This window comes from Pseudoalteromonas sp. MMG024, from assembly GCF_021654175.1.
Lineage (GTDB): Bacteria > Pseudomonadota > Gammaproteobacteria > Enterobacterales > Alteromonadaceae > Pseudoalteromonas.
This window is the reverse complement of sequence record NZ_JAKFZO010000008.1, coordinates 1-206,067: the sequence shown is the minus strand read 5'-3', so window position 1 is coordinate 206,067 and position 206,067 is coordinate 1. Positions and strand designations below refer to the sequence as shown.

Below are 206,067 nucleotides of genomic sequence, written 5' to 3'. Positions count from 1 at the left end.
ACCGTGAAGGTGGCTTTTTTATTTATGCGTAAATTTACTTAATTACAGTTGCAACTGCATCGGCAAAGTAATCTAAGTTTGCTTGGCTAACGCCTGCTACATTTACACGGCTTGAGCCAACAATGTAAATTGAGTACTCTTTTTGTAAACGTTCAATTTGCTCTGGCGTGATACTTAAGAAAGAGAACATACCATGTTGTTTTTCAATAAATGAAAAGTCTTGTGCAACGCCACGGCTATGAAGCGCCTCAACAATCGTGCTACGTAAACCGTTAATACGATTACGCATTTCAGCAAGCTCTTGATGCCACTCGGCAGTTAACTCTTCACTACCAAGAATAGTATCAACAATTGCAGCACCGTGAGCTGGCGGCATTGAATAGATACTGCGTACAACACTTAATAGTACTGAGTTAGCAACGTCGGCAACTGCGCTCGATTCTGAAATAATTGAACACGCGCCGATACGCTCGCGATAAAGACCAAAGTTTTTAGAACACGAAGAACAAATGATCATTTCATCAACTGTTTCAGCTAATAAACGTAAGCCTGCAGCATCTTGTTCAAGGCTAGTACCAAAACCTTGATAAGCAATATCAATTAACGGCGTAAAACCAACTTCTTTTGCAAGATCTGCAACTTGTTGCCATTGCTCCGCGTTTAAATCCATACCGCTTGGGTTATGACAACATGCGTGTAACAACACGATATCGCCTTTAGGAACTGTCTTTAACGTGGCCATCATTTCATCAAACAATAAGCCTTTATTCTCGTAATCGTAATACGGATATTCTTTAACTGTTAAACCTGCAGCTGAGAATAAACCAATATGGTTTGCCCATGTTGGTGTAGTTACCCATACGCTCGCATTTGGGTTTGCTTTTGCGATAAATTCTGCAGCAACACGTAGCGCACCTGTACCACCTGGTGCTTGCGCTGTGCGAACACGGTTTTCTAAAAGCGCTTTATGCTCACCCAGTAATAGAGATTCCATTTTTGCACAAAAACCTAAATCACCAGCTAAGCCAATATATGATTTACTTGTTTCATTTTCTAAACGAAACGCTTCAGCTTTTTTTACACAGCTTAAAATTGGGGTATCACCCTGTTCTGTTTTATAAACACCAACGCCTAAGTCGATTTTATTTGGATTTGTATCTTGGCGATATTTGGCCATCAAACCTAAAATTGGATCCGTTGGTAATGGCTTTAAGTTTGCAAACATAGTTATCTCTTAAATTGAATTTTTGCTATGGGATGAAGCCCTAGCTTACCATACTCTCTGTTGTGGAGAAGTATCTAAAGAAAATTTCATTGCGATAATCAATAGAACTTTTTGCTTTAGATTATTCAGGTAAGTAATTGGGTACTATTTCACATACGGCCTGTAGTAAAGCAAGTGCATCACTCGTAAACACATCATTATTAAACGCTTCGGCGTCAATAATGCCAAGCACTTCGCCCGATTGCGAAAAGTAAGGCAGGCAAACTTCCGATTTAACTGCGGGATCGCAAGTATAGTACTCGCCGCCATTTGCAACATAGTGTTCTACGTTGTTAATCACGCGTCCTTTGCCGTAAAGCGCAACAAAGGCATTGTTGCTAATACGCGCATAGTCTTCATCAACAGGAAAAAGTGGACGGCTTGGTTTGCCAAAATAGCTTAATTTAAGTAGCTGTGTTTGATTATCAATCGAGCGTGATTGGTAAATACCAAACCAATCGATTAGGTTTTGCTGCTCAACAAATTTAACGATGCGCGCAAGTGCAGCCATTGCATCAACATTTTTTTGGCGCTTATCTACATGCTGCGTAAGATCAAACGGCGCTTCTTGCAACTGACCGAATAAGCTACAGGTTCCGCCTTCGCCCAATTCAGGAATAAGGTACTGCCAAGTAATATCCAAATGATCTGTTTGCGTAATTTCATTTTCAATTAATTGACGGAAATCAGCCACTTTTTGCGTATCTAAAACGTAATCTGAAAAATCTATTGAATTAGCCATATAGCCATCCAAACATCTTTTAAAAAATAAAGTGTACATGGCTTATATTGGTTAATGCAATACTATTCTTAACTTAAATTACAAATAAGTTTAGATTGCGTATTAAATGACTTTTATGGGTCGTTTCAAATTAGGGGAATAGAAAATGAAATGGACATTTTAAATGCGCTAACCAACTGAGCGTAGTAGCGTGTACTGCAAATTTGGCACTTTTTATTGAGGGCCCCTAACCTTTTGTATCTATAACAAATAAAATAAATATGGCAAGGTAAGAAGCCAAAGCTGCGATTACCATGCCGTTTTTATAATGGGGTCAGTTTAATTATGTAATAGTGAGTACGTTACAGTGATGCTATTACCGCGCTCATTTTGTGAAACTGATTCTGCAATCTCTTTAATTAAGCCCAAACCGCGGCCATGGAAATTATTGTCGTCATGTGCAATATTTTTCCCTGCAAAACCATCACCTGAATCCGTTATTGTAAAACTTATTTTCGGGTCTTCAGGTAAGTAGCTCACATCAATATTAATCACCCCAGCCGAAAGTTCTGCTAATCGCTCAGCACGAAGTTCGTAATATTCACAAAACCCTTCATCACTATCTTTTAAGCAGGATTCCAGCCCTAAAACACCGTGCTCTAGCGCATTGTTAAATGTTTCAGAGATCAGCAAAAACAAATTAGAGCGATGCTCAGAACAGCCTTTCATTGCACAAATCATTTCAACAACATCAACAACTGGATCCGATTGTTTTAAGCGTTCTGCATCCAATGTCATTGCCATGTTTAACGGCGTTGTCATGTATTCATCGCTCAATTGGGGCTCAATATTTGATGGTCTGCATTTTACCAACGCTAAACTTAAATCATCTTGCTGATCTTGTTTACCTGTAAAACGCTTAACCGAGTCAACAATGGAGCCTAACTCAGTAAACGATGAAGCAGTAACCTTACGCAGTAATCGTTCTTCACCAAAAAATTCGCCTTTGGTATTTTCGGCCTCGATAACACCGTCGGTATACAAAATAATTTTGTCATCCAACTCCGTTTCCACATAAATGGTATCGCGTTCAAATTCGTAATCTTCAAGGATACCTAATGCCATATGGCGCGATGTTAGCTTCTGTTTAACCTTTCCTCCTTTACTCAACAGAAAACTATCAGGAAGCCCTCCCAACCAAGCTGAAAATGATCGACCCGAGCTATTTAACTCAAGAATCGTTGCCGCGCAAAACATGTTGCCTGGTAATAACTCACTGAGAGTTGAATTTAATTCAGCGGCAATATCGCCAACAGGTAATCCTTTTTGCGTCATTGAGTAAAAGATTTTTGATGCTGGAAGCGCCCCCATCGCTGCTGCTAATCCATGGCCGGTAAAGTCCCCCATCAATACATAAATGCCACCGGTACAACTCGGTGCCATTAAAAATAAGTCACCGTTAAACATGGATGCCGGTGATAAATTAAATTCAACAAGCTCAGGTAACAAAAAACGCTTTTCCAGTGCATTTTCGAAAATATGTTCAACTAACTCGTGTTCGCGTTCAGTATGCAGCTGATAATAAGCAAGTTCTTGGTTTTGTTTGTAGGTTTTTATACTGAATTCGCGTGTCCGCGCATGGGCTTTAATTTTTGCCGCCAGAATTACTTTATCGAAAGGCTTATTCAAAAAGTCATCACCGCCAACCTGTAAACATTTTTCTAGGCTGCTTTTGTCATCCAATGCGGTGATAAAAATGATGGGAAGATATACATCTGCAGATTTGGCTTTAAGCAACGGCGCTACTTCAAAGCCATCCATTTTAGGCATTACAACATCAAGCAAAACCAAGTCGGGAGAAAACTCATCAAAAACCGTTAGTGCTTCTTCTCCGTCCGAAGCAAGGGCAACATGGTGCTGCTCTTGCTCTAGCATAAAACGCAGTAAGTTACGATTTAGCTCCTGATCATCGACAACCAGAATTTTCATGGCTCAGTCGATGTCGAACTTTTTATCAAAACGAGAGATTTGTAAAATTTTCTTAATTTGAGGTCTGCAATTTGTAATATGAATACTGCTCACAGAGTCACCTAACGACTTTTTCATATTTAATAACATTCCCAGTGCCGAACTATCCATGTAATCGGTTTCACGTAAGTCGATAATTACTTTTGGCGTGCTTACGCCAACATCGGCATATGCGCTCCTAAATGATTGAACTAAGTTAAAGTCAAACTTGCCTTTAATCTCAATCGTAAATAATTTGCCATCTGGCGATAGAGCCTTATTCAAACTCATTTAATTCTCCTTGGAATGTCCTAATGCCTGCTAAATTTACGCCATTCGCTTTATTTAAATTAAGTACTTAACCCGCTAATTTGCAAATATTATCTAAAAAAAACTAAAAATAAATTGAACAATAATATGGTTGCAAAATTATGATAAACTCGCGTCATGCGTATTTACTTGGATTTATTATGTCAGACTCAAATTTAGTCTATTCCACAGAAACCGGAAGAATAAAACAGCCAAAAGAAGCACCTGAGCTCGATGTAAAATTATTTAAAGACGGTGCGGTGCGTATTGAACGCCAAACAAAAGGACGAAAAGGCAAAGGAGTGATGCTCGTTGTGGGAATTGATCCAAGCGCCCATGACTTAAAGAAGCTAGCCAAAACATTAAAGTCTAAAATGGGTCAAGGTGGTGCAGTCAAAGACGGTATCATTGAAATTCAAGGCGATGACCGCGATAAGTTGAAGGGTTTGCTTGCGCAGCAAGGCTTCAAGGTGAAAATTGCAGGCGGATAATAGACATTGCTTGGTGATGGCAGCGAGCCATCACCAAATTAAACACTAAAAGTGTATCCCTTTCATTTTATCTATCATCAACGAAATCTCATGTTCTGGTACCGGCTTACTGTAATAATAACCTTGTACTACATCACACTTATTCAGCTTTAAAAACTCAATTTGTTCATCGCTTTCAACGCCTTCAGCAACCAGCTCTAAATTAAGCTTTTGCGCCATCGCGATAATTGCAGCGGTGATCTCCATATCATTGCTATCTTCTGGAATATCTTTAATAAATGAACGGTCAATTTTTAAGATATCCAATGGGAAGCGTTTTAAATAACTGAGTGACGAATATCCCGTACCAAAGTCATCTATCGACAGCGATAGCCCAAGCGATTTTAATTGATGCATTTGCTTAATAGAGCCTTCAACATCGCCCATTAGCATACTCTCAGTTAACTCTAGGTGCACGCGCTCAGGTACGATACCCGTTTTCTTAATCACCTTTTCTAGTAAAGGAATTAGGCTAGTATCCTTAAATTGGCGTGCTGATAAATTAATAGAGATGCTGCTCTCATGGTCTTTAAGCGCCATACGCTGAGCAAATGCACATGACTCCCACAATACCCACTCGCCTAATTCAACAATTAACCCTGTTGTTTCAGCAATTGGAATAAACTTATCTGGCGCAATATGCCCAAGTGTTGGGTGATGCCAGCGGATCAGTGCTTCAAAACCGACTATCTTCTCGTTGGTAATATCAATTTGCGGCTGATAATAAAGCTCGAACTGTTGTTCTTTAATCGCTATGCGCAGTTCATTTTCAATAAACAATCGCTCTTTTGCCGCTGCATCAAGGGTGTCGTTATAGAAGTAATACGTGTTTTTACCTAAAGCTTTTGCTTCATACATTGCAAGATCGGCGTGTTTCAGTAACACATCTTCTTCAGGGCTTTGATCCGATGCCATTGTAATACCGATACTGGCACTAACAATCACCTCGTTACTACCTAAGCGAATTGGCTGGCTTAAGGTATTTTGGATGGTGAGCGCCACTTCTGTGGCTTTCTCACGCTCATCAATACCACTGAGCAACACGGCAAACTCGTCACCACCAAGACGGGCAATGGTATCTTCAGCTCGAAGACGCTTTTGTAGGCGTTGTGCTACTTCCAACAGCAATTGGTCACCCGCATCATGACCTAATGTATCATTGATACGTTTAAATTCATCTAAATCAAAATAGAACAGAGCAAACGAGTAATGACCGCGCGATGCTAAGGCTAAAGACTTTTTAAGCTGCATTCTAAATAACGCACGGTTAGCAAGCCCTGTTAGCGTGTCGTAATACGCCAATTGTTCCATTTTGCGCTGACTTTCTTTTACAAAAGAAATATCTTGCGCAGAGGCAACATAGCTATACACTTTGTGGTTATCATCGCGAATTGGTGAAACAGATAACGACACCCAAAGTGCACGTTTGTCATTGTTATGCAGTAACGTGTCACCTTTCCAATGATGGCGCGAAAGTAAGTCCTGAACGATATCCTCAACCAAAATCATCATATCGGGTTCCATTAATACAAGTAATGGTTGTCCAATAAAATGACTTTTCTCAAACCCTGTCATTTCAAGCAATTTAGGGTTCACGTATTCAATATTGAGATTTTCATCGGTAATTACGATAGCTGAACCAGAGAATTCAACGGCTTTTGATAATCTTCTTGCGCGCTGCTCTGCTTGTTCTTTTTCGTCTAGCTCTTGGCGTAAATCACGCATGGTCTTTTCGAGCTTGCCTGCCATTGCGCCAAACTCAAAATTGAGCAAGCCGATTTCGTCTTTGTTAACCGTTAGGTTTTGCGCCGTAGTAAATTGCCCTCTTGCAACTTCTCGCGAGCTTGCAACCAATGCTTTAATGCGTTTAATTACTAAATGAGAAAGTGTTTGATGCAACAACAATACGACCAACACGGCATATAAAATAAACAAGCCAAAAAACTTTACTTCTATTTCATCAATCGCCGAAAGTGCTTCAGAGTGGGTTTTATAAACACCAATATACCAATCAAAATCACTAAACTTTTTGATGCTGAAAATATGCTTGCTATCGTCAATGGCAAATTCACCCTGCAACTCATGACGCTGGCTTGTTAATAGTTGATCTACTTGATTTCGCAATTCATCTGGTAACTGGTTTTTAGTATCCAACGAATCGTTCATGCTGCCGCTGAAGCGATTGATAATATCTGTTTTACCTTCAAACTGAATAATTTGTCCTTTGCCGTTTAAAACAAACAGCTTGGCATCACCCACTTTGTCAGGAAACATCGCCTGCAGCTTTGGCAACTCAATATCACTGCCAGTAACGCCTTTAAATTCACCGCCATAATGTAACGGTACAATAAGGCTAATAACCCAACGCTCCCAAATATCATCGTAATAAATAGGGGTCCAGGTTGCTTCTAAGTTAGGGTTAAATTCAGGAGTACCAATTTCGTAAAAGACATCCTGCCTAAAGTCATGGCTTGCCGGCACATTTAACGCCCAGTTTGGTGGCGATATGCGAATAAAACGATCTTGGCTAATGAAGTAGAAATTAAAAAAGGTTTCGTCGGTTAAAATTGGCGCGATTTGCGACCATACTTTTTCTGTTTGCGAAAAAATACGTTTATATTCGTGACTATAGCTTTGCTGAGGAAGGAAAGCCGCAGAACGTACACCCGCAACATTAGTACTTGAAGAACTGCGAATACTGCCGTCTTTACCAAAAACCAACTTACTCGGCACGATTTTTTCAGCAAGCGCGCTTTCGGAATAAAGGGCTTCTGTAACTATGGTATTGGCATCAATGGCGATGCGCTTTTTTTCATTGAGTAAATTTTCAAAACGACTAACAAACGGCTTAGATAACTCTGTTAGCACACCAAACTCTTCAAAAAGCAGTTGTTTGCGCTCAGATTTAACCATCAAGTACGCAGCAGACAATCCAGCTATTAAACAAATGGCTGATATTAATATGGATAACTTGGTACTAAGAGCGTTAATGCCAAAACTCGCATCCAAATGTTTAGAGTTCACAATGTAACCTTACTTCTGCTGCAACTCGTTGATTGTGGTGCTTGGAACTATAAAAGAATCTCACTAATTTCTACACCTTTTTTTCGGTTTATTGCAAAAAAGCCATAATAAATAATGAAAAAATCTGTTTTGGCATAAGTTACTCTCAATTTACTGTTGACTTTAACAACACTTATTTCTAAATTCGTGTATATGAACAAATTAATCTTTAACTTTAGCTTCTTTTTTCACCATCCGTAACTCGGGAGGCGACTTTGTCACGAACAAGCTAAAGTCAAACTAAACCTCCCACTGGGAGGTTTTTTTTTGCAATTGGGAATGAGGAAAAGAAAATGTCCAATGCGCTTGAGTCCCTACGTCGGGATATCAATGAGATAGACTCGGAGTTACTAGTCTTACTCGCCAAAAGACGCCGCGTCAGCCACGGTGTTGTTGAGTATAAAATTGCCAACAACAAACCGATCCGTGATGAGCAACGTGAACAGGCGTTACTAGAAAAACTCATTAGTTATGGCAGTTCACTGGGGCTTGACGGTTATTACGTAAATCGCGTGTTTCAAACCATCATTGAAGATTCTGTACTGCATCAACAAGCAATGTTACAGCAGAACCTAAATCCAGATCTGCACACAGAAACAAATCGCGTTGCTTATTTAGGTGGTCAGGGCTCATACAGCCAGCTTGCATGCCATAAGTACTTCAGCCGTCGCCCAGGCAAACTTGTTGAACTAGGATGCAGTAGCTTTAATGAAATCACCAATAAAGTAGAAACTGGGCAGGCCGATTTTGGTTTATTACCAATCGAAAATACCTGCTCTGGCAGTATTAACGAAGTATATGACCTACTGCAGCACACACAGGTATCGATTGTTGGCGAACTAACACAAGCGGTAGAACATTGTTTGGTAGCAAGCCCAGGCGTTGCCATTGAAGATGTGACGAAAATATACGGTCACCCGCAGCCATTTGCTCAATGCAGCCAATTTATTAGTAATTTAAGCGGCGTACAACTGGCCTACAGCGACTCAACATCAAGCGCACTGAGAGAGGCGTTACAAGATGATGCAGGTGCCGCAATCGCATCTGAAGACGCAGCTCGCAAGGCTGGATTAGTGGTACTTGAGCCTAACCTCGCCAATCAAAGCCATAACCACAGCCGCTTTATTGTTGTTGCGCGTAAAGCCGTTAAAGTATCTAAGCAGATCCCGACTAAAACAACATTAATTATGGCAACTAAGCAGTCAGCCGGTGCGCTTGCTGATGCACTGATGATCTTCAAACAGCATAACATTAACCTAGTAAAGCTAGAGTCTCGCCCTGTACCGGGAAATCCATGGGAAGAAGTGTTCTATGTTGACCTAGAAGCGAACATCGATCTACCAGAAGTTAAAAAAGCGCTAGATACGCTTAAAGAAGTGACTGCCTACATTCGTATTCTTGGTTGTTACCAAAGTGAAACGTTGAGCGCCGTTAGCGTTGCAACTGAATAAAAAAGGGGCGTTTAGTCCCTTTTTAATAATCTAACACTTTCGCGTCATTTGCCTTACTCAATAACGCTTTGCTTTGACTTAAAAAAGTACTGGCAGAGTCTGAAAAGAAGGTTTTTGCAGCGGCAAAGTCATCAATTAATCCCGCTTTATCATTCTCCTTCAATTTTTCAAAGGTTTGCTGGAAAACCTCACAGTACTCTTTCATCAAAGGTGCGACATCTTCAAATTGCGCTAACATAATATCGCTGTAAAGCTCTGGCGACTGTGCAAATAAGCGCCCTACCATCATTAATTCCAAATGATAAATAGGCGAAGAGCAAGATTCTATTTCGTCAAGGCTGTGGCTTTGTTTCGCCAAAAATTGACCATAAACAAAGGTCGTTAAGTGGCGCATTACCTGCACAATTTGCATCGCTTCATCGTGCTTCTTCGCATCCATAGAGACTAAATTACATCCCCACACAGTAAGCTGTTCGAGTAAGGAACTAGCTACGTCACAGGGCTTATTTTGACACACAACAACGGTTTGCTTCACCCAATGAGGAATATCGGGACCAAACATCGGGTGTAATGCTAATACCGGTCCTTGATGGTGAGTTTCCATTGCTTTGAGTGGAGATGATTTAACGCTGGTAATATCAACCAATAAACACTCAGGGTGCAATTTTGGCATATCTGCAATAACTGATTCAACCGCATGAATTGGCACAGAAACAATCACACAACGAGCTTCAGATAACAAACTATCACGTTCACTTTGATTATCTTTATCAAGCACGTTCACCTGATAACCCGAGCGCTCTAACTGACGCTTGAATAATTGACCCATTGCACCTTTACCACCCACTATTACCATTGGCGATAACTGAGGCGCAACGCACGCTAAACCGAGTTGTTGATTTTGGTAAGATTCACGCATAAGTCGACGTAATACATCTTCGACTAATTCAGGGCTTACCCCAGCAGCAATTGCTTGTGATCGCCGTGCATCAATTAATTCAGTTTCTCGCGACGGTACATAAACGGGTTGACCTTGTTGTTGCTTATAAGCGCCAACTTGAGCTGTGATATGATTTCGTTTGGCTAATAGTTCAACAAGTTGCCTATCGCATTCATCAATTTGATCTCTTAACGTATTCAGTGCGCCCATCTCTAAGTAAACCTTTATTTACAGCAAGTAAATTAATATATACAAAATAATATCAAGCTATCTCGCTGAGTAAAAGTGTTAAAATTAAATACGTTATACAAGTTAGCTATTTAGCGCCCATTTTAGAAGGCTTTCGATGGTGTTAGCTGTCATGTTAGATACAGCGCGGAATTCTTAACAGACTTATGGCATTAAGTTCTGGAATCGCTATTTTTAAGAGGCTATTCCACGTCAATAAACCTGAATATCGCACGCAAATATTCAGCTCACCAACGATGTGGCCTAAATCAGATAATATAAATATCACAATTTCAAGTGAGTGAATCAGCAGACCACTCTACAGCATAGTTAGTAGTGTGCGAAGAATTAGAGGCTTGTTAAGTATATTTGCGCCACTGCTACCATCAACGCTTGGCGTATAATTCATGAATGCCCACGACACACATCAAGAAAGAGTTTATCGAAGTTAATAAGGAGTTGAATTTGGTAGGCTTTCGTAGATACGTTCTTTGTTTGATAGGTAACTTTTTGTTTTATAAAAACAAAACAGGCTGAGCAAAGCTCAGCCTGTTTAGATTCTGAAAGTTCAGACGTATTAGTTAAGTTTTTCTTTAATACGTGCAGACTTACCAGAACGCTCACGTAGATAGTAAAGCTTCGCACGACGAACTGCACCGCGACGCTTGCGCTCGATGCTGTCGATTAGTGGACTGTGTGTTTGGAAAACACGCTCTACACCTTCGCCGCTTGAGATCTTACGTACAGTGAAAGAAGAATGAAGACCACGGTTACGCTTAGCGATTACCACACCTTCGAACGCCTGTAGACGCTCTTTGTTACCTTCTTTAACACGTACTTTAACAACTACTGTATCACCAGGGCCGAACTCTGGTACGTCAGATTTAAGTTGCTCATCTTCAAGCACTTTAATAATATTTTGGTTTACTTTTGCCATTATATTTCTCACATTTCCTAGGAGTAACTGTCTTCTAGCCACAAACATTATGTTCTTGCTGAAATTCAGCGAGTAACCTTGCTTGCTCCTCAGTCAGAGCTAGGTTTTGCAACAAGTCCGGACGTCTAAGCCAAGTTCTACCCAACTGTTGCTTTAAGCGCCAGCGAGCGATTTCTTTATGGTTTCCACTGAGCAATACAGCGGGCACCTGCTTACCATCCAATAATTCTGGCCGTGTATAGTGAGGGCAGTCTAGTAAGCCGTCAGAAAATGAATCCTGCTCGGCAGACTGATTGTGACCTAACACGCCTGGCACTAAACGAGATACTGAATCGATTAATGTCATTGCAGCGAGTTCGCCACCGGATAATATAAAGTCACCAATTGACCATTCTTCGTCAATGTGTGATTCAATTAACCGCTCATCTATACCTTCATAACGACCTGCCACTAAAATCAACTTTTTGTGGTTTGCAAGTTCTTGCGCACCTTGTTGATCTAGCTTTCTACCTTGTGGTGATAGATAGATTACCTTTGCCCCTTCACCCGCTGAAGCTTTCGCTGCATCGATGGCATCTCGCAATGGTTGCACCATCATTAGCATACCAGGGCCACCGCCGTATGGACGGTCATCCACAGTTTTATGCTTATCAAAAGCATAATCACGCGGACTCCAACAGTTAAAATCGATCAAACCGTTTTTAACTGCGCGACCAGTAACACCTTGCTTTGTAACCGCATCAAACATTTCAGGGAACAGTGAGATAACACCGAACCACATGTGAGCCTGTTGCGACATTTAAAAGCTAGGATCCCAGTCTACGGTAACTTCTTTAGCATCTAAATCCACCTTTAACACTACGCTCTCGGTTAAATATGGAATTAAACGTTCACCTTTTCCAAATCCGTCGTTAGGGTTAGCTTTAACCACTAAAACGTCATTAGAACCTGTTTCTAGCATGTCGTCGACCTTACCTAAATCGTAACCTTTATCAGTTACTACAGTAAGACCGATGAGATCTCGCCAATAAAACTCACCATCAGGTAAGTCTGGCAATTGTTCTTCAAAAACAGCGATTTCAGCATTTGTTAACACATTTGCTTGGTCACGGTCTTCAACATTTGCCAACTTGGCGATAAAACCTTTGTTGTGACGACGCCAGTCGACCACTTCAACGGTTTGCCAGTTTCCTTGTTGCCCTATCAACCATGGGCTGAAATCAAAGATCCCTTCGGGATCATCAGTAAATGAATGAACCTTAAGCCAACCCTTAATGCCGTAAGGGGCGCCGAGTTTGCCTGCTATAAATTTGGCTTGCTCTTGACTCATGGTTACATTACGCCTATTAAGCCGCTTTACGAGCGTCTTTAACTAACTTAGCTACACGATCAGAAAGACCTGCACCTTGACCTACCCAGTGATCTACACGATCAAGGTCTAGGCGAAGTGATTCTTCTTGACCACGAGCTAGTGGGTTAAAGAAACCTACTTTCTCGATGAAACGACCATCACGCGAGAAACGGCTATCCGCAACCACGATTTGATAGAATGGACGCTTCTTAGCGCCGCCACGTTGCAAACGAATAGTTACCATACCGTCCTCTACATAGATTGATTGATTTCATTAACATAAAAACTAATTTTACTTCCCTAACGGGAAGCCCGAGAATTGTACGAATTTTTACTCTGATTGCAAGTTAAAATGCACTCTTTTGGCTACTTTGTGACAGTTATACCAACATCAACACAAAAAAAGCACCAAAACTGGTGCTTTTTTAACAACTTTGCAAAGTTTAGAATTTAGGGCCGCCGCCACCCATCATGCCAGGTGGCATCATGCCTTTCATATTCCGCATCATTTTCATCATGCCGCCTTTGCCTTTCATCTTCTTCATCATTTTCTGCATTTGCGTAAATTGCTTTAATAGCTTATTTACGTCTTGTACTTGCGTACCAGAACCTGCAGCAATACGCTTTTTACGAGATCCTTTAATGATGTCTGGGCGCTCACGCTCTTTTGGCGTCATTGAGCTAATGATGGCTTCCATTTGATTAAAGGTTTTATCACCTACTTGGTCTTTAACCGCATCTGGCAAGTTTGACATACCTGGCAGTTTATCAAGCATCCCCATCATGCCACCCATATTTTTCATTTGGCGTAATTGGTCAGCAAAGTCTTCTAATGTAAAGCCATCGCCCTTCATTACCTTCTTCGCCATTTTCTCAGCTTTCTCTTTGTCGACTTTCATTTCGACTTCTTCAATGAGAGAAAGCACATCACCCATACCTAAAATACGTGACGCAACACGGTCTGGATGGAATGGTTCTAACGCATCGGTTTTTTCACCGACACCAATAAACTTAATTGGCTTACCTGTGATATGACGAATTGATAGTGCAGCACCACCACGGGCATCACCGTCAGTTTTAGTCAGTACAACACCGGTTAGTGGCAGTGCTTCGTCAAATGCTTTTGCGGTGTTCGCAGCATCTTGACCTGTCATTGAGTCAACAACAAAGAGTGTTTCTACCGGCTTAATCGCACCGTGTAACTCGATGATTTCTTCCATCATCTCGTTATCAACGTGCAAACGACCTGCGGTATCAACAATCACGACATCAATGAATTTCTTTTTCGCGTGGTCAATTGCGCCATTGGCAATATCGATTGGTTTCTGTGAAATATCACTTGGGAAGAATTCCACATCAACTTCGTTAGCAAGGGTTTCTAGCTGTTTAATCGCGGCAGGACGATACACGTCGGCACTCACAACTAACACAGATTTCTTTTTGCGTTCTTTTAAGAACTTAGAAAGCTTACCAACACTGGTGGTTTTACCTGCACCTTGCAGACCTGCCATCATGATAACCGCTGGCGGTTGTGCCGCTAAGTTAAGCTCTTCGTTTGCTTCACCCATGGCTTTTTCAAGTTCTTCACGAACAATTTTAATGAAAACCTGACCTGGGCTTAAACTTTTAGTGACTTCAACACCTACAGCACGTTCTTTAACTGTTTTTACAAATTCACGCACTACCGGTAAGGCTACATCTGCTTCGAGTAGTGCCATACGCACTTCGCGCAGCGTATCTTTTATATTGTCTTCAGTTAATCGGCCTCGACCACTGATATTTTTCAGGGTTTTACCAAGGCGTTCCTGTAAGTTCTGAAACATTCACGTTAATCCAAACTAATATTTTGTGAGAATTATACCTAAGAAACAGGAATAAAAAAGCTTTGCAACGGTAACTAAAGGTTATTTTCCTATTCTGGGCTAGGCTTTTAGCGATTGATAAAATACAATGAGGTAAAAATTTTAATCGAAACCGATTTTAAACAAAGTCATGAATTTAATTGTTTTAACTGTAATTGCGAGTCTGTTTTATAGCCTTTCCACTATGCATGTGGTGAGTAAGTTATTCGATAAGCAAGGCCCGAACCAAAAGAAGACTTTGTTGCTTAGCACTGTTGCTATTTTGTTGCACCTGGCTGTGATTGTTAATTCGATTTTCACTGAAAGCGGGCAAGACCTCAGCTTTGCCAACGTTGCACTATTAATATGTTGGCTAATTGTGGTGTCGGTAACGACCGTTTCGCTACGCTTTCCTGCCACCTTATTACTGCCCGTTGTTTATGGCTTTGCCGCAATTTTATTGATCGCCAGTTTGTTTATTCCGCATCATGTTGTTTTGCAGTCGGTTAATTTTGAATTCGGATTGGTGTCGCATATCTCACTTGCCTTTATGGCCTATTGCGTGCTGATTATTGCGACTTTATACGCAATTCAATTTTACTTTATTAATCGCCGTTTAAAGCAAAAAGACATGTCGATAGTGACCAGTCACTTACCGCCTTTAATGCTGGTAGAAAGGCAATTATTCCACCTGGTTTCAATGGGCTCGTTGCTACTTACATTTGCTCTCGCAACTGGCTTTTTATTTATCGATAATATGTTTGATAAAGGCTACATCCATAAAACAGTATTATCGTTACTTGCCTGGGCGTTATTTGTTACCGTTGCGTGGGGCCACAAGTACCGCGGCTGGCGCGGCAAAAGCAGTGTAATTACGACAATTTGCGCGGCAACATTACTTACGCTTGCGTATTTTGGTAGCCGCTTTGTTCAAGAAATTATTTTGGGTAAGTTTTAGTACCTTTGGTACGAATTAGCTTATACAAATAGAGCACTTGACTAATCACCTCAACTAAGAGTTAATACTCTTTCGACAGTTTTTAAAGGATCCCTCATTGGACGCCATATCGACGAGTACTTTATTCATCATTCTTGGTGTATTGATACTACTTTCAGCTTATTTCTCTAGCTCAGAAACGGGCATGATGTCGCTAAACAAATACCGTTTACGACACCTTGAAAAAGAACACCATAAAGGCGCCAAACGGGTTAGCAAGCTGTTACAACGTCCAGATAGACTGATAGGGTTAATCCTAATTGGCAATAACCTTGTTAACATTGCTGCGTCATCTGTTGCAACTATTATCGGTATTCGCTTATTTGGCGACGTAATTGGTATTGCCGTTGCCACTTTTGGTTTAACTTTTGTCATTTTGATTTTTGCTGAGGTAACGCCAAAAACATTGGCAGCACTGTATCCTGAGAAAGTGGCCTTCCCAAGTTCATTTATTCTTAATTTCTTGCTTAAGTTGCTCTACCCGCTAGTCATTTTAGTAAACCTTATAACCAATGGTATTTTAAAACTGTTTGGCATTAGTCCTGAGCAAATTGAAGAGCACAGTTTAAGTAAAGAAGAACTTAAAACAGTAGTGAACGAATCTGCTGCTTTATTACCTGAACGTCACCAAAATATGTTGGTATCGATTCTCGACCTTGAGCAGGTGAAAGTTGAAGACGTAATGGTTCCGCGCAACGAAATTGTGGCAATTGATGTTAACGACGATTGGAAGCTGATTATGCGTCAGCTAACCCATGCACAACATACTCGTGTTTTGCTATACCGTGAAAATATTGACGACACAGTTGGCTTTATTCATGCTCGCGACGCACTACGTTTACTGACTAAAGAGCAGTTTACGAAAGCGACTTTGCTTCGCGCAGTACGTGAAATCTACTACATTCCAGAAGGCACGTCGTTAAACGTACAACTGCTTAAGTTTCAACAAGCAAAAGAGCGCATTGGTATTGTGGTAGACGAATACGGAGATATTCAAGGCCTCGTAACCCTAGAAGATATTCTTGAAGAAGTAGTGGGTGATTTTACCACCAGCATGACACCAACACTGAGTGAAAACGTGCACCCACAACAAGATGGTTCATTCTTAGTTGATGGCAGTGCCAACGTACGCGACCTCAATAAAGAAATGGATTGGGATTTTCCTACAGATGGCCCGAAGACCTTAAGTGGTTTGATTATCGAGTTTTTAGAAGATATTCCAAGCGAAAAAGTCAGTATGCGTATTTCAGGCTACCCTATCGAAATTGTTGAGGTAAATGAAAACACCATCAAGCTGGCGAGAATTATGCCTGAGTATAAGAACTAAGAGTTTCAGGTTTCAGGTTTCAGGTTTCAGGTTTCAGGTTTCAGGTTTCAGCAGTTTAAAGCGAGTTTGAACAAAAGTAGAAAACAGGTTTTAGCGATAGTCTAAAACCTGATGTCTGAAGGCTATAATCTCTAATTAACTAAACAAACGTTGTAGCCAATTTTTATTTAAATCCTCTTCGCATTTTTTAAGCTGCACACCGTAATTCCCGGTACGCACTTTCACCTTTTTCGCCGTTTTCATTAACCATGCTTTTTTCTTGTAGGTACCACGGCGATAGCCGCCCCACCCTTCATGGTAATTTAAATATTGCCCGTATGCGTCCCACTTCGATACACCATTTATTTTATGCGTGTTGTAAACAAACCAGCCCATAAAATCGATAGCATCGGCAAAATCGTCTCTGTCTGCGCCGCTATTGCCACTTTTACTTACATAATCATTCCATGTTGGTGTTTTTGCCTGTGAGTATCCATAAGCAGAGCTCGCTCGACCCGTTGGAATAAAGCCAAGGAAGTATTCCATCGGTGGCGCTGCATTATGCTTAAAAGAGCTTTCCTGAAACATCATACTCATCAGTAAGTGCTTTGGCGATCCCCATTTTTCCTGCGCATCTTTGGCATCAAAATACCAATCTCGATGTTCAAAAAATATATCACATAGGTTATTCGGATTTTGCGGTGGTGGCGTGGCACAACCGGCTAATGTGGCGGTAAGTACAAGTGGGATAATTTTTTTCATAATAATTTTGAACTTTTGCGTCAAAACCCTATCTCAATTATTAAGCAAAACACATTGTTTCATCCCTGAAAGTGAAACGCGGCCATTGAGCCGCGTTTTTTATTACTTAAAATAATCATCTAAGAACTGAACAAAGCTTTGTGTATCGCTGGCCTCTATTTCTTTTTGCTTGTTGTGTGATGCCACTGCTTCACGTTCAAACAAGTCTTGATCAAATACTTGATAACCTTTGCCAAGCGTATTCTGTTTATAATCACTTGCCAATTTTAGCGCGTAATGACCATTATCTTCTTGCTGTTCCAGCAAATGTGCTAAGAACTGTCCTGAATAAGTCAATTCAGGGTGTGCAACTGACTTTTCAAGCTTGTTAATAACCGCGCTATACTCTTGATTACCAAACGCCTCGTCAAAGAGTTTCGCAATTTTCTTAAGCTCAGTGAAGATATCGCCAGCCCAATCACTTAGTAAATGCGCTTTACCTTTGTTAGACAATGCTAAACCAGGCTCACGCCCTTGATTAACAACAAGGTCTAAGTTTGCCTGCGTTTCTACTTGTTCTTGCCACTCAAGGTCGTTTGCTGGTTTGATTGCACAATAAAGTAAGAATACATCTAAAAACTGAATCTGTTCTTTGCTGATCCCAACTTTAGAAAACGGGTTAACATCAAGTGCTCGCACTTCAATGTATTCTACACCACCTTCAGCGAGTGCTTCGCTTGGCGTTTGCCCCGATTGCGCGTTTCGTTTTGGTCGGATCGGTGAGTAAAACTCATTTTCAATTTGCAAAATATTTTGATTAAGCTGCTTTGCTGGCTCGTCGCGGTAATCGCCAAACTGCTGATACAAATCAGAAGTCATTGAAATCGCCTGCTTAAAGCCCTCTAAATATTCTGCAAGACTGTTATAGGTAACACGCAAGCTTGACTGCGCACTGTTGGTGTAACCTAAATCACCTAGTCGCAATGACGTGGCATAAGGTAAATATAATGTGCCTTTACCTAGTGACTCAAAAGGCAAATTGGTTTTACGTCCACCTAAAAACGAACTACACAGCGCTGGAGATGCACCAAATAAATAGCTGATCAGCCACAACTCTCGCTTGAAATTTCGAATCAACGAAAAGTATTTATCTGAAATGTAATCACTTAATTTATCGCTGTTGCCTTCAATTTGCTGCAACTGAGTCCAAAACGCTTCAGGAAACGATAAGTTAAAATGTACACCGGCAATTGCTTGCATCATGCTGCCGTAACGATTTTTCAACCCTTGGCGATACAAAGTCTTCATTTTACCGACATTTGAACTGCCATAGTCTGCTAATCGAATTTCATCTTGGTCTTCGATAAAGCAAGGCATGCTCAACGGCCACAACTCTTCGCCATCAATATTTGCTAGCGTAAATTTATGAATATCTTCAAGCTGTGCAAGTGTTTGCTCGATATCACTACAGGCAGGCGTAATAAATTCAAGTAAAGACTCGGAAAAATCGGTTGTGATATATGGATGCGTTAGCGCGCTGCCAAGCGCATTATGATGTGACGTTTTTGCAAGACGGTGCTTATCTATACGTAAACACTCTCGCTCGACACCTCGTTTGATACCCTTTAATACGCTCGCTGAGCCTTGTTCAGATAAGGTACTTAGTATCGAATCTATTGACACTGTTTTCAAAAATTCAGTCCTCTCACCGCGAGTCCTAGTAAGGTGGTCGCTTTTTCAATATCTTAACAATGTATGGTCAACATTACGATACCTCAAGGTGCGATGGTAAAATTATTCGTAACTAGATTTTAATAGCATTAGTACAAGATTATTTACTCTACCTAAAATAATAATGAGATTAGTAGCTTAGGTAAATAACCAGCGCTTAAAAAGGCAGTAGCCTTAGCCAAAAGCTTGCGCTATAGTTACATTATATTTAGTCAAAGGAAAGTTAAACTATGTACAGGTTTACTATCATAACCCTGCTACTAACAACCCTTAGCTGCTTCATCGCCAAGGCCGATGCGAAACAGTTAACCGTTTATAGTTGGGTTGATGAAAAAGGCATTGCCCATTTTTCATATGTAGAACCATCGCACAAAAGTGGTGTTCGCTCATTTGAGCTAAAAGATCATACGTCGTTTGGTGCCGAAAAACGAAAACTAGAACTCGGTAGCGATACAACTTCAGACAATGCAGATCCGCTAATTTCACGAAAAAAAGAATACTGTGAAAACGCAAAACATAATTTAAGCGTATTAGAGAATTACGACCAAGTTAGTCAGGTTGATGAAAACGGCCAAAAAGTGACTATTTCAGGTAGTGCTAAAGATAAATACAAAAAACAAGCACAACAGCGTATAAAGGCATTTTGCGAATAAAAAACCACCCAATTGGGTGGTTTTTTCTTTGTTGTGTTTTACTTTGAAGCAATGGCTATTTCACCGTCATAACAATCGACAACAAAACAACTTCCCGCTTTAACCTCACCCGATAACAGCGTTTGTGCTAATGGGTTTTCAATGGTTTGCTGAATGGCACGTTTTAGTGGACGTGCACCAAACACTGGGTCAAAGCCCGCTTCTGCGATTTTAGCCAGCGCCGCATCCGTAAGTTCAAGCTGATATCCATTATCTTGCAAACGTTGTTCGAGGCGTTGCAATTGGATCTTCGCAATATTTTCGATGTGCGCTTGTGCTAACGGGTGGAAAACCACTGTTTCATCAATACGATTAATAAATTCAGGCCTAAAGTGCTGACCAATCACCGACATCAAGGTGTTTTTAAGTCCTTGGTAGTCGTTATTACTTGCTTGCTCTTGGATCACATCTGAACCTAGGTTGGAGGTCATGATAATCACCGTATTCTTAAAGTCGATAGTGCGCCCTTGCCCATCAGTTAAACGACCATCATCAAGCACTTGCAGCAAAATATTGAAAACATCTGGATGCGCCTTTTCAACTTCATCAAGCAATACAACTGAATACGGCTTACGACGAACCGCTTCTGTTAGATAGCCACCTTCTTCATAGCCGACATAACCTGGAGGTGCTCCTACCAAGCGCGCGACTGAGTGTTTTTCCATAAACTCAGACATATCAATACGCACCATGGCTTCTTCTGTATCGAACATAAAGTTGGCAAGAGCTTTAGTCAGCTCGGTTTTACCAACCCCTGTTGGGCCTAAGAATAAAAACGAACCAATTGGACGATTGGGATCTGCCAAGCCTGCGCGCGAGCGACGTATCGCATTTGATACCGCCACCACAGCTTCATCTTGCCCCACTACTTTCTCATGCAGTTTTGCTTCCATTAAAAGTAGTTTATCGCGTTCACCTTGCAGCATTTTCGCCACCGGAATACCAGTCCAACGAGAGAGGATCTCAGCAATTTCGTTTTCACCAACCTTGTTAACGAGTAAGCTCATATCCTGCATTTCAGCTTGCGAGGCTAAATCAAGTTTGCGCTCTAACTCAGGAATACGACCATATTGCAATTCACTCATGCGCTGTAAATCGCCAGCACGTCTTGCTACTTCTAAATCTAAGCGCGCTTGTTCTAACTCAGTTTTGATTACTTGCGTGCCCTGCAGCGAGGCTTTTTCCGCATTCCATACTTCGTCTAACTCATTATACTGGCTATCAAGTTGTTTAATCTGGGCTTGAATGTCTGCCTGACGTGACTTTGATGCGTCGTCAGTCTCTTTTGCCAGTGCATTATCTTCAAGCTTTAACTGAATAATCTTACGTTCTAAGCGATCTAACTCTTCAGGCTTTGAATCAATTTGCATGCGGATATGTGAACCCGCTTCATCAATTAAATCTATCGCTTTATCTGGTAATTGACGGTCGCTGATATAACGATGAGAAAGTGTTGCCGCAGCAACAATCGCAGGATCGGTGATTTCTACCGTATGGTGAAGTTCGTAGCGTTCTTTTAATCCACGTAAAATCGCTATGGTGTCTTCTACGCTTGGCTCTTCAACCAATACTTTTTGGAAGCGGCGTTCCAACGCTGCATCTTTTTCAATGTACTGACGATACTCATCAAGCGTTGTTGCACCAACACAATGAAGCTCACCACGAGCAAGCGCAGGCTTGAGCATATTACCGGCATCCATTGCACCATCACTTTTACCAGCTCCCACCATAGTATGGATTTCATCAATAAATAGAATAACTTGCCCTTCTTCTTTGGCAAGTTCGTTGAGAACTGACTTGAGACGTTCTTCAAATTCACCGCGGTACTTTGCACCGGCTACAAGCGCGCCCATATCAAGTGATAATACACGCTTATTTTTCAGCCCTTCAGGCACTTCTCCATTAATAATACGTTGTGCGAGCCCTTCTGCAATCGCCGTTTTACCCACCCCTGGTTCACCAATGAGTACAGGGTTATTTTTAGTACGGCGCTGTAATACTTGAATCGTACGGCGAATTTCTTCATCGCGACCTATCACAGGATCGAGTTTACCTAACTCGGCGCGTTCAGTTAAATCTACCGTAAATTTCTCAAGCGCTTGGCGGGTGTCTTCGGCATTTGGACTATCAACTTTTTGGCCACCACGAATCGCGCTTATTGCGGTTTCAATTTTGTTTTGCGTTAAACCAAATTGCTTAAATAAGCTGCCTAACGGCCCTTTATCTTCACAGGCAACTAAAATGAAGATCTCGCTAGAAATATAGGAGTCTTTACGTTTTTGTGCGTACTTATCACATAAGTTCAACAAATTAGCCATATTATGTGACAACTGAACATCACCACCTACACCGTCAACTTTAAATAACTTGTCGATTTCCGCAGATACCTTGGTCATCATTTCGTCGGCATTTACACCGGCTTGTGCCAACAATGCTCGTACACTTGACCCAGTTTGTGTAAGCAAACTGTACATTAAGTGAATTGGCTCAATAAACTGATGGTCGCGGCCTAGTGCCAATGATTGCGCATCAGCAAGTGCAGCTTGAAATTTGCTAGTAAAACGATCTAATCGCATGCTTGATACCCTTAAAAAACTTAACTGTAATTATAAATGGGTATAAATTTTTTTAAGATCAAGAGAAAGGTAAAAATAGGTAAAAAATAATTACACAAAAAGTAAGGTCAATCAGTAATATAAATTATGTGTGCATTACGACCAGTGACGCCATCACGACGATAGGAAAAAAATAAATCATGTTGCGTTACAGTGCAGTATTCACCACCTGATATTGAGCTAACACCTTGCTTTTCAAGTACAATACGTGCCAACTGATAAATATTCGCAAGGTACTTATTAGGCTTGCCATCAATAGGCTGAAAACAACTAATAGCGTCTTCATGCTTGTTACAAAACGCACTCTTTACGTCATCGCCTACTTCAAATTTTTGCGGTCCAATTGCTGCACCTAAATACGCAATTAATTTGCTCGATTTAAAACAAGTTAGTGTATTTTCAATCACGCCATTTAATAAACCACGCCAACCGGCATGAATTACCGCCACTTCATCACCTTGCTTTGAGCACACAAATACAGGCAAGCAATCTGCCGTCATAATCGCTAAAGGTTGATTAACCTGTTGCGTGTAAAGTGCATCAGCGTCATACAATTGATTCGAATCAGTTTGCTCATCGACACACACCATGCGAGTACTGTGGGTTTGTGATAACCAAAAAGGGGCTTGTGGTAAAAGGGTTGTTAAACGCTTGCGGTTTTCTGCTACATCTAGCAAGTTGTCATTTACGTGCTGAGCCAGATTTAACGACGCAAACGGCGCTTTAGAAACGCCACCTTGTCGCGTTGTGGAAAAGGCAACTACCTTGCTTGGTACTTGCCATTTTGCTAAAAGCGTGTCCACTAGTACCCAATATTAGGGTTAGCTTTGGTATCTTGACGAAGCGCTTCTGTTAATAACTTCATATCGTCAGGAATAGGCGCTTGCCAACTCATCATTTCACCGGTAATTGGATGTTCGAGTTCCAATTTTACCGCGTGCAGTGCTTGACGTTTAAAGTTGCGAAGCACTTCAATAAACTCTGGAGTCGCATTTTTAGGTGGACGCGGTCTGCCGTGATATAGCGGATCACCAATCAAGGCATGATTTAAGTGCGCCATATGCACACGGATTTGGTGCGTACGTCCGGTTTCAAGTCGCAAACGTAATCGCGTGTGCGCTCTAAATTTTTCTGCCACACGGTAGTGCGTTACGGCAGGTTTGCCAAATTCAGTTACCGCCATGTGCGTACGTTTTGTATGGTGACGACCAATTGGCGCATCAACCATGCCACCAGCGGTCATTGTGCCATTACAAATCGCCTCGTATTCACGCGTAAAGTTGCGTCTTGCTTGAAGATTAGCAACTAAATGAGTTTGTGCAGGAACTGTTTTGGCTATTACCATTAACCCCGTAGTGTCTTTATCAAGACGATGCACAATACCGGCTCGCGGCACAGAGTCGATATCGGGATAATCGTGTAGCAATGCGTTAAGCATAGTGCCATCTGGGTTGCCGGCACCTGGGTGCACAACTAAGCCTGCAGGTTTGTTAACAACTAAAATATGATCGTCTTCATACACTTTATCGAGATCGATTTGTTGTGCTTCAAACACCACTTCGGTTTCGAGTTCAGCATGGATTTCAATCTGCTCATATCCCATTAATTTTTCACGCGGCACGTTACGTACCTCACCATCGACCTTTACCATATTGTCGAGGATCCAGTTTTTAATTCGCGAACGCGAATAATCTGGGAACATTTTTGCTAAAACTTGGTCTAGACGTTTACCGCCCAGTTCAATTGGTACTTCAGCTGATAATGTAATTTGCTCTGCCATTGTTCCGCTTAATTATGTAAAATCCAATGCAAGCTATTGCTTACTCGGTTAGAATCGCTAATATGCATAGTTTACTCGGTTTTGCTGACTGAGCCTAGGGTGGAATCCCAAACAAGATAATAAAAAGGTGTATTTTAATGACAAACGTAGTTGGGAAGCGTTCGCTTAGTAAACGTTCATTAGCGCTAGCGCTTGCAATCTCAGTGTTATCAGCATGTTCTTCAGCGCCGGACGAAGAAGACATTCAAAGAGTTCCTAATAAATCGCCACAGGCACTTTATCAAGATGCCAAAGAAACGCTTGATTCAGGTTTATATGTACGCGCAATCGAGTTACTAAGCGCGATTGACTCACGCTACCCGTTTGGACCGCTATCAAAACAAGTTCAGATGGACCTTATTTACGCCTATTATCAATCAAATAATACTGAGCAGGCTACGGCAACCATTGACCGTTTTATTAAATTAAACCCAAATCACAAAGATTTAGATTACATGTATTACATGCGTGGTTTAGTAAATATTAAAGCTCATGAAAATGCATTCCAAGAGTATTTTGGTATTGACCGCGCTGATCGCGACACCAAGCGCACACGAATTGCATACGAAGATTTTGCTACGCTTGTTAAAAATTATCCTGACAGTAAATACACCAACGAAGCCAAAAAACGCATGGCGTGGCTGCTTAATAAAATGGCACGTTACGAGCTAAAAGTAGCAAACTATTATTATGATCGTGAGGCCTACCTTGCGGCGGCAAACCGCTGTAAGTATGTGGTAGAGCACTTTTCAAAAAGCAGTTATACCAAACAAGCCCTTAAGCTAATGGTAAAAAGCTACGAAAAACTTGGGCTGAGTGAGTTAAAAAATAATGCACAAGCCGTGCTAGACGCAAACAAATAAACGTGCACTTAGCACGCAAGAAAGGGGCTAGCTCAGCCCCTTTTTTATGTTTGAAATATTGAAAAGTAAGCTTAAATAGCAGCTTCATCTTCTTCTTGTGTACGAATACGTACCACGCGCTCAATATCAGAAACGAATATCTTACCATCACCAATTTTGCCTGTTTGCGCCGTTTCTACAATAACATCAACCGCACGGTCTACATCTTCATCGGCAAGTACAATATCTAATTTTACTTTTGGTAAAAAGTCCACCATGTACTCGGCACCGCGATACAGTTCGGTATGCCCTTTTTGCCTACCAAAACCTTTCACTTCGCATACCGTCATACCTGTGATGCCGATTTCTGACAGCGCTTCACGAACGTCATCGAGTTTAAATGGTTTGATGATTGCTTCTATTTTTTTCATAGATATGTTTCCAATATGCTTAATGCCACCATTCTATCGCGTTAACTAATCAATTCAAGGTATTTACTTATAGACATATTGGTAAATATTTTCATCAATATAAATAACTGTTCTAAAAGAATTATACAATCTACTAGTCTGGATTTTTCAAAAGCGTATAATTACTAAAGGAGGTACAAAAGATGAAAAAATCTCAAACCGGATTCACAATATTAGAGTTACTTATAACTGTCGCTATACTGGGTATTATTGCGGCCATTACGATACCTAACTATGGCTCCATGTTAGAATCAGAGAGAGCAAACAACTTTATCGATGAATTTAGTCGAACGATAAAGTACGCACGAGCAACAGCAAGTACTTCTGATGAACTTGTAGTAATTTGCCCAATTAAAACTCCCGAAAGTGGTGGTGCATGCACAACCGATTGGAGTAAAAACCCTATAGTGGCATTTGTTGACGCTGACAATAATAATACACTCGATAGTGCTAATGAATTAACACTACGCGTAATGGATCCTCCAAGTGACAAAGACATTATTGAACAAGAAGCTGGGAATGGCAGTATCGCATTTGATGGTCAGGGTCGCTTGGCACAACAACATCAATTTGTGATATGTACAAATGGTAAGAATGACCACACCTCTGCAGTTCAAGTCAATGTTTCGGGTAACACTTGGAAGCTTGGCGAAGACGTATTAACTTGTAGTGGCATTTAACTAAACTATACTTAATTCTACAATTTGAGCTTAACTGGACTTTCAAGGATGAAAGCTACGCTAAAAGGGATATGTCTTGTAGAGTTATTGATTACTGTGTCTATTATTGTAATTCTAGCAAGTATTGCAATTCCAAACTTTGAGATATTAATTGCACAACACCGTATAGAAAACCAAATCACCCGATTATTCAAATCACTTTATCTTGCTCGGCATTATGCAATCTCACATTCTACAAATGTTACATTATGCCCATTAGTTAACAACCGCTGCCAAAAGGACTGGAATAAGCCAATCATGGTGTTTATTGACCAGAATCTTGACCTAACATTAGATTCAGACGAAGCTATATTATTCGAAATTGAAAGTACTTTTCATGAGGATAGTCTAACCTACCCAAGATTAGCTATTACTTATCGCCCCGATGCATCAATAAACTTTATGCAGTCAGGTAGTTTTCTATATTGCAATCCATTATACCCTGAACTAACGGGAAACCGTCTTACCATCAGCCAGGTTGGCAGAATAAGGGTAAGGGACTCTGAAATGTGCGAAAACTAAAACTATATGCACTGTGAGCTAGATCTAACTTAATTAACCCATCCTATTTGATGACATTTTAACGAGATCTATCACAAGTTAGAAAGCGATAATTTAAAGACTTGATAATAATCTCTAAATTTGGTGGATAGTTTAGTTTTTAGTGTATTTTCCCTTTACAATAAAAAAGCCGGAATTGCATTCCGGCTTTTTTATAATGATACAGCTATTTTTCTCTATTTACCCCAACATTTAGAGGAATCAATAGTACCTGTAGCCTGCTTTTGCCCGAGGTCATTAATAGAGAATGAAGTACACTCTTCGTCTTTGGTTGCTGGTGTATCATTTGGAGTTGCTGTCGCAGTAAATGACGAGCCATCTGATACTATCTTTATCGCATACATGCCCTTTTCAGTGGTAGTCGCGACCCGTAAACGTTGTAAGTTGTTCGTATACTCATGGTTATCTGCATAGTGTTGCTCTTGCCTATTAGCAATATCTAATAGAGCAGACATAGCCTCAGCACGAGCGCCTTTGTATACGAATTGACTATACATAGGATATGCAACCGCAGCCAATATACCTATAATTGCTACTGCTATCATCATTTCGATTAAAGTAAATCCGTTCTTTTTCATTATTAATTAACCTTGTTTTCTGATTCTCTATAAATGTAACTTCTTCGAGTTTCGAAACCAGCAAATTCACCTGTTAAATCAATCTCACAATTTGCACCGTTTGCATCACATTTTTGTTTCGGCACTGCACTATCACTAATCGCTTTTGCTTTAATAACACCACTTCCATCACCTGTACCCACGCCAATTAATAAAAACTGAGATTTTCCATCACTATTGTCGTTTACAACAAGCTGAGGTGTTGGTGGAATAGTGTCGCCCGCATCGAATTTAATATTGTTATACACTTTTACACCGTAATGTAGATTAAATGCGTATAAAGCTCCCAAGCCACCCGTAAGTGAACAATTAGAAGTTGATACTCCTGGTGTAAATGTTGGGAAATACGCTACACCACCAATTACCGATGGACTAGCTAAAGCCTTCTCGGTCGCACCTAACTGGTAGTACCAACCTTTGAAACTTGCTAAACGATGTTCTTGCTCTACAAAAGCGTTGTAATCACTCAATAAATTACCAAAAGTATCCGGCGTCATTTTCATAAGATCAGTGAATTGAATTGTATCTGGAGCCCCTGACTTGAATGATTCGGTTAATACATTCTCATCTCGAATCATATAAAGGTGGTTTGAAATATCTTTACCTAAAGGATTCGTTCTGTCCCCGCTACCAACTACAACAGCCTCAAACGGAACTTCTTTACGAGTCACGTTTACTAATTCACCATTTACTGCATATTCAGTAACTTTACTAAAGTAAGTGCGAGATACTTCTGGTTGATAGAAAAATTTACGTTCATTTGACCCGGTGCTAGCAATCGACGCTAATTTAAACACGGACCAAGGTTCACTGCCGAATGGTTCACTGCCAGGTAAATCAAAACGCCAAACATTGCCGCCTACATCCGATGCATATAACCTGTCAACATATCCGTCATAGTCCGAATCAAGGGTAGCGATACTTCCCGTAATACTGTCAGTACCCGGAAAGTTAGTATTTGATATACCATTCCCAGGAATCGAGCTCCATACTAAATCTCCTGTTTCCGCATCGACAAGATAAATACCCGCTCCTACAGACTGCCCAGCACCTTCTTCATAGTATTCATTATCAAAACCCGCGCCAAAGACTAATAATGGCTTATCGGCATAAGAAGAATGATTAACATAAATTACTTTGGGCTCTGACCAAGTCTGTCCTAAACCAGAAAACCCGGTATCAGCATTACTTTTTTTCCATAAAAATGTTGGCAATGAAGGGTTCGTGATGTCTAACGCATAATAACTACTGCCACCTCTGCGCATACCAAAAAATGCCCACACCTTATCACTACCATTCACCATACCGTCGCCATTGCTGTCCTTAAAATGAACAGTTGGTGATAAATCCATACCATAAACCTTACCAATAACCTCATCTTTTAGTTTCGGAATGTTTTTGTACAACTCATTTGGGATGAATGACCACTTTTCGGTAGCTTGCGTATCGCTGTCATCTGAGAACATATGAACATAACCAGCATTCGTACCAAATAAAAGATGGGTAACGGCTTCGCCATTAATGTCATAGTTAATCGCAGCTGGCTTTGAATGTAACGGATCCCCCATTATATGATCTCGTTTTTGCCAATTTCCGCTACTATCTTTAGTACCTGTACTACCTTTACTCCAATTTATAAGCTCTTTTGCGCCTTGCTCATCAACGCCCGCAGCCGTTTTCATCAAACTCACTACATCACTTGAAGAGTCTACGAATGGCTGTAGTTGTTTACCAATATCTGTAAAAACAGCACGGCTATTCGGGGCCTTAATCCATTGATTTAAACCACCACTCATTACATTGCTACCATCTCCCGGCTGACTTGCACCGAAAGTTGTCCAAAATGTTTTTGCGTCTTGTTTAATTGCCCCGTTATTCGCATCAATTGCTGCTGATTTAGTTTGATCGATAATCGACGTACCAGACACTTTCAACTTTTTAATATTACCATTCCACGCTGATGTAGAGTTTGGTAAAAACATCGCATAATAAATCGAGTCTTTTGAACGAGTATTATCACTCTGGCTAGTTGCAACTGAAGGTGATGAAAAGGTACCATTTATTTCTCGAATTGTATTAAAAACTGCTTTTAAGTCTTTGTTTAATTGATTCGCATTTTCTGCTAAAACATAGTCACCATTACCGTACTCTTTGTCAGCAGCTTTCTCTAATATAGCCTTACCGTTATCACTCATACCGGTACCAAAACCAATAGTGAATGTTCTTACCTTCTCTTCAATATCTGCAGTTGACGAATAAACATCGTACTGCGCCATATAGCGAGCTAGATTGGGTAAGTGACTGCCTTTATATTCGCTTGGATAAACATTTTCCTTGGCATAAAGCCAGTTTTTAATCGTCGTGTTAGCACCACTATCGCTTGTTGGGTCACCATCGGTAATAATTACAACAAATGCGTCGTTATAGCAGCGTGGTTGATACTTTCCATCCACTAAATTTGCAAATGGAGAAATATACTTACCGTTACTTTCAATGGTTTTATCGCGCCCATCACGATTTTTCGCATAATTAACTGAACCTCCAGAAAAGTAACGATAGATTTCAGAAACTGTCTCTGTTAAAGGGGTTGACCCTGACGATGGAAAATTGTTGACTTGCGTCTTTAACTTTTCTTTACTTGAACCAATATCAGCAACAATGTAGCCACCAGAACCACTGTAAAAACGAGATAAGCCTAGATCAACACCGTCTAAATTATCGATCAAGCTAGTTATTGCTTCTTTGGCTACTTGTAGTCGGCTTGCAGGGCAAGTGGTAACAGGTGCATCCTCATATCCAACTCGGCATTTATACGGACTTCCGTTACTGTAAAGTTTTTCGACACAATCCATTTCATCTTTATCATATCGATCGTAACACCTTTTACCATCATTTATTGACCACCCCATACTGCCTGATGTGTCAAAAACTAGCATTACTCTGGCATTTTCAGTTTCTTCTAATTGGTTATTTACATATAGTTCAATATCTTCAGCCAAAGCTGAAGGTGTACTAACACATATTAGCCAAGTTGCTAACAAGGTGCTAAGTTTTAAAAAATGATATATATCTTTCATCTTAGTTACCCATCATTTCTTGTTGAATACCGGTATTAATGTTCATTGTATGTCTGTCTTTTTTCCCGTAATTCTGAGTTGAGTTGAGCCTCAAATAATTACATTTGATACCTGACGTTGCAGCAAATTTGGGCGGGCAATCAAGCAAATCTACAACAGGGTTAGTGTTCTCATTCGTCATTACTATAGTTGTGCCGTTAGAGTTAATAACAAACTGCTGGCTAACTGGATAAGCACTACGTTTTATAATAAATCTATTTCCAGCACCACTTTGCAATTCGTTCTTAATCGCTAACTCCGTGTCTCCCTTAGTAAGTGACTCTGCACGGTACGTGTCTTGACTTGCATTTACCATTTTACTATCAAGGGCACTACCACTCATTACCGTAATTGCAATCCCAGATACCATAAGTAACATCAACATTGCTGCTATGAGCACTACGCCTTTCTGAAGCTTAATTTTTAAATTACCCATTTGTCACTTCCTGAATTCATTAGTCTTACAGTTGATGTTAACAATTTCCGACGAAAGTCATCGTTAAAAGTCAAAGTCCTCAAGGTTGCAGGTGTATCACCGCCTAAAACAAACGTCTGTTCTCCCGGTGAGTTACTTGGATTAGGCTCAAACGTTCGAACAAGAAGAAAGATTTGCACCGTTAAGATGGACGACGTACCTTGCTCCCAGTCAGCTTGATTCATATTGTCAACGCTGCGATAAATATCAACGCGAGCGTCGCCATTAGTATCTAAACCAAACAAAAACCGAAGACTTTCAACGCCTTCCATTATTGTTTCAGCTGTCATTCGCCCTCTAGTTAAGCGCATGCGTCGTAGCGTAGGAATAGAAACTGTTTTACCGTTCAAGGTATAGTTTTGATCTTGAATAAAATACACATTATGGAGATATTCCCAGACCTTTTCATTACCAGTAGTTGGAATAACACCGCCAGTTCCATTTACTATTCTTGCAGCTTGAGGGTTAGCGATAAAATACTGTTGGTTTGCAGATGTGGGCTGTCCAGTTGAGTCCTGTCCAACTACGCGTTTCACTTGTAATATATCGCTATCGCCATTTGCTGTACCGATACAGTTCATAGCATCATCAGAGGCGAACAACGAGATAAATTTTCTATTGCTAACGACCGGAAAAGACGCGTTGTTTTGACCTGCGGAACAATCATTTGCAGGCGCTGCCGGTAAGCCACCCAATAATGTATCTGCGTCTGGCGTTAAACTGTAGTTTCCCCAAAAGCCGGACAACTCAATATCTCGCTTCAAAACATCCATGGCCAGTCGGCCTGACTCTTGAAGTTCTCCCAAGTCCATCGTCTCAGATGTTGTGACTTTCATTCCAAGGTAAGTAAACATAACGCCTGCCAGAATAAATGCACCAACAAATAGTGAGATCATCAGCTCTATTAATGTAAAGCCTTTGTTTGATTTTTTTGTAAAACCAAATTTCATCTTTATGCCCTCACGAAAATATAACTATTAACTACAACCATTCGACGATTTGACAAATTGCCACAAACCACACTTGAATTTTCATTTGACTGCTTAATTTCAGCACGTCCCTGCCAAGCAACCACTACTTGAAGGTCCACACTTGTTGGCTGCACCCCCGCCGGCGTTACTTCAGCAGTTGGTGTAATGCAGACGAAACCATTAGCTAACGCACCGGTGTTATCTGCAACCCTAAGTGCTTTTTGCCATTGCAATATATCGTACTGGGCCATTTGATCTGAGGAGCAAACCGCATTCATACAATTTGTATTTCGCAATGCTGTTTGAAAATTAAAATCGACATCATATTGGTTAACCAAATTGACACTATCGTTTGAGCGTATGCGTTCTACAATATCATTCGCTAATGCTAACGCTGCACTGCGTTGATTGGCATCGTAACTTGCTTTTTTTGCACTGCTTTGTAACGCAATTGTGCCCAATAGCCCCACTGTTAATATAATAAAAGCTATAAGTGCCTCTATAAGTGTGAAGCCTTTGTTTGCTTGTTGCCTTGGTAATGAGGAAAAAGGTGACGAGTTTACTCTCATTTTTCATTCATCCTTTAAGCTGAAAATTTTCTAGCTTAATAATCGCTGAACGAAAAATGAAACTCAATTAACAGAGTGTTAACGGTTAAGATTTCAGATAAACGGTAGTTATTGCTGAATTAGCTGTTTAATATATGGCCACTCGCGCCTACTAACTTCTACTTTTTCATTAAAATCTAATAGTTTAAGCCAGTGCTTGTTGTGGTCTTGACCAATTTCGGTCAGGTAGCTTTGATTAACAATTGTGTTGCGGTGCACTCTGACAAAATAAGATTCAAATTCTGATAAGAGTTTTTTTAACGAACCTTCAATTAACACGCTTGTATTTGGCGTAATGACACGCAAGTATTTGTCTTCTGAACGAACGAGTCGAACATCTGATACCAACACACTTTTCTGGATTCCACCTTCGATATATTCAATAGCAGCCTGCTGCTTTAAAGCAGTTTGCGCGCGATGAGAAGTCTTCAAACCATCTATCGCTTTTGCAAGTGCAACTTCATCAATCGGTTTAACTAAATAACCTTGCGGTGCTACGGCAAACGCAGGAAGCGCTTTATCAGGGTAAGCGGTGATAAAAATGATCGCAGGCGGTGGATTAAATTGTTTTAATTTTTCAGCAAGCTCTATTCCTGATAATCCGGGCATTTCAATATCAAGTAATGCTAAATCTGGCACTAAGTCGCTACACGCCAGTAACGCCTGTTCAGCGTTTTCCGCAAGCGACATTATGTGAAAGTCTGGCCTTAATTTTTGCAGTAAACGTGCGATCCGCGCGCGCGCTAACGGTTCGTCATCAACAATCAGTACATTCATTGCTATCTCGGGATCACTAACTTAGTGCGAAAACTATCGCCTTGAACAAAATGAGTCAATTTTGCTCGTTTGCCAAAATACATATGCAGCCGCTCTTTAATATTCTCTACCGCAATACCATTGCTAGGCCTCGATTTAGATGCTTCAGGCAAGTACGGATTATCGACAATGAGCGACACCGAACTATTACTTACTAATAATTGCACTGAAATATGTGATGAATTCACACTTGGCTCAACGCCATGGCAAATCGCATTTTCTAAAAGAGGCTGAATAGTTAACGCAGGTATTTTAAGTACAGGTAATTGCTCTGGAATTTGCCAATCAACCGTTAACCTTTCACCAAAACGCCACGACTCAACCAGCATATATTGTTGGGCTAATAACACATCTTTTTCAAGTAAAATCGCTTCATCGCAATGCATTGCAGCACGGGATAAATCTGCCAGCGCTAAAATGGTTTTTTCAGCATCTTGCGCATCGTGATACACCAGTTCAGCTGCCATATTAAGACTGTTAAACAAAAAGTGTGGTCTGATCCGCGCTTGCAATGAACTTAACTGCGCCTTAGTGGCGACTTGTTCTGAATGGCTGCGCTCCGCATGCATAATGCTAAATTGCGCGTAAAGCATTGCGATTATAAACGCGATAAGCAAATTTCGTGTTAAAAATTCGAGCAGCGAAATTTCATCTAAAATCTCAAATGAATAAACAAAGTAGCTGGTTGCAACTGTAAAACCGCATATAAGGAGAACAAGTACAATAAGTTGCTGCTGATAGCTCGCTTTTTGCAACTGACTTTTAAGCAAATAAATTGACGTTAAACTGGTGAGTGAAACAAAATGAATAAACAGACTAACGGGTGCGAGGGCAAGCCAAGGGTCGCGGTGAATAAGAGGTGAGAAGGTTAAAATAACGGCCAACAGTTGGCCGACAATAATTACTGCTAACAGTGCGCGGTCATTAAGTAAGCTTGCTAATAAATCGCCTTTAATTTGATTCATCGAAATCATTAGCAAGCCTTGTAGTTATCTCAATTCGGCAGGTACCGCAAAGATGATATTTTCTTCTTCACCTGGGTTTTCAATTGCTTCCGTGCCACCCCATGCTTTGAGTTGGTCTACCACTTGTTGCACCAAGACTTCTGGTGCAGATGCTCCTGCGGTTACACCGACACTCGTTACACCCTCAAACCAGACTTGCTCCATTACGCTTGCATCATCAATTAAGTGTGCAGGTGTTCCTACTTTTGCACTTAGCTCACGTAAACGATTTGAGTTAGAGCTGTTTTTAGCGCCAACCACTAATACTAAATCACTCTTGTCGGCTAAATCACGCACCGCATCTTGGCGATTTTGTGTTGCATAGCAAATATCGTCTTTGCGCGGACCATGAATGTTTGGGAATTTTACTCGCAGCGCATCAATCACATCGGCAGTATCATCCACCGACAGTGTTGTTTGGCTACAGTAGAACAAGTTATTCGCATCTTTTACTGAAAGTGTTGCTACATCTTCTGGTGTTTCCACCAAGTAAATACCGCCATCTTCATTGTCGTACTGCCCCATAGTACCTTCTACTTCTGGGTGACCATGGTGACCAATTAACACACATTCTGTGCCTTTTCGGCTAGCGCGTGTTACTTCCATATGCACTTTTGTAACAAGTGGACAGGTTGCATCAAACACTTTAAGCTCGCGGCGTTTAGCCTCTTTGCGTACGGCTTGCGACACACCGTGAGCGCTAAAAATAACAATGTTATCGTCAGGTACTTGGTGCAATTCTTCGACAAAAATTGCACCGCGATCTTTGAGACGATTAACCACATATTTGTTATGCACAACTTCGTGACGCACGTATATAGGCGGCTTAAATAAGTCTAAAGCACGTTCAACAATGCTAATCGCTCTATCAACCCCTGCGCAAAAGCCACGAGGGTTTGCTAACAAAATTTTCATTAATTTCGCACTTCTAAAATTTCAACTTCAAACTCAACCTGTTGTCCCGCTAATGGATGATTAAAATCAACCGTTACAGAGTCACCCGCAACTTCGCGAATTAAACCAGGAAGGTCAGTGCCATCAGGTTGTGTAAACGCGATAATTGCGCCTACTTCAGCCGGTGTATCTGTACCAAATTTACTGCGGTCAACATAGTAAATATTATCTGGGTTTGGCATACCAAACGCATCTTCAGGTGCTAGCTTAAAGCTTTTTTCGTCACCTTGGCATAAACCTAGCAAACACTTTTCAAAATTTGCAGTTAAGCTACCATCACCCATCACTAATTTAGCTGGTTTGTTGTGAACTTTCGTAGAATCGGCAGCTGAGCCATCTTCTAATTTGATTGAAAAGTGAAAAATTACTTCTGAGTTTTCACCAATCTTTAAATCTGTCATTTATCGCTCTCTTTTTGCTCAAAAAACGCATCAAGTAACAGCAACGCTGCGCCAATGCTGATTGCAACATCAGCAATATTAAACACAGGGAAATCATATTGCTGGTAATATACATGTAGAAAGTCTATTACGTATCCATGTACTAAGCGATCAATCAAATTACCAATTGCACCTGCTAACACTAATGCGTACGCACTGCATAGTAATTTGTTAGTTGCTGGTAATTTTTTTAGCCAATAAATCAGCAGTACACTGATCGTCACTGCGATTATACTAAAAAAGTATTTTTGCCATCCACCTGCTTCGCTTAGGAAGCTAAATGCAGCACCATAGTTGTGCACATAAGTGAAGTTAAACACTGGCAGAATATCAATTGTTTGGTAGAGAGACATTTCTGTGCTCACTACCCATTTAGTAATCTGGTCTAGTGCCAGCAAAATGATGCTGAGCACTAACCAAATTAGACCACTACGTCCTTTTAACACACTTTTCCCCTATGCAAATTGACGAACTTCACCTTCGCCATCTACGTTGGTTACACAGCGGCCACAAATATCTTTGTGTTCTTCATGAGTGCCTACATCATCACAGTAATGCCAACAACGCTCACACTTTTCTGCTGATGTTGCTGCTACCGAAATAAACAAACCGTCAATTTCGCTTGCAACCGCATCTGCTGGACGGTTATCTTTATTTTCAACAGCAGCTTTTGAGGTAAGCAATACGAAGCGTAACTCATCGCCAAGCGCATTCAGTTGCGCTTCAAGCTCAGTTCCCACATACAAGGTAACTTCTGCTTGCAATGTTGCGCCGATTTTCTCTTCTTTACGTGCAGCTTCAAGTACTTTGTTTACCTCAGCGCGCACTTCTAAGAGTTGCTGCCAGAAAGCGTTATCTAGCTTAGCAGAATCAGCTTTTACCAGACCTTGGTACCATTCGCCTGTAAATACAAATTCATCACGCTTACCTGGTAGTACTTGCCAAATTTCTTGCGCTGTGAAGCTCATAATTGGTGCCATCCAGCGTGTCATTGCTTCAGCAATATGGTAAAGCGCTGTTTGACATGAACGACGTGCAACACTGTCAGCCTTTGCTGTGTACTGACGGTCTTTAATTACATCTAAGTAGAATGAACCAAGTTCAACGGTACAAAAGTTCATTAGCTTTTGTGTTACTACCAGCATTTGATATTCATCGTATGCTGCAACTAACTCGTCTTGTAATACAGCAGCACGGTCTACGATCCAACGGTCAAGGGCAACCATTTCATCTGCTGCAACCATATCTGTTTCTGGATTAAAACCATTTAGGTTCGCTAATAAGTAACGTGCAGTGTTACGAATACGGCGGTAACGGTCTGCAGAGCGTTTAAAGATTTCGTCCGAAACTGTCATCTCTGCTGTGTAATCAGTAGAAGCCACCCATAAACGCAGGATATCTGCACCCATTTTGTTCATGATATCTTGCGGCGAAATTACGTTACCCAGTGACTTCGACATCTTGCGACCATTTTGGTCAACCGTAAAACCATGTGTAAGCACTTGCTTATATGGAGCGTGACCATTAATCGCAACTGATGTCATCATTGACGACATAAACCAACCACGGTGTTGGTCAGAACCTTCAAGATATAAATCAGCAGGGCCTGTTAGTTCTTCACGTGCATCGACAACACATGCGTGTGTTACACCTGAATCAAACCAAACATCTAACGTGTCTTGTACTTTTACGTATTGCGCTGCATCTTCAGCACTTAGTAACTCAGTTACTTCTAAGTCATACCAAGCTTGAATACCCTTTTCTTCTACCTTTGCAGCAACTTGCTCGATAAGCTCGGCAGTATTCGGGTGTAGACTACCAGTATCTTTATCAACAAATAGTGCAATTGGCACACCCCACGTGCGCTGACGTGAAATACACCAATCTGGGCGGCCTTCAACCATGTTCGCAATGCGGCTTTCGCCCCACTCTGGTAGCCACTGAGTCTTTTTAATTTCGCTTAATGAATCTTGACGTAAATTCGCCTGATCCATACTTACGAACCACTGCGGTGTTGCACGGAAAATAATTGGCGTTTTATGGCGCCAACAATGCGGATAACTGTGATTAAGCGCATGATGATGCATTAATGCGCCTTTCTCAGTTAATACGTCAATTACGCTCGCATTCGCTTTAAATACATGTTGGCCTGCAAATAGTTCAGTATCAGGTAAATACACACCATTGGCACCCACTGGGTTAGCTACTTCTAAGTTATATTGCTGACCCACAACAAAGTCTTCTTGACCGTGACCCGGTGCAGTATGAACCGCGCCCGTACCAGAATCAGTCGTAACGTGCTCACCTAAAATCACAGGAACAGTGAAATCGTAGAATGGGTGATTTGTTTGCAATAATTCAAGGTCTGAACCTTGGCAATAACCAAGTGCATGGAACTTATCCACGCCGTAACGATCCATTGCATCTTTTACTAAGTCAGATGCTAATACTAAACGCTGCTTACCTTGTTCAGTTTCAATTTGAACTAAGCTGTACTCAAGACCTTCATGCACTGCAACCGCACGGTTAGCAGGCAGTGTCCAAGGTGTTGTAGTCCAAATAACAATGCTGATATCGCCTTCGCCTTCATGACCATCCGCTAAGTTAAACTTAGAGATAAGTGCTGCTTGATCAGCAAAGGTGAACTTAACATCAATTGCAGGCGATTGCTTGTCTTGGTACTCAACTTCAGCTTCAGCGAGTGCTGAACCACAATCTGTACACCAATGAACTGGCTTAGAACCTTTATGAAGGTGACCGTTTTTAATAATACGGCCTAATACGCGAATCGCGTTTGCTTCAAAGTCGAAGTTCATTGTTAAATAAGGCTTGTCCCAATCACCGAATACGCCAAGGCGTTTAAAGTCTGCCTTTTGCCCTTCAACTTGCTTTTTAGCGTAGTCGCGGCACTTTTCGCGGAATTCGGCAACAGACACTTTTTTACCTGGCTTGCCTACTTTCTTTTCTACTTGTAGCTCAATTGGTAGACCGTGGCAGTCCCAACCTGGAACATACGGTGCATCAAAGCCTGAAAGCGTCTTAGACTTAATAATAATGTCTTTAAGAATTTTATTTACAGAGTGACCTAGGTGAATATTGCCATTCGCATACGGAGGGCCGTCGTGCAAAATGAAAGATTTTTTGCCTTTCTTAGCGGTGCGAATTTGACCATATAAGTCTTTCTCGTACCAAGATTTAAGCATTTGTGGTTCGCGTTGTGCTAAGTTACCACGCATTGGAAACTCAGTTTCCGGCAAATTTAAGGTATGTTTGTAGTCGCTCATTTAATTCTACTTTCCGTATCGGCTACTAAATTAAATCAAAATAGGCTTTTGCTTCGTCAACATCACGCGAAATTTGCGCTGTTAACTGGGCAAAGCTATCAAACTTTATTTCATCTCGAAGTTTATGCACAGGTGCGACTTCGATAATCTGACCATAAAGGTCACAATTAAAATCAAAAAGGTGCGCTTCTAAAAGGGTGCGCTTGCCGTTAAATGTTGGCTTAGTGCCAATATTAGCAACCCCGTAATAAATCTTATTCGCTACTGTGACTTGTACACAGTACACACCACTTAACGGACTAACTTGTCGTTTAAGCGGAATATTTGCCGTCGGAAAGCCTAGTTCTCGACCCTTCTTCCAGCCATGTACCACTTTACCAATAACACTGTAAGTTCGGCCTAACATTTCATTTGCCAGATGAATATCACCTTGGCTTAGTGCTAAGCGAATTGCAGTACTACTCACGCGACAATCTTTTTGACGCAAGCTTGCGGTACTTTTTACATTAAAGCCATGCGTTGCACCGCTTATTTGTAACATTTGATAATTGCCACTGCGACCTTTACCAAATCGAAAATCATCGCCCACAGTTAACGCTGCTACGCCAAGTTTTTCAACCAGCACGTGCTCAACAAATTCGTCAGCAGATTGATTCGCAAATTTCTCGTTAAATTTTATGCAAATAACACGTTCCACCCCTAATTGAGACAATAACGCTAGCTTGTCTCGTAAACGTGTTAAACGTGCTGGTGCATCACTTTTTCTAAAATACTCTTGTGGCTGAGGTTCAAATATCATTACCGTACTGGGTAATTGATATTGTTTTGCATCTTGAATTAGCCCTTTGATAACCGCTTGGTGACCTAAATGCACACCATCGAAATTACCAATGGTTAATACACAGCCTTTATGTTTTGGCCTTATATTGTGTATACCGCGGATTAACTCCATTACGTACTAGCAAACCTCAAAAAAAGTGAATTAAAATTTAAGCGCCCGATTATAGACTTTTTTTACTCGATTATCAGTTAATATTTTTTATTTGTCTGAATCGCACACCCATGAGCACAAGCAATAAAAAATAAACAACTACTGCGACCACGATAAATCCACTTAACAAAGCTACTTGTTGCATAAAGCCTTGCTGCTGCCATGGGAAATAGTGCTGCAATTGATAAACAGCTAAAAACATTAAAATACTGGCGATTAAACACTTAACGAAAAACCACACGGTGCTTTTCGACACCCCATAAACGCCCTGTTTGTGCAAAAAATAATAGAGTAAAATTGCATTACAGGTAGCGGAAAGCGATGTTGCCAGCGCTAAACCTAAATATCCAAACATTGGTGCTAGTATTAAATTAAATACCATATTTAATACCATTGCGGCTACGCCAATTTTGGCTGGTGTTTTGGTATTTTGTTTCGCGTAAAAAGCGGGTGCTAATACCTTAATCAACATAAAGCTTAACAGGCCAAACGCATACGCAGTCACACCCATTGCCACCTTTTCAACATGATTGCCGCTGGCCATAAATTCCCCATGACCAAACAACACATTAATAATCAAAGGCGCTAACACAATTAAACCAAAACAGGCGGGAATACCAAGCCAAACAACAAAACGTACGCCCCAATCGACCGTGGCTTGGAACTGCTTAGGATCATCATTGACATGTAGCTTAGACAAGGTAGGCAAAATAACTGTCGCAATACCAATACCAAACAAACCAAGTGGAAATTCAATTAACCGGTCAGAATAATAAAGCCAAGCAACTGAGCCGGTAACTAAAAACGACGCAATCACTGTATCTAACAACAAGTTGATTTGGCTTACCGAAACACCAAACATTGCAGGTAACATTAACGTGCGCACTTTCTTTACATTTTTATCGCGCCACGCAAATGTAGGTTTTACCAGCACATTATTTTTTCGTAAAAATGGCAGTTGAAACAAAAGCTGTACTAGGCCACCGATAAACACACCAAGTGCCATAGCAAATGCACCAAACTCAAATTTATCGTGAAAATAATATGCGCAACCAATAATAGAGATATTTAATAAAACAGGTGTAAAAGCGGCAACCGAAAACTGATTGTAGACATTGAGTACTGCGCCAGATAACGCTACAAGACTAACAAAAAACAAATAAGGAAAGGTTAATTTAAGCATTTGGCTGAATAGTTCGTACTTAAACCCTTCGACACCGCCAGTAACATATTCATTGTACCAACCCGGTGCAAATATCGCGGCAACCACACCTGATCCTAACACCCCCAGAATTGTGACAATTAATAACACCGTACCGAGGGTGCCTGCTGCTTGAGCTACAAATACGCGTACTCCGTTGTCGCCGTCTTTTTCTTTTACTTCAGTTAATACGGGTACAAACGCTTGTGCAAACGCCCCTTCGGCAAAGAGGCGACGTAAAAAATTGGGGATTTTATTGGCAAATAAAAAAATATCAGCAGCAGCTCCTGCGCCGAGTAAATGAGCCGTAACCGCATCGCGCACCAATCCTAAAATACGGGAAATAAAGGTCATTAAACTCACAACCATTCCCGAACGAAATAGGCCTTTTGCCACTGCTCCCCCTACGCTTTAATAACTGACAATAAAATTAAGTTGCTCAGTATGCCACAAACTGCTTATGTGGTGACACACGCGTATGCAGTTTATAACGATAAATTATCTTGTGAAGTACTAGTATTGCTAAGTGCTTATTTGATATACTCCCGCCACTTGTTCGGTTGAGGCAAGCCAGTACAGCAATTAAGCTAAACTAAAGTACAAAAGTCATTGACTTTTGCTCTTAATGTTGGCATATTCCTCGGCCTTTAAATTAAGCTTATTTTAAGATTGTTAGGAGCAAACCTTGGCTAACATCAAGTCTGCAAAAAAACGTGCTATTACGAGCGAAAAGCGTCGTCAGCACAACGCAAGCCGTCGTTCAATGATGCGTACTTTCTTCAAGAAAGTAGTTGCTGAAATCGAAGCGGGTAACAAAGAAGGCGCGCAAGCAGCTTTCGAAAAAGTAGTTCCAGTTTTAGACCGTTACGCAACTAAAGGTCTAATTCACAAGAACAAAGCAGCTCGTCACAAGAGCCGTCTTGCTGCAAAAATTAAAGCACTTTAATTAGTACTTTATTTTGCAAATAAAAAAACCGGTTAACACCGGTTTTTTTATGCCTAAAATTTGTATCTCAACTAAATTGCCAGCTCAGGCAGTAGCTTCTTCAAAATACCTGCAATCTTTTTTGGTGAAAACGGCTTTACCACAAACCCTTTTGCACCACGCTCAATCGCGTCCTTGACGTTTTCAACCGTTGAGTGTGCCGAAACCATAACCACATTTGCCTCGGGTGAAATCTCATTGATTGATTTGATCAATTCTTTACCATCACCATCTGGCAATTCAATATCTAAAAAAATCACGTCGTATTGATGGTTTTTAATCTGTTCCAAACACGCTTGTGCAGTTGATGCTTCGTCTATGTTTGCTAAACCAAAGTGAATCAGTGTCTGGTGAAGAAAGTTTCTCACTGTCCCTACGTCATCAACTATTAAAATAGCGTGCTCACCACTCATAAATCGTCCCGTATTTATTAATGAATTATAATGTTAAACTTATATACTTATAATTCAGATCACAAATTAATGACACTATTGTCAAACGAAATTATACATATGTCTATTAAAATTAAGCGCCAGTCGCTGATGGGCGACTCGGCCAGCAAAAAAAAAGTTAAACAAAGAGCCACAAAAAAACAACCAGCTCAAAGCCCTTCGCAGGCTGAAATTCAAGCCGCTCAAAAACAAGTAGCAGCTAAGGTAGAAGCTAGGCCAAAAAAAGGCTTATGGTTAAGTTTAGCCTTTATTGCCCTCGCCGCTTTAATTATTCCCAAACCACAATTAATCTCGTACCAAAAGCTTAATGTGGTAGGTACAAGTATCTATTGGCCTGGTTTTTTAGGTCTATCAGCAACCATTTTTGATTCCGACCTCACTCTTGCAGGCGAAATAGACCAAGGAAAGATCTTTTTATGCGATAACATTAATCAAAATGTAGGTTGTCATAAATATCAAGTAGTTAAGCAAGAAGGTTTTATTTCTGTGATCTTGAGCTTTTTTTCGGATTAGTTTTTTTTATTCTAAAATTGTAGATTTTCTCGTTTGAAGAAAAGCTGGAATGCTCCGATAATTCGCGCCACTTAGTATTATCGGAGGCACCAAAGTGGAAAACTTAATTTTTTTATCAACAAACCTAACAATTGTCGCTTTATGTATTGGTGCATTTTTTATTAATAATACTAAGGTTATCAAGCTATTTGCCGCAATTTCATTAGTTGCTCTTTTTGTTATGCAAAGTATGAATACTGCGCCACAGCAGCATTTGTCAAATATCACGCTTATTCTGATTAATGCGTTTTATCTATTTAAAGTTTATACCCAGTATCAACTAGAACAGAATTAAGCATAGCGATACAATAGTGACATGATTTCCTAACCATTTGGGGCCATATCATGTCACATTCCGATTCTGACCTTTTTTTACAGCAAATGGCTGATGTAACGCCACTAAAACAAGACGCTGTTTCAACCCCAACCTCTAACGCCAAGAACGCGCTAAGTAATTTCTACAAGCAACAAAGTTCAAAGCAAATAAGCTTGTTAAATGATGCATTAAGTAGTGCAACTGTTGAATACGTTGAACCCGACGATTACATTAGCTACAAATCTTCTGGCCTTCAGGCTGGCGTATTTAAAAATTTGCGACTTGCCAAATATGATATCGATGGAAAAATTGAGCTTCAAGGCCACTCCATCAAAGAAGCACAGGATAAGTTAATACAAGAGTTGTCGGACTGTCATCGCCGCAACATACGTGTTGTGCTTATTAAACACGGTGTTGGCAAAGAAAATAGCGAACAACCAGCTAAATTAAAAAGCCATGTAAATGCGTGGCTTGTGCATTTCCCGTTTGTACTTGGTTTTCACACAGCACAAACTCACCACGGTGGCTACGGCGCAGTTTACGTACTGTTGAGTAAAAACGAACAAGCGAAGCTTGCAAACAAAGAAATTCACGCAAAAAAATAAGGCTCTATTGAGCCTTATTCTGCATTTGTTACTACTGTATTTTGGTTTACGGCTTCATCAGCCTGAGTGAACCAAGCACTCACTCCTAAAAAAGCAACCAATAAAGCGACTGAGCTTAATTTGATCCCTTTTGCCATTGCGCGGTGCATAACTCCCCCAATAATTTTGTTTTTTATTATTGTTTTAGTACATAAACTGTACTGGAGAATCATTCTAAACAATTTACAAATTTTAACAACCCATTAAAATGCTGGTTTTACAACCAGTAGTTTAATAACCTAAGCCACAGTCTACGGTGTTCATAAGCGCTTGCCCCGCTTTTAATCTCAAATAGTTATCACACAACTGACGTGTCACCGTATCAACATTGCTAAGCGCCGAGCAATGAGGGGTAATAGTTATTGCGCTATGCTGCCAAAATGCATGCGTTTGCGGCAAGGGTTCAATGCTAAACACATCCAAAATTGCATGCGCTACCTGACCTGAATCGAGATTCGCTAAGAGGCTTTGCTCATCGATTATATCGCCTCGTGCAACATTAATAATCACAACGCCTTTTTTGGTTTTTGATAAAAATGCATGATCAATCATATTGTGGGTACTTTTAGTTGAGGGCAATAAGCACACAATATAGTCGGCATCACTTATCGCTCGAGTTAAATCATCTTGCGCATAACTAGTAATACCCTCTAGTGATTTAGCGGTGCGCGACCAAACACTGACATCAAAGCCATTTAGTTGCAGTAAATTTGCGCTTGCAGTACCTAACTGCCCTGCGCCAAGAACTGTTACTTTATTGCCCATTCTTGCGCGTTTTGGCTTCCATAGTTTTTCTTGTTGCTGCTTAACGTATAATTCGATTCGATGTTGATACGCTAAAATATGCGTAAGTACGTAACGGCTCATATCACTCGCTAAGTTATCATCAACAATACGGGTAATTGGCACATTGGGTAAACCATCGTATTGCAATAAACTGTCTACGCCCGCACCAAACGATGCAATCGCCTTACAATTAACAAACGGTGCCAACGATCCTTTCGGTGGTTGCCATGCAACAATGTATTCAACCGCGAGTGCATCACTCACTTCTGGCCACACCTGAATTTTAACGTCAGGCAATACACCGTGAAATTTTTCGATGAGTTTATCGAGTTTACGGTTGGGGATTACTAATAAAATACTCATAAACGAACTCTAGGCAGTCAAAAACTTAATCTAAATCAAATTCTAATGTGGATAGACCGTATTTGACTATCAAAACTTGATCTAGAACAGCTTTTAATTTTTCTAGCTACCGATAATAGCCACATCAAAACAAAAGATGATTCGGGAGATTATCGATGAAAAAATTACTAACTACAGCATTACTAACTTCAGGTTTAATCGCAGCACCAGCAATGGCAAAACTAAGCGTTAACGTAGGTGCAATCAACGTAAACCCTGACAGCGGTACAAGCTACTTAAATGAAATCCCAACTGCAGGCGTTTCAGTAGACAGCAACACTCAGCTAGGTATTACATTTGACTACGCAATTAATGATAACTGGGTAGTAGAGTTAGTAGCAGCAACACCATTTAGCCACGATATTTCTGGTGAAGGTAAAATTGGTGATTTAGCTATCGGCGGCGCAAGCATCGGTTCAACTAAACACTTACCACCATCACTGTTTGCACAATACCACTTCGGTAGCGCTGGTGACAAATTCCGTGCATTCGTAGGTGCTGGTGTTAACTACACTATCTTCTTTGACAGCGAAGCGGGTGCAGACCTAAAAGCAGTATTAGGTACTGATGATGTAAAACTTGAGCTATCAAACTCATTTGGCTTAGCAGGTCAAGTAGGTGCAAACTACATGATCAATGAAAAATGGGGTATTCACGCAATGGCTTCTTACATCGACATCGATACAGATGCTGAAGTATTTGCAGGTGGCAACAAGGTATTAACGTCAGACGTTGCAATCGACCCATTTGTATTTATGTTAGGTGCTAAATACAAGTTCTAATTATAAAAAATCCGGCAATTGCCGGATTTTTTAATATCTTTTAAAAGCTGCTCAAAAGCAGCTTTTAACGAAAAAGACTTATAGGTCGCCTTCGTTTTCAGAAAGGAATGCAGCAACGCCAGCTGGGCTTGCGTCCATACCTTTTTTACCTTCTTCCCAACCAGCAGGACATACTTCACCGTGCTCTGAGTGGAATGCTAGTGCGTCAACCATGCGAAGCATTTCGTCGATGTTACGACCTAGTGGTAAGTCGTTAACTACTTGGTGACGTACGTTACCTTCTTCATCGATAAGGAAAGAACCACGGAAAGCAACGCCAGCTTCTGGGTGCTCAACATCGTATGCTTGACAGATTTCGTGTTTAACGTCAGCAACTAGTGCGTATTTAACTGGACCAATACCGCCTTCGTTAACTGGCGTGTTACGCCATGCGTTGTGTGAGAATTGTGAATCGATAGAAACACCGATTACTTCTACGCCACGCTTTTGGAATTCTTCAAAACGCTTGTCGAAAGCGATTAGCTCTGAAGGACATACGAATGTAAAGTCTAATGGGTAAAAGAAAACAACTGCTTTTTTACCTTTGATTGCTTCGTGTAAGTTGTAGCTATCTACGATTTCGCCGTTACCTAAAACTGCTGCAGCTGTAAAGTCTGGTGCCTTGCGGCCTACTAATACGCCCATTATTTTCTCCAATTATTTATAATGAAATATCCAGTTTTGATGATTTATCATCATCTCTGGCAATAAATATAATGCCAAAATAAAAAAAACCAAGAGGGCTTGGCTTTTATTTTTATACTGCAGAAAGTTTAACGAATCGATGTAGTTAAAGATAATCAATTAAAACGATAAGGCCGTTCGATAAAAACGATTATAATACAAATCACACAATTGTGTGTTCTAGGTTATCAATCATTGTTGTTTTTACACGACGTTTCTCTTACGGTAGGTAGGAAGTGTCACCTACCTTGCTATGTCAGCAATAAAAACAAAAAAGCCAGCAATTGTGCTGGTTTTCGTTGGATAAGCGCGCAGTTAATTACGCATCTTGCTCCATAATATCTTCAGGCATAGTTTCTCTAATTTCTTGCCATAATGCGCCTGACTCTAAACCATATTTACGCACTAAGAAAATAGACTCATCAAATTTGTCTTGCTCTGCTAGTGCTTTTAATTCTGCGAAAAACTTAAGCGCTAACTTACGCGTGCGCTCATCGGCAAAGTAATGACGTGCAATGCGTGCGTAAAAGCCTTTAAAACCATTTAACGTCAATACATAAATTGGGTTACCACAAGCAAATGCAAGTTCGTGGTGCATGCGGTAGTCATAATCTGCAAACGCTTCGGCAGTGTCAGCTAAATCATCAGCACGGGACAAGGTTTCGATTACTCTATCTGGATTTGTTTTAATCGCTGAACGCGTATAAATAGCACTGATATTGGTACGCGCTGAAAGCAACTGGTCAATTAGCTCGGGTACTTTCGTTGAGTCTAATTTAGCAAGCGTCTCTAAAATATTAAGACCCGACGTTTCCCAATAATTATTAACGCGTGTTGGTTTACCGTGTTGAATAGTCAACCAGCCGTCTCGCGCCAAACGCTGTAGCACTTCACGTAAAGTTGTACGTGTCACACCAATAAGCTCTGAAAGCTCTCGCTCTGCTGGTAAAATTGAACCTGGCGCAAATTCGCCGTTCCAAATCGATTCAACTATGTATTCCTCAGCAAATCCCGCAGGGCTTTTGGCTTTAAAAATTCTCATGAAGTGTCCAGTCGTTCTTTTAATGCTTTTTTAATCAAACTGATTGTACCAGATGCGATTGTTTGCACAAGCAAATAAATGCATAAGATAAAATAGTCTGTAAACTGTTTTTACCAAAGCTCTGTTAATGTTTGTAACGCATTTCACAATCTAAAAATCACACAAACCTTGGTATTTACGCCGTTTTACAAAATTCCAACGAAAATTCGTGCGAAGCAGTGGCGTTTTTTTTATAGTGTGCCCCATTATTAACGAATTTTTAGTAACGCCTATGTTTTCAAAACTTGCTCATTGGCCGGAACAACGCTTACCTTGGCTTCTATTAGCAGGCATCGCACTTGTCTTAGAAAGTGCTGCACTTTTCTTCCAATATGCAATGGATTTAGGGCCATGCGTAATGTGCATTTATCAACGTACCGCAATGCTGGGGCTATTGTTTGCAGGTATTACAGGTGCTATTAAACCGCAAAATGTCTTTGTTCGTGTTATCGGGTTTTCGCTTTGGGCTATTTCGGCAATTTGGGGTTACTTAATTGCTGCCGAACATATCGCTATGCAAAATAATACCGATCCATTTGCTTTTGCAGGTTGTGCGTTTGAGCCAAATTTTCCTGAGTTTTTACCACTGCATCAATGGATGCCATGGTTTTTTGAAGTCACCGGTGATTGCGGAAATATCAGCTGGCAATTTCTTGGCTTGAGTATGCCTGGTTGGATGCAAGTGATCTTTGCGATTGCCAGTGCGGTATTGTTTGTTGTGTTAATTACGCGTTTGCTTTTCGCTAAAAAGATTTAATATGTATTTCTCAACAAAAAACATTCCTGAATTAGATGGTTTATCAGTTCGACAACGACAAGAAGTTATTCACTTAGCCGTTGCGAACTTGCCAGCCAGTAAAAAGATAACACTCAATGTAGTAAAAATTGCGTGTTTAACACCGATATTTTTACTGTTAGCAAATATCGAATCTTGGTGGCTGCTTTTATACTTACTAATAGTGGGTTTGTGCTATCCACTTATTACTACACCACTTACACTAATGTTTATTAAGCCGCTGCTTAAAGAGACGCGAGCTGAGTTCGAAAACAACAATAAATAAAGGGGCAATCGCCCCTTTTTTATTTAAAACGTTACTCTGCCTTTTAGCTTGGCGATTGACCTTTCACCAAACCCCTTAATGTCATTCAATTCTTCAAAGGATTTTATTTTTCCATTCTGCTCACGATAGTTGATAATTCTGAGTGCTCGTGATTCGCCAATGCCAGGCAAGGTTGCCAACTCTTCTGCATTCGCAGTGTTTACATTTACGAGCTCTACTTTAACAACTTCTTCAACGTTGCTCTTTGTCGGCTTTGTCGCTTGTGACTCTGCGTTCACAGAAAAAGTGATTGAAGTAATACCTAATAAGAATGCGCCAAGTACTGGCAGTGAAAGTAATTTCATTACGCGCTCCTTTGCGTTGAGGTTCAAACCATTTGAACGTTTGTGAGAGATATAAAGCGTTTGCCTTACACTTTTAGGTATAGGCCAAAAATTCTTATTGTCAAAACCCTTCCGCCTAAAGCGATGAGTGATATAATTTTGGAAGAATTAAGAAGGGTACATTATGATCTCTAAAAACCAGCTAAAACAATTACGTGCGTTATCTCAAAAAAAGCAACGTAAGTTACAAAATTTATTTTTAGTGCAAGGTGAAAAAAACGTACTCGAATTACTCAATAGCAATTTAGTTATTGAACAGCTTTTTGCAACCCAAATTTTTTGCGAAAAGCACGCATCACAATTAACTGGCCTTAACATTATCACTTGTGAAGAAGAAGAGCTTGCAAAGGCAAGTACCCTAGTTAGTAATAATGCCGCCATTGCGATTGTTGAAACGCCAAAACAAAGTGAGCCAAATAGCCAAGGTATTTCCATTGTACTTGATGGCATTGCCGACCCAGGCAATTTAGGCACCATTATTCGCGTAGCCGACTGGTATGGCATTAATGAACTGATTTTAAGCCCCGACTGTGCAGACCCGTACAACCCAAAAGTAATCAGCGCGACGATGGGCAGCTTTACCCGCGTCAACATTATTCAAACTGAATTAACTGACTATTTTAGTAAGCAAACTCGCCCTGTTTACGGCGCCTACTTGGGTGGTGAAAACATTCACGCAACCCAGTTTGAAAGCGATTTAATCTTAGTGATGGGCAGCGAATCACATGGCATTCGCGAACATATTGCCAGTGCGATTAGCAAAAAAGTAACCATTCCTGCGTTTGGTCAGGCTGAATCACTCAACGTTGCTATGGCTAGCGGCATTATTCTCGATAACATTAAACGCTGCCAAGGATAAACCATGAAGCTCAATTGCGATTTAGGGGAAAGTTTTGGTCAGTACTCGCTAGGTTGTGATGAACAAGCCATGGCAGTAATTGATATGGCTAACATTGCTTGTGGCTTTCACGCAAGTGATCCAGATGTAATGGCACAGACCTTGAGCTTAGCCAAGCTTCATAGTGTAGAGATAGGTGCTCATCCAAGTTATCCAGACAGGCAAGGCTTCGGCAGGCGCAGCATGCAACTTTCAAATGTCGAGCTTACCAATTTATTGCACTATCAAATCGCAACGCTTGAGGGTATGGCAAAAGTTCAAGGCCTTAGCCTTAGCTATGTAAAGCCGCATGGCGCTCTTTATAACGATATGATGTCAAACTCTGAGTTACTTACCACCATTACAAAGGCAATCGCAAGTTATCCCAGTGAGTTAAAGCTAATGGTGCTAAGCAAAGTCGATAACAGTCAAACCATCCATATTGCTCAACACGCTGGTGTTGAGTTACTCTTTGAAGTCTTCGCTGATAGACAATACAACTCAGATGGTTCGCTGGTATCACGTAATCTTGAAGGTTCTGTGCACAATGAAACCAAGTTACTTGAGCAAGTGAGTGAGTTAAAGCAATTTGGTACGATCACCACCCGTGATGGCAGTAAGTTAACACTGCAATGTGACTCGTTATGTGTTCACGGTGATAACCCTAGTGCAGTTGCTCAAATAGCAAAAATCAAACAGATTATTGGTAGCAATGAGTAACCCTAGCTATCGCATTTTTGATGCGAGCGAAAATGCCGTAATAGTTTACTTTAGTGATATTCTTTCAAGCGAGCAAACGCAAAAAATCGCTGCCTTTTCACACGCTTTAAAGGCCTCACTAGGTGAATTAATTGTTGATGTGACCATTTCCTACACCAGTGCGTTAGTTACTTATCAAAGCCTGACTATTGATCACTTCTCAATAAAGCAAAAAATTAAAAGCGTACTAACCCAGCTAAACGATACTGCATTTTCAGTAAAACAAATCGAGTTACCCGCCTATTACCATAGCGAAGTGGGTGCTGATCTAAACGCCATGGCAAAAGCAAAAAAACTGACTGTAACTGATATTATCAAATACCATAGCGAACAAATTTACAGTGTGTTTGCTATTGGCTTTGCCCCCGGTTTTGCTTTTTTAGGTGAAGTAAACCCAATACTTGCCACTCCTCGCCTTGCGACTCCTCGTAAAAAAGTCGCCAAGGGTTCAATCGCCATCGCGGATAGGCAAACGGCGGTTTATCCAGCTGCTTCACCCGGTGGTTGGAATCTTATTGGTAACTGCCCTCTATCACTTTTTGATGCAGCGAATGCCCCACCTTTGCCTTTTAATATTGGCGATAGCGTGAAGTTTATACCGATTGAGCGAAACGAATTTATTCGCTTAGGAGGCCACATTGACTAGCGTACTCAAAGTGATAAACCCGGGGCTCTATTGCTGCGTGCAAGATTTAGGGCGATTTGGACAAAACCATTTAGGCCTAACCACAGGTGGCTGTCACGATCCGTATGCCTTTAAAGTTGCCAATGCCCTTGTCGCCAATCCAATTAATAGCCCAGCACTTGAATTAACGCTAGGCGGCTTTCGCGCCGAAGTACTAGCACCAATAACGATTGCACTCACAGGGCCAAACGTCGGGTTTACAATTAACAATAAAAGCCACGCGCTTTGGCAAAGTATTCAAGTAACACGGGGTGATTTAATTGAAATTGCAACGCCCCACACTGGTTTAAGGCACACGCTTGCAATTTCGGGTGGTGTCAAAGCACAGTCACACTTTACAAGTGTTAGTACCGTCATGCGTGAAGGACTTGGCTGCAAAATTGAAGCTAACTCACTAATAAAACAGCAAGCACCTCGTTTTACAAAGCGAAAGAGGTTACCTGCTAACTTAATACCTAATTATTGCCAAAACACACCGCTTAATATGGTGCTTGCGCTGCAACATCATGAATTTTCAGCGGCTGATTTAAACCGCTTGCTAAGTTCAAGTTATACCGTAACTGGGCAAAGTGACCGCATGGGTTATCGTTTACAAGGCGCAGCGTTAGAAAGCCCAGTCGGTGCACGCTTTTCTGAGGGTATTAACCTAGGTGCCATACAAGTACCCGCCGATGGTCAACCCATCGTACTTTTAAATGATCGCCAAACCATTGGCGGCTATCCGAAACTCGGTTCAGTCACCGCATTAGATTGCGCAAACTTATTACAAAAGCGCGCAGGTGATGAAGTGGCGTTTAATGCGATTAGTATTGAAAAAGCGCAAAACCTTAATCACCTCGCCCAATTAAAATTACAGCGCGCGCTCGACGCTTTAAACCAATCCTAAAAGGAATTGGTATAAAACTAAAAAAGCGCCTTACGGCGCTTTTTGTGGTTGGGAAATCTGTTTTAAAGTTTATGCTTCTTCAAGTAACTCTTGCGGTGAGTTAATGGCAATTTTACGTGGCTTATGCGCTTCTGGAATTTCACGAAGCAAAGTAATGTTCAATAAACCGTTTTCTAAATTTGCGCCAACAACTTTAACATGATCACCTAACTGGAATTTGTGCTCAAAGTTTCGCTCAGCAATACCTTGGTGAATAAATTTACGCTCAGCTTGCGACTCTTTTTCAGCTTTCACGCCCGATACTTTTAGCGTGTTTTTCTCTGTTTCAATGGTTAACTCAGATTCTAAAAAGCCTGCAACAGCCATGGTGATTTGATAGTCATTTTCACCTAAAAGCTCAATATTGTACGGCGGAAAATTCGATTGTTTGGTATTGCGGCTCGCGTTATCCATCATTTGAGCTAAATGATCAAAACCGATGAACGAACGATAAAGTGGAGATAGATCTAAATTACGCATAGTATATATCCTCATAAAGCGATAATTGTCTTAAAAACGACTCTCCTAAAGCGGACAAGTCTTAAATAAAGTCAGGCAATTCAAATTGTTACCTGAGTAGAAAACCCTTATGGCGTCTTCATAACTAGATATGTGGTGGCTAAATTCTTTTTCAAGGTATTAATTTAAATTTTTTTAATTAACTACCTAGACTTCATCTTTAGAGAACAATTCAACCCTATGAAATTAAAGATAAAAAGCATAATTTCAAATATTTTATTTTTTTCTGTGATTTTTTTCGTAATTACTACTTTTCAGCAGAGAAACTTACTGAGTAACGACCTACCTGCGCCTTATTTTAGTTTAGAGACACTAGAAACTGGCGAACGAGTATCCATTAAATCGTTACAAAACCAACAAACGGTGGTTTATTTTTTTGCCCCTTGGTGCACCGTATGCAAACTCAGCATGCCAAACCTCGATAAACTGGCTAAAAACGGCAGTATCAATGCCATAGCAATTGCCGCTGACTATGAGAGCAAACAACAAGTTGAAGCGTTTGTAGACGAATTATCACTTAGCATGCCGGTGTTATTAGCCGATAATCACACCGCGAGTAATTATAAAATTTCTGCGTTTCCCACTTATTATGTGATTTCAGAAGATTTAAAAATTATTGCCAAGTCGATGGGTTATTCCACAGAATTAGGCCTAAGAGCTCGCAGCTTTTAGACAAAATAGCAACTAGCCATTAAAATACGCGTATCTTAATTTGCATTCGAGAATCCAATGCCTAAAGCATGCGCGTATCACATCTTAGTTAATAATGAAAAACTCTGTTTAGAACTAAAAGAAAAGCTTAAAAAAGGAGCTGACTTTAACAAGCTTGCTAAACAACATTCAACGTGCCCGTCGCGCAAACGCGGTGGTGACTTGGGTGAATTTAATAAAGGCGATATGGTAAAAGCATTTGATGATGTGGTTTTCAAAAAGCCATTATTTGAAGTGCATGGTCCTGTAAAAACCAAATTTGGTTATCACTTAATTAAAACGGTTTACCGTACTTAATTCTCTAGAAATAGTTTATTTAAAACCATCCATCGTTATTTGCGAATGATGCGATTGAGTTAATCAATTTCACAAACTCATCTTTCGCTGACACAATGGGTTCATTAAATTTAAAGAGGAAAGAATAATGTTTACAGTAATTTTTGGCCGTGATGGCTGCCCATTCTGTGTTCGTGCAAAAGAATTAGCAGAGCGTTTAACTCAAGAACGTGATGATTTTAAATTCCGTTACGTAGATATTATTAAAGAAGGCGTATCTAAAGCGGATTTAGAAAAATCAGCTGGCAAGCCATGTGAAACAGTACCTCAAATCTTCTTAGATCAAAAACACATTGGCGGCTTTACCGATTTTGAAGCATACGCAAAAGAGCACTTAGGCTTATACGCAGAGTAATTATCAACACTAATATGTTTAAAAAGTAAAAAAGCAGCCATTAGCTGCTTTTTTTGATTTTGAGAAAACACTAAATACTTAAACAAGTTCTTTTACTTTTTCCCAAATTGCAACTACATGATCACGGTCTTCATCGGTTAGTTCGCCATTGCGATACGCTTTAACCAGTGATTTTTCGATTTTTTCGTTTAACTCTTCGCAGCTTAAATCATCACCTTCAACTTGCGTGTACCCTACTTGCAAATCAAAGTGCCCACGTAAGTAACCACTTGCAAACAGCTCATCATCGGTCGCTGTTTCAATTAGTTTGTCAAAGTACTCATTGGCCTTATCAACATACGCTAAAAATTGCATTTATTTTTCCTCTTCAAGGCCCACTGCATACATCACATGATCGTTGTATCCAGTTACCACTTTTATAAAACCTGATAGTTCGTCATCTAACACGCTGTCGCCTGTGTCACAAATAAGCGGACGGCCATTCAGCGCTTGCAGTTTACTTTTAGTTGCAACCACAATAATATTTTCTTTGCCTACTTGGCGAATAAGTTCAGGGCTAAGCTGCTGATTACCACGGCCAAAAATATGACCTTGCCCACCAATTAAGGTGATCACAATTTTTGTTGGCTTGTCCTTGGTTAAATTAATTAGCTGATGTGCGGTACAATCTGCGGCAATAACGTCTTGGTCGAGCACAACATCAACACCGAGTAAGGTGTTTTCAAGCCCCATTTCATCCATAATTGCAGCAACGGTAGAGCCCGAGCCCATTACATAATATTCGTCATCTTCCATTTCTGACACAACATAGGCCGATAAGTCAGCAAGTACTAACTCATCCGTTTCTTTGCCGCCGCTTTTAACTGCTTGCACATAGCGTAATTCACTTGGCACCTGCATTTCGCCATAACGCTTGGCTTTTACAACACCCTCGCGAAATGCAGATTCATCAATATCCATTACATCCGCATCTGAAAGTGTAACCAGCTCGCCGTTTATCAGCATTTCAACAACGCGCCCTGCTGCTTTTGGGGTAATCGCATAAACGCCAGAATGAATTTTACAACCTGCGGGGATACCGAGTACGGTTGTATTATCGCTAACCGCACTACACACATTGCGCGCTGTACCATCACCACCAGCAAATAAAATTAAATCAACGCCTTGTTCAATTAAGCTTTTAACCGTTAATTCTGTATCAGCAGGCGATGTGTTCTCACCAACCGTAAACACAACCTGAGTAGCAAAACCCATTTCTTCAGCAAGGGTTTGCCCCATTTTGCCACTTGGGGTGAATATTTGAATCTGTTCTTTATACGGTAAAAGTACTTCAAGTGCCGCTTGCGTGCGTTTGTGCGATTTTGGCTCTGCACCAAGGGCAAGCGCCTGTTCAGTGACATTATCACTGCCTTTTAGGCCAACACTGCCACCTAAACCAGCAACAGGGTTGATAATAAGGCCTAGTTTAAACTGCTTCATCATTGATTAATTCATCCTGCCAAGTAAATTGTGCGCGTGTTAACGGGTATGGTGTGTGATAAAAATCGCATAACGCCTTGATTAAGGTTTCCGTGCGCTTATTAAACCCGCTATAAAGTAACTCACATACCTTTTTGTAAACCTTACGCTGAAATGCAAAGCGACATGTTTGCGCACCGTTTAAGTTATCTGCTGATACATTAAAATTAAAGCCAGCGGCTACACTGAGTGCCCATTCAATGGCTTGTGGATGCACTTCCACTTTTTCAAATTCAGCTTGCTGAGCTTCATCACGACCATCTGGGCAATACCAGTAACCGTAATCTTCTAATAAGCGTCTAGCGTCACCTGCCACTAACCAATGCGCTACTTCATGCAGGCCACTGGCATAATAACCATGGGCAAATTCAATGCGATGAAATGCTGTATTGTCATCTGCAGGCAGATAAATCGGCTCGCCATCGCCTTTCACTAAACGTGTGTTTAGGGTGCGTTCAAAACAGCCATTAAAGATGGTAATTAAATCTTGATAACGATGCATAACAATAGGTACAGCAAAAAATTGCTGGCATTTTAGCAAAAATAAAAAGGGGCTGAAATAGCCCCTTTTTTAAATATCGACGGTAATTATTCCGCTTGCCCTAGAATTGGGCCAGGCTGCACATTGACATGCTTATTTTGACCCTGATGACGCAATAAGTGGTCCATCAAGGTGATTGCCAACATGGCCTCGGCAATTGGAATTGCACGAATGCCCACACACGGATCATGACGCCCTTTGGTGATCATCTCTACGGCTTCATTTTGCGTATTAATGCTTTTACCTGGCACTGTAATGCTCGATGTTGGTTTAAGCGCAATAGATGCGACAATATCTTGTCCGGTTGAAATACCCGCAAGTACACCACCTGCGTGATTTGAAGTAAAACCTTCAGGAGTGATGGTGTCGCGATGCTCTGATCCTTTTTGCTCAATCACTTCAAAGCCATCACCAATTTCAACGCCTTTTACCGCGTTAATACTCATAAGTGAATGGGCAATTTCAGCATCTAAACGATCAAACACTGGCTCACCTAAACCCACTGGTACATTTTTCGCAATCACAGTAACTTTGGCACCAATAGAATCACCTTCTTTTTTCAGTACGCGCATATATTCATCAAGCGCATCTAGCTTAGTGCTATCAGGAAAAAAGAATGGGTTTTCTTCAACCACAGACCAATCAAATTGTTCTGCTTTAATTGGCCCAAGTTGCGATAAACACGCATTAATTTCAACACCATGAAATTGTTTTAAATACTTTTTAGCAATTGCGCCTGCAGCAACACGAATGGCTGTTTCGCGTGCTGACGAACGACCGCCACCACGATAATCGCGAATACCGTATTTATGCCAATAGGTATAATCACCGTGACCTGGACGATACACATCAGCAATTTTTGAATAATCTTTTGAACGCTGATCGCCATTTTCGATAAGCAAACCAATGCTGGTGCCCGTCGTTTTACCTTCAAAAATACCCGATAAGATTTTAACGGCATCTTCTTCGCGGCGCTGCGTAGTGTAACGACTTTGGCCAGGCTTACGTCTGTCTAAATCGATTTGTAAGTCAGCTTCACTAATTTCTAACCCCGGCGGACAGCCATCGACCACCCCACCCAGTGCAATACCATGGCTTTCACCAAAGGTACTCACCTTAAATAATTGACCAATACTATTTCCGGCCATAACGTCTCATTTCCTCATTCCCAAATGGCAGCGTTGGTAGATACAGTGCCGCCAAACTGCGTTGTTATACTTAGTAATTACCCTAAGTGTGCAATTAAGTCTTGCTTATTAATTGCAAACACGCCTAAACCACCGTGTTTAAATTCAATCCACTCAAATGGCACGCCAGGATAAAGCGCTTCCATATGTACCATAGAATTACCCACTTCAACAAATAACCAACCGTTATCAGTTAGATGCTCTGCCGCTTCATTTAATAATGTGCGCGTAACATCAAGGCCGTCTTCACCTGAAGCAAGGCCAAGCTCCGGCTCGTGGTGAAATTCATCAGGCAAATCGCCCATGTCTTCAGCATCAACATACGGAGGATTTGCCACAATTAAATCGTATTTTTGACCCGGTACACCCGAAAATACATCCGATTGAATTGGGAAAACACGATGGTTTAACTGGTAATTTGAGATATTAATATCCGCTACTTCTAATGCATCGAACGAAATATCAACCGCATCGACTTCGGCATTTTCAAATGCTTGTGCCAGTGCAATCGCAATACATGCCGAGCCAGTACACATATCTAGAATTCGGGTAACTTCTTGTTCTGGGTCGAGCCAAGTATCAAACTTTTTATTGATAAGCTCAGCAAACGGTGAACGCGGCACTAATACGCGCTCATCAACATAAAATGGTAGGCCTGCGAAATAAGCTTGATTGGTTAAGTAAGCAACGGGCACACGTTCATTAATGCGCGCTGCAATTAACGCCACCAGCGTTTCTTTTTCAGACGTAGTTAGTTTGCTGGTTGCAAGCTCTTTTGGCGCATCAATCGGCAAACTTAATGCTGGCATAATTAACTGTACTGCTTCATCCCACGGGTTGTCTGAACCGTGACCAAAGAAAATACCTGACGCCGCAAACTGACTGGTCGTCCAACGTAACCAATCATTAATTGTATTAAGCTCTGTAACGGCTTCTGTTTGCATTGCCGAATCTAAAAATGCCTGTTCCATAATCAAGTTTCACTAGTGTTTAAAAGCACTATTGTAACGGTTTAAAGGCGCAATACTCTAGGTTTTTTACATATTTTTGGATACAATCGCGCCATGAAAAAAGATCACTCACTTTCCGATGATGACATTGCCCTTTTTCGCAGTGAAATGTCTGGCTCAAAGAAAATAAGCCAAGACACGGTTCATTTTAAAAAAGCGCAAAAAGCACCGGAGCAAACTACCAACACTAAGGTAAAACAGCTCGATGCTGAGTTTTATTTCTCGGATGAATATATTCCAGACATAGACACATCGGGTACTGTTAACTTTGTTAAACCCGGTGCAGATAGCTATTTAGCCAAACAATTGCGCCGCGGTGACTTTGCACCTGAACTAATTTTAGATATGCACGGCATGAATAAAGAGACGGCGAAGCTGGAGTTAGCAAGCCTTATCAGTGCGTGTAAAAAGCGTCATTTACGCTGCGCATGTATCGTGACGGGTGTGGGTGAACGTGTATTAAAACACAAAGTGCCGCATTACTTAGTGCAACATCCTGATGTGCTGGCTATTCATCAGGCGCCGCTTGAATATGGTGGCCGTGGCGCGTTACTTATTTTGGTGGATATTCCGGAAGATCCGTTTTTCCGCTAATGTTTTTCAGCTAATAAAAAATGACTCCATTGAGTCATTTTTTGTTTTAAGAAGCTTTTACATCAACATCCGGCAAATGCATTGCCACTAACTCAGCCAAACCTGATTCTTCATTATAGTGAATTTCAGCGACCGCCGCTGTTGCAAAAATGGGCATATTATCAGGACAAAATTGCTCAACGATATAACTCACAATTGGCATATGAGCGACCAAAATCCAGTTATTTAGATTAGGTTTGTAACTGATCATTGCTTTAATCAGTTCTGCAGCGTTTTCAGCATCGCCACTTGGAATAAAGTCGTCAAAACTGTCTTGATAACGAATGCTTTCTTGCTTTGCCGTAACAATTTCGGCTGTGTGCAAAGCACGAAGATAAGTACTTGTTACAACAGCATCTATTTTACAATCTTGCTGTAATTTACTCGCCATTGCGGCAACTTCAAGTCGACCTATATCCGTTAGCATTCTGTTTTGGTCATTTACCGTCAAAGACTGTGCTTGACCATGACGCATAATAAAAATTTTTTTCATAACAATGCTCATTAAAGCAAAACCGTAAAACTACAAAAAATAACGACTTTGCTCTAGCCAAATCTATGATATGTCCGCTATATTAGCTTTAAAGCAATAAAAACTCAGGTAGTTTTTAGTTTAGCTGTGTTGCTTCCAGATCCACTTCAATCGTGTTGATAAGCGATTATTCTTTTCTTTATTAGATACGGAGCAAACCTTGATAACCAGCAGCAATGATAGCAGAATTTATCAGTCCCTAAAACTGGACAATGGTCTAAAAATCTTAGTGATTGAAGACGCTGCCAGCGATAAATCAGCGGCGTCACTTACCGTAAATTGCGGACATTTCGACGACCCTATCAGCCGTCAAGGTTTAGCACACTTCTTAGAACACATGCTATTTTTAGGTTCAGAAAAATACCCTGAGCCCGGCTCTTTTTCACAATTTTTATCGCATCATGGCGGTAATTGTAACGCGTGGACAGGCACAGAGCATTCGAGTTACTTTTTTGAAGTCCTAAACGAACATTTTTTACAAGCGCTTAGTCAGTTTGCTGATATTTTTCATGCACCGCTTATTTTACCGTCTGCATGCGAGAAAGAGCGCAATGCCATTGATGCAGAGTTTAAATTAAAGCTGAAGGATGATTCACGTCGCATTTACCAAGTACATAAAGAAACATGTAACAGTGCGCACCCATTTGCTAAATTTTCGGTCGGCAACCATCAAACCTTAATTAATAAAAACGAATGCATTAGCGAAGAGATCCGCGCTTTCTTTTTAAAACACTACCAAGCACAAAACATGACCTTAGTGATTTCAAGCAATACGCCTTGCGAACTCATGAAGGTGAAAATAGCGCAACTATTTAATTGCCTTAGTGGCAACCCTGAACGTAAGAAACCCGATATTGAAGCACCACTTTATCTGCCTGAAAACATGTGCCAATCGATTTATATTGAGCCACACAAACATATGCAAAAGCTCATTGTATCGTTTGCGCTGCCCAGTATTGATAATTTTTACCGTGAAAAAACAGTAAGCTTTATCGCTCACCTAATCGGCTACGAAGGCGTAGGCTCACTTTATTCGGTATTAAAAAAAGCGGGATGGATTAACGGGCTCAGTGCCGGTGGTGGTATTAATGGCAGTAACTTTAAAGATTTTAACATTAGTATTGCACTGACCGACGAAGGCGAAAAACATAAAACCGCCATTGTGGAATACCTGTTTTGTTACCTGCGGCTGATTGCCAAAGCCGAAACCCCGTTATTAGAGCGTCTTTACCAAGATAAAAAAGTGCTGATGGACATCGCCTTTAATAATCAAGAGAAATCCCGCGTACTAGATTGGGTTAATAGTTTAAGTGTGAATATGCATCACTATCCAGATGAACACTTAATTTATGGCGATTACATAATGACAGGCTTTAATCGCACGCAGTTTGACAATGTGTTCACGCTGCTAAATGCCAATAATATGCGCCTTATTCATATTCACCCAGGTGTGCCAACCGATGCCAACGCAAAGTGGTATGGTACGCCTTATAGCATCAACAAAATATCGCAACCTTGGTTAGACTCACTGGAAAAAGTAGATGCGAATGCCGTTGAATTAATACTGCCAACTAGCAACCCTTATTTAACAAAGCCGGTTGTACTGCATCCGATAGAGCACAAACATAAAACACCGGAAAAACGCGTTTCAAGCGACACGTTCGAATTTTGGTATAAACAAGATTCCACCTTTAGAGTCGCCAAAGGTCATTTTTACTTGGCGTTAGATAGTGAAATTACGGTGAAAAACGTTAAGAACATGGCGATGACACGCCTGTTTGCTGACCTTTTTATGGATAAAGTCGCTGAGCAATTTTATCCGGCAGAATTAGCGGGTATCAATTATCAACTTTCAGCTCACCAAGGTGGATTAACGCTGCACACTTGGGGGTTAAGCGGTAATCAAATTGAATTAATCGGTGAAATTTTAAATGAATTATTGAGCTGTAAATTCGACTCAATTCGCTTTTATGAATACCAACGTCAGCTTGTTCGTCATTGGCAAAATGGCAACCAAAGTAAACCGGTTAGTCTTTTATTCTCAGAACTAAGCGCTACTTTGCTACCGTGGAATCCAACGCCGTTAAAACTCGCCGAAGCGATTGAACAAATCAGTTTCTGTGAGTTTAACGCATTTTGTAGTCAGTTATTTGAAGCCCTGCACTGTCAAATTTTAATGCATGGCAACTGGACACCATTAGAAGCCGACGATTGTGTGGCACTAATCAGAGAAAAACTAAAAACGCGCACCACTATTGCTGATTTAAACCGCCCTATCGTAACGTTAGATAACCAACAAGAGCAAACCCACGATGTGCCTCACCCAGACAACGCGCTGGTAAGTTACTTTCAAGCAAGCTCTGATTCAATCAGCGAAAAAATCAGGTTAATGGCACTAAACCATTTAATCAGCCAAGGCTACTTCCACGATATGCGTACCGAAAAACAGCTTGGCTATTTAGTTGGCTCAGGCTTTGCGCCTTTAAACAACCGCGCTGGTATCGCATTTTATATTCAGTCGCCAGAAATCGCGTCCGATATTTTAGCCCAACATAGCAATCACTTTTTAGCCAATTACCATCTACAAATTAACGCCATGAGCGATGAAGATTGGCAACAAGCTAAACAAGCATTAATGATGCAAATTGTTGAAAAAGATAAAAACCTACGCCTTAAATCACAGCGATTTTGGCTTGCAATCGGCAATGGTGATGGCCAATTTAATATGCAATACCAGTTAAAAACTGCGCTATTGCAATTAAGTAAGGCGCAATTAGTAAGTTATAGCAAACGTTTGTTTAGTGAAAACAGTACACGTCTTGAGCTAAAAACCAAAGAAAAGGCCGCAAAACAAGCAACTAATTCAGAATCGGTTAAACAAGCTTTGACACCATAAAGACAATCCCTTAGTGTAAGGGGGTTAAATACAATGCGTTAAGCCAATGCCCAATAAAATAATAAAAATAATTGCTGGGTTTACTGGTTTGTTTACTGCTTTTTCAAGCGATGCACACCAACCCACGCTGCTAGACTCCAAGCTGGTGATCCCACTTGCGCTCGCAACATTGAGTTTGCTGATAGCGCTAGTTGCTGTTTTGCGCCTGCGACGCTCACAACTTGCCTTAAAACGTTCAGAACATCGATTTAAAAACAGTATATTAGCAAGTGGCGATGCTGTTTGGGATTGGCACATTAGTGAGCATCGTTTGGAGCGCATTAATGACGGCTTATTTAATGCCATTGACCACACTCCCGATTTACCACCTAATAAATCAAATATCCATCCATCTGATCTACCGCACGTTGAACAAATTCTTAAAAAGCACCTGTCAGGAGAAGTTTCGCATTTCGAAGCGAGTTACCGTGCGAAAGATGCTAATGGCGATTGGCGTTGGGTACTCGATAAAGGCCGCGTAATTGAAACGGATGCAGACATAAAACCACTTAGAATGATGGGCACGGTTAAAGACATTGGCTCGGTAAAACAAACCCAAGAGCGTTTAAATTTGCTGGCAAACTGTATTGAAAACCTCTCTGATCCTATTGTTATTTTCGATGCGAATTTTAATATTGTCGAAGTAAATCAGGCCTACTTAAGCTATTTTGGCGGCACTACTGCAAATTACATTGGCACCCCTTACCGACTTCCAGGTTACGACAAAACAAAAACAAACCAGCTTTACAAAGCAATACAAAAAAAATCGCACTGGCATAAAGAACTTACATTTAGCAAAGACAAGCAAAGCACGTTTTTCTCACTTTCTATTGATCGCATTGATAATAAAAAAAGCAATCTGCGCCACTACATTGCGGTTTACAACGATGTAACCGACAACAAGCAAACTGAATTGGCACTGCAAAAACTGACCAATCGCGATCGCTTAACCGGCCTACCAAACCGTAATCAGTTCTTTAGTAGTATGAAATCCCTTGTCGGTAGCAAAAACCGCCATGCATTATTAGTATTTGATTTAGACAACTTTAAAAAAATTAACGATAGTTTAGGCCACCACGCAGGTGATATTTTATTGTGCCGTTTAGCATCGCGTCTATCCAAACGCACTCGTGAGCGCGACCAGTTCTATCGCCTAGGCGGTGATGAATTTGCGCTTGTAATGCAAAATACCAATGATATTCATACCATTACACAAGCTGCCAAAAGCTTTTTAGCGCTGATTGAAGCGCCATTCCATATGTCTGGGCACGAGCTTGTGATCACCTCCAGTGTGGGCATTGTGCTCTTCCCTGAAGATGGTAATACACCTGAGCTACTGCTTAAAAACGCAGATACAGCAATGTACCATGCAAAACAACATGGTAATCGTTACTTATTCTTTAACGATGCCATGAACCGCCAAGCGGTTAAGCGTCTACAAATCGAAAACTTAATTCGTTATGGCTTAAAAGAAGACCACTTTAAAGTGTTCTACCAACCTAAAATGGACATTAACAGCGGCGAGCTTGTCGGCATGGAAGCGCTAGTGCGTTTTATTACACCGAATAAGGGCTTAATAAGCCCAGCCCAATTTATTCCAATCGCTGAAGAAACAGGCCAAATTGTTGAAGTAGGTGAAGTGGTGCTAGAAAAAGCCTGTCGTGATGTAAAAGACTGGATTAACCGCGGCTTATTTGATGGTCGTGTGGCAGTGAACCTTTCTGCAAAACAGTTTATGCAGCCAGATCTCATTGGCAGTATTGATAAAATACTAAAACGCGAAGGACTCGCGTCTTACTACTTAGAACTCGAAATCACCGAAGGCACTATCATGGAAGATCCAAAAGATGCTATTCGCATTATGAATACGCTAAGTGCTCGCGGCATTCATTTAGCAATCGACGATTTTGGCACGGGTTATTCATCTCTCGCTTATCTTAAACAATTTCCGTTAAACACATTAAAAGTCGATAAAGCCTTTATTGACGACATGGGCAATGAAAAAGGTAAGAATATGGTCGATTCAATCGTCACCATAGCCCACAACCTTGGCTTGTCTGTGGTAGCTGAAGGTGTTGAGTACGAAGATCAAGTGGAACAATTAAAAGAACTAAACTGCGCGACAGTTCAAGGCTATTTTTTCTCGAAACCGCTCTCACATGAGCAGTTTGAACAGTTTCTATTAGCTCGCTGTAAAGAAGCTCACTTGCCGCCAAGAGATTTAGAACAAGAAGTAAAGCTCAGCCTAGTGCAATAACGTACTAGGCACTTTGATTTATGCGCTAATACGTGTAAAAACAAAGCCTAACGACTTTCTTAGTAACATTCGCTGTTTAACATTAATTACACTATAAACCGCAGGCCCAGTTAATAACCCTGCGATCGCCCAGCGCTTGCCAACTAGTCCAAAGCGACCCGCCACAATAGCGCTCATATAACCATTAATAATTAATAACGCGAATAAATACCAAAGCATCGCTTCTCACCAAGCACAACATAAAATCGGGGCGCTATATTACAAAAAAAAGCTCAAAAAATCGATGATTAATTGAGCTTTCAGGGTGAAATCTATACTAAACGTTTACTGAACAATAAACCTTAACTTGCGCTTGCCTGCTCTGTATAAAACGCTTCTTTAGCTTCTGCCATCGCGATTAATGGCTCGCACGGTGTAAAATGCTTATTGTATTCTGCAAATGTTGCTAAGCGCGATGCTAAATGCCCAGCACCTAACGAATCCATGTAACTAAATGGACCGCCTAGGAACGGTGGGAAACCAATACCGAATATCGCACCGATGTCACCATCGCGTGCACTTGCAATAATGCCTTCATCCAAACAGCGTGCCGCTTCGTTTAGCATTTGCGCAACACAACGCTCTGCAATTTCTTCTTTATTCAAGCGTGGGTTTTTACTAACGCCAAGCAATTCATAAACAGACTCATCGACTTTTTTATCTTTCTTATCGTAAACAAAAAAGCCTCGGCCACTTTTACGACCTAAGCGACCTGCATCAATTAAGCGTGAGAAAGCATCTGGCGCTTTAAAACGCTCACCCAGCTCTTTTTCAAGAATTGGGGCGATTTTAGAGCCAATATCAATGCCTACTTCATCAAGTAGTGTCATTGGGCCAACTGGGAAACCAAACTCTACTAAGGCTTCGTCAATCTTTTCAATTGGCTCACCAGCAAGTAATAAGTTTGCCGCTTCGTTAACGTAAGGCGCTAAAATACGGTTTACATAAAAACCCGCTTTGTCTTTTACAACAATCGGTGTTTTACCTTGCTTGCGTGCAAAGTTTACAACGCGTGCAATAGTCTCTTTCGCCGTTTTCTCATGAGGAATAATTTCTACCAGAGGCATTTTTTCCACCGGTGAGAAATAGTGAAGACCAATTACGTTTTCAGGACGCGCTGCATTTTCAGCAATTTGACCAATTGGTAACGACGATGTATTCGATGCGAAAATTGTATTTTCATTACAATTTTCTTCGATATCTGCAACCATGCTTTGCTTTAGTTTTAAATCTTCAAATACCGCTTCAATAGCGATATCGGTATTTTCAAAACCAGCGTAATCAGTGCCACCCGTAATGCGTGCCATTTGAAGCTGCAATTCAGCTTTAGATAAAATACGGCGTTTTTGCTTTTTGTTTAGAATTTTAAAGCTGTAGTTTAGTGCACCAGAAATGCCTTTTTGTGCAATGTCTTTCACACGCACACGGGCACCGGCTTTACATGCGCTCACATGTGCAATGCCCGCGCCCATTAAACCACCGCCTAACACAGCTACATTTTCTGTTGGCTGTGATTGCTCATTCCACTCTTTTTTCATTTCAGTGGTAGCGAAGAAAATACCGCGTAATGCTTTTGACTCTTTGCTTATTACCAAATCAGCAAAGCCTTGCGCTTCAATTTCATAGCCTTTAGCTGGTGCCATTTCAGCAGCAGCACGAATTGCTTTAATTATGGCAAATGGCGCTGGATAGTGACCGCCTGTTTTCTTCTCAACATTTTCAGTTGCTTTTTTGAAGATAATATTACGACCAAATGGGTTCGACTCGAGTAGTTGAGACACTTTACCAAGCTTAGGCTTAATACTCTTACGCTTGCCTTTAACAGCAAATTTAAGCGCCACATCAAGTAGTACACTATTAGGTACTACATCATCAACAAGGCCTGCTTTTTTAGCTTGTTTAGGACGCACTTGTTTACCTGTTAGTGTCCATTCAAGTGCTTTTTGAATCCCTACCAGCTTAGGTAAACGTTGTGTACCGCCACCGCCAGGCAATAAGCCTAACTGTACTTCAGGCAGACCTAACTTGGTATTGCTGGCATCACTGGCAACACGATAATCGCACGCCAGTGCAAACTCTAAACCACCACCTAAGGTTGCACCATTCATTGCTGCAACCGTTGGGAAAGGCAGTTTTACTAAATCAGCAAATACGCTGTGACACGTTTGTGATAAATACAGCGCGTCATCGCGAGTTTTAGCGTTATCCAGCATTTTAATATCGGCGCCTGCGATAAAGTTATCCGGCTTGCCGCTGATGAATACCATGCCTTTAATATTTTGCTCAACACCTTGTTTAATAACCGCATTAAGGTCATCAACAAAGCTGTCGCGCAGGGTATTCATTTTTTCCCCTGCTACGTCAATGGTGACAATCGCAATGTTGTCATCATTAACCTTAAAATCAAATACTGAGTTCGCTTGTTCAGCTGTCATACTATGCTCCCTCTAAAACGAATGCCGCACCTAAACCACCTGCAGCACATGCTGTTGTTAATGCAAGGCCACCGCCACGACGATTTAGTTCATTTAAACTTTGTGTAATTAAACGTGCGCCCGTTGCTGCAAATGGGTGACCATAAGCAAGTGAACCACCGTTTACATTAAACTTATCCATATCGATTTCGCCAATCGCCTTAGAACGGCCTAACTTCTCTTGGGCAAATTTATCACAGCCAAACATCTTCATGTTAGCAAGTGCTTGTGCTGCGAATGCTTCGTGCATTTCAATTAAATCAAGATCTTGTAACGTGATACCCGCTCTATCAAGCGCCATTGGCGTTGAGTGTGCAGGACCCATTAACATATCTTCATGTACATCAATTGCGCTAAACGCGAAGCTACGAATATAACCTAAAATTGGGTAACCAAGTGCTTTTGCTTTTGATTCGCTCATCATTAACACAGCTGCCGCACCATCAGTCAGTGGCGTTGCGTTTGCAGCTGTAACTGAACCGTGTTGGCGGTCAAATACTGGACGCAGTTTCGCGTAACTTTCTACGTTTGAATTCTCACGGATGTTGTTATCGCGATCTAAGAAACCTTTGTAAGGCGGCACATGTGCAGTCATTACTTCGTTGCTTAGTAAACCATCATTCCAGGCTTTTGCCGCAAGCGAGTGTGAACGATGCGCCATTGCATCTTGATCAGCTCGGCTAATGTTATGAGTTTTTGCCATTTGCTCTGCGGTTTGACCCATTGAAAGGCCCGTTGAGTATTCAGCTACCGCAGGTGGTACTGGCAGTAAATCTTTAAAGCGTAATTTAGAAAGAATTTTAAAACGCTGACCAAAAGTACGCGCTTTATTTAAATCAACAAGGCTACCTGCTAATTTTTTGCTTACACCGATAGGTAAAACAGACGATGAATCCGCGCCGCCGGCAATACCCACATTAACAGAACCGGCAATAATTGATTCGGCTACGTTAGCAACTGCTTGGAAACTAGTCGCACATGCACGTGATACAGAATACGCATCTACCGATACTGGCATGCCAGTACCCAGTACGATTTCACGCGCAATATTTGGCGCTTCTGGCATTTGAACAACCTGTCCAAAAACCAGCTGATCGATTTCATTTTTATCAAGATTCATGCGTTCAAGCATTTCATTTACAACCATTTTACCCATATCTAATGCAGGTACGTGGTGGAAGTAAGTAGCTTGTTTTGCAAATGGAGTTCTCAATCCGCTGACAACGGCAATTCGGTCGCCTTTTGTTGTTTTTAGTATATTTTGTTCAGACATAGGTTGTTCCTCTGGTTACAGGTCTGACCTGTTATCAAGTTTATTGATTCTAAACAAGGTATCTTTGTTTGCCAATAGCAAAACGTAAGTTTTTGTCAACCACTCTTGCCGACTTCCCTTTAGTGTGATCGTGGTAAAAGTCTTCTGCCAGCTATGCCTTTAATCCCAACATTCATTGAATAACATTTAATCACAAATTAAAACAAAGGATTACGGAGGCTCCCTGTTTTTTCACCGAAATAAAAGTAACAATTTCCACATTACAAACACGTTAGATGGAGAGCGCTATGAAGCTAACTCAATACATAAAACTGGAGCTAGGCACGCAATGGACCGCTAACACGATTTCAGAACAAACCCAAGGTGCACTTAGCAAGCGTACCGCTAATAATTGGTACAATGGTGAAAAACGTCCCATTCTGGAACTGGTTATCGACGGTTTAAAATACCGCAAAATGCAAAGCGAACAAAACAGCAACGAAAGCGCCTAATGCGCACATGTGTTGACATTATCACTGCAAAGCTGCATTTCCCATGCAGCTTTTTTTGAACTTTTTATTACTGCCACCATCTTAGCCTCTGTTGTTCTTGCCTCATAAAACAAATGCGAAGATCAACACACCTAATTTTTCCCGATACATTTATTAACGTAAGCCCTTGGCTTAACTAACAGCTTAAGTATAATCTAGCGGTTAAGAACTATTTAAGCCAATTAAAACAATAAGGATAGCGACTAACATGGCGGTATCAGCGTTTGTTCAGCTACAAAATTATTTAGACAGCCAAATCATTGGCCAACCAGAACTTACTCAAGCACTTTTACTAGCATTACTTGCTGATGGGCACTTACTTGTTGAAGGCCCTCCAGGCCTTGCTAAAACCCGCGCAGTAAATGCGTTGGCAAAAGGTGTTGAAGGCAATTTCCAACGCGTACAATTTACCCCTGATTTATTGCCAGCAGATATCACAGGAACCGATATTTATCGCCAGCAAACCAGCGAATTTGTGTTTGAAGCAGGACCGTTGTTTCATAACCTTGTACTTGCTGATGAAATTAACCGTGCGCCAGCAAAAGTTCAGTCAGCCTTATTAGAGGCCATGGCAGAAAGACAAATCACGGTAGGTAAAAAAACTTACCCACTGCCAGAGCTATTTCTTGTTATGGCAACGCAAAACCCGCTAGAGCAAGAAGGGACCTACCCGCTTCCAGAAGCGCAGCTTGACCGTTTTTTATTGCACCTTAGTATTGATTACCCAGACGCACAAAACGAGCTAGACATATTACGCCTAACACGCGGTGAGGCGCTGTCAGAAGAACAAGTTAAAGCACCACAAATTTCGCAACAAACCTTGTTTGAATCGCGCAAAAAAGTGCTTTCATTACATCTATCAGAACCACTTGAACGCTATCTTGTGCAGCTAATAATCGCAACACGCCAAGCTGAAAAGTTAAGCCCAGAATTAGGCCGCTGGATAGAATACGGCGCAAGTCCGCGCGCTACAATTGCGCTTGATCGCTGTGCCCGAGCGCATGCATGGCTCGCTGGTCGTGATTTTGTCGCACCTGAAGATATTCAAAGTGTATTTGCTAACGTGCTACGTCACCGCATTATTTTATCTTACGAAGCGCAAGCTGATGGCGTAAGCAAAGATGATGTACTAGCCGAAATAATCGCGCGCGTGGTGGCACCTTAAACCCATTATGAATACACAAACAGCACAACTCGCCGAACTGCAAAGTAATGGTGTGGAGCTCTCGCTCAATGAGTTGATGGCGTATCACAACAAAACCACCTTGCTTGAGCTAACGCCAAAACGCAAAGTGAAGCACCACAATGCGGGTCAATATCTTGCGCCACATAAAGGCCGAGGTATGGAATTTGCCGAAGTTCGACATTATCAACCGGGTGATGATGTACGTGCCATCGACTGGCGTGTTACCGCTCGTACCGGAATCGCCCATACCAAGCTATTTCAGGAAGAAAAAGAACGCCCCGTTTTTATTTTGACCGATTTTAGTGACAGCATGATCTTTGGCTCACAGCTGCTTTTAAAATCTGTACAAGCCGCTCATTTAAGTGCACTGATTGCATGGAGTGCCATTCAGCGCGGCGATCGCGTTGGCGGGTTAGTGTTTAATCATAATGCCCATTGGGAGCTAAAGCCCGCCTCACGCCAAAGCGCTGCATTAAAGCTGTTTCATAATTTGCAGCTTGCCCACCACGCGGCGTTAAGCAGTAAACTCGACGGCGAATCGCAAACACTAAATGATCAATTAAATCGTTTAGTACACTTAGCAAAACCAGGCTCCTTGGTATACCTCATTTCGGATTTTCATCATTTAAGTGAAGATATGGCAAAGCAATTACTGTTATTAACCCGTCACTGCGAGTTAATTGCCTGCCCTATTTTTGATCCTATGGAGCGCGCGCTGCCGAATGTTGGCGAGCAACTTTCACTAAAATCAGGTAATCGCCAAGCAAGTTTGCCGCTTGCTAATGCTAAATTTCGCGAAAGCTACGCGGCAAAAGCCAATGCCCAGCAAAATACGCTTTATCAGCTATTACATAAATCAGGGTTAGCGCTGATGCCTTTTAGTGCAGCGCAATCAATCACCGAACAATTAAAGGGATAATGATTTAATGGCGACACCAGCATCTCCGTTAGATAATTTGCATGATGTTATCGCACCTGCGACAGTGCCTTGGTGGCCTCTTTCGCTGCCCGCTATAGCAATCATTGCAGTAGTCCTATTGCTACTCGCTATTGCCAGCTATGCAATTTACCAACGTCTCCTACTCAATAAAGCTAAAAAACAAGCTATTAAAGAAAGTAAAGCATATCAATCTTGCAATTTAGATAATGTACAGGCATTGCATTTGTTATTGAAACGTCTTGTAAAACACTACTATGGTGCAGAAGCTGCCAGTCAAAGTGGTGAAAAATGGCTTGAGCTTGTCGCCGCAACATCGAAAACAATGCTCAGCAATGATGAGCTAATGCGCTTATATCAAGCCGAAAGTAATGAACCACTTACCGATTTCCATAACAAGCTGACACAGGCTATTAATCGTTTTAAAGTAAAAGGAGCGATTAATGTTTGAGTTTGCTTGGCCATTTGCCTTTTTATTATTGCCACTGCCGTTTTTACTGCGTAAGTTACAAAAAAACAAACAAGTCGCAACCGTCAGAACAACGGCGCTTTACCATAACCCAGTAGTGCAAACCGGTAACATATCGCAACCAACACGTTTTTCACTTTGGCCTTGGCTTATTTGGGCATGTTTATGTGTTGCCCTCGCCCACCCTAAGTACTATGGCGAGCCGATTCAGTTACCCAACGAAGGGCGTGAAATTATGCTGGCTGTCGATTTATCTACCTCAATGCGTGAGCAAGATATGCAATATCAGGGGCAGTACATTGACAGATTATCTGTAGTTAAAGCAGTACTTAACGAATTTATTACTGCCCGCACTGGCGATCGACTAGGCCTTATTTTATTTGCCGATACCGCTTTTTTACAAACGCCACTGACTCGCGACTTAACCACAGTAGCTAAAATGCTAGAAGAAGCGCAAATTGGCTTGGTGGGTCAAGCCACCGCAATAGGCGACGCGCTCGGCCTTGCTGTAAAGCGTTTTGCTTTAAAAGAAGACAGTAACCGCATACTTATTTTGTTAACCGACGGACAAAATACCGCTGGCAATTTAAGCCCTGAAGAAGCGCTGATCCTTGCTAAGGATGCGGGAATCAAAGTATATACCGTTGGTGTAGGTGCCGACAGCCAATCAAACTTTTTTGGCTTTCAAATGCAGCGTGGTAGCGCATTAGATGAAGGCTTATTAACAGAAATTGCACGTGATACCGGTGGCCAATACTTTCGCGCAACCGACGTGGCGAGTTTACAGCGCATTTATCAAATGCTTGATCAGTTAGAACCCATTAGCGATAACAGTGAAACCGTAAGACCGCAAAAAGCGTTGTTTTATATTCCATTATTTATCGCAGTGCTACTGCTATTCACGCAAACATTAGTAAATAGTATTCGCAGTTTAACAACACGGAGTGGCGCATGACGTTAGAATTTATTCGCCCTGAAGCCTTTTACCTATTACCGTTAGTAGCTTTCGTGATGGCATTGCAGTTTATTAAAAAACGTAAACATATTAGCAATAGTCCCATCGCCCCACACCTTGCACAATTTCTGTTAGATGGTGAAACCAAACAGAGCAAAACCAATTCTCTGTGGTTAAGCTTATTTTTGCTTGTCAGTGTTGTCGCTCTTGCAGGACCGAGCTGGCAATCACAACCGTTACCAGTTTATCAAAGCAAACATGCGCGCGTGTTAGTAATGGACATGTCTCGCTCAATGTACAGCCAAGACATAAAGCCAAACCGCTTAACACAAGCACGTTTTAAAGCACTTACACTGACCGATATTTTGAAAGAAAGTGACTTAGCACTTGTGGCGTACAGTAACGATGCTTACACCATTTCACCACTCACGTCAGATCACCAAACACTTGCCAACCTCATTCCGAGTTTAAGCCCAGAAATTATGCCGGTGCCGGGTAGTAATACCTATGCTGGTATCAATTTAGCGGTCGAGTTACTCAACCAAGCAAGCGTGACCAATGGTGAGATTTATTGGATCACTGATGGTATTGATGATTTTGATGAAAGCCGTGACATCGAGAAACTACTAAATAAGCACAATATCAAACTCAATATCTATGCGGTAGCAACCGAACAAGGCGCGCCAATTCAATTGCCAAACGAAGGTTTTTTAAAAGATAACTACGGGCAGATTGTCATTCCAAAAGCCAACTTTAGCTTGTTACAACAACTTGCCTCAAATACAGGCGGTCAGTTTAATTACTATCAAGTAAGCGATGCCGATCTTGCGCTATTTAAGCCTACAAACACTAACCAAGACGATGTGGTAAAGCGTGAGCAAACCAGCCAACAACCCATTGATGGCGGTATTTACTTAGTATTTTTACTTATACCACTCGGTTTTATGATGTTAAAACACCAACCTAAATTTTTATTAGGCCTTTGCTGCCTATTTATATTTAAACCAAGTGTCAGTTACGCATTGTCACTACCGAGCTGGTTATTAAATGACGAGCAAAAAGCGCATCAAGCCTATCAACAGCAAGATTATAAAGCCGCAAGTAACGCTAAGACCGCCAATTTATCAGGCTCTGCGCTTTACCAACAAGGTGATTTCGAAAACGCGCTCAAAAAGTTTAAGCAAGATAGCAGCGCTGAGGGGCTTTATAATCAAGGTAACGCCTTAGCAAAATTAAATCGTTTTGATGAAGCGATTGACGCTTATGACAAAGCCTTAGCCCAGCAACCTGAATTCAAGCAAGCGCAAGAAAATAAAGCCTTATTAGAAGATTTGAAGCAACAGCAGCAAAATCAACAATCTCAAGATGGTGAAAACCAAGAGCAAGATAAACAGCAACAAGGCGACAATCAGCAACAACAAGACCAACAATCTGGCCAACAAAACCAGCAAAATGGTGAGCAATCTGAATCTCGAGACCAACAAAATCAAAATGGCGAAAAAAGCGAAGGTGAAAAGCAAGAAAATAACAATCAGCCGGATATGAAAGCTGAAAATCCACCTGAGCAACAAGCAGCCCCTTCAGATAAAGAGTCTGAACAACAGCCAGAGGGTGAAGCAGAGCAACAAGCAGAGCAGCAAGCTAAACAACAGCAACAAGCAGAGCAGCAAATGCCACAACAGCAGGCTACGCCAGCGCCCGAGTTAACCCCAGAAGAAAAAGAGCAAGTCCAGATTATTAATCAGCTACTACGCAAAGTACCGGATGATCCGGCTATTTTGTTACGCAATAAAATGAAATTAGAAAGTCAAAAAAGATATCGTCAGCGCATCCAGCAGCAAGGAGTTGAGAAGTCATGGTAAGTCGCTTAGTTGTTTTAGTTAGCCTTGTATTACTGCCTTTGCAAGCGATAGCTGCACTCACTGCCAGTGTTGATCGCAACCCAGTATTAGCGGGTGAGTTCTTTAATTTGACAATTCGTGCTGAACAAAATGTAAAAGGTGAGCAACCCAATACCACACCACTATTAAAAAACTTTGTAGTGGGTCCTACATCAGTGCGCAGCAACACCAGCATAATTAACGGCCAAGTAAATCACACCACACAGTGGCAAGTGGAGTTAATGGCACGTAACCCTGGCACGTATGAAATACCCAGTTTTTCTGTTGCCAACATGCAATCTAATCCGCTTAGCGTTAAAGTCGTGCCATCATCAACCGCTGATAATCAAAGTAAAGATGTGTATATCGAAACAAGCATGCAAAGCGACACGTTATACGTGCAGCAAGCTGGCGTATATACCGTTAAATTATTCCTTGCCAACGACTTAACTGAGGGGCAATTAGGCTCTCCAGAGCTAGAAACCGCTAATGTATCCCAGCTTGGTAAACAAAAAGAGAGTTACGAAATTATTGATGGCATTCGCTATTTAATTATTGAGCGTAATTACCTTATTCAACCGCAAAAAAGTGGTCAATACACTATTAAGTCGCCTTACTTTAAAGGCCGAATTCGCGACAATTACCGCACTCGTGCGGCAAGTGCTGTGGGTAAAGATATTCAGTTAACGATTAAACCTATTCCACAAAGTAGTTCTGGCAACTGGTTACCAAGTGAACTTGTGACCTTAAATGAAGAGTGGCAACCAGAAAAGCAGAGCTATCAAATTGGTGAACCAATTACCCGTACCATTACTGTTACGGCACTTGGCATTACTAAAGAACAATTGCCTGAAATCAATTTGCCAACAATTAATGGCGTGCGCAGCTATTCAGACCAAGCGGAAAGCAATAACCTAGTACGCAATGGTAAAGTTATTTCACAAAAAGTTGAGTCATTTGCGCTTATGCCTCAAGCTCCGGGCAGTTATACTTTGCCTGAGGTTCGCGTACCTTGGTTTAACATTATTACCAACCGCACAGAGTACGCCACACTTCCTGAGCGCAAGTTAACTGTGGTTGGTGACCCTAACTTTGTGCAACCAGCCATCTCTGCGCCAATTCAGAACAATACGTTACCTGAAAGTACGCAAACAAACACAGCGAATCAAACCACGTTTGAAACCCCATTTTACTACTGGCCGCTAGCCATTCTGGGCTATGTATTGTGGTTAATCACCTTAGTTATTTGGTGGATAAAACGCAAACCGGCAACGCAAACAGGCAATAACGATGTAACGCCTAAGCAAAGCATAACCCCCTTGCCTCAACTCAAAGAAGCGTTAAAACAAAATAATCAACGCGCGTTTTATCATCAATTGGTAAAACTGTGTACGCTACATACAGGCAGCGCAGATTTAACTAAACTCAACAATATGGTGAACAACTCGCAATTTGCTGAGTCGGTAAATCACTTACAAGCAAATTTATACGCAGGTAAAAATCACGCGGTCGACCTAAAGTTTATTTACCAGCAGATAAATAATTTAAATAAAAAAACCAAAAGCGAGAATGAGTTAACCCAACTCTACTAAAATAGTTTCAATGTTTGGAAAGAAAAAACAGCAACGTCAGGTCTTAATTGACATGGCTGATAAACAAAAACGATATGAAGCGTTAGTGAATGTGTATCACAAAGAGCTATATCGCTTCGCATACTGGTTAGCAGGTGACCCAACGGTTGCCGAAGACCTTGTGCAAGAAACTTTTTTGAGGGCTTGGCGCTCGCTTGATTCACTACTTGACCAGCAAGCAGCTAAAGCATGGTTAATCACGATTTTACGTCGTGAGAATGCGCGCCGTTTTGAGCGTAAACAATTTGATTACAGCGATGTTGAGCAAGATACGCTATGCGATACGCAAACCCTCGATATGGAACAAAACGCAGAGCGTTCACAGCTGCAAAAACGCATAATGCAACTCGATGAAGAGTACCGTGAGCCCTTGCTTCTGCAAGTAGTAATGGGGTTTAGTGGTGATGAAATCGCATCCATTTTATCACTTAACAAAAACACCGTAATGACACGACTATTTCGTGCTCGCAACCAATTGAAAGACAATTTACAACCAAGTTTACAAAGGGGGATCAACAATGGATGAATTAGAATTACGACGTCGTTTATATGCTGATCCTAATACCAGCGACAAAGACGTGCTCGATGCACTTGAGTCAGACCCAGATGCACACGCATTTAGTAACGAGCTAAAAGCCCTTGATAACGACATTGAGCAAGCGCTTAACATCCCTGTGCCAGAGAATCTCGCTGAGCGCTTGGTGTTAAATCAGTCATTGCATGCGTTTCAAACTCAGCGTAAAAAAACACGTGTTCATTTAGCATTAGCAGCATCTGTGGCGTTTTTATTTGGCGTGTCGTTCACTTATTTAAATATGGGCGCACCGCTTAATTTAGAGCAACACGCACTTGCTCATGTTTATCATGAGCCAAGTTCACTCACCAATGTAAATCACAACTTTAGTTTACAAGAAGTAAATGCAAAACTTGCCAGCTTTGGTGGGAATTTTAGCGAATTACCAAATCAAGTAAGCTACCTTACGTTTTGTGATTTTAAAGGGCAAAAAAGCCTGCATTTGGTGTTTCAAACAGAGCAAGGCCCGATGACACTGTTTATTGTCCCAAGCGAGAATCAATATCGTACCGAATCTTACTTTTCGGACGAATCATTTGATGGTGCGACTTACCAAGGTCATAAAGCAAATCTCATTTTACTCGGCGAAAAAGGCCAAGCACTCTCACCTTACAATGACAAATTGCAAAATTCACTGCAATGGCGCATTTAATAAAAAATAGAGTGTAACTTAAGCAAAAAAACAGCAGGTATTAACCTGCTGTTTTTGTTTGGGCTGTAAGCTAAACGTTATGCCAACGCAGTTTGCAAAACGTTTTAGCCCACTAGAATGATTAGCTATTTAAGTGAACCGCTATTAGCCATAGGTATAACTTGCTTGTAAACCTAATTGTAAACCTAGGCCCCAGTAAGCAAGTAAGAACAAGGTCCAGCCAATCATAAAGGCAATTGAATATGGGATCATTAACGCGATTAATGTACCAATACCGGTATTCTTAACATACTTTTGACAGTACACCACCACTAGCGGGAAATAAGGCATTAACGGCGTGATAATATTCGAGCTTGAATCACCAATACGGTAAGCCGCTTGCGTTAAGTCTGGCGAAATGCCCAACTGCATCAACATAGGTACGAAAATTGGCCCTAATAGCGCCCATTTTGCACTACTTGAACCAACAAACAGGTTCACAAAACCGGTTAAGAAAATAATGCCCACCACAGTAACCGCACTTGGTAGTTGCATTGCTTTTAGTACTTCGGCACCTTCAATGGCGAGTAATGCACCAAGATTCGATTGCGAAAACGCAGCAATAAACAGTGCACAGAAAAACGCCATAACCACATAATACGCCATGCCATGCATTGCTTTGGTCATTGCATCTATCATGTCTTTACTTGATTTAAAGGTACCCACCACAAAACCGTAAACCGCCCCTGGGATCCAGAAAACCAAGAAAATAATCGGCACGATAGATTGCATCAGCGGCGCTTTAAAATCAGTAAGTGAACCCTCTTTACTGCGAAGTGGTGAGCTTTCGCCCCACGCAGCATAAGCAAGTAGTGCGAGACCTGCAATCATGACAGCTGAGGCAATGTAAAAGCCTTTACGCTCGGTGTCATTAATTTGGTCAAAGCTCGGTAAGTCATCAGTGTTACCATCCAGCTCAACCTTATTTAGACGCGGCTCGATAATTTTATCCGTGATATACCAGCCAAGTAACACGATAAATAAACTCGACGCCGAAGTGAAATACCAGTTATTGAGCGGATTAACTTCAATAGTAGGGTCAATAATTTGCGCTGCACTTTGCGTGAAGCTTTGTAGTAATGGGTCAATACCCGATGGAATAAAGTTGGCACTAAAACCACCACTTACACCGGCAAATGCTGCGGCAATACCGACTAATGGGTGACGCCCCATAGCATAAAATATAACACCCGCTAATGGAATTACTAATACATAGCCTGCATCTGTTGCGGTGTGGCTAACGATCGCAATTAAAATTACACAAGGCGTTAATAGTGCCTTTGGCGTGCGTTTTAACATTAACTTTAGGCCAGTGTTAATGTAGCCCGAATGTTCCGCGACCCCAACACCTAGCATTGCAACAAGTACAACACCGAGCGGCGCAAAGCCGGTGAATGTTTTAACCATATTCGCTAAAAAGGCGGCAAGGCTATCACCAGTAAGTAAGTTATTAACAACTATCGCTTCGCCGGTGCGTGGGTCGATTGCTGAAAACGTGTAATTTGAAAAAATTGCAGATAGTACCCAAATCAACAACATTGAGAACAAAAATATCATTGCCGGATCTGGCAATTTATTTCCTACATACTCAATACCATTAAGAAATTTATCTATGGGTTTTACTTTTTGTGTCTGTGCATCAGTGTTACTCGATGACATGGTATTTCCCTAATAGTTATTATTCTTGCTAATTTATCATAAACGATGTGGCGATAAAGGAAACTTAATTTCTTTTAACGTGTCGTTTATTTTGCGTTTATATTCTAATTTCACGGTGCTACTATGCGTGCCTTTTAACGATTTGGTGAATTTTATGCAGGTAATAAAAGAGTTTAATTTTGTTGATGAACTCGCGCTCAATCAGCATCAACGCATATTGCGCCCCGCTACACGTGCTATTGTAACCAAAGGCCAAAACATTTTATTACTACACACCGAACGTTATCGTGATTACTCTTTGCCCGGTGGTGGAGTTGATCATGGTGAGAGCTTGCAGCAAGCGTTAATTAGAGAGTTAACCGAAGAAACCGGCGCACGGGACATTGATAATATTACGCCATATGGCTTAATTCGTGAGTTTCGTGCTAATTACAAACAAACAGATCAATTAACCGAAATGCTCTCCTATTGCTTCACCTGCACAATTGACGATGAATTTGACCAGCAAAATTTAGAAGATTATGAAATTGCCAATGGCATGACGGTGCACTGGGTGGATATAAATAAAGCCATTGCTTACAACAAGCAAACAATGGCTGAATCAGATAAAAAAGGCATCAGCATAGTACGCGAAACTTTTTTACTTGAGCATATTGCAGAAAATTTGCTTAATCCTTCGTGCGGATAAGTAAGACTAATTAGTGAAGCGCCGCTGTATGCGGCAGCTTTGCACAGATTTCTGCTTCAGCGTGTAAAATTTCTTCTAAACGCGCATCCACTTCAGCTTTATCAAAATATTCGTACGCCAGCTCAACAAACAAAAATGCGTGCTTTTCTTCTGATTTTGCGATGGTAACGTAAAAGTCTTTTTCTTTACCCTCTGCAAGTGCTTCAGCAACCAAAGAGAAACGCTCGTAACCACGGGCTTCAATCACCGCAGCAACCAGTAATCGGTCGAGTAAAAATACGTCTTTACCTTGGCGAAACAATGCACGTAAATCTTTTACATACGAATCTTTAGTGTCTTTGCCTAGAGTAATATCGCGCTCTAGCAGAATTTTCACTACTTGCTTAAAGTGGATCATTTCTTCAAGCGCTAAGTCAGTCATTGCACGTACTAATTTACGGCGATCTGGGTAATGCGACAGCATTGATAGTGCCATGCCCGATGCTTTTTTCTCAGCGGCTGCGTGGTCTTGTAAAAAGGTATCAAAATCGGCCATTACCGCTTCAGTCCAAGAAAATGGCGTTTTGTATTTCAGTTCAAACATACTTGGCTTAATGTTAGTAATTCAAATTAGCCGCAGTTTAATGGTCAGCATCAAAGATGTCTATTTTAAATCCGCTTTACCATTACGTGTTGAGTCGAGTTTAAGTGGGCTTTTGATTTGCTTCCACGCCGTAACTTTGCCGTTTACGTTGAGCTGTTCAAAACCGCCTTTCTCTTGTTTACCCAGAAACGAACAAAATTGCTGATAACTGTTATCATCAGACAAGTTAACCACTAAGTGCTGGTTATCGATGCGCTGAAAAAAGTCCATTACTTTGGTTTTATGCGATAAATAACACTGTGTTAAATGCGCATCATCTAACATTGTTTGCTTATTAAGCGGATAAAAAACCTCGCCATAACAGCGTTTTAAGCTTGGAAAAAAACCACCATGTTCAGTTAGCAGCCTATCTGCCATACGCGTTAACAATACTTTGATTGATGGCAACCAGCTTGCTAAATCCCGCTCAAGGTAAATAAACTTTGCCGTAGGATATTGCTGTAGCAGCGCCTCATAATCGTTAAAAACCGGTGTGTCTGCGACAAACTCAGCACTATCTAACGTTGATTGAATATACACTGTATGCGCCGTTTTAAAGCCTAATGCGAGCGCAGCGGCACACACACTCGTTGTGCCAGTGCGGGGTAAGCCTAAAACAAAGATTTTCTGACTGCTAATAAGACACCTCTTGAGTGGTCTGATGAGTTGCGATAAGCTGAATAATATCACGTTTAAACAATGCGCTTATTATGCAACTACATAACTTAAATGGACACATACAATCGATCTATTTAGTAGAATATCCAGATAAATTAATGCTGTTGGACGGCTGCTGCCGCGCGGATTGTGAACTCGTTGCACGCTTTATTACACAAGAGCTAAAGCGTCCATTATCGGATCTAAAATTGATTATGGTTACGCATATGCATCCTGATCATGCCGGTGGTGCACACAAACTGCGCCGTATGACAGGTGCAAAAATCGCCACATCAAACGCACCTGGTCATTGGTATCAAGGCTTTGATGGCATTATGATGCACATTACCGATATTTTATTGGCGCGTTGGGTTGCCAATCGTAAAGGTAAAAAACAAGCTTTTATGTGGTACCCACGTAAGCTTAAGGCCGATATTTATTTGCCTGATGGTGTGAGCATTCCTGATTTTGATGAGTGGCAAGTACATCATAGTCCAGGCCATACTGACAGAGATATTTGCTTGCATCACATTCCCAGCAATATGATTTACGTCGCCGACCTTATGGTGAATGTAAAAGGAAAGCTGATCCCGCCTTTTCCAGTTTTTTACCCCAAGCGCTATCTTAATTCATTATTGATGCTAAAAACTTTAAAGCCAACCTCAGTGCTACTTGCCCATGATGGCAAAATAAATTTCGCTGACATTGATTTTAATTACTTACTAAAAAAAGCGCCAAGTATCCCGATGACACATTGGCGCTCTGTAAAAAGTAAGTTAAAGCAAATTACTAAAAGTTAAAGCCTAAGGCTTATTAACCACACAGCTGTTATACAATGTCATCCATTGCTCATAGCTGAGAGATGACGCTGTCTGACAAGTTTGCGCTTTAATTTCTTTTAGCTTGCCCGATACACAACCGGGTCTGAAATCGTGACGCATTGCAAAACGCTCTACCTCATATTGCTGCATTTCGCTCATGTAGGTCACAGGATAATGCTCACCATTACATTCGATTTGGTTGCTATTTCTTGGCACAGTACTACACGCACTTAACGCGACAATCGCGCTTACCAAAGCCAATAATTTATATAATTTCATGCTAACTTCCTTGCAGTTTTTCAATCACTACGCCAAGTTTTTCAATGCGTTGGCTCATGCCTAAAATAATGCGATCTTTTATCTTATCGCGAATTGCGTAAGGCAATTTTTGCATTGCAGTATGTGAAATAGCCAACACGATAGTTTCAGTGTTCGCTTTGGCATTAATACTGCGACTATGTGTTTCGACAAATGATCCTTCGCCAACAAAATCGCCAGGCTGAATAGAAACAAGCGATGGTTTATGCTGCTGTTTAAACAACACTAGCTCACCAGACAACACAATATAAAGGTGATTATCGTGTTCATTTTGTCTAAATACCATTTTGTCTTTTTTGAACAAATGCAATTCAGAAAATGATTCAACCACCATTTGCCTTTCTGCTAATGTAAGCGTTTTAAAAAATGGCAGGCGGTTAACCAACTCCATTTTTTTGATTAGGGGAATTTGTGTGATCAGTGCCACTAATTCTCTCCGTTACAACGCGTTCAAGTAGTTTAACCCGCCACGAATTGCGGCAACTTGCGCATCAATGCAATTTTGCTCATCCGCTTTAGGGCTATCCGGATAAACTTCTGTGGTAGTAACATATGTCGCATCAGTAATACCAGCGCACAGAGATAAACCTTTACAGTCGTAGTTGCATACGCCAAATTGTGAAATCGCTACGCCGATTAATTCACCATTTTCATCCGCCGGCGCAATATGAGTGACTTGTTCAACTGACTCAATAATGGCTTTTTGAAACGCCGCTTCTGGACGTTTTGAATCGCCTACCAAATAAAACCCATCAGGAATATTCCAGTTAGTGTGCTGAACGCCATCACGCGCTGCTAATGCGGGGCGAAATTCAGAATTGTCGGTGTCTGTGGTTTCATGCAAATCGATATGCATCAAAAAGTCACAGTTAAGTTTGCTTAAGTAATTTAATACCGCTTGAGATTCAGGAGCAGGTGAATCATTAAAGAAAGACCGATTTGGATCAACGGCATAGGAATTCCAACGATTAATGGTTTCAAATCCCCACGGGCTAATACAAGGTAAAATCACAAAATTAAACGCATCTTCAAAGTCTTTGACATCGTTTTTAGCAAATGCCAGTGCACCCATTACGCCGCTAGTTTCGTAACCATGTACTCCACCTGTAATTAATACACATGGCTTATCTTGTTGCCAAGATTTAGAGCGCAGAGCAAACAGAGTAAGATCATCACCGTAAGGCAGCTGCCCATAGCTTTCAATATCAAATGCATCGGTTAGTTGGTTTATTTGTGAAACCACCAGCTGATTGTAATCACGCTTTTTTTGTTGCTGATTTAACCATTGTGACTTTTCTGCGTCATTCCACTTTTGGCCAGGAATACCTATTGGATAATGTGAACTCAAACTACACCTACTATTCAAAAATACAGAGTTACTATCATATCAACTGGCTGAATAAATGACATAAAAAAAGCGGCCATTGCCGCTTGTATTAATATCTGTCGCTCTTTGCTGCGCTACTTTTGCTTTGTTTTAACGCATTTGTATTGCAACGTTCGATTTATCGCCTCGCAATCTAAACGAACATCGAGAAACGGTTTGCGCCTCGCTGCGTGCGGGCAACAAAACGAAGACTAAGCTCAACACGACCTGCTATAAGATGCCAATATTTGGCGTTGCACGATACATATCTTTTTTCAACGAAATCATCAGTGAGTTAAGTTGGTCATTCGGTTTTAAATCAGACTTCTGCACTTTTTCGCTGTAGTTGTAGCGTTCTTTTAACTCTTCGGTCACGGCCGCTAACTTATTACGTGCCATACGAGACTTAGCCGCGAAGTTTGAAAATTCATCAGGCTCAATTGTGTAACCTTCGTATGCCTTTAATAGGCGATGACAATCTTTTGCGATGGCGTAATCTCTAATTTTTTCATCTAGTACCATGCACGTATTATTAACTAGTTCGTAGCGCCATAAGTTCTTTTGCTGCCAAGCGTACATATCTGGTTTTAACATTTGTCTGGCTTTTTCAGCACGAACACCTGCTAGAATTCGGTCGGCGTCTTGTTCTATTTGTTTTTTATCCGCGTAAAAATCTTCCTTATTGGTCTCACTAGCCTGAACCAATATAAAAACAATTTCTTGTAGTTCTTGATACTCACGTGCGATGGCTCTATCTAACCATTTTCTTAATTCTGGATTGTTATTTTTCTTCTTAACATTTTTACCTTCGTCAACCGCATGTAAAACCTGCGCGTTGTATTTTACTTGCTGTATTACCGAGTAAATATCCCATGTATCTGCGGTAGTGGTATACATAAAGTCTGCAGCTTGTTCATTTTTAAAATAGGGCTCAATGCGACGATATAGCCCAGTGACATCCTCTAGTTTCTTGGCACTCACTACGGCTTGATAGTCAGACTCATCGGTATAGTATGCATCACGGGCAAGAAAGCTATGGTGGTACGAGGAAAAGCGGTCTTTCTCAGTTTTACTTTGCTGAAGTAATTTATAGCTTGTGCTAATTTTTTGATACAGCTCTTGGTGCTGCTTCGAGCGATCTTTCGTAAGCTCAATTGTCAGTAGCTTTTCGTGTAGGTTTTTATTTTCTAAATTACGTTTAACAAATTCAATGTTATCCAAGCTATCGGGATCGCCACAACCAAGTAAAGACAAAGCTAAACATGCCGTAATTGTTAATTGTTTCATACTACCAACCTTATAATTGTTATCTTCCTCAACCTCGATACAAAAAATTAACAATTATTACAGTTGAATTCAATATAATTTATCTTAGGTACAAGAAATATAGAGTTTAGACTCTAATTGTCGTTTATATTTATATAGGGGAAATGCCGACTAAATGGCCGACTGTTAACCCCAAAATGAATTAACAAGCAAGCCATTACTGTGAACTTATTTAGTTGTTTAGATTATACTTTTTCATCTTTTCAACTAACGTTGTGCGCCTTACACCAAGCACTTCAGCAGCGCGCGCTACCACGTTTTCATTGCGCTCAAGTGCTTGTTCTATTAAACACACTTCTAACTCTGCTAAATAGCTTTTTAATTCGATACCTTCTACAGGCAGTACTGCGGGTTGACTTGTATCAAGTGGCGCATCAAAAGCATCGGTGTCGTTTTCCTCAAATTCACCAAAGCCTTCACTAAAAATATCGTTGAGGGCCTGACGCTCTAAAATTTCTTCTGGATACTCAGGAATATACTCTTCCACATCAATATGCTGATATTTTTTTGGCAGATCAGACACATCAACCACTTTTTCAGGAAACATAATTTGCATACGCTCTACTAAATTAGAGAGCTCCCTAACGTTACCTGGCCAGCTATGTTCTTTTAAACTATCAAGCGCTCGCTCGGTAAACTTTACATTTGCACCACCAACTGCAACGTTGCGCTTAATCAACTCTTGCAATAATAAAGGAACATCATTTTTACGTTCACGCAGCGATGGATTTTCAATAGGAAATACATTCAATCGATAATATAAGTCTTCACGAAACGCGTCTTCTTCAATCATGGTTTCTAGATTGCGGTGCGTGGCTGCAATGATACGAACATCCGCTTTTATTGGCTTGCCGCCACCAACGCGTTCGTATACACGCTCCTGCAAAACTCGCAGTAGCTTAACCTGCATTTGGCTTGGCATATCACCGATTTCATCAAGGAATAAAGTTCCCCCTTGTGCCATTTCAAATCGCCCTTTGCGCGTAGAAATAGCCCCAGTGAATGCCCCTTTTTCATGGCCAAATAACTCACTTTCCAGTAAATCACCGGGAATTGCGCCACAGTTAACCGGAATAAATGGCCCATTGTTGCGATTAGACAATAAATGAATATTGCGTGCGACAACTTCTTTACCTGTGCCCGACTCACCTAAAATAAGTACATTCGCGTTTGTTTTTGCAACTTGTTGGATTAAAAAACGAATATGCTCAATTTCAGACGTCGCGCCAATTAAGCCGTCAAAGCGTTTTTCATTCTGCGAATTGGTTAAGTTAGGTAAATGACGTTTGTATTCTTGGCAGTCGCGCAGCAATTCAGTCGTTGGCGCATAAGCAAAGGGCTCCGCTAAAATGCCAATCACATTAGCCAACGATAATAGCGGTCGTAGCGTTTCACCAATTAGAATAAAAGGAGTCTCTGGCTGGCTTTTTATCAGCGTTTCATGGTCATGACCTGTTAACGCACCTAAACATACCGTTTCCACATGATGCAATGCTGATTCTTGCACGTCTGTTGCTGTTGCCACTTTCGCGTGTTCTCCAATAAAACACAGTGATGCAACTAACTTATTTGCTCGATTCTCGTTTTCGTCAATAACCCAAGTGGAATTGGTAAAGCTCATATACGGGCACAATTATAATGATATTCTAATTATTGTTTTATTGTAACGGCTTAGACCGATGTTGCAAGGTACAAGTGGCGGGATTTTGGCGTCAATTCAAAAAATTGACACCAAAGTTTGATTTATCACAAGCAAATTAAAGCAAGCCAAGTACTTGGCTTGCATTCTGATTTGCCTGCCCAGCAAGCGCGACCGATGCCTGTGAGAGAATATCACTAGCAGTGCGTTGAGAAATTGCTTGTGCGTAATCCGTATCTTGAATACGGCTTTGTGACGCAGCAACGTTAATTACACTGCTTGTATTGCTGCGTATTGACTGTTCAAATAGATTTTGACTAGCACCTAAACTTGCACGCGTATCATTGATGTCATCTCTGGCTTGAGCGGTCACCCCGAGTGCAGCTTGTGCTCCTGATTGTGTTGAGACATCAATACTGAGCACATTAGTGACCAAGTTGCTATCACCTGCGTTTATCGACTGCACTTGATTAGCATTGTCACCAACTTGAAACTCAACATCGTTACCCGAAAATACTGCTTGACCGCCAAAGGTTGTATCATTAAAGGTATCGGTAATCGAGTCTTGTAGTTGTGTAATTTCTTGTTGAATTGCGCTGCGATCTGAATCTGTAAGCGCGCCATTTGAAGCTTGCAGTGATAATTCTTCAATACGAAGCACTGATTCATTTACTCCTGACAACGCACTTTCAGCCACTTGCGAATATGATACCCCATCATTGGCGTTACGAATTGCCTGGCTTAGCCCAGATTGCTGTGCTTGCAAGCGTTCAATAATACTTAGTGCGGCAGCGTCATCTGACGCACTATTAACACGCTTACCACTAGCTAACTGTTCAGTTATCGTTTTTTTTGACTCTTCTGCTTTATTCAAGAAATTAAAGCTTTGATTCTGCACTTTCATGTTTACGTACCTTCAAATTAGATTGAGAGCAAAACACCTCGTTTAATTATAGTACAGCACGATGTTTTTTTAACCACCAATCAAGGAATTATTGACAAACCATTGGCATAAATACTGCTTAGTAAGCTAAAGTAATGAAAGTACTCTTTTATTTAAAAACTCTTGGATGCATGGGACACACTATGTTTAATAACAAAACAATTTTAATAACTGGTGGTACGGGGTCGTTTGGCAAAAAGTACGTTAATACGTTGCTCAAACATTTCCAACCCAAGAAAATCATCGTTTTTTCGCGCGACGAACTCAAGCAGTTTGAAATGCAACAAGAGTTTAATCAAGATTGTATGCGTTACTTTATCGGTGATGTAAGGGATAAAGAGCGCTTAAATAGAGCAATGAGAGGCGTAGATTACGTAATCCATGCTGCGGCACTAAAACAAGTTCCTGCAGCCGAATACAATCCAATGGAATGCATTAAAACCAACATCAATGGTGCTGAGAATGTTATTGATGCAGCACTTAATAATGATGTTGAAAAAGTCATTGCACTTTCAACCGACAAAGCTGCGAACCCAATAAACCTATATGGCGCAACAAAGCTTGCTTCAGACAAGTTATTTGTAGCCGCCAATAACATTGCAGGTGGTCATAGAACTACATTTTCAGTCGTGCGTTACGGCAATGTTGTTTGTTCACGAGGATCAGTGGTACCAGTTTTCGAAAAATTCATTAACGAAGGCAAAGACCACATTCCAATTACCCACGAAGATATGACACGCTTTTGGATCAGCTTGCAAGAAGGGGTTGATTTCGTTCTTAAAAACTTTGAACGTATGTTAGGTGGTGAGATTTTCGTGCCTAAAATTCCATCGATTAAAATAACCGATTTAGCATCTGCAATGGCCCCGAATTTACCTCAAAAAGTCATCGGCATTCGCCCAGGAGAAAAATTGCACGAAGTAATGTGCCCTGCCGATCTATGCTATGACACATTTGAATATGACGACCATTTTGTTATCGCGCCAGGCATAAAATTTAGTAGCCGAAGCAACGATTTCACAATTAATGCAATTGGTGAAAAAGGACGACCAGTAAAACCTGGTTATGAATACAATTCAAAAGATAATCCACACTTTTTAAGTGTCGATGAAATAGCCGAATTCAATGCACAGGCTGTAAAATGATCCCATACGGCAAGCAGCACATTGATCAGCAAGATATAAATGCTGTTGTTGATGTTCTAAAGTCTGACTTTATTACACAAGGACCTGCTGTTTCATTATTCGAAAATGCTATTGCAGAATATGTCGGTGCAAAACATGCGATTGCTGCCAGTAATGCAACAGCTTGTTTGCACCTTGCGTGTCTAGCGTTAGGTATCGGTAACAACGACACCGTTTGGACATCACCTATTTCGTTCTTAGCATCAGCAAACTGTGCATTATATTGTGGTGCACAAATTGACTTTGTAGACGTAGATCCGCAAACGGGCCTTATGAGTGTTGAATCACTCACAAAAAAGCTCGCCGACGCCAAGCAACAAAATAAATTACCAAAAGCGATTATTCCCGTACACTTAGCGGGTCAATCGTGCGATATGCAAGCGATTTATAATGCTGTAGCGCCATATGACATTCATATTATTGAAGACGCTTCTCATGCCATTGGGGCAGATTATCAAGATAGCAAAGTCGGCAATTGTAAGTTTTCTGACATATGTGTATTTAGCTTTCATCCAGTCAAGATAATTACAACTGGCGAAGGCGGTATCGCAACAACTAATAATGATGTGTTAGCGAAAACGCTAAAACAATTATCAAGTCATGGGGTTACACGAAACCCAGCTGAACTCACCGAGGAGCACGGCCCTTGGTATTATGAGCAGCACATGCTTGGTTTTAATTACCGCCTAACCGATATTCAAGCAGCTTTAGGACTTAGCCAATTAAGCAAACTCGATGAGTTTGTTGCTAAGCGCAATAAACTCGCTTCATTGTATGATTCGCGTTTAAAGCACATCGACGTAACTCAATTACAGCGTGATAAACAATGTTATAGTAGTTTCCATCTCTATATCATCAATTTAAATCAACCAGCCAAACACAAGCACTGCTTTGAGCAATTACGTCACAATAAAATTGGCGTAAACCTGCACTACATTCCGATTCATATGCAACCCTATTACAAAAAACTAGGCTTCAAATTAGGTGATTTCCCCCATGCTGAGCGTTACTACCAAAGCGCGATAAGTTTGCCGCTCTACCCTGATTTAACGGAGCAAGAAATCAACTATATTTGTAACACCCTTGATAAAATACTAAATACTTGCGATGCCTAAGTTAGCACTTGGAACAGTACAGTTAGGACTTGATTACGGGATCAGTAATAATCAAGGTAGAGTCTCAATTGAAAACGCTAAGCAATTACTTATGCAAGCTGAGAGTTTATCTATTGATATGCTTGATACTGCAGCAATGTATGGCAGTAGTGAACGTGTTTTAGGCCAAATTGCTAAAGATAGTTTTAAGCTTGTTACAAAACTTGCTATTGACACCGATGCAACGATCAACGTGAGTCAGTTGCTTCAGGAATCTCTTATTAAACTAAGAAAACGATCAATTTACGGTGTAATGTTGCATGATGCAAACGTGTTAAATAGCTCACAGTCCTTTGAAATCGCTTTGCAACTCGCTGAATTAAAGGCAAGAGGGTTAGTACATAAAATTGGAATGTCACTTTACTTTCCAGAACAAATAAAGCTATTTGAAATACTTAAACCCGATATAATTCAAATACCTTTAAATGTATTAGACCAGCGTTTTTTACAAGATGGTTTATTAGCCCAAATGAAAGAGCAAGGTATTGAAATTCACGTACGTTCCGCATTTTTGCAAGGATTGCTCCTAATGTCACCAGAGTCACGCAGTCATTGTTTTTCGCAATTCAGCGAATTAAATGACTTCGACAACTTTGTTGATTCAGTATCTCACTCTAGGCTCGAAATTTGCTTAAGTTTTCTAAAATCAATTGATGAAATTGATCGAGTTGTTGTTGGCTGTTGTTCAGCATCAGAGTTATCACAAATTCACACCGCCTGGCACACCAAAGTTAATCTCAGTTACCACCAATTAGCTTGCACCAATAACTCGCTCATTATACCAAGTAACTGGCCACACCTTTAAAATAGAGGAAGTATGATAGGTATTATTGTTCAAGCTCGAATGAGTTCCACACGATTGCCGGGAAAAGTATTACTGCCTATTAATGGCGTACCCATGCTAGAGATTCAACTTAAGCGCCTTACGCAGACAAAAGTTGTGGACAAAGTTGTTGTGGCGACGTCAAATGAAGCGCTAGATAGTCCTATCGAGACACTATGCCAAAAACTTAATATAGAATGCTACCGTGGCGATTTAAATGATGTACTAGCACGATTTTATCATTGCGCTAAAGCGTTTCATTTTTCTCATATTGTACGCATATGTGGAGATTGCCCGCTTATTGACCCCGTGTTAATTGACCAAATAGTTAGCACACATATTACAAATAACACAGACTATACTAGCAACTGTGTCACAAGGTGCTTTCCCGATGGGCAAGATGTCGAAGTGTTTAGCTTTAATGCGTTAGAAACCGCTCATAAGAAAGCAAAAAAGCCTTCAGAGCGAGAGCACGTAACACCTTTTATTCGCGACTCTAACTTGTTTTCATTGAAAGATTTCACCATAGATCAAGATTATTCTGAATTTCGAATTAGCGTCGACCATCCCCAAGACTTTGAGGTAATTTCAGCAATCTATCGTCATTTCGATGGGCAACAATTTGGTTATCAACAAATCGTAGAGTATTTACAATCACACCCGCAAGTTAATGCGCTCAATGCCGATATAGAGCTAAATGAAGGCTACAAATTGTCGCTGTTACAAGACAAAGAACAAGGTTTCTAATTAATGACTATCAGCTTTTCTGAATCACTAAATTGGTATGAAAAGACGCAAAACATCATACCACTAGCGAGCCAAACCTTTAGTAAAAGTAAAATGGCTTTGCCTTTTAAAGCTGCACCACTTTTTATTAAGTATGGTAAAGGCGCTCAGGTTACCGACCTCGATAACAATATTTATACCGACTACATTAATGGCTTGCTCTGCGTTAGCTTGGGCTACCAAGACCAAGAAGTTGATGATGCAATCAAAGCACAACTTTTATCAGGCATAAGTTTTTCACTTCCCCATACATTAGAAGCTGAAGTGGCAAAGCTCTTAGTTGACCTTGTTCCCTGTGCTGAAATGGTTCGCTTCGCTAAAAATGGCAGTGATGTTACCAGTGCTGCCGTGCGCCTAGCACGAGCTTATACAGGACGAGAACACATTGCTGTGTGTGGTTACCATGGTTGGCAAGACTGGTACATAGGTTCGACCACACGTGATATGGGTGTGCCTGAAGCCACTAAAAAGCTAACTCATGGCTTCACTTACAACGATATCTCTTCACTAGAAGCGCTCATTGAAAATCACCCTGATGAACTTGCAGCAGTCATTATGGAGCCACTTAATATAGCGCCTCCTGAAGACGGTTTTTTAGAGAAAGTACGAGAACTATGCTCTCGTAATGGCATCGTGCTTGTTTTTGATGAAATCATCACAGGGTTTAGATATCACTTAGGTGGCGCTCAAAGCTACTTTGGTGTAACACCCGATTTAGCAACCTTTGGTAAGGGGATGGCTAATGGTATGCCGCTATCTGCCATTGTTGGCAGAAAAGACATTATGCTGTTGATGAATGAGATCTTTTTTTCAGGAACTTTTGGGGGCGAAACTTTATCACTGGCAGCAGCTAAAGCAACTATCGAAAAGATGAAGAAAGTTGAATTTAGTCAATATATATGGACGTTAGGTAATTACTTAGTAGAGCAATATCAAAAATATTGCTCAGAGTTTACAATGTTTGAACTAAAAGGACTCGCCCCTTGGACATTTTTAAATATTACCAACAACAGAGTTAACTCTGCAGACACAATTAAATCTTGGTTGATTCAAGAGCTCTGCAAACGCGGTGTTTTATTTATAGGAACACACAATCTTTCCTACGCGCATAGTTTTGAAAGCATAGATCAACTGATAATGCATTATCAGGAATTGTTTACTCAATTAAATGATTTGGATAAACAAGGTGATTTAGCTGCACATCTTGATGGTAAACAAATAGAGAATGTCTTTAAGGTCAGATAACACTATGAAAATTGGCGAAAGAGAAATATCAAGCAACACACCTCCTTACATCATTGCGGAAATGTCAGGGAATCATAATGGCGATATAAATAGGGCATTAAAGCTAATTGATGCAGCAGCTGAAGCAGGTGCAGATGCAGTTAAATTACAAACATATACCGCGGATACACTAACGTTAAACTCTAATAAAAAAGATTTTTGTATATCTGAAGGGTTATGGCAAGGTAAGAGTCTGTATCAATTATACGATTGGGCACATACGCCTTGGCAGTGGCACCAAGCGCTATTTGATCGAGCGAATAAGCTAGGAATTGATATTTTTAGTTCACCATTCGATGAAACTGCTGTTGATTTTTTAACTCAATTTGATCCACCTGCATACAAAATTGCTTCATTTGAGTTAATTGATCATGAGCTAGTTAAAAAAGTTGCTGAAACAAAAAAGCCAATGATTATGTCTACTGGTATGGCAAATATTCAAGAAATTGAAGAGGCGCTTGCTGTTGCCTTAAATTATGGTAACGGTCAAGTAACACTACTTCATTGCGTGAGTGGCTACCCTACCCCAATTGAGCAAACCAATTTAGCAACAATAAAAGCGCTTGCAGAAAAATTTGATCTCCCAATTGGCTTATCAGACCACACTTTAGGTAATACAACCGCTATTGCATCTGTAGCCTTGGGCGCTACAGTAATCGAAAAGCACTTTACGTTGGCACGAGCCGACAGAGGGCCTGACGCGGCATTTTCTCTAGAGCCCGAAGAACTAAAAGCTTTATGTAAGGATGTTCGTGACGCTTGGCACGCGATTGGTAAACCAAATTTCACCCTAGCGAAATCAGAACAGCCTAACCTTATATTTCGACGCTCTCTATACATCAGCAAAGATATAAAGAAAGGAGAAGTGTTCTCCAAAGACAATGTTCGCTGCATTCGACCGGGCTATGGACTTGCTCCAAAACACCTAGGTGTTGTTCTAGGTTTGGAAGCTACAATGGATATAGAAGCGGCTACAGCATTGACGTGGGATATGGTCAATAGACAGACGACAAATATATAAGTTGTTATATCATGGTTTAAGTTTGTCTTAGGCTCATTCAACCTGTACTCCAGCCAATTGGCAAAGGTATTCAGTTTACTTTCAGGTTTTGTGGCTCTGTTGTTAGCAAAGCTTATTCATATTGAATCAAGCCTTGATACCATAGACCTATTTAATGCACTTTATAAAAAAGACTGACTGTTCTCTATATTAAGATACAACCGTAATGTAATTAAGCTCAGTCTAATTTCATTTAATGGCGATATAAAATTAAAATTCAATTATTGTTCTAAAACAGGATCAAATTATGAAACCAGATAGCTTTATAGCTAATAGAACCAGCTTCGCAGAAGAAATTGGCCAACCGAACCTTTACGATATGATCGATCACTATGCCTTGTATGCTGGGGTACATACAATAGCAAATAAACTTTGGACTTTTGAATTACTGAAAAGTACTCAAGGAGTCCCTGGAGACATAATAGAGTTTGGTTGTTGGAAAGGTGCAAATTTAATGTTTTTAGCAAAAATGAGCTCTCTGTTAGAACCATATGCGCCAAAAACAATAATTGGGTTCGACAATTTTTCAGGCTTACCGACAGGTGTAAAAGAAGACGGAGAGTTCGCTAACACGCAAACAGGCAAGTACTGTGGTGATGAGCAGACACTAAAAAAAGCGATTTCATTATTCGAACTGGAAGACAAGGTAAAACTTATCCCTGGCGATGCGCTAGTCACTATTCCCGAATACGAAAAAGAAAATCCACACTCTTTAATTTCTTTCGCTTACTTAGATTTTGATTTATACGAGCCAACTCGTGCTGCATTAAAGTTACTCTCGGATTCAATTAGTATTGGTGGTGTAATTGTTTTTGATGAAGCATGTACTACAGAGTGGCCTGGAGAAACGTTAGCAATGAAAGAGTTTTTAAAAGAAACAAACAAAAAGTTTGAAATGCTTAGTAACCCCTTAAGCAAACAACCTACCGTTGCAATCAGACGAGTGGCTTAAAAGATGATCGTTACTCACCTGCAAAGCTCAACACAAATTGTTGAGATGGGAGAAATCCGAGTTTTAACAGATCCATGGCTAACGGAAGGTGAATATTATGGCAGTTGGTATCATTACCCACCATTTGCTGAATCTGAGCTAAGCTTACTTCAATACGATTATATCTATGTATCTCATATCCATCCGGACCATTTAAGTGAAGCGACATTAAACAAATTACCTTATAAAAAACCTATACTTATTCACAAATACAGTTCCCCGTTCTTAAAACGTAAATTGGAATTATTGGGTTTTGAGGTCATCGAGTTAGACAACACCACACCCTATAAATTTAAGAATGGTAGTCAATTAACTATTTATGCCGCTGATAATTGTAATCCAGAGCTCTGCTCAAAATTTTTGGGGTGTGGACATATTGAAACTAAATTTGGCAGCACTCAAATTGATTCCCTAGCACTGTTTTCACATGGAGGTAAACATTTACTTAATTTAAATGATTGCCCTTATGAATTAGCTAGTCATACAATTTTAAAGAATGGTCTTGATCAACTGGATATTGATCTTTTAATGGTTGGCTATGCTGGTGCAGGCCCTTATCCACAATGTTTTCAGTTTGACTCAATAGAACTAAAAGATAATGCTGTAAAGGCTAAACAAATACAATTTTTGCAACAAGCGCTAAATTTCATTGAACTTGTTAAACCTAAAGCCTTTGCACCATTTGCCGGTACTTATGTATTAGGCTCCCGTTATGCCCATATGAATGAGTATCGTGGCGTGCCGAGCCTAGAAGATGCCACCTGCTATTTAGAAGCCAACACCCCTAGCAACTCTAAGGGTCTACTTTTAAATCAGCATGATAAATACGATTTAACTATTCAGCAGTTAACAAAAAGCACCAAGGCAGTACCAACATTAAAGCAATATATGAACCATATTACCCAACAACCTCTCGCCTATGATAATGATGTCTGGGATGATAACGAGCTTGAGGACTTAATGTTAAACTCCTATTTGCGCTTTAAAACCAAAGCTGATGAAATTAACTACTCATCACCTACTTATTTAGTGATCGAAAGTGAGAAAGTATGTTTTACTATGTCTCTTGATAAAAAGCCTACCCAAATATTCAAAGACTCTCAGGTACCGCAGCCATATGTTCGATTAACGGTAGAGCATAACTTGCTTCACCGTCTACTTCGCGGTCCAAAATATGCGCATTGGAACAATGCTGAAATCGGTTCACACATTCAATATGAGCGAAAGCCCAATACGTTTGAGCGTGCTCTCTACCATTGCCTTTGTTTCTTCCACCAATAAATAGAAGTCATTCAATTAATCTCTCTTGGCTTTGTCATAGGTTAATAAGTGTTGTGGTCAATTAATCGTGGCCACAATCTAATTTTTTTACCTACCCGTTTCTATTTGGGGAAGTTCACAATAGCCACCATATAGCTAAGAATGGACGTATTAAAGTGTCTACAGATTTGCAACTAAGGAAAGTAAGATTATAGTTTATATGAATATCACATGAAATGAACTAGTTTGTCCCTACTTCTGTTCTAACTGCTTTTTCAAAAGTACGATGTCGCATAATCGTGTATCCCAACTAATATTATGCTTTTCAAAAATCTCATTTTTATCAGAGGTGTTATGATAAGTACCTGCACCCATTTGCGGTTTAGCTATAAGTTTACCAGTGACAATATCTTGCCACGATTGAATAAACAAATTTAAAATCGACTTCTGCAGTATCGCGTATGATGATGCTAGTGTCTCTTTTTGTAAATTAAAGTCAAGTTCACATTGTACCAAAATATCACCAGTATCCAGCTTATCATCAACTAGATGAATAGTTACGCCCTTTGGCGTATTATCGTAAAAGCTCCAAAAATTTGGATCTGCACCTTTGTTCCAAGGTAAATAACTAATGTGTAAGTTAATTATTTTACCAAAATACTCAGCAACAATATCTGCTCCAATAATGTGGCGATAACCATGACTAACGATAAAATCAGGCTCGATTTGCCTTACTTTTTCCAAACTTACGGAAGAGGATGTAAAAAACAACGCGTAATCTGAACGTTTTAACCATTGATACACCGCTGTTTTCTCTGCGCCTAAAAAGAGTACTTTCAACCTATCGCTTCCATTACTTTGTTATATATCCGTTCAACCCCTTTAGCGTCACAAATTCTTAGACCATTAAATTTCAAATCATCATATTTTTCGATCAGCGCAGATACCGCTAACTGAAGTTTATCTTCTATTTGTTCAAGTTTAATTTGAATCGCAATGTTCTCTAAAACAAGGGCATCACAAATATCGCGCTGATTATCAGCGATGGGCACGATTATGCTTGGTAACCCGATGCAAGCACGCTCCCAACATGACGATCCTGCGGCTCCTATTGCAACATCATGTTCCATCATAATTTCTGCCATATTATCAATATGGTCAAAATGTTTAATAAAATTAGAGTATCTGTTTGCGAACTCTTTAACCGACTTATAGTTTATTGCACTAGGTCTTAATAAGACTGTTGCGCGAAAATTAATGCGAGATTTAACGAGGGTTTGTAATACACGCAATGTCGCGTTAGGCTCATCACTTGCGCCAAAACTAATTAGCACTCTGAGAAAGCCATCAAGTGAAGGTTTAGTGACAGTATTGCGGTAATTTTGAAGCGTTGGATTTAACATTGTGTATCTTGTGCCCGTTAAGATACATCTACTATTTGAGTCGGAATAAGCGGCAGGTGTGCAATTAAGAGTTTGGTCAATTACCACATCGGCAACATGTCGTCTTTTTAAATCATCGATTGCAACCATTTTACAATTAAAATGCTGCTGAACTTGTGATTGCCATTTATAATCAAGGGCATAATTATCAACAATTACTATATCAACGTTCTGAATATATGCGCAAAACTGTTTAGCATCTTGCTGCCAACCTATCCCTAACCAGCTTTCGTATGAAGAAAGTAACTGAGAAGATGATGGCTCTTGATTGTGCAGTGTAACCACCTCAAAATTCCAACTCATCAAAAAGGGGATTAAATTGCCGGGCAAATCTCTGCATACAAATGCGATTGTGTGACCATGCTCACGAAAGCAACGTGCTAAGTTAAGGCAGCGCATAACATGCCCCGCACCAATTTGACTTGATGAGTCAACTCTAATCGCTATGTGCATCTATTTTTGCTTATTTGGATATGCATCGTCGATTTGTTTATATAGTAAGCTTATACCTACACGCTCATCTACATCTGTTCTCAATTCACGCGCAGAGTGAGTAGAAATATCTGTTGCTAGCGTCGAATAAAGCGGATTCCATGTAAACATTCTACTATGATCAAATTTGTAACTATACAGCCCTTCACAGTGGCTATATTTATTCTTGTAAGGATATGGAGGTAAAAAGTCCTGAATAATAATATACCCACCATTTTCCAACACCTTATCAACCCTTGCTGCAATGGTAAATAAATCTTCCCTATCACATAAGTAAAGGCAAAAACCAAGAATCACTAGGTCAAAACTATCTTTTTCGAAATCAATTGAATCCGCTGTTGCTACAGACAAATGCAAATGTGGATAATTTATTTTACCAGTTTCAATTGCGGAAGATGACGGATCTACGCCGTACCCGTCCGAACCGAACTCCTTATACAAAGAATGAAGCCTTAGACCACTTGCACAACCAATCTCAAGTACACGTTTAGGGGTCAACTCCTGCCCTTTAATAAAATCGATTACCTTGTCTTCATTATTTTCACAATAAACTTGCTTGTTCCGTTCAAACCACTTATCACCTTCTGATGAGAGAAAAATATCACGCTGATCTATTTTCATAATATTTACTCTATCCAAATGTGAGAATCATCGACAAGATCAATTTTAAATGGACTTTCTAAAAATTCTTTTTTCATTTCAAGTACATATTCTTGAACAATTTTTCCAGCCTCGGAAAAACGCTGTAAACTTTCTTGCTCACTGTTGTATGAATTTAAAATGTTCAAAAGCACAGAGTGCGTATGTAACAAACTGCCACGGAGTAAATCGTTAAAATGAGATACATTACTAGCGTTAAAACCTTCTAGGCGTTGTAATTGCTCTTCTAAAACAGCAATTGCGGCATCTTTTGAATCTGGTATTTCATCAAACTTTTCAACAATGAGATCACATAAATCTGCAAACATCTCTTGTTGTAAATTATTCTCAAATGTTTTCAGATCTGTATCTGAAACTGGCTTTGTGAGCTTAGAGAATATACTCTCAACAATTGCGTTTTTATCAAGTTCTTTTAATTCAGGTAGGTCTTGCGAATGTATTCCTTGAGTGCCTTTAATGTTCGCACCGTTGCTGCAGTTAACCACATTTAAATGTGGCTGTAATCTAAGAAACTCTTCTATAACCATTCTAGAGTAGTTATAGATTAAGTCAGTGTTAACCGTCTCAACAAAGTTCCCCACAACTTGCAATTCAGAGCCCGACGCATCATAAAGTTTACGATCACTGCCTGAGTCAGTACTATAATAGATACTCTTTTTTGAGTGATGTTGTGAACCTACATAGCCCATATCAACACCAAACAAATAAACATTTTCAAACCCCATCTTTTCAACAAATGCTAATGCACAATTTGACACTGTAGGGTTACAATAATTTAAGTACGCTAAACTGCTCGGATTTGATTCTTTATTTTGTATATATAAAGCAGTTCCCGCCTCACCCGTCTTCATTGCTTGAATTGAGCGTTTAAATAACGGAAAAACTTCAGGCTGTACTGTATTTAGTGCCAGCAGATTAATTGATTTAACGTACTCGGGATCATCAACTGCATCAATAACCGTTTTCGTAATTAAACAGCGCTCCATTTCACAGTGAAAGTCTGGTGTAATTTGATATTTATGCAATGCGCCGATTGCAGAACCACAGCTAATAATGATTGCGCGATTTTGCATAGTTCGCACAAACTCTATGTCATTATCTAGTGAAGGGCCATTAGCAACTAAGAAAACAGGGACTTGTTTTAAGCTTTCAAGCGGACCACTTTTTAATAAAGGCACCGAATTTTTCATATTGTAGTAAAAATGCCCGACACTCATTAAGGCGTCATCATAAAAGCCAAAGCCAAGCATATTTTCATGAAAGCGCTTTGTTACCTCGGCAACGGCCTCGGTTAATATTTTATCGGTATAATGAACATAAATATAAGAATGGGCCGCATGAAATCGCCCTATTTTAATAAACACATCTGCAATTTCTTTAACTAACTCTTTATCACTTTCAGCCTCACCCAAGCTTAAGTGTAATTGAGCTTCATCGGCATTTAATTGTTCTAAAATTTTTGTCCAGTCAGTTAAAAATAAGCTTAAATAAAATAAATCCAAATGTGGTTCGTAAAGGTACAAGTTTTTAACGCGATGCTCTTCAAGCATTGCCTCGATATGGCTACCAGCACCAATACCAAATATCAGCATTGACGAAATAGTATTTGGCAGCTTATCCAACTCTTCTTCTTCCAGCCCTTCTAGATAAAACTTAGTAAGTTTTTTTAAATACCTAGTATGTAAAAAGCGATCAATTTTTTCTTCTCGTTCCGCGAAGTTATTCTTAATATATTGCGGTTCACTTTTAAATCGCTTGTATTGTAAATAAGAGCTTTTAAACACGTTTTCTGCATACATGTACTTATTTGTTTGTGTATCAAATATATTGACACCGAACTCTTCATCAAAGCGTAATTCGTATCGTTCAAGCTTATAATTTAAAAAGCTATGATAAATATCTGGGTAAAAACTCAAAAAGGAGTTCATATTGCTTTGAAAACGCGCCTCGAGATCGAAATCTGGAGACATAAAATTATCAGAAAGTGATTGTAGTTCGCGCTCGAGCTTTACCCTCTTTTGCAATACTTTTTGAACACCTTCTAATCGCTCAATTTGTGCTTGGATATTTTTATCTAAACTATCTTTCATTTATAAAAGCCCTTTACACCTTGTGGTCTAGGTACGTTAAGATTGCTTTTTGCGCTTTCACGCCAGCACTTAACTTAGTTTGAATCTCTTTTTTCTGATCAAAAGCATTTTTTAAGCCAACACTATCAATATGTTCAACTTCATTCAGCATTTCAACTGCTTGTTCAAGTACATTATTTGATACTGTGAGTGATTCTAAAGGGGGGATAGTCTTTAGCAGAACTGAACGCTCTGCCAAAACAGATTCAGCATGAGTTATATTTCTATCGTAAAGGGCTGTTTTTATATCTTGAGATAAAGTGTTTACTTTTGTCAAAGCGTCAATTAGTTGTCGTTCATCCATAGCTTAGATTACTGCTTATGTTCTGCAATTAACTGAAACCCCTTTTGTTTATCCTCTTCGCTGATCCCATCCCACGCTTGCTTGATAGGTAAAAATAGGTTTTTCACTTCTTCCACCATATCCGCTGAACTATTCAAGTTTGCCTCACTTAAACGAATAACCATATAGTCATATAAGTTGTTAAGATTATCAGAAATCTCTCCACCTGCTTCCATATTTAGCCCGCCTTTGAGGCCACCAATCAAATCAATTGATTTATTAATGGCCTGTGAGCGCGCTTCGATATCTGCACGGTCAATGCTTGCTTTAGCAATATACAACTGTGTCATCAGTTCTTTCATTAAAACTTGAATAATTTCATACGGATTAGCCGCAAGCAATGACAGCTCATTTTGCGCTTTCTTGTATTTATTGACCTGATGATTAACCATATTTTCCTCTTAATCTTTACTGCTTTTCGTAACAGGTAATATATTTGCTATATACGAGCCCGCCACTTGATACTGAGCCATAACCCGGTCTAGAGCTGCATATTGGCTTCGCAACGACGCTTCTAACTCATCGAGCCTGACTTCCAGCTTTTCTCGCTCTATCGTAATGTCTTCCATCGATTCGTTTAATGTTGTCTCACGTTCAACTAGCGAGCCCTTTTTACCTGTAAACAATTCAACATAATCGTTAACCTGCTTACCAAGACCTGTGTCACCAACAAATAAACTTTGAACTTCTGAAAAATTATCAGATAAGGCTGACTCAAAACGTTCTGTGCCACTTGGATTAGTTCCCAGTGCAATACTGGAAATTTCCATTTTACCTTCACGGTCAAAGGTAATACCTAAATCATAAAGTGATTTAACATTAGTATTTGTACCAGATATTTCACCTGTAAACATTCTCTGCAATTGCTGTTCCACAATTCGAATACTGCCATCAGCTGCAAGTAATCCATTTTCAGGATCAGATAATCCGTCTAACTGTGATTTAAGTTCGTTATATGCATCAACAAACCCTTTCAGTTTTTCCTTTGCTTCAGATTGGTCAACACCAATAGTAACGGTTTCTGCGCCTGCTGTTGTTTCTTTAAGAGTTATGACCGTGCCCTGAATTTTATCTGATAACTTATTATCACTATCAGTGACAAGCTGGCCATTTATCAATGCTCGTGCATTTCCCGCGGCTTGCGTCTCTGTAAGACCCGCTGCAGCTGTAGGTGCAGATGTTGCAATTGAAGCAAGCGAATCATCATCCGCAGTTACTGTAAGTGAATTACCGTCACCGGTCACGTCTGAGTTAAATGTGAGAACAGCACCGGCATCTGAGTTAATAATGTTGGCACTTACACCAAAATTATCGCCTGCAGCATTAATTTTCTCACGAATATCTTCTAAAGTGTCAGCCGCATCAACTGCAATCGAAAAACTATTTCCGCCTGCTGCAAATGTTAAGTTGCCGCTTCCTACTGGATCTGTCGCACTACCTAGCGCAGCTGATTCAAGTTTTGAGCCTTGAGCAAGGGCTTGCACCTCAATAGCAAACTCACCCGATTGAACAGTCGAACTAGCAAAAATCTCAAACGCCTGCTTATCTTCTTCAAGGCCGTTTTTAAAACTCACCGTGCGTGCAGTAAAGGTTTCTTCTTTAGCTAGTTCAGCCAAAGCAGAATTAAAGTTGTCTAACGCCGATTTAAACGTACCAACACCAGATAGCTCAGTTGCATATTGAATTTCACGTTTATTTAATTGTTGCTCTTTAGGCTCTTTTTCAGCAAGAAGCGTTGTTTTTATTATCGTTTCGAGATCAAGACCTGAGCCAACACCTGCCGCTGTAATACCAGCCATAAATCACCTCAATTACACTTTTTTATCAAATAACATACCTGAGCTCGCACCTAGGATTTCTGTTTGCAACTGTTCAATTTTCTTAGATACTTCAATCATTTCTTCTGATGGGATCTGCCTTAACACTTCCTGTGTTTGTGAGTCAGAGACCACAACCACTGATAGTCCATCAAAACGTTCGATTGAAAAATCGACATTTTTTGATTGCAATTGAGCAAATTGCCTTACTTTATCAATAGTTTCAAGCAAGGTTTGCGCCAACTCGTCATCAGATAGAGGTGTAGGTACCTCTTCAATAACACTTTTATCCTTAGCCTCGGCATCGTTTATAGGCTTGACCATAGTATCTTGATTAACGGCCTCAACAGGGTCACGGATTGGATTGGCCGTCATTGAAATATCACTTAAATTCATAGCAACTCCAAAATTTGGAATGAGCAGCTTTAAACACAATTATAGTCCTATAACGTGCTTAAAGCTTACTTACATTTCTGTAAAGTGAAAGCTACCTCACTTTACCTGAATTACAGCAGTGACAATGCTATTTGAGGCTGCTGATTAGCCTGCGCTAGCATTGAGCTTGAAGCCTGTTGTAATACTTGGTTACGCGCCAATGCCGCACTTTCTGCTGCAAAGTCTGTATCCATAATACGTGACTTAGACGCTGCTACATTTTCTGCTACGTTATTTAAATTACGAATAGTCGAACTAAAACGGTTTTGTTTCGCACCAAGATCAGCACGTACACCGTTCACTGTTGACAACGCATCATCAAGAGCGGTAATTGCTGTTTGAGCTTGTGAGGCTGTTGCAATAGTATCATCATTTAATGCAAGGCCTGTTGCGCCCATACTAGTACCAATACTTACTGTAATCGTTTGACTTGCGTCTGCACCCACTTGGAACGCTGCGGTAAATGAACCATCTAAGATATTCACACCACCAAAGCTCGTATCTGTAGCGACGCGGTCAATCTCGCTCGACAGTTCAGAAAATTCTTTTTGCAGTGCTGCGCGGTCAGATGCTGTATTTGAACCATTCGCTGATTGAATTGCCAGTACACGCATACGTTGCAACATATTTGAGGTTTCTTCTAACGCACCTTCTGCTGTTTGCGATAGTGAAATACCATCGTTTGCATTACGTGCACCTTGGTTTAAACCTTGTACCTGCGCGTTTAAACGCGTACCAATTTGTAAGCCAGCCGCATCATCTGCTGCACTGTTTACGCGTAAACCAGACGATAAACGCTGGAATGATGTTGATAATGCCTCGCTCGAACGAGAGAGTTGTCTTTGAGAATTCAAAGACATTATATTTGAGTTAACACTTAAAGCCATGAGAGCCTCCAATAATAATTAACATAGGAACTATCAGTAGCAAGAGAGAGAGTAAGCTACAGATAGTTTTCTGTCCCATCTTCGTTATCGGCGGCCGCCTAAAACCCTTTAGCTTTTTTTTAATTTTTTTTAACGAAAAGTAAAAAACGGCCATTTGGCCGTTTTGTATGAGAGGGAGTACTAACCTAGTTAATTAGGAGAGAGTATTAACCAATTAGTGATAGTGCTATCTGAGGCTGTTGATTTGCCTGCGCTAACATTGAGCTTGATGCTTGTTGTAACACCTGGTTACGCGCAAGACTTGCACTTTCAGCCGCAAAGTCCGTATCTAAAATACGTGACTTAGACGCTGACACATTTTCAGAAATATTATTCAAGTTACGAATAGTCGAGCTAAAACGGTTTTGCTTCGCACCGAGATCTGCACGTATACCATTTACCGTAGACAAAGCGTCATCAATTGCGGTAATCGCTGTCTGAGCCTGAGATGCAGTCGCAATTGTGTCATCGTTTACAGCTAAACCTGTTGCCCCCATACTTGTTGCGATAGCGACATTGATCACTTGGTTCGCATCTGGACCAACCTGGAAATCAGCTGTAAATGTTCCATCTAAAATATTTACACCACCAAACGTTGTATCACTTGCTACACGGTCGATTTCACTCGATAGCTCAGAAAACTCTTTTTGCAATGCTGCACGATCTGATGCTGTATTTGAACCATTTGCTGATTGAATTGCCAGAACACGCATACGCTGCAGCATGTTCGATGTTTCTTCTAGCGCACCTTCCGCTGTTTGCGATAGTGAAATACCATCGTTTGCATTACGTGCGCCTTGGTTTGCACCATTTACTTGCGATTGTAAACGTGTACCAATTTGAAGACCAGCCGCATCATCTGCTGCACTGTTAACACGTAAACCAGATGACAAACGTTGGAAGGACGTGCTTAACGCATTTGTTGAATTCGATAATTGACGCTGTGCGTTCAATGATGTGACGTTTGAATTTACATATAAAGCCATAATGTTCACCCTCTAGTTCTAAGCAATTATGCTAAAAAGAACTGTTATCTAATTAATTTCTTTAACTAAAAACTATATCGACAGTGGGAATAATTTCTTTAGAAAAAACCTGTAATTTTTTGCACTTTTTTAAATCACAAAATAAAAAAAGCAGCCAAATGGCTGCTCTTATGAGAGAGGGAGTACTAACTTGATTAATTAGGAGAGAGTGTTAACCAATTAGGGATAATGCGATTTGTGGCTGTTGATTTGCCTGGGCTAACATTGAGCTTGATGCTTGTTGTAGCACCTGATTACGAGCAAGACCCGCACTCTCCGCCGCAAAGTCTGTATCCATAATACGTGATTTCGACGCCGATACGTTTTCTGAAACATTGTTTAAATTACGAATAGTCGAACTAAAACGGTTTTGCTTCGCACCTAAGTCAGCTCGCACACCATTTACAATCGATAAAGCATCATCTAGTGCTGTAATCGCTGTTTGCGCACCTGCTGCTGTACTAATCGAATCATCTGAAAGTGCAAGGCCAGTTGAGTTCATGTTAGTGGTAATTTTCACCTGAATTGTTTGGTTCGCATCTGGTCCTACTTGATAGTCTGTATCGTATGTACCATCTAAGATATTTACACCACCAAACGTTGTATCACTTGCTACACGGTCTATCTCTGCTGATAATTCAGCAAACTCTTTTTGTAGTGCATCACGGTCTGAATCAGTGTTTGAACCATTCGCCGATTGAATCGATAAAACACGCATACGTTGCAACATATTTGACGTTTCTTCTAGTGCACCTTCTGCTGTTTGCGCTAGTGAAATACCATCGTTCGCGTTACGTGCGCCTTGGTTTGCACCATTTACTTGCGATTGTAAACGTGTGCCAATTTGTAAACCTGCTGCATCGTCCGCTGCACTGTTAACACGTAAACCTGATGATAAACGCTGAAAAGACGTGCTTAACGCATTTGTTGAATTTGATAATTGACGCTGTGCGTTCAATGATGTGATGTTTGAATTTACATATAAAGCCATGATTCTCGCCCTCTTCTATCTGCGGTGTCTACCGCCAAACAACTCGTTTGATTAAGATATCGACACGTCAAAAAGATTCTTTAATCAATTTTTACAAGTAAGCAACTAGAAGAAAAATAACCAACAAATAAACAAAGAGTTACTTTAATAAATTAATCACGAAATGCTTTTAATTTTGAAGCATGATTCATTCTGATTGTTCTAGTTTAGAGGTGTAATTGTTTAGTTTGGGCTCTATGAATACGGTATATGGGAGGGATATTATTCAGTCAAATATTTATAGATCACACCACTCAGTGTGATCTATAAAAAGCATTACGATTACTATTTATTACAGCAATGACAACGCAATTTGCGGCTGCTGGTTAGCCTGCGCTAACATTGAGCTTGAAGCCTGTTGTAATACTTGGTTACGCGCCAATGCCGCACTTTCTGCTGCAAAGTCTGTATCCATGATACGTGACTTAGACGCTGCTACATTTTCTGCTACGTTGTTTAAGTTACGAATAGTCGAACTAAAACGGTTTTGCTTCGCACCAAGATCAGCACGCACACCGTTCACTGTTGACAACGCATCATCTAGTGCACCTATAGCTGTTTGTGCGCCTGCAGCAGTACTGATAGAGTCATCAGAAAGCGCAAGTCCTGTTGAGTTCATATTTGTCGTTACTTTTAACGTAATAGTCTGGTTTGCATCAGCACCAACTTGGAAGTCTGTGTCGTACGTACCATCTAAAATATTTACACCACCAAAGCTCGTATCACTTGCAACACGATCAATCTCAGCAGATAGCTCTGTGAATTCTTTTTGCAGTGCATCACGATCCGAATCAGTGTTTGAACCATTCGCTGATTGAATTGCCAGTACACGCATACGTTGCAACATGTTCGAGGTTTCTTCCAACGCACCTTCTGCTGTTTGCGATAGTGAAATACCATCGTTCGCATTACGTGCACCTTGGTTCAAACCCTGTACTTGCGAGTTTAAACGTGTACCAATTTGTAAACCTGCCGCATCATCTGCTGCACTGTTTACACGTAAACCAGACGATAAACGCTGGAATGATGTTGATAATGCCTCGCTCGAACGAGAGAGTTGTCTTTGAGAATTCAAAGACATTATATTTGAGTTAACACTTAAAGCCATGAGAGCCTCCAATAATAATTAACATAGGAACTATCAGTAGCAAGAGAGAGAGTAAGCTACAGATAGTTTTCTGTCCCATCTTCGTTATCGGCGGCCGCCTAAAACCCTTTAGCTTTTTTTTAATTTTTTTTAACGAAAAGTAAAAAACGGCCATTTGGCCGTTTTGTATGAGAGGGAGTACTAACCTAGTTAATTAGGAGAGAGTATTAACCAATTAGTGATAGTGCTATCTGAGGCTGTTGATTTGCCTGCGCTAACATTGAGCTTGATGCTTGTTGTAACACCTGGTTACGCGCAAGACTTGCACTTTCAGCCGCAAAGTCCGTATCTAAAATACGTGACTTAGACGCTGACACATTTTCAGAAATATTATTCAAGTTACGAATAGTCGAGCTAAAACGGTTTTGCTTCGCACCGAGATCTGCACGTATACCATTTACCGTAGACAAAGCGTCATCAATTGCGGTAATCGCTGTCTGAGCCTGAGATGCAGTCGCAATTGTGTCATCGTTTACAGCTAAACCTGTTGCCCCCATACTTGTTGCGATAGCGACATTGATCACTTGGTTCGCATCTGGACCAACCTGGAAATCAGCTGTAAATGTTCCATCTAAAATATTTACACCACCAAACGTTGTATCACTTGCTACACGGTCGATTTCACTCGATAGCTCAGAAAACTCTTTTTGCAATGCTGCACGATCTGATGCTGTATTTGAACCATTTGCTGATTGAATTGCCAGAACACGCATACGCTGCAGCATGTTCGATGTTTCTTCTAGCGCACCTTCCGCTGTTTGCGATAGTGAAATACCATCGTTTGCATTACGTGCGCCTTGGTTTGCACCATTTACTTGCGATTGTAAACGTGTACCAATTTGAAGACCAGCCGCATCATCTGCTGCACTGTTAACACGTAAACCAGATGACAAACGTTGGAAGGACGTGCTTAACGCATTTGTTGAATTCGATAATTGACGCTGTGCGTTCAATGATGTGACGTTTGAATTTACATATAAAGCCATAATGTTCACCCTCTAGTTCTAAGCAATTATGCTAAAAAGAACTGTTATCTAATTAATTTCTTTAACTAAAAACTATATCGACAGTGGGAATAATTTCTTTAGAAAAAACCTGTAATTTTTTGCACTTTTTTAAATCACAAAATAAAAAAAGCAGCCAAATGGCTGCTCTTATGAGAGAGGGAGTACTAACTTGATTAATTAGGAGAGAGTGTTAACCAATTAGGGATAATGCGATTTGTGGCTGTTGATTTGCCTGGGCTAACATTGAGCTTGATGCTTGTTGTAGCACCTGATTACGAGCAAGACCCGCACTCTCCGCCGCAAAGTCTGTATCCATAATACGTGATTTCGACGCCGATACGTTTTCTGAAACATTGTTTAAATTACGAATAGTCGAACTAAAACGGTTTTGCTTCGCACCTAAGTCAGCTCGCACACCATTTACAATCGATAAAGCATCATCTAGTGCTGTAATCGCTGTTTGCGCACCTGCTGCTGTACTAATCGAATCATCTGAAAGTGCAAGGCCAGTTGAGTTCATGTTAGTGGTAATTTTCACCTGAATTGTTTGGTTCGCATCTGGTCCTACTTGATAGTCTGTATCGTATGTACCATCTAAGATATTTACACCACCAAACGTTGTATCACTTGCTACACGGTCTATCTCTGCTGATAATTCAGCAAACTCTTTTTGTAGTGCATCACGGTCTGAATCAGTGTTTGAACCATTCGCCGATTGAATCGATAAAACACGCATACGTTGCAACATGTTTGATGTTTCTTCTAGCGCACCCTCTGCTGTTTGAGCTAGTGAAATACCATCGTTCGCGTTACGTGCGCCTTGGTTTGCACCATTTACTTGCGATTGTAAACGTGTACCAATTTGTAAACCTGCTGCATCGTCCGCTGCACTGTTAACACGTAAACCAGATGATAAACGCTGGAAAGACGTGCTTAACGCGTTTGTTGAATTTGATAATTGACGCTGTGCGTTCAATGATGTGATGTTTGAATTTACATATAAAGCCATGATTCTCGCCCTCTTCTATCTGCGGTGTTTACCGCCAAACAACTCGTTTGATTAAGATATCGACAACAATGAAAATGACTTTAGAAAAAACTTAATAAAATTTAAAGCCCCCGATAAATCAAGGGCTTTAGAGCTATTATCCCTGAAGAAGTGACAACGCGATTTGAGGTTGTTGGTTAGCTTGCGCCAACATTGTGCTCGATGCTTGCTGCAGAACCTGATTACGTGCTAATGCCGCACTCTCCGCCGCAAAGTCTGTATCCATAATACGAGACTTCGATGCTGAAACATTTTCAGCAACACTTTTTAAGTTACGAATAGTTGAACTAAAGCGGTTTTGTTTCGCACCTAGATCAGCGCGTACAGCATTTACTGTAGACAAAGCATCATCAAGTGCTGCAATTGCAGTTTGAGCTCCTGCCGCAGTACTGATTGAATCATCCGAAAGAGCAAGCCCTGTTGTGTTCATATTGGTGGTAATTTTCACCTGAATCGTTTGGTTCGCATCAGGACCAACTTGATAATCTGTGTCGTATGTACCGTTTAAGATATTTACGCCACCAAACGTTGTATCTGTTGCCACACGGTCTATTTCAGATTGTAATTCAGCAAATTCTTTTTGCAGCGCATCACGGTCTGAATCTGTGTTTGAACCATTTGCCGATTGAATTGATAAAACACGCATACGTTGTAGCATGTTTGTTGTTTCTTCTAACGCACCTTCTGCGGTTTGCGACAGTGAAATACCATCATTTGCGTTACGTGCACCTTGATTAGCACCATTTACTTGCGATTGTAAACGAGTACCTATTTGCAAACCTGCCGCATCATCTGCTGCACTATTAACACGAAGACCTGATGATAAACGTTGGAACGAAGTACTTAATGCATTGGTTGAGTTCGCTAACTGCCTTTGAGCATTAAGTGACGTTATATTGGAATTTACATATAAAGCCATTTTTTTCTCCTAAGTTAGAATACAGTGGCGCAAAGCTCTCTCCTTCTTTGCGCTACTGTTAGTACTCCCGGCTCTCATGACGGGAAGTGCTTTGTTAAAGCGAACTTTAACGTTTGCACTAAGTTGCGTCTTTGACGCACTAACTTAAAAGCATTAAACGTGCCAACTTATATATAATCAAACAAAGTTAAACCTGAAACTCGGCCAAATGTCGCTTGCGCGGCCTGTAGCGCGGTTTCATTTTTCTTCAATTCGCTGATTGCTTCAGCCATATCGGCCTCTAATAAACTTGCCTTGGTGGCAACGTTTACGATTTCCTCTCCGGAATTGGCATTTTCATTCCTTGTAACGGCATTTAATCTCCCCCCAATACTTGCCCGGGTGAAAGTAATTGCCTCTTGCGCATTATCTAACTCTACAACTGAATCTGCAAGCGTCTCTTGCAATTGAGCCTGCGTACTTGCAGGATTTTCAAGTACCGAAATAAGCCCTTCTAATGTGTTTAAAATGTTCTTGTTGGTAGGTGTTTCTAGCGTAAAATCAGCTTGCCCTGGCGCAGCACCTTGTAGCGATATCTCCATGCCAGCAAATTCTATTGACTCACCGGTAAAATCTCCAGTGACAGCAGGTACTAGTGGCGAGCCATTTTGTCTGATCTCGTACTGATCTGGTGCGCCAGCCGTAACGACTACATTGAAAGTATTATTCGCGGGTGTGAGCGGGTCATAATAGTTAGCGTGAAATTGATCAAATTCAGCTTGTTGCTTAACATACACACTGCCCGCGGTAATTGCCCCCGGCAATATTGTCATCGCATTACTGGCAACATTTAGCCGCGCTTTCGTTTTTTCAAACAAATCTGCACCATTGTCAGTAGCTTGAATATAAGTTGAAGTAGCAACTTGAATCGAGTGATTACCCTGATCGCCGTTGTATGTATAAGTTTGACTAGCACTATCGTAAGAATAAGCCGCTTTACTATCTTGAAAACCAGAGAAAATAAAACGCCCATCTTCAGAGCGCGTATTCATCAAATCAAGTAAACTTTTTTGAATTTCAGCTAGTTCTTTACTAATACCCTCACGGTCGGTGTGAGTATATGCACCATTACCAGCTTGAATAGAAAGTTCGCGTGCTCGCTCTATTTGCGTATTCATACTTTTTAGCGCATTTTCTTCTACTTCTAAGCGCCCGCGTAAGAAACTCATATTCTTGTCAAACTGGTCATTCAGTTCTAGTTTTTTCGTAATCAAGTTCGCTTGTGCCATAGCGGCGGGATCATCCGCTGCTGTTAGTACCTTTTTCTGCGTATTCACTCTCAGTTGAGAATCTACAAGTTTCTCTTGGCCACTCAAAATACTATCGAGGCTATTTTGATACATAATATTATTCGATAAACGCATCTCGACTACCTCGCTGCATTAAGTATTGTGTCAAACACTGTGCTTGCGGTACTTAAGATCTTTGCCGCTGCCGCATAAGATTGTTGATAACGTAATAAGTTAGCCGCTTCTTCGTCTAAATTTACACCTGAAATCGACTCATACCACGCATTAGATTGATTAGCTAACGCATCAAATGCCACTTGATTGGTTTTAGCTTGCGCAGTTTTCATACCAACATCAGTCACTATATTACCGTATGCTTCATTAATCTTAGTGAGGTTATCACCATTGGTTACGATAGCACTTGACCTCACTAACTCTCGATTTTGAATATCTGCCAGTAAAAGGCCGTTTCGGCTATCGTCAAAGCCATCAGTATTAAACTCAATCGTAAATGAGTCACCCGTTTCTGCTATACCTTCAAGGTTAAAATCAAAACCATAGGTATTGTATGGTGCACCTGCTTGTGCCAAAACATTGTCATAAGGCGGTGTCAAAACAACCGTATTCGTTACGGGTGGTGCACCATCAGTAATTGTAAACTCATTAGGATTTGCCGTTTTAGTTAGTGTAATGGTGCCATTAGCTAAAACTGGCGGAGGACCTGGATTAAATCCTGGTGCAGTGGTGTCAGAAACAGTGCTTGACGCTATATTACCTGACCCTCTGTTGGCTAAGTCACTGTTAGTGCGTATCGGTGAAGCTAACGCTAAATCTTCCGGTCGCATGGTCGCAAGATCGAAGCTCGTCGATGCCTCTGAGTTAAGTTTAAGTTCAAATTTATCACCAACTGCAGCGCCTGCTCCTACATTAATTTGCAAACCAAAAAGCTCTCCGCCTACCGCTGTGCCCGAATTAGCCTGCCCAGCAGCGACAGCTGCAACAATAGGCGTACCAATTGGGTCGCCATATGAATCAAGCGCAGTAACTGTAATTTGGTTCGCTGCTGTATACTCAATTAAAAAATCATTTGGCGGTAACTCACTGCCTTTACCTGGCTCAATGGTTCCACTTATTTGAGCCGTCCCCGTGTTCGCTGCATAGGAATAAGCACCTGCGGTTGGAATGTTAAATAAATCGCCGCCAAGCTCACCATCGCCGTCTAATCCAAGCCTATTTTGCTGATTGAATGCATCCGCCATTGCTAGGCTCAATTGGCCTAACTTGTTTTGTGACGAAATAAGTATTTCTTCACGGTAAGCTAGTAGCCCGCCAATTTTTCCTTTTAGTACACTGGTATTCACTTCAAGCGGTATAGCTTTGCCTGAATCCACATCTAATTTTAAATCTTTAAAATTGGGGTCAGGATCACCAGAAATTGAAAATAAATTAAACGCGCCATCTTCCATTACAACAGCTTCACCCGTGCCCATAAATACAAGTTTTTCACCATTTGGACCATCAAGTGTTTCAATGTCGATGTATTCAGATAGCTCTTTAATTGCCAAATCACGCTGATTGATAGTGCCATTTAGAGCACTGCCATCAGGCCCCGATGTTCCAGAAGCAATTGATAAGTTTAGCTCGCTAATCTTAGTGATAAGTGAATTAGCTTCATTCGCATAGATTTCGAGCTGATCGTTAACGATGGTTTTTTGATCAAAAACGATACCCGATAATCGGTTAAGCTGATCGATGTAACCTTGGGCATTACTAAAAAACAGGGAGCGACTAACACTAGACGATGGTTGGTTTAAACTATCTTGTAACGAGCCAAACAACGAGTTTATGCTCGTTCCGAGACTATTAGACTCTTCAGCAAATAGGCTATCTACTCGCGCGGACTCGCTAACAATTTGGTTGTAAAAAGCCGCATTGGAAATATCGCGATTAAGCTGCTCTTGCGCAAAACTATTCACTAAGCGGAAAGTTTGCCCAAGTCCAACTTGATTATCGAACAGTGTTCTATGTTCTGTGCGCTCTCGAACATAACCTTCGGTATTGACGTTGGTAATGTTTTTACTGGTAGTTTGAAGTAACTCTGAGCTTGCACGTACACCTGAGTTTGCAATATTAAGTAGATTAAAAGACATTAGTTAGTGCCTCCTAAACTTGTTATCGAACTTTTCATCATATCTTTTACATTTATTCCTGAAGCGACAGCATCGAGTGCTTGCGTAAATTCACTGCGCTTTAACACGTCTTTTATTTTATCTGCATAATTAGGGTCAGTTGCATACCCTGCTTTTTGTAATTCATCGAGGTACTGAGATGGGTTTGATGTTATTTTTAGCGCTGACTGATAGCGTGGGTTTTGCTGTAAAAAATTCACAAAATCATCAAAACTTTCGGCAATGCTGTTATACGCTCTAAAATTAGATTGTTTTTTAACGGCAACGCCTTGTTCAAATTCAAGCGAAGCTTTCGCGGTTTTATCACCTTGCCATGCACGATCAGCTTTAATATTGAAAAAATTATTTGAGCTTTGCCCATCACTTTTAGTAATCACATGTTTTCCCCAGCCTGTTTCAAGCGCTGATTGCGCTAACATAACAGCTGGACTTAACCCTATTTTTTCAGCTGCGTTTTTAGCGTGCTGCCAAAGCTCAGAAACAAACGACTGCTCATTTTCAAAGGCAGTACCTTCACCTGTTGTATTTATCTGTTGTGGTGAATCTGTATTTGCGGTATTCAATGAAGGCTTTTGCATTGGCGCAATTTGGCTTGATGAAAACAAACTTGCAGGGGTGTATTTTCCTGGCGTTGGTGAAAGTTGCTGGACAATAATATCGGCAAGCCCTAATGCTCCACTTTGTGAAAGCTCCATAGAAAGCTGCTGATCGTGCATATCACGATAAAATTTAACGCTGCTTTCATTAAACGGGCTATCTTCGTCTTCAAATGCTTCATTGGCTTTACGCATACTTTTAAATAGCATTTGGGTAAAAATAGATTCAAACTGAGCTGCAACTTGCTTAAGCGCCTTTTTATCAGGATCGCCTTGCAGCGCTTCTTGACGTAAAGAATCTAAGTTACTCAAGTCAAAGAAACTTTGTTGATGATTTATGTTGTTACCATCCATAAGTCAGCTCTCATTCAATAAATTGGCTACGAAATAAACTAATAATTCAATGCAAAAATCAAGCCAAAGAAACCAAACTAGAACGCTAAACAAAAAAGCCCTGCAATGCAGGGCTTTAGTAACAATCTTTAAACTTAAATAACGATTAGCTGGCCACTTATTGCGCCCGCCTCTTTCAGCGCTTCAAGTATTGCCATTAAATCACCTGGCGCTGCGCCGACTTCGTTAATCGCTCGCACGAGATCATCTAAACTCGCACCCGGGTCAAACACAAAGGCACGAGTATCATCGCGGGCTACATCGATAATGCTTTGCTCGGTAACAACCGTTTGCCCACCAGCAAGTGCGTTGGGTTGATTAACGTTTTGCTGCTCTGCAATCGTGACAGTCAATCCACCATGGGTGATTGCAGCGGGCTCTAAAGTGACATTTTTACCAATCACGATAGTGCCTGTACGCGAATTAACGATAATTTTTGCGCTGTTATCAGCTGGTTCGAATTCAAGGTTTTCTAAAGTAGCAAGGTAAGCTACGCGCTGCGCTGGATCGCGTGGTGCTAACACTTTAACCGACGCTGCGTCCATCGCTGTGGCTGTATTGGGACCTACTAAATCGTTTATCGTGTCAGACAAGGCTTTTGCAGTAGAGAAATCAGGGCGGTGCAGATTAAATGTAATGTGATCACCTTGGTTAAACGGCGATGCGACCGCACGTTCGACAATCGCTCCATTTGGAACACGGCCCACAGTTGGTGTATTTACTAATACTTTACTGCCATCAGCACCTTCGGCGCCTAATCCGCTAACCACCATGCTGCCTTGTGCAATTGCATACACGTTGCCATCAACGCCCTTTAGAAAGGTTTGAATTAATGTACCACCGCGCAAGCTTAATGCGCTACCAATTGACGATACAGTAACATCGATTGTTTGGCCCGGTTTCACGAAAGGCGGTAAATCAGCATGTACAGCTACTGCTGCGACATTCTTAATCTTAGGCTTTAAGTTTGCAGGTAAAGTGATACCAAAACTGCTGAGCATGGCTTTAAAACTTTGCTCGGTAAAGCTACTTTTTTCGCCTGTGCCAGGCAAACCAACAACTAAACCATAACCAACAAGCTGGTTACTACGCACCCCTTCAACAACGGTCACATCTTTAATGCGTTCTGCTGTTGTTGGGAAACTAAAAAGACTAAGAAGCGCGATAAAACCAATAGCAAAATTACGCATGCGACCTCCTAAAAAGGGTTTAATGGGCTTAAGAAGAACTGCGCTAACCAGCCTGCTTCTTGTGCATCTGCCAGTGCCCCTTTACCAGAGTACTGAATACGTGCGTTTGCAATACGGGTAGACATCACCATATTGTCAGCACTAACATCCTTCGGACGAACGATGCCTTCTAAGCGAATAAATTCTTCACCGGTATTAAGCGTAAGCCACTTTTCACCGCGAATAACTAAATTACCGTTTGGTAATACACGCATCACATTAACTGAAATATTACCGTTTAGACTATTTGACTGATCTGACTTCGCATCGCCTTTATATGAGCCCTCTGAACCAACACCGTATTGCAACGCATCACCATTTATCGTAACTGCATTACCGCCAAATCCAGTAACCGGTGATAGTGCAAAGTCCGTTTCTCGGTCAGTTTCCGTTTTTGCCGTTTTTGACGCCTGAGTTGACTCACTCAGCACTACGGTAATAATGTCACCTTGGCGCAACGCTTTTTGGTCTGAATAAAGGTCATTTGAGTAATGTATATTATAAAGTGACCCCGTATTTACCTGCGACACATCGGTATCTTCAGGATACAGCGGCGCATAATACGGATCATCACGTTCGACGAAGCGGTTTGCTGTTGTCACACAACCGCTTAAAAGTGCGCTGCCGATCAATGTTAATAGTAACTTACTCATACTAACCACCTATTAAAGCTGCTGATTAATGTAACTCAACATTTCATCAACCGAAGAAATCACTTTTGAATTCATCTCATAAACGCGCTGTGTCTCAATAAGATTTACTAACTCTTCGGTTACATTCACGTTTGATGTTTCAAGAGAGCCCTGCACAATCACACCTAATCCATCCACACTCGGGTTACCTTGCACGGGAGCACCACTTACTGCGGTTTCTGTGTAGAGGTTTTGTCCCATAGGCTCAAGGCCTGATGGATTAATAAAATCAGAAATGGTGAGCTGACCAATTACTGCGTTGTCTGCTTGCCCAGCGATACGTACTGACACTTCGCCATCTTGCGATACAATAATCTGCTGTGCATCATCAGGGACATTCATTTCTGGTTGTAACGGATAACCCGCGCCCGATGTTACAATGCGACCTTCTTCATCCGTAGTAAATTGGCCATTTCGCGTATAGGCGAGACTACCGTCCGGCATCGCAACTTCAAAAAAGCCCTGACCTTGAATCATCCAGTCCATAGAGTTATCAGTTGTTAGCATATTTCCTTGTGAGAAATTCTTTTGCGTGGCAACTACTTTAGAACCCGCACCTAACATTAAACCCGATGGCAGCTGCGTATCTTGCGATGAGCGCCCCCCAGGCTGATTAATATTTTGATAAAGTAAATCTTCGAAAATCGCACGGCTTTTTTTGTACCCTACGGTGCTCGCGTTTGCTAAGTTATTTGATATTACAGACGTATCGGTTTGCTGCGCATCGATACCTGTTTTACTGATCCACAATGCAGGATGCATACTAACCTCCAAAAACCATTAATAAATTCGCATAAGAGAACTTTGGCTTTCGTCAATTTTCTCTGCGGTTTTCATCATTTTGACTTGCAACTCAAACTGACGTTGGTGTGAAATCATTCCCACCATCTCATCAACTGGGTTTACATTAGACATTTCTAATGCACCGCTAGTTACAGTCATATTTGGGTCGGTATCCAGTTCCGCCCCATCTTTATTTCTAAACAAGCCATCCAACCCTTTTTCTAAAGGTTGAACACCATACGCACTGACCAACTTTAAGCGGTCGATATCTTCAATAAAATTTGCTGGTGCGCCTTGCGGCCTAACTTGGATCATGCCGTCTTTGGCAATTTGTACTTTTTCAATCGGCACTGGCAAAATAACAGGCCCAGCTTCACCGATTACAGGTAAGCCATTAGCTGTAAATAGCTGCCCTGTTTCACTCATGCGTAAATTGCCTGAACGTGTGTAGGCCTCGTCACCATTTGCATCTTGCACAGCGAGCCAACCGTTTTCACCGACTGCAATATCAAGTTCACGTCCGGTCATAGATAAAGCACCAGCACTCAAACGTGAACCTGGTCTTTCTTCCATCGCAAACACGCGTGTTGGCAAGCCTTCACCAAAAGCCTGCATAGAACGAGCTTGCTCTAAATCAGCTTTAAACGCAGTGGTTTTTGCATTAGCTAAATTATTAGCTTTAACTGCAATGCCCAGCATATTTTGTTTAGCGCCCGATGCAGCGACATAAAGTAATTTATCCATCGACTCGACCTAAAAATGATCACCAATAGTTAGGTAGAGCAAAAATGATGCCAATCGCAATGATTGAAAATTGACGCGATTAAGAAATAACAAATAGAATAAAAAAGGGCTGAAAAATCAGCCCGATAAAGAAGTGAATTACGCTAACTAAATTAGCGGATCTGTAAGATATTTTGTTGCAGTGTTGAGTTGACTTCTAAAGCTCGTGAGTTCGCTTGGAAGTTTCGCTGCGCGGAAATTAAATCCACAAGTTCGTTAGTTAAGTTTACGTTAGATTGCTCGAGCGCACTTGAATTAATCGTACCTAATGTACCCGATCCTGGCTCACCTGCAATTGGTTCACCTGACGTTAAACTTTCTTTCCACGCTGTATTACCTACCTGAGATAAACCTTGTGAATTAGCAAATCGTACCATAGACACTTGGCTAATATAGGTTGAATCACCGTTACTGTATGACGCCACTATCTTACCATCGGTACCAATATCAATACCCGTTAAACGCCCTACTGTCGCACCATCTTGTTCAAGTGCTTTTACCTCAAAACGACTCGCATACTGAGTAGGTTGTTTCTGTGCTGTGCCTACTTCGTCGCGCCAATTGATATTTACATCATTTGGAAATGCCGCACCGTTTGTTAAAAGGCTTGATAAGTTAGTCGCTGTTAATGAAACAGGGTCAAATGTGGTATTAGGCGCAGTAACAGGAGCTTGAGGCAAACCGCTTGAATCAAACGTAAATGTTGCCAGTGGGCCTGCCGGTGGGTTAGTACCTGTACTATCAAACTCTTGTCCACCTAATGTAGCGTGAACATTCCACTGATTATTTGTACCAGTTTTTACAAAATAGAACTGCATAACGTGCGGCTCGCCAAGTGAATCATATACGGTTGTAGACGTAGATGCGTTAAACGTAGCAGATTCTTTTGGATTAAATGGCGATACCGTAGGCTGAGTTGCACCGGCATCTAAGTTAAATGAGGTATACACATTATTGGTTGCACGTGGTGCACCTGATGCGTCAGGAATTTGAATCGGAGTTGCCGTACTCAAACTGACGGATGTTGTATCTCCGTTCGATGGGTCTACAGGGAAACCACGCAAAAAGTTCCCTTGTGCATCAACAACAAAGTTATCTTTGTTAAGTTTGAATGCACCAGCACGAGTATAAGTATAATCTTGCGATGATAATGAATCAGTCATCGCAAAGTAACCTTCGCCGGTAATCGCTAAATCAAGCGCGTTCTGAGTAAACTGTAATGAACCCTGGTTAAACTGTTGTGCAACAACCGTTGTTTGCACACCGTCACCATTTTTTGTTTTGCCCGAACTAAATACCGACGCAGCATATACATCTGCGAATTCAGCGCGTGACTCTTTAAAACCTGTTGTGTTTACGTTCGCAATGTTGTTTGCGGTTACATCGAGATCTTTCTGTGCCGCAGCCAATCCCGTTAATGCAATATTAAAACTCATAATTCACCTCTTAAACTCGCAGTCCTGATTGTTAGAAAACTGCTTACTCGGAGTTATTTATTCAACTTTAATGCCAAGATTAACCTTGAGCGATTTCGACAACATCACTTAAATTAATCGAACCAGCGCCCGTGTTAAGCACCAAGCCATGAGTGCCTTTTAAACTAACACTTGAAATGTTCAAAAACGCTCCTGTTGGAAAGCTCATATACTCACCATCTGCGACTCGTCCTTCCGCTGTCATCGCGTAATTGCCAGGTGGCAACGGATTTCCGCTTTCATCTTTGCCATCCCACTCAAACTTTGCAGCACCCGCTGTCTTCGAACCAATATCCAGCGTGCGAACAACCTCACCCGCTGCATTTTTGATTTTTACGGTGACATCATGAGCCGAGGTATCCAGCGCTACACTACCTGTAGATGTTTTGCCATCTCTCAGTTCAAGCACTGTTGATGGCACCAGTGCATCTTTACCAACCAGAGTTGATGCTTGTAGTGCAGAATTCGAAGTCATCGTTGAAGCAAAGCTTTCAAAGTTTGCATTCAATTGACTAATACCATCAGCCATCGAAAAGCTAGTCATTTGCGCGATCATCTGATCGTTATCCGCAGGTTTTGTCGGATCTTGATACGATAACTGCTGCGTTAACAATGCAAAGAAATCTTCTTGTTTTAGCTGATCGTTATCATTTTGTTCAGGAACACCAGTCGGTGTTTTCCATTTAACTGAATCAATAAAACTGTCGTTACTCACGTTTGTTGTCATGATCAGCTCCTATTAGTTTTGACCCATGCGCAGAGTACGAGACAGCATTTGTTTCGCTGCATCAGCTACTTGAACATTGGTTTGGTAATTACGTGATGCCGAAATCATATTTGCCATTTCTTCCACAACATTGACATTCGGCTTATAGATAAAACCATCTTTATCAGCCAGCGGATGCTCTGGATTGAATTCACGCTTTAGCGGTTTGTCACTTTCAACAATACCAAGCACCTTTACTCCAACCGCTTCACCTTGTTGCGCATTAACCGCTTTGCTCAACTCCGCAGAAAAAACAGGATGACGTGCACGGTAAGTTTCATCTGCACTTGAACTCACTGAGTTAGCATTAGACAAATTACTTGCAGTCGTATTTAAACGCACAGATTGTGCACTCATGCCAGTACCAGAAATGTTAAATACATTATATAGACTCATAATTATGCCCCTTGCCCACCTAGTGCTTTTTTCAAGCCTTTAAACTTACCGCCTAAAAAGTTAATACTCGCTTGGTACTCCATTGCGTTTTGAACATACTTACTACGTTCTTCCTGCATATCCACAGTATTACCGTCACCGGTATCAGGCTGAGTGGGTACTCGATACAAGGTGTTACTTTCTAAACTATTAATAGATAGATCGAAGTGTTTTTCGTGAGTGGTCGACAAGCGCTTAGATTGGCTCGATTTAGCCTGCTCAAGGGCTTTTGAAAAATCGATATCTCGCGCTTTGTAGTTTGGCGTATCTGCGTTAGCAATATTGGTTGCTAGCACTTCTGCTCTTTGCGAACGAGCAAGAGTAGCTTGCGGATGAATGCCGAGTGCTCTGTCAAAACTGATAGCCATAACTTCTCCAAAAAAGTGACTTTGAAGAAGTTATGCAAATAGTAAGCCAGAGCTACTAGCTAATTATTTTTTTTGATAAATGATACCAGGATTGCAGCGGATCATTTCAAAATCCTCGCTTAATCCGGTCATAGATTCAGACGCGCCTAGAAACAAATACCCTTTAGGGCTAAGGGCTTGGTGAAATTGTTTAATAATTTTCGCTTTAACTTCCGGTGAGAAATAAATCAGCACATTACGACAAAAAATGATTTCAAATTTCCCCATAAGAGCGTACGAATCTAACAAGTTTAAGTGACGAAAGCTCACCATCCGCTTTATATCATCGTTCACTTTTGCCATACCGTGATCTGAATCCGTAAAAAACTTGCGACGTCTTTCAGGTGAAAGACCTCGTGCCAGCGCAAGCGAATCGTATTCAGCATTTTTACAGATATCTAACATGGTGTTAGATATATCTGTACCAACAATATTAACGCCCGCTAGCGCCCCAGGCTTTGACTGCTTAAATTCAGCTGCACTCATAGCGATTGAATACGGTTCTTGTCCAGAGGAACTTGCAGCAGACCAAATTTTAATAGGTCTACGCAGCTCCGAAAGTTCAGGGAAAAGTTTATTCTTAAGCAATTCGAATGGATATGTATCACGAAACCACAGGGTTTCATTAGTTGTCATTGCATCAACAACTGCAGCCCTTAACTGACGTTCACGCGGGCTAAGCGTTTTAGTCACTAATTCAGATAAAGAGTCGACATCAAACCTTGCCATTAAAGGTGCAAGACGGCTCTTTACTAGATACTGTTTATTGTCACCTAGTACAATGCCACATTGCTGTTCTAAAAAGCTTTTAAATTGCTGATATTCTTTATCATCTAAGTTTTTGTTCAAGTTTATTACTCGCTGGTCTAATCTTCATGAACCCACTTTTTAACCGCAGTAGCTAACTCGTCTGGGTTAAACTTCGCAATAAAATCATCAGCTCCGACTTTTTCAACCATCGCCTGATTAAATACACCACTGAGTGATGTATGTAATATAACATGAAGCGGTGCTGTTCTGGGATCAGCCTTTAGTTCGGCTGTTAGCGTATATCCATCCATTTCTGGCATTTCTACGTCTGAAATAAGTAGCGCTACTCGTTCAGTGACCACACTTTGGCAATCTTTCTCGGCAATTTCTTTCAGGCGAATTAGCGCCTCGCGTCCATTTTTTGCCACCTCAGTTTGCACACCTAAAGGCTCAAGTGCACGTTTCACTTGGTTTCTCGCAACTGTCGAATCATCGGCAATAAATACAATACGCTCACCAAGGTCTTTTTGCATTTCACCATCTGAAACCAAATCAGCGCTCACCTCGGTGTTTACTGGGCAAATTTCATTCAGTATCTTTTCTACATCCAGTATTTCAACGAGTTCCTTTTCGATTTCAGTTACTGCAGTTAAATACGAATAACGCCCCGAACCTGACGGGGGTGGCATAATTGATTCCCAGTTGATATTAACGATACGTTCAACCGAGTCGACTAAAAAGCCCTGTACTGAACGGTTATATTCAGTAATGATAATAAAACAATCTTTTGTATCTTGGATCCCTGGACCACCAATAGCTAACGAAAGATCGATAACCGAAATTGTTTGCCCACGTATATGCGCCACACCTTTAACATAATGATTAGATTTTGGCATTGCCGTTAAGTTAGGACACTGTAAAACCTCACGTACTTTGAACACGTTAATTCCGAACCGCTGCCTGCCTTTTAACTTAAACAGCAACAACTCTAGCCTATTTTGACCTACGAGTTGCGTTCGCTGATTAACCGAATCTAAAATGCCTGCCATTTCAATCTCCTAACTTGAAGCAATGAAAAGGAATACTTCTTGCTTCTTTGTTATTGTACTACCGTATAACATTGATGTGCCATAATTTTGACACTCGCTAGTTATACCTTGTTTTACCCATAAAGCATAGTCGAAACATTATGAGTTTGTTTAAAAAAAATCTTTATTTCTTTATTTTAATACAAATTGCTGCGCTTGCTATGACTTCACTCAAAGCAAAGGTTTACAGTAAGTTAGAATTGCAGCAAATCGCAATAGATTATGTTGCGGATAATAGACAACCCAACCCTAACCGACACCCGAATTCGCAGTTGTCAATTACGGCATTACCGCTCGATACTCGTATCAAAACACGAACATGTCAGCGCGAGTTGCAAGTAAGTGCCGCAAACCCTATCAATACTAATCGGCAATCTACTATAAAAATTAAGTGTTTAGATCAAAATAATTGGCAAGTTTTTGTGCATGTGAAGCAATTGGAGCTCGTTGAAGTGATTACGGCAGCACAAGGGATCAGTAAAGGGCAACGAATTACCGCACAACATTTAACCAGCAAGCAAGTTGCAAAACACTTAACGCGTTCGAATCAATTTAAATCGAGTACTAACTTAATAGGTAGCCGGAGTAAACGAAATGTTCGTACGGGACAAACTATCAACTACAATTATATTTGTACTATTTGTAAAGGCGATAAAATTACTATTTTGGCAAGCTTTAAAGGCATGACAATTAAAACGCAAGGTGAAGCGCTTGAAGATGGCCGCATAGGCGACAACATTAGTATTCGCAATGTAAAATCTAAAAAGAAAATTCAGGCAAGAGTTTTAAACACTGAGCTGGTAAAAGTCACAATTTAACGCTGTACTCTAGTAGAAATTTCAGGTTAAATAAGAGGTTACAAATTTAATAAAAATAGTGCATTTTTTATTAAAGGTTGTACCCGAGATGCCGATACATAAGATGTGAAATCTTAGTAGAGAGAACTGTCATGGTTAATCAAATAAATCAAGGCTCAAACAGCCAAGCAAACGTCAGGCTTGAAAGCTCTAAGCAGCAAGCGTCTGAAACTGCTAATAAACAAGTGCAAGTGAATACTGCTACGGCAAAAGCAACTAGCGATTCAGTGAGCATTACACCGCAAGCTCAACAGCTTAAAAAGCTAAATGAAAAAGCGGAGCAATCATCAGGTATTGATGAGAAAAAAGTAAACGAGCTGAAAAAAGCGATCGCTAACGGCGAATACAAAATTGACGCAGAGAAACTTGCTGAAAATATCAATAAACTTGAATTTAAACTTTTCGGTCGATAGTTTATGAATCTAGAACAGATATTAGCGCAACAACTTGATGAGTTGAATACTATGGCTGACATCCTAAAGCAGGAATTAGAAGCTATAGTTGCGCGCGATCATGAATCGTTGATATCTGTTGTTGAAAGCAAAGTTACATCGTTGCAGTCAATTCAGCAACGTGACCAACACATTGCCAAATTAATTGATCAAGACGGTATTAATAAAGCTGAATACCAGCCAACAATCAACCAAATTAATCAGGTATTAGTTGACTGCAAAAAGCAGAATGACGTGAATCAAGTAGCAGCAAATCAAAGCCAGATTGCTTCACAAAAATTAAAAAATATCTTGTTTGGTAAAAGTCATACCGGATACGACAAAACGGGCAAATCTTTCTCTCTACCTAACCCGATTGCTCGCGGGCTAAAAGCGTAATCTGAATTTACTAAAAAAAAGTAACCTGCTAGTAGTAGGTTACTTTTTTTACGTTTCTTGGTTTTGTTTGACCAATGTATAAGTCATGTACCAATTTCATATCTAGCTCAACTTCTGTCGCATACGTATCACCCACAGCGTAGCTTTTGGTCACTTTCGCACCACGTACAACACCTTGCACACGTACTTTCAAAGTATCATTACTAGCGATTAGGCCTTTAACGCTCGTTTGCGCGTCAACTTTTTGTCCGTAAACTTGTTCCGCAAGCTCACGATAAGCCTCAAGCTTTGATGCCTTCATTGCCATAATCGATTTTTGCTCTGTTGTTGTACCCGGTTGCAAACTGATCGGTGCATACCCTACCGCATACAGCACTGGGTAGTTATCTGGTGTTTGGTATTCATATTCAATATGTTTATCAAACAGTTGGCTACAGCCACCTAATAAATATAAGCTCGTTACCAGAGTTGATGTTTTGAAAATTGATTTCAACATGTTGCCACCATACAAATGCATATTAAATTTGAATTAGCAATTTTCGCGCCACTGTATAGTTTGGTACAGAAATTGAATATACAAACTAAGGTTTAAATTGAGAGCTGCGCTATGCGACATCTAGTATTACTTCTTTTTATTGTGAGCTTTTCGTCTCATGCAATTTGGTATGAATCAACCGGCCAAGCCAAAATACGCAATGGTAATGCTGAACAAGCTCGAATGATGGCAACCGAAAACGCTATTCAGCAAGCTCTACTTTTTTCTGGTGCGCAAGTGACTAGTCTGCAGCAAGTGGTAAATGGTATTTGGCAAACACCAAGCACCCAAGTTTACTCCCATGGCGCAATCGATCAGATTGAAGTAATTGATGAGATTCAATCAGACAACACGCTCTCAATTACACTTAGGCTTGATATTTTAGACAATAGCGAGACTTGCCAAAATTCATCGATTAAAAAGAATGTGGCTCTAACAAGAACCGGTTTTAAAACTCCGAGCCATGCAACTTATGGTCAAATTTTTGAATTACCAAAAGCATACAGCGAAAAGCTCGCAAAGCATTTGTATCAGTTTACCCATTTATTCAACACAAAAGCCGATATAAATCGTAAACTTAATACCAAAAACCTGTTTACCGCGCATTTTGATGCCAACTCAAGCGTCCTTATTCAACAAATTGCCGACCAAAATAACAGTCAATTTGTCTGGATATCGCAAATAGAAGACCTATCGCTTGGTGAGCAACAGAGTTCATCGTTAGCATTTTGGCAAAATAAAGCTTATGAACGTTTTTTCTCGATAAATACGGCGCTATACAATGGCTTAACCGGCGAACTGCTGAAACAAACACACTACGATACATTTGCCACCTGGCAAACCAAAAAAACAGCCCGTATCGATGTGAACAGTGAAAAGTTTTGGACCATGCCTTATGGGCAAGCGATATCAGATATCAACTTAAAGCTTGGCCAAGATTTAGCAAGCTACCTTGCTTGTATTCCAGCGCAAGCACGTATTTTAAGCGTCGATCACGATACCGTGATCATTAGCCTTGGCGCTGAAAATAATCTAGTGAAAGGACAAAAGCTGCAAGTTGCACTGCGCAAAGGGTTTAATCAAAAGCAGCTTATTATTAATACTGATTACCAGTTGAGAGTCTCTCAGGTAAATCAAAACACTGCTATCGCTCAAGTGATAGGCGACAAACTACTCGCAAACGTACAAATTGGCGATTTGGTTACATTGGCAAGCTTCTAAGGGGCTAGAACCAAGAGAAGCTTAGCATTTAGTTTTAATAACCTGTTCTATTGTAAAATAACTCGGAGTAAACACGTAACCTTCAAGAAATACGTTAATCACGCTGCTACATAACAATAAAAGATAGCTCGATTTAAACAACCGCTTGATATCGTTCAAATAACAATTAAAAAAGACGAGTTAAAACTTAATAGGCGTTAATGGCGTTCCCGGCAGGAGTCGAACCTGCGACCCTTCGCTTAGGAGGCGAATGCTCTATCCAACTGAGCTACGAGAACAATATCATTTATTCAAGATTATCAAAGAGTAAAAAGAGAAAGCAATCAACTTATAGGAAACAACAGTTTACCTTTGCGTGCTATTCATCAAATGCAACACTGTATGGGATTGTGTATTTGGCGCTGGCTATTATACGCTGGTCACTCAAGCTAGTAATGCGAGAGTTAATCACCACACCGTTACTTTTATATAGTAACGTACCACTTAACACGGCATTTATAACACCTTGAGAGTTTAGTTGCTTAACATCACGAGAATATGTGTAATCACCATTACCATCTATGCGAACAACTGGCATGACTTTATGATCTACTACATTTAAACCATATGCCTGAACTTCTGTCAGCATCGATTCAGCAAGTTGATTTCCAAATCGACTTGCATACTGTAGGTTATCATCTAAATCGACAAATGATGTTACGGCTAAGCGAACCAGTTCTGGCTCTGCATCAAGGTTAGCCATCAATTTCATTGCGATTTGTTCCGCATATTCATCAAGCAAATAGTCATTAATTGGTGCAATTCGATTCGCTGGTTGATGTTGTGCAACAGGATACACTTTCTTCTGTTCTTGAGATTGTTGCACTGTAGTTTGACAACCAGAAGCAAGTATTGCTACTCCCGCGATTAAATGTTTCATAAATGCTGCCCTAACCTTTTCGTAACGGAATACCATCGTTGTTTTTGGTATTTTGCAGTGACTTTATCGCATAATCAGGCACGAGCCCTTGCGCTGACGCCACGACTGCTTTTGATTTTATGCCAATGATTCGTGCATTGACTAAATATCCCTTCTGATGCTTCGTTAGGGTACCTGATAACACATAATCTATTGGTAAATCCGAACGCAACTCCATGTAGTCCCGACTAAAAATATAGTCTCCTTCCGTACTCACTCGGAAAAAATCAGTGGTCTTGTAATCCAAAACAGGTAAACCTAGCTTATGAATTTCATGAATAAAACTTTCAGCAATCTGATTACCAACTAAATTAGTTTTTTGTAAATCACTATCAAGCAGCACAAAGCTAGTCACAGCAATTGGAGTGCTTTGGTTAACGTATTTAACATTATCTGCAAGTTGATGCATTAATCCTCGCACATAATGGTTAATATTTTTAATTTCTTTAACCGTCCCCTTATTCGCCATAAACGAATCCGCACTGTAAGCTTGAAAACGACTATCTACTTGCTCAGTTGTTTCGTCACTAGCTGCAACCGTTGTATTGTTGCCCAATGTAGTACATCCAACCACAACAGCAGCTATTGAAGCGACTCCGATTGATTTAACCATGCGAACCTTCATTAGTATGTACTCCTATAAAGTTTTCCATCACGTAACGATATCTTGCTTTGCTGCCAATTAACGTTAGCTGGGAACATTTCGGTTGCTGCCGAAACAACCCGTTTATCAGATAAGTCTATTAATCTTGCACTCACTAAAAAGCCCGTTTCAATCTTGCTGATTGTACCTGTTAAAAAATAATCAACAGCCAAGTTGTCAGACAACTGTGATTTGTCGCGTGTCAGCATAATGTCTTGGGTATCGACAATTGTGATGTATTCTGAAGTTTTAAATTCTATAACGCTTGCACCAACTTGCGTAAAAAGTGTCTGAAGACTTGCTTGAACTTGATTGCCAAGAGTCAACAATTGCGGGTCTTGTTTGTCTTTAAGATCTTGCTCTGGCAAGAAGGTCCCCACTGCAATACGATTGTCTGCATTTAACTTAGGCATGGTATCAAACATAGTTACGGCAAGCTGCTTTGCAAAGCTATGCACATTTCGTTCAGATACATTGGTTTGATTAAATACTTTAGCTTCAATTGGCTCTGTGATTACAGGCTCACTTGAGCAACCCAACAGTATAAGGCTAGTAAAACCAATGCAAAAAATTTGTTTCATTTGTGACACCTTCAAACACATTGACATCACAAAAATAAAGCAAAAAAAATGCCACTTTGAAGTGGCATTCTCAAAAAGTATTTAAAATACTACAGTAATGATTGAATGTGCGCCTTTAACTCATCTTTAAGGTCATCACGACGCAGTGCATATTCAATATTGGCTTTCATATAGCCAATCTTTGAGCCGCAGTCGTGGCTTTTACCTTTCATGTAGTAGGCATCGACTTGCTGCTCTTTCATTTGCATTGCAATGGCATCGGTAAGTTGAATCTCATTTCCCGCGCCTAACGGTGTTTTCTTAAGTAGCGGCCAAATGGATTTATCTAGAACGTAACGCCCTACCACTGCAAGATTAGAAGGCGCTTCATCGCGTTTGGGTTTTTCAACAATATTTTTGATTGCGGTGCTGCCACCAGGTAGCAGTTCATTGCCGTTAATATTCACAATACCAAACTTATCCACGTCTTCATCAGCAACCTTTTCAACCATAATTTGGCTGTGGCCAGTTTCATTAAAACGCGTAATCATGTCGGCAAGGTTATCTTTATTTAAATCGCAGCTCACGTTATCTAAAATTACATCAGGTAACACCACGGCAAATGGCGCATCGCCAACGATTGGTCTGGCACACTCAACAGCGTGGCCTAACCCTTTTGCTTCACCTTGACGCACGTGAATAATCGTCACGTCTTTTGGGCAAATAGCCTGAACTTCTTCGAGTAATTGACGTTTTACGCGGCGCTCTAACGTCGCTTCTAGCTCAAAACTAGTATCAAAGTGATTTTCAATTGAGTTTTTACTCGAGTGCGTTACCAATACGATTTCTTTGATGCCAGCTGCGGCAACTTCTTCAACAATGTATTGAATTAATGGTCTGTCGACAATTGGAAGCATCTCTTTTGGAATAGCTTTGGTTGCTGGCAACATACGTGTGCCTAAGCCTGCTACAGGAATGACTGCTTTCATTATTATTCTCTTCCTTAATTGTAGTTATACGGCAAATGGGTATTTAATCGCCTCGTGATATTGATAGCCTTCCACCGTAAAATCATCGGTGGTCACCCAGGTTTCAATATCTTCTAGCGTTTTAATATTTGGATTAATAGTTAAGCTTGGTGATTCAAACGGCTCGCGTTTTAGCTGCACATCACGCATTAACTCAAGTTGGTTTTCATAAATATGGGCATTTACAATTTTATGGTACGCCTTACCCGCTTTTAATCCGCAGATTTGTGCCATTAATGCTAATAGTACAAAACACTGAATCTGATTGAAGTTAAGACCAAGCGGCACATCACAGCTGCGCTGATAAGATGTTAGATAAAGCGTATCACCTAACAACGAAAAGGTATGAGTATGCATACATGGGCGTAAACAGCCCATATCAAACTCACCTGGATTGTAAAAAGTTAAGATTTCGGCGCGATCATCAACGCCATTTTTAAGGTTATCAACAATCTTTTTCAGTTGATCAAGCGTTGTACCATTAGGCTTTTGCCAAGCACGTCCCTGAACGCCATAAACACGGCCCATATCATCTTCACCTTTACGGTGCGGATTGTTTAGCCACGCGCTATTTTCATTCGCATTGGCGTTCCAGGTATTACACCCAATCGCTCTAAATTGTGCGGCGTTATCGTAGCCACGTAAATAACCCAATAATTCGGCTATCGCCGCTTTATAAAAACTTTTACGTGTGGTGATTAACGGGAACTTATTGTTCGCTACATCGTACTCTAGATCAGCGTTTACCACCGTTAGGCAGCGAATACCGGTGCGTTTATTTTCTACCCAGTGGCCTTCATCAACAATGCGCTGACATAACTCTAAATATTGTTTCATGCATTACACTCTTTTTGTTGGCGTTTTACAGCCCAGAACATTAAACCAAGGCCAGCTAAAATCATTGGAAGCGACAAAATTTGCCCCTGCGAAATAATACCGCCATAAAGGCCTATATGTGCATCGGGTTCACGGAAGTATTCAACAATAAATCTAAAGAAGCCGTAACCAAACAAGAATAAGCCGCCAATAACACCTTCAGGGCGTGGCTTTCTGTTTACAAACTGAATGATCGCAAACAGCACTAAACCTTCTAAAATAGCTTCGTAAAGTTGCGACGGGTGGCGCGCCACAGGGCCACCTGTTGGAAATACCATCGCCCATGGCACATCAGATGCTCGGCCCCATAACTCACCGTTAATAAAGTTACCGATGCGGCCGAAAAACAAACCAAGCGGTACAAGTGGCGCAACAAAGTCACCTACTCCCAACAAGGTTTTATTTTGTTTTTTGGCAAACCAGGCTATCGCCGTTACTACACCAATTACACCACCATGGAACGACATGCCGCCTTCCCAAATTTTAAATAAGTACAGTGGGTTTTCTAAGAAGTAGCTAAATTGATAGAAGAATACATAACCAAAACGGCCGCCTAAAATAACGCCAAGCATACCGTAAAATAATAAGTCACTAGTTTGCTCTTTAGTCCAACCACTATTTGGTTTGCTTGCCGCGCGAGATGCTAAAAATGAAGCCGTTACAAACGCAATCAAATACATCATGCCGTACCAGTGTACTTTTATTGGACCTATCTCAATAAACACTGGATCAATATTTGGAAAATCCACTTATTTCCACCTTTCCTTTTTAACTACTTAACATTCTAATTGCGACAATCACTAACAGTGCCGCAAAAATACGTTTTATTATTTTTACTGGTAAATACTGCGCCGCTTTTGCGCCAAACTGTGCAAAAAACGCCGATGTTAATACAATTCCGATTAATGCGGGTAAATAAACGAAACCAATAAAGCCTTCGCTTACATCATGGTATTGCAAACCTAAGCTAATATAACCGACTACGCCAAAAGTAGCGATTAAAATGCCACTCAATGCCGCACAACCGATGGCTTTTCGCATATCGAGTTTAAAATGCGTTAAAAATGGCACTAATAACGCCCCGCCACCGATACCCACCATGCCAGACACCGCACCAATAACACTGGTTCCCAGGGTTAAAATGCTGCCGTGAGGCAATGCTGATTGTGTTTTTGGTTGATGCGGTAAAATCATGCGTAGTGCGATAAAAATAACGCAGCTGGCAAAAATCAACTGTAGGGTATCGTTACTAATACCGGTGGCAATCACGCCACTTAATAATGCACCAACTGATACACCAACTAATACCCAAGGGGCTATTTTCCATGGAATATTTTGATTTTTATGATGTGCGTAAGCGGAGCTTGAAGAGGTAAATATAATCGATGCCAGCGATGTAGCTATAGCAACGACCATGGCTTGATCGGCTGGTACTAAATTTAGCGCGAGTAGAAGGTAGCTCAGCACCGGTACAATAATTAATCCACCACCAATACCAAGCAGTCCAGCCAAAAATCCAACCAAGCAGCCAAGCGCCATACAACTAAAAAAAACTATCGAAATATCAGACATGAACAACCTAAGTTTTAGTGGACTGCGCTAGTATACAGAATTTGGCTTAATTTGTGATGAATTATAAATTCCCTTAATAACCGATGCACTTGTTTTGCGTTTTTTGCCGCCAAACAGGTCACTAACAGTTGTTCCATATCGCTGGCGTTTAAGCGTCGTAATACGTATTTTACTTTATTAATCGCGCTTGGGCTCATACTCAAATCACGATAACCCATAGCCACTAACAACAACGCGCCTTCAGGGTCAGCAGCCAGCTCACCACACAAACTAAACGGTAACTGATAATCAATACATTGAATCGCAATGTCGTTAAGTACGCGCAGTATTGCGGGGTGATAACTATCAAATAAATTCGCTACTCGCGCGTTAGTTCTATCAACCGCCAGCATATATTGCGTTAAGTCATTACTTCCCACCGAGCAAAAATCAACGCACTTAGCCCACTCAGGTAATAAATAAACACTCGAAGGTACCTCAAGCATAATACCTACTTGCGGCATTGCTAACTTTCCTTGCTCAGGAAGCCACTCATCTTGTAACTCAAAAAAGGCTTGTTGAATAAGGCGCTTTGATGACTCCACCTCATTTACGTCAGCCACCATAGGCAACATAATTTTTAAATTACCGAGCCCCATATTGGCTTTTAGCATGGCTTTTACTTGCTCTAAAAACAGCTCAGGGTGATCTAAGCTAATACGAATACCACGCCATCCTAAAAATGGATTTTCTTCTGAGAAATTAAAATAGCTTAAGCATTTATCACCACCAATATCCAATGTACGCATGGTCACAGGCGACGGATGGTAGGCTGATAGTATTTCACGATACCAGGCTTCTTGCTCTGCCAAACTTGGAAATGCATTTTGTTGCATAAACCAAGCTTCGGTACGATATAAACCTATGCCATCCAAATATTTGGCATTTATCAAATCATTTGAAACTTCAAGCCCGGTATTGGCATACAAGCTTATTTCTTCCCCATCAAGCGTTACTGCCTCTAGCTGATACTCAGCATCAAATGCATCGTGTAAACGCGCATCTTCTCGCTTTAACTTAGCATATTCGTTTATAAGCGCTTTGGTGGGCGAAATATAAACACGGCCAGCATACGCATCTAAAATTAAAAACTTATCTGCCACATGGGAAATCGGTAAGCCAGATAACCCCCAAATTGCGGGAATCCCCATTGCACGCGTCAAAATAGAGGCATGTGAGTTCGCCGCCCCACTGATGCTCACTACCCCTGCCAACATCTCTCTTGGAATTTCCGCAAGCATGGTAGGCGTTATGGTATCGGCAACCAAAATAATTGGCGCATCAAAATGATGCTTTTTATATTCACTGTTGAGCAAATGATGTAATACGCGAATACCGATATCTTGAATATCAATGGCGCGCTCACGAATGTAGGTATCTTGCATTGCCATAAATTGAGCAACCAAGCCTTCAATCACTAACTTTAATGCACTTTTAGCACACCAGCCTTGATAAATTTTAGCTTCAACTTGATCGCCTAAACTCTTTGCTTCAAGCAGTTGTTCATAAACGGTAAACACCGCCAACGTTTCTTGACCAAGATCGCTATCAAGTTGCGCAGCCATGCGACGAAATTCTTTACGCGTGGTAATGACCGCGTGATGGAAAAGTCGAATTTGTTCGCTATGAGCGTCGCATTTCATCAATTCTAATTGACTAAAATCGATACTTGGCGCCATCACATAGGCTTTACCAAGTGCAATGCCTGGGGCTGAGCTCAATCCTTTTAAACAGGTAGTCTTTTGCTCTGATTCACTAAATTCGAGTAAATGTTGAATTTCCGCATTCGCTAACTGCGCTGCCAATTGGGCTGATAACGTAACTAAAAAAGACTCTTCATCTTGGCTAAATACTCTAGCGAGCTGTTGCTGCACAACTATTACGCCAAGGATCTTACCTTGATGCACAATCGGTACTGCTAAAAATGCATTATAGTTTTCTTCGTCAACTTCAGGTGCCAGTTTGAATCTTGGGTGGGATTTTGCAAAAGCAAGGTTGATGGCCTCTTCGCGCTGGGCAACTAATCCCACTAAACCTTCAGTGAAACCAATTCTGAATTCACCAACCGCTTTAGGGTTAAGACCATCTGTTGCCATCAAAACAAATGCGTCTTGTGCATAATCAGCAAAATAGACCGAACAGCACTGTGTTTTCATAGTGCTTTTAACACTTGAAACAAAACACTCAAGCGCCGCTTTCAAATTACTTTGCTGCGACACTTTTTGCGCGATTTCTCGTAATGCTGTTAGCACAGTTACCTCATTAATTAGCGCCTATTCCGCCAGCCTTGGTCTTTTTTATGAAATGGCATTGCATGAGGTGCAAACTCTTTCATAACGCGGCGGTAAACATCTCGTTTAAACGAAACGACTTGGCGTACAGGATACCAGTAACTGACCCAGCGCCAATCATCAAATTCGGGATGATTAGTTTTAGACAAATCAACGTCTTCATCGGGACAGCGTAATTTAAGTAAAAACCATTTTTGCTTTTGACCTATACACACTGGACTTGAATCTCGGCGAATTAAACGCTTTGGTAACTTATAACGTAACCAGTGTTTAGAGCTTGCAATGATTTCAACGTCTTCGGGTTTTAATCCAACTTCCTCATTCAGTTCTCGGTACATGGTTTGCTCGGCAGTTTCACCTTGGTCAACGCCACCTTGTGGAAATTGCCACGAGTGTTGACCATAACGTCTAGCCCAAAATACCTGTCCCTGATTATTACAAATAACTATTCCAACGTTGGCACGGAACCCTTCGGCATCTATCACCCGCATGTGCCTCTTTTAATTCTTAATATAGCTCGATTGTTCCATAATCCGTATCTAACAGCAAATGAAAAACCAGCATATACTCAGGTTACCCACAAGTTGTGAATAAAACTAAAAATAAACGCACATTTCTCAAACAAATCCACAATCACCTATTCAAAAAGCACACTTCTCCACAGATTCTGTGGATAACATTGTTTATATTTGTGTATTTAGTGCATAAATACAGCAGAGCAGTTGGTAAAACCTTAACACCATAAAAAATATTTCTTTATATATCAGTAAATTAAGCAAGTTAAACACAACAAAATAGGCACACTCAAAAAGCAGTGCATTTTATAACCAAATAAAACAATCCTTTAAGGTTATCCGTAATCGGTAAATTTGCTAAACTTCGATTTTAATTTATCGCGCTTACTGTATGAATAAACCCTTACCACCTGCTAGCACCTCTGAACTTATGACGCGCGTTAACGATATCGCTGGTTTAACGTTAGGAGAAGTAGCAGCAAGCTATGCATTCAACACACCGGAAAACTTATTAAGAGAAAAAGGCTGGATAGGCCAACTTATTGAATATGTGTTGGGCGCGACCGCAGCCTCAAAGCCTGAACCTGACTTTGAAAATTTAGGTATAGAACTTAAAACATTACCCATTTCATACAGTGGCAAACCATTAGAAACAACTTATGTGTCAATTACACCGCTTACCAATTTACACGGTGTAACGTGGCAAAACTCAGTTGTGAAAAAAAAGCTGTCGCATGTTTTATGGTTACCGATTTTATCAGAGCGCGAACTGGCGCCAACAGACCGCATTATTGGCAATGGTTTTTTATGGCAACCAAGTGCGTTGCAAGAGGCACAGCTAAAAAAAGACTGGGAAGAACTTACCGAGATGATTGCGCTTGGCAACATTGAACAGATTAACGGGCATTTTGGTCAAGTACTGCAACTGCGCCCAAAAGCAGCCAATAGCAAAGCCCTTACCCAAGCTATTGGACCTAACGGCAAAGAAATAATGACTTTGCCACGGGGGTATTATTTAAAAACAGAATTTACCCGGCAAATATTAGCCGAACAGTTTGGTGCTGGGTAATAAGAAGTGTTTAGAATTCAGAATTTAAGCGGTGAGTGAAAATCTGAAATCTGAAATCTGAAATCTGAAATCGACAAAATAAAAAACCGCTGCAAAACAGCGGTTTTTTTTCAGCTACAAATTAAGTGTCAATTACTGACCTTTAATTTCGCTACGACCATTGTAAATCGCTTTTTCAGCTAGCTTTTCTTCGATACGAAGAAGTTGGTTGTACTTAGCAACACGGTCAGAACGACACAGTGAACCAGTCTTAATTTGGCCTGCCGCAGTACCCACAGCTAAATCAGCAATAGTTGCATCTTCAGTTTCACCTGAACGGTGTGAGATAACCGCTGTAAAGCCCGCTTCGTGCGCCATTTGAATTGCTTCAAGTGTTTCAGTAAGTGAACCGATTTGGTTAAATTTGATTAAGATTGAGTTACCAATCTTTTCATCAATACCACGCTTTAAGATCTTAGTATTAGTTACGAATAAATCGTCACCAACTAGCTGTACTTTGTCGCCGATCTTATCTGTTAGTACTTTCCAACCTACCCAGTCGCTTTCGTCTAAGCCGTCTTCAATTGACACAATTGGGTAACGTGCAGAAAGATCCGCTAAGAAGTCGGCAAAACCTTCTGAATCAAATACTTTACCTTCACCTTTCAGGTCGTACTTACCGTCTGTGTAGAATTCAGATGAAGCACAGTCTAACGCAAGCGTTACATCTTCATTCATTTTGTAGCCAGCAGCTTCAACCGCTTCAACGATTACAGCAAGTGCTTCTTCGTTAGATGATAAGTTAGGTGCAAAACCACCTTCATCACCAACAGCTGTGTTTAGGCCACGTGCGCTAAGTACTTTCTTCAGGCTGTGGAAGATTTCTGCACCCATGCGAAGTGCTTCTTTAAAGTTAGGTGCGCCTACTGGCTGAACCATAAACTCTTGAATGTCTACATTGTTATCCGCGTGCTCACCACCGTTAATGATGTTCATCATAGGTACTGGCATTGAGTACTTACCCGGCGTGCCGTTTAGTTCTGCAATGTGTTCGAATAACTCTTGGCCTTTGTCTTGTGCTGCTGCTTTAGCATTTGCTAGAGACACAGCTAGAATCGCATTCGCGCCCAGTTTTTCTTTGTTTTCTGTGCCATCAAGATCAATCATGATGCCATCAATGTCTTTTTGCTGGTGAGAGTTTTTGCCGATTAAAGCGTCAGCGATTGGACCATTGATGAAATTCACCGCATTTAAAACACCTTTACCTAAGTAACGGCTCTTGTCACCATCACGAAGTTCTAGTGCTTCGCGGGTACCCGTTGATGCGCCCGATGGTGCACATGCACGACCCCAAATGCCGTTTGCTAAATGTACTTCAGCTTCAACAGTTGGGTTACCACGTGAATCCATTACTTCACGACCAATGACTTTTACGATTTCAGACATCTTATATCCTCTTTCCCATAAAGGTTGTTGTGCTAAGCCTGCGAAGGGTTCAAAATCACAGGCAGTTAAAATAAAAAAGCCGCGACACAGGTCACGGCTTAGTAATTAATTTTCGTCTTTTTGTTGCGCGTATGCTGCACCCACGAAGCCTTCAAATAAACGGTGGCCATCGCGAGGTCCTGAGGTAAACTCAGGGTGGAACTGAGCCGCTACAAACCACGGGTGGTTCGGATGCTCAATCATTTCTACTAGCTTCTTATCTTCTGATAAGCCAGAGAACACCAAGCCTGCTTTCTCAAGTTGCTCAACGTAGTGGTTATTCACTTCGTATCTGTGACGGTGACGTTCGAAAATCTCTGGCGCGCCGTATACTTCACGTGCTTTTGTACCTTCAACTAAGTGACACTTTTGCGAACCTAAACGCATTGTACCGCCAAGGTCAGACTCTTCAGAACGTTGTTCAACGTTACCTTCTTTATCTAACCACTCAGTAATTAAGCCAATTACTTTATGTTCAGCGTCTGCATCAAATTCAGATGAGTTTGCGCCTTCAAGACCAGCAACATTTCGTGCAAATTCAATTAAAGCAACCTGCATACCTAGACAGATACCTAGGTATGGTACTTTGTTTTCACGTGCGTATTGTGCAGTTAAAATCTTGCCTTCAACGCCACGACCACCAAAGCCACCTGGTACTAAGATACCGTCAAGACCCGCAAGCATCTCAACGCCTTTTGTTTCAACGTCTTGTGAATCTACATACTTAATATTAACCGTCACGCGGTTTTTAAGGCCTGCATGCTTAAGTGCTTCGTTAACTGACTTGTAGGCATCTGGTAATTCAATGTATTTACCAACCATACCAATCGTTACTTCACCGTTTGGATTTGATTCTTGATATAAAACTTGTTCCCACTCAGCAAGATCCGCTTCAGGTCTTTCAATGTGGAAACGACGACATACTAAATCGTCAAGACCTTGCGATTTAAGCAACGCAGGAATTTTATAAATGCTGTCGACATCTTTTAATGAGATAACGGCTTTTTCTTCTACGTTAGTGAATAACGCAATCTTCGCACGCTCATTCGCAGGAATTTGGCGATCTGAACGACAAATAAGGATATCAGGCTGAATACCAATCGAACGTAACTCTTTTACTGAGTGTTGTGTTGGTTTTGTTTTCACTTCGCCCGCAGCACCAAGGAAAGGCACGAGTGTTAAGTGCATATATAGTGCAGCTTCACGGCCAAGCTCAGTACCCAATTGACGTAATGCTTCAAGGAAAGGTTGTGATTCAATATCACCTACCGTGCCGCCAACTTCAACGATAGCAACATCATAACCTTCTGCACCATCCAGTACACGACGTTTGATATCGTTTGTAATATGTGGAATAACTTGAATAGTTGCGCCAAGGAATTCACCACGACGCTCACGACGTAATACGTCTTCAAATACACGACCCTGCGTAAAGTTGTTACGCTTGGTCATTTTGGTGCGAATAAAACGCTCATAGTGACCTAAGTCTAGGTCAGTTTCAGCACCGTCTTCAGTAACAAATACTTCACCGTGCTGAATAGGGCTCATAGTGCCAGGATCAACATTAATGTAAGGATCAAGCTTTAGAATCGTTACGTTTAGACCGCGCGCTTCTAAGATTGCAGCCAATGATGCTGCAGCAATACCTTTACCCAAGGAGGAAACGACCCCGCCTGTAACGAAGATAAATTTTGTATTCATGTGAACCCTAAGATGTCAGGAATTAATAGACAATATTGCCGTTAAAGGCAATCAACAAGACGGGAAAACATTATACTAAAAGTTGCCATTTTGCTCAAATGAAATTTACGCTTTCTCAAGCTTTTTAACACGCTGCCAAACCGCTTCCATTTCTTCAAGGCTTGCTTCTTTAATTGGTTTTGATTTGGTAATGGTTAATTCAACCGAATTAAAACGCCTTACAAACTTATTATTAGCGTTACGCAGTACCTGCTCAGCGTTAAACCCTGAATGGCGAATTACATTTACCAAAGCAAACAGTAAATCCCCCAACTCTTCAGCTAACTTTTCATCGGGTCCGTGAGATTCTAACTCTTCGCGTACTTCTTGAAACTCTTCTTCTACTTTATCAAGCGCGCCTTTGACTGATGGCCAATCAAAGCCAACACTGGCAACTCGTTTTTGAATTTTTTGCGCGCGAGTCAGCGCTGGTAATCCATGTGGGATATCATCGAGGGTATTCGTTTTTGATTTTTGTTTACGCTCAGCTGCTTTTTGTTCTTCCCAATTTGCTTTTAACTGCGCTTCAGAAAATACCTCTTGATTGGCAAATACATGAGGGTGGCGGCGCACTAATTTATCGCAAATGGCCGCAACAATATCGTCAAAGTTAAATAACTGCTGCTCTTTGCCAAGTTGGGCATAAAAGATAATTTGAAACAGTAAATCACCCAACTCATCTTTAAGTTCAAGCAAGTCCTCTCGTTCGATACAATCGGCTACTTCATAGGCCTCCTCAAGAGTGTGCGGTACAATTGAGGTGAAATCTTGCTGTAAGTCCCAAGGGCAACCACCATCGGGGTCACGCAGTTTACTCATTATATTAAGCAGAATTTCAATATTATGACTTTGACTCATTAGGTTCTTACCGCCGAAAAAACGCCATCAACTTGCGATAGCTTAACTAACAGTTTATTCATCTGCTCAACATTGTTGATTTCAATTTTCATTTCAAAAATCGCGGTTTGACGCGCATTATTGGTTTGCAGATTCATATTCAGCACATTGGTTTTCTCATTAGCAAGCACTGACGAGATATCACGCATTAATCCTTGGCGATCGTTTGCTTCAATGCGAATCGTTACCGCATAGTGTTCACACACTTCATCGGCCCAGCTTACATCAATAAAACGCTCTGGAAATTGGCTTCGTAAATGTTCTAACTGCTCACAGTCACTACGATGCACTGCAATGCCGCGCCCTTGAGTTATAAACCCTTGTACGCTATCGCCCGGCACTGGTTCACAACACTTGGCAACATGGCTTAATAAACTGCCTACACCATCAACAACAATACCGTTTTTATCGCCTTTGCGCGGTTTTGCTGATTTACGAAACTTGGGTAGCTCATCATCTTGCGGCAGATGTTTATTTTGTAAAAAGTTAATCAGCTGATTTATACGCACATCCGCTGCACCAACCGCAACTTGTAAATCTTCTATCGAATTCAAGTTAAAACGCGTCAATGCAGGTTTTAAGTCTTTGGTTTGCAAACTCAGTTTAGCAAGTTCCGCATCCAGAATTTCTTTACCAGCGGCAAGGTTTTTATCGCGGTCTTGTTGCTTAAACCAGTGGTGAATTTTAGAACGTGCACGTGACGATTTCACGTAACCTAATGATGGGTTTAGCCAATCGCGACTTGGATTAGGCTCTTTCTGCGTAAGAATTTCAACTTGGTCGCCAGTGTGAAGTTCATGGGTAAACGGCACAATTTTGCCGAATACTTTTGCACCGATACAGCGGTGTCCAACATTCGAGTGAATGTAATAAGCAAAATCAAGCGGTGTCGCACCCTTTGGTAAGTCGAGAATATCGCCGCGTGGTGTAAATACGTATACACGATCTTCCACAACTTGGTTTTTAAGCTCTTCAGCAAACTCTTCGTCGTCGACAACTTCTTCTTGCCACTGTAGTAACTTTCTTAACCAACTGATTTTTTGTTCGTAACCTGAATTTTTACCTGGCAATGACCCCTCTTTATAAAGCCAGTGCGCGGCAACCCCAAGCTCCGCATCTTGGTGCATCGCTTGGGTGCGAATTTGAATCTCAACAGTTTTGCCTTCGGGTCCAAATACAACCGTGTGAATAGATTGGTAACCATTCGCTTTTGGTGTGGCAATGTAATCATCAAACTCTTTATTGAGATGACGCCAGTTAGTATGCACAATACCAAGCGCCCCATAGCAATCTTGTAATTCGTTAACCACTACGCGCATGGCGCGAATATCAAATAGCTGATCAAATTCGTAATTTTTGTTTTGCATCTTTTTATAGATGCTGTAAATGTGTTTTGGCCGACCGTAAACTTCGGCTTCAATACCAGACTCAGCAAGCTTAGCTTTTACTAATGCCACCATATTGCTCATATAACTTTCACGAGCAATGCGCTTATCATCGAGTAATTTAGCGATTTCTTTGTATTTTTCTGGATGAAGGTAACGCAGTGAAAGATCTTCAAGTTCCCACTTTAACTGACCAATACCCAAACGGTTCGCCAGTGGTGCAAATATATTGTCGGTTTCTTTGGCGGCAATTACCCGCTCTTCTTCAGAGGCATTTTTTAGCTCGCGCAATAAACACACTTGCTGCGCGAGTTTGATTACCACAGCGCGCACATCTTCCACCATTGCCAATAGCATACGGCGGATATTATCAATTTGTGTACTGCCTTTGCCCTGGAAGCTCAGCGCACCGAGCGCCGCCATTTGCTCAACACCTTTTAAAAGCTCTACGACTGATCGTGAAAAATGTTTGCTTAAATGTTCTTTATCGAGCTTGCCGTTTAAATAAAGCGGCGTTAAAAATGCGGTTAACAGGGTTTCGGCATCCATATTAAGCTCTGCGAGAATTTCGACAATTTCTTTGCTAGCAGGCAAACTGCTTTCAAATTCGTCGTCTAATTTTTTTTGCTCGCAATATGCTAGGCAATAATCATAAGCACGCTCAAGCTGCTGTTGCTTATCGTCGCTTAAGGCCAACATCTCTAGCCACGCTTGATAGCCCTCTAGATTAGCAAGTAAGTGCGATTGCCTAATGGATACCATGTCTATTAATTCTCCTTTTCAAACAACGCCATCGTTTCAATATGGGACGTATTAGGAAACATATTCATCAATGAGATTTTACTCACCTTAAAGCCCGCGTTAATTAAAAGCTTGCTGTCACGTGCCATGGTTACTGGGTCACATGCAACGTAAAGTATACGAGAAAAACGCTTTAATTTAAGTTGAGTTAGAATATCAAACGCCCCCATACGCGATGGGTCTAGCAATAGTACCGAATACTCACGATTAAACCAGTCTTGCGACTTAATATTTTCAGTTAAATCTTGGCAATATAAATCGATATTGGTTAGTTGGTTATGTGCTGCGTTGCGTTTGGCAAGCTCAATTGCCGAAGCGACCCCTTCCACCCCAACAACCGTGTTCGATTGTGTTGCAAGTGGTAAGGTAAAATTACCAACACCGCAGAATAAGTCGAGTACATTGTCTTGTTTAGTGAGGTTCAGCCACGTAAGTGCCTGTTTAATCATGGCTTGATTAACCTCAGCATTGACTTGAATAAAGTTATCAAAACCAAAAAACAAGGTTAATTGATAATCATCCAATTGGTAGTAAGGTAATTCATCGCCTGTAAAAGTACCTTTTTCGCTATTTAGCACCAACTGCCAATCATTTTCATGGCAAATACGCTGGAGCTTTGCAATATCACTATCTTTTAGCGGCTTAGTGTGGCGCACAATTAAATAGTTACCGCTTTCTACCGAACACAATTGCAAATGTGAAATCGCATCACCCGCTTTCAACTCCGGGAGCAAGTTACGTATCTCGGTAAAAACCGCTTGCCAAGGTTTAACGAGCACGTCGCAGCGTTCAATATTAATAATTTTCTTTGATTGCTTTTGTCTGTAGCCAACCAAAAAGTTATCTTTTTTCTTATCGTAAATCACCGCAATACGGCCACTACGACGATAATGAGTCGGGTCGCTTGCTAACGCATCACACCAAGGTAAATTATTTACCTCGGCGAATTTTTCAAACAATTTAGTTACTGCCGCCTGCTTTTCAATAACTTGTTGAGCAACCTCTAAATGCTGTAATTGGCAACCGCCACATTGGCCGTAATGTTGGCAAAATGGCGCAACGCGATGCTCACTTAGCGTAATCACCTTAACGGTTTGGTATTTTTCGAACTTACTTTTATTCGCCAATTGTTTAGCTAAAACGGTTTCGCCTGTTATTGCCCCTTCAACAAATGCGACTTTTTTATTGCTGCGCGTTACACCTAGCCCTTCATGGTTCATGGAGTCGATGCTTAATGTTTGTTTCTCTGCTGAAAATTGCTTTTTTTGCGGTTTAAAAAACCTTGCCACTGTGATTACCCTATAAATTGTTTGCCTAATATCGCTTTAGTCTTTAACCTTAACTCAGTGTCATAATAATTTATTATAACAATCGCACCCGATGAGTAGATTTGGCTTAAGAGACTGGATAATACTATTAACTTTAGTACCCACCTTAACGGTAGGTATTATCCTAGGCAGTTATTTTACCTTAACTCGCTATCAAGAACTTAACGATTTTCTCACCGAGCAGGGTCAAACTATTTCTACGCCGCTGGCAAAAGCCATTGAGCATGCGCTAAACAGCAACAATATTGTTGAATTAAAGTCGGTGATTAGCGATACACACAATCAACACGCCCCACTAATAAAATCAATTGTATTATTCAACGCCGATCATAAACTCATTCTCACCAGTAACTATTACCCAGAGATAGAAGAGTTTAAATTTGAGAACGGCAATGCATTGCCAAAACAGCTTTACATTAAACAATTTGAAAAAAGCATTCTGTTTTCGCTACCAATTTTCGATAAAAACGCACTTTCACAAGACAGCTTATTAATTTCCCAGCATTTACCAGTAAAAGCCTATGTAAACGTAGAAATTAGTAACGATCGCGCAGTGATTGCGCGACAAAGTGCTTTGCTGTTTAGTATTGTGATTATTGGTTTAGCCGTAGCCATCGCGTTAGTAATTGCGTTTCGTTTTTCTAATCGCTTAAGTGACCCAATCAAAAAGCTGGTGTTTGCGGTTGACCAACTAAAAAGCGATGAATTAGAAACCGGACTCGATGAGCGTATGGCAGGCGAGTTTGAAATTTTAAGACGCGGACTTAATGATATTTCGGCCAATATGGTTACGCAAAAAGATGAAATGCAGCGCCATATCGACCAAGCCATTAGCGATTACCGCGAAACGCTTGAACAATACGAAACACAAAACATAAAGCTAAATTTTGCCAAGCGCGAGGCGCAAAGGGCAAACCAGGTTAAATCCGATTTCTTAGCGAAAATGAGTCATGAGCTCAGAACGCCGCTTAACGGTGTTATTGGCTTTACCCGCCAGTTATCTAAAACACCGCTCAATAAACACCAAAAAGATTACCTCGATACCATTGAATTTTCGGCAAAAAGCCTGCTCACTATTATTAGTGATATTCTAGATTTCTCAAAGCTTGAAGCGGGTGCAATGGAACTTGAGCATATTCATTTTCAATTGCGCGACACCATTAACGAGGCACTCACCTTATTAGCGCCGAACGCTCACGAAAAGCACATTGAATTATCGCTATATGTTGCTGATGGGATTTCCGATCATGTGATTGGCGACCCTACCCGCTTTAAGCAAATTTTAATCAACCTTATTAGTAACGCGATTAAATTTACAGACAATGGTAGCGTTACTATTGACGTAACCGGCCGTATGTTAAGCGACCATAAACAAGCACTGCTTATTTCTGTCAAAGACACCGGCATTGGCATCGATAGCAATAAGCAAGATTCGCTGTTTTTGGCGTTTGGTCAGGCCGATTCCAGCATTACCCGTAAGTTTGGTGGTACCGGTCTAGGTTTAATTATTACCAAACACTTAGTTGAAGCTATGGGCGGTAAAATTTCCTTAAATTCAGCGCTAGGTAAAGGCAGTTGCTTTACCTTTAATGCTGAACTTGAAATTCCAAAACATCAATATGCGATAGACTTACCACTTGGTCCGTTAGAGCAAAAACGCGTGTTATTCTTTGAACCATTTGAACACAGCTTTGAAGCTGGCAAAGAATTGTTAGAAAGCTGGCAGTTAAATGTGACTGCATGTGCAACATTTGGCGAATTGGAAGAATCGCAAAATCAGGCGTTTAATTTTGATATTGGCCTACTTGCAGTGAACATTGATCCCAACGACCTACACGCATGCCGTGAGTTAATTAAGCGTGCACGGGAAAAATGCGATTACCTATACGTATTGGTTAATACCATATCGCATAGCTATCGCGAGGTAGTGATTAATGCAGGCGCCGATGCGTGTTTGTCTAAGCCAATGAACCATCGCAAACTGTGTCATACACTTGCCGCCCCATACAGACTTGATCATCCAACAATTAGTACTCCAGCAACAGATAAAGAAACGTTGCCATTAAAAGCACTCGTGGTGGATGATAACGATGCTAACTTGCGCTTAATGTGTGCGCTACTTCGCGACAAAATTGAAAGTTTTGATACCGCACACAATGGCGCGCAAGCGGTTAGCCTTGCAAAAAGCCGCAAGTACGATGTGATACTGCTTGATATACAAATGCCTATTATGGACGGCGTAACCGCGTGTAAATTGATTTTGGAATCATCACTTAATGAGCAAACACCGATTATTGCCGTGACCGCACACGCTCTTGCCAGTGAAAAAGAATCGTTACTTAGTAATGGCTTTACCAGTTACTTAACCAAACCGATCGATGAAGAAATTTTAATGAAAACCATCGCAGAGTTTGGTTCAAAAGATTATCAACCGAAAGTGCAACCCGCCAAATTAATTAGCAGTGAACCACCGTTTTCGAGCAATATGATTGATTGGCAGTTAGCATTACAACGCGCTGGAGGAAAAGAAGATCTCGCGAACGAAATGCTGAGCATGTTACTGCTAAGCATTCCCGAAACACAAAAGTTAATTAGCGAAGCCTTTAGCGATAGTGACAGTAAAGAGCTATTAAGTATTATCCATAAATTTCATGGCGCCTGTTGTTACACTGGCGTACCCAAAATCAAAGATCTCGCAGAAACCATCGAAACTGCGTTAAAACAGGCACAAGCGCTCAAAGACATAGAACCAGAAATATTTGAACTGCAAGATTGTTTATCGAGTTTGATGCAAGATGCTGGCGCAATTCAGAGTGTAGAGTAGAAGTTTACCGTTAAAGTAGACTGAAGATTTTGACGGGGACTTGTGAGTTTAATCTCATCTAAATAATGAAATAAGTACTGGAGTGTCGCTGCTTTTAAAAGCAGCGACAAACACAATTTACATTCTTGCTTCTAGCATTAAGCGCTTCATATCTGAAACGGCTTTTGCTAAGCCATCAATCGCTGCACGTGCAATAATTGCGTGGCCAATATTAAGCTCGTAAATTTCTGGAATGGCGGCGATTGGTTTTACATTATGATAATGCAAACCATGACCTGCATTTACGGTTAAACCTAAACCTGCTGCATATTTACAACCAGTGGCGATTCGCGCGAGTTCTTCATCACGGTCTTTATCGTTTTCAGCGTCTGCATACGCGCCGGTATGAATTTCAACGAATGGCGCTTTTACTCGAGCACATGCATCAAATTGCGATTCAATTGCATCAACAAACAGCGAGACTTTAATACCGGCTGCACTGAGTTTTGCTACTGCATCGGCAATTTTGGCTTCGTTGCCAACTACATCTAGGCCGCCTTCAGTGGTAAGCTCTTCACGTTTTTCTGGCACTAAACATACGTATTCTGGATTTACCTCAAGCGCTATACCTATCATTTCATCGGTAACGGCCATTTCTAAATTCATACGTGTTTGAATGGTTTTTGCCATTACATATACATCACGGTCTTGAATATGACGGCGGTCTTCACGTAAGTGAATAGTAATACCATCTGCACCAGCGTGTTCTGCAACGGTTGCTGCATGTGCTGGGTCTGGAAATTGCGTGCCACGGGCTTGTCTTAACGTTGCGATATGGTCAACATTGACCCCTAATAAAATATCTTTCATAAATTAAGATCCAAATAATTCTCGGCTTTTCAGTTTTTTATACCCTAAAAGCGGATTAAGTAAATAGCGTGCCAGTTGTTTTGCTAATGTGCGCGTTAGCTTATCAGAAAAGTCTAAGCATGCAATTTGTTGTATTTGCTTTCCACTTAAACCTCGGCGACTACCTTTTAACGACAACCAACCCAGTTCATTTTGATACTGGTAGTACGTATCATCTTTCAATTCAGAGCCGTGAGCGTCAAAAGAAAAATCTAACCCTACACCTAGCGCTTCTAATAATTGAAATTCAAACGAACGTAAAATGGGTTCGTAGTCTTCATCATTCGCTAACTGTGTTAGATGCTGATGATACAGCTCATATATTTCATCAAGTGGTTCATTGATAGGTGTTAAGCGAGCGGTCAATTCGTTGAGATAAAAACCACAGTACAACGCTTTATTTTTGAGTGCGACAAGGCTCTCGAGCTCGTATTGGTTTAAGTATTTGATATCGCCTTTGCCAGCATATTGTACGCTAAGGCGACTAAATGGTTGTAGATTGGCTTTTTGTTTGATGCTATTACGGCCCTTCACACGAGCCAACAAGCGGATATGACCAACACCTTGTACCAACAGGTCCAACATTAACTGCGAGTCGCTAAATGGACGTGAATGCAGTAAATAAGCTGGCACAAAGTGTTGCATTGATTAGGCCTTAGTCTTCACCATAGCCTAAGCTGCGAAGTGCGCGTTCATCATCAGCCCAACCTGATTTCACTTTTACCCAAAGTTCTAAGAACACTTTATTATCAAGCATTTCTTCAAGATCTTTGCGTGCTTCGCGGCCGATTACTTTAAGCTTTTCGCCTTTATTACCAATTACCATGCGTTTTTGTGTTTGGCGCTCAACCAAAATTAAGCCGTTAATTTGCCAAACGCCGTTATCCATCCATTTAAACTGTTCAATTTCAACAGTCACGGAATACGGGAGTTCATCACCCATAAAGCGCATTAGCTTTTCGCGGATCACTTCGGCTGCTAAAAAGCGCATTGAGCGATCGGTTACGTAATCTTCAGGGAAGTAAAATTCACACGCTTGTAAGGTGTTATGAACGTGCTGTTTAATTTGCTCAACGCGCTTGCCGTGCTTTGCTGAGATTGGGATCATATCAAGGAAGTTACCCTTGGTTGCTAACCACTGCAAATGTGGCAGTAACTCTTCTTTTTCCTTAACGTTATCTTCTTTGTTAATTGCAAGAATCACCGGCACGCCACTGCCCATGACCTTAGTAAGTACCATCTCGTCGTCGTCTGTCCAACGGGTACCTTCAACCACAAAAATAATCAGTTCCACGTCGCCAATTGAGCTTGATGCAGCGCGGTTCATTAAACGGTTAATTGCGCGTTTTTCTTCACTGTGAAGACCTGGAGTATCAACGTAAACGGCCTGGTATTTGCCTTCAGTATGAATACCCATAATGCGGTGACGCGTGGTTTGCGGCTTACGTGAGGTAATACTGACTTTTTGCTCAACCAAACGGTTTAATAACGTTGATTTACCTACATTTGGGCGACCAACAATCGCAATCATGCCACAATGGGTATCAATTGGTGCATCTAACAGGTCTTTATCAAGCGTCATCTTTAATCATCTTTAATGCAAGCTCAGCTGCTTTTTGTTCTGCTTTACGACGCGAACTTCCTTTAGCTACTACTTGAGGTTTATTCTCAATTAAGCACTCAACCGTAAATACTTGGTTGTGCGCTTGCCCTTTAGTATCAATTACATTATAGCTAGGCAGAGGGATCTTGCGGGCTTGCAGATACTCTTGTAGCAAGGTTTTTGGGTCTTTTTGATTATGCCCAGGGGTAATTGCTTGTAAACGCGTTTGATACCAGTTAAGTACTAATTCACGACATGTTTCAATGTCTGAATCTAAAAATACAGCACCTATAATTGCTTCAACGGCATCAGCAAGCGTTGATTCACGGCGATAACCACCGCTTTTCAGCTCACCCGGACCTAGGCGAAGAAAGTCGCCTAGTTCAAACTCCACACCAAATTCCGCCAATGTTTGACCGCGTACTAGCGTTGAGCGCATACGGCTTAAATCGCCTTCACGGGCTTTTGGAAATTGATGATACAAAGCATCAGCTATAACGAAGCTCAAAATCGAGTCACCTAAAAACTCAAGGCGCTCATTGTGAGCACCTCGGTAACTTCTATGGGTCATTGCTTGCTCTAGCAAGCGAACGTCGTTAAAGCTGTAACCTATCTTCTTAAATAATAAGTTTACGTCTTTAGTCATTATTAACTTGTTAAAAGGTTATTGAATTTTGCCAAGGCGTTCAAAGCGCACACCAGTTGGCACCCAAGACGGTAATAAACTGTCTTTGTCTTCTGAAAAAGTAAAGCTCATCCAAATAAATACTGCTTTACCTACTAAATTTTCTTTTGGTACAAAACCCCAAACACGGCTATCTTGGCTGTTATCGCGGTTATCACCCATTGCAAAATAATGGCCTTCTGGTACGCGCCATTCGTCTTGTGCCGTACCCGCTTGCTGATAATAGCGACCTGATAGTTCAGGCATTGCTGGGTTAATTAAAATATCGTGTGTTAAACCTGAAAGCTGTTCTGTCGCGCGAATTTGTGGCACACCAGCGAGCATAAACTCACCTTGATTTACCAGTTCACGTTCCATTTTATTAAACTGACCACAAGTTAAGCCTTGGCTGTCACTTTGCCCTGCATCACATTTAGGTTTAATGTAAATTTCTTTATTGCGATAAATAATAGTATCGCCCGGTAAACCCACTACACGTTTAATAAAATCAATTTTATCGTCTTCTGGGTATTTAAATACAAACGGATCACCACGCTCCGGCGTGCCAACATCCATCAGTTGCGAGCGCCAAACTGGGTCTTTTACACCATAAGAGTACTTTTCCACCAGAATGAAATCACCTTTTAACAAGGTCGGCATCATTGAGCCCGATGGAATTTGAAACGGTTCATACAAAAACGAACGGAAAATAGTAATGGCGGCAACCATAGGAAAAATCGACTGCGCTGTTTCAGCAATTGAATGCTGCGGTGCAATCTGCTCGATCACTTCTTCGGTTAACGGCACACCACTTGCGCCTTGCGCCACGGCAATACGCTCTTTACGCTTAGGAGCGTAAACTAAGTGATCGATTAACCAAATTAGGCCCGAACCTAAGGTCAACAATACTAAAAATATTGAAAAGTAACCCGCCATGTCATTAACTCCTTACTTGCCCACTTTCAAAATGGCTAGGAAGGCGTCTTGAGGTACTTCAACATTACCGAGTTGTTTCATACGCTTTTTACCTTCTTTTTGTTTTTGTAATAGCTTTTTCTTACGTGATACGTCACCACCGTAACACTTCGCGATTACGTTTTTACGAAGTTGTTTTACAGTAGTACGTGCAATTACGTGCCCGCCGATAGTTGCTTGAATTGCAATATCAAACATCTGGCGCGGAATAAGCTCTTTTAATGCTTCCGCTAATTGACGACCACGTGATTGAGATGCCTCACGGTGACAAATGATTGCCAGTGCATCAACACGGTCACCATTGATAAGAATATCTACACGTACCATGTCTGCTGGTTGGAAATGCTTAAAGTTATAATCAAGAGACGCAAAACCACGGCTGGTTGACTTCAATTTATCAAAGAAGTCCATTACCACTTCGCCCATTGGCATTTCGTAGGTAATCGCTACTTGGTTGCCGTGATAAGCCATTTTTGTTTGCATACCGCGTTTTTCAACGCACAGGGTAATTACGTTACCAAGGTACTCTTGCGGCACAAGAATATTTGCTTCAACGATTGGCTCACGAATTTCTTCAATATTACCAACTGGCGGTAAATCAGACGGGTTATCGATGTGAATAACGTTGCCGCCCTTTTCAACAATCTCATACACTACCGTTGGTGCAGTAGTGATTAGATCCATGTCGTATTCGCGCTCTAAACGCTCTTGGATAATTTCCATGTGTAGCATACCCAAAAAGCCACAACGGAAACCAAAACCAAGTGCTGTTGAGTTTTCTGGCTCATAGAATAACGACGCATCGTTTAAGCTTAGTTTTGATAGCGCATCACGGAAGCTTTCGTATTCATCTGATGAAATTGGGTACATACCCGCATACACTTGCGGTTTTACCTTTTGGAAACCCGGTAATGGAGCATCAGCTGGCTGACGTTGCAAGGTGATGGTATCACCTACTGGTGCACCGTGAATATCTTTAATACCCGCGATAACAAACCCTACTTCACCCGTTCTTAACGTGCCCGTTTCAGTTTGTTTTGGCGTGAAGATACCTACTTTGTCGGCGATGTGAACTTGACCATTTGACATGATCTGGATTTTATCGCCTTTTTTAAGCTCGCCGTGTTTAATACGCACTAGTGATACAACGCCCTGGTATGGGTCAAACCATGAATCGATAATCAGCGCTTGTAATGGCTTTTCTGGATCACCTTCTGGTGGTGGAATATTTTTAACAATGTCTTCAAGTACCGCGTCGATACCTAGACCTGTTTTCGCACTACACTGAGTTGCACCCGTTGCATCAATACCAACGATATCTTCAATTTCTTCCGACACGCGATCAGGATCAGCTTGCGGTAGGTCGATTTTATTTAGAATTGCGAGTACTTCTAAATCCATTTCAATCGCGGTGTAACAGTTAGCAACTGTTTGTGCTTCTACACCTTGACCAGCATCAACTACTAATAATGCACCTTCACACGCTGCTAATGAACGCGAAACTTCATAGGTAAAGTCAACGTGTCCAGGTGTGTCGATAAAGTTTAGTTGGTATGTTTCGCCGTCGTTTGCAGTGTAGTTTAGCGTAACACTTTGCGCTTTAATGGTAATACCACGCTCACGCTCAAGGTCCATTGAATCCAGTACCTGCTGTTGCATTTCGCGATCAGATAAACCACCACAGACTTGGATTAAACGATCCGATAAAGTCGATTTACCGTGATCAATGTGGGCAATAATAGAAAAGTTACGAATGTGCTTCATATGTTGGATTCAATACTTCTAAATAAATAGGGTTCAAAATCAAAACGCCGATTTTACCCTTAATTTGGGCTAATCACCATTAATTTGCGTGATTGGTAAGCTGATTGGGTGAATTTTTTTTATTTTAATGCGATTTTTAAGGCCCGTTTGCTTCACTTTTGCTAGCAAAAACCCCGTATAACCACCTACCATTGCAGATAAAATTTGCCACCCTTCACTTACAACAAATACATGTGCCGCAACTATAGTAAACACTAAAGCAAGCAGCAAAGGCACCATGTACGTCCACAACGACATTTTAATGACATGAGAATCATCTAAGGTTAAATCGACTTTTTGCCCGACTTCAAGGGCAGCATCACTTACAATCGTAAGTTCTGAACGTTTATTAGCAAATAGTTTAGCAAAGGTAAGCGAGCCGCATTTACCATCACAACCACTGCATGCTTGGGGTTTAGGTAATGCAAAAGTGACCAAAGTATTGTCTACTTTGGCCACCGTAAACGTTTTTTCAATCATTAGTTAGCGCGTTGAACTGATTCTGCTACTAGTTTAGCAGTCATTGGCGGCAATTGACCAATCACAGAGACTTCATAGCCTGGTGCTTGATGAATAAATACCGTTGTAGCACCTGCCGAAAGCGCTTTGCTACGACTATTACTAGCAAGCGGTCTTTGAATAAAGACCGACACTTCAATTAACCCGTCACTGTAAAGATAATAATCGGCAAGCTCACCGTTTAAGTTTAACGTTTGACGCTCTGATTTTACCAGTGCGAAACCCGTTGGCATCGCATCAACTTGCCATGTTTCAATACTTTGCTCTTCTTTTACAGCGGTTACTGGCGCAGGCAGATTTTGCTGACTCATTTCGATAAGTTCAACACTCGGTTGTTCACTGAAACTAACGTTAGTCATTTGCAGCTGCTCAACAATTTCGCCAGCTGCCGACACGTAGGCAGTTTTAAGTGGCAGCTTTGAATGCTCATCTAGCCACAACCAATAGTTAAATTTTGCTTGGTCTTTTGACTCGATACGCACCAATTGTGCTACACGACCTGATATCCGTGACTTACCACCAATTGCAAAGTGGTAATTTGGTTCCAGCTCAGTGATATCGTTAAAAATAATGCTTGGGATTGGGCCCGCTAAAGACGAGCTGTTTAAAGAATAAGGTGGGTTTTGTGGCTCAAAGTAGGTAACTATATTGCCAACACGCAACATTTCAACACCCGCACCGTCGAGCAGGCTTAAGTGCTCAAGTTCAGTGCCATTGTAATTTGCATGTCGCCACGCGTAAGGTTCTATATTATTTCGCCCTTTTACAACAACAAACGAGGCGGTAAAGTTACTGTTTTTGACCGTATTGGCCATTTCTAATAAAAGCTGTTTCGCTTCATTAGGTTCAGAAGCAAAGCTTGGCAACGCAACTACAAGCCAAGCTAAGACTACGAATATTCGCATCTACTGATTGTTCTCCAACTCGTCTTCTTTCGCTTTTTCAGCTTGAGCAATACGCGATTGTCTTTGGTGCTCTAATAACAGCGCACCTAAACGTTTTTCTTCAAGCTCACGCAGTCCTTTTTGAGCGGTTTCAAGCGCAGGCTCAGTTGAATAACTGACTGGCGTTGCAGTACCACCAAAAGGCATGGTTTCTAAATTTTGCAGTTGTGGCTCAGGGCTAATGATATCTGAATCCTTAGGAACAGATTGCACGCCAATTACCGCAACAGCAGCAACACTTGCTGCAATTGCCATTTGGGCAAACGGTTTTTTCCAATTTGAGATTGCAACTGTACTTTGTTGGTTAACCGCAGCCTCTTGCTCAGTTACGCTTGGCGTTTCTGGCTCTTGGCTGTAGGTTTCTTCTTGTTCTAATGCCAGTGCAACTTGATCTGCGATATCGATTTGAATAAGTTCTTTGCCTTCGCCACGCATTACATCACCAATCAGTGAATAACGCGATGCTGCGTGCTCTAACTCATCCCCCAAATGTCGGCTTTCGAGGCTGTGTTCGTCATCAAACAGTGCCGATATTTGTTCTTTTCGTTTCTCATTCAAATTAGTCATAAAGTGACCTATGCATTATTTAACATTGGATTAAGTCGATTATCGATTGCCTCTCGAGCACGGAATATCCGTGATCTCACCGTCCCGACAGGACAGTCCATTATCATGGCAATGTCTTCGTAACTTAACCCCTCTAATTCGCGTAATGTAATTGCCGTTTTAAGATCATCCGGTAAGCCGTCAATGGTCCTAAAAATTACCTGCTTTATTTCATCGCTTAGCAACAAGTTTTCTGGTGTTGAATTACTTCTCAGTGCATCAGCGCCATCATAAAATTCTGCATCATCCGCATCAACATCATTGGCTGGCGGACGGCGCCCTTGTGAAACTAAATGATTCTTAGCACAGTTAACAGCTATACGATAAAGCCAAGTGTAAAAAGCACTGTCACCGCGAAAACCCGGTAACGCTCTATATGCTTTAATAAACGCTTCTTGTGCAATATCAGCAACATCTCCATGGTTAGAGACGTAACGTCCAATTAAGTTCGCAACTTTGTTCTGATATTTTTTAACTAACACATTGAATGCGTTTTTATCACCCTGCTGAACTTTTCTTACTAGCGCTAAATCCAAATCCTGCTCGCTCATTCGAGCCGGTACTCCTCTTAATTTATAATCTTTCTCTAGTTCCCAAGAGTAATGTCACAATATAGGACTCAAGGAGTTTGAAAAAGTTCGAAACATTTTATAAAAACTTTAAATCAATTTATCTTTGTTAGTCTTAAACATAGATAAATAGACTGTCACAGGGTCACTTTAACACTTTTCCTTAAGCAAAATTAGCATAAAATCACGTTATCGCTATTTCTTCGCTGTTTTTCACATTCTTATACTACCTTACAAATAAGCTGTGCGACTTTTGTCTTTTTATCATTGTCATAATTGGTGTTATTATATGCCAAATAAATTACCTGCATTGTAAAGTGATACCTGTATGACAAATACACCACAGTTAACAACCGATGTTGTCATCGTAGGAAGTGGTGCTGCTGGATTAACCTTAGCGCTTACCTTAGCAAATCACTGTCACGTCACCGTATTAAGTAAAGGGCCATTAACTGAAGGCTCAACCATGTATGCCCAAGGCGGCATCGCCGCAGTTTTTGATAAAGAAGACAGTGTTGAATCGCATGTTGAAGATACTCTTGCAGCGGGCGGTGGACTATGTGATCGCGACGCCGTTCATTACACTGCAAGCAACGCAAAAACCTGTATGAAGTGGCTAATAGAACAAGGCGTACCATTTGATATGGATAAAAACGCCCTTGGCAAAGAACGCTACCATTTAACCCGCGAAGGCGGGCATAGCCACCGTCGTATTCTGCATGCAGCTGATGCAACCGGTAAGGCAGTACAAACCACGCTTATCGACCGCGTAAAAGAGCACGAAAACATTTTATTGCTTGAACGCTATAATGCAATTGATCTAATCACCGATGAAAAACTGAATAACACAGGCAAACGCTGCCACGGTTTATATGTTTGGAATCGCATTACCGAACAAGTTGAAATTATTAGTGCTCGCTTTGTCGCACTTGCCACAGGCGGTGCCAGTAAAGTCTATCTGTATACATCAAACCCTGATGTTTCTAGTGGTGACGGCATTGCAATGGCATGGCGTGCGGGCTGCCGTGTCGCCAATATGGAATTTAACCAATTTCACCCAACCAGCTTGTATCACCCTGAATTACAGAACTTTTTAATTACTGAAGCAATGCGCGGCGAAGGGGCGTACTTAAAACGCCCTGATGGTTCACGCTTTATGCCTGATTTTGATGAGCGCGCCGAACTGGCGCCGCGTGATGTAGTTGCGCGCGCCATCGATTATGAAATGAAGCGCCTTGGCGCTAACTGCGTTTATCTCGATATCAGTCATAAAGATAAAAACTTTATTATCGACCATTTCCCCACTATTTACGCAAAATGCTTAAGTGTTGGCCTCGATATTACAAAAGAGGCAATTCCTGTGGTTCCAGCTGCGCATTATACCTGTGGCGGCGTAATGACTGATTTTAATGGCAAAACCGATTTAGATAATCTTTATGCCATTGGCGAAGTCGCTTATACGGGCCTGCACGGCGCTAACCGCATGGCGAGTAATTCACTGCTTGAGTGCATTGTATTTGCACAAGCTGCCGCTAAAGACATTATGGCAAAACTTAATTCGGAACATAACGCGCCAAACATTCCAAACTGGGATGAAAGTCGAGTGACAAATTCTGATGAAGAAATTGTTATTACTCACAACTGGCACGAACTGCGTTTATTTATGTGGGACTACGTTGGTATTGTTCGCACCACCAAGCGCCTAGAACGAGCGCTTCGTCGCATTGAGTTACTGCAACAAGAGATTGATGAGTACTACACTAATTTTAGAGTGAGTAATAATCTGCTGGAGCTGCGTAACCTAGTTCAAGTGTCTGAGCTCATTATTCGCAGTGCGCTTGAAAGAAAAGAAAGCCGCGGTCTGCACTATACGCTTGATTACCCAAATCAAACTGAAAACCCAACACCTACCGTGCTGCACAAAAACGCATCAGCTTAAATATCTCGATAAACGGCTCTCAGTAGCCGTTTTTTATCTTTTGCAGATAACTTATTAAGCAAAATCAATTTATTAAACTCACTTTTTTGCCGTTTAAAGCGAATTAATACAAACCATGCAGTTACAATACTAAACGGACTTATTTCACCGATTTTTTTGCCGTTGTGCTGGCACAATACACGCTCATCTTCGAGTAACAAATAACAGTCACTTACTAACGCTCTTTTTAGCTTAAAGAAACAGATAATACTAACCAGTACGAGAAACACTAAAACAAGTAGGGCAGAGAGAATATTTTCAGCGGGGAGTAAAGCAAAGAAAAATATAGGCAGGTTAATGCCGAGATAAACACTCGGCACAATGTTAGATTTTGCGACGTATAACCTATACGCGGACACGATTTAAAATCGTTTTAACCATGTAATCTAGCTCAGCGTCTTCACATTTTTCATGCCCCATAAACCAAGCAAATAAATCAGGGTCATCGGCCGCTAGTAAACGTTGAAAAATTGCTTTGTCATTATCTGTTAATGCGTCGTAAGCTTCATCAACAAATGGTCTTAGCAACACATCAAGTTCCAACATACCGCGTCGACACGCCCAACGTAATTTAGCCTTGCTATCTAAATTGCTCATTTTATACCTCGTTAATTCACGCGTCTTAATAGTAGCAAAAGCTAAGCATGCAATCATCAGGAATCTAAGTTAAAATCAAGGCATTAATTTTCAGTGGTAGGGTATTATGATAGTCGCTTCTCGCATTTCAGAAAAAATCATTCAAATTAGCGGACAAGACCGCAAGTCTTACCTGCACGGACAAGTTACACAAGATCTTAATTTATTAGACGACACGACCTTCTTATGGTCAGGGCATTGCAATGCAAAAGGTAAACTTTGGTCAGTACACAAGCTAATAGCGGCAAACGACGCTTACTTGATGTTAGCAAGTGACATTGAAGCCGAGCAAAGCTTTAGTGAACTTAAAAAATACGGTGTTTTTTCAAAAGTAGAATTTGCCCTAAGCGAGCAACTTATTAGCCTTGGTGTAACAGCGCAAACCACCAGTGAAATTGAGTCTGCATTGGCGATTTCATTTACCAGCCACAATTTAGTGCAATTTGAATTAGGTTATGCGCTAAAGCTAGCCGAAGGCTTAGTGCAACTTGTTATTGAGAAAGAAAAACAAGCTGAACTTGAAGGCAAAATTACACTTACAAATAATGAAAATGCATGGCTTGCAGCTAATATTAAAGCCGGATTGCCGCGCCTAAATGCCCAAACACTCGATGAGTTTGTTCCGCAGATGGTCAATCTACAAGCGATTGGGGGAATTAGTTTCAATAAAGGCTGTTACACAGGCCAAGAAACGGTCGCGCGCATGAAATATCTAGGCAAAAATAAGCGTGCAATGTACAGCTTATTTGCCGCCGAACAAAACATTGAAACAGCAAGCGACGTTGAAGCTCAGCTTGGTGAAAACTGGCGTAGAGCCGGTAAAGTAATTAACACTGCGGTTACCGATGAAGGCACATATATTCAAGCGGTACTGCCAAACGACACATCTGAGCAAGCTCAGTTGCGCGTTAAAGATCTTGAAGAGTCACGCCTTAGCGTGAGTGCTCTTCCTTACACACTTGAAGATTAGGTTTAATATGAAAATTGCACAGCAAAAAGTAGTAAAGCTTCATTACTCAGTAATGGACAAAGACAACAATGCCATCGACAGCTCATTTGATAACGAGCCACTAGAATTCATCATTGGTTCGGGTTTTTTAATTCCAGGTCTTGAAAATGCACTTATTGATAAGCAAGCTGGCGATACCTTTACTGTAGAAGTTGAAGCAAAAGATGGCTATGGCGAGCGTCACGACGGTTTGATGCAAGCAGTACCTAAGTCAATGTTTGACGGTATGGATATTGAAGTAGGCATGCAATTTCGCGCAACGACCGATGACGGTGAGCAAACTGTTGTAATTATCGATATTCAAGAAGACGATGTGATTGTTGATGGCAACCACCCGCTTTCTGGTATTGATTTAACATTTGATGTTGAAGTACTTGAAGTACGTGACGCAACAGAAGAAGAATTGGCACATGGCCATGTTCATGGTGAAGGAGGCTGTGGTTCAAACCACGATCACAAACATGATGAAAATGGCGGCTGTTGTTAATTTACAGCACTGACAATAAAAAAATAGCGCTTTAGGGCGCTATTTTTTTTGTTTATCTAATGCGGCGATTAAGCCAGCTTGATCGTTTGTACCAAGCCTAATTTTTGTTTCATCCTGCAGCACTAATTCAACCGCCTTAAAACCGTGGGCTGAATACACAAACCCATCATGGCTAATGCGTAAACCAATGCCATGTCGCCATGAATTCTCCACAGCCTGATACGAAACAACCTCTGACAAGGGTAAAGTTTGACCAAACCAGCCAAAAGCAAAACCCCATTTTATTGTGTTATCTTTTACGGAAACTGTCATGCCATGAAATAAAAATGCCACCAGTACCACAAAACCTGAAAAAATCAGCAGACCTGTAATCGGGCCGATTAAATAAACCGCCAATAAGGTAAATGAAAAAATCCACGAAAGCAGCAGTAAAATAGCCCAGGCGATTTGTTTATGAGAATAGGTCATTAATATTCCAAGTTAGTTAAAGCTAAAAACAAAGGTAGCACTGGTTTCAGCGTCATAATTGCGTTTGCCTTCTTCAGGCATGGTGTTGTAACGATATAAATATGAAAACTTAAGACTAAGTGCCCCACTAATTTGGCTCACCAATGACGTCTCAGATTTGATGCGGGAGTTTAACCCACTTAACGAATGCTCCGCACTAATATCCTGATTAAAGCGCGTGCGTTTACTTACGATTCGCTCCCACTGCAAAGCTAATCGCAGCAAGTAACCTAAATCCGATTCATCGGTTTCACTAACCTGATAATTAACCCCAGGACCAACATCTAAATCAATGCTGTCTTTACGATTTTCTAAAAAGCGCCAACCGTAACCAGCAACAAAGCTCGCTTGCTTTTCGATACCGCTAAATCTATCAAATTCATAATCACCGTATAAAAACAGTGAGTTATTTTTGTCTTCAAGTAAGTAGTTACTTTGCAATGAAGTGAAATAACGCGTGGCAGACAGCTCATCGCCTTCCTCATTATCGTTATCTTTTTTTACCAAGGAATCAAACTTCAATTGGTTGCGCCAATTATTGAGGTCTTGCATAATGTTAGTTTTGAGTTTTGCACTAGCAGTATTAGTGTTGCCTGTCGTTACAATAAAACCCAGTTCTAAATCACCAAACAAAAGTCGCCCTTTATTTTGCTCATACCTTTCATCACTTGGGGTTTCGCCATAAACGGCAAAGTCTTCAAACGGATCCGGATCCGCAGCGAGTAATTTCGAACAAAAAAGAACACAATAAAAAAACACAATCCAACGCATTTAATACTACTCTAACTCTCAATCCAGCTAAGCTAAAACACCAATTTTATAAAAAGAACTACTTCCACAAGACGTGAACAAACGGCGCTGCTTTATCACGGCTAATTAAAATGCGCGCAAATAACACATCTTGGTTTTCAAACTCTAATCCCACCAGCACTTGAATATACAGCTCTGGTTCAATTTCAAATTCGGTAAATTCTTGCCAAGACTCATCCGGCTCACTTTCTTCAATAAAGCCTAAATCTTCACGATATTGATTAAACTCAACAATATCTTGTTCAGACAAGTTGTCTGGCGCCAATTCAAGAAACACTTCATACGCGTGATTAGTCGCTTCTTCAATTGTCCATAGGTGATCTTGGTTGCTCATAACTCGACTCTTCGCATTTTTTGATAATTATATCAAAACAAAAAAGGCAAAGAAGTGCTTCTTTGCCTTATATTTTGTGATTTTAACGCAGGTTACCGACTGTTAGCCTAAAATTCAGCTAATAGCTGGCCTTCCTGTGTAACTGTTACTCATGTGCCAGCTTTGCTTTCACCTTTTCACGCATACTTTGAATCAACGCATAGAATATTGGAATTAACAAAGTACCAAAAATAGTCGCGGCCAACATACCAGCCAGTACGGTTAAACCTAAACTAACACGGCTACCCGCACCTGCACCGGTTGCAAATACTAATGGTAAAACTCCAAGTACAAACGACAGTGCCGTCATCAATACTGCTCTAAAACGTAATCGGGCTGCGTTAAGTGCCGACTCAAAAATACTGTGGCCCGCTGCGCGTTGTTCCATCGCAAATTCGACAATTAGAATGGCGGTCTTAGTGGATAAACCAATCAAGAGTATTAAGCCCACCTGCGCATAAATATTGTTTGCCATTCCAACCGTATAAAGCGCACTCATCGCACCAAATATCGCTAACGGTACGGCCGCAATTACCGCAAACGGAATCGTCCAGCTTTCGTACTGTGCAACCAAGAATAAGTAAACAAAGATAATCGCTAAACCAAATAGCAATGGCGCTAAATTACCAGCTTGAATTTCTTGTTTCGTTTGCCCTGCCCAATCATAAATGTAGCCTGTTGGTAATTGTGCAGATAACTCTTGCATCACCTTAATTGCTTCACCACTTGAGTAACCTGGCGCAGGCTGACCTGTGATGCTTGCACTGCGATATAGGTTGAAGTGATTTACGCTAGTCGGCCCCAAAATTGGTTCAAGGCTCGCAAGTGTCGTTAGCGGCACCATTTCACCACTGCTAGCACGTACATAGTAGTTATTTAAGTCAGACGGATCTTTACGGAACTCAGTTTCGGCTTGAATAACAACCTGATAAGTACGGCCAAATTGGTTAAAGTCATTAATGTACAACGAACCAAGTTGCGCTTGTAAGGTAACAAACACATCACTCAAAGCAACACCTTGCGCTTTGGCTTTATCACGGTCAATTTCTAAGAAATACTGCGGCACATTAGCGCGGAAAGTACTAAATACGCTAGCTAATTCAGGACGCTGATTAGCCTCATAAATTAAGCCGTTCATCACCTGCGCTAAATCAGCAGGCGCTCGCCCTTCGCTGTCTAGCAATCTAAATTCAAAACCTGAACTCGTACCTAAACCTGGAATTGGCGGTGGATTAAAGACAAAAATTTGCGCATCTGGCATTGCAAACATCTGTCCCATTAAACGTGGGATCACTTGCTGTAAGCCAAGTTCTGGCGCAGTTCGATCTTCCCAGTCTTTCAGCACAATTACGCCAAGGCCATTATTTGAACCAGGACCACCAAGCAGTGAAATACCCGATACGGTAATAATATCGGTTACCGCAGGGTCAGCTAAGATGGTTTCGCTTACTTTCGCCATTACCTCAGCAGTACGGCCGCTGGCTGCTGCATCTGGTAATTGCACATCAACAAACAAAAAGCCTTGATCTTCCGCTGGTACAAACGCGGTAGGAACCGCTTTGGTTAACCAACCTGTTGCAGCGAATAGTAATACTGTTACTAAACCTACACGCGCTGAGCGTTTTAACAACCAACCAACTGTCGATGAATATTTAGAAGTAGAAGAAATAATGCCTTTTTCTACGGGTGCTAGCCATTTAATTGGCTTCATTACTTTTTCACTTAGTAACAAAGTACACAGTGCAGGGCTTAACGTTAATGCGTTAATCGATGAAATAAGTACAGCAAATGAAATAGTTACTGAAAACTGTTTATAAAGCTCACCGGTAATGCCCGGCATAAAACCAACTGGCACAAACACCGCAAGCAATACCAGAGTTGTCGCGATAATTGGCCCTGAAACCTGCTCCATGGCTTTACTTACCGCTTCTTTAATTGGCAACTTTTCTTCTTTTAAAATACGTTCAACGTTTTCAATAACAACAATGGCATCATCTACTACGATACCGATAGCCAATACCAAGCCAAACAAAGTAATCGTGTTAATTGAATAACCCATCAACATCATAAAGGCGAACGTACCAACCAACGACACAGGAATTGCCACTGACGGAATTAACGTTGCACGCCAATTTTGGAGGAATAAAAATACCACTAGAATTACCAGCGCAACTGCTTGATAAAGCGTTACCACTACTTCTTCTATAGAGCGGTTAATAAATTCAGTTGTATCGTATGGCATGCTGTAGTGAAGGCCATCAGGAAAACGCTCAGAGAGAATTTCCATTTGCTTTTTCACATTTGCAGCCACTTCAGTCGCGTTAGCATCTGGCAGCTGATAAATAACTAAAAACGCAGTATCTTCACCATTTAATTTGGCTGTAAACGCGTAATCTTTAGAACCCAATTCAATGCGACCAATATCCGACAAGCGAATAAAATCACCATCGTTAGTAGCTCTAATAATGGTATCGCCAAATTCATCTGGGGTTTTTAGGCGACCGCGTGCCTGAATGGAATATTCAAACTGCTGATTTTTCGGAGCAGGACTGGCGCCTAACTTACCGGCAGCAACAATTAAATTTTGCTCTCGCAGTGCATTTTGCACATCCGCCACAGTAACACCAAGCGACGACATTTTGTTTGGATTTAACCAAATACGCATTGAATAGGTTTTTTCACCCATTACTTCAGCGTTTGCAACACCCGGAATACGTCCAAGAGGTTCTGTTAAATAGTTTGTGGCGTAGTTACTTAGGAAGATTTCATCAAGATTTTCCTGCGTGCTGTAAAGCGTCACCCCCAATAGCATATTACTGGATTGCTTACGCACAACAACTCCTTGACGTTTTACTTCTTCTGGTAACCCAGCTTCGGCAAGTGCAACGCGGTTTTGCACATTCACTTGCGCCATATCATCGTCAGTACCAACTTTAAAGTACACGGTAATGCTAGCAGTACCGTTATTAGCGGCCGTGGATTCGATATACAGCATATCTTCCACTCCATTGATTTGCTCTTCAATGGGTCGGATCACCGACTCCTCAACAACCTGAGCACTCGCACCTGGGTATACAGCAGTCACCTGAATTTGTGGTGGCGTAATTTGAGGGTACATATTCACTGGCAACAAATACAACGAAATTAAGCCAGCTAAGGTAATTACAATTGAAATAACCAGCGCAAATTTGGGCCGATTAATAAACGTTTTACTAATCATTTACGCCCCCTATTCTGCGCTGTTTGTGATAACACCGGTTACCGTATCAACATTCTTTTCAACTGGGTTTACTTCAACACCTGGACGCACTTTTTGTAGCCCTTCAATAATAATGCGCTCACCTGCTTCAATGCCCGCGTTAACTACCCACATAGCATTAATGCGACGACCTAAATCTACATGTCGCGTGCTCACTTTGTTGTTGTCATCAACCACTAATAAGAACTTACCTTGCTGATTTTCTTGTACCGCAGCTTGAGGTACTAACGCCATAGACGATTTATTTTTACTCTCAGCAATCAGCTTTACAAATAACCCAGGTAACACAATACCATCAGGATTTGGGAAAGAGGCTCTTAGCTCAACCGTGCCGGTGTTGCGGTCTATTTTTGTATCGGCAAAATCTAGCACGCCAGCCTCGGCATATTCGCTGTTATTCGGTAAACGAATTTTTAAATCGAGAGGTACTTGATCAGGACTTTCAATATTTCGGTGTTCTTGTAAGTAGGTAGTATAAAGTGCCTCTTCAACCGAAAAGTTAACGTAGATAGGGTCTGTTGAGGTGATGTTTGCCAGCACACCACTTTGCGGACTCACAATATTACCCACATCAATATTTACGCGACCGATTTTCCCATCAAACGGCGCTACAATTTCAGTGTAACTTAAATCCAATTTAGCTTTTTTAAGTGCCGCTTCGCCCGCTTTCACCGCTGCTTGCGTTTGCGCAGCATTAGTAATCAGCTTGTCTAAATCAGATTGTGAAATAAAGCCTTTATCAGCGACTTCTCTACCACGTTTTAAATCGCGTGCAGCGCCTGCAGCGCCTGCTATTTTTGATTTTAGGTCTGCATCAGATTGCGCTAAAAACGCCTCATATTCGCTAGGGTCAATTTTTAGCAGTAAATCGCCTTTCTTAACTTCAGAGCCTTCAACAAACTTTCGCTCTATTAATTCACCTTGCACACGGGTTGTAATATCCGCTTCTTTCGACGCTTCGGTGCGCGCAGTAAACTCACGATAAGTACCAACTTGGTCATTATTAACGGTATAAACCGAGACTGCTGGTGCTGGCGCTTGTTGCACAACCTCTTCCTTTCCACAACCAGTCAAGGCCATCGGCCCTAACAACACACAGCTGACGAAAAACGCAGCTTTGGTTGGGGAACTAATATTTTTATACTTAGACGTAAACATGCAACTCTCCCTTATCACAAATAGAGCAAATTTTTATTCTCGATGAAAAATCCGAAATTTCTAATAATATCTTTTGGTTATCAATCATAATACGACTGCACATTAATTGTAATTTAATATTTAACAAAATCTAATCAAATCAGTAAGTGGTGTTTTTTAGCCATTTTTCAGAGCGGCTATTTTGCTGGAAAAATATGAACCTAGGGTGAAGTTACGCGCTTTACAGACATAGTAAGACACGTTAATCTCGAACAACCCAACAGGTCGGATGAGAATAATAATGAGCCACCTTGTCACCCTAAATATTGAAGCTGGCGTTGCCACCGTCACATTTAATCGCCCCGATAAACTCAACGCACTGAGCTATGAAAGTTTTGTAGAGCTAGCGCGCATTATTAAACAATTGAAAAAAGAAAAATCTCTAAGATTAGTGATTATTGATGCCATCGGCAGTGATTTCTGTACTGGCCTTGATGTAAAAAACATCAGCCGGTCCCCCACTAAAATGTTAAAACTGCTATTCAAATGGCTTCCCGGTAACGCAAACCTAGCGCAGCGAGTCACCATAGGGTGGCAAGAAATTAAAGCGCCCGTGATTTGTAAAATTCATGGCCGCTGTTTTGGTGGTGGTATGCAAATCGCGCTTGGCGCAGACTTTCGTTTAGCGAGTAGCGATGCCCAATTTGCCATTATGGAATCGCGCTGGGGATTAACACCAGATATGGCAGGCAGTGTAATGTTACAAGGCCTAATGCCGTACGACCAAGCCCTAAAGCTCACTCATATGGCCGAACCAATTAGTGCTGACACTGCCCAAGCAGTCAATTTAGTTACACAAGTATGCGACGATTTAGATCACGAATGCAAGCAATTAAAAGCGGCATTATTAGCACAATCGCCCGATGCGCTAGCTGCAAACAAACGCACTTATCAAAAGCGTATGCTCGCAAATCGCCGCCAATTGTTAGCAGCTGAAACATTTAATCAAATACGTATTCTACGCGGCAAAAATGTAAAACGTGCCATTAGCAATCGCTTAAAAGGAGAAACTAAGCCTTTCGACAATTCGGCTAATTGGTAGCGACTAAAGAACAGTATACCGACCTGCAAGCTGTGATAGGCTATTACTATGAAATACATTGTTAGTTTAACGATTCTAGTAACAGCATTAGCCCTTGGTCATGGCCTGCTTTATATACTGAATTTTAGTTTTCCCCCAGCGGTGCTCGGTATGGGCATTTTATTGCTTGTGCTCAAATTAAATATTGTGTCACTAAAGCAATGTGAGGCGGTTGGGGCATTACTACTAAAATACTTCCCACTTTTTTTTATTCCCGCTGGTGTTGGCATCGTTCAGCATTTAGACCTTATTAAAGACAACCTGCTTTTAATTGTGATCTCAATACTTGTCGCCACGGTAGGCACCCTATTTATTGTAGGAAAAGTCGCAAGTCTGCTTTTTGCATCTAACGATAAGGAACAGTCATGAGCCTGCTTTTGATTGTTTTGTCTCCGCTTTGTTTTTTTACCTTTAAATGGTTGCAGACCCATTATTTAAAACACAGCCTTTGTAACCCTATTTTATTAAGCATTTCGTTTATTAGCGTGATTTTAGTGTGGGGTGAAATTCCCTATACTGAGTTTGCCACAATGAACACAGCGTATTTTTGGTTACTTGATTTAGCAATTGTTGCGCTAGCGATCCCACTTTACAAAGAATCGCGCACCATAAAACAACATACCTGGCGCTACATTTTATGCAGCGCCACTGGCGTTTTGGTGTCATCAATAATTGCCATGCTTGTCGCCTATTTGCTTGGCGCCAATGAACAACTCATCGCAAGTCTTGCACCCAATGCAGTAACAACCCCCATAGCCATTGAAGTTAGCAACCAGCTTAACGGCATAAGTGCTCTTTCGGCTGTTATTGTTATTTGTGTCGGCATTTTTGGCGCTGTTTTTGGCTTACCGCTCCTCAAACTATTTGGCGTAACACATATACCTAGTCAAGGCTTAGCGCTTGGAGCGGCTTGTCACGCCGTCGGTACAGCGCGCGCCATCGAGGTTGATGAACGTATGGGCGCATTTGCATCCGTTAGTTTAGTATTAAGCGCCATATTGACCCCACTCATTATCCCTGTAATCTATACCTTAATAGAACTGGTACTATTAAACTAACTAGTCGGTAATCACATGTTACTAATACGCTTTTTTATTATAGGAGTTGTACTTGCCATGGCTGGATGCGCAACAAAAATAACGCCAAACACAAGTACACCTAGCTATGCTAAAGAGCCAGCGAAGACAGGTCGATTAGCTGAATTTATTAGCGATTTAATACATGATAAGCAAGGACAAACCGGCGTTTATACGCTTGGGCAAGGAGTCGATGCCTTTGTATCACGCGTGAGTTTAATCAATGCGGCAACCAGCAGCATTGACCTACAATATTACATCTACAATAACGACATTACCGGCAATCAAATCAACTATTCACTATACAATGCCGCGGAGCGTGGTGTGCGAGTAAGGCTATTACTTGATGACTTAAAAGCTCCGGATCACAATCCACAGCTACATATTTTAAACCAACATGAGAATGTTGAAATTCGCCTGTTTAACCCCTCGCCAAATCGCAGCAATAAAGCACTTGGCATATTAACCGATTTTGCAAGGCTCAATAGTCGCATGCACAATAAATCGCTCACCGTAGATAGCTTGGCATCGGTGATCGGCGGACGAAATATTGGTGACGAATATTTTAGTGCAAGTCATGAGGTTGAATTTGGTGACTTTGATTTATTACTAATCGGTGAAGCAACAAACGATGTAAATACGCAATTTGACACATACTGGAACAGCGAACACAGTTATCCATTAGCTGTGTTCCATCCAAAACGCTATTCTGATGAAGAAACGATTGCGATTTTATCTGAATGGGAAGAACAAATAACTGATACGGAACGATCGCAAACCGAGTATATTCAGGCGTTAACTCAATCACAATTTTTAGAGTACTTATCTGAAGGTGCCTTGCCATGGTCTTGGGGAAAAGCCGATGTACTTTACGACCCGCCAAGCAAAATCAACGAAAAAGGCCTAACAAGTCCACTTCTTGACGAGCTAGAAAGCGCTTTTGCCAATACCCAAAAAGACCTATTTATTATCTCGCCCTATTTTGTACCTGGCGAAGGCGGCACAAAATACTTAATCGATATGGTTAAGCGTGGCGTAAATGTAACGATTCTTACGAACTCATTAGCCGCCACCGACGTTGTTGCAGTACATTCAGGTTACGCTCCTTATCGCGAAGCGCTGTTAAAAGCGGGCGTTACACTCTATGAAACAAAAGTAAAACCGAATTTTAAACCGTCAGCATGGCGCGGCTCTACTCAGGCGAGTTTACACGCTAAATCAGTTATCTTTGATAAACAGCAAACCTTTGTTGGCTCATTAAACCTCGACCCTCGCTCAATGTTTATCAACACTGAAATTGGCGTGCTGTTTGAAAATGAGGCACTTAGCAGCAAAATTGTTAGCGCATTAAATGATGCCGTGGCCAATTCAGCTTACCGTGTACAGCTCGCTAACAACAAGCTAATTTGGCTTGATATGGATACGCAAAAAACCTTTAAAAGTGAACCAGATGCCAGCATTTGGCGTAAGATAGGCGCATGTTTTTTCCGCTTATTGCCTATTGAAGATCAACTCTAACCGTCGACTAAAGTTGACTTTAGAGACGACTGGTCTAATAATACCCACAAAGTGTGTACGTAAATATTAACCCGAATTATGAATAAGCCCGATACCAAAGAAGCGATATTGGCGGCAGGTCATGCGCTGATCATCGAGAAAAGTTACAACGGATGTGGCTTAAAAGAAATCCTTGATAAAGCCGGAGTGCCAAAAGGTTCGTTTTATCATTACTTTAAGTCAAAAGAAGATTTTGGCCTTGCACTCATTGAACGTGCCCAAGATCAAAGTCATGACTTTATGCGTGAATATCTGCGTGACCGAAAATTCTCGCCACTGCAGCGCATTCATAACTGGTTTAAACGCATTCAGCAATTTCATGAAGAAGATGGTATTGACTGTGAGTGTTTAGTACCCAAGTTGATTTTGGAACAATCTCAACTCAGTGAAAATATGCGCGGTGGCATAAAATGCGCGCAAGACTTAGTGCACAGCATGATGGCGCAAACCATTCGCGAAGCGCAACAAGAAGGCGAAGTAAACAAAAACCTCGACCCACATAAAATCGCCGCATTTCTGTTTAATGCCAGCCATGGCGCAGCAATACAGATGCAAGTAGAGCGCTCAACCGAGCCATACGACAACTTTGTTGAAATTATTTTCGAATCGATTTTAGTGCCTTAATTGGCACTTTTTGTTTGCCTGCCAAAGCCTCCTCTAGACCACTTGGTCTAAAAAATAATTTTAAAATATAAACAACAATTTCATTAACTTACCTTGAAAATACAATTCTAAATTCGTATTCAGCCCAAATTCATCTTGCAACAACCGCCAAATTGAATGACAATTCACTAGACGACTGGTCTACTCTATTGGAAATTACTATGACATCTCCACTTTCTTTTAAATATATCGCAGCAACATTGAGCTTGTTGTTGCTGGTTTTCAACGCAAATGCGCAAGTCGTTCGCTTTAGTGAAGCAAGCGAAGCACAATTGCAACCACGTAAACGTGTTGTCGGCACGTTAAAAGCATTCAATCAAGCTAATGTCGCTTCAGTAGAATCAGGCAAAGTAGTTAAAGTACTGGTTAATGAAGGTGATGTTGTTGTAGAAGGTGATGTGCTGGCAATACTCGACACACGCCGATTAGACGCTGAAAAGCAACGTTTACAAGCAGAGAAAATGCTAGCAGATGCTAACCTTGCATTAGCAAAAGCTGAGTTTACGCAAGCAGAAGAAGACTACCTTGCTTATAAGCAATCAGCGCAAAAAAGCGCCGTATCAAAGCAGCGATTAAATCAAAGTAAAACCCTCACTATTGCAAATCAAGCACGTGTTATCGCTGCAACACAAGCGATAAAGGCACTGTCTGCACAGTTAAACGCATTGCAGGTGCGTATTGATGATATGTCAATTCGCGCACCATTTGATGGCCAAGTAACGAATCGTCTAGCTGAACTAGGTCAATGGTTAGGCAGTGGCGATCATGCATTTACTTTAACCTCTCTCAATAAATTAGAAGCTTGGTTAGATGTGCCAGAACGCTTTGCATTTTTAGCGGGTCAAGCGCCTAGTGAAATTGCCTTGCAGATTGGCGATGAGCTAGTTCAAGCGGGCAATATTAAAGTACTTAATAGCGTTGATGAACGCGCTCGCACTTTCCGCGTGATTGGTCAAGTAAATGGCAACGGTTTAATGCCTGGCATGTCGGTAAGCGCTTGGTTACCAGAAGGTAAACCTCGCACCACACTTATTGTGCCAAAAGATGCATTGGTGAATCGTGGCGGTAATTACTTAGTTTATAAAGTGGTACTGCAAGGCGACAAGCAAATTGCACAACCAATTTCAGTTAACGTGCAGTTTCATCAAGGCGACAAGGTGGCAGTGTATGCACCACAACTTGCACCAACCGACAAAGTTATCACTGAAGGCAACGAGCGTCTAATGCCAGGCCCTGTTGTTGCGGTAGCAGATACCTCTAACGGCAATCAACAACATTTAAAGTAGGCACGTTATGAAGATTGTAGAAAGCGCGGTTAAACAACCTATTAGCGTAATCGTTGCTGTAATTTTATCGGTACTGGCGGGCGTACTTGCCTTTACCCAAGTACCCGTTCAAATGACCCCATCAGTTGATTCAGTAGTCGTCAGCGTGCGTACCTTTTGGGAAAACGCAAGCCCTGAAGAAATTGAATCGGACGTGGTGATTGAGCAGGAAAAAGTACTATCCGATGTAAACGGACTAATTTCTTTAACCAGTATCAGCCAAACCTCTGCCGCTCAATTGCGTTTAGAGTTCGAAACTGGCACCGATATTAAACAAGCACAAGCAGAAGTAGTACAAAAGCTTAACGAAGTACCCGCCTACCCTATGGGTGTATCGGAACCGACCGTTGAAGGCGTTGATCCTATGTCGGTCGATTACATCGCATGGGTGGGCCTTGCAGCAACTGATCCGAGTTTCGATAACACCACTTTGTATGATTTTATGGAGCGTCGATTACGTCCGCGCCTTGAAAACATCAAAGGTATTTCCAAGGTAGGAATTTTAGGTGCCCGTGAACAAGAACTGCAAATTCAGATTGATCCTATCAAACTTGCCAATTTTGGTATTACCTACAGTCAACTAGTAGACGCGATTCAAATTACTAACACCAATTACTCAGGTGGTCGTTTGCCCGACGGTAAAAATGATATTCGCGTGCGCGCTATGGGCCGCTTTACCGATGCGGCAACCATTGAAAATATCGTTATTCGCAAAGACAACCGTGGCCCGGTTTATGTTAAAGACATTGCGACAGTAAAACTCGATTACAAAGATATGCGTGATTGGGTGCGTGCCCGTGGCGTTAAAATGCCATTTTTCAACTTTCAGCTGGCGCATGGTGCTAACTTACTTGAAACCATGAACTCGCTAAAAGCGGAAATTGCTGAACTTAATAAACCGGACGGTATGCTTGAGCAACACGCTAGGAAGCTAGGTGTAAGTGGTACTTTTGAGCTTGTTACTACGTGGGACTCATCAAGCTATGTTGAAAACGCCATTGATTTAGTACAAAGCAATATTATGGTCGGTGGTTTACTTGCCGTAATTACGCTACTGCTATTTTTACGCTCACTGCGCACCATTGGTGTTATCGCTATAGCAATTCCAATTTCAGTGATTGCGGCTGTGGTAATTTTGGTTGCCCTTGGCCGTTCAATTAACATCGTATCGCTTGCGGGCATGGCATTCGCGGTCGGTATGGTGGTTGATAATGCCATTGTGGTAATCGAGAATATTTTCCGCCATTTAGAGATGGGCAAAAAGCCGCTTAAAGCCAGTGTTGAGGGTACGCAGGAAGTTGCGGGTGCAGTATTTGCGTCAACCATGACAACGCTCGTTGTATTTGTGCCAATTTTAACCATTGCCGATAGCGCGGGGCAGCTTTTTCGCGATATATCACTTGCCATCATGGCAGCAGTCTTTATTAGTTTTGTCGTATCTGTCTTAGTTATTCCGGTAGCGGGCGCTTACTTTTTACTTGCGCGCAGTGAGTCAAAACAAGTAAAATTGAGAACAGGTAAACTGGCTGAATTAGAGAAAAAAGCAGCGAAGTTACCAAACAAAATTGGCGCCTTGTTTATCGCAATTTCGAGCACAACAAAACGTAAAGTTACCGTTGTAACTAGCTTTGCAGTCGTAACACTTGTGGGTATTGCACTACTTATTCCACCGCTTGATTACTTACCAAAAGGTAACCGTAATTTTGCTTTCGGTTTTATGGTACCGCCGCCGGGTTATAACCTTGATCAAGTGTCAGAAATCGGTAATCGCATCGAAAAAGTGATACGCCCAGCTTGGGAGGTCACCGGTGATAAATTCCATGCAGAAACTGTTATTCGTGGTGGTGAGCCAGATTTAACGCAAAGTACACCTGATATTCAATTAATGGATGGCAGCACCATTAAAGCGCCTGAAATTGACCACTACTTTTTGGTTGCGATGGACGGTCAAATCCTCCATGGCATGATCCCAAAAGAAGCGGATAAAACCATTGATGCGGTAGATTTTCTAAACCAAACATTAATGGGCGTAAACGCACCCGATGTAATTGGCTTTGCTTTCCAGTTCCCACTTTTTAATACGGGTGGTACAACGGGTAGCGCAATTCAAATCGACTTAGTTGGTGACGATTTGCAGCAAATTACTAATGGCGCAACGGCGTTACTGTTTAAGTTAATTGGTAATTATGGTCCTTATGCAACCATTCCAGAACCCGCTAACTTTTTATTGCCAACACCAGAGCTTTCAATTAAACCGCTAGATGAGCGTTTAGCAGAGCTCAACATGACACGTCGTGATTTAGGCCTCGCTGTGCAAGCAAACGGTGATGGCATTATTATGATGAACAGTTTTGCGGTTGGCGGTGAATTAAAAGATCTTAAGATTGTAACCAACGCACAGCAAGGTGGTTTTCCAATTGATGCACTAATGCAAGCGCCATTGGCTACACCGCAAAGTCAAGTGGTTGATTTACAGTCTCTTGCGCTTGTTGAACGCACGCAAACCGTTGACCAAATTAAGCACGTTTCACGTCAGCGCGCGGTAACCTTACAGTTTACACCGCCTGCTGGCATGCCACTTGAGCAAGCTATCGCCTCTGTTAACAGTATGGTTGAAGAGTTACGCGGTGCGGGTGCGATTTCACCGGCTGTTGAAGTTAACCTAGCTGGTAGTGCTGGTAAACTGGCTGACCTTAAAAAGTCGCTGTTAGGCGATGGTAGTTTGTTTGGCACCTTGAGTTCGAGCCTATTTTTGGCAATGTTTGTAGTGTATCTGGTAATGGTTATTTTATTCCAAAACTGGAAATACCCATTAGTAATTATGGTAAGTGTACCGCTTGCAACACTAGGTGGCTTTATGGGCCTTGCTGCTGTGCACTGGGCAAGTGTGTTTGACCGTTATACGCCAATTCAAAACCTTGATGTGTTAACGCTATTGGGTTTCGTAATTTTAGCGGGTGTGGTTGTAAACAACGCAATCTTAATTGTGCACCAAGCGCTTAACAACTTGAAGTACAAAGGATTAAGTGCACAACTGGCAATTAAAGAGTCGGTTGAAAGCCGTGTTCGCCCCATTATGATGTCAACGCTTACCTCGGTTGGCGGCATGCTACCACTGGTGTTAATGCCAGGTGCGGGTAGTGAGCTATATCGTGGTTTAGGTGGTGTTGTGGTTGGTGGCTTAGTGGTTTCAACAATATTCACTTTGATTTTAGTGCCAGTCATATTAAGCTTCTTACTTAAGGATTCTGATATTAAACAAAATTCAGAAGACACCGATTTAAGGACAGCCGCTTAGATATGGAAATCTAAATTGATGACTGACCAAAAATCCCAGCACTTGCTGGGATTTTTTATGCCTAAATAACACACACTATTGCAACAGCTCGACAATCTTTGTCTATAGTAATTAAGTGGCTTGTTAAAAATAAGCGAACTAATGATTGAAATAGATAACAAAATACTGAGCGATGTTGCAACTGGTTTCACCATTCCAGCTAAGCCTGATATTTTGCAAGCATTGCAAGATGAGCTAAACCACGAGCCTGAACTTTATCGCGTTGCAGACATTATTGCTGCTGACGTGGCAACATCAGCTGCCGTACTCAAAATTATAAACAGCCCCTACTACGGCCTTGCCAGAACAATAAGTGATATCCGCCAAGCTGTAATGTTTTTAGGTCTTGAGAACATTACCAGCTTAGTGACTGGCTATTTACTTAAACAAGCCTATGACCAAAGTAAATGCTCGTTACCATTAAATCGTTTTTGGGATAACGCCAACGACATCGCTAATGTGTCGTGCATTATTGCACAACATTTAAAATCGCCCTTACCACCCGAAAATTTACACTTAATTGGTTTGTTTCACGATGCGGGTACACCCGCGATGGCAATTCGCTTTGAAGGCTACACCCATTTACTGCAAGAGCACCGTGAAAATGACAGCAACCCGTTAATACATAAAGAAGAAAAGAAATACAAAACCAATCACGCGGTTGTTGGCTACTACTTAGCCACGAGTTGGAACTTACCTAAACAAATTTGCCAAATAATTCTGCAACATCACAGTAATGATTTTTTTAATGCCTCAAACGATAAATTTGAGCGCAGTTGCTTTGCTTGTTTACGCTTGGCTGAAAACCTAGTGCATGTCGCTAGGCACTTTCGCCCTGAACCTCAATGGCACGCAATAGAACAGCGAGTATTAGACACCTTACAACTCGATGAAGATGACTTTCAAGACCTGAAAGAAGATGTAGAAGAGTATTTAATTTCATCGCATTAATAATAACTAACAAATTCAACAGGATTTACAGCCCCTTGAAAACAAAAAACCCAGCACGTGTGGCTGGGTTTTTTTATAAGACGTTGCTTAGTCCGCTTGCGGGCGCATATGCGGGAATAAGATTACATCTTTAATGGTTGGTGAGTCAGTAAATAGCATTACTAGACGGTCGATACCAATACCCTCACCTGCTGTTGGCGGTAAGCCATACTCAAGTGCTTGAATATAGTCATCGTCAAAGTGCATTGCTTCATCATCACCGGCATCTTTCTCTTCAACCTGACGTGCAAAACGCGCTGCTTGGTCTTCTGCATCGTTAAGCTCAGAGAAACCATTTGCTAATTCACGGCCACCTACGAAGAACTCGAAACGGTCAGTGATAAATGGATTTTCATCGTTACGACGTGCAAGTGGCGACACTTCCCACGGGTACTCTGTGATGAAAGTTGGCTGAATTAGTTTGTGTTCAGCTGTTTCTTCGAAGATCTCACATAAGAACTTACCTGCACCCCATACACATTTTTCTGGGATCTTTACGTGTACTTTCTTCGCGTAAGCAACTAACTCATCAAAGTGGTTTTCAGGATCTTTGAAGATATGCGCGATTTCAGCTGCATCTGGACCAAACTTGATGATTGCATCAGCCATTGATAAACGCTCGAACTTGCTACCGAAGTCATATTCGATTGTTTCAACAACTTCACCTTCAGCGTTTTTAACTGTGTTGATAACCGTTGTTGTACCGAGCACGTCTTGTGCAACGGTACGTAACATGTCTTCAGTTAAGTTCATTAGGTCGTTGTAGTCAGCGTACGCTTGATAGAATTCAATCATGGTGAATTCTGGGTTGTGACGCGTTGAAAGACCTTCGTTACGGAAGTTACGGTTAATTTCAAATACGCGGTCAAAACCACCTACCACTAAACGCTTAAGGTAGAGCTCTGGTGCGATACGTAAGTACATATCGATGTCTAACGCGTTGTGGTGAGTCACGAATGGACGCGCCGTTGCACCACCAGGAATAACCTGAAGCATTGGCGTTTCAACTTCCATAAAGTCACGTTCAGCTAAGAAACGACGAATACCTTCAATCACTTTTGAACGAATACGGAACGTCTCACGGGTATCCATGTTAGTGATAAGGTCAACATAACGCTGACGGTACTTCGCTTCTTGGTCTGTTAAACCGTGGAATTTCTCTGGTAATGGGCGCAGTGACTTAGTTAGAAGCTCGTACTGAACCATATCTACGTAAAGGTCACCTTTACCTGATTTATGAAGCGGACCCGATACACCGATGATGTCACCGATATCAAGCTGACCATACTTCTCTTTTAAATCTTTTTGTACGTCTTTAGACGCATACGCCTGAATACGACCTTTCATATCTTGAAGTACAAGGAAAGGACCACGTTTTGCTAAAATACGGCCTGCTACTGAAACTTGGTGGTCTAACTCGACTAGCTCTTCCTTCGATTTATCACCAAACTTAGCTTGTAGATCTGCTGTGTAATCTTCACGGCGGAAAGTATTCGGGTGACCATTAGCTGAGCAATTCTCACGAATCGCATCTAGCTTGGCACGACGCTCTGCAATCAATTTATTTTCGTCTTGAATTTGATCTGTCATGTTATAGCTCTAAGTTGCTTGGTTTAAATTAAAGGCCAGATTTCAGGCTGGCTTCGATAAACTTATCTAAATCGCCGTCTAATACGGCTTGAGTATTACGGTTTTCAACCCCGGTACGTAAGTCTTTGATACGAGAATCATCAAGTACGTAAGAACGAATTTGGCTACCCCAGCCAATATCCGATTTTGCATCTTCTTGTGACTGCTTTTCAGCATTCTGTTTATGCATTTCAAGCTCAAACAATTTTGCTTTTAACTGCTTCATCGCCTGTGCTTTGTTTTTGTGTTGCGAACGGTCATTTTGACACTGCACTACCGTGTTGGTCGGTAAGTGAGTAATACGTACCGCAGATTCTGTACGGTTAACGTGCTGACCACCCGCACCCGATGCACGATACACGTCAATACGTAAATCGGCTGGGTTAATATCAATTTCAATATTGTCATCCACTTCTGGATAAACAAACGCCGAAGCAAATGAGGTATGACGACGGCCTGTTGAATCAAATGGGCTTTTACGTACTAAACGGTGAACACCTGTTTCAGTGCGTAGCCAACCATAAGCGTACTCACCTGATACACGTACCGTAGCACCTTTAATACCGGCAACATCACCATCGGTCGCTTCAACGATTTCCGCTTTAAAGCCTTTTGCTTCAGCCCAACGTAAATACATACGCAGCAGCATGTTACACCAGTCTTGTGCTTCAGTACCGCCAGAACCTGACTGTAAGTCGATATAAGCATCGTTACCATCTTGCTCACCAGAGAACATACGACGGAATTCAAGCTTATCAAGTTGTGTCATTAAGTCTTCAAGCTCAGACTCTGCTTCTGCAAAGGTGTCTTCGTCTTCGGCTTCAACAGCCAGTTCAACTAAACCTTCAACGTCTTCAGCGCCTTGCTCAAGATTTTCGATAGTTTCAACAATTGCTTCTAGGCTTGATTTTTCACGGCCTAATGCCTGTGCTTTTTCAGGCTCATTCCATACTGCTGAATCTTCTAATTCGGCATTAACTTCTTCTAACCGCTCTTTCTTAAGAGGGTAGTCAAAGATACCCCCTAAGTTGGTCGGTACGTTCGCGAATTTCCTTGATTTGGTTAATCACAGGATTCACTTCAAACATTACATCACTCCAACAGGTGTTTTGCCCGAATTCTTGGCAATAATCAAAGGCGAGAATTTTAGCAAAAAAAAATGGTTTTGATTAGATTCAAAACCATTTTTTCGCATAAATATTTCTTATCTATGCTAATTGTATTTCGCTAACCAGTAATTGCAGCGAAAACTTACCTCTAAACTCATTAATATCAAGCTGATAGGCTAAACGTACTTTTTCAGCAGCGGTATTTGGCCACGCCCTTAAATCAACATTAAAGGCAATCGCGTCAACATCTAAACCCGATGCATGTCGCAATACTAATTTTAAATGTTTTTCACCTACCATACGCTGTTGAATAACATAAAAAACATCATCAAATAGCGGTTCAGGGAAGCTCTGACCAAACGGTCCTGCTTGCTTCAGTTGGTTGGCAAAATTCAAATTAAAACAATCAGCGGGTAAATTACCGTCGGTTAATAGCACTGCATGTTTATCTTCTTCGGCAAGCGTATTTGCCACCGCATCTGTGTACACTTGCTTAAAACGATTAAAGTCGCTTTCTAAAATTGATAATCCCGCCGCCATAGCATGACCACCAAATTTTAAAATTAAATCGGGGTGTTTCGTTGAAATCGACTCCAATAAATCACGCATATGCAGTCCTGGAATAGAGCGACAACTGCCTTTTATTTCACCATTTTCACCCTGTGCAAAAATCACTGTCGGGCGGTGATATTGCTCTTTTAAACGCCCCGCCAAAATACCAATAACACCTTGGTGCCAATCATCTTGATATAAACATACCGCATCTGGAATTTCTTTTGATTGTGACACCAAGCGTTCTAGCACCGCGTTAGCTTCAACTTGCATACTTTGCTCGATTTCGCGACGTTCTTGGTTTAATCCATCAAGCTCTGCGGCAATGCGTCTTGCCTGATTGCCATCCTGACTCAGTAAACAAGCAATACCTAAACTCATGTCATCTAAGCGCCCTGCCGCATTAAGCCTTGGCGCAATAGCAAAGCCAAAGTCACTGGCTTGCAGGCGATAACTATTTCGGTTGGCAACTTCGATTAATGCTAAAATTCCGGGACGAGTACGCCCTGCACGAATACGTGCCAAACCTTGGTATACCAAAGTCCGGTTATTTGCATCGAGCGGCACCACATCGGCTACAGTACCCAGCGCAACAATATCCAATAAACTCGCTAAATTAGGTTGTGCTAAGCCGGAGTTTTCAAAATAGTTTCGCTCTCGCAACGTGTGACGAAGTGCCACCAGCAAATAAAACGCAACACCACATCCCGCCAATGTTTTTGATGGAAACTGACAATCAAAGCGGTTTGGATTAACAATCGCATCGGCATTAGGTAGCTTTTCACCTTGCAAATGGTGATCGGTAACAATCACTTGAATACCCGCCTGCTTACAAATCTCAACACCCTGCAAACATGAAATGCCATTATCAACCGTAATTAGAATATCCGGTTTGATTTGCACCACTTGTTCTGCAAGTTGTGGGCTTAAGCCATAGCCTAAGTTAAAACGGTTTGGCACTAAGTAATCGACATGTTGAAAGCCAAACATCGGCAGGCCTTCCATTAACACCGCAGTACTGGTTGCACCATCAGCATCAAAGTCACCGACAATTAAAATTTTGGCGTGGTTTTGCAGCCCATTAATTAAAATATTTGCTGCAACGTCAATGTCTTTCAACAAGCGAAAATCAAGTAGCGACGCCGCGCCATTATCAAGTTCAGTATTGGCTTTGATGCCACGAGAGGCATAAATTTGTTTAATTACAGGGTGAAGAGAGGCGTCTAAATGACTGTCGTCAACGCGTGCACGTGTTTGAATAGTTTTTTGCATGAACCGTTTTTTAATAATCTCAGACTAAAAAGGGCCTTAACGGCCCTAATTCGCTAAAAAAGTTATCTTAACCTTTTTTGCTATCAAGAATTTGCTTTAACTGCGCCGCTGGCTGATAACCAGGAATCAGCGTACCATCTTCTAAAATGATTGCTGGCGTACCCGTAATACCAAAGCTTTGACCCATTTCAAACTGTTCTTTTACGGGTGCATCACAGGCTGCTACGTCTACTACGTCATCACCCGCTTTTGCATCAGTTAATGCTTTAGCTGCATCTTTTGAACACCAAATGTCTTGTAAGTCGTCAAAACCTTTACTTGGAATACCTGCACGCGGATACGCTAGGTATTGCACCGTAATGCCTGCATCTAGGTAATCATCCAGCTCGCGGTGTAATTTACGACAGTAACCACAAGTGATATCGGTGAAAATCGTGACCTTATATTTTTCATCTTTTGCTGGGTAAACAATCATTGAATCAGCAAACTGCTTAACGCCTTCAACACGCAAATTACCCAGTGCAACTTCCGTCAAATTTTCTTTGTTTTCTAAATCAAGTAACGTACCTTGCAGTAAGTATTTACCGTCTGCCGTGCTGTATAACACGCCGCGATTGGTTAATACTTCATACAAACCTTTTACAGGTGTTTCTGCTACACCACTTGCTTGTAGACCAATTTTTTCAAATTCCGCAATGATTTTCGCTTCGATTGGATCAACACTCGCTGCTGCGACACCATTTGCTGAAATATTAAATGCCGCACTCAACAAAGCAGCTGCGATTGCTAGTTTTTTCATTTGCTATCTCTTTTTTAAATACCGGGGCTTGTAAGTATTTAGACCGTACTAAGCCACATAAAATTCCGTATTTTGTCATCAAGCTCTTGGATGATGCGTCTGATGAATGGATTTTAACCTTTCTTTTGCTACATGAGTATAAATCTGTGTGGTCGATAAGTCACTATGACCTAACATCATTTGTACAACACGTAAATCAGCACCATGATTGATCAAATGTGTGGCAAATGCATGACGTAAGGTGTGTGGCGATAATTCCGTTTGAATATTCGCAACGATAGCATAGTGTTTTATTCGATGCCAAAAGGTCTGCCGTGTCATACCAATGCCGCGTTTTGACGGAAAAACAAAATCAGTCGCGTGTTTGATTAATTGCGGACGTGCTAACTTAATAAACGCTTCAATATACTCAAGCGCCACTTCCCCCATCGGCACTAAACGCTCTTTGTTACCTTTACCTTTTACAAATACCACAGCTTGGCGCAGATTAATTTGCTCCATTCGCAAACCAACTAATTCACTTACACGAAGCCCTGTTGCATACAACAGTTCAAGCATGGCTTTATCTCTGAGCTCAATGGGTTCTTCGAGATTAGGTGCATCAAGTAAGGCTTCAACTTCTTCTTCAGTTAAGGTTTTAGGTAATGACTGACCGAGCTTTGGCTGCTCAATATGGGCAAGCGGTGAGCTGGAGAGTTTCTTTAAACCAATAAAATACAAATAAAAGCGTTTTAACGCGCTTTGCGCCCGAGCCGTGCTGCGCGCTGTAAACCCATTTTCTCTGCGGTATGCTAAATAATCGAGAATAATGCTTTCATCAACATCAAAAAGCGATGTTTTCGCAATATAAATTGCAAACTTATTTAAGTCACTACGATAAGCCGCCAAGGTATTTTCACTTAAACCTTGCTCAAGCCATAGAGCATCTAAAAATTGCTCAATCTTTTGGCTATTTTCAACGCTTGGGGTTTGTTTTTCTGTCAATGTATTAATAACACATAGGTTAAGGTAAACTAACGCCTATCATATCAAGCTCTCGGCAACGCACAAATTTAATATGAAAATTGGTTTATTTTTTGGCTCTACAACCTGTTACACCGAAATGGCTGCAGAAAAAATTCAGCAAATTATCGGTGAAGACATCATTTCACTTCACAATATTAAAGACGAGCCACTGAAAAACGCTGAAGAATTCGATTTCCTAATATTTGGTATTTCTACTTGGGACTTTGGCGAGTTACAAGAAGATTGGGAATCAATTTGGGACGATATTGAGTCGGTTAACTTAAGCGGTAAAACCATTGCCTTGTTTGGCATGGGCGATCAGCAAGGCTATGGCCAATGGTTTCAAGATGCATTAGGCATGCTGCACGACAAAATTAAACCACAAGGCGTTACCTTTTTAGGCTACTGGCCTAATTCAGATGATTACGAATTTGAAGCATCAAAAGCATTAACCGAAGATGGCACACAGTTTGTTGGCTTGGCGCTAGATGAAGACAGCCAGTACGAGAAAAGTGATGAGCGCATTGCTACTTGGGTTGAACAAGTAATGACAGAATACGCTGAAACGCTTTAACTTCTTGCTTCAAAAGTTCAAATAGAAATCACGGCACAGTTGTTTATACGCTGTGCTGTACTCCCCACTCTCAGCATGAATAACCAATTCTTCTTCAACTAACATTTGCAACTCAACATTATGCGCTAAACACAACAATACGCGTTTTGCTGCTTTCTTTTTGCTAGTAAATACCCACAGCTTTTTTGTTATTTTCAAATTAGCGTTGTTTGCGGCACTTTCAAATCGGCTTAACTCGGTAGTTGGTAATACCACACAAAACCGCCCCCTTTCGCTTAATAAACTCGCCGTTTTTGCACATAAACTATCAAACGATAAACCATCCGTATGACGCGCCGTCATGCGCTGTGCATTGTCGCTTTTAAGTGAGTCATTAAAAAATGGTGGGTTTGAAACAATTAGGTCAAACGCAGTATTTACTTGAAATTCTTTGATATCGCCTTGCCACAAATTTAGGTCTTGCCAAGGAGAAGCTGAAATATTCTCTTTTGCTTGTAAAAATGCGTCATTATCAATTTCAACACCTGTGATAACTAAACTAGGCGCACGCTGCTTAAGCATTAAAGCAATTAGCCCCGTACCCGTGCCAATATCTAATGCTGCATTTACGCCTTCAAGGGGTGCCCAAGCACCCAACAAAATACCATCAGTGCCAACTTTCATCGCACATTTATCGTGGTTAATATGAAACTGCTTAAACGTAAAACCCGACATTGCGGTAAAATGCCCTCTGCTTGAGGATCTTTTTATCTTTATTGATATATTCAGCAATAGGTTATTTATTTCGTTAGCAAAGCAGCATGAATGTGATTTAGATTACCTAAATAAATAAAATACTAATGCAGATAGCGAAATAAATAGCCATTGCCCTTCGGGCTTAGGCTAAAAATCACCTTACTCTGCTTTGAAAATAAGTTATTTAGATGACTAAACCTCCTTATTTTCTCATTGATTACGGCGATTTTATCTCTCAGCTGAATTATTAAATAAAGAATAAAAGACCCTATTATTGATTCGGTGTATAATACAGCTAATTTTCCTTTATGTTTATTTCCTTATGCACTTTGCTGACCTAGATCTTGATCCCAAATTATTAAACGCCATTGAAAAAATGGGTTTTGATAAACCGACTAGCATTCAATCGCTCGCAATTCCTGCGGCGATGAAAGGTCGCGATATTTTAGCAAGTTCACCAACCGGTACCGGTAAAACCGCTGCGTTTTTACTTGGATCAATGCAATACCTAATTGATTTCCCAAGACGTAATCCTGGTTTTGCTCGCGTACTTATTATGACACCAACACGTGAACTCGCTTATCAAGTGTATGAACAAGCAAATGCCCTTGCAGCACAAACTCACCTTAAAATTGGTGTAGTAACCGGTGGTATTAACTACGGTAGCCATAAAGAAATTTTTGAAAAAAATAACGACATTCTGATTGCTACACCTGGTCGTTTAATGGATTACTTAAATTCAGAAAACTTCCACGCAGAGGATGTTGAAGTACTTATTCTTGATGAAGCCGACCGCATGTTAGACATGGGCTTTCGTAAAGAAATGCTACGTATTTGCGACGAAGCTAAAAACCGTAAACAGTGCTTTTTATTCTCAGCCACACTAGAGGGCGACAGCGTTGAGCTATTTGCAGAGCGCATTCTAAATGATCCAGCGTTACTTGAAGCAACCCCATCACGCCGCGAAAAAGGCAAAATCCATCAGTGGGTGCATTTATCAGATAACCGCGAACATAAAGTGGAACAACTTGAAGCGATTTTAAAATCGGAAGAAGTTGAAAAGGCTATAGTGTTCGTTAAAACACGTGAACGTTTAGAGCAGCTAGTTGGCGAGTTATTCGCGAAAGACATTAAAACCACGTGGCTGCGTGGTGAAATGCCTCAGGATAAACGTTTAGCCGCACTTAAAAGCTTTGATACCGGCCGCACAAACGTATTAATTGCAACCGACGTTGCCGCGCGTGGTATTGATGTAGCTGATATTAGCCACGTAATTAACTTTGATATGCCACGCACCGCCGATATTTATGTTCACCGTATTGGCCGCACAGGCCGTGCCGGTAAAAAAGGCACCGCAATTTCATTTATTGAAGCACATGATGTGGAAATTTTAGCAAAAGTTGAGCGCTATACAGAGCAAAAACTTAAACGCCGCACAATTAAGGGTTTAGAGCCAAAACACAAAGAAGCTAAACTACCGGCGAAAAAGAAAAAAGACCCAGAAAAAATGAAGGCCAAAAAGAAAGCCAAGAAAAAAGCGAAAAAGAAGTAGCTTTACAAGAGCGGTGTTATCACCGCTTTTTTATTCTTTAAATTCAGCCCCTTCATGGCGTAATAGCCACGCTTTGCGCTCAAGACCACCGCCGTAGCCAGTCAGTGAGCCATCTTTACCAATCACACGGTGACACGGCACTATAATCGTAACCCGATTCATACCATTTGCAGTAGCGACAGCGCGCACCGCTTTGGCGTTATTAAGTGCCGTTGCTTGCTCTGAATAACTACGAGTTTCGCCAAATGGAATCGTTTGTAACCCTTGCCATACGTTTTGTTGAAATTCGGTACCCGGTAAATCCAGGGGAGTACAAAACTCTTTGCGCTTGCCCGCAAAATATTCATCGAGCTCTACCTTACACTGTTTAATGTGCTCATTCTCACCTTGTAAAATCACCGCATTTAGGCGCTTTTGTAAATCGTTAAATTCCGTTTCTAACATGCGTCTATCAACAAACTCAACAAGACATACACCGTTATTGGTTGCGCATATAAACATTGGGCCAATGGGTGTAGTGTGGCGCGCAATTAAGATAACTTGCTTATTTTTACTTTTACTTGGGTTAAGGCCTGTGGCTTTTTTAAAGGTGTAGGCAAATCCGCTTAGTGAGTGAAAACCCGAATCAAGCGCCGAATCAATCAGTTGCTTGCCATTTTGAATTTCTTGATAGGCAGTATTTATACGCACCATGCGCTGATAAGCTTGAAACGTCATGCCATAGTGTTTTTTAAACCAACGCCTTACCAGCTCAGGTTGAATGCCCGCTTCTTTTAAATGGTAGTCTGAAAGTTTTTCTTGGCCTTTTTGCGATAGTAATTTTAATGCTGTAGCAACTGGCTCTGGCATTGAATGGGCATTTTGTGTTGGCTTACACACTTTGCACGGGCGAAAGCCCGCATCAAGGGCATCTTTTACCTCTGAGCAAAACTCGACATTTTCTTTTTTTGGTTTGCGTGCTGTGCAAGTCGCGATACAAAAAATCTGCGTGCTGGTAACACAGGCATAAAAACAGCCAAGATATTGACTGTTTTTATCTACCAATGCTTGGTAATACTCGTTAATTTTCTCAGGTTGGGTGATTTTCATAAAGCCAATCATTTGGTGATTTTAGCCAAGCGTAACCAAGGCTAACATTTCACTCAACCGAAAACTGAACAAGTATATTTTTAGTGTTGATCTAACGAACTTTCAGGCAACCCAATTTCATCCAACATCATCATTAAATGAGCAGCGCTCCAACTAAAGTTAGTTGCACCTTGTTGTTCACCAGTAAAAGGATGATAGTTTTCACGAATACTGTCTTTTGCGCTAAGGCCTTTACTATTGCTAATCAGCTTTTGTAAAAGCTGCTGCGCGTCTTTTTTATAGCCATAATGACTTAATGCACTTAGCGCAAAGTACACTTGATCAAGCCATACTCTGCCACGCCAATAGACATCTGCGCCAAACGCGGGATTTGTAATAGCTGCGGTAGGAAATGGCACTTGGGTATTAAACTCGTGTTTACTAAGCATAGTATTAATAACACTCTTAGCATTGTTATCACTTGCCACTTGGCTAAATAACGGCGCCCAACCTTCAGGGCCTTTACCGCGATGCACCAATAGCTTACCTTTGCATTCACTCGATGACTGTGGGGTATTATCAATGGCTAAGTCATAATAAAAGCCAGTTGTGCTATCAAAAAAACACGCATCAATACGTGCTTTTAAGGTTTGATATTCTGCTTGGTATTTTTGTGCATCTTGGTTGTTGCCTAATCGTTTTGCCATTGCCGCTAATTGGCGTTTTTCCATCGCGAGGTAGCTATTAAGCTCTACAGATTCTTGGTTAATTGAGTAGCCAACCAATTGACCATCACGTACGTTTTCAAAAATCTTAACCTGCCAATCAGCCTTGGCTTTTGCCATATTCCCTTGATAAGTTTGATTAGCATATTCTTTAAACTGCTCATTTGAAATAAAACCAAAACGTGCCGCATTATCCATACCTGATTCCCAACCAGCAGCATGTTGCACAGGGATATCAAACGCACTAATTTGAGGGTTATCAAGTAAACTTAAATACAACTGATTACCGCTGCATAAATACCAATCATCTTTCCCTTTTTTGCACGATGCTAAAACTGCCAGTTGCGTGTTTGCTTGCACTGAGAAACGCATATCCCCTTCTTTTGTGGTATGCGTATCATCAACCGTGCCGCCATATTCAATTAAACCATTAGCGTTATGATCACGATTTAAATACCACCACTCATGATACGCTTTTAATTTCGGATACATCTCGGCCAAAAACACTTCATCATTGGTTTTTGACACAATTTGCCAAACTACCCAAGATGCCAGTGGCGGCTTAGTATTACGCTCATTCCAATTACCGCCATCGCCCCCGCGCGCTTTTGAGTAATTGTAAAACACCGCATCAATCACCATACCTGCATCTTGCGCACGAAGTGTATCTTTGTGCGTTATTTGATAATCAAACATGGCGCGTACATTATCTTTAGCAAGTTCCGGCATCACCTCTGCAAGCGCATAAGCATGCTTCCAACTGTCCCACGCCCATACACCATTAAACCAACGGGCAGTCACCGATGGGGTTATGCCATTATGTTTAATAGCCCCTGCAGGGCTACGCCAGTTGCCAACTAAAGTTTCTAGCGACTTTATTGCTAACCTTTTTGCTTGTTCGTTGTGCTGATTTGATAGTTTATTTGCCAATAACTGCCATCTGGTTTTCGCATTCAAATAGGCAGGCTTTTTATTATTTAACCAAGCACTTATTTTTACATCTTCGCTTTCGTGCTGATTGTGAGTATAGCTGAGCACTGTGGTCAGTAATGTTGAGTTTGCAGGTAAAACCGTTAAACCGCTTGTACTTCTGTAGCTTTGTTCAGCAGGATCAAAAACTGATTTTGAGGCAATTGAACGCGTAATTTTAAACCGCGCGGTGCTGTCATTAAGTTTGTGCCACGTATCACGGGTTTGGCCAAATTGCCATGCAATTGCTTGCTTAGATATTTGTGGTGTTATTTGCCAAGTGTAATCGTCATCGTCGCTTTTCCAATGCTTTGTAAGTTGCCCTTGCCACTTTAGCGAAAGATTAAGCGGCTTTTCGGTTAAGTTAGTAATGCGCGTATCAATCACACTGCTCCGCGTTGATACAAAACTTAAGTAAATATCGATGCTAAATGTTTTTGTGGTAAAGGTTTGTTTGTAATACCCAAGCCGACTTGAAATGGTATTAGGTAATGTCGAGAGACGTTGATATTCACCACCATCAACAGCAATCGATAACATCTCAACATATTCAGCAAAATAAAGGGTGTATTCTTCAAATACAATGGCAGGCCCCGCAAAGCTGCCAGCATTTTCATGTTTTGGTTGTAAAAACCCATGCCAGCTACCAAGATCAAATAATGGGTTTGCTTGCTGATTACCATAGATATCGTAATATTTAGCGCTTTGTGGTGCGCCTTCACGATTTAATTGTGAAAGTGGTGATGCCTGTAAACTACAACAAACAACTAGAAAAGCAGCGAGTAAAGTTTTCATTCTAAACAGTATTTTATTTTTGTATACATTATCCACAAAGTAATACAAAAAACAATCAGATTGCGATAGCACTAAGCACATCATAAAGATTTGAATTGAATTAAACTAGTTTCTAAAATAACGGCTAAAGCCAAGTTTATTGGCACAAAAATGGCTGAATTATAATAATAATGAAAATTCGATATTTTACTTTAATGGGTTTATGGCTACTTTGTACAAGTACAAAGGCTGCTGATAACCTACATAACTTTGAAGATGTGTGTCCCAACTTATCAGCACCCGATTGCAGCGCAAAGTTGCTTAAGCAACAAAGTGAGTATGCGCCCTACAGTACCGATTGGTATTTTATTACGGCTCATTACTTAGATTTACTGTATGAAACTACAAATCTAAAACCATTAAAAAATCTCACAGAGCAATATTTAAATTCAGGCCATACTCACCCTGTTACATTTCAAACTCAACTCTATTTTTACGCCGCTAAAGCGTTTGATATTTATAATGAAAAAGTAAAAGCCAAAGAATATGCACAGCAAGCGCTTAAATTAGTTAGTGCCACGTCTGAGAGCTTTCCAAACCCATTGCGTATGGTTGAAGTTGCCAATTTGGAGATGGTATTTGGCGATAAAGATACAGCAACACAAATGCTCAACCGCTTAGCTCAGCAATACCGAAAAAGTAAAGATGCTAAGCTTCAACACGAAATTTACGGCAACTTAGCAAATGCTATGTACTCTCAAGGTCAACTACTCGAATCAATCCCGCACAGAAAAAGTGCGCTATTTTGGGCACGTAAACTCGGGTTTAACGATAACCTTACCATGGCAAGTGGCAACTTAGCCCGCACCTATCAATTGGTTGGCCAATTGCAGCTTGCAAACGAAACATATCGCGATGCGATAAGCAACTTTAACAATGAAGAAAGCCCCAACTATTCCATTTTCCAACTGCGTTTAGCCGAAATAAACACAGCACTTGGCGACATACAGACTGCTAAACAGCATATAACTAAAGTTAGATTTACTAAATTATTGCCAAGCCACCTTACACTTTATCACCAACTGGCAAATAAGCTTGAACTAAACCTAACCGCACTATAACGCGTAACTTGTGAATACGACTTGAACGGTCAATACTTGTGGTACTAACAAAATACTGTAGTTCTAAGATGTCGGTTTATATACTAGCACTGTTTATTTTACTGCCCTTTGTCTCATATTGGTTGTTTCCAGCTGTCGCTAACGTAGATGTAATTAGTTTTGCATCTGAATTTATTATGGCGAGTGCGGTGCTTGTTTGTATTTTCAATTTGAATAACTTTCGACAAAGCGAACGTTCAAACAACATGCTTTTCACAGGTTTTTCAATTTTGTTAGTTGCCATTTGTGTCGATGCACTTGATGAATTGGTTATATTTCCAAAAGTCATCACTATCGTTATTGAAGATCTCTTTCAAATTATAGGTTTGTTGCTGATTGTGTTTGGCATCAAACTATGGCTTGAAAAACAAGAAGCACAAAGTAATACGCTATTAAAACTTGCCACCACCGACCCGCTAACTGGCGCTTATACTCGACGCTATTTTATTGATAAGGCAAATGAAATAATGCAAAGCTATAACCCACGGTTTTGCATTTTAATATTAGATATTGATCATTTTAAAAAGATTAACGACCAATATGGTCACAATGTGGGTGATTTGGCACTCGTTGAATTTTGTAATCTGATACAAAGTAACTGTCGCGAATCCGACTTATTCGCACGCTGGGGCGGTGAAGAATTTATTATATTACTGCCGCATATAGCAACACCTTCAGCTTACAATAAAGCCGAGTCACTGCGCGTACAATTAGAAAACACCGAACTGCATTTATCAAACGTAGTATTTAATATGACCATTTCGATTGGTATAGCTGAATACTCAACTGACATGAAAAAGCTAGAGACGTTAATCGATATCGCTGATAAACGTCTCTATCAAGCCAAGCAACAAGGCCGCAACCAAGTTGTATCAGGTACTGATTAAACTTGCTCTGCACGCAAAAACACAGGTTCATTGGCTTTTTTCGTGTGCTCTTCGCTGTAATAGTAACCCACGCAGTCAAACGCCAATAACTGTTCCATGTTCGTTACTTGTTGTTCCATAATGTAACGCGCCATTAAGCCACGCGCTTTTTTTGCATAAAAGCTAATTACTTTATATTGACCATTTTTACAGTCTTTAAATACAGGTGTAATAATCTCACCGTTAAGTGCTTTTTTATCCACCGCTTTAAAATATTCGTTCGACGCTAAATTGACGAGCGTATTGGTATTTTGTTCAGCAAATACTTCATTCAGCTTTTCAGCAATGATACTGCCCCAAAATTGATATAAATTAGCTCCACGTGGATTCGTCAGTTTTGTGCCCATTTCAAGGCGATACGCCATCATTAAATCAAGCGGTTTTAGAATACCGTATAAACCTGACAAAATGCGTAAATGACCTTGTGCGTAATCCAGCGCTTTTTCGCTTAGCGTTGCGGCATCCAAACCTACATAAACATCACCATTAAACGCATAAATAGCTTGTTTGGCGTTACTATCATTGAATGGCGTTTGCCACTCGGTAAAACGCGCCACGTTTAAACCCGCTAGCTTGTCGCTAATTTTCATTAAGCTTGAGAGATCTTGTGCTGATAATTCGCGACATACCTCAATAAGCTCTTTGCTGTGCGCTAATAGCTCAGGTTGTGTATGGTTTTTACTCGGTGCAGGTGTTTCGTAGTCTAAATTTTTAGCAGGTGATATTACTGTGATCATAATTACTATTGACTTGTCGTTGTATTAAGGTAATTTCAACACTTCTTGTAATAAAAATCACCTGTTAGTTAGCATTCGATGGATTTTTCTTCGCTAGGAGTAGCGTAAACCCTGTGTTACGGACATTTGACCTTTCCCAAATACTTGTCATCTAGCTTTAATGATTCATCTTTAAGCTAAACTTAGCTAACACGCTATTTTTATTACCTTGATATTAGGAATGAGGTAAACCATGACACAAATTTTAGCGGCTTTAAAAGCCCAATCAACGATTGTTGCCGATACCGGTGATATTGCAGCTATCAAAGCACACCAACCGCAAGACGCAACAACCAACCCATCACTACTTCTAAAAGCCAGTGAAATTGAGGCATACCAGCCATTATTAGCAGAAGCACTTGCATATGCAAAAGCAAACGAAGCAGACTCTGCAAAACAAGTCGCACTTGCATGTGATTATTTTTCAGTATTGCTTGGCAAAGAAATTAGCGAAGTTGTACCTGGTTACATTTCAACAGAAGTAGACGCGCGCTTATCATTTAATACTGAAGCGACCATCGCTAAAGCTAAATCGTTACTTGCGCTTTACCGCGAAGCAGGTGTTGATACAAACAAAATTTTAATTAAAATTGCGTCAACTTGGGAAGGTATCAAAGCGGCTGAACAGCTAGAAAAAGAAGGTATTAAGTGTAACTTAACGCTACTTTTCTCTGAAGCGCAGGCCAAAGCATGTGCCGATGCCAATGTATTTTTAATTTCACCCTTTGTTGGCCGAATTTTAGATTGGCACGTAAAAAATGGCATGCCAAAGCCAGCATCTGCTCTTGATGATCCAGGCGTTCAGTCGGTGCGTAGCATTTACAACTTTTATAAAACACACGGCTATGAAACCGTTGTTATGGGCGCAAGCTTCCGTAATACCGGCGAAATTTTAGCGTTAACAGGTTGTGACCGTTTAACCATTAGCCCTCAGCTATTAACTGAACTTGCTGAGCTAACCGACGCTGAAGTTTACCCACTTGAAAAACCGACTGAAGTATTGCCAAAACCGGCACCACTTAGCGAAAACGAGTTCCGTTGGCAGCATAACCAAGATGCAATGGCGACAGAAAAACTAGCGGAAGGTATTCGCTCGTTTGCCGATGCACAAGTTGAACTTGAAACTCGTTTTGCAAACCTATAAGGAATAAACGGTTTATGACCACCTTAGCGCAGTTGCACACGCAACTAACACATGCTGCTGAGAATATTAAAAAGAGCCAAATTTTGGCTCTTTTTGATGCGCAGCCTAACCGTGCAAGTGAATTTACACTGAGCGCGGCAGGTTTAACCCTCGACTTTGCTAAGCAAGCAATCGATAAATCCACTCTTAACGATTTAATTGACGTTTCTAAGTTAAAGCAGTTAGCGCAAAAACGTGAAGCGCAATTTACAGGGCAGTTAATTAACAGCACAGAAAAACGCGCTGTACTGCATACTGCATTGCGCAATACGCAAACCTTAGCAACACATTTGCCTGAGGTGGCAGAGGAAATAAACTCAACAAAAGCAAGATTGCTCGATTTTGTTTCTCGCTTTGAACAAAATGCCATTGTTGGCAAAACGGGCAAAGCGATAACAGATGTTATAAGCATTGGTATTGGCGGCTCATTTTTTGGCCCTAAAACGCTTGAAGCAGCCCTAATTGATAGCCATGTAAATGATGTGAATGTGCATTATCTTGCCAATATTGATGGGCAGCAAATTAAGCATACACTGACAAAATTAAATGCTGAAACAACTCTAATTGTAGTGGCATCAAAATCGTGGACCACAGCTGAAACCCAACTTAATATGCATGCCGTAATGGACTGGTTTAAACAAACCATGCCAAATACAGCAATCGCTGAGCACTGGGTTGCATTAACGGCAAAACCAGAACTTGCAAAGCAAGCTGGCTTTAGTGAAGAAATGATTTTCCCATTGTGGGATTTTATTGGCGGTCGCTATTCGGTTTGGTCGACCATTGCGCTTCCGTTAGCACTTAAAATTGGTAAAACTAATTTTGAAGCCTTACTAGAAGGCGCTGCAAACCTTGATAATCATTTTTTAACAGCTCCAGAAGAGCAAAACTTACCTCTTATTGCGGCGTTAATTGGCTATTGGCAACAAAAGTACTTAGGTGAAAATAACTTATTAGTACTCCCCTATGGCCACGCCTTAAAAACCCTACCGGCTTACTTGCAGCAACTTGATATGGAAAGTAACGGTAAAAGCGTGAATCTTGCAGGTCAGCACATTGATTTATCAGGTCCTATTTTATGGGGAGCTGAAGGCACTAATTGTCAGCACTCTTTTATGCAGTTACTGCACCAAGGTAAGCAAAGTGCCATGATAGACTTTATTTTGCCACGCGTTGGTGAAGCCAATTACCAGCAACACCATAGAGCAATGATTGCCAATTGCCTAGGGCAAAGCCAAGCGCTATTGCAAGGTAAAAGCTTGGCACAAGCAAAAGTAGAGCTAGCAGCACAAGGCTTGACTCAAGAGCAAATAAACGAACTTGCACCACATAAAGTAATGCCGGGCAATAAAGGTTCTAATACGTTATTAATTGATGATTTATCGCCTCGTTCACTTGGTGCGTTGCTGGCGTTTTATGAGCATAAAGTGTTTGTGCAAGGCGTACTCTTTGGCATTAACAGTTATGACCAGTGGGGCGTTGAACTTGGTAAACAACTTGGCAACCAAGTGCTTGATGCGATGGCGTCCCAAAATTACCAACAGCTTGATCCATCTACAGCGAATTTGCTAAAAACACTTACAAATTAATACCCTAACAGCTACCCCTCGGGTAGCTGTTTTACCCTTCTTTGATCTAGTCGAAAAACCTTCATTATTTTTTAACAAAAGCTAAACATATTAGTTTTATTTTTAGACGAGTTATGATATTTCTTATGCCGAGGTTAAAAAATCCACAGGAGGATACCATGGATAGCATCGAAGATATTTTTGCAATATTAGAACGTCCTGAACCAACAACAAAAACCTCTTCAAAAGGGAAAAAGCGCAAATGGCGCGAAATAGAAGCGTTAAAGGAAAGACATAGACTGAAAAAAGAACTCGAAGAATACGGTTCTTTAGACGACATTGACCTAGATGATTTAGTCATCTAAACAATATAAAGGTCAAATCAAAAAAGGCTCTTACGAGCCTTTTTTATTGCTTGTTAAAGCGCTTCTGGTAACAACCAATTAATTGGGGTTTTTCCCATCGCAATTAAAGCATCATTTGCTTTAGAAAAGTGCTTACAACCAAAAAAACCTCGATAGGCAGAAAGCGGTGACGGATGCGGCCCATTGAAAACAACATGCTTAGTAGTATCGATATGGCGTCCTTTCTTTTGCGCATGTGAACCCCAAAGTAAAAACACTATACCATCACCATGTTCATTTAATGCCGCGATAACACGATCGGTGAACGTTTCCCAACCAAGTTTTTTATGCGAATGGGCCTGACCTTGTTCAACGGTTAATACCGTATTGAGTAACAGTACTCCCTGCTCTGCCCATGCCTGCAAATAACCATGGTTGGGTATAGTAAAACCGTCGATATCAGTTGCTAATTCTTTATACATATTGGCCAAAGATGGGGGCGCTTTAACACCCGGTTTTACTGAAAATGCCAAGCCATGCGCTTGATCTGGGCCATGATATGGGTCTTGCCCCAAAATCACTACTTTCACATCTTCAAACGCGGTGCTTGAAAACGCACTAAACACTTCATCCGCAGGCGGAAATACATTAACCCCCTCAGCGCGTCTTTTGGCAACATAGCCGAGAGTGTCTTTAAAGTAGTCTTGCTGCTTTTCAACTGCGAGTAAATCTGTCCAAGTAGTCATAGTGATTGTTAATAGCTATTTTGAGCGCAATTATGCCATAAAAAAGCCGCTAACTTGTAGCGGCTGGGTATTTCAATCAACAGATTAAAAAGGATTAACCAAGTTTTGCCAAAATGTTTTCACGAAGCACCTGATAGTCGTTAACTAGGTCTTCTGCTAAACACTGTTTTGCTAATGCATCAGCAAGTGGTTTTGGCATATCTAATTCAATCGAAAGAATGTCTTCAACTGACTCTTTAAATTTAGCTGGGTGAGCTGTTGATAAAAAGATGCCAACCCCATCAGCAGCTAAATCTTGTTTTAAGCCTTGGTAAGCAATTGCCGTATGCGGCTCAGCTAAGTAACCTTTAGCATAAACATCGTGCATTACCGCTTTCGTTTCTGCTTCATCAACACTGTGCGAATAAAAGTTATCGTAGCTAAACCAGTTGTTATCTAGCATAAACTGCACGCGCGGCCAGTTATTTGGTTTACTCACGTCCATTGCATTTGATAGCGATTCTAGCGTTGCATTTGGCGTCCATTCTTTTGATGCTAAATAACGCGGCACTGTATCATTTTGGTTTGTCGTTGCTGAAAGCTTAGCCACTGGTAAACCTAAACTTGCAGCAATCATTGCAGCACACACATTACCAAAGTTACCACTTGGCACCGAAATATGTGCTTTTTCGCGCTCTGCTTTAGGTAATTTTGCCACCGCTTCAAAGTAGTAACATACCTGTGCAAGTAATCGGCTAATATTGATTGAGTTTGCTGAGTTTAAACCTAAGCGCTGTTTTACTTCATCATCTAAAAACGCTTGTTTAACCATCGCTTGGCAATCATCAAAGCTGCCATCTACTGCGTAACAATGGATGTTATTGCCAAGCGTTGTGAACAGTTTTTGCTGCGCTAGTGAGATTTTACCTTTCGGGTATAAAATCACCACATCAATGTCTTTTTTACCGTAAAACGCATGTGCCACAGCAGCACCTGTGTCACCACTTGTTGCGGTTAAAATCGTGGTTTTGTTACCTTCATTAAATACCGACAAGCACTCTGCCATAAAACGACCGCCAAAGTCTTTAAACGCAAGCGTTGGACCATGAAAAAGCTCAAGGCAGTAAACATTATCTTCAACTTTTACTAGTTCAGCTGGAAAGTTAAAGGCATTTTGTACCATTTGCTGTACGGTACTTTCTGGTAATTCATCGCCAATTAAATGCGATAATATTTTGCTGCTACGTGCGACAAAATCAAGATCAAGTAACTCATCAACATTACTTAGCGGTACTAGGCTATTTGGGAAAAAGACACCTTGATTGTTGCCTAATCCTACTTTTACCGCCTCTACAAACGATACCTTCTGCTCAGCGTCTTTTAGATTATGCAATAACATCACTTTCTCCTTTTTCTAATACACGTGTGCCACGGTTATCAATTTTACAAATGTGGCTAAAACCGTTTTCATTCAAATAATTTTCTTTTAACCAAGCGTCTATGGCTTGAGCTTGCGCTTCACTTTTTGCTAACGCCAAAAGCGTTGGGCCTGCGCCAGAAATGGCAACTACTTCTGCACCTAATTCTGGTAATGCCGCTTTGGCTTCGCTAAAGCCTGCAATTAATGATTGGCGATATGGCTCAGCAAGTTCGTCTTTCATTAGGGCTATTGCGCTATCAAATTGCCCACTAAAACATAACGCGGTAAACGCGCTTAAGCGCTGGCCATAATTAATGCTGGTATGCATGCTGACCTCTTTTGGCAAAACAGCACGTGCTTTTGCAGTATTAAGGGCGAAGCCTGGGTAGGCAACAACTAACTGCCAATTTTCATCTGTTGGTAACGCCAGTGAATTATTTGGCACTAAATCACCGCACAATTGCAAACCACCCAAATAACAAGGTGCAATATTATCGTAATGGCGACCGCCACTGACTTTTTCTTCAAAATCAGCCATTAATGCCAATAACTGTTTTTGTGAAAGGTTAGTATTAGCAAACTTATCAAGTGCCGCGAATGCGGCAACCACAGAGCACGCACTTGAACCTAAGCCCGAGCCAACCGGTAGGTTTTTCTTAAGTTCCAGTTTACATGCTGGCATATCGCTGAAAACATGCTCACGGAAATGCACTAAGCACTGATAAGCAAGGTTATCTTCTTTAGGACCTGCCAGTTTTTCAGCGTATTTTCCACTACATACAAATTCGTCTTGGCCTGAATCACTTGCGCCAATTGCAACAATATCGCCAAGTAGCGCGCCACTTACTGGCGCAAGTGCTGCGCCAAGTAAGTCAAAACCAACGGCAAAATTACCACTGGATGCGGGTGCATAAACTTCAATCATCACCCTCTCCTACGGCAGTGTTTTTAAAATATCGGCAAATACGCCTGCCGCTGTTACTTCTGCACCTGCGCCATAACCACGAATGACAAATGGTTTTGGCTGATAGTATTGGCTTAAGATTGCCAGTGCATTTTCACCATCACGCACAGAGTTAAGTGCATCTTCTTTGCTTACTGCTTGAATACCTACTTTACATTTGCCATCTTCGATTGAACCAACATAACGCAGTACTTTGCCATCCGCTTTTGCTGATTCAACACGCGCTGTAAATTCAGCATCAAGTTCAGGTAGTCGTGCCATAAACTCATCAACACTTGCACCTTCAGCAAATTTTGGTGATACCACAGGTTCAACGTCTATATCATCGAGCTCAAGCTGTAACCCAGACTCACGGGCAATAATAAGTAACTTACGCGCTACATCCATTCCGGATAAATCATCACGGGGATCTGGCTCTGTAAAGCCGTTCTCTTTTGCTTGTTTAGTTGCTGCGCTTAAGCTTAAGCCATCTTCTACTACACCAAACATATATGACAGTGAACCGCTTAAAATACCGTTAAAGCTAAGTAATTTATCGCCTGCACCAAACAGCAGCTGCAAGTTATCAAGCACAGGTAAGCCAGCACCTACGTTTGTTTCGTATAGGAATTTACGGCCTGTTTTTTGTGTAGCAGATACCAGCGATTGGTAATATGCCTGCGAGCTGGTATTGGCTTTTTTATTTGCAGCTACTACGTGGAAACCTGCATTAATATAGTCTAAATACTGTTCTGCTAAGAATTGTGATGATGAACAATCAACCAATACTGGGTTAATTAAATGGTTTTCTTTTACAAATTGCTCAACCGCTTTTAAATCAAAGCTCTGCTGTGAATCTGCAAGTTGCATTTGCCAGTTTTCAAAATCTACACCGTCACTATCAAGTAACATTTGACGCGAGTTTGCAACACCATATAAATTTAGTTTGATATTACGTTTTTGCAGCCATTCTTGTTGACGTTGTAGTTGACTAACCAGCTCTTTACCCACTAAACCGCAGCCGAGTAAAAATACATCGATAGACGGCACATGAGTAAAGAAGTTTTCATGACATACTTTCACTGCATCATTACATGACTGACCATCAATTACCGCCGAAATAGCGCTTTCTGTCGAGTCTTGCGCAATCGCAACAATGTTAACTTGTGCTTGTGCAAGTGATGCAAAGAACTTAGCAGCAAGGCCTTTATGGGCTTTCATATTATCGCCAACTAAAGTCACTATTGCTAAATTTTGTTCGATTTGGAATGGTTCTATTAGGCCTGCTTGCGCTTCTAACGCGAACGCTTGCTCAAGAGCGTTTGTGGCTTTTGCTAAATCAGCTTGATAAACACAAAAGCTAATGCTGAATTCGCACGATGACTGTGTAATTAACACAATTGAGATTTCATCTTGCGCTAATGCGCTAAATACGCGTGATGCCATACCCACTTTGCCTTTCATGCCTGGGCCAGATACTGTGATCATTGCAAGATCTTGTAAACTCGAAAGTGCTTTTACTGGTTCGCCATTTGAGCTTGTCTGCGCACTGATAAGCGAGCCTGGTACATCAGGATCATGAGTATTTTTAATCTCACACGGCACGCCATATTTAGCACAAGGAAGAATTGTTTTAGGGTGAAGTACTTTAGCGCCAAAATAAGAAAGCTCCATGGCTTCTTTGTAGCTTAAGCTATCAATTTTCATTGCCGATTTGATATAACGCGGGTCGGCGCTGTAAACACCGTCTACATCTGTCCAAATTTGGCAGATTTTAGCATCAACACAGGCCGCGGCTATCGCTGCAGAGTAATCAGAACCATTACGACCAAGCGTTGTTAACTCACCTTGCTCGCTTGCGGCAGTAAAGCCCGGCATAATATAAACCTTGCTTGGCTGCTCTGCTAATTGCTTTGCAAATTGCTGTTTTGATTGTGTTAAATCAACTTCTGCATCTAAATAGTTATTGTTAGATGCAATGCACTTAGTGGCTTCAAGGTAAACTGGCGATAACTCATTTAACAGCGCTTGCATCAGCGATACACTAACGCGCTCACCAAAGCTTATAACGTAGGCTTTTACTTGTGCTGGGCAATGCCCGATTAATGCTACACCATCGAGTTTTTGTTTTAGCTCATCAAAATTAGGCCAATTAGTTACAACTGCAACCTCTGATACCTGCGCTTTAAGGCTTTCACTACGCGCAACGAGTGTTTGCCATGCCGCTGAATAATCTTGCCCTTTTTCAGCTAGTTCAGATAATTCAACAAGACTGTCAGTCATACCGCCAGGTGCAGATAACACTAACAACATCTGATCTTCAAGTTGACCTTTGGCAAGTTCAGCTACCTGCTTTAAAAAGGCAAAGTCAGCAAGAGACGAGCCTCCGAATTTTAATACCTTCATTCTTTTTCCCCATTCCAAAAACGAAAAAGGCCTGTGCTCGTAGTGAGCACAGGCCTTTAAATTTTGCGTACAGACCTATGCCACTATCCAGTTAGGATAATGGTTGTAATAATGGTGGTGTGTACTAAATTAATTTGTTTCATGGCCTTTAGACTGCCGAATCGTCAAAGATATGTCAACTATAAAAAAAGATAATTTATTCCATTTAGCACTATAATAAATCAACGAATGCCAAATTTATGCAAAAGCGACGAAAACACTTCATCTTTAAATGGTTTTTCAATAAATCCTAGTACGCCAAATTCAGCCACTCGCTGTTTCATTTCAGGCTGAATATCGGCAGAAATAATAATGGTATGTAAGTGAATTTTTTCGGCTTTTAAATTAGCTAACACGCCAAGACCGTCCATTACTGGCATAGTCAAATCTAGGCACAACAAACCAAACTCTTGCTGGCGCAATAAGTCGAGTGCCTCTTGCCCGTTCTGAGCTTGGCTAACAACAAAGTCATTGTGATTTTTGAAATAACGCGCAACTTGCTTTCGCGCAATTAACGAGTCATCACACACAAGTACGGGAAATGTACTAGACAAAATAAAACCAATAAAAACCGTAATAATATAGCCATAATATGAGTAAACGCGGTAATTGCAAGATTTATGCGTGCTAGTTACGTAATGCTGCGATTAGATCAAATTATTTCACAAAAATGTCAGTAGAGCTGGTTAAAATGAACTAAGCTTTTATTTATTCGATTTATTTAACCACTTTCGTATTTATTTTTAGGTCAAAATTAGCTAACTTTAATGGCGAACATGATAAAATTACAATAATGAGGTTCTGGTTAATTCAATGTTAAGCAAAAGTCTTTCTAAACGCTTGTTAACCAGCGTACTCTCAGTATATTTTGTACTTACGTTTATCGTAACTTGCGGGCAAGTAATCGCTGAATACCATAATTCAAAAGATCACATTCAAAACGAACTTTCCACCTTACAAAAAACCTTTTCCGGCAGCTTAACGCGCGCCATTTGGGAGCTAAATACACAGCAAACCCGCACTATTGCAGAAGGTTTACTTGCTATTCCATCTATCGAAGGGGTAATTGTTCGCGATGATAACGGTGAAATTATTTCACAAATAGGTCAATCGATTGATATTGTTGAGCGTTACGAGTCGCAACTAGTGCAAGAAGCGGTGCTTGTTCAACATACTAGCTCAGGCCTTTTTGGTTACACCTTTCCATTAGTATTTGAATTTTCAGGTCGCGCGACACAAGTAGGTGACGTAACGCTATTTTCAAGCCGCGAAGTTGTATTTAGCCGTATTATGGTTTCGCTGTACTTTTTAGTAGGTAATGCCTTAATCAAAACCACCTTCTTAATTATTTTATTCTTAATGGCATTCAGACGCCTGCTTACCGAGCCATTAACAGACTTAACTCAGCAAATTGAAGAATTAGAGCTCGATAACCTTGAAGGTGCGCGCGTAAGCATAGAAACCACTGAGCACAACGAACTAAAAATTATGGAGCATTCGTTCAATAAGCTGATTGATAAAGTGGTAAGTTATAAAGACCAACTCGAATCAACACAACGACAGCTTGTAAAAACAAACGAAAAGCTCGACCAACAAAACTTACTTTTAGAACAAGAGGTTGCACGAAAAACATCAAACCTAAGCCAAGCAATGATGGATTTACAGCAACAGAAATACGAACTTGAAAAACAAAAGTTGGTACTCACCGAAGAAGTCGATCGCCGCAAAACCACGGAAGGCGAATTACTCGTTAAGCAGGACGAACTTACTAAGTATGTAGATGAATTAAATATGGCGCAGGAGCGCTTAGTTGGCTCTGAAAAAATGGCTGCATTGGGTGGTTTAGTTGCAGGTATTACCCACGACATTAATACGCCCGTTGGTATTGGCGTAACCGCCACATCGTTTTTACAAGAGCGCTTGGCACAAGTAGAAGCGGCATACGCAGAAAAAACCCTCTCACCAAAAGCGCTTGAAGAGTTTATTGCCGACGCAAAACAAAGTACCGCCCTATTAACAACTAACTTAGAGCGCGCATCTGAGCTTGTTGCTAGCTTTAAGCAAATTGCGGTAGACCAAGCCAGTGAAGCGGTGCGTCAAATTAACTTAAAAGAATACCTTAACGAGATTATTCGCTCGCTGCACCCGAAACTTAAAAAGACAATGCATAAAATTAATATTCATTGTCCGGAAGACTTATTACTCAATTTGCCTGCTGGCGCAATTAGCCAAATTTTTACCAACCTGATTATGAATTCACTAATTCATGGTTTTGAAGGCATAAATGCAGGTACCATTGATATTAATATTCAAGAGCAAGATGGCGAAGTAGCCATTACCTTTAAAGATAACGGCCGTGGTGTTGAAGCTGAGCAGCTAGAAAATCTATTTGACCCATTCTACACAACACGTCGCGAGCAAGGCGGCAGTGGCCTTGGCACGCACATAACCTTTAACTTAGTAAAACAAACGCTCGCTGGCGATATCACAGCAACCAGCGAACCTGGCAAAGGCTTGTGTTATAAAATTACCTTCCCTAAAGATATGCCAAGTCCAGACTCCTACCCGTTGGTGGATTAATTGCTCAATTGATAAAGAAGCGCTGAAAGGCGCTTTTTTATTGTTTGTAACCCTGATACGCTTAGCAAAATTTATAACGAAATTGGTTTTGCCAATACAATTTCAAGGATCCTTTCATGTGGTTTAGTAACCTAATTTGCTATCGCTTCAAACAAGAAGTTGATTACAACCAAGACGAATTTGAAAAAGCACTCGAGCAAGATAAATTTCGCCCATGTGGCAGCCAAGATTTAAGCACCTTTGGCTGGACCAAAGCACTTGGTAAACACGGCCAAATGCTGTCGCACTTTAGTAAAAAAAGCATTCTGCTTTGCGCTAAACGTGAAGAAAAAGTACTACCGCCAGCTGTGATCAATGATCTTCTGGCAGAGAAAGTAGAACAAATCGAAAACAGCGAAAACCGCCCTGTTAAGAAAAAAGAGAAAGACGAGTTAAAAGAAAACTTAGTGCATTCTTTACTACCTCAGGCGTTTAAAAAATCGAGCTTACAGTTTGCCTTTATCGACTTAGAAAAAGGCTGGATGGTGGTTAACAGTGCAAGTTTCAATAAAGCAGAAGAACTACTAGCACTACTGCGTAAATCACTTGGTTCATTGCCTGTAGTGCCTGCTTTCGTAAACTATGATTTGGGCTTATTTTTAACAAATTGGTTAGCGAAAGATGAAGCTCCAGAGCAATTTACCATTGGTCTTGATGCAGAGCTTGTTGAACCAGAAGAAAACGGCGCTAAGGTCGTACTTAAGCAGCACGACCTTGCCTCTGACGAAGTAAAGAATCACTTAGATAACGGTAAAGTGGTTACAAAGCTAGCACTAGATTGGATGGAGCGCATTCGCTTTGTACTGCAAGAGGATGGCTCGATTAAACGTGTAAACTACGCAGAGCTGTTAAAAGAAGAAAATGCCGACATCCCTAAAGAAGATATGGCAGTTAAACTAGATGCTGACTTTATGCTTTCAAGCGATGAAATTAAACAAATGCTAGAAGCGCTGATTACTGCACTAGGCGAACCGGAAGATACAATTTAAGGGTTTATTTTTGTCGCGCTGGCGACGACAACCAAAGATGAAAAGCAACCGAAACGAAGTTTCGCAGTGCTTTGAAATGAGGTCAGGGATGACCGATGTAACCCAGCTTCATGGATGAATTTTAACACTATTTTAAAGGCGCCGGCCTCCCTTTGAAATCCCTCGGCGCCCCAAAAATCAAACTGATTCCTCAAATACAATTTAAATATGAACATAAACGCCATGAATCGGCATCCATGCCTCAGCATGGCTTGCTCGACCGCTTCGCGCCCTGTCTCGCATTATTCATTTAAATTGTATTTTCAGGTTTGATTAATGGGTGAAAGGTGTGAACCTAAACACCTGACTCAACGGCAGGTTAGTGCCAACAAGAACCGTTCGACTTCAAAATAAGACTATTAAATAAAGCAAAATAACGGACATTCGTTCAACTCACTTTTGGACAAATTCGTGATAGAAAGGTTGGAATTAACGCGTTGCCAAATGCAAAAATAGCCACCTGTTTATCGCCCATTTAGATCAAAGCATCATTTTCATCAAACCATTTTGCTCTTACATAACGTTCGTATTTATAATCTTTCAAATCTAAATTATCAGCGTGGTCTAGTACAATTACTTGAGAGTATGATCCTGATATTTTTCTGGATTCCTTTAAGCTTTTTATTATTTGGATGTATATATTTTCTACCTTTTTAATATCATCATTAAGACTACTAAAATCTCGTGGAAAATAAACCTGACTTGGTTGATCGATAAATAAGAAGTTTGGAACTGGTGAATTTTCTTTATATGAGAATAACCTCAGAAAGCCAAGTGAAGCAGCCAAGTGAAAAGCTAACCAGTTAGCACCGCTACCAAAATCAGATAATCTAAGCTTCCCATATTTCTTATCATTGTGAACAATAGAAAGATCTCGTAAATTAATATTTAGTTTTGCAGGCAAAAACTGTTTCTCAAAATCGAGAGCATTCGCAATCGAATTTGCCCAACCATTCAATTTCGATTGGCAGTCGGTTAGGTCTGATTCAAAGTCATACTTTTGAATCAGTAGCTTTAACGAATTTAGTTCTTCTGAAATTTCTTTCTCTCCATAATCGCTAACTTGAATTTTATTGCTAATTTGCTCAACAACAATTTCTATTTTAGCTCTTAAATATCCAAGAGAGTCTCTTTTATCTTTATATTCTTTCACCTTGGCATTATAATTTTCTAAGTCACTAATTTGAGTTGTCAATTCAGAGATTATTTTTTGAATTTCTCTTTTGTTTTGCTTTAATGTCTCTAATTGTTCGCTGTCAAACCTCGCAAAATTAGCCATTGCGCCAACTTCTGTATTCAAAGAATCTAGGGCATTATTAATTAACGAAGCTTCCTCTGAAAGTGATTCAACGTCATTCCCACATACAGGACAAAGACATGATACTTCTTCTTCATGCTCAATTCGGCTTTGTAATTTAGATAAATGAGAAATAGTCTTTTTCGCACTCTTAGATACACTTTCTATTTTCGTTAACTCAGCATTAACAGCATTAAGTTCAAGCGTTTTAGAGGAAAGCCGAGATCTTAAATTGCTATAAAGCCTACTAGCATCTGATTTAAATGGCTCAGCTTTATCAAATGAAGGTAACTCTTTGGTTATTGAGATAAGATCATTCACATTTTGAAAATTGGGTAGCTCTTTTCCTACAATCGAAAAGTAATTTCTACATAGCCCTTCTAATCTGCTTTGATATTGTAAATTAAAAATCTTTTCTTTTTGCTTTTCTTTATCTATTGCTTTTAGCTGTTTCTCAATCTCATCAATCTGCCGCCTTAGTGAATAATACTCAGCGTCAACTATTCCTAAAAATATTGGAATCTGTTT

The 206,067-nt window shown here is 41.0% G+C and carries 200 protein-coding genes, 1 tRNA gene and 1 other annotated feature; of the genes, 70 read left to right on the top strand and 131 right to left on the bottom strand.

Features of this window, described 5'->3' with window-relative positions:
• Positions 1-34: 34 nt before the first annotated feature.
• The 4 genes from L1068_RS09975 to L1068_RS09960 all read right to left on the bottom strand — a co-directional run bounded on the left by L1068_RS09975 (position 35) and on the right by L1068_RS09960 (position 4,283).
• Positions 35-1,225 (bottom strand): amino acid aminotransferase, encoded by a 1,191-nt coding sequence (locus tag L1068_RS09975; protein WP_100912994.1) that lies wholly within the window; start codon positions 1,223-1,225, stop codon positions 35-37.
• Positions 1,226-1,346: 121 nt separating this feature from the next.
• Positions 1,347-2,006: a GAF domain-containing protein gene (locus L1068_RS09970; protein WP_105171142.1), complete on the bottom strand. Its 660-nt coding sequence runs from the start codon at positions 2,004-2,006 to the stop codon at positions 1,347-1,349.
• A gap of 318 nt (positions 2,007-2,324) precedes the next feature.
• Positions 2,325-3,974 carry a fused response regulator/phosphatase gene (locus tag L1068_RS09965; RefSeq protein WP_237130120.1) on the bottom strand — a complete coding sequence of 550 codons (1,650 nt, stop codon included), beginning with the start codon at positions 3,972-3,974 and terminating at the stop codon, positions 2,325-2,327.
• Between the two features lie 3 nt (positions 3,975-3,977).
• The gene (locus L1068_RS09960; RefSeq protein WP_010560622.1) at positions 3,978-4,283 is read right to left on the bottom strand and encodes an STAS domain-containing protein; all 306 of its coding nucleotides are present in this window, start codon (positions 4,281-4,283) and stop codon (positions 3,978-3,980) included.
• A 179-nt stretch (positions 4,284-4,462) separates the two neighbouring features.
• Here L1068_RS09960 and yciH point away from each other — a divergent pair, with 179 nt between their 5' ends.
• On the top strand, positions 4,463-4,792 hold the full coding sequence (gene yciH, locus L1068_RS09955; RefSeq protein ID WP_237130119.1) for a stress response translation initiation inhibitor YciH: 330 nt from the start codon (positions 4,463-4,465) through the stop codon (positions 4,790-4,792).
• A gap of 45 nt (positions 4,793-4,837) precedes the next feature.
• Here yciH and L1068_RS09950 read toward each other — a convergent pair whose 3' ends face one another.
• Positions 4,838-7,855 carry an EAL domain-containing protein gene (locus tag L1068_RS09950; protein ID WP_237130118.1) on the bottom strand — a complete coding sequence of 1,006 codons (3,018 nt, stop codon included), beginning with the start codon at positions 7,853-7,855 and terminating at the stop codon, positions 4,838-4,840.
• A gap of 191 nt (positions 7,856-8,046) precedes the next feature.
• Positions 8,047-8,163 (top strand) — a sequence feature (Phe leader region).
• 24 nt (positions 8,164-8,187) lie between these two features.
• On the opposite strand from L1068_RS09950, the gene L1068_RS09945 reads away from it, so the two are divergent.
• Positions 8,188-9,345 carry a chorismate mutase gene (locus tag L1068_RS09945; RefSeq protein ID WP_237130117.1) on the top strand — a complete coding sequence of 386 codons (1,158 nt, stop codon included), beginning with the start codon at positions 8,188-8,190 and terminating at the stop codon, positions 9,343-9,345.
• Positions 9,346-9,367: 22 nt separating this feature from the next.
• On the opposite strand, the gene tyrA is transcribed toward L1068_RS09945, so the two are convergent.
• From tyrA to ffh, 6 genes are all read right to left on the bottom strand, one after another.
• A complete protein-coding gene (gene tyrA / locus L1068_RS09940) occupies positions 9,368-10,495 on the bottom strand; it encodes a bifunctional chorismate mutase/prephenate dehydrogenase (protein ID WP_237130116.1) in 1,128 nt (375 codons plus the stop codon).
• A 595-nt stretch (positions 10,496-11,090) separates the two neighbouring features.
• Positions 11,091-11,450 carry a 50S ribosomal protein L19 gene (gene rplS, locus L1068_RS09935; protein WP_010560627.1) on the bottom strand — a complete coding sequence of 120 codons (360 nt, stop codon included), beginning with the start codon at positions 11,448-11,450 and terminating at the stop codon, positions 11,091-11,093.
• A gap of 34 nt (positions 11,451-11,484) precedes the next feature.
• On the bottom strand, positions 11,485-12,249 hold the full coding sequence (gene trmD / locus L1068_RS09930) for a tRNA (guanosine(37)-N1)-methyltransferase TrmD (protein WP_040642445.1): 765 nt from the start codon (positions 12,247-12,249) through the stop codon (positions 11,485-11,487).
• Positions 12,250-12,780: a ribosome maturation factor RimM gene (gene rimM, locus L1068_RS09925; protein ID WP_010560629.1), complete on the bottom strand. Its 531-nt coding sequence runs from the start codon at positions 12,778-12,780 to the stop codon at positions 12,250-12,252. It abuts the gene before it with no gap.
• 16 nt (positions 12,781-12,796) lie between these two features.
• The gene (gene rpsP / locus L1068_RS09920) at positions 12,797-13,045 is read right to left on the bottom strand and encodes a 30S ribosomal protein S16 (protein ID WP_010560630.1); all 249 of its coding nucleotides are present in this window, start codon (positions 13,043-13,045) and stop codon (positions 12,797-12,799) included.
• Positions 13,046-13,244: 199 nt separating this feature from the next.
• Positions 13,245-14,624, bottom strand: a complete 1,380-nt coding sequence (gene ffh, locus L1068_RS09915; RefSeq protein WP_100912988.1) for a signal recognition particle protein — start codon at positions 14,622-14,624, stop codon at positions 13,245-13,247.
• A gap of 169 nt (positions 14,625-14,793) precedes the next feature.
• Between ffh and ccsA the strand changes: the two genes are divergently transcribed.
• Together ccsA and L1068_RS09905 are read left to right on the top strand one after the other, a co-directional pair.
• Complete coding sequence (gene ccsA / locus L1068_RS09910) at positions 14,794-15,600, top strand: cytochrome c biogenesis protein CcsA (protein WP_237130115.1); 807 nt, start codon at positions 14,794-14,796, stop codon at positions 15,598-15,600.
• Between the two features lie 97 nt (positions 15,601-15,697).
• Positions 15,698-16,966, top strand: a complete 1,269-nt coding sequence (locus L1068_RS09905) for a CNNM domain-containing protein (protein ID WP_010560633.1) — start codon at positions 15,698-15,700, stop codon at positions 16,964-16,966.
• Between the two features lie 135 nt (positions 16,967-17,101).
• Here the strand turns inward: L1068_RS09905 and L1068_RS09900 are convergent, their stop codons facing one another.
• Positions 17,102-17,710, bottom strand: coding sequence for a hypothetical protein (locus tag L1068_RS09900; RefSeq protein ID WP_237130123.1), 609 nt, complete (start codon positions 17,708-17,710; stop codon positions 17,102-17,104).
• A gap of 99 nt (positions 17,711-17,809) precedes the next feature.
• Positions 17,810-19,369, bottom strand: a complete 1,560-nt coding sequence (gene gshA / locus L1068_RS09895) for a glutamate--cysteine ligase (RefSeq protein ID WP_237130122.1) — start codon at positions 19,367-19,369, stop codon at positions 17,810-17,812.
• 278 nt (positions 19,370-19,647) lie between these two features.
• Here gshA and L1068_RS09890 point away from each other — a divergent pair, with 278 nt between their 5' ends.
• The gene (locus tag L1068_RS09890; protein ID WP_237130114.1) at positions 19,648-20,070 is read left to right on the top strand and encodes a hypothetical protein; all 423 of its coding nucleotides are present in this window, start codon (positions 19,648-19,650) and stop codon (positions 20,068-20,070) included.
• A 38-nt stretch (positions 20,071-20,108) separates the two neighbouring features.
• Here L1068_RS09890 and clpB read toward each other — a convergent pair whose 3' ends face one another.
• The 3 genes from clpB to rluD all read right to left on the bottom strand — a co-directional run bounded on the left by clpB (position 20,109) and on the right by rluD (position 24,504).
• Complete coding sequence (clpB, locus tag L1068_RS09885; RefSeq protein WP_237130113.1) at positions 20,109-22,685, bottom strand: ATP-dependent chaperone ClpB; 2,577 nt, start codon at positions 22,683-22,685, stop codon at positions 20,109-20,111.
• Between the two features lie 107 nt (positions 22,686-22,792).
• Positions 22,793-23,527 (bottom strand): peptidoglycan editing factor PgeF, encoded by a 735-nt coding sequence (gene pgeF / locus L1068_RS09880; RefSeq protein WP_237130112.1) that lies wholly within the window; start codon positions 23,525-23,527, stop codon positions 22,793-22,795.
• Positions 23,527-24,504, bottom strand: a complete 978-nt coding sequence (gene rluD, locus L1068_RS09875; protein WP_054978285.1) for a 23S rRNA pseudouridine(1911/1915/1917) synthase RluD — start codon at positions 24,502-24,504, stop codon at positions 23,527-23,529. Before rluD ends, pgeF begins: the two co-directional genes overlap by 1 nt.
• 137 nt (positions 24,505-24,641) lie before the next feature.
• Here rluD and L1068_RS09870 point away from each other — a divergent pair, with 137 nt between their 5' ends.
• Positions 24,642-25,406: an outer membrane protein assembly factor BamD gene (locus tag L1068_RS09870; protein WP_237130111.1), complete on the top strand. Its 765-nt coding sequence runs from the start codon at positions 24,642-24,644 to the stop codon at positions 25,404-25,406.
• Positions 25,407-25,477: 71 nt separating this feature from the next.
• Here L1068_RS09870 and glnB read toward each other — a convergent pair whose 3' ends face one another.
• Positions 25,478-25,816, bottom strand: a complete 339-nt coding sequence (gene glnB, locus L1068_RS09865; protein ID WP_100912980.1) for a nitrogen regulatory protein P-II — start codon at positions 25,814-25,816, stop codon at positions 25,478-25,480.
• A 182-nt stretch (positions 25,817-25,998) separates the two neighbouring features.
• Here glnB and L1068_RS09860 point away from each other — a divergent pair, with 182 nt between their 5' ends.
• Together L1068_RS09860 and L1068_RS09855 are read left to right on the top strand one after the other, a co-directional pair.
• Positions 25,999-26,535, top strand: coding sequence for a GspH/FimT family pseudopilin (locus L1068_RS09860; protein ID WP_237130110.1), 537 nt, complete (start codon positions 25,999-26,001; stop codon positions 26,533-26,535).
• Between the two features lie 48 nt (positions 26,536-26,583).
• A complete protein-coding gene (locus tag L1068_RS09855) occupies positions 26,584-27,096 on the top strand; it encodes a GspH/FimT family pseudopilin (protein WP_237130109.1) in 513 nt (170 codons plus the stop codon).
• A gap of 215 nt (positions 27,097-27,311) precedes the next feature.
• On the opposite strand, the gene L1068_RS09850 is transcribed toward L1068_RS09855, so the two are convergent.
• The 13 genes from L1068_RS09850 to murJ form a co-directional block, all read right to left on the bottom strand.
• Positions 27,312-27,713, bottom strand: a complete 402-nt coding sequence (locus tag L1068_RS09850) for a type IV pilin protein (protein ID WP_275419476.1) — start codon at positions 27,711-27,713, stop codon at positions 27,312-27,314.
• A gap of 2 nt (positions 27,714-27,715) precedes the next feature.
• Positions 27,716-30,829, bottom strand: coding sequence for a PilC/PilY family type IV pilus protein (locus L1068_RS09840; RefSeq protein WP_237130108.1), 3,114 nt, complete (start codon positions 30,827-30,829; stop codon positions 27,716-27,718).
• A 1-nt stretch (position 30,830) separates the two neighbouring features.
• Positions 30,831-31,304, bottom strand: coding sequence for a pilus assembly protein PilX (locus L1068_RS09835; protein ID WP_237130107.1), 474 nt, complete (start codon positions 31,302-31,304; stop codon positions 30,831-30,833).
• Positions 31,292-32,293: a PilW family protein gene (locus L1068_RS09830; protein ID WP_237130106.1), complete on the bottom strand. Its 1,002-nt coding sequence runs from the start codon at positions 32,291-32,293 to the stop codon at positions 31,292-31,294. Before L1068_RS09830 ends, L1068_RS09835 begins: the two co-directional genes overlap by 13 nt.
• A gap of 2 nt (positions 32,294-32,295) precedes the next feature.
• Complete coding sequence (gene pilV / locus L1068_RS09825; RefSeq protein WP_237130105.1) at positions 32,296-32,883, bottom strand: type IV pilus modification protein PilV; 588 nt, start codon at positions 32,881-32,883, stop codon at positions 32,296-32,298.
• 108 nt (positions 32,884-32,991) lie between these two features.
• Positions 32,992-33,699: a LytTR family DNA-binding domain-containing protein gene (locus L1068_RS09820; RefSeq protein WP_237130104.1), complete on the bottom strand. Its 708-nt coding sequence runs from the start codon at positions 33,697-33,699 to the stop codon at positions 32,992-32,994.
• Positions 33,700-33,701: 2 nt separating this feature from the next.
• Entirely contained in the window at positions 33,702-34,712 is a 1,011-nt protein-coding gene (locus tag L1068_RS09815; protein ID WP_237130103.1) for a histidine kinase, read from the bottom strand.
• A gap of 15 nt (positions 34,713-34,727) precedes the next feature.
• Positions 34,728-35,657 (bottom strand): 4-hydroxy-3-methylbut-2-enyl diphosphate reductase, encoded by a 930-nt coding sequence (ispH, locus tag L1068_RS09810; protein ID WP_237130102.1) that lies wholly within the window; start codon positions 35,655-35,657, stop codon positions 34,728-34,730.
• Entirely contained in the window at positions 35,657-36,097 is a 441-nt protein-coding gene (gene fkpB, locus L1068_RS09805) for an FKBP-type peptidyl-prolyl cis-trans isomerase (RefSeq protein WP_237130101.1), read from the bottom strand. The genes ispH and fkpB overlap by 1 nt, the downstream gene beginning before the upstream one ends.
• A complete protein-coding gene (lspA, locus tag L1068_RS09800) occupies positions 36,094-36,582 on the bottom strand; it encodes a signal peptidase II (RefSeq protein ID WP_237130100.1) in 489 nt (162 codons plus the stop codon). The genes fkpB and lspA overlap by 4 nt, the downstream gene beginning before the upstream one ends.
• 9 nt (positions 36,583-36,591) lie before the next feature.
• On the bottom strand, positions 36,592-39,420 hold the full coding sequence (ileS, locus tag L1068_RS09795) for an isoleucine--tRNA ligase (protein WP_237130099.1): 2,829 nt from the start codon (positions 39,418-39,420) through the stop codon (positions 36,592-36,594).
• Between the two features lie 25 nt (positions 39,421-39,445).
• Positions 39,446-40,372 carry a bifunctional riboflavin kinase/FAD synthetase gene (gene ribF, locus L1068_RS09790; protein WP_237130098.1) on the bottom strand — a complete coding sequence of 309 codons (927 nt, stop codon included), beginning with the start codon at positions 40,370-40,372 and terminating at the stop codon, positions 39,446-39,448.
• A 73-nt stretch (positions 40,373-40,445) separates the two neighbouring features.
• On the bottom strand, positions 40,446-42,008 hold the full coding sequence (gene murJ, locus L1068_RS09785; RefSeq protein WP_237130097.1) for a murein biosynthesis integral membrane protein MurJ: 1,563 nt from the start codon (positions 42,006-42,008) through the stop codon (positions 40,446-40,448).
• A 289-nt stretch (positions 42,009-42,297) separates the two neighbouring features.
• Between murJ and rpsT the strand changes: the two genes are divergently transcribed.
• On the top strand, positions 42,298-42,558 hold the full coding sequence (gene rpsT / locus L1068_RS09780) for a 30S ribosomal protein S20 (RefSeq protein WP_010560657.1): 261 nt from the start codon (positions 42,298-42,300) through the stop codon (positions 42,556-42,558).
• A 71-nt stretch (positions 42,559-42,629) separates the two neighbouring features.
• On the opposite strand, the gene L1068_RS09775 is transcribed toward rpsT, so the two are convergent.
• Complete coding sequence (locus tag L1068_RS09775; protein WP_010560658.1) at positions 42,630-43,010, bottom strand: response regulator; 381 nt, start codon at positions 43,008-43,010, stop codon at positions 42,630-42,632.
• 99 nt (positions 43,011-43,109) lie between these two features.
• Here L1068_RS09775 and L1068_RS09770 point away from each other — a divergent pair, with 99 nt between their 5' ends.
• The 3 genes from L1068_RS09770 (at position 43,110) to smrA (ending at position 44,522) form a co-directional block, all read left to right on the top strand.
• On the top strand, positions 43,110-43,562 hold the full coding sequence (locus tag L1068_RS09770; protein ID WP_237130096.1) for a hypothetical protein: 453 nt from the start codon (positions 43,110-43,112) through the stop codon (positions 43,560-43,562).
• A 94-nt stretch (positions 43,563-43,656) separates the two neighbouring features.
• Complete coding sequence (locus L1068_RS09765) at positions 43,657-43,896, top strand: hypothetical protein (protein ID WP_237130095.1); 240 nt, start codon at positions 43,657-43,659, stop codon at positions 43,894-43,896.
• Between the two features lie 50 nt (positions 43,897-43,946).
• The gene (smrA, locus tag L1068_RS09760) at positions 43,947-44,522 is read left to right on the top strand and encodes a DNA endonuclease SmrA (RefSeq protein WP_054978488.1); all 576 of its coding nucleotides are present in this window, start codon (positions 43,947-43,949) and stop codon (positions 44,520-44,522) included.
• 14 nt (positions 44,523-44,536) lie between these two features.
• Here smrA and L1068_RS22055 read toward each other — a convergent pair whose 3' ends face one another.
• Together L1068_RS22055 and L1068_RS09755 are read right to left on the bottom strand one after the other, a co-directional pair.
• Complete coding sequence (locus tag L1068_RS22055) at positions 44,537-44,671, bottom strand: hypothetical protein (RefSeq protein ID WP_267890920.1); 135 nt, start codon at positions 44,669-44,671, stop codon at positions 44,537-44,539.
• A 121-nt stretch (positions 44,672-44,792) separates the two neighbouring features.
• Positions 44,793-45,710, bottom strand: a complete 918-nt coding sequence (locus tag L1068_RS09755; RefSeq protein ID WP_237130094.1) for a glyoxylate/hydroxypyruvate reductase A — start codon at positions 45,708-45,710, stop codon at positions 44,793-44,795.
• Positions 45,711-45,865: 155 nt separating this feature from the next.
• Here L1068_RS09755 and L1068_RS09750 point away from each other — a divergent pair, with 155 nt between their 5' ends.
• Positions 45,866-46,531 (top strand): OmpW family outer membrane protein, encoded by a 666-nt coding sequence (locus L1068_RS09750; RefSeq protein ID WP_010560663.1) that lies wholly within the window; start codon positions 45,866-45,868, stop codon positions 46,529-46,531.
• A gap of 78 nt (positions 46,532-46,609) precedes the next feature.
• On the opposite strand, the gene L1068_RS09745 is transcribed toward L1068_RS09750, so the two are convergent.
• Together L1068_RS09745 and fadR are read right to left on the bottom strand one after the other, a co-directional pair.
• The gene (locus tag L1068_RS09745; protein ID WP_010560664.1) at positions 46,610-47,215 is read right to left on the bottom strand and encodes a peroxiredoxin C; all 606 of its coding nucleotides are present in this window, start codon (positions 47,213-47,215) and stop codon (positions 46,610-46,612) included.
• Positions 47,216-47,573: 358 nt separating this feature from the next.
• The gene (gene fadR, locus L1068_RS09740; RefSeq protein WP_237130093.1) at positions 47,574-48,296 is read right to left on the bottom strand and encodes a fatty acid metabolism transcriptional regulator FadR; all 723 of its coding nucleotides are present in this window, start codon (positions 48,294-48,296) and stop codon (positions 47,574-47,576) included.
• Positions 48,297-48,567: 271 nt separating this feature from the next.
• On the opposite strand from fadR, the gene dsbB reads away from it, so the two are divergent.
• Both dsbB and L1068_RS09730 read left to right on the top strand, forming a co-directional pair.
• On the top strand, positions 48,568-49,092 hold the full coding sequence (gene dsbB, locus L1068_RS09735; RefSeq protein WP_237130092.1) for a disulfide bond formation protein DsbB: 525 nt from the start codon (positions 48,568-48,570) through the stop codon (positions 49,090-49,092).
• A gap of 1 nt (position 49,093) precedes the next feature.
• On the top strand, positions 49,094-49,396 hold the full coding sequence (locus L1068_RS09730; RefSeq protein ID WP_237130091.1) for a DUF6170 family protein: 303 nt from the start codon (positions 49,094-49,096) through the stop codon (positions 49,394-49,396).
• Positions 49,397-49,419: 23 nt separating this feature from the next.
• Here L1068_RS09730 and L1068_RS09725 read toward each other — a convergent pair whose 3' ends face one another.
• Positions 49,420-49,740, bottom strand: coding sequence for a helix-hairpin-helix domain-containing protein (locus L1068_RS09725; RefSeq protein ID WP_237130090.1), 321 nt, complete (start codon positions 49,738-49,740; stop codon positions 49,420-49,422).
• 163 nt (positions 49,741-49,903) lie between these two features.
• On the opposite strand from L1068_RS09725, the gene L1068_RS09720 reads away from it, so the two are divergent.
• Genes L1068_RS09720 through L1068_RS09705 form a run of 4 tightly spaced genes read left to right on the top strand, consistent with a single transcriptional unit; the run spans position 49,904 to position 52,986 of the window.
• Positions 49,904-50,638 carry an RNA methyltransferase gene (locus L1068_RS09720; protein ID WP_237130089.1) on the top strand — a complete coding sequence of 245 codons (735 nt, stop codon included), beginning with the start codon at positions 49,904-49,906 and terminating at the stop codon, positions 50,636-50,638.
• A gap of 3 nt (positions 50,639-50,641) precedes the next feature.
• A complete protein-coding gene (locus tag L1068_RS09715; protein WP_237130088.1) occupies positions 50,642-51,376 on the top strand; it encodes a 5-oxoprolinase subunit PxpA in 735 nt (244 codons plus the stop codon).
• Positions 51,369-52,061: a 5-oxoprolinase subunit PxpB gene (gene pxpB, locus L1068_RS09710; protein ID WP_237130087.1), complete on the top strand. Its 693-nt coding sequence runs from the start codon at positions 51,369-51,371 to the stop codon at positions 52,059-52,061. Before L1068_RS09715 ends, pxpB begins: the two co-directional genes overlap by 8 nt.
• The gene (locus tag L1068_RS09705) at positions 52,054-52,986 is read left to right on the top strand and encodes a biotin-dependent carboxyltransferase family protein (protein ID WP_237130086.1); all 933 of its coding nucleotides are present in this window, start codon (positions 52,054-52,056) and stop codon (positions 52,984-52,986) included. The genes pxpB and L1068_RS09705 overlap by 8 nt, the downstream gene beginning before the upstream one ends.
• Positions 52,987-53,055: 69 nt before the next feature.
• On the opposite strand, the gene L1068_RS09700 is transcribed toward L1068_RS09705, so the two are convergent.
• A complete protein-coding gene (locus tag L1068_RS09700; RefSeq protein WP_237130085.1) occupies positions 53,056-53,505 on the bottom strand; it encodes an Hsp20 family protein in 450 nt (149 codons plus the stop codon).
• 219 nt (positions 53,506-53,724) lie between these two features.
• On the opposite strand from L1068_RS09700, the gene L1068_RS09695 reads away from it, so the two are divergent.
• From L1068_RS09695 to L1068_RS09685, 3 genes are all read left to right on the top strand, one after another.
• Positions 53,725-54,216: a TlpA disulfide reductase family protein gene (locus tag L1068_RS09695; RefSeq protein WP_237130084.1), complete on the top strand. Its 492-nt coding sequence runs from the start codon at positions 53,725-53,727 to the stop codon at positions 54,214-54,216.
• 57 nt (positions 54,217-54,273) lie between these two features.
• Positions 54,274-54,552, top strand: a complete 279-nt coding sequence (gene ppiC / locus L1068_RS09690; protein ID WP_237130083.1) for a peptidylprolyl isomerase PpiC — start codon at positions 54,274-54,276, stop codon at positions 54,550-54,552.
• 127 nt (positions 54,553-54,679) lie between these two features.
• Positions 54,680-54,946, top strand: a complete 267-nt coding sequence (locus tag L1068_RS09685) for a GrxA family glutaredoxin (protein WP_010560676.1) — start codon at positions 54,680-54,682, stop codon at positions 54,944-54,946.
• Positions 54,947-55,024: 78 nt separating this feature from the next.
• Here L1068_RS09685 and L1068_RS09680 read toward each other — a convergent pair whose 3' ends face one another.
• The 5 genes from L1068_RS09680 to prmB form a co-directional block, all read right to left on the bottom strand.
• Complete coding sequence (locus L1068_RS09680) at positions 55,025-55,300, bottom strand: YfcL family protein (protein WP_237130082.1); 276 nt, start codon at positions 55,298-55,300, stop codon at positions 55,025-55,027.
• Positions 55,301-56,428: an ATP-NAD kinase family protein gene (locus L1068_RS09675; RefSeq protein WP_237130081.1), complete on the bottom strand. Its 1,128-nt coding sequence runs from the start codon at positions 56,426-56,428 to the stop codon at positions 55,301-55,303.
• Positions 56,412-56,966 carry an elongation factor P hydroxylase gene (locus tag L1068_RS09670; RefSeq protein WP_237130080.1) on the bottom strand — a complete coding sequence of 185 codons (555 nt, stop codon included), beginning with the start codon at positions 56,964-56,966 and terminating at the stop codon, positions 56,412-56,414. The genes L1068_RS09675 and L1068_RS09670 overlap by 17 nt, the downstream gene beginning before the upstream one ends.
• Before the next feature lie 86 nt (positions 56,967-57,052).
• Positions 57,053-58,153 (bottom strand): chorismate synthase, encoded by a 1,101-nt coding sequence (gene aroC, locus L1068_RS09665; RefSeq protein WP_237130079.1) that lies wholly within the window; start codon positions 58,151-58,153, stop codon positions 57,053-57,055.
• 77 nt (positions 58,154-58,230) lie between these two features.
• Complete coding sequence (gene prmB / locus L1068_RS09660) at positions 58,231-59,163, bottom strand: 50S ribosomal protein L3 N(5)-glutamine methyltransferase (RefSeq protein ID WP_010560681.1); 933 nt, start codon at positions 59,161-59,163, stop codon at positions 58,231-58,233.
• Between the two features lie 93 nt (positions 59,164-59,256).
• Between prmB and smrB the strand changes: the two genes are divergently transcribed.
• On the top strand, positions 59,257-59,796 hold the full coding sequence (smrB, locus tag L1068_RS09655; RefSeq protein ID WP_237130078.1) for an endonuclease SmrB: 540 nt from the start codon (positions 59,257-59,259) through the stop codon (positions 59,794-59,796).
• 46 nt (positions 59,797-59,842) lie between these two features.
• Here smrB and sixA read toward each other — a convergent pair whose 3' ends face one another.
• Entirely contained in the window at positions 59,843-60,328 is a 486-nt protein-coding gene (sixA, locus tag L1068_RS09650; RefSeq protein WP_237130077.1) for a phosphohistidine phosphatase SixA, read from the bottom strand.
• A 199-nt stretch (positions 60,329-60,527) separates the two neighbouring features.
• Between sixA and L1068_RS09645 the strand changes: the two genes are divergently transcribed.
• Complete coding sequence (locus tag L1068_RS09645) at positions 60,528-63,263, top strand: insulinase family protein (RefSeq protein ID WP_237130076.1); 2,736 nt, start codon at positions 60,528-60,530, stop codon at positions 63,261-63,263.
• Between the two features lie 46 nt (positions 63,264-63,309).
• Entirely contained in the window at positions 63,310-65,559 is a 2,250-nt protein-coding gene (locus tag L1068_RS09640) for an EAL domain-containing protein (RefSeq protein ID WP_237130075.1), read from the top strand.
• Positions 65,560-65,577: 18 nt separating this feature from the next.
• Here L1068_RS09640 and L1068_RS09635 read toward each other — a convergent pair whose 3' ends face one another.
• The 3 genes from L1068_RS09635 to fadI form a co-directional block, all read right to left on the bottom strand.
• Positions 65,578-65,778 carry a hypothetical protein gene (locus L1068_RS09635; RefSeq protein WP_237130074.1) on the bottom strand — a complete coding sequence of 67 codons (201 nt, stop codon included), beginning with the start codon at positions 65,776-65,778 and terminating at the stop codon, positions 65,578-65,580.
• Between the two features lie 122 nt (positions 65,779-65,900).
• Positions 65,901-68,033, bottom strand: coding sequence for a fatty acid oxidation complex subunit alpha FadJ (fadJ, locus tag L1068_RS09630; RefSeq protein ID WP_237130073.1), 2,133 nt, complete (start codon positions 68,031-68,033; stop codon positions 65,901-65,903).
• Position 68,034: 1 nt separating this feature from the next.
• Entirely contained in the window at positions 68,035-69,345 is a 1,311-nt protein-coding gene (gene fadI, locus L1068_RS09625; RefSeq protein WP_100912945.1) for an acetyl-CoA C-acyltransferase FadI, read from the bottom strand.
• 287 nt (positions 69,346-69,632) lie between these two features.
• Here fadI and L1068_RS09620 point away from each other — a divergent pair, with 287 nt between their 5' ends.
• The 9 genes from L1068_RS09620 to L1068_RS09580 all read left to right on the top strand — a co-directional run bounded on the left by L1068_RS09620 (position 69,633) and on the right by L1068_RS09580 (position 78,159).
• Positions 69,633-69,836 (top strand): hypothetical protein, encoded by a 204-nt coding sequence (locus L1068_RS09620; RefSeq protein WP_010560689.1) that lies wholly within the window; start codon positions 69,633-69,635, stop codon positions 69,834-69,836.
• Between the two features lie 247 nt (positions 69,837-70,083).
• A complete protein-coding gene (locus L1068_RS09615) occupies positions 70,084-71,040 on the top strand; it encodes an AAA family ATPase (RefSeq protein ID WP_237130072.1) in 957 nt (318 codons plus the stop codon).
• A gap of 7 nt (positions 71,041-71,047) precedes the next feature.
• Positions 71,048-71,980 carry a DUF58 domain-containing protein gene (locus L1068_RS09610; RefSeq protein WP_237130071.1) on the top strand — a complete coding sequence of 311 codons (933 nt, stop codon included), beginning with the start codon at positions 71,048-71,050 and terminating at the stop codon, positions 71,978-71,980.
• A gap of 7 nt (positions 71,981-71,987) precedes the next feature.
• Positions 71,988-72,449, top strand: coding sequence for a DUF4381 domain-containing protein (locus tag L1068_RS09605; RefSeq protein WP_237130070.1), 462 nt, complete (start codon positions 71,988-71,990; stop codon positions 72,447-72,449).
• Positions 72,442-73,422 carry a VWA domain-containing protein gene (locus tag L1068_RS09600; protein ID WP_100912941.1) on the top strand — a complete coding sequence of 327 codons (981 nt, stop codon included), beginning with the start codon at positions 72,442-72,444 and terminating at the stop codon, positions 73,420-73,422. The genes L1068_RS09605 and L1068_RS09600 overlap by 8 nt, the downstream gene beginning before the upstream one ends.
• On the top strand, positions 73,419-75,284 hold the full coding sequence (locus L1068_RS09595) for a VWA domain-containing protein (protein WP_237130069.1): 1,866 nt from the start codon (positions 73,419-73,421) through the stop codon (positions 75,282-75,284). Before L1068_RS09600 ends, L1068_RS09595 begins: the two co-directional genes overlap by 4 nt.
• Positions 75,278-76,894, top strand: a complete 1,617-nt coding sequence (locus tag L1068_RS09590; RefSeq protein ID WP_237130068.1) for a BatD family protein — start codon at positions 75,278-75,280, stop codon at positions 76,892-76,894. Before L1068_RS09595 ends, L1068_RS09590 begins: the two co-directional genes overlap by 7 nt.
• Before the next feature lie 10 nt (positions 76,895-76,904).
• A complete protein-coding gene (locus L1068_RS09585; protein WP_010560696.1) occupies positions 76,905-77,459 on the top strand; it encodes a sigma-70 family RNA polymerase sigma factor in 555 nt (184 codons plus the stop codon).
• Positions 77,452-78,159, top strand: coding sequence for a DUF3379 domain-containing protein (locus tag L1068_RS09580; RefSeq protein WP_054978513.1), 708 nt, complete (start codon positions 77,452-77,454; stop codon positions 78,157-78,159). Before L1068_RS09585 ends, L1068_RS09580 begins: the two co-directional genes overlap by 8 nt.
• Before the next feature lie 144 nt (positions 78,160-78,303).
• Here L1068_RS09580 and L1068_RS09575 read toward each other — a convergent pair whose 3' ends face one another.
• Positions 78,304-79,857: an AbgT family transporter gene (locus tag L1068_RS09575; RefSeq protein WP_100912936.1), complete on the bottom strand. Its 1,554-nt coding sequence runs from the start codon at positions 79,855-79,857 to the stop codon at positions 78,304-78,306.
• Between the two features lie 154 nt (positions 79,858-80,011).
• Between L1068_RS09575 and L1068_RS09570 the strand changes: the two genes are divergently transcribed.
• A complete protein-coding gene (locus L1068_RS09570; RefSeq protein WP_237130067.1) occupies positions 80,012-80,545 on the top strand; it encodes an NUDIX domain-containing protein in 534 nt (177 codons plus the stop codon).
• A 10-nt stretch (positions 80,546-80,555) separates the two neighbouring features.
• On the opposite strand, the gene L1068_RS09565 is transcribed toward L1068_RS09570, so the two are convergent.
• Complete coding sequence (locus L1068_RS09565; RefSeq protein WP_054978515.1) at positions 80,556-81,128, bottom strand: tRNA-(ms[2]io[6]A)-hydroxylase; 573 nt, start codon at positions 81,126-81,128, stop codon at positions 80,556-80,558.
• 60 nt (positions 81,129-81,188) lie between these two features.
• On the bottom strand, positions 81,189-81,857 hold the full coding sequence (locus L1068_RS09560; protein ID WP_343221904.1) for a sulfotransferase family protein: 669 nt from the start codon (positions 81,855-81,857) through the stop codon (positions 81,189-81,191).
• Positions 81,858-81,877: 20 nt separating this feature from the next.
• Between L1068_RS09560 and L1068_RS09555 the strand changes: the two genes are divergently transcribed.
• Positions 81,878-82,624: an MBL fold metallo-hydrolase gene (locus tag L1068_RS09555; protein ID WP_054978516.1), complete on the top strand. Its 747-nt coding sequence runs from the start codon at positions 81,878-81,880 to the stop codon at positions 82,622-82,624.
• A gap of 3 nt (positions 82,625-82,627) precedes the next feature.
• Here the strand turns inward: L1068_RS09555 and L1068_RS09550 are convergent, their stop codons facing one another.
• The 6 genes from L1068_RS09550 to L1068_RS09525 all read right to left on the bottom strand — a co-directional run bounded on the left by L1068_RS09550 (position 82,628) and on the right by L1068_RS09525 (position 88,198).
• Positions 82,628-82,924 carry a hypothetical protein gene (locus tag L1068_RS09550; RefSeq protein WP_054978517.1) on the bottom strand — a complete coding sequence of 99 codons (297 nt, stop codon included), beginning with the start codon at positions 82,922-82,924 and terminating at the stop codon, positions 82,628-82,630.
• 1 nt (position 82,925) lies between these two features.
• Positions 82,926-83,390 (bottom strand): cyclic nucleotide-binding domain-containing protein, encoded by a 465-nt coding sequence (locus L1068_RS09545; protein WP_054978518.1) that lies wholly within the window; start codon positions 83,388-83,390, stop codon positions 82,926-82,928.
• Between the two features lie 12 nt (positions 83,391-83,402).
• Positions 83,403-84,311 (bottom strand): M14 family metallocarboxypeptidase, encoded by a 909-nt coding sequence (locus L1068_RS09540; protein WP_237130065.1) that lies wholly within the window; start codon positions 84,309-84,311, stop codon positions 83,403-83,405.
• 249 nt (positions 84,312-84,560) lie between these two features.
• Positions 84,561-85,616, bottom strand: coding sequence for a hypothetical protein (locus tag L1068_RS09535; protein ID WP_237130064.1), 1,056 nt, complete (start codon positions 85,614-85,616; stop codon positions 84,561-84,563).
• Between the two features lie 211 nt (positions 85,617-85,827).
• Complete coding sequence (locus L1068_RS09530) at positions 85,828-87,276, bottom strand: sigma-54 dependent transcriptional regulator (protein ID WP_237130063.1); 1,449 nt, start codon at positions 87,274-87,276, stop codon at positions 85,828-85,830.
• Between the two features lie 136 nt (positions 87,277-87,412).
• Positions 87,413-88,198 (bottom strand): flagellin, encoded by a 786-nt coding sequence (locus L1068_RS09525; RefSeq protein ID WP_237130062.1) that lies wholly within the window; start codon positions 88,196-88,198, stop codon positions 87,413-87,415.
• A gap of 182 nt (positions 88,199-88,380) precedes the next feature.
• Here L1068_RS09525 and pseB point away from each other — a divergent pair, with 182 nt between their 5' ends.
• The 8 genes from pseB (at position 88,381) to L1068_RS09485 (ending at position 96,800) form a co-directional block, all read left to right on the top strand.
• Positions 88,381-89,382 (top strand): UDP-N-acetylglucosamine 4,6-dehydratase (inverting), encoded by a 1,002-nt coding sequence (pseB, locus tag L1068_RS09520; protein WP_010560709.1) that lies wholly within the window; start codon positions 88,381-88,383, stop codon positions 89,380-89,382.
• Entirely contained in the window at positions 89,379-90,536 is a 1,158-nt protein-coding gene (gene pseC / locus L1068_RS09515) for a UDP-4-amino-4,6-dideoxy-N-acetyl-beta-L-altrosamine transaminase (protein WP_237130061.1), read from the top strand. Before pseB ends, pseC begins: the two co-directional genes overlap by 4 nt.
• On the top strand, positions 90,529-91,380 hold the full coding sequence (locus tag L1068_RS09510) for an aldo/keto reductase (RefSeq protein WP_237130060.1): 852 nt from the start codon (positions 90,529-90,531) through the stop codon (positions 91,378-91,380). The genes pseC and L1068_RS09510 overlap by 8 nt, the downstream gene beginning before the upstream one ends.
• 12 nt (positions 91,381-91,392) lie before the next feature.
• Complete coding sequence (locus L1068_RS09505; RefSeq protein WP_237130059.1) at positions 91,393-92,145, top strand: glycosyltransferase family protein; 753 nt, start codon at positions 91,393-91,395, stop codon at positions 92,143-92,145.
• Between the two features lie 3 nt (positions 92,146-92,148).
• Positions 92,149-93,429, top strand: a complete 1,281-nt coding sequence (locus tag L1068_RS09500; protein ID WP_237130058.1) for an aminotransferase class III-fold pyridoxal phosphate-dependent enzyme — start codon at positions 92,149-92,151, stop codon at positions 93,427-93,429.
• 4 nt (positions 93,430-93,433) lie between these two features.
• Entirely contained in the window at positions 93,434-94,489 is a 1,056-nt protein-coding gene (gene pseI, locus L1068_RS09495; RefSeq protein ID WP_237130057.1) for a pseudaminic acid synthase, read from the top strand.
• 286 nt (positions 94,490-94,775) lie between these two features.
• Positions 94,776-95,480 (top strand): TylF/MycF/NovP-related O-methyltransferase, encoded by a 705-nt coding sequence (locus tag L1068_RS09490; protein WP_237130056.1) that lies wholly within the window; start codon positions 94,776-94,778, stop codon positions 95,478-95,480.
• Between the two features lie 3 nt (positions 95,481-95,483).
• Positions 95,484-96,800: an MBL fold metallo-hydrolase gene (locus L1068_RS09485; protein WP_237130055.1), complete on the top strand. Its 1,317-nt coding sequence runs from the start codon at positions 95,484-95,486 to the stop codon at positions 96,798-96,800.
• Positions 96,801-97,031: 231 nt separating this feature from the next.
• On the opposite strand, the gene L1068_RS09480 is transcribed toward L1068_RS09485, so the two are convergent.
• The 28 genes from L1068_RS09480 to L1068_RS09345 all read right to left on the bottom strand — a co-directional run bounded on the left by L1068_RS09480 (position 97,032) and on the right by L1068_RS09345 (position 124,014).
• Positions 97,032-97,619 (bottom strand): formyltransferase family protein, encoded by a 588-nt coding sequence (locus L1068_RS09480; RefSeq protein ID WP_237130054.1) that lies wholly within the window; start codon positions 97,617-97,619, stop codon positions 97,032-97,034.
• A complete protein-coding gene (pseG, locus tag L1068_RS09475) occupies positions 97,616-98,674 on the bottom strand; it encodes a UDP-2,4-diacetamido-2,4,6-trideoxy-beta-L-altropyranose hydrolase (RefSeq protein WP_237130053.1) in 1,059 nt (352 codons plus the stop codon). The genes L1068_RS09480 and pseG overlap by 4 nt, the downstream gene beginning before the upstream one ends.
• Entirely contained in the window at positions 98,675-99,334 is a 660-nt protein-coding gene (locus L1068_RS09470) for a class I SAM-dependent methyltransferase (protein ID WP_237130052.1), read from the bottom strand.
• A gap of 5 nt (positions 99,335-99,339) precedes the next feature.
• Positions 99,340-101,463 carry a 6-hydroxymethylpterin diphosphokinase MptE-like protein gene (locus L1068_RS09465; protein ID WP_237130051.1) on the bottom strand — a complete coding sequence of 708 codons (2,124 nt, stop codon included), beginning with the start codon at positions 101,461-101,463 and terminating at the stop codon, positions 99,340-99,342.
• 13 nt (positions 101,464-101,476) lie between these two features.
• A complete protein-coding gene (locus L1068_RS09460) occupies positions 101,477-101,806 on the bottom strand; it encodes a hypothetical protein (protein ID WP_237130050.1) in 330 nt (109 codons plus the stop codon).
• Between the two features lie 8 nt (positions 101,807-101,814).
• Positions 101,815-102,237: a flagellar export chaperone FliS gene (gene fliS, locus L1068_RS09455; RefSeq protein ID WP_237130049.1), complete on the bottom strand. Its 423-nt coding sequence runs from the start codon at positions 102,235-102,237 to the stop codon at positions 101,815-101,817.
• A 9-nt stretch (positions 102,238-102,246) separates the two neighbouring features.
• Positions 102,247-103,644: a flagellar filament capping protein FliD gene (fliD, locus tag L1068_RS09450; protein WP_237130048.1), complete on the bottom strand. Its 1,398-nt coding sequence runs from the start codon at positions 103,642-103,644 to the stop codon at positions 102,247-102,249.
• Between the two features lie 12 nt (positions 103,645-103,656).
• A complete protein-coding gene (locus L1068_RS09445) occupies positions 103,657-104,058 on the bottom strand; it encodes a flagellar protein FlaG (RefSeq protein WP_237130047.1) in 402 nt (133 codons plus the stop codon).
• 110 nt (positions 104,059-104,168) lie between these two features.
• The gene (locus tag L1068_RS09440; RefSeq protein ID WP_010560725.1) at positions 104,169-104,984 is read right to left on the bottom strand and encodes a flagellin; all 816 of its coding nucleotides are present in this window, start codon (positions 104,982-104,984) and stop codon (positions 104,169-104,171) included.
• A 206-nt stretch (positions 104,985-105,190) separates the two neighbouring features.
• Complete coding sequence (locus L1068_RS09435) at positions 105,191-106,009, bottom strand: flagellin (protein WP_010560726.1); 819 nt, start codon at positions 106,007-106,009, stop codon at positions 105,191-105,193.
• Positions 106,010-106,220: 211 nt separating this feature from the next.
• Positions 106,221-107,039, bottom strand: a complete 819-nt coding sequence (locus L1068_RS09430) for a flagellin (RefSeq protein ID WP_237130046.1) — start codon at positions 107,037-107,039, stop codon at positions 106,221-106,223.
• A gap of 331 nt (positions 107,040-107,370) precedes the next feature.
• The gene (locus L1068_RS09425; RefSeq protein ID WP_010560728.1) at positions 107,371-108,186 is read right to left on the bottom strand and encodes a flagellin; all 816 of its coding nucleotides are present in this window, start codon (positions 108,184-108,186) and stop codon (positions 107,371-107,373) included.
• A 206-nt stretch (positions 108,187-108,392) separates the two neighbouring features.
• Positions 108,393-109,211: a flagellin gene (locus L1068_RS09420; protein WP_010560726.1), complete on the bottom strand. Its 819-nt coding sequence runs from the start codon at positions 109,209-109,211 to the stop codon at positions 108,393-108,395.
• Positions 109,212-109,422: 211 nt separating this feature from the next.
• Positions 109,423-110,241, bottom strand: a complete 819-nt coding sequence (locus L1068_RS09415) for a flagellin (RefSeq protein WP_237130046.1) — start codon at positions 110,239-110,241, stop codon at positions 109,423-109,425.
• A gap of 136 nt (positions 110,242-110,377) precedes the next feature.
• Complete coding sequence (locus tag L1068_RS09410; protein ID WP_237130045.1) at positions 110,378-111,199, bottom strand: flagellin; 822 nt, start codon at positions 111,197-111,199, stop codon at positions 110,378-110,380.
• Between the two features lie 167 nt (positions 111,200-111,366).
• A complete protein-coding gene (gene flgL / locus L1068_RS09405; RefSeq protein ID WP_237130044.1) occupies positions 111,367-112,602 on the bottom strand; it encodes a flagellar hook-associated protein FlgL in 1,236 nt (411 codons plus the stop codon).
• 5 nt (positions 112,603-112,607) lie between these two features.
• Positions 112,608-114,617 carry a flagellar hook-associated protein FlgK gene (flgK, locus tag L1068_RS09400; protein ID WP_237130043.1) on the bottom strand — a complete coding sequence of 670 codons (2,010 nt, stop codon included), beginning with the start codon at positions 114,615-114,617 and terminating at the stop codon, positions 112,608-112,610.
• On the bottom strand, positions 114,617-115,606 hold the full coding sequence (flgJ, locus tag L1068_RS09395; RefSeq protein ID WP_237130042.1) for a flagellar assembly peptidoglycan hydrolase FlgJ: 990 nt from the start codon (positions 115,604-115,606) through the stop codon (positions 114,617-114,619). The genes flgK and flgJ overlap by 1 nt, the downstream gene beginning before the upstream one ends.
• A gap of 134 nt (positions 115,607-115,740) precedes the next feature.
• Positions 115,741-116,835, bottom strand: a complete 1,095-nt coding sequence (locus L1068_RS09390) for a flagellar basal body P-ring protein FlgI (protein ID WP_010560733.1) — start codon at positions 116,833-116,835, stop codon at positions 115,741-115,743.
• 8 nt (positions 116,836-116,843) lie between these two features.
• Positions 116,844-117,527: a flagellar basal body L-ring protein FlgH gene (gene flgH / locus L1068_RS09385; RefSeq protein WP_100912908.1), complete on the bottom strand. Its 684-nt coding sequence runs from the start codon at positions 117,525-117,527 to the stop codon at positions 116,844-116,846.
• Positions 117,528-117,539: 12 nt separating this feature from the next.
• Positions 117,540-118,328 carry a flagellar basal-body rod protein FlgG gene (flgG, locus tag L1068_RS09380; protein WP_010560735.1) on the bottom strand — a complete coding sequence of 263 codons (789 nt, stop codon included), beginning with the start codon at positions 118,326-118,328 and terminating at the stop codon, positions 117,540-117,542.
• Between the two features lie 18 nt (positions 118,329-118,346).
• Positions 118,347-119,093, bottom strand: coding sequence for a flagellar basal body rod protein FlgF (locus tag L1068_RS09375; protein ID WP_010560736.1), 747 nt, complete (start codon positions 119,091-119,093; stop codon positions 118,347-118,349).
• Positions 119,094-119,245: 152 nt separating this feature from the next.
• Positions 119,246-120,568: a flagellar hook protein FlgE gene (flgE, locus tag L1068_RS09370; RefSeq protein ID WP_237130041.1), complete on the bottom strand. Its 1,323-nt coding sequence runs from the start codon at positions 120,566-120,568 to the stop codon at positions 119,246-119,248.
• A gap of 79 nt (positions 120,569-120,647) precedes the next feature.
• Entirely contained in the window at positions 120,648-121,334 is a 687-nt protein-coding gene (locus tag L1068_RS09365; RefSeq protein ID WP_010560738.1) for a flagellar hook assembly protein FlgD, read from the bottom strand.
• A gap of 12 nt (positions 121,335-121,346) precedes the next feature.
• Entirely contained in the window at positions 121,347-121,769 is a 423-nt protein-coding gene (gene flgC, locus L1068_RS09360) for a flagellar basal body rod protein FlgC (RefSeq protein ID WP_010560739.1), read from the bottom strand.
• A gap of 2 nt (positions 121,770-121,771) precedes the next feature.
• On the bottom strand, positions 121,772-122,176 hold the full coding sequence (gene flgB / locus L1068_RS09355) for a flagellar basal body rod protein FlgB (RefSeq protein WP_010560740.1): 405 nt from the start codon (positions 122,174-122,176) through the stop codon (positions 121,772-121,774).
• A gap of 63 nt (positions 122,177-122,239) precedes the next feature.
• Positions 122,240-123,070: a protein-glutamate O-methyltransferase CheR gene (locus L1068_RS09350; RefSeq protein WP_040641235.1), complete on the bottom strand. Its 831-nt coding sequence runs from the start codon at positions 123,068-123,070 to the stop codon at positions 122,240-122,242.
• Positions 123,071-123,081: 11 nt separating this feature from the next.
• Positions 123,082-124,014: a chemotaxis protein CheV gene (locus tag L1068_RS09345; protein WP_237130040.1), complete on the bottom strand. Its 933-nt coding sequence runs from the start codon at positions 124,012-124,014 to the stop codon at positions 123,082-123,084.
• A gap of 140 nt (positions 124,015-124,154) precedes the next feature.
• Between L1068_RS09345 and flgA the strand changes: the two genes are divergently transcribed.
• From flgA to L1068_RS09330, 3 genes are all read left to right on the top strand, one after another.
• A complete protein-coding gene (gene flgA / locus L1068_RS09340; RefSeq protein WP_237130039.1) occupies positions 124,155-124,871 on the top strand; it encodes a flagellar basal body P-ring formation chaperone FlgA in 717 nt (238 codons plus the stop codon).
• 131 nt (positions 124,872-125,002) lie between these two features.
• Complete coding sequence (gene flgM / locus L1068_RS09335; protein WP_010560744.1) at positions 125,003-125,323, top strand: flagellar biosynthesis anti-sigma factor FlgM; 321 nt, start codon at positions 125,003-125,005, stop codon at positions 125,321-125,323.
• A gap of 3 nt (positions 125,324-125,326) precedes the next feature.
• Complete coding sequence (locus L1068_RS09330) at positions 125,327-125,740, top strand: flagellar protein FlgN (protein ID WP_237130038.1); 414 nt, start codon at positions 125,327-125,329, stop codon at positions 125,738-125,740.
• Positions 125,741-125,768: 28 nt separating this feature from the next.
• On the opposite strand, the gene L1068_RS09325 is transcribed toward L1068_RS09330, so the two are convergent.
• A complete protein-coding gene (locus L1068_RS09325) occupies positions 125,769-126,236 on the bottom strand; it encodes an LPP20 family lipoprotein (RefSeq protein WP_100914496.1) in 468 nt (155 codons plus the stop codon).
• A gap of 111 nt (positions 126,237-126,347) precedes the next feature.
• On the opposite strand from L1068_RS09325, the gene L1068_RS09320 reads away from it, so the two are divergent.
• The gene (locus tag L1068_RS09320) at positions 126,348-127,496 is read left to right on the top strand and encodes a flagellar assembly protein T N-terminal domain-containing protein (protein ID WP_237130037.1); all 1,149 of its coding nucleotides are present in this window, start codon (positions 126,348-126,350) and stop codon (positions 127,494-127,496) included.
• 201 nt (positions 127,497-127,697) lie between these two features.
• Here L1068_RS09320 and L1068_RS09315 read toward each other — a convergent pair.
• The 10 genes from L1068_RS09315 to rppH form a co-directional block, all read right to left on the bottom strand.
• Positions 127,698-127,774, bottom strand: a tRNA-Arg gene (locus L1068_RS09315).
• An 80-nt stretch (positions 127,775-127,854) separates the two neighbouring features.
• A complete protein-coding gene (locus tag L1068_RS09310) occupies positions 127,855-128,415 on the bottom strand; it encodes a FlgO family outer membrane protein (RefSeq protein WP_010560748.1) in 561 nt (186 codons plus the stop codon).
• 10 nt (positions 128,416-128,425) lie between these two features.
• A complete protein-coding gene (locus tag L1068_RS09305) occupies positions 128,426-129,079 on the bottom strand; it encodes a FlgO family outer membrane protein (RefSeq protein WP_010560749.1) in 654 nt (217 codons plus the stop codon).
• Positions 129,079-129,678 carry a FlgO family outer membrane protein gene (locus tag L1068_RS09300; RefSeq protein ID WP_237130036.1) on the bottom strand — a complete coding sequence of 200 codons (600 nt, stop codon included), beginning with the start codon at positions 129,676-129,678 and terminating at the stop codon, positions 129,079-129,081. The genes L1068_RS09305 and L1068_RS09300 overlap by 1 nt, the downstream gene beginning before the upstream one ends.
• A gap of 89 nt (positions 129,679-129,767) precedes the next feature.
• The gene (gene galU, locus L1068_RS09295) at positions 129,768-130,646 is read right to left on the bottom strand and encodes a UTP--glucose-1-phosphate uridylyltransferase GalU (protein ID WP_237130035.1); all 879 of its coding nucleotides are present in this window, start codon (positions 130,644-130,646) and stop codon (positions 129,768-129,770) included.
• A gap of 24 nt (positions 130,647-130,670) precedes the next feature.
• Positions 130,671-131,522 carry a thymidylate synthase gene (locus L1068_RS09290; protein ID WP_237130034.1) on the bottom strand — a complete coding sequence of 284 codons (852 nt, stop codon included), beginning with the start codon at positions 131,520-131,522 and terminating at the stop codon, positions 130,671-130,673.
• On the bottom strand, positions 131,519-132,310 hold the full coding sequence (gene lgt / locus L1068_RS09285) for a prolipoprotein diacylglyceryl transferase (protein ID WP_010560753.1): 792 nt from the start codon (positions 132,308-132,310) through the stop codon (positions 131,519-131,521). Before lgt ends, L1068_RS09290 begins: the two co-directional genes overlap by 4 nt.
• A 19-nt stretch (positions 132,311-132,329) precedes the next feature.
• Positions 132,330-133,133 (bottom strand): sulfite exporter TauE/SafE family protein, encoded by an 804-nt coding sequence (locus L1068_RS09280; RefSeq protein WP_237130033.1) that lies wholly within the window; start codon positions 133,131-133,133, stop codon positions 132,330-132,332.
• Between the two features lie 14 nt (positions 133,134-133,147).
• Positions 133,148-135,424, bottom strand: coding sequence for a phosphoenolpyruvate--protein phosphotransferase (gene ptsP, locus L1068_RS09275; protein WP_237130032.1), 2,277 nt, complete (start codon positions 135,422-135,424; stop codon positions 133,148-133,150).
• A gap of 14 nt (positions 135,425-135,438) precedes the next feature.
• Positions 135,439-135,948, bottom strand: a complete 510-nt coding sequence (gene rppH / locus L1068_RS09270) for an RNA pyrophosphohydrolase (RefSeq protein WP_010560756.1) — start codon at positions 135,946-135,948, stop codon at positions 135,439-135,441.
• Positions 135,949-136,369: 421 nt separating this feature from the next.
• Between rppH and mutH the strand changes: the two genes are divergently transcribed.
• Positions 136,370-137,047 carry a DNA mismatch repair endonuclease MutH gene (gene mutH / locus L1068_RS09265; RefSeq protein ID WP_237130031.1) on the top strand — a complete coding sequence of 226 codons (678 nt, stop codon included), beginning with the start codon at positions 136,370-136,372 and terminating at the stop codon, positions 137,045-137,047.
• Positions 137,048-137,179: 132 nt separating this feature from the next.
• Here mutH and eno read toward each other — a convergent pair whose 3' ends face one another.
• The 5 genes from eno to rlmD form a co-directional block, all read right to left on the bottom strand.
• A complete protein-coding gene (gene eno / locus L1068_RS09260) occupies positions 137,180-138,472 on the bottom strand; it encodes a phosphopyruvate hydratase (RefSeq protein ID WP_237130030.1) in 1,293 nt (430 codons plus the stop codon).
• Positions 138,473-138,577: 105 nt separating this feature from the next.
• Positions 138,578-140,212 carry a CTP synthase gene (locus tag L1068_RS09255; protein WP_100912894.1) on the bottom strand — a complete coding sequence of 545 codons (1,635 nt, stop codon included), beginning with the start codon at positions 140,210-140,212 and terminating at the stop codon, positions 138,578-138,580.
• A 105-nt stretch (positions 140,213-140,317) separates the two neighbouring features.
• Positions 140,318-141,109: a nucleoside triphosphate pyrophosphohydrolase gene (mazG, locus tag L1068_RS09250; RefSeq protein WP_237130029.1), complete on the bottom strand. Its 792-nt coding sequence runs from the start codon at positions 141,107-141,109 to the stop codon at positions 140,318-140,320.
• Positions 141,109-143,295: a GTP diphosphokinase gene (gene relA / locus L1068_RS09245; protein ID WP_237130028.1), complete on the bottom strand. Its 2,187-nt coding sequence runs from the start codon at positions 143,293-143,295 to the stop codon at positions 141,109-141,111. The genes mazG and relA overlap by 1 nt, the downstream gene beginning before the upstream one ends.
• 5 nt (positions 143,296-143,300) lie before the next feature.
• Positions 143,301-144,623, bottom strand: a complete 1,323-nt coding sequence (gene rlmD / locus L1068_RS09240) for a 23S rRNA (uracil(1939)-C(5))-methyltransferase RlmD (protein ID WP_237130027.1) — start codon at positions 144,621-144,623, stop codon at positions 143,301-143,303.
• Between the two features lie 91 nt (positions 144,624-144,714).
• Between rlmD and barA the strand changes: the two genes are divergently transcribed.
• Positions 144,715-147,486, top strand: coding sequence for a two-component sensor histidine kinase BarA (gene barA, locus L1068_RS09235; protein WP_237130026.1), 2,772 nt, complete (start codon positions 144,715-144,717; stop codon positions 147,484-147,486).
• A 117-nt stretch (positions 147,487-147,603) separates the two neighbouring features.
• Here the strand turns inward: barA and pdxJ are convergent, their stop codons facing one another.
• The 10 genes from pdxJ to rpoE all read right to left on the bottom strand — a co-directional run bounded on the left by pdxJ (position 147,604) and on the right by rpoE (position 156,039).
• Entirely contained in the window at positions 147,604-148,335 is a 732-nt protein-coding gene (gene pdxJ, locus L1068_RS09230) for a pyridoxine 5'-phosphate synthase (protein ID WP_237130025.1), read from the bottom strand.
• 3 nt (positions 148,336-148,338) lie between these two features.
• Positions 148,339-149,019 carry a DNA repair protein RecO gene (gene recO, locus L1068_RS09225; protein WP_237130024.1) on the bottom strand — a complete coding sequence of 227 codons (681 nt, stop codon included), beginning with the start codon at positions 149,017-149,019 and terminating at the stop codon, positions 148,339-148,341.
• A 10-nt stretch (positions 149,020-149,029) separates the two neighbouring features.
• Complete coding sequence (gene era / locus L1068_RS09220; protein ID WP_237130023.1) at positions 149,030-149,956, bottom strand: GTPase Era; 927 nt, start codon at positions 149,954-149,956, stop codon at positions 149,030-149,032.
• Positions 149,946-150,623, bottom strand: a complete 678-nt coding sequence (gene rnc, locus L1068_RS09215) for a ribonuclease III (RefSeq protein ID WP_010560767.1) — start codon at positions 150,621-150,623, stop codon at positions 149,946-149,948. Before rnc ends, era begins: the two co-directional genes overlap by 11 nt.
• Positions 150,624-150,641: 18 nt before the next feature.
• The gene (gene lepB, locus L1068_RS09210; RefSeq protein WP_237130022.1) at positions 150,642-151,577 is read right to left on the bottom strand and encodes a signal peptidase I; all 936 of its coding nucleotides are present in this window, start codon (positions 151,575-151,577) and stop codon (positions 150,642-150,644) included.
• Positions 151,578-151,589: 12 nt separating this feature from the next.
• The gene (gene lepA, locus L1068_RS09205) at positions 151,590-153,380 is read right to left on the bottom strand and encodes a translation elongation factor 4 (RefSeq protein ID WP_054978572.1); all 1,791 of its coding nucleotides are present in this window, start codon (positions 153,378-153,380) and stop codon (positions 151,590-151,592) included.
• A 69-nt stretch (positions 153,381-153,449) separates the two neighbouring features.
• Complete coding sequence (locus tag L1068_RS09200; protein ID WP_237130021.1) at positions 153,450-153,899, bottom strand: SoxR reducing system RseC family protein; 450 nt, start codon at positions 153,897-153,899, stop codon at positions 153,450-153,452.
• Positions 153,899-154,843, bottom strand: a complete 945-nt coding sequence (locus L1068_RS09195; protein ID WP_237130020.1) for a MucB/RseB C-terminal domain-containing protein — start codon at positions 154,841-154,843, stop codon at positions 153,899-153,901. The genes L1068_RS09200 and L1068_RS09195 overlap by 1 nt, the downstream gene beginning before the upstream one ends.
• Entirely contained in the window at positions 154,844-155,449 is a 606-nt protein-coding gene (locus L1068_RS09190; RefSeq protein WP_237130019.1) for an RseA family anti-sigma factor, read from the bottom strand. It lies immediately after the preceding gene.
• An 8-nt stretch (positions 155,450-155,457) separates the two neighbouring features.
• Positions 155,458-156,039 (bottom strand): RNA polymerase sigma factor RpoE, encoded by a 582-nt coding sequence (rpoE, locus tag L1068_RS09185; protein WP_237130018.1) that lies wholly within the window; start codon positions 156,037-156,039, stop codon positions 155,458-155,460.
• A 346-nt stretch (positions 156,040-156,385) separates the two neighbouring features.
• Here rpoE and nadB point away from each other — a divergent pair, with 346 nt between their 5' ends.
• The gene (gene nadB, locus L1068_RS09180; protein WP_237130017.1) at positions 156,386-157,996 is read left to right on the top strand and encodes an L-aspartate oxidase; all 1,611 of its coding nucleotides are present in this window, start codon (positions 156,386-156,388) and stop codon (positions 157,994-157,996) included.
• Here the strand turns inward: nadB and L1068_RS09175 are convergent.
• Positions 157,993-158,196: a hypothetical protein gene (locus L1068_RS09175; protein ID WP_237130016.1), complete on the bottom strand. Its 204-nt coding sequence runs from the start codon at positions 158,194-158,196 to the stop codon at positions 157,993-157,995. The two genes, nadB and L1068_RS09175, sit on opposite strands and share 4 nt — an antisense overlap.
• Before the next feature lie 184 nt (positions 158,197-158,380).
• On the bottom strand, positions 158,381-158,632 hold the full coding sequence (locus tag L1068_RS09170; protein WP_010560776.1) for a succinate dehydrogenase assembly factor 2: 252 nt from the start codon (positions 158,630-158,632) through the stop codon (positions 158,381-158,383).
• A gap of 106 nt (positions 158,633-158,738) precedes the next feature.
• Here L1068_RS09170 and ygfZ point away from each other — a divergent pair, with 106 nt between their 5' ends.
• Together ygfZ and L1068_RS09160 are read left to right on the top strand one after the other, a co-directional pair.
• Entirely contained in the window at positions 158,739-159,641 is a 903-nt protein-coding gene (ygfZ, locus tag L1068_RS09165; protein ID WP_237130015.1) for a tRNA-modifying protein YgfZ, read from the top strand.
• A 7-nt stretch (positions 159,642-159,648) separates the two neighbouring features.
• Positions 159,649-160,167 (top strand): peptidylprolyl isomerase, encoded by a 519-nt coding sequence (locus tag L1068_RS09160; RefSeq protein WP_100912880.1) that lies wholly within the window; start codon positions 159,649-159,651, stop codon positions 160,165-160,167.
• 39 nt (positions 160,168-160,206) lie between these two features.
• Here L1068_RS09160 and L1068_RS09155 read toward each other — a convergent pair whose 3' ends face one another.
• The 5 genes from L1068_RS09155 to L1068_RS09135 form a co-directional block, all read right to left on the bottom strand.
• On the bottom strand, positions 160,207-160,635 hold the full coding sequence (locus L1068_RS09155) for a hypothetical protein (protein ID WP_105170799.1): 429 nt from the start codon (positions 160,633-160,635) through the stop codon (positions 160,207-160,209).
• Between the two features lie 12 nt (positions 160,636-160,647).
• Positions 160,648-161,445, bottom strand: coding sequence for a DUF481 domain-containing protein (locus L1068_RS09150; RefSeq protein ID WP_054978581.1), 798 nt, complete (start codon positions 161,443-161,445; stop codon positions 160,648-160,650).
• A gap of 58 nt (positions 161,446-161,503) precedes the next feature.
• Positions 161,504-161,818, bottom strand: a complete 315-nt coding sequence (locus tag L1068_RS09145) for an HI1450 family dsDNA-mimic protein (protein ID WP_054978582.1) — start codon at positions 161,816-161,818, stop codon at positions 161,504-161,506.
• A gap of 145 nt (positions 161,819-161,963) precedes the next feature.
• Entirely contained in the window at positions 161,964-165,077 is a 3,114-nt protein-coding gene (locus L1068_RS09140; protein WP_237130014.1) for a multidrug efflux RND transporter permease subunit, read from the bottom strand.
• 9 nt (positions 165,078-165,086) lie between these two features.
• The gene (locus L1068_RS09135; RefSeq protein ID WP_237130013.1) at positions 165,087-166,274 is read right to left on the bottom strand and encodes an efflux RND transporter periplasmic adaptor subunit; all 1,188 of its coding nucleotides are present in this window, start codon (positions 166,272-166,274) and stop codon (positions 165,087-165,089) included.
• Between the two features lie 280 nt (positions 166,275-166,554).
• On the opposite strand from L1068_RS09135, the gene L1068_RS09130 reads away from it, so the two are divergent.
• The 8 genes from L1068_RS09130 to L1068_RS09095 all read left to right on the top strand — a co-directional run bounded on the left by L1068_RS09130 (position 166,555) and on the right by L1068_RS09095 (position 176,303).
• Positions 166,555-167,355, top strand: coding sequence for a crotonase/enoyl-CoA hydratase family protein (locus tag L1068_RS09130; RefSeq protein WP_237130012.1), 801 nt, complete (start codon positions 166,555-166,557; stop codon positions 167,353-167,355).
• Positions 167,356-167,403: 48 nt separating this feature from the next.
• A complete protein-coding gene (locus tag L1068_RS09125) occupies positions 167,404-167,763 on the top strand; it encodes a CidA/LrgA family protein (RefSeq protein WP_237130011.1) in 360 nt (119 codons plus the stop codon).
• The gene (locus L1068_RS09120) at positions 167,760-168,452 is read left to right on the top strand and encodes an LrgB family protein (RefSeq protein ID WP_237130010.1); all 693 of its coding nucleotides are present in this window, start codon (positions 167,760-167,762) and stop codon (positions 168,450-168,452) included. The genes L1068_RS09125 and L1068_RS09120 overlap by 4 nt, the downstream gene beginning before the upstream one ends.
• Before the next feature lie 57 nt (positions 168,453-168,509).
• The gene (locus tag L1068_RS09115) at positions 168,510-169,988 is read left to right on the top strand and encodes a phospholipase D family protein (protein ID WP_237130009.1); all 1,479 of its coding nucleotides are present in this window, start codon (positions 168,510-168,512) and stop codon (positions 169,986-169,988) included.
• A gap of 78 nt (positions 169,989-170,066) precedes the next feature.
• Positions 170,067-170,651 (top strand): TetR/AcrR family transcriptional regulator, encoded by a 585-nt coding sequence (locus L1068_RS09110; RefSeq protein WP_054978589.1) that lies wholly within the window; start codon positions 170,067-170,069, stop codon positions 170,649-170,651.
• Positions 170,652-170,851: 200 nt separating this feature from the next.
• The gene (locus tag L1068_RS09105; RefSeq protein WP_237130008.1) at positions 170,852-171,976 is read left to right on the top strand and encodes an efflux RND transporter periplasmic adaptor subunit; all 1,125 of its coding nucleotides are present in this window, start codon (positions 170,852-170,854) and stop codon (positions 171,974-171,976) included.
• A 7-nt stretch (positions 171,977-171,983) separates the two neighbouring features.
• Positions 171,984-175,313 (top strand): efflux RND transporter permease subunit, encoded by a 3,330-nt coding sequence (locus tag L1068_RS09100; RefSeq protein WP_237130007.1) that lies wholly within the window; start codon positions 171,984-171,986, stop codon positions 175,311-175,313.
• Positions 175,314-175,454: 141 nt separating this feature from the next.
• Positions 175,455-176,303 (top strand): HDOD domain-containing protein, encoded by an 849-nt coding sequence (locus L1068_RS09095; RefSeq protein WP_054978592.1) that lies wholly within the window; start codon positions 175,455-175,457, stop codon positions 176,301-176,303.
• A gap of 87 nt (positions 176,304-176,390) precedes the next feature.
• Here the strand turns inward: L1068_RS09095 and lysS are convergent, their stop codons facing one another.
• The 5 genes from lysS to xerD form a co-directional block, all read right to left on the bottom strand.
• Positions 176,391-177,932 carry a lysine--tRNA ligase gene (gene lysS / locus L1068_RS09090; protein ID WP_237130006.1) on the bottom strand — a complete coding sequence of 514 codons (1,542 nt, stop codon included), beginning with the start codon at positions 177,930-177,932 and terminating at the stop codon, positions 176,391-176,393.
• Positions 177,933-177,960: 28 nt separating this feature from the next.
• Positions 177,961-179,059 (bottom strand): peptide chain release factor 2 gene (gene prfB, locus L1068_RS09085; RefSeq protein ID WP_152960705.1). Its coding sequence is split into 2 segments (ribosomal slippage): positions 177,961-178,983 and positions 178,985-179,059, totalling 1,098 coding nucleotides; the frame shifts between segments, so codons are not numbered across the junction.
• A gap of 120 nt (positions 179,060-179,179) precedes the next feature.
• Entirely contained in the window at positions 179,180-180,904 is a 1,725-nt protein-coding gene (recJ, locus tag L1068_RS09080; RefSeq protein WP_237130005.1) for a single-stranded-DNA-specific exonuclease RecJ, read from the bottom strand.
• Positions 180,905-180,971: 67 nt separating this feature from the next.
• A complete protein-coding gene (dsbC, locus tag L1068_RS09075) occupies positions 180,972-181,703 on the bottom strand; it encodes a bifunctional protein-disulfide isomerase/oxidoreductase DsbC (RefSeq protein WP_237130004.1) in 732 nt (243 codons plus the stop codon).
• Between the two features lie 78 nt (positions 181,704-181,781).
• Positions 181,782-182,687 (bottom strand): site-specific tyrosine recombinase XerD, encoded by a 906-nt coding sequence (gene xerD, locus L1068_RS09070; protein ID WP_237130003.1) that lies wholly within the window; start codon positions 182,685-182,687, stop codon positions 181,782-181,784.
• 73 nt (positions 182,688-182,760) lie between these two features.
• Between xerD and fldB the strand changes: the two genes are divergently transcribed.
• The gene (gene fldB / locus L1068_RS09065; protein ID WP_054978598.1) at positions 182,761-183,282 is read left to right on the top strand and encodes a flavodoxin FldB; all 522 of its coding nucleotides are present in this window, start codon (positions 182,761-182,763) and stop codon (positions 183,280-183,282) included.
• 9 nt (positions 183,283-183,291) lie between these two features.
• On the opposite strand, the gene L1068_RS09060 is transcribed toward fldB, so the two are convergent.
• Positions 183,292-183,996, bottom strand: a complete 705-nt coding sequence (locus tag L1068_RS09060; protein WP_237130002.1) for a methyltransferase — start codon at positions 183,994-183,996, stop codon at positions 183,292-183,294.
• Between the two features lie 343 nt (positions 183,997-184,339).
• On the opposite strand from L1068_RS09060, the gene srmB reads away from it, so the two are divergent.
• Positions 184,340-185,569: an ATP-dependent RNA helicase SrmB gene (srmB, locus tag L1068_RS09055; protein WP_138633952.1), complete on the top strand. Its 1,230-nt coding sequence runs from the start codon at positions 184,340-184,342 to the stop codon at positions 185,567-185,569.
• A gap of 30 nt (positions 185,570-185,599) precedes the next feature.
• Here srmB and L1068_RS09045 read toward each other — a convergent pair whose 3' ends face one another.
• Together L1068_RS09045 and ygjK are read right to left on the bottom strand one after the other, a co-directional pair.
• A complete protein-coding gene (locus tag L1068_RS09045; protein WP_275419474.1) occupies positions 185,600-186,658 on the bottom strand; it encodes a bifunctional transcriptional activator/DNA repair protein Ada in 1,059 nt (352 codons plus the stop codon).
• A gap of 80 nt (positions 186,659-186,738) precedes the next feature.
• Entirely contained in the window at positions 186,739-189,126 is a 2,388-nt protein-coding gene (gene ygjK, locus L1068_RS09040) for an alpha-glucosidase (protein ID WP_237130001.1), read from the bottom strand.
• 170 nt (positions 189,127-189,296) lie between these two features.
• Between ygjK and L1068_RS09035 the strand changes: the two genes are divergently transcribed.
• Complete coding sequence (locus tag L1068_RS09035) at positions 189,297-190,226, top strand: tetratricopeptide repeat protein (protein ID WP_237130000.1); 930 nt, start codon at positions 189,297-189,299, stop codon at positions 190,224-190,226.
• Positions 190,227-190,294: 68 nt separating this feature from the next.
• Entirely contained in the window at positions 190,295-191,152 is an 858-nt protein-coding gene (locus tag L1068_RS09030; protein WP_237129999.1) for a GGDEF domain-containing protein, read from the top strand.
• On the opposite strand, the gene yaaA is transcribed toward L1068_RS09030, so the two are convergent.
• The gene (gene yaaA / locus L1068_RS09025; protein ID WP_138633964.1) at positions 191,149-191,928 is read right to left on the bottom strand and encodes a peroxide stress protein YaaA; all 780 of its coding nucleotides are present in this window, start codon (positions 191,926-191,928) and stop codon (positions 191,149-191,151) included. The two genes, L1068_RS09030 and yaaA, sit on opposite strands and share 4 nt — an antisense overlap.
• 232 nt (positions 191,929-192,160) lie before the next feature.
• On the opposite strand from yaaA, the gene tal reads away from it, so the two are divergent.
• The 3 genes from tal (at position 192,161) to L1068_RS09010 (ending at position 195,083) form a co-directional block, all read left to right on the top strand.
• Complete coding sequence (gene tal / locus L1068_RS09020) at positions 192,161-193,111, top strand: transaldolase (RefSeq protein ID WP_237129998.1); 951 nt, start codon at positions 192,161-192,163, stop codon at positions 193,109-193,111.
• Between the two features lie 14 nt (positions 193,112-193,125).
• Positions 193,126-194,739 (top strand): glucose-6-phosphate isomerase, encoded by a 1,614-nt coding sequence (pgi, locus tag L1068_RS09015; RefSeq protein WP_237129997.1) that lies wholly within the window; start codon positions 193,126-193,128, stop codon positions 194,737-194,739.
• A 158-nt stretch (positions 194,740-194,897) separates the two neighbouring features.
• Positions 194,898-195,083 carry a DUF3545 family protein gene (locus L1068_RS09010; RefSeq protein ID WP_010560807.1) on the top strand — a complete coding sequence of 62 codons (186 nt, stop codon included), beginning with the start codon at positions 194,898-194,900 and terminating at the stop codon, positions 195,081-195,083.
• Between the two features lie 53 nt (positions 195,084-195,136).
• Here L1068_RS09010 and ung read toward each other — a convergent pair whose 3' ends face one another.
• From ung to L1068_RS08985, 5 genes are all read right to left on the bottom strand, one after another.
• On the bottom strand, positions 195,137-195,808 hold the full coding sequence (gene ung / locus L1068_RS09005; protein WP_237129996.1) for a uracil-DNA glycosylase: 672 nt from the start codon (positions 195,806-195,808) through the stop codon (positions 195,137-195,139).
• Between the two features lie 94 nt (positions 195,809-195,902).
• Positions 195,903-197,186 carry a threonine synthase gene (thrC, locus tag L1068_RS09000; protein ID WP_237129995.1) on the bottom strand — a complete coding sequence of 428 codons (1,284 nt, stop codon included), beginning with the start codon at positions 197,184-197,186 and terminating at the stop codon, positions 195,903-195,905.
• Entirely contained in the window at positions 197,173-198,132 is a 960-nt protein-coding gene (gene thrB / locus L1068_RS08995) for a homoserine kinase (RefSeq protein WP_237129994.1), read from the bottom strand. The genes thrC and thrB overlap by 14 nt, the downstream gene beginning before the upstream one ends.
• A 9-nt stretch (positions 198,133-198,141) precedes the next feature.
• Positions 198,142-200,556 (bottom strand): bifunctional aspartate kinase/homoserine dehydrogenase I, encoded by a 2,415-nt coding sequence (gene thrA / locus L1068_RS08990; RefSeq protein WP_237129993.1) that lies wholly within the window; start codon positions 200,554-200,556, stop codon positions 198,142-198,144.
• Between the two features lie 221 nt (positions 200,557-200,777).
• Positions 200,778-201,149 carry a response regulator gene (locus tag L1068_RS08985; RefSeq protein ID WP_054978611.1) on the bottom strand — a complete coding sequence of 124 codons (372 nt, stop codon included), beginning with the start codon at positions 201,147-201,149 and terminating at the stop codon, positions 200,778-200,780.
• A 259-nt stretch (positions 201,150-201,408) separates the two neighbouring features.
• Between L1068_RS08985 and L1068_RS08980 the strand changes: the two genes are divergently transcribed.
• Both L1068_RS08980 and rdgC read left to right on the top strand, forming a co-directional pair.
• Positions 201,409-203,175 carry an ATP-binding protein gene (locus tag L1068_RS08980; protein WP_054978612.1) on the top strand — a complete coding sequence of 589 codons (1,767 nt, stop codon included), beginning with the start codon at positions 201,409-201,411 and terminating at the stop codon, positions 203,173-203,175.
• Between the two features lie 116 nt (positions 203,176-203,291).
• Positions 203,292-204,203: a recombination-associated protein RdgC gene (rdgC, locus tag L1068_RS08975; RefSeq protein WP_010560814.1), complete on the top strand. Its 912-nt coding sequence runs from the start codon at positions 203,292-203,294 to the stop codon at positions 204,201-204,203.
• A 514-nt stretch (positions 204,204-204,717) separates the two neighbouring features.
• Here rdgC and L1068_RS08970 read toward each other — a convergent pair.
• On the bottom strand, positions 204,718-206,067 hold a 1,350-nt coding region (locus tag L1068_RS08970), incomplete at its 5' end, for a DUF3732 domain-containing protein (protein ID WP_237129992.1).

Bases quoted from the DNA above. Each gene is read 5' to 3' on its own strand.
- L1068_RS09975 (WP_100912994.1), bottom strand. From the start codon at position 1,225: ATGTTTGCAAACTTAAAGCCATTACCAACGGATCCAATTTTAGGTTTG.
- L1068_RS09970 (WP_105171142.1), bottom strand. From the start codon at position 2,006: ATGGCTAATTCAATAGATTTTTCAGATTACGTTTTAGATACGCAAAAA.
- L1068_RS09965 (WP_237130120.1), bottom strand. From the start codon at position 3,974: ATGAAAATTCTGGTTGTCGATGATCAGGAGCTAAATCGTAACTTACTG.
- L1068_RS09960 (WP_010560622.1), bottom strand. From the start codon at position 4,283: ATGAGTTTGAATAAGGCTCTATCGCCAGATGGCAAATTATTTACGATT.
- yciH (WP_237130119.1), top strand. From the start codon at position 4,463: ATGTCAGACTCAAATTTAGTCTATTCCACAGAAACCGGAAGAATAAAA.
- L1068_RS09945 (WP_237130117.1), top strand. From the start codon at position 8,188: ATGTCCAATGCGCTTGAGTCCCTACGTCGGGATATCAATGAGATAGAC.
- tyrA (WP_237130116.1), bottom strand. From the start codon at position 10,495: ATGGGCGCACTGAATACGTTAAGAGATCAAATTGATGAATGCGATAGG.
- rplS (WP_010560627.1), bottom strand. From the start codon at position 11,450: ATGGCAAAAGTAAACCAAAATATTATTAAAGTGCTTGAAGATGAGCAA.
- trmD (WP_040642445.1), bottom strand. From the start codon at position 12,249: ATGTCGCAACAGGCTCACATGTGGTTCGGTGTTATCTCACTGTTCCCT.
- rimM (WP_010560629.1), bottom strand. From the start codon at position 12,780: ATGAGTCAAGAGCAAGCCAAATTTATAGCAGGCAAACTCGGCGCCCCT.
- rpsP (WP_010560630.1), bottom strand. From the start codon at position 13,045: ATGGTAACTATTCGTTTGCAACGTGGCGGCGCTAAGAAGCGTCCATTC.
- ffh (WP_100912988.1), bottom strand. From the start codon at position 14,624: ATGTTTCAGAACTTACAGGAACGCCTTGGTAAAACCCTGAAAAATATC.
- ccsA (WP_237130115.1), top strand. From the start codon at position 14,794: ATGAATTTAATTGTTTTAACTGTAATTGCGAGTCTGTTTTATAGCCTT.
- L1068_RS09890 (WP_237130114.1), top strand. From the start codon at position 19,648: ATGTACAGGTTTACTATCATAACCCTGCTACTAACAACCCTTAGCTGC.
- clpB (WP_237130113.1), bottom strand. From the start codon at position 22,685: ATGCGATTAGATCGTTTTACTAGCAAATTTCAAGCTGCACTTGCTGAT.
- rluD (WP_054978285.1), bottom strand. From the start codon at position 24,504: ATGGCAGAGCAAATTACATTATCAGCTGAAGTACCAATTGAACTGGGC.
- L1068_RS09870 (WP_237130111.1), top strand. From the start codon at position 24,642: ATGACAAACGTAGTTGGGAAGCGTTCGCTTAGTAAACGTTCATTAGCG.
- glnB (WP_100912980.1), bottom strand. From the start codon at position 25,816: ATGAAAAAAATAGAAGCAATCATCAAACCATTTAAACTCGATGACGTT.
- L1068_RS09860 (WP_237130110.1), top strand. From the start codon at position 25,999: ATGAAAAAATCTCAAACCGGATTCACAATATTAGAGTTACTTATAACT.
- L1068_RS09855 (WP_237130109.1), top strand. From the start codon at position 26,584: ATGAAAGCTACGCTAAAAGGGATATGTCTTGTAGAGTTATTGATTACT.
- L1068_RS09850 (WP_275419476.1), bottom strand. From the start codon at position 27,713: ATGAAAAAGAACGGATTTACTTTAATCGAAATGATGATAGCAGTAGCA.
- L1068_RS09840 (WP_237130108.1), bottom strand. From the start codon at position 30,829: ATGAAAGATATATATCATTTTTTAAAACTTAGCACCTTGTTAGCAACT.
- L1068_RS09835 (WP_237130107.1), bottom strand. From the start codon at position 31,304: ATGGGTAATTTAAAAATTAAGCTTCAGAAAGGCGTAGTGCTCATAGCA.
- L1068_RS09830 (WP_237130106.1), bottom strand. From the start codon at position 32,293: ATGAAATTTGGTTTTACAAAAAAATCAAACAAAGGCTTTACATTAATA.
- pilV (WP_237130105.1), bottom strand. From the start codon at position 32,883: ATGAGAGTAAACTCGTCACCTTTTTCCTCATTACCAAGGCAACAAGCA.
- L1068_RS09820 (WP_237130104.1), bottom strand. From the start codon at position 33,699: ATGAATGTACTGATTGTTGATGACGAACCGTTAGCGCGCGCGCGGATC.
- L1068_RS09815 (WP_237130103.1), bottom strand. From the start codon at position 34,712: ATGATTTCGATGAATCAAATTAAAGGCGATTTATTAGCAAGCTTACTT.
- ispH (WP_237130102.1), bottom strand. From the start codon at position 35,657: ATGAAAATTTTGTTAGCAAACCCTCGTGGCTTTTGCGCAGGGGTTGAT.
- fkpB (WP_237130101.1), bottom strand. From the start codon at position 36,097: ATGACAGATTTAAAGATTGGTGAAAACTCAGAAGTAATTTTTCACTTT.
- ileS (WP_237130099.1), bottom strand. From the start codon at position 39,420: ATGAGCGACTACAAACATACCTTAAATTTGCCGGAAACTGAGTTTCCA.
- ribF (WP_237130098.1), bottom strand. From the start codon at position 40,372: ATGGAGTTAATCCGCGGTATACACAATATAAGGCCAAAACATAAAGGC.
- L1068_RS09775 (WP_010560658.1), bottom strand. From the start codon at position 43,010: ATGAGTGGTGAGCACGCTATTTTAATAGTTGATGACGTAGGGACAGTG.
- L1068_RS09770 (WP_237130096.1), top strand. From the start codon at position 43,110: ATGTCTATTAAAATTAAGCGCCAGTCGCTGATGGGCGACTCGGCCAGC.
- smrA (WP_054978488.1), top strand. From the start codon at position 43,947: ATGTCACATTCCGATTCTGACCTTTTTTTACAGCAAATGGCTGATGTA.
- L1068_RS22055 (WP_267890920.1), bottom strand. From the start codon at position 44,671: ATGCACCGCGCAATGGCAAAAGGGATCAAATTAAGCTCAGTCGCTTTA.
- L1068_RS09755 (WP_237130094.1), bottom strand. From the start codon at position 45,710: ATGAGTATTTTATTAGTAATCCCCAACCGTAAACTCGATAAACTCATC.
- L1068_RS09750 (WP_010560663.1), top strand. From the start codon at position 45,866: ATGAAAAAATTACTAACTACAGCATTACTAACTTCAGGTTTAATCGCA.
- L1068_RS09745 (WP_010560664.1), bottom strand. From the start codon at position 47,215: ATGGGCGTATTAGTAGGCCGCAAGGCACCAGACTTTACAGCTGCAGCA.
- fadR (WP_237130093.1), bottom strand. From the start codon at position 48,296: ATGAGAATTTTTAAAGCCAAAAGCCCTGCGGGATTTGCTGAGGAATAC.
- dsbB (WP_237130092.1), top strand. From the start codon at position 48,568: ATGTTTTCAAAACTTGCTCATTGGCCGGAACAACGCTTACCTTGGCTT.
- L1068_RS09730 (WP_237130091.1), top strand. From the start codon at position 49,094: ATGTATTTCTCAACAAAAAACATTCCTGAATTAGATGGTTTATCAGTT.
- L1068_RS09725 (WP_237130090.1), bottom strand. From the start codon at position 49,740: ATGAAATTACTTTCACTGCCAGTACTTGGCGCATTCTTATTAGGTATT.
- L1068_RS09720 (WP_237130089.1), top strand. From the start codon at position 49,904: ATGATCTCTAAAAACCAGCTAAAACAATTACGTGCGTTATCTCAAAAA.
- L1068_RS09715 (WP_237130088.1), top strand. From the start codon at position 50,642: ATGAAGCTCAATTGCGATTTAGGGGAAAGTTTTGGTCAGTACTCGCTA.
- pxpB (WP_237130087.1), top strand. From the start codon at position 51,369: ATGAGTAACCCTAGCTATCGCATTTTTGATGCGAGCGAAAATGCCGTA.
- L1068_RS09700 (WP_237130085.1), bottom strand. From the start codon at position 53,505: ATGCGTAATTTAGATCTATCTCCACTTTATCGTTCGTTCATCGGTTTT.
- L1068_RS09695 (WP_237130084.1), top strand. From the start codon at position 53,725: ATGAAATTAAAGATAAAAAGCATAATTTCAAATATTTTATTTTTTTCT.
- ppiC (WP_237130083.1), top strand. From the start codon at position 54,274: ATGCCTAAAGCATGCGCGTATCACATCTTAGTTAATAATGAAAAACTC.
- L1068_RS09685 (WP_010560676.1), top strand. From the start codon at position 54,680: ATGTTTACAGTAATTTTTGGCCGTGATGGCTGCCCATTCTGTGTTCGT.
- L1068_RS09680 (WP_237130082.1), bottom strand. From the start codon at position 55,300: ATGCAATTTTTAGCGTATGTTGATAAGGCCAATGAGTACTTTGACAAA.
- L1068_RS09675 (WP_237130081.1), bottom strand. From the start codon at position 56,428: ATGATGAAGCAGTTTAAACTAGGCCTTATTATCAACCCTGTTGCTGGT.
- L1068_RS09670 (WP_237130080.1), bottom strand. From the start codon at position 56,966: ATGCATCGTTATCAAGATTTAATTACCATCTTTAATGGCTGTTTTGAA.
- aroC (WP_237130079.1), bottom strand. From the start codon at position 58,153: ATGGCCGGAAATAGTATTGGTCAATTATTTAAGGTGAGTACCTTTGGT.
- prmB (WP_010560681.1), bottom strand. From the start codon at position 59,163: ATGGAACAGGCATTTTTAGATTCGGCAATGCAAACAGAAGCCGTTACA.
- smrB (WP_237130078.1), top strand. From the start codon at position 59,257: ATGAAAAAAGATCACTCACTTTCCGATGATGACATTGCCCTTTTTCGC.
- sixA (WP_237130077.1), bottom strand. From the start codon at position 60,328: ATGAAAAAAATTTTTATTATGCGTCATGGTCAAGCACAGTCTTTGACG.
- L1068_RS09640 (WP_237130075.1), top strand. From the start codon at position 63,310: ATGCCCAATAAAATAATAAAAATAATTGCTGGGTTTACTGGTTTGTTT.
- L1068_RS09635 (WP_237130074.1), bottom strand. From the start codon at position 65,778: ATGCTTTGGTATTTATTCGCGTTATTAATTATTAATGGTTATATGAGC.
- fadJ (WP_237130073.1), bottom strand. From the start codon at position 68,033: ATGACAGCTGAACAAGCGAACTCAGTATTTGATTTTAAGGTTAATGAT.
- fadI (WP_100912945.1), bottom strand. From the start codon at position 69,345: ATGTCTGAACAAAATATACTAAAAACAACAAAAGGCGACCGAATTGCC.
- L1068_RS09620 (WP_010560689.1), top strand. From the start codon at position 69,633: ATGAAGCTAACTCAATACATAAAACTGGAGCTAGGCACGCAATGGACC.
- L1068_RS09615 (WP_237130072.1), top strand. From the start codon at position 70,084: ATGGCGGTATCAGCGTTTGTTCAGCTACAAAATTATTTAGACAGCCAA.
- L1068_RS09610 (WP_237130071.1), top strand. From the start codon at position 71,048: ATGAATACACAAACAGCACAACTCGCCGAACTGCAAAGTAATGGTGTG.
- L1068_RS09605 (WP_237130070.1), top strand. From the start codon at position 71,988: ATGGCGACACCAGCATCTCCGTTAGATAATTTGCATGATGTTATCGCA.
- L1068_RS09600 (WP_100912941.1), top strand. From the start codon at position 72,442: ATGTTTGAGTTTGCTTGGCCATTTGCCTTTTTATTATTGCCACTGCCG.
- L1068_RS09595 (WP_237130069.1), top strand. From the start codon at position 73,419: ATGACGTTAGAATTTATTCGCCCTGAAGCCTTTTACCTATTACCGTTA.
- L1068_RS09590 (WP_237130068.1), top strand. From the start codon at position 75,278: ATGGTAAGTCGCTTAGTTGTTTTAGTTAGCCTTGTATTACTGCCTTTG.
- L1068_RS09585 (WP_010560696.1), top strand. From the start codon at position 76,905: ATGTTTGGAAAGAAAAAACAGCAACGTCAGGTCTTAATTGACATGGCT.
- L1068_RS09580 (WP_054978513.1), top strand. From the start codon at position 77,452: ATGGATGAATTAGAATTACGACGTCGTTTATATGCTGATCCTAATACC.
- L1068_RS09575 (WP_100912936.1), bottom strand. From the start codon at position 79,857: ATGTCATCGAGTAACACTGATGCACAGACACAAAAAGTAAAACCCATA.
- L1068_RS09570 (WP_237130067.1), top strand. From the start codon at position 80,012: ATGCAGGTAATAAAAGAGTTTAATTTTGTTGATGAACTCGCGCTCAAT.
- L1068_RS09565 (WP_054978515.1), bottom strand. From the start codon at position 81,128: ATGTTTGAACTGAAATACAAAACGCCATTTTCTTGGACTGAAGCGGTA.
- L1068_RS09555 (WP_054978516.1), top strand. From the start codon at position 81,878: ATGCAACTACATAACTTAAATGGACACATACAATCGATCTATTTAGTA.
- L1068_RS09550 (WP_054978517.1), bottom strand. From the start codon at position 82,924: ATGAAATTATATAAATTATTGGCTTTGGTAAGCGCGATTGTCGCGTTA.
- L1068_RS09535 (WP_237130064.1), bottom strand. From the start codon at position 85,616: ATGAAACAATTAACAATTACGGCATGTTTAGCTTTGTCTTTACTTGGT.
- L1068_RS09530 (WP_237130063.1), bottom strand. From the start codon at position 87,276: ATGAGCTTTACCAATTCCACTTGGGTTATTGACGAAAACGAGAATCGA.
- L1068_RS09525 (WP_237130062.1), bottom strand. From the start codon at position 88,198: ATGAAAGTGCAGAATCAAAGCTTTAATTTCTTGAATAAAGCAGAAGAG.
- pseB (WP_010560709.1), top strand. From the start codon at position 88,381: ATGTTTAATAACAAAACAATTTTAATAACTGGTGGTACGGGGTCGTTT.
- pseC (WP_237130061.1), top strand. From the start codon at position 89,379: ATGATCCCATACGGCAAGCAGCACATTGATCAGCAAGATATAAATGCT.
- L1068_RS09510 (WP_237130060.1), top strand. From the start codon at position 90,529: ATGCCTAAGTTAGCACTTGGAACAGTACAGTTAGGACTTGATTACGGG.
- L1068_RS09505 (WP_237130059.1), top strand. From the start codon at position 91,393: ATGATAGGTATTATTGTTCAAGCTCGAATGAGTTCCACACGATTGCCG.
- L1068_RS09500 (WP_237130058.1), top strand. From the start codon at position 92,149: ATGACTATCAGCTTTTCTGAATCACTAAATTGGTATGAAAAGACGCAA.
- pseI (WP_237130057.1), top strand. From the start codon at position 93,434: ATGAAAATTGGCGAAAGAGAAATATCAAGCAACACACCTCCTTACATC.
- L1068_RS09490 (WP_237130056.1), top strand. From the start codon at position 94,776: ATGAAACCAGATAGCTTTATAGCTAATAGAACCAGCTTCGCAGAAGAA.
- L1068_RS09485 (WP_237130055.1), top strand. From the start codon at position 95,484: ATGATCGTTACTCACCTGCAAAGCTCAACACAAATTGTTGAGATGGGA.
- pseG (WP_237130053.1), bottom strand. From the start codon at position 98,674: ATGCACATAGCGATTAGAGTTGACTCATCAAGTCAAATTGGTGCGGGG.
- L1068_RS09470 (WP_237130052.1), bottom strand. From the start codon at position 99,334: ATGAAAATAGATCAGCGTGATATTTTTCTCTCATCAGAAGGTGATAAG.
- L1068_RS09465 (WP_237130051.1), bottom strand. From the start codon at position 101,463: ATGAAAGATAGTTTAGATAAAAATATCCAAGCACAAATTGAGCGATTA.
- L1068_RS09460 (WP_237130050.1), bottom strand. From the start codon at position 101,806: ATGGATGAACGACAACTAATTGACGCTTTGACAAAAGTAAACACTTTA.
- fliS (WP_237130049.1), bottom strand. From the start codon at position 102,237: ATGGTTAATCATCAGGTCAATAAATACAAGAAAGCGCAAAATGAGCTG.
- fliD (WP_237130048.1), bottom strand. From the start codon at position 103,644: ATGGCTGGTATTACAGCGGCAGGTGTTGGCTCAGGTCTTGATCTCGAA.
- L1068_RS09445 (WP_237130047.1), bottom strand. From the start codon at position 104,058: ATGAATTTAAGTGATATTTCAATGACGGCCAATCCAATCCGTGACCCT.
- L1068_RS09440 (WP_010560725.1), bottom strand. From the start codon at position 104,984: ATGGCTTTAAGTGTTAACTCAAATATAATGTCTTTGAATTCTCAAAGA.
- L1068_RS09435 (WP_010560726.1), bottom strand. From the start codon at position 106,009: ATGGCTTTATATGTAAATTCAAACGTCACATCATTGAACGCACAGCGT.
- L1068_RS09430 (WP_237130046.1), bottom strand. From the start codon at position 107,039: ATGGCTTTATATGTAAATTCAAACATCACATCATTGAACGCACAGCGT.
- L1068_RS09425 (WP_010560728.1), bottom strand. From the start codon at position 108,186: ATGGCTTTAAGTGTTAACTCAAATATAATGTCTTTGAATTCTCAAAGA.
- L1068_RS09420 (WP_010560726.1), bottom strand. From the start codon at position 109,211: ATGGCTTTATATGTAAATTCAAACGTCACATCATTGAACGCACAGCGT.
- L1068_RS09415 (WP_237130046.1), bottom strand. From the start codon at position 110,241: ATGGCTTTATATGTAAATTCAAACATCACATCATTGAACGCACAGCGT.
- L1068_RS09410 (WP_237130045.1), bottom strand. From the start codon at position 111,199: ATGGCTTTATATGTAAATTCCAATATAACGTCACTTAATGCTCAAAGG.
- flgL (WP_237130044.1), bottom strand. From the start codon at position 112,602: ATGCGTTTATCGAATAATATTATGTATCAAAATAGCCTCGATAGTATT.
- flgK (WP_237130043.1), bottom strand. From the start codon at position 114,617: ATGTCTTTTAATCTACTTAATATTGCAAACTCAGGTGTACGTGCAAGC.
- flgJ (WP_237130042.1), bottom strand. From the start codon at position 115,606: ATGGATGGTAACAACATAAATCATCAACAAAGTTTCTTTGACTTGAGT.
- L1068_RS09390 (WP_010560733.1), bottom strand. From the start codon at position 116,835: ATGCGTAATTTTGCTATTGGTTTTATCGCGCTTCTTAGTCTTTTTAGT.
- flgH (WP_100912908.1), bottom strand. From the start codon at position 117,527: ATGAGTAAGTTACTATTAACATTGATCGGCAGCGCACTTTTAAGCGGT.
- flgG (WP_010560735.1), bottom strand. From the start codon at position 118,328: ATGCATCCTGCATTGTGGATCAGTAAAACAGGTATCGATGCGCAGCAA.
- L1068_RS09375 (WP_010560736.1), bottom strand. From the start codon at position 119,093: ATGGATAAATTACTTTATGTCGCTGCATCGGGCGCTAAACAAAATATG.
- flgE (WP_237130041.1), bottom strand. From the start codon at position 120,568: ATGAGTTTTAATATTGCATTAACGGGATTGGCTGCGGCACAGAAAGAT.
- L1068_RS09365 (WP_010560738.1), bottom strand. From the start codon at position 121,334: ATGACAACAAACGTGAGTAACGACAGTTTTATTGATTCAGTTAAATGG.
- flgC (WP_010560739.1), bottom strand. From the start codon at position 121,769: ATGAGTCTATATAATGTATTTAACATTTCTGGTACTGGCATGAGTGCA.
- flgB (WP_010560740.1), bottom strand. From the start codon at position 122,176: ATGGCTATCAGTTTTGACAGAGCACTCGGCATTCATCCGCAAGCTACT.
- L1068_RS09345 (WP_237130040.1), bottom strand. From the start codon at position 124,014: ATGGCAGGCATTTTAGATTCGGTTAATCAGCGAACGCAACTCGTAGGT.
- flgA (WP_237130039.1), top strand. From the start codon at position 124,155: ATGAGTTTGTTTAAAAAAAATCTTTATTTCTTTATTTTAATACAAATT.
- flgM (WP_010560744.1), top strand. From the start codon at position 125,003: ATGGTTAATCAAATAAATCAAGGCTCAAACAGCCAAGCAAACGTCAGG.
- L1068_RS09330 (WP_237130038.1), top strand. From the start codon at position 125,327: ATGAATCTAGAACAGATATTAGCGCAACAACTTGATGAGTTGAATACT.
- L1068_RS09325 (WP_100914496.1), bottom strand. From the start codon at position 126,236: ATGTTGAAATCAATTTTCAAAACATCAACTCTGGTAACGAGCTTATAT.
- L1068_RS09320 (WP_237130037.1), top strand. From the start codon at position 126,348: ATGCGACATCTAGTATTACTTCTTTTTATTGTGAGCTTTTCGTCTCAT.
- L1068_RS09310 (WP_010560748.1), bottom strand. From the start codon at position 128,415: ATGAAACATTTAATCGCGGGAGTAGCAATACTTGCTTCTGGTTGTCAA.
- L1068_RS09305 (WP_010560749.1), bottom strand. From the start codon at position 129,079: ATGAAGGTTCGCATGGTTAAATCAATCGGAGTCGCTTCAATAGCTGCT.
- L1068_RS09300 (WP_237130036.1), bottom strand. From the start codon at position 129,678: ATGAAACAAATTTTTTGCATTGGTTTTACTAGCCTTATACTGTTGGGT.
- galU (WP_237130035.1), bottom strand. From the start codon at position 130,646: ATGAAAGCAGTCATTCCTGTAGCAGGCTTAGGCACACGTATGTTGCCA.
- L1068_RS09290 (WP_237130034.1), bottom strand. From the start codon at position 131,522: ATGAAACAATATTTAGAGTTATGTCAGCGCATTGTTGATGAAGGCCAC.
- L1068_RS09280 (WP_237130033.1), bottom strand. From the start codon at position 133,133: ATGTCTGATATTTCGATAGTTTTTTTTAGTTGTATGGCGCTTGGCTGC.
- mutH (WP_237130031.1), top strand. From the start codon at position 136,370: ATGAATAAACCCTTACCACCTGCTAGCACCTCTGAACTTATGACGCGC.
- eno (WP_237130030.1), bottom strand. From the start codon at position 138,472: ATGTCTGAAATCGTAAAAGTCATTGGTCGTGAAGTAATGGATTCACGT.
- L1068_RS09255 (WP_100912894.1), bottom strand. From the start codon at position 140,212: ATGAATACAAAATTTATCTTCGTTACAGGCGGGGTCGTTTCCTCCTTG.
- mazG (WP_237130029.1), bottom strand. From the start codon at position 141,109: ATGAGTCAAAGTCATAATATTGAAATTCTGCTTAATATAATGAGTAAA.
- relA (WP_237130028.1), bottom strand. From the start codon at position 143,295: ATGGTATCCATTAGGCAATCGCACTTACTTGCTAATCTAGAGGGCTAT.
- barA (WP_237130026.1), top strand. From the start codon at position 144,715: ATGAGTAGATTTGGCTTAAGAGACTGGATAATACTATTAACTTTAGTA.
- pdxJ (WP_237130025.1), bottom strand. From the start codon at position 148,335: ATGAAAGATATTTTATTAGGGGTCAATGTTGACCATATCGCAACGTTA.
- recO (WP_237130024.1), bottom strand. From the start codon at position 149,019: ATGCAACACTTTGTGCCAGCTTATTTACTGCATTCACGTCCATTTAGC.
- era (WP_237130023.1), bottom strand. From the start codon at position 149,956: ATGACGCTTGATAAAGACCTGTTAGATGCACCAATTGATACCCATTGT.
- rnc (WP_010560767.1), bottom strand. From the start codon at position 150,623: ATGACTAAAGACGTAAACTTATTATTTAAGAAGATAGGTTACAGCTTT.
- lepB (WP_237130022.1), bottom strand. From the start codon at position 151,577: ATGGCGGGTTACTTTTCAATATTTTTAGTATTGTTGACCTTAGGTTCG.
- lepA (WP_054978572.1), bottom strand. From the start codon at position 153,380: ATGAAGCACATTCGTAACTTTTCTATTATTGCCCACATTGATCACGGT.
- L1068_RS09200 (WP_237130021.1), bottom strand. From the start codon at position 153,899: ATGATTGAAAAAACGTTTACGGTGGCCAAAGTAGACAATACTTTGGTC.
- L1068_RS09195 (WP_237130020.1), bottom strand. From the start codon at position 154,843: ATGCGAATATTCGTAGTCTTAGCTTGGCTTGTAGTTGCGTTGCCAAGC.
- L1068_RS09190 (WP_237130019.1), bottom strand. From the start codon at position 155,449: ATGACTAATTTGAATGAGAAACGAAAAGAACAAATATCGGCACTGTTT.
- rpoE (WP_237130018.1), bottom strand. From the start codon at position 156,039: ATGAGCGAGCAGGATTTGGATTTAGCGCTAGTAAGAAAAGTTCAGCAG.
- nadB (WP_237130017.1), top strand. From the start codon at position 156,386: ATGACAAATACACCACAGTTAACAACCGATGTTGTCATCGTAGGAAGT.
- L1068_RS09170 (WP_010560776.1), bottom strand. From the start codon at position 158,632: ATGAGCAATTTAGATAGCAAGGCTAAATTACGTTGGGCGTGTCGACGC.
- ygfZ (WP_237130015.1), top strand. From the start codon at position 158,739: ATGATAGTCGCTTCTCGCATTTCAGAAAAAATCATTCAAATTAGCGGA.
- L1068_RS09160 (WP_100912880.1), top strand. From the start codon at position 159,649: ATGAAAATTGCACAGCAAAAAGTAGTAAAGCTTCATTACTCAGTAATG.
- L1068_RS09155 (WP_105170799.1), bottom strand. From the start codon at position 160,635: ATGACCTATTCTCATAAACAAATCGCCTGGGCTATTTTACTGCTGCTT.
- L1068_RS09150 (WP_054978581.1), bottom strand. From the start codon at position 161,445: ATGCGTTGGATTGTGTTTTTTTATTGTGTTCTTTTTTGTTCGAAATTA.
- L1068_RS09145 (WP_054978582.1), bottom strand. From the start codon at position 161,818: ATGAGCAACCAAGATCACCTATGGACAATTGAAGAAGCGACTAATCAC.
- L1068_RS09140 (WP_237130014.1), bottom strand. From the start codon at position 165,077: ATGATTAGTAAAACGTTTATTAATCGGCCCAAATTTGCGCTGGTTATT.
- L1068_RS09135 (WP_237130013.1), bottom strand. From the start codon at position 166,274: ATGTTTACGTCTAAGTATAAAAATATTAGTTCCCCAACCAAAGCTGCG.
- L1068_RS09130 (WP_237130012.1), top strand. From the start codon at position 166,555: ATGAGCCACCTTGTCACCCTAAATATTGAAGCTGGCGTTGCCACCGTC.
- L1068_RS09125 (WP_237130011.1), top strand. From the start codon at position 167,404: ATGAAATACATTGTTAGTTTAACGATTCTAGTAACAGCATTAGCCCTT.
- L1068_RS09120 (WP_237130010.1), top strand. From the start codon at position 167,760: ATGAGCCTGCTTTTGATTGTTTTGTCTCCGCTTTGTTTTTTTACCTTT.
- L1068_RS09115 (WP_237130009.1), top strand. From the start codon at position 168,510: ATGGCTGGATGCGCAACAAAAATAACGCCAAACACAAGTACACCTAGC.
- L1068_RS09110 (WP_054978589.1), top strand. From the start codon at position 170,067: ATGAATAAGCCCGATACCAAAGAAGCGATATTGGCGGCAGGTCATGCG.
- L1068_RS09105 (WP_237130008.1), top strand. From the start codon at position 170,852: ATGACATCTCCACTTTCTTTTAAATATATCGCAGCAACATTGAGCTTG.
- L1068_RS09100 (WP_237130007.1), top strand. From the start codon at position 171,984: ATGAAGATTGTAGAAAGCGCGGTTAAACAACCTATTAGCGTAATCGTT.
- L1068_RS09095 (WP_054978592.1), top strand. From the start codon at position 175,455: ATGATTGAAATAGATAACAAAATACTGAGCGATGTTGCAACTGGTTTC.
- lysS (WP_237130006.1), bottom strand. From the start codon at position 177,932: ATGACAGATCAAATTCAAGACGAAAATAAATTGATTGCAGAGCGTCGT.
- recJ (WP_237130005.1), bottom strand. From the start codon at position 180,904: ATGCAAAAAACTATTCAAACACGTGCACGCGTTGACGACAGTCATTTA.
- dsbC (WP_237130004.1), bottom strand. From the start codon at position 181,703: ATGAAAAAACTAGCAATCGCAGCTGCTTTGTTGAGTGCGGCATTTAAT.
- fldB (WP_054978598.1), top strand. From the start codon at position 182,761: ATGAAAATTGGTTTATTTTTTGGCTCTACAACCTGTTACACCGAAATG.
- L1068_RS09060 (WP_237130002.1), bottom strand. From the start codon at position 183,996: ATGTCGGGTTTTACGTTTAAGCAGTTTCATATTAACCACGATAAATGT.
- srmB (WP_138633952.1), top strand. From the start codon at position 184,340: ATGCACTTTGCTGACCTAGATCTTGATCCCAAATTATTAAACGCCATT.
- L1068_RS09045 (WP_275419474.1), bottom strand. From the start codon at position 186,658: ATGAAAATCACCCAACCTGAGAAAATTAACGAGTATTACCAAGCATTG.
- ygjK (WP_237130001.1), bottom strand. From the start codon at position 189,126: ATGAAAACTTTACTCGCTGCTTTTCTAGTTGTTTGTTGTAGTTTACAG.
- L1068_RS09035 (WP_237130000.1), top strand. From the start codon at position 189,297: ATGAAAATTCGATATTTTACTTTAATGGGTTTATGGCTACTTTGTACA.
- L1068_RS09030 (WP_237129999.1), top strand. From the start codon at position 190,295: ATGTCGGTTTATATACTAGCACTGTTTATTTTACTGCCCTTTGTCTCA.
- yaaA (WP_138633964.1), bottom strand. From the start codon at position 191,928: ATGATCACAGTAATATCACCTGCTAAAAATTTAGACTACGAAACACCT.
- tal (WP_237129998.1), top strand. From the start codon at position 192,161: ATGACACAAATTTTAGCGGCTTTAAAAGCCCAATCAACGATTGTTGCC.
- pgi (WP_237129997.1), top strand. From the start codon at position 193,126: ATGACCACCTTAGCGCAGTTGCACACGCAACTAACACATGCTGCTGAG.
- L1068_RS09010 (WP_010560807.1), top strand. From the start codon at position 194,898: ATGGATAGCATCGAAGATATTTTTGCAATATTAGAACGTCCTGAACCA.
- ung (WP_237129996.1), bottom strand. From the start codon at position 195,808: ATGACTACTTGGACAGATTTACTCGCAGTTGAAAAGCAGCAAGACTAC.
- thrC (WP_237129995.1), bottom strand. From the start codon at position 197,186: ATGTTATTGCATAATCTAAAAGACGCTGAGCAGAAGGTATCGTTTGTA.
- thrB (WP_237129994.1), bottom strand. From the start codon at position 198,132: ATGATTGAAGTTTATGCACCCGCATCCAGTGGTAATTTTGCCGTTGGT.
- thrA (WP_237129993.1), bottom strand. From the start codon at position 200,556: ATGAAGGTATTAAAATTCGGAGGCTCGTCTCTTGCTGACTTTGCCTTT.
- L1068_RS08980 (WP_054978612.1), top strand. From the start codon at position 201,409: ATGTTAAGCAAAAGTCTTTCTAAACGCTTGTTAACCAGCGTACTCTCA.
- rdgC (WP_010560814.1), top strand. From the start codon at position 203,292: ATGTGGTTTAGTAACCTAATTTGCTATCGCTTCAAACAAGAAGTTGAT.